The organism is Streptomyces sp. NPDC048600 (assembly GCF_055587025.1).
Map to the genome: position 1 here is coordinate 104,357 of NZ_JBVJGZ010000003.1, position 228,860 is coordinate 333,216.

Below are 228,860 nucleotides of genomic sequence, written 5' to 3' on the forward strand. Positions count from 1 at the left end.
TCAGCAGGCCGGTGGCGGCCAGCAGGCCGGCGGTGGCCAGCAGGCGGGTGGCGGTCAGGCCGCCCAGCCGCCGGCCGCGTCCGGCCAGCAGGTCTGCAACGGCTCCACGGTCACGCTCTCCGGTGAGGGCGGCGCCCCTGCCGCGTCCAGCAACCAGTTCCCGGCCGGCACGAAGCTCAAGGTCACCAACCTCGACAACAACAAGTCCACGACCGTCGAGGTCACCTCGGTCTCCGGCAGCTGTGTCCTGCTGAACAACGCCGCCTTCGAACAGGTCCGCGAGCCCGGCAAGTTCCTGATCCGCCGGGCAGTGATCGAGAAGGTGGGGTGAGGCTCAGCCGGACAGGAAATCGCTGAGGCGGCGGACCGTGTCGTCGGGCGCCGACTGCGGCAGCGCGTGATGGGAGACGTCCGGCAGGACGACGGCCTCCACGCGCGGCAGCAGCGCACGCGCCCTGTCCGCCACCGCGTACGTGTCATGTGTCCTGCTGTTCGCGGCCACGAGCAGCAGGACCGGCACGTCGAGACCGCGCAGCGCCCCGGGCGCCGGGCGCGGTCCGGCCACCGGTCTCGTGGAAGGGAAGCCGGCGGCCGCCTCCTGGAGACGGAGCCAGTCGGGGTCCGTGAGGGAACCCCCTGTCTCCCACTCCAGGAACGCCCTGACGCGGCGCGGCGAGGGCCGCAGCAGCATCGGCAGGGCACGCAGCAGGTAGGCCGCCTTGAACCCGGCGAAACACCCGGTCGGGTCCAGGAGGAACAGGCGGCGCACCCGCCGCGGTGCGCGCAGCGCGTAGTGCAGGGCGATCCAGGCACCGTAGGAGTGCCCGCCCAGGGCAGCCGCGTCCACGCCCAGCCCGTCGAGCAGTGAGTCCAGCCACGCCGTGAGGTCGGCGACCGTTCGGAGGGGACGGTCGCCGGCCCGGTCGCTGAGACCGGGCGTGCCGACCAGGTCCACGGCGTACACCCGGTGGGTCCGGGCCAGTTCGTGCACCTGGGCGTACCAGGAGGCCGAGGTCGCGCCCCCGCCGCCGGGCAGCAGCACGAGCGCGGGCCCCTCGTGCGGGCCGCAGATGTTCACGAAGGCCGTGCCGTACGGCGTGGGGACCTCGGCTGTCTCCCGTCCGGCCGGCCACTTCGCCATGACCTTGTCGTACGCGGTGCGGAAGCCGTCCGGGTCGAACGTTCCGTGCGTGCCCATCGCCACATCACCCCTATTATCTCGTTGAGCGAGATTGTCGTGGAGCGAGATGATAGTCGGAAGGGACGCGGGATGCAGGAGCAGGGGCCGGAACTGGAGATCGTCCATCTGCTGCGCGCGACGACGGTCGAACTCGGCCTGCACAGCGCACGGTTCGCGAACCGCAACGGCATGCACCCCACCGACGTACGCGCCCTGATCGCCCTGATGGACGCCTCGCGCTCGGACGAGGAGCTGACCGCCGGGCGGCTCGGCGCGGCGCTGGGGCTGAACTCGGCGGGCACCACGGCCCTGGTCGACCGGCTGGAGCGGGCCGGGCTCGTCCGCCGGGTGCGCGGGGCCCGGGACCGCCGCCAGGTCGTCGTCCAGGTGGAGGAACGCGCCGTGGAACTGGGCTGGTCCTTCTTCGGGCCGCTCATCGGCCGGGCGGTGGAGCTGCTGCGGGAGTGCGACGAGGGGGAGCGGGCGGCCATCCGCCGGTTCCTGAGCGGCGTACGGGACGCGGCGGCGGAGCAGGAACAGGGACCGGCAGCGACACGGGAGTAGCGGCCGGGCGCCAGGACTCTTCCAGTGGGACCGGGGCAGGAGCCGCGCGGGCGCATTCCCCTCGCATACGAACCCTCACCGGCCGCGCCTCTGCGAGTGCGAACGGCCCGTCCCCCCGGGGCCCCTCACCCGGCGGGGACTCACGACGTGAGATGGGGCACACCAACGCCAGGTAACACGGGGTTCACATTCGAGCAATGACCGGGAAATCGCCCGTTGACAGGCTGCGGGACATCGACGGCGGCGCTCCGGTGCCGCAGCGCCGCAGAACCCGCAAGCGTGTGAAGACCCACCCCCGAAGGAAGTGGCCCCGTGACCTTCAAGGCTGAGTACATCTGGATCGACGGCACCCAGCCGACCGCCAAGCTCCGCTCCAAGACCAAGATCATCGCGGGTGCGCCCGCCGGTCTGGACGCGCTGCCGATCTGGGGCTTCGACGGGTCCTCCACGAACCAGGCCGAGGGCCACGCCTCGGACCGCGTCCTCAAGCCGGTCTTCACCTGCCCGGACCCGATCCGCGGCGGCGACGACATCCTCGTCCTGTGCGAGGTCCTGAACATCGACATGACGCCGCACGAGTCCAACACCCGTGCCGCGCTCGCCGAGGTCTCCGAGCGGTTCGCCGCCCAGGAGTCGATCTTCGGCATCGAGCAGGAGTACACCTTCTTCGACGGCGCCCGTCCGCTCGGCTTCCCCGAGGGCGGCTTCCCGGCCCCGCAGGGCGGCTACTACTGCGGTGTCGGCGCCGACGAGATCTTCGGCCGCGACATCGTCGAGAAGCACCTGGACAACTGCCTCAAGGCGGGCCTGGGCATCTCCGGCATCAACGCCGAGGTCATGCCCGGCCAGTGGGAGTTCCAGGTCGGCCCGCTGGCCCCGCTGGAGGTCTCCGACCAGCTGTGGGTGGCCCGCTGGCTGCTCTACCGCACGGCCGAGGACTTCGGCATCTCCGCCACCCTCGACCCCAAGCCGGTCAAGGGCGACTGGAACGGCGCCGGCGCGCACACCAACTTCTCCACCAAGGCGATGCGCGAGGGCTACGACGCCATCATCACCGCCGCCGAGTCGCTGGGTGAGGGCTCCAAGCCGCTCGACCACGTCAAGAACTACGGCGCCGGCATCGACGACCGTCTGACCGGTCTGCACGAGACCGCCCCGTGGGACAAGTACTCCTACGGCGTCTCCGACCGCGGTGCCTCGGTCCGCATCCCGTGGCAGGTCGAGAAGGACGGCAAGGGCTACATCGAGGACCGCCGCCCGAACGCCAACGTCGACCCGTACCTGGTGACGCGTCTGATCGTCGACACCTGCTGCTCCGCCCTGGAGAAGGCCGGTCAGGTCTGATCCCGCCGCGAGGCTTCCCGACGGGGGGCGTCCACCGATGAGGTGGACGCCCCCCGTCCGTTTTTCCGCCCGGCATGGCAGGGTGTCGCCATGAACAGCGAGGGCGGTCTGGCCGTCAACGCCTCGAAGGAGCACGGAGACACCGACCTGCGGCTCACCGAGGACGGGCTGCGGGAGCTGGTGCGGCGGATCGGCGGGCGGGGCGACCGCTGGATCGTGCTGCAGCGGGTCCCCGACCTGCCCGACGTGTTCGCCCAGGTGTGGCACAAGAAGCACGGGGACTACCGCCTGGAGCACCGCGCGGGCCCGGACCGGGACGCCTTCCACGGCACACATCTCAAGGACGTCGAGCAGGTGGCCGACGTGCTCCTCGGCTGGGCCCGGCGTACGGAGGGCTGGGACGCGGGCCCGGTCCGGGAGCCGGTCGGCATGGGGCCGCGCGAGGAGGTGCCCGAACTCCCTGACGCGGTGCGCGAGAAGCTGGAGAAGCACATACGTCTGTGACTGGCCTGCGGCTACGGCACCCGCGCGGATCTCGCCGAGTCGGCCGGGGACTTCCTCGCCGACGGTGCCGAACGGCCGGTGTCCGAAGCGCAGGCGCGGCAGCTCGTGGACCGGCTCTGGCTGGAACGGGTCGCCGAGACGGAGACCTGGGAGGGCGTCACCGACCCGGAGCGGGTCACCCGGGCGTTCGCGGCGCCGGAGGACAGCGGCATCCGGCCAGGGAGAACTTCGCCTGCTGCCGGGGCTGCGGCATGACGGAGATCGGCGCCGAGCGCGAGGGCGCGCGCGGGTTCGTCTTCTTCCACCGGCAGGTCACCGAGCACGCGGCCGAGGGCCATGGACTGACCCTGCACTACGGCGGGTTCGACGGCTCGACCGCCACGACGACCGCGGTCGGCAGGGAGGTCGTGGCCGCGCTGACCGCGGCCGGACTGTCCACGGACTGGGACGGCGACCCGGGCAAGGCCATCTCCGTGGAACCCCTCGACTGGCTCAAACACCTGGTGGAATAGGGGAAAAGGGGGTCGGGGGCCGCCCGGCGAAGTGTCCGGACCGTGAGAGAGGGGTCCGCCGCGGCGGGGGTGTCTGCTTCAATGGGCACATGGCCAGCTTCCAGAAGATCATCGCGACGGGTCGCCATGACCTCGAGCCCTTCTGGCCCTCCCGTCAGCACCACGACTTCGACCGGGTGTGTTGCCGCGCGGTGAACGCGCGGGCCCTCTAAAGCCGCACACCCCGGCCTTCGGCCCAGCGCGCAACGACGTACGTCTCCCGGCGAGCCCGACCACGATCTGGCGGCCGCCGGACTTCCCGACGACCTCTCGCGCGAAAGAGCTGACCTCTCATGGCGACCTCTCCTTCCCTCACCACCGTTCCCGTCACGCCCCAGAACCCCGCCCGGCACCGGCTGCGCGCCGTCGGCCCGGACGAGGTCCCGGCCCTCGCCGACCTGCTGCCGCCCGGCGCCACCTGGCTCCCCGCGCCCCAGCACACAGTGCCCGCCCTGCCCGGCCGACCGCCGATGGTCGGCTATCTGGTCCTCGTCCCGGCCGACCAGCACCCGCCGCTGCCGCCGGAGCCGGCCGCCCCGGAGCTCACCGTCGACGACGACCTGTCCGCGGTCCGTATCGACACCGTCCAGCGCACCGCCGAGGTGGACGGCCGCCGACTCGACCTGACCTACCTGGAGTTCGAGCTGCTGGCCCATCTGGTGGCCCACCCGCACCGGGTGCACACCCGCGACCAGCTCGTCACCACGGTGTGGGGTTACGGCCATGTCGGCGACGGCCGCACGGTCGACGTCCACATCGCCCGGCTGCGCCGCAAGCTGGGCGAGGAGCACCGCCGGGCGATCCAGACCGTCCGCCGGGTCGGCTACAAGTACACGCCCCCGCAGGCGCGTTGAGCCGGGGCGGCGGGCCGGGCGCACCGGGGTGCCGCTCTGCCCGTGGCTAAGTCGCTTTCCTGCTGGGCCCCCGGCCGGGCAGAGTCACCCGCATGAGACTTCTGGTGCTGGGTGGTTCGCACTTCGTCGGGCGCTGTGTGGTGGAGGAGGCGGTGGGGCGGGGCTGGGAGGTGACCGTGTTCAACCGGGGACGGCAGGCGCCCGTCCCCGGTGTGCGCGCGCTCGTCGGGGACCGGAGCGCACCCGGTGGGCTGGACGCGCTCGCCGAGGGCGAGTGGGACGCCGTCGTGGACACCTGGTCGGGCGCGCCGAGCGCGGTGCTGGACACCGCCCGGCTGCTGCGCGGCCGGGCCGGCCGGTACGCGTATGTGTCGAGCTGCTCGGTGTACGCGTGGGCCCCACCCGCCGGGTACGCCGAGGACGCGCCGCTGGTCGGGGGCGCGGCGGCGGACGCCGGGCAGAGCGACTACGCGCGGGACAAGCGCGGCGGCGAGCTGGCCGTCGTGGAGGCCTTCGGCGAGGACGACTCGCTGCTGGTGCGGGCGGGGCTGATCCTCGGTCCGTACGAGAACATAGGCCGGCTGCCGTGGTGGCTGACCCGGATCGCCCGGGGCGGGCCGGTGCTGGCCCCGGGCCCCCGCGAGCTGCCGGTCCAGTTCGTGGACGCCCGTGACCTCGCCGCGTGGACGCTGGGCGCGGTGGAGCGGGGGGCTGGCGGACCGTTCAACCTGGTGAGCCCGCCCGGGCACGCGACGATGGGCGCGCTGCTCGAGGCGTGTGCCGAGGTCACCGGAGGAGCGGCCGAACTGCGCTGGACCGACCCGGACGTCGTCCTCGGCGCGGGCATAGAGCCGTGGACCCAGCTGCCCGTGTGGGTGCCGCCGGGCAGCGATCTGCACGACGCCCTGCACTCCGTGGACGTCTCGCGCGCGGTCGCGACGGGCCTTGCGTGCCGCCCGGTCGCCGAGACGGTCGCCGGCACCTGGGCCTGGCTGCGCGGCATCGGCGGGGCAGTGCCCCGGCGCCCGGACCGGCCCGTGGTCGGCCTGGACCCGGTGGTGGAGGCGAAGGTGCTTCAGACGCACGGGAGTTGACCCATCCCCGGAGGCGCGGCGAGGCGGCCGGGCGCCGGGCCGGGGCGTGCGACAGACGCGCCGCTAGGACCCTTCTGATGGATCTCCGTGGGAGAAGGAGCGGCGTTCGGTGCGTGCGATCGGCGTGCGGTGCGGAGGGTCATGTGGCGGAGCCACCCGTCCCTTCGCGCCGTGCGGCTGGGGGTACCTCCCACGCCCTTGAGGCAGTGGGGGAGGGCGTGCCGGGCGTCGCGACGCCGCGGAGATCCGTCAGAAGAGCCCTGGCCCCGGGGGTGTACCTGGCACCACCCCCGGGCCGGTCCCCCACCCCCGTGATCTCCACCCCCGCCGTCGGCGAGACTGGAGCCCGGTCGCAGAGAGGGCGGGGGACATGAACCGGACGAGGGCGCGGGACGCGCTGGTGGCGGCGGCGCGCGGGCTGGGGCTGGCGGTGGCGGCGTGGAGCGCGTCGATCGCGTTCAGCGTGCTGACCGTGCTGTCGGTCGCCTTCATCCCGCTGGGCATCGGCGTGCTGACCACTCCCTGGGTGGTGACCGGGCTGCGGGTGTACGCCGGCAAGCGCCGGGAACTGGCCGCGCGCTGGTCCGGTGTGGAGATACCGGCCCGCTACGCCCCCTTGCCCACGCCCGGCCGCGGTGGTGTCGCGGGCCGGGCCGAACTCACCGGGCTGCTGCTGCGGGACCCGGCGACCTTCCGGGATCTGCGCTGGCTGTGGGTGGACACCCTGGCCGGCGGGGGCGTGGCGGTCCTGGCACCGGCGCTGCTGGCGGAGGGTGTGATGGGCCTGCTGCTGGCGGCGGGGCTGTGGCGGCCGGTCGTGGCGGCGGAGGGCACCTACTGGTACACGTTCGTCCCCGTCTCCGGTCAGGGCACGGCCCTGCTCGCGGCCCTGCTCGGCTGTGTGTGGCTGGCGGTCGCCCTGCGCTGGAACCCGGTGCTGGTCCGGGCGCACTTCCGGCTAGCCCGGGCCGTGCTCGCGCCCGCCGGGACCGCCGAACTCACCCGCCGCGTCGAGCGGTTGACGGAGACCCGGCGCGACGCGGTCGACGCCTCGGCCGCCGAGCTGCGCCGCATCGAGCGCGATCTGCACGACGGGGCCCAGGCCCGGCTGGTCGCGATGGGCATGGACCTCGGCACCATCGAGATGCTGCTCGACAAGGACCCCGAGCAGGCCAGGCAGCTGATCGCGCGCGCCCGGCAGTCCTCCGTGGACGCCCTCGCCGAACTGCGCGACCTGGTGCGCGGCATCCATCCGCCGGTGCTGGCCGAACGCGGACTGGGCGACGCCGTCCGGGCGTTGGCGCTGCGGCTGCCGGTGGCCACCGAGGTCAGCGTGGATCTGGCCGGGCGCGCCCAGGCGCCGGTGGAGTCGGCGGCGTACTTCGCGGTCGGCGAGCTGCTCACCAACGCCGTCAAGCACTCCGGCGCCGACCGGGTCTGGGTGGACCTGCACCACACCGGGGGGCGGCTGTGCGCGAGCGTCACCGACAACGGCCGGGGCGGTGCGGTGGCCGCGGCCGGATCGGGGCTCGCCGGGGTGGAGCGGCGGCTGGGTACATTCGACGGCGTCCTGGCCGTCAGCTCCCCCGCGGGCGGCCCCACCATGGTCACCATGGAGATTCCGTGCGAGTTGTCCTAGCCGAGGACCTGTTCCTGCTGCGCGACGGCCTGGTCCGGCTGCTGGAGGCCTTCGGCTTCGAGATCGCGGCCGCGGTGGAGTCCGGCCCCGAGCTGGACCGCGCGCTGGCCGAGGAGAAGCCCGACGTGGCGGTGGTGGACGTGAGGCTGCCGCCCACGCACACCGACGAGGGGCTCCAGTGCGCGCTGCGGGCCCGCCGGGCCCGGCCGGGACTGCCCGTGCTGGTGCTCTCGCAGCACGTGGAGCAGCTGTACGCGCGCGAGCTGCTCGCCGACGGCACCGGCGGGGTCGGCTATCTGCTCAAGGACCGGGTGTTCGACGCGGAGTCGTTCGTGGACGCCGTACGCCGGGTCGCGGCGGGCGGTACGGCGATGGACCCGCAGGTGATCCAGCAGCTGCTGGCGCGCGGGTCCGGGGAGGACCGGCCGCTGGCCCGGCTGACGCCCCGGGAGAGCGAGGTGCTGGAGCTGATGGCGCAGGGGCGGTCCAACGCGGCGATCGCCGGGAAGCTGGTGGTGACCGAGCGGGCGATCGCCAAGCACACCGCGAACATCTTCACCAAGCTGGGCCTGGAGATCTCCGACGACGACAACCGGCGGGTGCTGGCGGTGCTGGCCTTCCTGGACCGGGACCGCTGAGGACGTGTCCGGTGAATGCCCCCATGTCCGGCCGTGGGACCGCTCCGGGGGCACCGTTCGTCACCGAGGGCTGCTGCTCATCAACACCGTGTCCGCACAAGGTCGTTGGAGCGTAGGAGTCCTGCGGCAATTTCCGGGACGGTTGAACACCCGTGGGACGCGGCCCGTATGGATGGGAGCCGCTTCACTCCTGTCGGGCGCCTCGATGCTGCCCCGCAAGGAAGTCAGAGGAGTTCCATGGGACGCAACACACGAAAACGCCGTACGCCGCTGGCCACCAAGGCCATAGCCGCATCGGCGGCCCTAGCGCTCGGTGGGGGCGGGCTGATCTGGGCGAACTTCTACGCTTCGGCGCACGAGTCGAACGACAGCTGGTCGGACCGGACGAAGGCGGCCGCGGTGCAGGTCGCCACGATCGACTGCCCCGACGTCGGACAGCAGCTCACCGATGTGCCGAACCAGGCCCGCGGAGAGGTCGACGGTGAACTGGCCACTCTGGACCAGCAGATCACCGAGTCCTACCAGCGGCTGGCGAGCACCCGGGACGCCCAGGCCCGGGACGCCAACTTCGTCCAGAACACCATTCTCCAGCCGTTGAAGGACCGCCGGAAGGCGATCATCGACCGTATCCAGCTGGAGATCACCCGGGTCGGGGGCAGCGCCCCCGAGAGCCTGGACGGTCTGGCAGGCTGTGCCGCCGCCCCCTCGGAGCAGCCCCAGACCAACGAGGGCGAGGCCGGTGGTGGTCAGCAGCAGGGCGACGGCCAGCAGGACGGCGGTCAGCAGGACGGCGGTCAGCAGGACGGCGGTCAGCAGGACGGCCAGAACGGCGACGGCGAGCAGGGCGACGGCCAGAACGGCGACGGCGGTCAGCAGCAGGGCAACGGCGGTCAGGCCGGCAACGGCCCCGTCGCCGCCGACTTCGTCGACATCACCACCGTCCAGCCGAACGTGCAGTCGCCGCGCCGCGGCCGCAACGCCTCCACGGGTACGTTCACCAGCAGTTGCGGGACGAACGGCAACAAGAAGTTCAACACCGACAACGTGATCGTCGCCCCCGGTGTCACCAACGGCGCCCACCACCTGCACGACTACGTGGGCAACCAGGCCAACGACGCCTTCGCGAACAACGACACGTTCGCGGCCGCCGGCACCACCTGCGCCAACCAGGGCGACAAGTCGTCGTACTACTGGCCGGTGCTGCGTGTGCAGGACGGCACGCAGGACTTCGACCAGAACAACGACGGCGGTGGCAAGGAAGGCAACGTCGGCCGGATCCTCCAGGCCAAGCAGGCTCAGATCAAGTTCGTCGGCAGCCCGAAGTCCAAGGTCGTGGCGATGCCGAAGTTCCTGCGGATCATCACGGGTGACGCCAAGACCACCACCAACGGTCTGGCCAACGCCAACGCGTCCTGGAGCTGCACCGGGTTCGAGAACCGGCAGCTGAAGGAGCAGTACCCGCTGTGCCCCCAGGGCAGTGACGTGGTGCGCACCTTCAAGTTCCAGAGCTGCTGGGACGGCCAGAACGTCGACAGCGCCAACCATCGCACCCACGTGGCGTTCGCCGACGCGAGCGGCCGCTGCCAGAACGGCTTCCAGGCCATTCCGCAGCTCGTCATGCGGCTCGTCTACGACGTGGACGCGCCGGTGATCGAGAACGGGCAGGTGAAGAACGCGATCGCGGTCGACGGATTCCCGGAGCAGCTGCACAAGCCGAGCACCGACCACGACGACTTCATCAACGTCTTCGACGAGAACCTGATGAACAAGATGGTCAAGTGCATCAACTCCGGGTCGCGCTGCAAGTGACACACCGGCGGTGACGCGCTGAGTCTCCCCACGGGAGAGCGGGCGGTGGGATTCCCCCCAGGAGATCCCACCGCCCGCTCGCGTGTGTGCTCAGTGACCGCCGCCCGAGTGGCCGGCCCCGTGGGACTCCCCCGAGGAGGCGCCGTGGGACTTGCCCTCCTCGATGGTGCCGCCGAGCGAACCGCGCAGGGCGGTGACGACCTCGGTCTCGCCGACCGCGACCCATTTGCGGCCGACCAGGTAGTGACCCCCGTAGTCCTTGGCCTCGTTGATCCACTCCCGCTGGCCGCGGTCGGTGGCGAAGGTCGCGAGGATGTACTTGCCGTCGTCGGTCTCGCAGATGGCCTGGCGGATCTCGTCGGCGTCGGTCTGCACGTCGGGGCGGCAGTCCGCCTCGGCGGCCAGGTGCTCCAGACTGCCGGAGGCGGTCGGTGGGACGGACTCGCCGCCGTCCTCGGAACCGCAGCCGGCCAGGGCCAGCAGGGTGGCGCCGAGCAGCGCGGTCGTGACGGGTCGGGACAGCCTCATCTGGTCCTCCGGGCGGGCGTGGGCAGGTGCCTCATGTCGATACGGCTGTGGTGCCCGGCCCGCTCAAATCTCCTGCCCCGGCGGGCACACGCGTGCGAGGGTAGGCCGATGGACAAGGACTGGGAAGACCGTGTGGCCGCCGCCTGGGCGACCTTCGACGACTACCCCGAGGAGGAGGCCGCCGCGTTCCGGGCGGTGATCGACGCCCTGGTCGCCGAACTGCCCGAGGGCAGCGCGGACGCTCCCTTCGAGCAGGCCTGCGCCTGGGACTCCACGGGCCACTCCGACCGGGCGGTCCCGCTGTACCGGGAGGCGCTGGCGCGCGGGCTCGCCGGGTACAAGGGGCGGCGGGCACGGATCCAGCTGTCCAGCTCGCTGCGCAACGTCGGACGGCCGGAGGAGGGCGTGCGGCTGCTCACCCCCGAACTGGAGGGTCCCCCGGACGAGTTGGACGACGCCGTACGGGCGACGCTGGCTCTGTGTCTGTCCAGTCTGGGCCGCGACCGGGAGGGCCTCTCGCTCGTGCTGGGCGCGCTGGCCCCTCATCTGCCGCGCTACCAGCGGTCGATGGCCGACTACGCGCGGGCGCTGGTGGAGTCCGGGGCCTGACGGGCCCGTGCGGCGGTGACCGACGCAACGTTCGCTCGTTCTGCTGAACGTGCAGTCACAGGATGTCGCCCCGCGCCCCGCACCCTCCTCCCCCGCCGACCCGGTGGTCGACGTCGAGCAGGCCGAGGCCGCGCTCGTCGAGCACTATCCGCGGCTGGTCCGGCTGGCCTATCTGGTGCTGCCGCCCGGCCTCGGCCGTGGCCGCAAGGTCCTGACCGCGCACGCCCTCGCCCAGCGCGCGCTGCCGCGCGGCCGCACCGCCGCGCCCGCGATCCCCGCCCAGGCCGGCGGCGCCCGCGCAGGCGACCCGGGCTACGCCTTCGTCCGGCTCCGGGTGCTGCGCACGGCCCTGGAGGCGAGCCTGCCGCTGACCTTCCGGGCCCGGCCCCGCCGCGCCCAGCTGCCCGCGCTGCTGCCGCAGGTGTGGGGCCTGAGGCTGTTCCCGCGCTCGGGCGGAGCCGACGAACTCGCCCTGGAGCAGCGGCTGTCGGCGCTGTCGGCCCCGGCCCGTGCGGCGTATGTGCTGCGCGGTCTGGAGCGGCTGGCCGACCCGGACGTGCTGCGGGTGCTGGAGGCCGCGGGGGTGGAGTACCCCGAGGACGCGCTGGAGGAGGCCGACGAGGAGCCCGCCCGGTACGCGCTGCTGGAGTCCCCCGAGTTCGACGCGTGCTCGCTCCAGGCGCGGCCGACCGGTCTGATGCGGCGCCGCCAGCATCTCAAGGCCGCGCTCGCCGCGACCGCTGCCGTGCTGGTGTGCGGGGCGCTGCTGGGGCTGCCCGGCGACGGCTGGGGCCGGGACGGTGCCGCCGCCCCGCCGTACGCGCGCAACCCCTCGGCCGAGGCCGCGCTGGACCCGGGCAAGCTGCTGAAGGTGGCGCCCGCGGCCTGGCAGAGCTCGGCGCGCACCGACTTCTCGGTGTGGCCGGCCCGCGGCGAGCTCACCGGGGACCGGGCCCTGCTGCGCCGGGCGCTCGCGGTGTGGGCGCGCCCCGGCGAGCGGGTGCATGTCTCGGTGACCCCCGGCACGCCCTCGGGCGGCCCGCCCGGACCGGCCCAGCTGCTGTACGCGGGCGACGTCGGCAACGCGCGGGTCGTGATCCTCTACGACGGTCAGCGCATCGTCCGGTACGCCGAGCCGAGGGACGGCACGGCGGGGGCGGCGATCGACTTCGCGCGGGTCGACGGCGCGGGCGAGGCGGAGGCGGGCGCGGTGGTGCTGGACCGGGCCGACGGCAATGTGCGCTATCTGACGGCGCCCTGGGTGACGAAGGCGGCCGAGCGGGACCTGATGAAGCCGGGGGCGGGGGCCATGGAGCTCACCGTCACCGACGGGGTCACCTCGCCGCTGGCCAGCCCGGCCACCAGGGCCGGTGCCTGTACGTCCTGGAACGTGCTGGAGCTCTCCGGCGGTGAGGGCGGACGGCTGGCCACCGACCTCGGCGAGCTGGTGCCGGCCCGGCTGACCACGGGGCGGCCGGGGTCGGCCCGTGACGCGACCGGCGCCGGGGCGCTGCGTACCTGGGCGCCGTACGCCTGCTCCCTGGTGGACATGCGGGGGCAGGGCGTGCGCACCGTCAACGCGTGGAGCTACGCGTCGCAGTCGCTGCCGGACTCGGGCGGCACCGCCGACTGGGTGTGCACCCGGGCGGAGACCTGGCGGGGCGGGGGGCAGCGGGTGCTGGCGCAGTTCCGCACGCCGGGCGGGGCGGTCGGGGCGGTGGTGGCGAAGGCGGAGAACGTTTCGGCCTGTGGGGCGAAGGTACCGCCGGTGGTGGCCGGGGTGTTGTGGAAGTCGGGGGCGGGGGTCTGGTATCTGCTGGCGGCGGGGAGTGAGGACGTGGAGTCCGTCCGGACGAGTGGTGGGGTCGAGGGGGCGGCGGAGGGTCATCTGCTGGCCGTCGAGGCGGAGCAGGGGGTTCAGGCCCGGCTGAAGGGTGTTCTTGAGGACGGGCGGGTGATCAGCGGGCTGGGGTAGGGGGCGGGGTCTCGTCTGCCTGGTTGCTGTTGTCTGCCGGCTGCGGCCCGGTTCTCGGCTGGTCGCGCAGTTCCCCGCGCCCCCTTCGGGGCGCTGCTGCCCGGGCCCCTTCAGGAGCCCTGGCCGCCCGGCGCCGGTCGCGACCGCACGGCAGAGCCGCACGTCGAACACAGCCCCGCGCCCCTTGGAGGCGTTGCCCCTCCCTCGGTCGCGAACGACGGCTCGCACACTGAAGGGGCCCGGGCGACAACGTCCTGAAGGGGCGCGGGGAACTGCGCGACCAGCCCAGGACCACCCGCACCCGGCGAACGACAGCACCACCCGCCCCGGGTCCCTGCCGCCGGTCGGCAAAGTCGGTGCACAAGGGGTTCCCGTCACCCTTACCCATCAGTACATTGACAGCATGTCTAACAAGCAGGGCCGTCTTCCCCGGCCGGTCGAGGTCGAGCGGGTCGCGCTCAAGGCGCGGAAGGTGTCCTTCGCCTGGGAGGACACCCCGCTGCACTGGGTGCCCGGCGATCCGTTCACCACGCACACCATCAACGTGCTGCATCTGCTGCTGCCGGCGGGCGAGCGGTGGTTCGTGCATGTGTACAAGCAGGTGCTCCCGTACATCCGGGACGAGGAGCTGCGGCAGGACGTCATCGGGTTCATCGGCCAGGAGGCCATGCACTCCCAGGCCCATGACGAGGTGCTGCCGCACCTCAGGGAACAAGGGCTCGACCCGACGCCGTACACCGCGCAGGTGGACTGGATGTTCGAGAAGCTGCTGGGCGACCGGACGCTGCCGCCGGGCCGGGCGCGGCGATGGTGGCTGATGGAGCGGGTCGCGCTGATCGCGGCGATCGAGCACTACACGGCGTTCCTCGGCGACTGGGTGCTCAACGCCGAGGAGCTGGACCGGCGCGGGGCCGACCCCACGATGCTGGACCTGCTGCGCTGGCACGGCGCGGAGGAGGTCGAGCACCGGTCCGTCGCCTTCGACCTGTTCATGCACGTCGACGGCAGCTACCGGCGCCGCGCGCGCACCTGGGCGACGGCGTTCGCGACGCTGGTGTTCCTGTGGCAGCGCGGGGCGCGGTTCTTCATGGAGAACGACCCGACGGTGCTGGACGGCAAGGCCTCCTTCAAGGACTTCTATCTGCGCGGCAGGCAGGGCACGCTGCCCGCGACCGGGGACATGCTCCGGTCGATCCCGACCTATCTCAGCCGCTCGTACCACCCCTCGCAGGAGGGCTCCACCGCCCAGGCGGTGGCGTATCTGGAGAGTTCTCCGGCCGCGCTGGCCGCCGAGAAGGGGGCCGCGTGATGCCCAGGCCGCTGACCGTCGTCGCCGTCGCCGGTGCCGCCCTGCTCGTCCGGCGGGCCATGCGCCGCCGGATCCAGGCCTCCCCGCTGTGGCCGATGCCCGCGCTGGAGGAGCCGGTCTCGGGCCGCCCGCGCTCACGGGCGCTGCGGCTGCTGGTGACCGCGCACCAGGAGATCGCCTACGGGGTGGTCCGGCTGCGGCTGGAGGGCCACGGCCTGCCCCGCTGGGAGCCCGGCGCGCATCTGGACCTCGTGCTGCCGTCGGGACTGGTGCGGCAGTACTCGCTGTGCGGCGACCCCGCGGACACCTCCTCCTACACGGTCGCCACCCGGCTGGTGCCGGACGGGCGGGGCGGCTCGCGCGAAGTGCACGAGCAGGTGCGCGAGGGAATGGAGCTGGAGGTGCGCGGGCCGCGCAACCGGTTCCCGCTCGTCGAGGCCGGGTCGTACGTGTTCGTCGCGGGCGGCATCGGGATCACCCCGGTGCTGTCGATGCTGCGGTCGCTGCCGGAGGGCGCCGCGTGGCGGCTGCTGTACTGCGGGCGGAGCCGGGCGTCGATGCCGTTCCTGGAGGACGTGCTCGAGCTCGGCGGCGACCGGGTCACCGTCGTGGCCGAGGACGAGGCCGGACCGCCCGGCCTGGACGGGTTCCTCGCGGACCTGCCCGAGGGCGCCGCGGTGTACTGCTGCGGGCCCGAGGGGCTGATGGCGGCCGTGGAGGAGCGGGTGCCGGACGTCCGGCTGGAGCGGTTCTCGCCCCGCGCCTCCCTCGACGGCAACCGCGAGTTCGAGGTCGAACTGGCCCGCAGCGGGCGGACGTTGACCGTGGGCTCCGGCACCACCGTGCTGGCGGCGGTGCGGGCGGAGCTGCCGGACACCCTCTACTCCTGCGAGCAGGGGTTCTGCGGCACCTGCCAGCAGCGGGTGCTGGAGGGCGAGGTGGACCACCGGGACGAACTGCTCACGGACGGCGAGCGGGACGACTCGATGCTGATCTGTGTGTCCCGGGCCCGCGGTGACCGTCTCGTGCTCGACATGTGAGGAAGCCGGGGAGCATCGTGGTCGGTCCGGTCCGTTCGGGGCCGGATCCGATCGGTAAGGTGTTCGCATGTCTACCGGGGTACGCCGCAGGATGGGAGTCGAGGAGCGCCGGCAGCAGTTGATCGGGGTCGCTCTCGAACTGTTCAGCCGCCGCTCCCCCGACGAGGTGTCCATCGACGAGATAGCCGCGGCCGCCGGCATCTCGCGCCCGCTGGTCTACCACTACTTCCCGGGCAAACTCAGCCTGTACGAGGCCGCGTTGAAGCGCGCCTCCGAGGATCTGGCGAGCCGGTTCAGCGAGCCGCACGACGGCCCGCTCGGGGCCCGGCTGCTGCGGGTGATGCACCGGTTCTTCGCGTTCGTGGACGAGCACGGCCCCGGCTTCTCCGCGCTGATGCGCGGCGGTCCTGCGGTGGGCTCCTCCACGACCAACGCCCTCGTCGACTCCGTGCGCCAGGCCGCCTACGAGCAGATCCTGTCCCACCTCGGCGTCACCGATCCGCCGGCCCGGCTGGAGCTGGTCGTGCGCTCCTGGATCTCGCTCGCCGAGTCCACCGCGCTGATCTGGCTGGACGGGCGGCGCATCCCGCGCGAGGAACTGGAGTCCCAGCTCGTGCAGAACCTCGGCGCGCTGCTCGCGGTGAGCGCCGGGCACGACGAGGAGATGGCCGTCCTGCTGCGGCCCCTGCTGAAGCAGGAGCCGGGCGACGGCCCGTTCGCGGACCTGGTCACCCGGCTCGTCGCCCTCGCGTCCTGAGCCTCACGCGGCTCACCCGCCTCTAGCGGTCGAACTTCCGGTAGGAGGCGTCCAGCTCGCGCACCTCCGCGGAGGCGTGCAGGGTGACGCCGTCCTCCGGCTCGATGTACCGACGCAGCAGTTCCAGCACGGCCTCCGTCAGCCGTGCCTTCGTCTCCTCGGAGCGGCCGGCCAGGAGCCCGACGGTGACATGCACCAGGGCGTGTCCGGCGTCCTCGGGGTCGTCGTAGCCGTAGGCCGAGAGGCAGTCGTACCTGATCAGCGTCTTGCACGACTCGGGCTTGGCCGCGGCGATCTCGACGACGGCCTCGTGCAGGGCCCGGGTGAAGCCGTCGACGTCGAAGGCGTCCTCCACCGGGTTCGAGTAGTCGACGGTGATCTGCGGCATGGGGTGCTCCTTGCTCGCCGGGCGGGTTCTCCGGGGGAGTCTTCGGGGGACAGAAGCACCTTAGGGCCTGCCCGGCGGAATCCGCCGGGCAGGCCCTGACAGTGCGGTCCGGGGTCAGCCGGCCCGGGTGAACACCGCCACGGTGCGGGCCGGGACCGTGAAGGTGCCCGAGTCCGCGGTGTAGGCCGCGTTCTTCACCACGGCGTCCGAGCCTGCGGCCTGCACCGGGTGCAGCGCGTAGCCGGTCCCGGCGAGGTCCGCGAGGCGCTGGCGCTGCTCCTGCGGGGTGGCGTTGAAGACGACGACCAGGTCACCGAGGCGCATGGTGATCACGCCCGGCGTCTCCTCGGTGCCCGAGAGCGGGAAGGAGAGCTTCGCCTGCACCTGCTCGGCGGTGCCGAGGGAGAAGGCTCCTTCCGTCGTACGGATCTTCAGCAGGTCCTGGTAGGCCGCCGAGGCGCCCTGGATCTGCTCGCAGCCGACCTTCAGCTTGCCCAGCAGGGGCTTGGCGAAGGGCCACTTGGAGGCGTTGTCCGCCGCCGGGGGCAGACCGCGGCCGAAGCCGTTGCCGTCGGCGCAGTTCCAGTGGATGGCGTTGAACCAGTCGCCGCTGTCGTAGGAGTTGCGGTCCAGCGACTTGGAGCGCAGCAGGTCGGAGCCGGCCTGGGAGAGCGCCGGGCCCTGCGAGAGGGCGGCGGTCGCCATCGCGAGGACCTGCATCCGGGCCCGCTCGTCCGCGCCGACCGTGTCGGGCAGCTTGAACGCGAGGGCGTCGAACAGCGACTCGTTGTCGTGCGCGTCGGCGTAGGCGAGGGCGTCGCCGGGGGCGTCCGCGTAGCCGGCCGGTGAGCCGTTGTAGTCGACCTCGGAGCCCTTGACCTCCTTGCCGCCGGTGTCGGTGAAGCGGTAGCCGGCGAGGTTGCCGGACAGCCCGACCTTGATCAGGTCCTGGTAGTGCAGGAGACGGGCCCTCTGCTCGGCCTCGGTGCCGTTCGCCGTGGAGGAGTTGGGCTCGTTGTAGAGGCCGGAGGCGAAGCCCTGGACGCCGGGGTCGGAGTCGAAGGGGCCGCCGCCGCGCACCGCGTCACGGGCCCGGTCGGAGAAGGTGGCGATGCCGGTGCCGGCCATGTTGAGCTGCGTGGCCTGGACGAAGCGGGCGTCGTCGGCGATCTCGCCGAAGTTCCAGCCCTCGCCGTACAGGATGATCTTCTTGCCGTCGACGCCGTCCTTCTCGAGGGTGAGGGCGTCGAGGGCCTTGCGCACGGCCAGGATGTTGGCCTTGGGGTGGTGGCCCATCAGGTCGAAGCGGAAGCCGTCGACCTTGTACTGCCTGGCCCAGGTGACCACCGAGTCGACGACGAGCTTGCCCATCATGGCGTTCTCGGTGGCGGTGTTGGAGCAGCAGGTGCTGTTGGCGACGGAGCCGTCGGCCAGCAGGCGCTGGTAGTAGCCGGGCACGATCTGGTCGAGGACGGACGTCCTGGCCTGACCGCTGGACGCGGTGTGGTTGTAGACGACGTCCATGACGACGCGCAGGCCGTCCTCGTTCAGCGCCTTGACCATCTTGCGGAACTCGACCGTGCGGGCGGTGCCGTTCGGGTCGGTGGCGTAGGAGCCCTCAGGGACGGTGTAGTGGAACGGGTCGTAGCCCCAGTTGTAGGCGTCCTTGGCGGCGGCCTTCGCGACGCACTCCTGCTGCTGCTCGGAGTCGGCGGCGAAGGAGGCCAGGTCGCAGTCCGGGGTGGTCCGGTCGGACTTCTTCTCGGGGATCGTGGCGATGTCGAACACGGGCAGCAGGTGCACGTACGAGGTGCCGGCCGAGGCCAGGTCGCGCAGGTGCCTGGAGCCGTCGCTGTCCTTGTCCGCGAAGGCCAGGTAGGTGCCGGGGTTCTTGGCGGTCCGGTCCTCCACGGAGAAGTCCCGGACGTGCAGTTCCTGGATCTGCGCGTCCTTCAGCGGGACGGCCGCGGGCTTGGTGTACGTGCTCCAGCCGTCCGGCGTGAGGGTCTTGTCGGCGAGGTCGACGACGAGACTGCGCTCGGAGTCGGTGGTGAGGGCGAGCGCGTAGGGGTCGGTGACCTTGTTGGTGACGACCTTGCGGACGCTGGGCGCCCACACCTTCACGATGTACCGGTACGGCTTGTTCTTCCAGCCGGCGGGGCCGGTGACGGACCAGACGCCGGTCGCGGCGTCGCGGCTCATCGCGACCGTGGTGCCGTCCAGCTCCAGGTCGACGCTCTGGGCAGTGGGGGCCCAGACCGACAAAGTGGGACGGCCGTCCTTGAACACCGGGCCGAGGCCGGCGCCGGTCGCGTCGTAGAGGTCGTCGAGGACGCCCGCGATCTGCACGCCGGTCGCGGTGAGCACGGCGCCGTTGGCGGCGCGCTGGGCGGCGACGAGCTGTCCGTTCAGGGCCTGGCGGACCCGGTCGCGGTCACGGGGGTCGACGGAGTAGGCGGTGTAGTTCCGCAGGTGCGGGAACTTCGCCTTCTGGGCGTCGGTGAGGTCGGTCTTCCCCAGTCGCAGCCAGCGCTCGTCGGTGCTGGTCAGCGCCCCGTCCTTGACCTCGATGGAGCCGGTGCGGGAGTAGAGCAGCTGGGTGGAGGCGGCGGCCTCGGAGCCGTTCCAGGCGATCGTGTTCCGGTCGATCCAGACCGCCTTGGAGGTGGTCAGGTCGAGCGCGGCCGCGGAGCCCTCGGGCTGCGGGAGCAGGTACTTCTCCTGGCCGCTCAACAGCCACACCTCGTGCCCGTTCGCGGCGAGGTCCAGGGACTGGTCGGCGGGCAGGTCCTTCTCGTCGCCCTTGTGCAGGATGTAGCTGAGGCTGGTGGCACCCTCGGTGAGCGGCACCTCGAAGACAGCGCCATAGGCATCAGTCTTCACCGGCTTCAGGGGGTTCGACCACTCGGTGGGGTTCGCGGCACCGGTCCAGGTGTGCAGGCCCCAGCCGTCGTAGTCGCCGTCGGCGCGGTGGTAGTGCAGGACGGCCTTGGACTTGTCCTGGGCCGGGTACTCGGCGGCCGGGCGCTCGGTGAGGACGGTGTCCTTGCCCTGTTCGATCCAGATCTCACCGGTCTTGGTGACGTCGATGGAGCGGTCGGCGGAGACGTCCTTGTTGCCCTGCTTGTCGATCACCAGGAAGCCGACGTTCGAGGCGCCCGGCTTGAGCTTGACGTAGGCGAACGCCCCGTAGGCGTCGCGGCCGGTGAAGGGGTGGCTGTCCGGCCAGTTCTTCCCCTCGCCCTCGGCGATGTCGCCCCAGGGGTACAGGCCCCAGTCGGCGTAGTCGCCGTCCGCGCGCTTGTAGTGGACGACCGCGTAGTCGCGCGAGGACGCGCTGGGGATCTCCTCGGCCGGCGCGGTGCCGGTGGTGGAGGCGGCGGTGGCGGCGGCCGTGCGGCCGGCCGAGTCGATCACGACGGCCTTGTAGCGCAGGGCCGTGCCGGCCGGCACGTCCTTGCCGATGACCTGGGTGACCTTGTACGGGGCGTGGTCGGCGGAGCCGAGGACGCGCCAGGCGCCGGTGCCGGTCTGGGCGGCGAAGACCACGCGGTTGAGCTGTCCGCCCTCGACGTCGGCGGTCAGCTCGACGGTGCCGGTGGCACCGGCGGCGGGGGCCTTGAGGGTGAGCGTGGGCTTGACGGCGGGGGCGGCGGGCCGGGCGGCGGCCTTGTAGACCACGGCGGAGCCGGCCGGGACGGTGACGGTGACCTTGCGGTCGGCGTCCGAGGTCAGCGCGCCCGTGGCACCGTAGATGCCGTTGTAGCGCATGGCCGCGGCGCCGGTCGCGAAGGTCGCCGACTTCGCCTCGCCCGCGTTGTTGAAGGCGACGACGTACTCGGTGCCGGTCTTCGCGTCGGTGCGGGAGAAGGCGTAGACGCCGGCCCCGTCGGCGGAGTAGCGCTCGGTCTGGATGCCGTCGGCGAGGGCCGGGTTGGCCTTGCGGAGCTTGGCGAGCGCGCTGATCTGCCGGTAGAGCGGCGCCCGGGTGTCGTACGCGTCGCTGGCGTGCGTACGGGCCGTGCCGAGCTGGTCGTCGTCGAGGTAGTCGGCGGTGCGCGAGGCGAACATCGTCTGGCGGGCGTCCTTGTCGCCGCCCGCGCCGGTGAAGCCCTGCTCGTCGCCGTAGTAGACGACCGGGTTGCCGCGGCTGAGGAACATCAGCTCGTTGGCGAGCCGGTCCTTCTTCAGCAGCTCGGCGTCGGAGGCGTTCGGGTTGTCCTGCTTCAGGAACGTCCCGATACGGCCCATGTCGTGGTTGCCGAGGAAGCTGACCTGCTCGTAGGCGTTGGCCTTGTCGGTCGTGTACTTGTAGTCGTCACCGAAGACGGCTGCGAGCTTCTTGGCGCTGCCGCCCTGGGAGGCGTACTGCCGTGCCGCCTCCTGGAAGGGGAAGTCGAGGGTGGAGTCGAGGCGGCCCTGGGTGACGTACGGCGAGGTGATGGAGGTGTCGGCGGAGTAGACCTCGCCGAACATGAAGAAGTCGTCGCGGCCCTGGGCCTTGGCGTAGGCGTCCAGCGCGGTGGCCCACTGGGTCCAGAACTCCAGGTTGACGTGCTTGACCGTGTCGATGCGGAAGCCGTCGATGTCGAAGTCGCGCACCCAGCGCTGGTAGATGCGCTCCATGCCGGTGACGACCTCGGGGCGCTCGGTCCACAGGTCGTCCAGGCCGGAGAAGTCGCCGTGCAGGGCGTTCTCCCCGGCGAAGGTCGAGTCGCCGCGGTTGTGGTACATCCGCGTGTCGTTGAGCCAGGAGGGGACCTTGACGTTCTTCTTGGCCGCGGGGACCGTCGGGGTGCGCGGGAAGGAGTCCTTGTCCACGCGCGGGAAGCGGCTGCCGCCCGCCGCGTAGTCGGCGTCGTCGAAGGGGCGGCCTTCCTTCGTCAGGTACGGGAAGGCGCCCTTGGAGAGATAGCCGTAGGACTTCTCCTCGTAGTCGACGACGTCGGCGGTGTGGTTGGTGATGACGTCGAAGAAGACCTTCATCCCCTTGGCGTGCGCCGCGTCGATGAGCTTCTCGAGGTCGGCGTTGGTGCCGAAGTGCGGGTCGACCTGGGTGAAGTCGGTGATCCAGTAGCCGTGGTAGCCGGCCGAGGCGTTCGCGCCGGTGCCCTGCACGGGCTGGTTCTTGAAGATGGGCGCCATCCAGATGGAGGTGGTGCCCAGGCCCTTGATGTAGTCGAGGCGCTTGGTCAGACCCTTGAGGTCGCCGCCCTGGTAGAAGCCCTTGTCGGTGGGGTCGTACCCGGTGGTGAGGCGGGAACCGGTGAGCCCGCCGCGGTCGTTGGAGGCGTCGCCGTTGGCGAAGCGGTCCGGGAGCACGAAGTAGAACTGCTCACGGGTGAGGTCGTGGCGCGCGGCCGCCTTGGCGAGGGCCGCGTCCGAGGGCGGAGGCGGCGGCGAGGCGGCCTCGGCGGCGAGCGGCTGGACCAGGGCCGCGGCGAGCGCGGCGACGGCGACCGCCGCTGTCCTTCTGCCCTGTCCGCCCTGCGCGGTGCGGCGCGTCCCAGGCGCCGTCCATCTGGGTATCACAGGTGTGAACTCCTTGCGATTACGGCTCATTCGGGTCCGACCCCGCGCGGACCGTACCTCTGACGCAACGCTTGCAGCAAGGGTCGTGAAAGTAACGGAAAAGAATTTCACGACCCTTGCTGGTTCAGCGGCTCAGCAGGAGGACTTGCCCGCGTAGACGGCCAGGGCCGTGTTCGGGCTCAGGGTGGCGGTGAACTGCCCGGAGGAGTTGACCGTCACCGACGTGTTGTTCTGCACGTTGCAGTACGTGCCCGCGGGCAGCGAGGTCTGGTACGTGCGGGTCAGCGAGGAGGACTCGTGGTTGATGGCCACGTAGCCCTTGCTGCCGCGGCCGAAGCCGATCGCCTGGTAGCCGTTGTCCCACCAGTTGGTGACGGCCTGGCCGCGGGTGGCGTTGCGGAAGGCGACCATACGCTGGATCTCCGGCCAGGCGTGCTGGCACTTCCAGCCGTCCTGCCAGCAGGCGTTGACCTGACCGCCGCCGGGAGGCCCGGCGTCGATGTCCGAGAACTCGTAGCCTGAGTTGATGTCCGGGGCACCGTACGGCCAGGCCAGCATGAAGACGTTGGCCATCGTGTAGTTGGCGTTGTCCTTGTAGCTCAGGGTGGAGCCGTTGCGCTCGGTGTCGTGGTTGTCGACGAAGACACCGGAGACGCCGCTGCTCATATAGCCCCAGCCCTCCCCGAAGTTCTTCAGGTAGGCGAGCCGCTCGTTGTTGAAGACCCGCTTGAGGTCGTAGGCGTAGCGGAACTCCTGGACGTCGCCGTTGCCGGTGTACTCGGACGGCTGGACGGCCTCCCCGGCGCCGTAGATGGCCTCCTGCTTCCAGTAGACCGACGGGTTGCTGAGCCGGGACTTGATGTTGGCGAGGTCGGCGGCCGGGATGTGCTTGGCCGCGTCCGCCCGGAAGCCGTCCACGCCGTAGGACAGCAGGGTGTTCATGTAGCCGGCGATGGCGGAGCGGACGTAGTCCTCGCCCGTGTCGAGGTCCGCGAGACCGACCAGTTCGCAGTTCTGGACGTGCCAGCGGTCCTGGTAGTTGGTGATCGACGCGGTGCAGTTGTCGAAGTCGTTGGACGAGTACAGGCCCGGGTAGTTGTACTTCGTGTACGACGAGCCGCCGGTGCCGGTGCCGTTGCCGGCCGCCATGTGGTTGATGACGGTGTCGACGACGACCTTCACCCCGGCCGCGTGACATGTGTTGATCATGTTGCGGAAGGCGGTGGCGTCGCCGAGCCGCCCGGCGATCTTGTAGCTGACGGGCTGGTACGAGGTCCACCACTGGGAGCCCTGGATGTGCTCGGCGGGCGGGGAGACCTGCACATAGCCGTATCCGGCGGGGCCGAGGCGGTTGGTGCACTCGGTGGCGACCGAGGAGAACTTCCACTCGAACATCACCGCGGTGACGTCCTTCGTGCCCGGCGGGGAGGCCTGGGCGGAGCCGGGTATCAGCACGGCTGCCCCGGCGGCGAGCGCTGCGGCGCCCGCGACGATTCTTCTGACCATGTGGGGGTCCTTCATCATTGAAGGGGGTTCTCTGAAATCTTTCAGAAACCTTGCGGTGGCCAGATGTTAGAGGCCCGCTGGCCAAAAAGGCAGCGCTCCGGCGGAAGTTGCTGCAAGAGCTTACGAAGGCGTGCCGGGCTCGGCGGTGATGAGGGCCAGCAGGCCGCGGGCCTCCGCCAGGCGGGGGTGGGAGGGGTGGAGGTGGGTCTCGCAGCAGGTCAGCGCCTGCCGGGCCGCGGCCTCCGCCTCGCCGTCACGGCCCAGACCGTGCAGGGCGGCCGCTGTCACGAGGTCCAGTTTCCCGGCGTGGCCCCGCTCCCATTTCGGGGTGAACCGGCGCGCCTCGGCGAGGGCTTCGGCGAACCGGCCCTGGCCGTTCAGGCTGCGCACCAGAGTGCAGTGCAGTGCCGCCGCCGTACCCTCGACGCCCTCGACGCCCTCGGCGCGGGGCTGGTTCCCCCGGGCGATGGCCTCGGCCTCCTCGTGGCGGCCCAGCCCGCACAGTGTCTCGGCCAGGCTGTCCAGCACGGTCAGTTCCACGTTCCAGACGGTCGCCACACGCTTGTGATGGGTCAGCTCACGCAGCACGGACTGCAGCTCCGCCTCGGCTTCGGCGTGCCGCCCCTGCCGGCCGAGGATCGCCGCGCGGTTGTGGCGGACCAGCAGCAGGAGGCGGCGCAGCGATCCCGCCGTACCGTCCAGCTCCGCGATGAGGGTTTCCATCTCGGCCAGTACCTCGTCGCCGCGCCCGTGGGCGCAGGCCAGCGTCGTGGCCAGCGTCCTCGCGTACCAGGTGAACCTGCGGCGGCGGTTCTGCCGCCACAGCCGCCGGGCCGCCGCCTCGCAGGCTCTGGCCTCGGCCTCGGCCTCCTCGTACCTGCCCTCCTTCGCGAGCTCGGCGACGTGATGCACGGAGGCGGTGAGCCGTCGCGAGCGGAACGAGGGCGGGGCGGGAAGCTTCACCCGCCGGAGATTACGTGAACATGCCCATTCGGCGGGCGGCAGGGCCTCCAGGACGCACGGCGGGGCACCCCGGACGCACGCGGGACACCGGCAGGCACCCCCGGAAGCACGGCAGGGCATCCGTGGGCACCCCCGGACACACGGCAGAGCCCGCCGCCGGTGATGAACCGGGGGCGGGCCCTGAGGCGGTGGCGCGCACGGGGTCAGGCCGTCGTGAACCACACGGTCGTGTCGGCGGGCACCTTGGTCTCGCCGTCGGTCTCCGCGATCTCGCCGCTGGACAGCAGCACGCGGCCGTAGGCGGGGGTGGTCACCGACTCCCCCGTGGTGTTGGCGACACACACGAAGTCGCCGCGGCGCAGGGCCAGAACGCCCTCGGGCGCGCGCAGCCACTCCACCGAGTCGCCCGCGCCGAGGTCCGCGTGCTCGCGGCGCGCCGCGAGGGCCGCGCGGTACAGCTCCAGCGTGGAGCCGGCCTCGCCGGTCTGGGCCTCGACGCTCAGCTCGCCCCAGGCGGCCGGCTGGGGCAGCCAGCTGCCGCCGGAGCCGAAGCCGAAGGAGGAACCGGTGCGGGTCCACGGGATCGGCACCCGGCAGCCGTCGCGGAAACCGTCCTGGCCGGCGCCGCGGAAGAACGCCGGGTCCTGGCGCGCCTCGTCGGGCAGGTCGACGACGTCCGGCAGGCCGAGCTCCTCGCCCTGGTAGACGTAGGCCGAGCCGGGCAGCGCCAGCATCAGCAGGGAGGCGGCACGGGCGCGGCGCAGACCGAGCTCGCGGTCGCCCGCCGTGCGGATCTGGGTGCCGAGCCCCGGCGGGTTGGCGAAGCGGGTGGCGTGCCGGGTGACGTCGTGGTTGGACAGCACCCAGGTCGCGGGGGCACCCACCGGGCGCATGGCCTCCAGGGTGCGGTCGACGACCGTGCGCAGCTCCTCGGCGTCCCATTCGGTGCCCAGGTACTGGAAGTTGAAGGCCTGGTGCAGCTCGTCGGGACGCACGTAGTTGGCGGTGCGCTCCACGGTCGGGGTCCACGCCTCGGCGACGAAGATGCGCTCGCCGGAGTACTCGTCGAGGATCAGACGCCACTGGCGGTAGATGTCGTGGACGCCGTCCTGGTCGAAGAACGGCATGACATCGTTGCCCAGCAGTTTGAGCTGATCGTGGGAGCCGAGGTCGGGCAGACCGGCCGCCTTGACCATGCCGTGGGCGACGTCGATACGGAAACCGTCCACGCCCATGTCCAGCCAGAAGCGCAGGATCGAGCGGAACTCGTCGCCGACGGCCGGGTGCTCCCAGTTGAAGTCGGGCTGCTCGGGGGCGAAGAGGTGCAGGTACCACTCGCCCGGGGTGCCGTCGGGCTCGGTGACCCGGGTCCAGGCGGGGCCGCCGAAGATGGACTCCCAGTCGTTGGGCGGCAGTTCGCCGTTCTCGCCCTTGCCGGGGCGGAAGTGGTAGCGGTCCCGGCTCGGCGAGCCGGGGCCCTCCGCGAGGGCGCGCTTGAACCACTCGTGCTGGTCGGAGGAGTGGTTGGGCACCAGGTCGACGATGATCCGCAGGCCCAGGCCGTGGGCGTCGCGGATCAGCGCGTCGGCGTCCAGGAGGTTGCCGAACATCGGGTCGACGGCGCGGTAGTCGGCCACGTCGTAGCCGGCGTCGGCCTGCGGGGAGGCGTAGAAGGGGCTGAGCCACACGGCGTCCACGCCGAGGTCGCGCAGGTACGGGAGACGGGAGCGTACGCCTTCCAGGTCGCCCATGCCGTCGCCGTTGCTGTCGGCGAAGCTGCGCGGATAGACCTGGTAGATCACCGCGTCCCGCCACCAGTCGCGGCGCTTGGCGACGGTGGCGACGGCGGAGTTCGGTGCCGGGTCGGCGGAATGCTGGCTCATGGCGTCCTTGGGTAACTGAGTGGATGTCATGTGGGCTTCGGGTACGGGTTGACGAGGCGGCCGCGGTGGCAGCGGGGTCGGATGGCCACCGTGGCCGCCTCGGGTCCCTGGGGCGACGCCCTGGGGGGCGCGGGGAACCTGCGCGACCGGTCACGACGAGAGCCGCGCACGACCGGCGACGGGTCGGTTCCCCTCTCCGCGCCTACCCCTTCGTGCCGCCCGCGGTCAGGCCGGTCACGAGGTTCTTCTGCACGAGGTAGAAGAACGCGGAGACGGGTATGGCGACCAGGACCGCGGTGGCGGCCATCAGGTTGCGCTGGGCGTCGTGCTCGCTGACGAAGCTCTGCAGACCGACCGCGAAGGTGTACTTGGTGTCGCTCAGCATGAACGTCGAGGCGAAGGCGACCTCACCGAATGCGGTGATGAAGCTGTAGAAGGCGGCGACCGCGAGACCGGGCTTGGCCAGCGGCAGGATCAGCCGGAAGAAGGTGCCGAACGGGGAGAGCCCGTCGACGCGGCCGGCTTCGTCGATCTCGAAGGGGATGGTGTCGAAGTAGCCCTTCAGCAGCCAGGCGCAGTAGGGCACCGCGGTCGAACAGTAGACCAGGATCAGGCCGAGGTAGCTGTCGATCAGCTGAAGGTCGGACAGAATCTGGTACATCGGGACGATCAGCACGGCGATCGGGAACATCTGGGTCACCAGAAGCACCCACATGAACTTCTTGTAGCCGGGGAAGCGCATCCGCGAGACGGCGTAGCCGGTGGTCGCGGCGATCATCACGCCGATGACCGTGGTGCCGAGCGAGACGATGAGCGAACTCTTCATCCACTCGAAGAAGTTGGTCTCCGTCAGCACGAACGTGTAGTTGCTGAACGTCATCTTGCCCCAGATGTCACCGGGGTGCAGATAGTCGTCCTTGTCCGGGCCCAGCGACAGGAAGACCAGCCAGGCGATCGGGAACAGCGCGATCAGGCTGCCCGCGATGAGGATGCCGTGGGAGGCGAGGGAGCCCAGCAGGCTGCGGTTGCCCCGGCGGCGGGTGCCGCCCTTGGGTTCGGACATGCGGCCGGTCCCGGTCTTCTCCTGGGCGGAGGTCTCGACTGTGGTCGTACTCATGTGAGCTCCTGCCTCAGATCGCGAGCTGCTGGTCGTTGCGGTTGAGCCAGCGGCGGTAGAAGGAGGTGAAGACGATCAGGATGGCCAGCAGCAGGATGCCGTAGGCCGCGGACTGCGCGAAGTCGCGCGGCTGCTGTCCGAAGCCCAGGTAGTAGGCCCATGTCACGAGGATCTGGGCGTCCGGGGCGGTGTTGCCGAACAGCAGGAAGATCACGGCGAACTGGTTGAACGTCCAGATCACGCCGAGCAGGACGACGGTGGAGCTGACCGAGCGCAGGCCCGGCAGGGTCACGTAGCGGAAGCGCTGCCAGGCGCTGGCGCCGTCCATCTCCGCGGCCTCGTAGAGCGAGCCGTCGATGGACTGGAGGCCGCCGAGCAGCGAGACCATCATGAACGGGACACCGCACCAGGTGTTGACCATGATCGCCGCGAACCGCTGCCAGAAGGTGTCCTCCAGCCAGGCCGGCGTCGGCAGGTGCAGGAATTCCAGGGCGGAGTTGACCACGCCGCTGTCGGCGAGCATGAACCGCCAGCCGAAGACGGTGACGAAGGTGGGGACCGCCCACGGCAGGATCAGGATCAGCCGGTAGAAGGTGCGGCCGCGCAGCTTCTGGTTGAGCAGCAGGGCGAGGCCGAGGCCGATGGTGTAGTGCAGGGCCACGCAGACGGCCGTCCAGACGATCGTCCAGACGAAGTGGGACCAGAACCGGTCGTAGGCGGTCGGACCCCAGAGGATGTCGGCGTAGTTGTCGAGCCCGATGAACTTGTACGTCGCCTCGATCTCGTTGACGCCGATGGTGCGCCCCGTGTTGAGGCTGTTGGCGTCGGTGAGCGTCAGATAGAAGCCGTACGCCAGCGGATACAGCACGAGGATGCCGAGCACGATCGCCACTGGGGTGATCATGGCGTAGGCGTACCAGTGCTTCTCGTAGGCGTGCTTCAAGCGCTGCCCGAGGCCGGGCCGGGGCGCGCGGTCACCGCGGCGCTTGCCGGTCGCTCGATCGATGGCGACTGTCATGGTTCGACACCTTCTGAAAGATCAAAAAGATCAAGGGGAGTACGGCGCACAGGCCGGCGGCCGCCGGGACGCTCCCCCCACCATGATCGGGGCGTCCCGGCGGCCACGGGCGGTCACTTGCTGAAGTCCGGCACCAGCTTGGCGATGGAGGTCTCAGCGCTGCTCAGGCCCTCGTCCAGGGACTTCTTGCCACCGGCGATGGCGGGCAGCTCGGTGTCCAGCGGACCCCACAGGGAGCTGTACTCGGGCAGGGCCGGGCGCGGCTGGGCGGCGGCCAGGACGGCCCCGTAGCCGGCGATGCCCGGGTCGGCCTTGACCTGCGCCGTGTAGGCGTCGTCGCGCGTGGGAAGCGTGGAGTTCTTCAGCGCGATGGTCTCCTGGGCCTTGGCCGAGGTCATGAAGTTCACGAACTTCAGCGCGGCCTTCTGGTGGGCCTCGTCGGAGCCGGCGTACACGGAGAGGTTGTGGCCGCCGGTCGGGGCGCCCGCCTTGCCGCTGGAGCCCGCCGGGACGGTGGTGATGCCCAGGTTGGCCTTGTCCTTGAACGCCGAGCCCTTGTAGAAGTTGGTGATCTCCCACGGACCCTGGATGATCGCGGCGACCTTGCCGTTGACGAACGCGTCCTGGATGTGGGCGTACGCGTCGGCGGTGGTGTCGGCCTTGTGCAGGCCCTTGCCGTCGAAGAGGTCCAGCCAGGTGCCGTAGGCCTTCTTCGCCTCGGGCGAGTTGACCGTGATCTTCTTGGCGGCGGCGTCGACGGTGTCGGTGCCCTCGCCGTGCAGGAAGGACTGGGCGTAGTAGGCCTGGGTGGAGCCCCAGTAGCCGTCGACGCCGGTCTTCGTCTTGATCGTGGCGGCGGCCTTCTTCAGCTCGTCCCAGGTCTGCGGCGCCTCGACGCCGGCCTTCTCGAACAGAGCCTTGTTGTAGACCAGGGCCAGGGTGTCCGTGACGAACGGAACACCGTAGGTCTTGCCCTCGTACTTGGCCTGCTCGATCAGGTTGGTCTTGAACTTGGCCTGGTCCGCGAGGGCCTCGGTGCCGTCCAGCGGCAGGAAGTAGCCCTTCTTGGCGAAGGCGGGGGTCCAGCCGACCTCGGAGCGCAGGATGTCCGGGGCGCCCTTGGAACCGGCGGCGGTGTCGAACTTGTTCTGCGCCTGGTCGAAGGGGACGTTGACGTACTTGACCTTGACGTCCTTGTTGGCCGCCTCGAACTCCTTGACCAGGGCCTGGTACGTCGGCGCCTCGTTGGTCGCGTTGGAGGTGTCCCACCAGGTGATGGTGACCGGGCCGTCGGCCTTGTCGCCGCTGTCACTGCCGCCGCCGCAGGCCGTCGCCGCGAGGGCGAGGGACGCCACCAGCGCGCTGGCCGCTATGCCACGCCGCATGAGTTCTCCTTGAGGGTGAAAGCCCGTGTTGCCAGGGGTGACGGTCCCGCCCGTCTCCCTGCGTCTTGCCGACTGCGCCTTTGCGGCCGCCGGGCGACTGGAACGTAACAGCCATGTAAGCGGCGCGAAAGACCTTGCAGAAAAAAAGTGCAAGGGATCTCAGGCGTTACGTCGGCGTGACCTGTTCTCCACTGTCGCGAGACCCGGTATTGCAGGTGATCAGCGCGACGAGGAACACTTGTGCAAGACTCTGCAAGCTCTTGCCGTACGTTTCACGAGGGGACGCCATGTCACAGCAACCACCGGTGCGCCGGTCGATCGCACGCACCCGGCGTCCGGTTGGTGTGCAAGGCGACATACGACCGGTACAGTCCACTGCCGTGACCACACGGCTTGCTGACATCGCTGCGCAGGCGGGGGTGAGCGAAGCGACCGTCAGCCGCGTCCTCAACGGGAAGCCAGGCGTCGCCGCCACCACCCGCCAGTCCGTGCTGGCCGCCCTCGACGTGCTCGGCTACGAGCGCCCCGTCCGGCTGCGCCAGCGCAGCGCGGGCCTGGTCGGACTGATCACGCCCGAGCTGGAGAACCCGATATTCCCGGCCCTGGCTCAGGTCATCGGCCAGGCACTGACCCGCCAGGGCTACACCCCGGTGCTCGCCACGCAGACGCCGGGCGGCTCCACCGAGGACGAGCTCACCGAGATGCTGGTGGACCGCGGGGTCGCCGGGATCATCTACGTCTCCGGGCTGCACGCCGACACCACCGCCGACATGCAGCGCTACGAGCAGCTGCGGGCGCAGGGCGTGCCCTTCGTGCTCGTGGACGGCTTCTCGCCGAAGGTGCAGGCGCCGTTCATCTCCCCCGACGACCGTGCGGCGATGCAGCTGGCGGTCACGCACCTGGCCTCGCTGGGCCACACCCGGATCGGCCTGGCCCTCGGACCGAAGCGGTTCGTGCCGGTGCAGCGCAAGATCGACGGGTTCGTGCGGACCATGCAGGAGCAGCTGGGACTGCCGGCCGAGACGATCGAGACGGAGCTGGTCCAGCACTCTCTGTACACGCTGGAGGGCGGCCAGGCGGCCGCGACCGCGCTCATCGACCGCGACTGCACGGCGGTGGTGTGCGCCAGCGACATGATGGCGCTCGGTGCCATAAGGGCCGCCCGGCAGCGGGGCCTGTCCGTGCCGCACGACATCTCGGTGGTCGGCTTCGACGACTCCCCGCTGATCGCGTTCACCGACCCGCCGCTGACCACCGTGCGCAAGCCGGTGCCGGCGATGGGCCAGGCCGCCGTGCGCACGCTGCTGGAGGAGATCGGCGGAACGCCCGCTCCGCACAGCGAGTTCGTGTTCATGCCCGAGCTGGTGGTGCGCGGTTCGACCGCTTCCGCCCCCGGGGACCGCAATCGTCCGTAAGATGGAGACGGTCCTATCTGGTGCGCCTTTGAGGTGCGCTCCGGACCGGCCCACGGGATGATCGGTGGGGTAACTATTGTCTGGCAGACTCTGTGCCCATGGGTGAGACGACCGTGACGACGCAGCAGGAACGCCTGGAAGAGGCCGTTCCGCAGCCTGTCGCGGACACGCCCGGGCAGCGGCTGCTGCGCCGGGTGCGCGCCCCGCGAAGGCCCCGCCTGTGGTTCGAGATCCTGCTGATCGCGGTGAGTTACTGGACGTACTCGCTGATCCGCAACGCGGTCCCGGAGCAGAAGGCCGAGGCGCTGCGCAACGCCGACTGGATCTGGCGGTTCGAGCACCAGCTGGGCCTGGCCTTCGAGCACTCCGTGAACCACGCGGTGAACGGCGTGACTTGGCTCATCGTTGGCATGAACTACTACTACGCCACCCTGCACTTCGTGATCACGCTGGGTGTTCTCGTGTGGCTCTACCGTAGTCACCCGGGGCGTTACGCGGCGACCCGGACGGCGCTGTTCGCCACCACCGGTGTGGCACTGGTCGGTTACTACCTGTATCCACTCGCCCCGCCCCGGCTGATGACCGGCGGCGGCTTCGTCGACACCGTGCTGGTGCACCAGACCTGGGGCTCGATGGCCTCCGGCGACCTGAAGAACATGTCCAACCAGTACGCCGCGATGCCGTCGATGCACATCGGCTGGTCGCTGTGGTGCGGACTGACCATCTTCGCGCTGGCCACGGTCCCCTGGGCCAAGGTGCTCGGCCTGCTCTACCCGGCGCTCACCCTGGTCGTCATCGTCGCCACGGCCAACCACTTCTGGCTGGACGCGGTGGGCGGCATCCTGTGCCTGGCGTTCGGCTACCTGGTGGCGCGCCTGTGGTACGGGGCGCTGCCGCACTCCCTGCCGCGGCTGGTGCCGCCCAAGGGCGAACAGCGGATTCCGGCCAAACCCTGAGAGCCCCGGGACCTCGTTCCGGGGCCCCCGGCCACACCCTGAGGCCCCCGGGACCTCGTCCCGACGGGCCCTACCGGTCCGCGTAGAACAGCTCGTCCACCACCGTGCGTGCCAAGCGCATGGTCCGCCGGTAGCCGTCCAGCATGTCCCCCACGTGCCCGGGTCCGTACCCGAGGTAGCGGCCCACCGCGGCCAGCTCGCGCGCGTCGGAGGGGAAGGTGTCCCCGGCCCGCCCGCGCACCAGCATCACGGCGTTGCGCACCCGCGTGGCCAGCACCCACGCCTCGTCCAGGGTGCTCGCGTCGTCCTCGGACAGCAGCCCCGCCTCCCGTGCCGCGGCCAGCGCCTCACGGGTGCGGGTGGTCCGCAGCCCGGGCTGCCGTGCCCCGTGCCGCATCTGGAGCAGCTGCACGGTCCACTCCACGTCGGACAGGCCGCCGGGCCCCAGCTTGGTGTGCAGCTTGGGGTCGGCGCCGCGCGGCATCCGCTCGGACTCCATCCGCGCCTTCAGCCGCCGGATCTCCCGTACGGCGTCCTCGTCCAGGCCGCCGGAGGGGTAGCGCAGGGGGTCGATGAGCTCGACGAAGCGCCGCCCGAGGTCCTCGTCCCCGGCCACCGGCTCGGCCCGCAGCAGCGCCTGCGACTCCCAGACCAGGGACCAGCGGCGGTAGTACGCCTCGTACGACTTCAGGGTGCGCACCAGCGGCCCCGACTTGCCCTCGGGGCGCAGGTCGGCGTCGATCAGCAGGGGCGGGTCGGCGCTGGGGATCTGGAGCAGACGGCGCATCTCGGAGACGACCTTGTTGGCCGCGTTCGCCGCCTCCTGCTCGGGGACGCCCTCGCGCGGCTCGTGCACGAAGACGACATCGGCGTCGGAGCCGTAGCCCAGCTCGTGGCCGCCGAAGCGGCCCATGCCGATGATCGTGAAGCGGGTGGGCAGGGTGTCGCCCCAGCCGGCCCGGACGACCGCGCGCAGGGTGCCCGCGAGGGTGGCGGCGGTGAGGTCGGAGACCGCTCCTCCGACCCGGTCCACCAGCGCCCCCTGGTCGGGCTCGGCGGGCTGGGCCTCGGTGCCGTAGGAGCTGACGATGTCGGCGGCGCAGGTGCGGAAGAGCTCGCGGCGGCGCACTCCGCGCGCGGCTCTGACCCCGTGCTCGGCGCCGTCCGCGCGACCCACCGCGGCGAGGGTCTCCTGCTCCAGATGGGCATGGGTGCGCGGGGCGAGGCCCGCGCCGTCCCCGTCGCCGAGCAGCGCGACCGCCTCCGGGGCGCGCATCAGCAGGTCGGGGGCGAGCCGCCCGGCGGACAGCACCCGGGCGAGGTTCTGCGCGGCGGCGCCCTCGTCCCGCAGCAGCCGCAGGTACCAGGGCGTCTTGCCCAGCGCGTCGGAGACCTTGCGGAAGTTCAGCAGACCCGCGTCCGGGTCGGCGGAGTCGGCGAACCAGCCGAGCAGCACCGGCAGCAGGGTGCGCTGGATGGCGGCCTTGCGGGTGACGCCGGAGGCGAGGGCCTCCAGGTGGCGCAGGGCGGCCGCGGGGTCGGCGTAGCCGAGGGCGATGAGGCGCTCGCGGGCCGCCTCGGCGCTGAGCCGGGCCTCGCCGGGGGCGAGCTGGGCGACGGCGTCCAGCAGCGGGCGGTAGAACAGCTTCTCGTGCAGCCGGCGCACCACACCGCTGTGGCGGCGCCACTCGCGGTTCAGCGCGACGACCGGTTCGGTGCGCAGGCCCAGTGAGCGGCCGAGGCGCCGCTGGTCGGCCTCGCCCTCGGGGACGAGGTGGGTGCGGCGCAGCTGGTAGAGCTGGATGCGGTGTTCCAGAGAGCGCAGGAAGCGGTAGGCCTCGTCGAGCTGCACGGCGTCGGCGCGGCCCACGTAGCCACCGGTGGCGAGGGCCTGGAGGGCGTCGAGGGTGGTGCCGCTGCGCAGGGAGGCGTCGGCGCGGCCGTGCACGAGCTGCAGCAGCTGCACGGCGAACTCGACGTCCCTGAGTCCGCCGGGACCGAGCTTGAGCTCGCGGTCGAGCTCGGCGACGGGGATGTTCTCCACCACCCGGCGGCGCATCTTCTGCACGTCGGCGACGAAGTTCTCCCGCTCGGCCGCCTGCCAGACCAGGGGCGACACGGCGGCCACGTACTCCTCGCCCAGCTCCAGGTCGCCGGCCACCGGGCGGGCCTTGAGCAGGGCCTGGAACTCCCAGGTCTTGGCCCAGCGCTGGTAGTAGGCGAGGTGGCTGCTGAGGGTGCGCACGAGGGGGCCGTTGCGCCCCTCGGGGCGCAGGTTGGCGTCGACCGGCCAGATGGAGCCCTCGACGGTGGTCTCGGAGCAGATCCGCATCATGTGCGAGGCCAGCTTGCCGGCCGCGCGCAGCGCCTTGTCCTCCTCGGCGCCCTCGGCGGCCTCCGCGACGAAGATGACGTCGACGTCGGAGACGTAGTTCAGCTCGTGGCCGCCGCACTTGCCCATCGCGATCACCGCGAGCCTGCACTGCGCCGCGTCGCCGGGCGCGGCCGCGCCGGCCTGGGCGAGGGCTGCGCGCAGGGTGGCGGTGGCGAGGTCGGCGAGCTCGGCGGCGGTCTGGGCGAGGTCGGTGGTGCCGCACACGTCTCGGGCCGCGATGGACAGCAGACACCGCCGGTAGGCGACGCGCAGCGCGACGGGGTCGCCGGCCTCGGCGAGGCCGCGCTCGAACTCCTCCACGCCCGGGTGCAGGTCGCGCGGCTCGTAGGTGACCAGCGCCCGCCAGTCCCCTGGGTGCCGGGCGAGGTGGTCGGCGAGGGCCGCGGAGGCGCCGAGCACGCCCAGCAGGCGGTCGCGCAGCGGCTTGGCCGCTATCAGCGTGTCCACCAGCTCACGGCGGTCGGTGGGCGCGGGCTGCGCCTCCAGCAGCCGGACCAGGCCCTGCAGCGCGAGGTCGGGGTCGGCGGTGCCGCCGAGGGCCTCCAGCAGCACCGGGTCACTGCGTACGGCGGTCAGCTCCGGGCTGTCCAGCAGCCGCTCGGCGGCGGACGGATCGGTGAAGCCGTGCCGCAGCAGTCGGGTGAAGGTACTGCTCCTGCGCCCCGGCGCCGTCATGCCCCGCCTCCCGTCCGATCAAGGTCGTCCGTTCGAGACTAGCCCCAGTCCGCCTCACGGGCGCCGATGAGTTCCGTCCGTGAGACGGGTCCACACCGGAAGGCGCACGAAAGGAGAGGCGATGCCCGACACGACCCCGAGGACCAGCCTGGACGCCCGGTACAGCGATCCCGCGGCCACCGCGACCGACTGGGCGGAGGCCGAGAGCCTGCTGGCCGCAGCCGAGCTGTTCTGGATCTCGACCGTACGGCCGGACGGGCGGCCGCACGTCACTCCGCTTCCCGCGGTCTGGTCGCGGGGAGCGCTGCACTTCTGCACGGGCCCGGAGGAACGCAAGGCGCGCAACCTGGCGGCGAACCCCCGGGTCGTCCTGACCACCGGCACCAACACCTGGGACCGGGGTTACGACGTGGTGGTCGAGGGCGAGGCGGTCCGGGTGACGGACGAGGGACGTCTGCGCGAACTGGCCGGGGCGTGGGAGGCGAAGTACGGCAGTTTCTGGCACTTCGAGGTCCGGGAGGGCCATTTCCACCACGGCGCCGGGCGCGCCGTCGTCTACTCGGTGGCGCCGGACACGGTTTTCGGGTTCGGTAAGGGTGAGCCGTTCAGCCAGACGCGGTGGCGGTTCGGCTGACCTTCGGATGACGCGACAAGGGAGTCACGCCATGCAGATGAGCCTCGAAGTCGTCCTTCTTCCGGTCACCGACGTGGACCGGGCGAAGGAGTTCTACCGGGACAAGGTCGGCTTCCATGTCGACCTGGACGGCGAGGTCATGCCGGGGGTGCGGATCGTCCAGCTCACGCCGCCCGGCTCGGGCTGTTCGATCGCCCTGGTGGACGGCCTCCAGGTGCCCACGGGCATGCCGGAGCCCGGCACGTACCACGGTCTCCAGCTGGTCGTCACCGACGCCAAGGCCGCCCACGAGGAGCTCACCGGCCGGGGCCTGGACGTCACCGAGCCCCAGCAGTGGACACCGGAGGACGGGGCCACCTTCATGTACTTCAAGGACCCGGACGGCAACGGCTGGTCGATCCAGGAGTACCGGCGCCGGCTGACGGAGCCGCTGCACAAGCTGCTGGCCGAGCAGGCGGAGCGGGCCGAGCGGGGCGAGTAGCCGGTCCCCGGTTCTTCGTCCGGCCGTGACGCGGTCGCCGGAGGCGGTCGGACCGCCTCCGGCGACCGCGTCGCGGCCGGGCCGTGCGGAGTGCTCCATTCGGCTTGAGAGCGGCGTGAGTTTCGACACTCCGCGGGCCTCCGATAGTCCGAGTTCACCTGAATTCAAACCCAGGAGCACCCTTTGTTATGGCCATGTGACTGCCATGCGTTCACCCGCGGACCCGCCGGACGGTAGGTTCGTACGTCTGCCTCCGGGGCGATCACCGGCGTCGGCCTCTCGCCGGTTCCGGCCGTGACGCACTGCCCGCCGATGACGAGCCCCGGACCGTGCCGGGGCGGGCGTGAGCGCAAGCGCGTGTCTCGGCGACGCCCACGAGCAAGGAGAACCACACGGTGCCCGTCCTCCGCATCGCGCGCCAGCCTCGGTCCGCAGCCGACGAAGCCCCGCCGATTCCGGAAGCGAGAGAGGGCGGTACCGGCGACCGGCCGGGGGCCGCCCCGACGGGCAACGCGGGGATGCGGCTCGACATCCAGGGCCTGCGCGCGGTGGCCGTCTCCCTCGTGGCGCTCTCCCACGCCGGGGTGACCCAGATCGCGGGCGGCTACATCGGAGTGGACGTCTTCTTCGTCATCTCCGGCTTCCTGATCACCTCGCTGATGCTCCGCGAGCACCAGCGCTCCGGCAAGATCGCCCTCGGCAAGTTCTACGCCCGCCGCGCGCTGCGTCTGCTGCCCGCCTCCACCCTCGTGGTGCTGGCGACGCTCGCGGGCTCCTGGCTGTTCCTCGGCCCCCTGCGCTTCGCGGACTACGCCAAGGACGCCATCGCCTCCGCCTGGTACGTCGTCAACTTCCGGCTGGCCGACGCGGGCACCGACTACTTCAACACGGACGTGCCGCCCTCGCCGTTCCAGCACTTCTGGTCGCTGGCGGTCGAGGAGCAGTTCTATCTGATCTGGCCGATCGTGCTGATCGTCGCGCTGAAGCTGTTCCGGCGCCGGGCCCTGCTGGCGATCCCGCTGCTGGCGCTCGCCGCGGCCTCCTTCGCGGTGAACCTCGACCTCACCGCGACGTCCCCGTCCTGGGCCTACTTCGCCTCCCAGGGGCGTATCTGGGAGCTGGCGGTCGGCGCCCTGCTGGCCCTGGCGGCGCACCGGCTGCACGAGATCCCGCAGCCGATCGCGGCGGTGCTGAGCTGGGCGGGCCTGGCGGCCATCGCCTACGGCGCCGTGGCCTTCGACGAGAGCACCCGCTTCCCCGGCTACAACGCCGTCGTCCCGGTCGTCGGCGCCGCCGCCGTCCTGGCCTGCGGCGCGGCGGGCGGCCGCTACGGCGCCGGCGCGCTGCTCTCGCTGCGCCCGGCCGTCTGGATCGGCGGCATCTCCTACGCCTGGTACCTGTGGCACTGGCCGCTGATCCTCATCGTCCCGGCCGCCCTCGGGTTCGGTGAGCACGACGGCCCGCTGCGGCTGATCGCCGCGCTGTGCGGCATCCCGCTGGCCTGGCTGACCCTGCACCTGGTCGAGAACCCGATGCGCTTCCACCGCGCGTTCAAGGCCCGCACGATGCGGGGTCTGGGCCTCGGCCTCGGCCTGTCGGCCGTCGCCGCGCTGGCCGCGGTCGTCGCCGCGCAGTTCCCGCCGGGCCTCGCCTCGGGTTCCGCCCGCCAGGACACCCGCGAGGCCCTCGCCCAGGCCTCCGACCCGCAGGCCACGCTGAACCGGCTGCTGGAGGAGCGCATCGACAAGCTCCCCTCCAACCTCGAACCGAGCATGCGGGACGTGGCGTACAAGCGGACCGCCGTCTACAACGACGGCTGCGCACTGACCATGAACGACAAGACGCAGAAGGAACCCTGCCTCTACGGCGACAAGACCGCCGAGCGCAGTGTGGTCCTCTTCGGCGACTCTCACGTCGCCCAGTGGTTCCCGGCGTTCGACGCGCTCGCCCGCAAGCACCACTGGCGGCTGTACTCGTTCACCAAGAACGCCTGCAAGGTCTCCCAGATCACCATCGCCTACAACAACGGCCCCTACGCCACCTGCGACGCCTGGCGGCAGGTCACCATCGACAAGATCCGCAAGCTGCAGCCCGAGCTGGTCATCACCTCCAGCTCCCAGTCCGCGAAGCTGTGGGGCGAGGGCGACATCGCCGAGGTCTGGGGCAAGGGCCAGGCCGAGACCTACCGGATGCTCCAGCAGGGCCGCACCCGTGTGCTGACGCTGCTGGACACCCCCTGGCCCAAGAACAACTCGGTGGACTGCGCGGTGGCCAACCCGGACGACCTCGCCGCCTGCGCCCACGACCGCTCCGAGGCCGACCGCAACCCCGCCGTCACCAAGGCGATCCTCGCGGCGGCCGAGGCGGAGAAGGTCGCGACCCTCAACCCCTACGACTGGGTCTGCGCCCCCTCGGGCAACTGCCCCGTCGTCGTCGGCAACACCATGGTCTACCGCGACTACGGCCACCTCGCCGACCCCTACGTCGAGGCGCTCACCCCGGTCGTGGAGAAGGAACTGCTGCGCCTGTTCGGCGCCGACCTGAACAAGAACCGCTAGCCGCACACACCGAAGGGGGCCGACGGATTCCGTCGGCCCCCTTCGTCGTCCCCGCCCACCGCGCCGGCCCGGGCACGGTGAACGCCTGGGGGCCGTCGGTCGGCGACTGACGGCCCCCAGGGCGGCAGCGAGTGGGGAACCCGCCCCGGCCTGCGACTACAGCACCGGCAGGTTCTTGCGCAGCTCGAACGCGGTGACCTCGGAGCGGTACTCCTCCCACTCCGACTTCTTGTTGCGCAGGAAGTGACGCCGCGTGAGAGCGACCTCGACTGGCAGACGTCCATGCAGCAACAGCCAGGGTCTAAGCAGTCATTGCTGGTCGTCGTTGGCCGCTATGGGCCCCCCTTTGACGGCCCACAGACGGCCCGACGACCTCTTCGTCCCGAACTACGAGCGGAGTTGGCTGCTGAGGTCTGTCGCTCTGTTTAGAGAGACTGTGGGAGCACGGACGGTTGGCACCGGCCGGCGGAGTTGCTGCACTTACCTGCTGTACTGCAACGGCTCCGGAGGGCCTTTGGATCCTGAGCAATGACGCTGGTCAGTGCTTTGGAGAGGCTTCGAGGCCCGGGACCTGTCCACATGTGGTCCACGATGCGTTGATCATTGCTCTACGAGCCAGGTAGTCGAGCTTCGCCGGAAGCCACAATAGAGGTCGGCTCTCGCCAGCCAGGAGCACCGCCGCAGCGGTATGTACAAAAGGGGCGTATCGGGAAAGTCGGACCATGCGCTGTGATTATCACCCGCTTACACCTTGATCGTGCGAGGGGCTGCTGCGGCAGTGTCGGCGCTGCTACGATCACTCAAGGTGCATGCTCTTTAACGGGATGAGACTGAAGTGGCCAACGATGTCGTAGATCTGCAAGCCGAACTCGACCGTCATCGACGCGCCGTCGACACCGATTACTTCGACTTGTCGATCCGCGAAATCGTGCGCATGGTGGAGACCGACGAGATCCAAGTGGCTCCATCTTATCAACGGCAGTTTAGATGGAAAGAACCCGTTCAGTCCGCCCTGATCGAATCTTTGTTGCTCGGTCTCCCAATTCCTGCCATCTTTGTGGCGACCAACAAAGATGGCACGTGGGATGTTGTTGACGGACTTCAGCGCGTTTGCACCATTTTGCGCTTCTTTGCGATTGACGTTCCGGGTAGTCCGGCACTCAGCTTCTCGAACGACCCGCTGCGTCTAGGGGATATGACGCAACTGTCAGGGTTCTCCAAGCTTGCGTATGAAGATTTGCCAGTACCGATTCGCTTGATGTTGGGAAAGCGATACTTGCGAGTACAGGTTCTTAGCGACAAATCTGATCACGAAGTCCGCTTCGAGCTTTTCCGACGTTTGAATGCCGGCGCTGTTGAGCTGACCGCACAAGAGGTGCGGCAGTGCGTCTATCGGGGTCCGTTCAATAACCTCATCGAGGAACTTGCCGAAACGGCTGACTATCGCTCCTTGTTGAAGCTTGGTTCAAGGAACCTAAACGACGGTACCGCTGAGGAGATCGTCCTCAAGTTCTTTGCCTACCTCGACGGGATGGATGAATTTTCGGGTAGGGTGACCGGCTTCCTTAATGACTACATGCAGAAGCGCGGTGAAGAAACAGATCTGGAGGAAGACCGCCGACTGTTCCTGCGTGCTGTTTCATTCCTTCTCTCCGTGACAGGCGGCGCGTTTCGGCGCCCCGGCGTACATACGACCCCCCTCAATCAGTTTGAAGCTGTTTTGGTTGGAATCGGCCGTATTTACCGCGAAGGTAAGGAGCCAAAGGCTCCATCCCCCGGTTGGGAACAGGACGAGCAACTTGTCAACGCAAGCCGTCTCGGAACAAATAGTCGCCCAATGCTCAAGCGTCGTGTCCTGCGTTCCCAGGAACTGTTCTCCTGAATGAAGCGGGCCGTGGATTCCGTCTTCGAGAAGGCGGTGGAGCAGCTTGACCGGGAAGAACGAAGACTGGCCTCTATGGATAGGGCTGGCTCGTCTGCAGGGTTTGATCGCGAAGGTTTCATCGCGATGAACCGAGCGCTGTCGTACGTGGTAATGGGTGGCGTGCTGGAGGAGTTGATGCGTGACTTTCCAGCGGCTTTGGCGTCCGACGTTGTGGCCCAAGGGGTGGAGCGGAGGCACCTCCCTGTATCGTTGATCGCCGCGATCGACTCAGCAGTTTTTCGACAGTGCGGGAGCGATACCGTTGCCTCGCTTATCGCTAGGGCCAACATAGTTCAAGCCGTGTCATTTCATCAATCGGATGCCCGCCCCGTCGTTGACTTTGGTGAGGTCTTCAAACTTGCCGACGGCTCCACCATCAATGAAAAGCATTTCGCGGCGCTATGGACGCTCCTCGGGTTGACTGGTGATTGGCGATGTGATCCAAACGACACGCTGCTTCTCAAGGAAATCCGAGGCAAGCGAAACGATGTGGCCCACTGGCTTGAGGATCCAGTAACAGTAGGGCGTAGTAAACGTCCTAGTGACCTGCGCAAGATGGTTAAGAGCCTTATTGACTTGGTGCAGCATTTCCATCTGGCGGTGTGGTACTGGATTGATGAGAGGGCAGCCGCAGTGAAAGCGTCTGCTGCGATTGCTGGGACGTAGGGTCGACGCTCCTCCGTCCCGGCCCCCACTGCGGAACTGTCGTGCTTATCAGCTATGATCGTGCTTCCTCCCAGGAAACCTCACGAGAGAAGCCGCAGGTGAAGAGCTCGCAGTCTGGCGCCAGCCGCGCGGGTGGGCAAGACGCCCTGCCCATGTCGCTCGCGGGGTTGGATGCTCGACGTGTGATCTCCCCGAAGCGCCCATCTGTAGACACTGCCGGACTTGCGGACATCCTTCCGTATTATGCGGGTTTCTCCTTCACGTTCGCCTGTGAACACATCAAGGCGCATGCTAAAGAGCTTGAAAGCGCTGTTGTTCTTGACCCTTGGAATGGCAGCGGAACGACTTCGCTGGCGGCGATGCATTCTGGGCATACAGCGATCGGTGTGGATCTCAGCCCCGCCGCTAACCTGATCGCTCAACTTCGCTGCCAAGTAGGTGATCGAGCGCGCTCCTGTCCAACCCCTGAGCGCAGCGCGGTAGATCGCAGTGGCGACGAGAACCAGGACCCGCTTTCCCGTTGGCTTTCCCCTCTGGTAGTTGGGAGATTTCGCGACTGGACCAGTCAGTTGCAGGGGAGCCCGCCAGAGATGGCTGCTCTCACCTATGTGTCAATTTTTCGTGCTCTTCGGAAAATGACTAAGAATTTCGAAGGAAGCAACCCGACTTGGGTAAAGACAGCTAAGACTCCCGAGCAGTTGATTGACGTGCCCCTGGAGAGTGTGGATACGGCTATCAGGGCAGAGGAAGAGTTCCTGCTCGAACGGCTGCGCAGTTTTCCGCTGCAGGGTAGTCCTGCGGTATTGCTCACGTCCTCTTCATCGGCGCTACCACTTTCGGAAAATTCGGTCGACGTGATTGTCACCTCTCCGCCATATTTGACTCGCATTGATTATGGAGTGGCTTACAGCCGCGAGCTCGCCGTCCTAGGAACCGACACATTTTCCGACAGGCATCTCCGTTCTGCCCTCATGGGAACGACATTGATCCGGAAGTCGGATCGGTCGACTGAGCGGCGGCTTGGTAAGCTATCGGTAAGCCTTTTGGAAGGAATTTCCAGCCATGCCAGTAAAGCCTCCGGCGGATACTATCTAAAGCAGGCTGTGCAGTATCTCAATGATTTGAGCGTCGGCTTCGATGAGTTGACTCGCGTGGCAAAAAATGGCGCTAAAATGTCGCTTGTTGTGCAGGATTCCTATTATAAGGACCTGCATGTTCGACTTGCCGACATGTGTGCTGAAGCCTTGAGTTTGCGAGGGTGGAAAGTGAATGGCATGGAACGCTTCCCGGTCAAGCGCTCTTTGACTTCATTGAATAGATCCGCTCGTGAGTACACAAAGGGCGAAGTCGCAGAGAGCGTGATCGACCTCGAGCTGTAGTTGATGTTTTAATTTGAAAGCATCGAAGGGCAGCCGTACACCGCCGTTTGATGTTCGCGAGGGCGGCGCAGCGACTTTGGCCGGGTGCTGCTTTGGCGCGAGTGATCATGGCTCCTTAAGCTTCCGGCAAGTCGGGCAGACTGTGGACCTGCCCGTTAAAGCACGACGTTGGGGCCATGATCTTCGAGGCTCGCGCCAAAGTGGCTGGCTAAAGTCGCGGAGCTGACCGCCCCAGCCCCAGTGGGTTCTCCCCCTCATGGCCGCAGTTGCCGTCTGGCCGGCGGCCTGGTGCGGGATCAGCGGGTCGGAGGTCCTGCCGCGGTTGTGGTTTCCCCTACTGAGGCCGGATCGGGGTGGCGGTGGCATGTGGGCCGTACGCGGCCGCTGATGCGCTTGGGCGGATTGTGCGGCGGTCGGGTTGGCGTGATCGATGAGTGCTGTAGGCCGCCGGACGAGCGAGCGCAGCGAGCCTCGATGGAGTAGAGAAAGTTACCGCGCTGGGAGTACGACAGTTCTCAGAGCCAGCCAGTTTCCCGCGGATCCATCTCGCGTGACCTGTGTCTATCACTCCGCTAGCATGCGCGACGCTCCAGGTCGGCCACAGCAGGCCTCACAGAGCTCCCGTGGCGTCCTCACTTCCGCTCTGCGGTATCCGCCACAAGCCGACTTGTGAACCCGGCGTCACGGAGGCGCTCGTACGCTGCTGCCACGTCATCGGGTACGCGCTGCTCGATCATGAATCCTTGCTGCGGGTAGATCATGAGCCGCTGCTGCGCGCCGGCCAACATGTCGATGACCAGGCGTGCGTCTCCGATCGAGTCGACGTAGTCAGCCAGGGTCATAGGTGTGGACGCGCTGACCCACTCGACTTCGGGCCACAGTTTGCGTGCGGTCGCGTAGGCCCGTCGTTCCTCGTACGGCTTGCTGACCAGCAGGACGGACGACACAGCGGCCCGGTGCTCTTCGAGCAGTGCGCGAGAGAAGCGGATGTTCTCTCCCGTGTTCCGGGCCCGCGGCTCAACGAGGATGGCATCAGCCGGCACCTCCAGTTCCATCGCCCGCTCACGGTAGTGCTCAGCCTCCCCTCGCGGCATGCGGTCGCGTGTAGTGCGGCTGGTCGCCCCGGTGAAGACGATCAGCGGCATCATGCCCCGGTGGTAGAGATCAGCGGTTGTGTCCGCGACTCCGAGGTCATGACTGCCGAGTCCGATCGCGACAGAGCATGGGCGCAGCTCGTGACCCATCTGCTGGAAGTCCCAGAGCCGTTGAGCGTCGGCCCATGCCTCTGCTGAGATCACTTGCTCTCGCTCTCCGCTTTCGCTGAGTCGGGGACCTTGAAGTCGTACGTCCAGGCGAAGCGCGTCGCCGCGTGAACGCCGATGGCGAACTCCACCACGGTGCCGTCGGCCGTGTAGGTCGTCCGGTGCAGCTCCACCACCCATTCGCCCGGCGCAAGTTGGAGGAGCTGGACTTCGTCCGCTGTGGGGATGCGCGCGAACAGCGTCTCCTGCATGTGGTCGATCTCGTACCCGGCGTCATACAGGACACGGAAGCCACCACCCCGGCCGGCGGGCCCCGGCGTCGGATCGACGATGCGCGTCCCCTCCACGTGCTCAGGACGGTAGTAGCTGGTCAGCGTGTGCGTCGGCTGTGAGCCTTCCTTGACCACGCGCGCACGTGCGTAGACCTCCGCGCCTTCCGGCAGACGGTGCGCCTGAGCGACGACGGCCGACGCCGGCACACGGCTGACGGTCTGGGTCTGTTCGTTCCGCTTGTACGTACGCCCGGACGCCACGCGGTCCGCGATGAACGCCACTTCATCGCCGTCCCGCCACTTGGCCTTGTCGTATCGCGCAATGCCGAGCCGCTTGAGCGGTGCCCGCTCACGGACGACCGTGCCATGTCCGCGCGAAGACGTGACCAGCCCTTCGGCCTCCAACGCCTTGTAGGCCGCATGGACCGTGGACTTCGAGCCTTCGCCCGCTTCCACCAAGTCCCTGATCTGCGGCAACTGGGCACTGGGCGCGTACTCGCCGTTCCTGATCTGTTCGGCCAGTCGGTCCGCAAGCTCCCGCCACTTGGGCGCCATGCAGCACTCCTCTCGACATCGACCAGTGAAACACAGTCCTGGGACTGTTCGTCATGGTCTTATTGAACGGCTCGCAGTCCTAGGACAGCGAGCCCGGAGCATCTCTATTGGGCTGCTCTCATGTCGCCCGGAGGGCTCCGTGAACGGGCTCGAAGGAAGCGCAAGCGCCTTGAGAACTTCACACAGGGAACTGCCGGTAACCCGTGGTCCGCCTGCCCGAAGGGGTCGAAAACAAGGCAGAGAAGACCGGCTGCCTCGTACGGCAACCCGATCGGTTCGAGTCCGGTCCGGGGCACTTCGGCCGCTGCTCAGCGGCCGCGCCGCGTGTGACACGCGGCTTTCTCCAACAACGGCGCGCACCCCTCGGAGGGGCAACTCCGAGGAGTGCTGTTCGGGCCGTTCCACCGCTGAGAGGAACACGACCCAATGAAACCCATCGTCACTGTTCAGGAAGCTGTTACCGCGTTCGCCGACTTCATGGAGCCGACGAACGCCGAGCTGGACGCGATCGAGGCCGAGATGCCGGTCATCGTCGCGGACATCGAGGTGATGGACGCCTACATCGTCACCCTCGACCGCACCCCGTCGGAGTTGGACGCGCGTCGGCTGCGTCGGGCGCGTCGCCGGGCGCTGGGCGCGCGGCTGGAGCTGGCCCGCCGGTCGGCCGTGGTCACGGGGGTGGGCGCGTGAGTGCCGAGACCCGCTCACCCTGGACGGCCTGGCCGTGCATGCCCTCCGGCACTTCTACGCGTCCGTGCTGCTCGACGCCGGTGAGAACGTCAAGGCGCTGAGCACCTATCTCGGGCACAACGACCCAGGCTTCACGCTCCGGGTCTACACGCACCTCATGCCGAGCAGTGACGCACGGGCCCGGAAGGCCGTGGACGCCCTCTACGACGGTGTCGATTCGGTGCCAGGCACTACCTGACGCCTCGAACTCGCCAGAAGCAGCCATCGCTCGGCGGCCGACGGCTGCTTCTGGGGCCGGATGCGGACTGTGGGCAGGATGGTCATTTCGGTCTGATGGGCTGGCCATAAGGAAGGGCGTCGCACACAGCTCTCCGCCCCGAGGCCGGATGCCGACTCGCGTCTCCACGCGCCGTTTCGAACCTCATTCGTCACCGCGTGGCGGGGCGTCGCTCTGCAACCGCCACCCGGCTTCTGCAGGGCGAGACGACCAGGCCGACCGCGAGAGACGCCCTCGCCTTTCCCGCTCGTCGGCAGCGAGAGCCGCTCGCCGGAGAAGGGCCCCAGAGATGACAACGAGAACGGCGAAGAATATCAGCGTCCCAATGAATGACGGAATGTCCAGTTCACCGGTCTCGGGCTTCTCACTCAGCCAGGGGACAGCCCACACTCCCAGCACGGTGACGGCTATAAGCGTGACGAGATAGAAGGCACGGAAGGACTTGGCCCGATTCCCCCTAAGGTGAATGAAGAGGAAGATTCGCCTCACGAACGGGGCCTCCGGCTGCACGATCTCCATCCGCGCGGCCGCCTCGACCTCATCGAGGCACTCCTCTAGAAGATCTTCAATGGGCCGCCCGGCACGCGGTGGAGCTCCGATCTTGCGGGAAGCGTCCGTCCAGGCTGTAAGTACCTGAATCTTCAGTTGAGCGTGTTCCAGTTTCTGCGTACGTCGATGATCGATGTTTCGATTTTCTCGCCAGTCCCTCAACATCAGGCCGATTGCGCCGACGATGCCAGTGACGACGGGCACGGACAGCGCCAGGACAATCGACGTCGTGTCGCTGGCCGCGACGGTCGTCAGTGAGCCTCTTTCATCCTGAATAGCTGCAGGTCAGCAACGTGTGGACGGCCTGGATGATGGTGCTGATACGGCGGGTGGAGCATCGGGCCCGCCGGAGCAGTCGCCAGGACTTGAGTTGAGCGAAGGCGCGTTCGCCGGGCGCTCTCAGCCGTGCGTGGTCGCGATTGAACTCCTGGTAATGCGGAGGCTGTTCGCGGTGGTGGTAGTACGGGGTGCGGACGGTGGCGTCGGCGCCCTGGTAGGCGCGGTCGGCCAGGACGAGGATCTGACGGGTCAGGCACGCCTGGACGATGCCGTGGGAGCGGGCCGCGGTCAGATCGTGGGTGCGGCCCGGTGTCGCGCGGGAGAACCACAGTGGTGTGCCGTCGGGGCGGGCGATGACCTGCACGTTCATGCCGTGCCTGCAGTGCTTCATCGAGTAGTACGGCTCGTCCGCACGGATCCGGTCGATGGGGATCAGGGTGCCGTCAACGATGACGTGGTCGCCTTCACCGAGGCCGGCGAGGGCTTCGTGGAGGCCGGGCGCCCAGCCGGGCAGGACCTCCAAGGTCTCGTCGACGTACCGCCAGGCGGTGGCCTGGGATATCCCGAAACCCGCTCCGAGCTGCGAGAACGTCTCGTCCTTGCGTAGATGGACGAGGGTCAGCAGCGCCTGCTGGAAGCAGCCGAGCTTACGCCAGCGGGTGTTGCGGACCTGGCGATGCTCATGCAGCAGCCAGGCGACATGCTCGACGAGCTCATGCGGGACGTCGAGCATGGAAGGATACGGAACCAACAGGGCCCCTTCGGTCGCCGGTGTGATGAGTGGAATCACCACGCCAACGACGAGGGGCCCTGCCTCGTCACCACACCCGCTGATCAGCCCATTTCACCCTCCAGCACAGGATGAAAGAGGCTCAGTAAGGATTGATCCATGGCGGTTCACGCTTCCTCTGGACCGCGTGGGCGCCACGCGGCCCGGCCGCCGCACCACTCGATCAAGTGCGGGCCTCGGGTCGAGGTCGTCCGGGGCGAGTCCAACCCGCCGCCGAGATTCGAGGAGTTCAGCGGGCTACTCGCACCTCGACGCCCATACCCCCAGGGTCGGCCAGACGCCCAGCCGACGCATCTCGGGACTCAGAAGGTGGGCACGCCCAACCCGAGTACGGGCGTCGACCTTCGCTCTGACGGCCCACAGACGGCCCAGGGGCAGTAAGACGCCAGGGGGCCGTCAGTCGATGGCTGACGGCCCCCTGGACGGACGCGAACACGAAGTAGCTCTGACCTGCGCCTACAGCACCGGCAGGTTCTTGCGGAGCTCGAACGCGGTGACCTCGGAGCGGTACTCCTCCCACTCCGACTTCTTGTTGCGCAGGAAGAAGTCGAAGACGTGCTCGCCGAGGGTCTCGGCGAGGAGGTCGCTGCCCTCCATGAGGGTCAGGGCCTCGCCGAGGTTCTGCGGGAGGGGCTCGATGCCCAGGGCGCGGCGTTCGGCGTTGGAGAGGGCCCAGACGTCGTCCTCGGCGCCCGGGGGCAGCTCGTAGCCCTCCTCGATGCCCTTGAGGCCGGCGGCCAGCAGGACGGCGTAGGCGAGGTAGGGGTTGGCGCCGGAGTCCAGGGAGCGGACCTCCACGCGGGCGGAACCCGTCTTGCCCGGCTTGTACATGGGGACCCGGACCAGGGCGGAACGGTTGTTGTGGCCCCAGCAGATGTAGGAGGGGGCCTCGCCGCCGGCGCCCGCGGTGCGCTCCGAGCCGCCCCAGATGCGCTTGTAGGAGTTGACCCACTGGTTGGTCACCGCGGAGATCTCCGCCGCGTGCCGCAGCAGGCCCGCGATGAAGGAACGGCCGACCTTGGAGAGCTGGTACTCGGCACCGGACTCGTAGAACGCGTTGCGGTCGCCCTCGAAGAGGGACAGGTGGGTGTGCATCCCGGAGCCGGGGTGCTCGGAGAACGGCTTCGGCATGAAGGTCGCGTGCACGCCCTGCTCCAGCGCGACCTGCTTCATGACCAGCCGGAAGGTCATGATGTTGTCGGCCGTGGACAGCGCGTCGGCGTAGCGCAGGTCGATCTCCTGCTGGCCCGGCGCGCCCTCGTGGTGGGAGAACTCCACCGAGATGCCCATCGACTCCAGCATGGTGATCGCCTGGCGGCGGAAGTCCATGCCGACGTTGGTCGGGGTGTGGTCGAAGTAGCCGGAGTTGTCGGCCGGGGTGGGCCGGGAGCCGTCCAGCGGGCGGTCCTTCAGCAGGAAGAACTCGATCTCCGGGTGCGTGTAGAAGGTGAAGCCCAGGTCGGAGGTGCGGGCCAGCGCGCGCTTGAGGACGTAGCGGGGGTCCGCGAAGGACGGGGAGCCGTCGGGCATCAGGATGTCGCAGAACATCCGGGCCGTGCCCGGGGTCTCCGCGCGCCACGGCAGCACCTGGAAGGTCGACGGGTCCGGCTTGGCGATCATGTCGGACTCGTAGACCCGGGCGAAGCCCTCGATCGCGGAGCCGTCGAAGCCGATGCCCTCGTCGAAGGCCTGCTCGAGCTCGGCCGGGGCCACGGCGACGGACTTGAGGAAGCCCAGCACGTCCGTGAACCACAGGCGTACGAACCGGATGTCGCGCTCCTCCAACGTCCGGAGCACGAACTCCTGCTGCTTGTCCATCTTCCGCTTCCCCATCCTTGCTGGTCAGGCCGCCTGCTCCCGCGCCAAGAGCGGCGGTCGGGCACCTGAGCATCCCACCACAACAGCGTTTCATGCGCGTTGCGGGCCTTGATCGTCCGGCCGACTCCCTGCTGAACGCCCGGAGGCCGCCGGATGGACACTCCGCAGCCCATCTTGCCTGCTGGGAGGCTCTGGCGTAATGGGTGACCGCACAGCTCCGCGGTCCGCCGGACCGGTCGATCCGGAGCCCTCACTACGAACAGACTGTCGTATCCCATTACGATCAGGCGACCCGACCGTCCTCCTTTCCCCAGAAGGGGCTCCCCCATGGGTTCCGCGAAGAACAAGAACAGCGCCGAGCGCAAGGCCCGTATAGAGGAGATGCGCCGGGCCGAGCGTGCCCGCGAGCGCCGCGGCAGGATCCTCACGATCGCCGCCAGCGCCGTGGTCGTCGCCGGTCTCGTCATAGGCTGCGTCGTCCTCGTGCAGACCCAGGGCGACGACAAGGACGACACCGCGAGCGACGGCAAGAAGACCACCGGGAAGTTCGTCACCGGCGAGGACGGGGTGAAGACCTGGAAGGGCACGCTGTCCCGCAACCACGTCGGCACCGACGTGAAGTACCCCGCCGAGCCCCCGGTCGGCGGCGACCACAACCAGGTGTGGATGAACTGCAACGGCGACGTCTACGCCAAGGAGCTCAAGAACGAGCACGCCGTGCACTCGCTGGAGCACGGCGCGGTCTGGGTGACGTACACCTCCAAGGCGGCCAAGGCGGACGTGGACGCGCTCGCTGCCAAGGTGAAGAAGACGCCGTACACCCTGATGAGCCCGGACGAGAAGCAGACGGACCCGATCATGCTGTCCGCGTGGGGCCACCAGCGCACGGTGACGAGCGCGAAGGACCCGAACGTGGACAAGTTCTTCGAGAAGTACGTCCAGGGTGACCAGACGCCCGAGAAGGGCGCCGCCTGCCAGGGCGGGCTGGCGGAGTGAGGCGCGCGCAGGCCGGGTGGATCGCCGGGGCCGCGGCAGCGGCCCTGGTCGCGGTCGGCGCGCTCACGTACGCGGTCACCGAGGACGACGGCGCGGACCGGACGCCGTCGGCGGACTCCGCCGACGCCGGGTTCGCCCGGGACATGGCGATCCACCACCAGCAGGCGGTGGAGATGTCGTACATCGTGCGCGACCGCACCGACGACGAGGAGGTGCGCCGCCTCGCCTACGACGTCGCGCAGACGCAGGCCAACCAGCGCGGCATGCTGCTGGGCTGGCTGGACCTGTGGGAGCTGCCGAAGGTGTCGGCGAAGCCGCCGATGGCCTGGATGGGCATGGGCGACATGCCCTCCGAGGGCGAGGGTGCGCTGATGCCCGGCATGGCCACGGACGCGCAGATGGAGAAGCTCCAGACGCTCTCCGGACGCAAGGCCGAGGTGTACTACCTCCAGCTGATGACCAAGCACCACCGCGGCGGCATCCACATGGCCGAGGGCTGTGTGGAGCGCTGCGGGGTCGAGGTGGAGAAGCAGCTCGCGCAGGGCATGGTCGAGGGCCAGCAGTCGGAGATCGACCTGATGACGGGGATGCTGAAGGAACGCGGCGCGACGCCGGAGGCGTAGGGCCTGCCGCCCGGCTCCGGCTCGGGGTGCAGATTCCCGGCCGCGCTCCGCCCGTGCGGGCACGGGGTCGCACCCCGCCACGTGAACCCGCGGCTCCCCCGCCCGTCCAGGGTCCGGCCGCACCGCACCAGGCGTCGGCCGGGGGCCGCCGCCCCGCCTCGTGGGCTGGTGGTCGGCCGTCGTCGCGAGCCCGCGACGACGCCCCGCCTGCCAGGCCACCACCCGAGAACCACCCCGAGGCCCAACGCCCCAAGGGGCGCGGGGAACTGCGCGACCAGCCACGACCGGCCCGCACCCGCGACACCCCACGGCCGACCCCGCGCACCCCGCTCGGGCAGGGCCGGGTCGCGGCATGCACCCGCAAGGGGCACGGCCATCAGAAGGGCCCCAGGCCGTCAGGCCGCGCCCCTGCCCGCATACGCGGGCCGCCCGGCCGCCCGGACCGGACAGGGCCGGCCCCGGCCGCCCCGTCGCCGGCCCCGTGGGCCACACCCCCGCCGTAGCGCCCAGCCGCCGGAGGCGCCCGTGGGCCGGACCACACCCCTCACCCACCCCATCGCGTCGGTCTGACGATTACACTGGGCGCGTGCCTCAACTTCGCCTCGCCCTGAATCAGATCGACTCGCGCGTCGGTGACCTCGCCGGGAACACCGAGACGATCATCCGCTGGACCCGGCACTCCGCCGAGCAGGGAGCCCACCTGGTGGCGTTCCCGGAGATGATGCTGACCGGGTATCCCGTCGAGGACCTGGCCCTGCGCTCCTCCTTCGTCGAAGCCTCCCGCACGGCCCTCGGGGCGCTCGCGGCGCGGCTCGCCGAGGAGGGCTTCGGGGAGCTGCCCGTGGTCGTCGGGTACCTCGACCGCAGCGAGCGGGCCCAGCCGCGGTTCGGCCAGCCGGCGGGCGCCCCGCAGAACGCCGCCGCGGTGCTGCACCGCGGCGAGGTGGTGCTGAACTACGCCAAGCACCACCTGCCGAACTACGGCGTCTTCGACGAGTTCCGCTACTTCGTGCCCGGCGACACCATGCCGGTGCTGCGGGTGCGCGGCGTCGACGTGGCGCTCGCGATCTGCGAGGACCTGTGGCAGGACGGCGGCCGGGTGCCCGCCGCCCGCTCCGCCGGGGCCGGGCTGCTGCTGTCGATCAACGCCTCGCCGTACGAGCGCGACAAGGACGACACCCGGCTGGACCTGGTGCGCAAGCGCGCCCAGGAGGCCGGCTGCACCACGGCCTATCTGGCCATGGTCGGCGGCCAGGACGAGCTGGTCTTCGACGGCGACTCGATCGTCGTGGACGGCTCCGGCGAGGTGATCGCGCGGGCGCCGCAGTTCTCCGAGGAATGCGTGGTGCTGGACCTCGACCTGCCCGCGGCCGCCGACGACGCCCCCGAGGGCATGGTCGACGACGGTCTGCGCATCGACCGCCTGGTGCTGTCCGAGGACCCGGTCCCGGCCTACGAGCCGGAGCACACCGGCGCGTACGCCGAGCGCCTCGACGACGACGAGGAGGTCTACTCGGCGCTGGTCGTGGGCCTGCGGGCGTACGTCAGGAAGAACGGCTTCCGGTCGGTCCTGATCGGTCTGTCCGGCGGTATCGACTCGGCGCTGGTCGCGGCCATCGCCTGCGACGCGGTCGGCCCGGAGAACGTGTACGGCGTCTCGATGCCGTCGAAGTACTCCTCCGAGCACTCCAAGGGCGACGCGGCCGAGCTCGCCGAGCGCACCGGCCTCAACTTCCGCACCGTAGCGATCGAGCCGATGTTCGACGCCTACATGGGGTCGCTCGGGCTCACCGGTCTCGCGGAGGAGAACCTCCAGTCCAGGCTGCGCGGCACGCTGCTGATGGCGATCTCCAACCAGGAGGGCCACATCGTCCTCGCGCCCGGCAACAAGTCCGAGCTGGCGGTGGGGTACTCGACGCTGTACGGCGACTCGGTGGGCGCGTACGGCCCCATCAAGGACGTCTACAAGACGTCGATCTTCCGTCTCGCCGAGTGGCGCAACCGGGCGGCGGCGGAGCGCGGCCAGACCCCGCCGATCCCCGAGAACTCCATCTCCAAGCCGCCGAGCGCCGAGCTGCGCCCCGGCCAGGTCGACACGGACTCGCTGCCCGACTACCCGGTGCTCGACGCGATCCTCGCGCGGTACGTCGACCGGGACGAGGGCGCCGACCAGATCGTCGCCGCGGGCTTCGACGCCGCGCTGGTGACGAAGACGCTGCGCATGGTCGACACGGCCGAGTACAAGCGCCGCCAGTACCCGCCGGGCACGAAGATCTCCCCGAAGGGCTTCGGCAAGGACCGCCGGCTGCCGATCACCAACGGCTGGCGGGAGTCGGTCTGACGGCCGGGTGACGCGGGAGAACGGCGACGCCGGGTGCCACGGGGGCACCCGGCGTCGCCGTTCCCGTGGACGGGGGCCTCAGCCCGCCACCCGCTCCGGCTCCTGCCGCGCGGAGCCGGCCACCAGCAGCCCCCGGCCGCCCGCGACCGCGCCCTCGCGCCGGTCCACCGCGTAGGCCACGGCCGCCACCCCGATGCCCAGCACCGCCAGCGCGGCGCCCGCCAGGGCCGGGGAGGTCACCCCGAAGCCGGCGGCGAGGGCCAGGCCGCCGATCCAGGCGCCGCCCGCGTTGGCGAGGTTGAAGGCGGCCTGGTTGGCGGAGGACGCCAGCGAGGGGGCGGCGGAGGCCTTCTCCATGACCATCAGCTGGAGCGGAGAGCCGGTGACGAACGCGGCCGTGCCCAGCAGGACCACGGCCAGGGCCGCCGTCCACTCCGTGCGCATCAGCAGCGGGAACGCCGCCAGCACCGCCACCAGCGACGCCAGGCCGCCGAAGAGGGTGGCACGCATGGCGTGGTCGGCCAGCCGGCCGCCCAGCAGGTTGCCCGCGGTCGCGCCGACGCCGAACAGGGCCAGCAGCAGGGTCACGCTGGCGTCGGCGTAGCCGGCCGCCTCCGTCAGCATGGGGGCGATGTAGCTGTAGGCCGCGAAGAGCGCGCCGAAGCCCGCGACCGTGGTGCCGAGGGCCAGCCAGACCGGCAGGGAACGCAGCGCGCCCAGTTCGCCGCGCAGCCCGGCCGCCGGGGCGGCGGAGCGGTCGTGCGGGATCAGCAGCATCAGGGACAGGATGGCCGCCAGGCCGATCGCGCTCACGCCCAGGAACGTCGCCCGCCAGCCCAGGTGCTGGCCCATCAGCGTGGCGGCGGGGACACCGACGATGTTGGCGACCGTGAGCCCGAGGAACATCAGGGAGACCGAGCGGGCCCGGCGCTCGGGGGCGACCATGCTCGTCGCGACCACCGCGCCGACGCCGAAGAAGGCGCCGTGCGGCAGACCGCTGAGGAAGCGGGCGGCGAGCAGGGAGTCGTTGCCGGGGGCCAGGGCGGACAGGGCGTTGCCCGCCACGAACAGGACCATCAGGGCGACGAGGACGGTGCGGCGGGACATCCGGGCCGTCAGCGCCGCCAGCAGCGGGGCGCCGATGACGACGCCGAGGGCGTAGGCCGAGACCAGGTGGCCGGCGGCGGGGATGGAGATGTCCAGGTCCGCGGCCACTTCGGGCAGCAGGCCCATCATGACGAATTCGGTCGTGCCGATGCCGAATGCGCCCACGGCCAGGGCGAGCAGGGCGAGGGGCATGAGGGCCCGAGCCTTTCAGGAGCGGTTCCGTCGAGTCGGGACGCCGCGGGACCGCGCGCCGCGAGCGCCTTATGTTTCTCTACGGAACAAAGTCTCTCAGGCCAAGTATTCCGATCCTGTACCGGGTGGGTACCAGGTCCTGTACCGGGTGGGTACCAGGACGTCAGTCGGAGGAGGCGAGCCGGAGCCTGGCCGCCAGCGGAAGGTGGTCGCTGCCGGTCTGCGGCAGGGTCCAGGAGCTCACCGGCTCGATGTCACGGACCAGGATCTGGTCGATGCGGGCCATCGGGAAGGACGCGGGCCAGCTGAAGCCGAAGCCGCTGCCCGCCGCGCCCTGGGTGGAGCGCAGCTGCGCGGTGACGGCGTTGAGGGCGCGGTCGTTCATGGTGCCGTTGAGGTCGCCGAGCAGGACCACCTGCTCCAGCGGCTCGCCGGCGATCGCCTCGCCGAGCGCGTCGGCGCTCTTGTCGCGCTGGCGGGCGGTGAACCCGGCCTCCAGCTTCACCCGGACCGAGGGCAGATGGGCGACGTACACCGCGGCCTGTCCGCCGGGCGCGGACACCGCGGCCCGCATCGCCCGGGTCCAGCCCAGCTTGATGTCGACCGGCCGGACCCCGCTCAGCGGGTACTTGCTCCACAGTCCGACCGTGCCCTGCACCGAGTGGTACTTGTACGTCGACGCGAGCGCCTTCTCGTACACCGGCACCGCCGCCGCGGTCAGCTCCTCCAGGGCGACGACGTCCGCGCCGGAGGCGGCCACCTTCCCGGCGGTGCCCTCGGGGTCGGCGTTGCCGGCGTTGACGTTGTGCGTGGCGACGGTCAGGTCGCCGCCGGTGGCGGGCTTGTCGGTGAGCAGCCCGCCGAAGAGGTTCAGCCAGACCACCGTCGGCAGCAGCAGCGCGATCAGCGCGGTGGCCGACCTGCGCACGAACGCCAGGACCAGCAGCACGGGGACGAGCAGCCCGAACCAGGGCAGGAACGTCTCGCTCAGACTGCCCAGGTTGCCGACCGCGTTCGGGATCTGCGCGTGCAGCAGCATCACCAGGGCGAGCAGCAGCGCGAGGACGGCGAGGACGATGCCCCGGCGCCAGACGCGGGGGTCGCCGCGCCAGTTGTCGATCAGTCTGTGGGCCAGGCGCCGGAGCATTGGGCCGGGACGGTCGGACCTCGGTCCGCCGTTGTCCGTCTCCGTTGCGTACGCCTGTTGCGCCATACCGTCGCCTCGCTACCCGCCGTGCACACACCGTCGTCCCCCGCGCCTAAGACCCTAGGGGATGATCGGCTCCGTTCCTGTCCCGCAGGACGGCCTTCCTTCCAGGTCCAGTTCCCCTTGTAACGAAACGCGCACATTCGGCGGGAGCGGTGCGTGCGCAGTGTCTCGTCGTAGCGCCCTGGCTCTCCGTGGGGCGAAGTGCCACCATGGACGTGGTCCGGGGACGCCGTCAGGGCGCCTCGAGATGACGTAAGGAGCCGTTGCAATGACGCAGCTTTCGGCTGCCCAGACTGCGCAGCAGACACCCTCCGACGGCAGCAAGGCGCTGTACGGGGGCAAGGGCACCCGCCGCATCACCGTCCGTGACATCGCCCTCGCCAAGGAGCGGGGCGAGAAGTGGCCCATGCTCACCGCCTACGACGCGATGACCGCGTCCGTGTTCGACGAGGCCGGGATCCCGGTGATCCTGGTCGGCGACTCGGCGGGCAACTGTCATCTGGGCTACGACACCACCGTGCCCGTCACCCTCGACGAGATGACCATGCTGTCCGCGGCCGTGGTCCGCGGCACCACGCGCTCGCTGATCGTCGGCGACCTGCCCTTCGGGTCCTACCAGGAGGGTCCCGTGCAGGCACTGCGCTCGGCGACCCGGATGGTGAAGGAGGCCGGGGTCGGCGCCGTGAAGCTGGAGGGCGGCGAGCGGTCCTACGAGCAGATCCGGCTGCTGGTGGAGTCCGGCATCCCGGTGATGGCCCACATCGGTCTGACCCCGCAGTCCGTCAACGCCATGGGCTACCGCGTGCAGGGGCGTGGCGAGGAGGCGGCCCACAAACTGCTGCGCGACGCCAAGGCCGTGCAGGACGCGGGCGCGTTCGCGGTCGTGCTGGAGCTGGTGCCGGCCGAGCTGGCCGCCGATGTGACGCGCACCCTGCACATCCCGACCGTCGGGATCGGGGCGGGGGCCGGGACGGACGCGCAGGTGCTGGTGTGGACCGACATGCTCGGGCTGACCGGGGGGCGGGTGCCGAAGTTCGTCAAGCAGTACGCCGATCTGCGGGCGGTCATGGGTGACGCGGCGAAGGCGTTCGCCGAGGATGTCGTCGGTGGGGCGTTCCCGTCGGAGGCGCATTCCGTCCACTGACCGCTGTGAAGCGCTGTGAAGCGCTGCGCTGAGCCAACGCGGCACCACGGACAGCCCGTCGATCATCCCCCGTCGACGGGCTGTCCCCTTTTCTTCTTCGCCCCCGCCGCCCCTACCCGTTCCCATCTCCAGGGGCTGCGCCCCTTTGACCCCCGGCCGGCCTCAGCGGCCTTGTCCTCAAGCGCCGGACGGGCTGAGGGGTGGGTGGGGGGTGCGGGGGTCGCGGGCGGGGGGGCGGCCTTAGCGGCCTTGTCCTCAAGCGCCGGACGGGCTGAGGGGTGGGTGGGGGGCAGGGTCGCGGGCGGGGGGGGCCTGAACGGCCTTGTCCTCAAGCGCCGGGCGGGCTGGGGGGTGGGGTCGTCCACAAGCGCCGGGCGGGCTGGGGGGCGGGTGTAGGTGGGCTGTCGGTCGGATGTCGGGGATCTGTCGGTCGGGGCTGGCACCTTCGTGGTCATGACGCGAATCGAGAACAGGCCCGGGGGAACGGGCGTCGCCGTGACCGTGCGGGGGCTGGTGAAGCACTACGGCGAGACGAAGGCGCTGGACGGGGTCGACCTGGACGTGCGCGAGGGGACCGTGATGGGGGTGCTCGGGCCGAACGGCGCCGGGAAGACCACGCTGGTCCGGATTCTGTCGACGCTGCTCGCGCCGGACGCCGGACAGGCGACCGTCGCCGGGTACGACGTGGTGCGCCAGCCCCGGCAGCTGCGCCGGGTGATCGGGCTGACCGGGCAGTACGCCTCGGTGGACGAGAAGCTGCCCGGCTGGGAGAACCTCTACATGATCGGCCGGCTGCTGGACCTGTCCCGCAAGGACGCCCGCACCCGCGCCGACGAGCTGCTGGAGCGCTTCTCGCTGACGGAGGCCGCCCGGCGCCCGGCGTCGACCTACTCCGGCGGTATGCGGCGGCGGCTGGACCTGGCCGCGTCGATGATCGGCCGCCCGTCCGTGCTCTACCTGGACGAGCCCACCACCGGCCTGGACCCCCGCACCCGCAACGAGGTGTGGGACGAGGTCAAGGCGATGGTCGGCGACGGCGTGACCGTGCTGCTCACCACCCAGTACATGGAGGAGGCCGAGCAGCTCGCCTCCGAGCTGACGGTCGTCGACCGGGGCCGGGTCATCGCCGGCGGCGCGATCGACGAGCTGAAGTCCAGGGTCGGCGGGCGCCGGCTGCGGATCAGGCCGGCCGACCCGCTGCGGGCGCGCCAGCTCGCCTCCGCGCTGGACGAGCTGGGCATCACCGGCCTCGCCACCACCGAGGTCGACACGCACAACGGCTCGGTGCTGGTGCCCGTCCTCAGCGACGAGCAGCTGACCGCCGCGATCGGCGCCGCCGTCGCGCTCGGCATCACCCTCGCCTCCGTCACCACCGAACTTCCCAGCCTGGACGAGGTCTTCCTGAGCCTCACCGGCCAGCGGGCGAGCGTCCCGCAGTCCACCGAGTCCCCCGACGCCCTCCAGGAGGTCGCCGTATGAGCGCCGCCACCGCAGCCGTCCCGGCCGCCGTCCCCGTCGACTCCCGCATCACGCTGCGCGCGCATCTGCGGCACACCGGCGCGCTGGTCCGGCGCAACCTGCTGTGGATCCGGCAGGACCCGGAGTCGATGTTCGACGCCCTGCTGATGCCGATCGTGTTCACCCTGCTGTTCGTCTACGTCTTCGGCGGCTCGATCGGCCAGGCGCTGGGCGGCGGCCAGGACCAGTACGTGCAGTACGTCATCCCCGGCATGGTCGCGATGATGAGCATGACCCTGTCCCAGGGCGTCGGCACCGGCTTCAGCCAGGACTTCAACAGCGGTGTCATGGACCGCTTCCGGTCCCTGCCGATCGGGCGCGGCTCGGTGCTGTTCGCGAAGATCACGGTGGAGCTGGCGCGGATGCTGTTCGCGACGGCGATCCTGATGGGCGTCTCCGTGCTGGTCGGTTTCGAGATCACCAGCTGGCCGGGCGTGTTCGCGGCGGTGGGCCTTGCCTCGCTGTTCGCCTCCTCGATCATGTGGGTGTTCCTCACCCTGGGCGTCGTGCTGAAGAACGCGCAGTCGGTGCAGGCGATGGGCTTCCTGGTGCTGTTCCCGCTCCAGTTCGGCTCGTCGATCTTCGCGCCGACCCAGTCGATGCCGGGCTGGCTCCAGGCCTTCACCGACTACAACCCGCTGTCCACGCTCGCCGACGCGGCCCGCGGCCTGATGATCGGCGGACCGGTCGCCCACGACCTGTGGATCACGGTGGGCTGGTCGGTGGCGATCACCGCGGTGATGGCGCCGGTCGCCATCCACAAGTTCCGCACCAAGACCTGAGCGCGTGCGCTCACAGCAGGGCGGCGGCCTCCGCGGGTGAGAGGCCGCCGCCCTCGGCGTACGCCGTGTCGTGGGCGCCGGGGTCGAGTACGGCCCGGATCGCGGCCTCGGCGCGCTCGCGGACCGTGCGCTCCAGCAGGGACGGCACATGGGCGGGCGGCAGCGCGGCGTCGGCCGCGCCCAGACAGCGGGCGGCGTCGGCGGCCCGGCGGCCCTCCTGGTGCTCGGCCAGGGCGAGCGCGGCGACCCACAGATACGCGGAGCGCATGCTCGGCTGCATGGCCCGGGACAGCGGGTCCTCGGCCATCCGCAGTGCCTCGCGGAGCTTGTCCAGGCCCTGTTCGTACCGCTTCTCGCACACGTCCAGCCAGGCCTCGGCGCCCAGGATGAACGCGTCGAAGACGACGAAGTGGGCGAGCTGGAACTCCCCGCGCAGCAGCCGCAGCTGCTCGCCCGCCTCGGCGGTGCGGCCGGTCACGCCGAGCCAGCCGGCCAGGAACAGCCGGGCGGCGGGCATGCCCTCGCTGAGCGTGCCCTCGTGCTCGGCGATCACCTCGCGCAGGATGCGCTCGCCGCGTTCGGCCTCCCCCGCCTCCAGCAGCGCGGCACCGAGCCGCGAGGCGAGCACGGCGGTGTGGGAGCGGGCGCCGAGCTGCTCGGCGTAGTCGCGGGCCTCCTGGTAGTCGGCGGCGGCGAGGGTGAACCGGCCGTGCCGTTCGCGGGCCTCGCCACGCGCGGAGAGGGCCTCGGCGTAGCCCCAGTCGTCCCCGATCCGGCGGAAGATCGCCAGGGCCTCCTCGGCGTCGCGCTCGGCGTCGGTGGCCCACGCGCTGTGGTTGGCGCGGAAGTTGGCCCGCATCTGGAGGCTCACGGCCAGTTCCCAGTCGAAGCCGGGCGTGTCGCGGCAGGTGCGTACGCAGGCCTCGATGATCTCGTACACGCGGTCGATGTCGCCGGTCAGCATCACCGCGTAGAACCAGAGCATGCCGGGGATGCGGCAGGTCTGCGGCTGACCGGGTTCGTAGGTGTCGGCGATGAGCCGCATCTTGGCCTGGGCCTCGGGGGTCTGCCAGGCGTCCAGCTCGGTCTCCATGCAGGCCAGGTGGGCCAGATGCACTCCGCGCCGGGCCTCGGTGAGGGCCTCGCCGGAGAGCGGCGGCGGCGCGGAGGTCAGGCGTTCCCACACGGGGGCGGCGCGCCGGAGGGGCTCGGCGAAGGGGTCGGGGCCGAGGGTCATCACCTCGGCGCACCAGTTGCGGCTCTCGTGGCGCAGGTCGCGCATCTGCCAGTACATGACCAGCGACAGCACCAGGCTGAGCGCCTCCTGCTCGTCGCGTTCGGCGACGGCGTGCCGCAGGGCGGTGCGCAGGTTCTCGTACTCCAGCTCCAGCAGGTCGATGGCGGCGCGCTGGCCGGGGCCGCGCAGCAACGGGTCGGTGGTGCGGGCGAGTTCGCGGTAGTGGGTGAGGTGGGCGCGCTCGGCGGCGGCGCGTCGCCCGGCCTGCTCCAGGCGTTCGCGGGCGTACTCGGCGACGGTCTCCAGGAGCCGGTAGCGCATCCCGCCGGTGCCCGAAGGGGCCGCCACCACCAGGGACTTGTCGACGAGCTGGCCGAGCACGTCGAGTGCGGCGGGCCCGCACACGGCCTCGGCGGCGGTGAGGTCGCAGCCGCCCGCGAACACCGACAGCCGTCCGAGGACCTCGCGTTCGTCGGCGTCCAGCAGGTCCCAGGACCAGTCGACGACGGCCCGCAGGGTCTGCTGGCGGGGAAGGACGGTGCGGCTGCCGGTGGTCAGCAGCCGGAAGCGGTCGTCGAGGCGGTCGGCGATCTGGCGCAGGGTGAGCATCCGCAGCCGGGCGGCGGCCAGTTCGATGGCGAGCGGCAGTCCGTCCAGGCGGCGGCAGATCTCCGCGGCGGCCTCGGGGTCCTCGTCGGGGCGGAAGCCGGGCCGGGCGGCCGCGCCGCGGTCGGCGAGCAGCCGCAGCGCGTACGGCTCGGGCAGCGGCTCGACCGGGCGCACCAGCTCCCCGGGTACGCCGAGCGGCTCGCGGCTGGTGGCCAGCACGGTCAGGCCGGGGCAGCGGGCCAGCAGCTCGGCCACCAGCCGGGCGGCGGCGTCGATGACGTGCTCGCAGTTGTCGAGGACGATCAGCATGCGGCGCCGGCCGCAGTGCTCGGCGAGCCGGCTGACGGCGTCGTCGTGGTGGTGGTCGGCGACGGCCGCCCGCATGCTCTCGGCGCCGGCGCCGTACAGGACGGTCTCGCGGGCGCCGATCGCGGTGAGCACGGCCTCGGGCACGGCGGCCGGGTCGTCGACCGGGGCCAGCTCCGCCAGCCACACCCCGTGCGGGGCGAGCTCGGTGACGCCCTCGGCCGCCTCCTGCGACAGCCGGGTCTTGCCGGCCCCGCCGGGCCCGAGGAGGGTGACGAGCCGGGCGGCGGCGAGGTCCTCGCGCAGGGCGGCGATGTCGTCCTCGCGGCCGACGAAGGAGGTCAGCCGGGCCCTCAGGTTGCCGCGCGGCGGCCGGGCCGTCGGCACGGGTTCCCCGGCCGCCAGCAACTCGGCGTGCAGGGCGCGCAGTTCCGCCCCCGGATCGGAGCCGAGGGAGTCGGCGAGCAGCCTGCGCACGGTGTCGTAGGCGGCCAGGGCCTCGGCGGCGCGGCCGGTGTCGCGCAGGGCGGCCAGGCGCAGCGCCTGGAGCGGCTCGTCGAGGGGGTGGGTGTCGCACAGGGCGGTCAGCTCGGGCAGCGCCCGGTCGGCGTGGCCGAGGCGGAGGGCGGCGGTGAGCCGGGCGCGCCGGGCGTCGAGGTGCAGCTGCTCGCAGCGGGCCGCCTCCGCGGTGCGGTCGGGCAGGTCGGCGAGGGCCGGGTCGCGCCACAGGGCGAGGGCGTCGTCGAGGACGGCGGCGGCCTTGGCGGGGTCGCTGTCGGCGAGGGCGCGCAGTCCGTCGCCGGTGAGCCGCTCGAAGCGGTGCAGGTCGATGTCGTCGGGGGCGGCGGCGAGCCGGTAGCCGCCGTCGGCCGAGACGACCGCGTCGGCGCCGAGGGCCCGGCGCAACCGGCCCACCAGCGCCTGGAGCGCGCCGGCGGCGTCCGCGGGCGGGTCGCCCTCCCACACCTCCTCCACCAGCAGTCCGGCCGGTACGACGCGGTCCGGGCGCAGGGCGAACACGGTCAGCAGGGCGCGCAGCCGCGCCCCGCCGACCGGGACGGGTGTGCCGTCGGGGCGGAGCGCCTGGGTGGTGCCGAGGATGCGGTAGCGCACGGGGTCCATTCTCTCCGGTGGGGCGGGGGGCTCGGCACGGGGTTTTCCGGCGGGTGCCGCCGGACGGGGTCCCCCTTCTCAGGAACCCTCCCCGGTTCCCGTTACGTTGTCCCGTCATGACAGGTACGGTCGGCCAGTCGACCGAGTACGGAGGTGTCCCGCGCCATGACGACCGCCACGAACCGGCACAGCGACCGGAGGATCAGTCCCGTCTTCGTCGGGATCGCTGCCGTGACGGCGGTGACCGGCTGGGCCACCTGGACCGGGTTCGCGGAGCAGCCGGGGCTGGCCGTGTTCCTGTTCGTGACGGCGGCGTGGATCGTGTCGCTGTGCCTGCACGAGTACGCGCACGCGCGCACCGCGCTGCACAGCGGGGACATCTCGGTGGGCGCCAAGGGCTATCTGACCCTGAACCCGCTGAAGTACACCCACGCGCTGCTGAGCGTCGTGCTGCCCGTGCTGTTCGTGATCATGGGCGGGATCGGTCTGCCCGGCGGCGCGGTGTTCATCGAGCGCGGCCGGATCAGGGGCCGCTGGCGGCACAGCCTGATCTCGGCGGCGGGTCCCCTGACGAACGTGCTGTTCGCGCTGGTGTGCACGGCTCCGTTCTGGCTGGACGCGCTGGACGGCGTGCCCCGGGACTTCCGGTTCGCGCTGGCGTTCCTGGCGCTGCTCCAGGTGACCGCGGCGATCCTGAACTTCCTGCCGGTGCCGGGCCTGGACGGCTACGGCGTGATCGAGCCCTGGCTGTCGTACAACGTGCGGCGCCAGGTGGAGCCGCTGGCGCCGTTCGGGCTGCTGATCGTGTTCGCGCTGCTGTGGATCCCCTCGGTGAACAGCGTGTTCTTCGACATGGTCGACGCGATCCTGCGAGGGCTCGGGATCAGCGACTTCGACACGTACTGCGGCTACGACCTGTACCGCTTCTGGCGCGGTACGGCCGATGTGTGCTCGGTCAGCCCGTGACGGACCGGCCGGCCCGCTCGCGCTTGAAGTAGTACCAGGTCATGTTGGAGGACAGACCGGCGAGCAGCACCCAGACGACCCCGAGCCAGCTGCCCTGCGCGAAGGAGACGACGGCGGCGGCCACGGCGAGGAGGCAGACAGCCAGGGCGTAGAGGGCGAGACGCCGGGCCTGGCGGGGCGGGGGCACGGGAGGCATGGGGATCGGCTCCTGTCGGGGGACACTGCTGATGTCCATCAGTGTCCCCCATCGGCTCATACGTCCGTGACGCGGAGTCCCGCGTGGGCCTTGTAGCGGCGGTTGACGGAGATCAGGTTGGCGACCAGGGACTCGACCTGGTGGGCGTTGCGCAGCCGGCCGGAGAAGACGCCCCGCATGCCGGGGATGCGGCCGGCCAGGGCCTGGACGATCTCGACGTCGGCGCGCTCCTCGCCGAGCACCATCACGTCGGTGTCGATGCGCTCGATCTCCGGGTCCTGGAGCAGGACGGCCGACAGATGGTGGAAGGCGGCGGTGACCCGGGAGTCCGGCAGCAGGGCGGCGGCCTGCTCGGCGGCGCTGCCCTCCTCGGGCTTGAGGGCGTAGGCGCCCTTCTTGTCGAAGCCGAGCGGGTTGACGCAGTCGACGACGAGCTTCCCGGCGAGTTCCTCGCGCAGGGCGGTCAGGGTGGCGCCGTGGCCGTCCCAGGGCACGGCGACGATGACGATGTCGCTGCGGCGGGCGGTCTCGGCGTTGTCGGCGCCCTCGATGCTGAGGCCGAGTTCGTCCGCGGCCGCCTCGGCGCGCTCGGCGGCGCGGGAGCCGATGATCACCTTCTGGCCGGCCTGCGCGAGGCGGTAGGCGAGGCCCTTGCCCTGCGGGCCGGTCCCGCCGAGCACGCCGACCACGAGCCCGGAGACGTCGGGCAGGTCCCAGGGGTCCTTGGCGGGGGCCTTCTGTGCAGCACTGTCGGTAGAGGTCATGGGGCGACTCTACGTGCGGGGGCGTGGCGTGCGGGGGGTGCGGTGTCGGGGCGGGGTGCGGCTTGGCTCCGGGGGGTGGGTGCGGGTTGTGGGGGGGGGTTCGCGCAGTTCCCCGCGCCCCTTGAGGGGTGGGTCGTGACTCTGCGGGTTGTGGGGGGTGTTCGCGCAGTTCCCCGCGCCCCCTGAAGGGTGGGTCGTGACTCTGCGGGTTGTGGGGGGTGTTCGCGCAGTTCCCCGCGCCCCCTGAGGGGTGGGGCGTGACTGTGCGGGGGCGCGGCTCCCCGCGAAACTCGGTTGCGGTGGTGGGGTGGGGCGTCGAGCATGGCCCGTCGTGGCTGACTCCCCCGAATCCCCCTCCCGCTCGCGCGGGCTGCTTCCCGATCTGGCTCCGTGGCGGGCTTCGCGGGACTTCCGGCTGCTGTGGATGGCGGGGGCGGTCTCCAACTTCGGGAGCTTTCTGACGTTCGTCGCGCTGCCCGTGCAGATCAAGGAGCTGACGGGATCCGCGGCGGCGGTCGGGGCGATCGGGGCCGTGGAGCTGATCCCGCTGATCGTGTTCGGGCTCTACGGTGGGGCGCTGGCCGACGCGCTCGACAAGCGGGGGCTGATCCTGTGGTCGGAGGTCGGGCAGGGGCTGCTGAGCGTGATCCTGCTGGTGAACGCACTGCTGCCGGAGCCCGCTGTGTGGCCGCTGTATCTGGTGGCCGCGCTGTCCTCCGCGCTGGTCTCCGTGCAGCGGCCCGCGCTCGACTCGCTGTGGCCGCGGATCGTGGCGCACGAGCATCTGCCCGCCGCCGCCTCGCTGAACTCGCTGCGCTGGACCGTCGGCGGGGTCGCGGGCCCGGCCCTGGCGGGCGTGGTCGTGGCGTACGCGGGGCTGGGTTGGGCGTACGCGGCGGACCTGCTCACCTTCGCCGTGTCGGTCGTACTGATCGTGCCCCTCGCCTCCTCCCCCGCCGCCCACGAGGCGGCCAGGCCCTCCCTGAAGGCCATCGCCGAGGGCGCCCGGTACGCCTGGAGCCGAAAGGAGCTGCTGGGCACCTACGCCGTGGACCTCGCGGCGATGTTCCTGGCGATGCCGCTGGCCGTGCTGCCGTTCCTCGCGGACGACCTGGGCGCGGAGTGGGCGCTGGGACTGATGTACGCGGCGGTGCCTCTCGGTTCGCTGCTGGTGAGCGTGACCAGCGGCTGGACCGCGCGGATCCACCGGCACGGGCGGATGGTGGTGCTCGCGGCCGCGCTGTGGGGTCTCGCGATCGCGGCGGCGGGCGTCTGCGGGAACGTGTGGCTGGTGCTGCTGTTCCTGACCGTCGCCGGGGGCTGCGACATGGTCAGCGGGATCTTCCGCGGGGTGATGTGGAACCAGACGATCCCCGACGAGCTGCGCGGCCGGCTCGCCGGGATCGAGCTGCTGTCGTACTCGGTCGGGCCGACGCTCGGTCAGGTCAGGTCGGGCGGGTTCGCCGCGTGGTGGGGCGTGCGGGCGTCGGTCTGGTCCGGCGGGCTGCTGTGCGCGGGCGGGGTGGGTCTGCTGGCGCTGTGCCTGCCGAAGCTGATGACGTACGACGCCCGCACGGACGAGCATGCGGCCCGGGTGCGTGAGCAGCGGGAGGCGGCCGCCGCGGCCGTGAAGGCGGTACGCGAGGCGGAGGCACAGGCGCGGGCCTGACGGGTGGGTGGGCGGGCGGGTCCGCGAAGGCGTGGCGCGCGACGCGGCCCCGGGCCCGGCCGGGCCGTCAGTCCTCGTCCGTGCTCTGGCCCCCCGTCGGCGCGTCGTGCCAGCGCGGGTCGTTCTCCCACTCCAGGTTGCGTTCACGGGCGGTCGCCATCGCGTGCTCGGCCTCCGCGCGGCTGGCGTACGGGCCGAAGCGGTCCTTGGCGGGGCACTCGGGCCCCTCCTCGACCTTCTTGTGCTCCAGGCAGTAGTACCACTCGCCCGGTTTGCCGACGGTGCGCTTCTTGAACACGGCCATGACCGGCTCCTTTCGCCACGGACATGGTCCCCCATGACCGCTGTCTTAGACTCGCTGGCATGTCTGGCCAGTCGCTGCTCGTACCAGGGGAGCTCTCTCCCACCCGTTCCGTACCCGGAAACATCCGCCGTCCCGAGTACGTCGGCAAGCCGGCGCCCACGCCGTACACCGGTCCGGAGGTGCAGACGCCCGAGACGATCGAGGCGATGCGCCGCGCGGGCCGGATCGCCGCGCGGGCGATGGCGGAGGCGGCGAAGATCATCGCGCCGGGCGTCACCACGGACGAGCTGGACAAGGTGGCGCACGACTATCTGTGCGACCACGGCGCCTACCCGTCCACGCTGGGCTACCGCGGCTTCCCCAAGTCGCTGTGCACCAGCGTCAACGAGGTCATCTGCCACGGCATCCCGGACTCGACCGTCCTGCGCGACGGCGACATCGTCAACCTGGACGTCACGGCGTACATCGGCGGGGTGCACGGCGACAACAACGCGACCTACCTGGTGGGTGACGTCGACGAGGAGAGCCGGCTGCTGGTGGAGCGCACCCGCGAGTCCCTCACCCGCGCGATCAAGGCGGTCAAGCCGGGGCGCCAGATCAACGTCATCGGCCGGGTCATCGAGTCGTACGCCAAGCGCTTCGGCTACGGCGTGGTCCGTGACTTCACCGGGCACGGGATCAACTCGTCGTTCCACTCGGGCCTGATCGTCCCGCACTACGACAGCCCGCACGCGACGACCGTGATCCAGCCGGGGATGACGTTCACGATCGAGCCGATGCTGACGCTGGGCACCCACGAGTACGACATGTGGGACGACGGCTGGACGGTCGTGACCAAGGACCGCAGGCGCACCGCGCAGTTCGAGCACACGCTGGTGGTCACCGAGTCGGGGGCGGAGATCCTCACCCTGCCGTGACCTGCCCGTCAACCCGCTCTCATCTGTTTCCCCTGGTGAGGGCGGGTTTTCTCTTGTAGCGTCTTACCGACAGGACGTCGGCAAACCTATTGACTTAGGTAACCCTAACCTAGAAGGATGGACGCATGGACTCCTTCTCGACCGTGATCAGGACCGCATCCCACGAGCAGCACACGGAGGCGGAGACCTCGACGTTCATGAGCGATCTGCTCGGTGGCCGGCTCGGCGTGGACGCGTACGCGCGCTACACCGAGCAGTTGTGGTTCGTGTACGAGGCGCTGGAGGCCGGGGCGGGGCGGCTGGCCGCCGATCCGGTCGCGGGGCCCTTCGTCCGGCCGGAGCTGTTCCGGCTGGGGGCGCTGGAGCGGGATCTCGAGCATCTGCGGGGGCCCGGGTGGCGGTCGACGCTGAGTGCGTTGCCGGCGACGCGGGTGTACGCGGACCGGGTGCGGGCGTGTGCCGAGGAGTGGCCCGGGGGGTATGTCGCACACCACTACACGCGGTATCTCGGTGATCTGTCGGGCGGGCAGATCATTCGGGACCGGGCGGAGCGGACGTGGGGGTTCGCGCGTAAGGGGGACGGGGTGCGGTTCTATGTGTTCGAGGAGATCGACAACCCCGCCGCCTTCAAGCGTGGTTACCGGGAGCGGCTGGACGGTCTCGCTGCGGACGAATTGGAGCGGCAGCGGATCGTGGTCGAGTGCCGGGACGCTTTCGCTCTGAATACGGCGGTGTTCAGGGCGCTGGGGGCCGAGTATCCCCTCACTGCGTGAGTGCTGCCGCTGGGCTGGGCGTTTCGTGATGGTGTGCGGCACCGTCGGGGCTTGTCGCGCAGTTCCCCGCGCCCCTCAAAGGCCCGCGCCACCCCCACCCACCCAGGGGCGCGGGGAACTGCGCAAAAACACGACGATGCCCAGCCGATTCACAAAGGGTGGCGTCCGCGGTGGCTAGCGCTCCAGGAACACCCGACCACCGATTTCGACCCAGTCGTAGGGCTGAGGAGCGGTGAGGATCTGGGAGCCGGTGCCCTGGGTGATGTTGAGGGCTCGGCCCAGTTGGGCGGTGAGGAGCATGGCGGCGGCGCCGGTGGCCTCGTCCTCGTCGATGCCGTCGTCGCGGCCGGGGAAGCCCCGGGCTCGGACGCGGCCGGCGGCTTCGTCCTCCCAGGCCCAGGCGTAGATCCACTCGCCCTTGGGCGGTATCGGGAGGGCGTCCACCTCGGCGGCCGAGCCGTACTGGCGCAGGGTGCGCGGCGGGGCCCAGTCCGCGCGGGCCTCTATCCAGCTGAACTCGCCGTCCTGGCGGGCGCCCACCTGCCCGGCGGGGGTGATCAGTTCGGGCACGTCCAGCAGCCAGGCGGCACCGACGCAGGGGTAGCCCGCGAACGGCAGCCGCAGGGTGGGCGTGTAGATGTCGACGACACCGCGCTCGGGGTCGTCGACGAACACCGTCTCGCTGAAGCCGAGTTTGGCGGCGAACATCTGGCGTTCCTCGCGCTCGGGCATGGTGGAGCCTTCGCGGACGACGCCCAGTTCGTTGCCGTATCCGCCGTTCGGCGCACAGAAGACGCGCAGCACGTCGTAGTCAGTCACCGGGGAATTGAACCACCGGTCGGCGCCGGTCCGTGCGGGAGAGGTGACCTGGTGGCCGCCCCTCCCGCACGGACCCCGTTCTCACGGGGCGGGTGTCACGCCTGCGGGCGGCGGCGGCGCATCGCGAGGACCACACCCGCCCCGGCGGCGACGGTGACCGCGGCGGCCGTGCCCAGTGCGGCGACGGGGGCGCCGGCGCCCGTGGCGGCCAGGCCGCCGCCGGTGACCATGCCGGTCGTGCCGCCCGTCGTGCCGCCGGTGGTGCCTCCGCTACCGCCGCTGCCTCCCGCGCCGCTTCCGGCGGTCGGGGAGGGGCTGCCCGACGGGAGTTCGGCGCCGTCGTTCACGGCGACGGCGAGGTCGACCGGGTCCAGGGCGGTGCCGGCCGGGTAGAAGCCGCCGAAGGCCCGGGAGCCCGCGGCGGTGAGCTTCGCCGTCACGCCGTCGACGGCGATGACGTCGTCCTCGGCGGACAGTTCGGCGGACCTCGCGGTCAGGTCGGCGAGGACCACGTCGCGCGTGGTCGTGCCGAGGCTGGTGACATCGGCGGTGAGCTCGCCGGTGCCGTTGTCGAGGGTGGCCTCCAGGCCGGTGAGGGTGAGGTCGAGGCCGTAGGTGCCGTTCTCCTCGTGACCCTTGAAGTTCACCGCGCCCGCGAACGCGGCTTCGAGGGTGCCCGCCTCGGTGTCGTGGCGTCCGGTCGCGTCGGGGAAGGTGAACACACCGTTGCCCGCGGCCTGTACGGCTCCGCCGGAGACGGTGATCCGGCCCTTGGCCGCGCCGTCCACGACGTACGTCCGGAAGGACTCCTTCACGCCCCAGGTCAGCGTGCCGTCGGCGATGTCCCCGCGGTCGGCGGGCGCCTGTGTGGTGGCGGAGGCGGAGCCGCTCGGGGTCCCGGAGGCCGTGGGAGAGGGGTCCGTGGACGTCGCGGTCGCGGTGGGGCTCGGGCTGGTGGTGGCGGAGGGGCTGGTGGTGGCTGTGGAGGTGGGGCTGGTGGTGGCAGTGGGAGTGGGGGTGCCCGTGGGGGGCGGGGGCGTCTTCTGCACCACCGTCAGCGGGTCTCCGGCCGCGCCCTTGTAGCTCGCGCTGCCGAAGACCTCGGCGGCCTCCTCGGTCAGCGTGGTCGCCATGTCCGTCATCGCGCGGGTGACGGTGACGTCGGCGAGCGGTACGTCCTGGCTGGTGGTGCCGCCCTTGGTCACATCGGCGGTGATCTCGGCGGCCGCGCTGTCGAACCGTACGTCGGACAGCGTGATCGAGAAGCCGTGCAGCTCGGAGACGATCGCCAGGCGGCCCTTGAAGGCGAGGTCCACGGTGTGGGCGGTGGAGTCGTAGGTCCCGGCGCCGTCGGGGAAGGTGAACGCGCCGTTGCCCGCGGCCTGCGAGGCACCCTCCGCCGGGGTGAACGTGCCGTGCGCGAAGCCGGTCACGTACGTGCGGTACGACTGCTTGATGCCCCAGGTCAGTTCGTAGCCGCTGAGCGGGACCTCGGCCGCCGAGGCGGTGGTCGCGCCGGCGGTGGCGAGCGCGGTGGCGCCGAGTGCGGCGGCGGTCGCCACGGCGGCGGCGAGGGCGGTGGTCCGGCGGGGTCTGCTGGGCATGTCGGTGGGTCTCCTCTGGGTGTGGTGCCGCCCTGGCGGGGGCGGGGAGGGAGGGGTCAGTCCCGCGGCTGTCCGGTGGCAGGGTCCTGGCGGGTACGGCGCCTGCGCAGGCCGTACGTCACCGCGAGCGCGGCGAGCAGGAACGCGCCGCCCGTGAGGGCGATGGGCAGTGCGGGGGTGCCGTCGGCGGCGGAGCCGGCCGCGACGGGCCGGGCGGCCGGGGCGGACCCGGCCGGTTCGGGGGCGGGCGTCGGAGTGCCGCCGAGGTCGGGCAGGGCGGGCAGTCCGGCCTCGTCGGTGAGGGCGACGGCGAGCGAGACGGGGTCCATCCCGGTGCCGGCCCTGTACATGCCGCCGAAGGCGCGGGCGCCCCGGGCGGTGAGTCGCGCGGGCGCCTCGGTGAGCACGGCCAGGCCGTGGTCCGCCGTCAGCCGCCCGGCGGTGAAGGTGACCAGCGGGACGTTCTCCTCACTGCGGCCGGCTGTGCGGACGTCCGCGAAGAGTGTTCCTCCGCCGTCCTTCACGGTGACGCGGACGTCGCCGAGGCTCAGGTCGAGGCCGTGAGCGCCGGTGAAGCGCACGGCACCCGCGAACCGGGCCGTGATCCGGCCGGAGTCGTAGGTGCCGCGGCCCTCGGGGAAGCGGAAGAGGGCGCCGCCGTCCTGGGCGCCGCCGGACAGCTTCCATTCGCCCCGGGCGATGTCGCCGGTGACGTACTCGCGGAAGGTGCGGCGTACGCCCCAGTCGACGGCGCCGTCCCGCAGGGCGCGGCCCGAAGCCGGTTCGGCGGAGGGCGACTTGGGCGTACTCGGCTTCGGGGTGGGTGTGGGCGTGGCCGGCCGGACGATGTCCGCCGACAGGCTCACCGGGTCCAGGGCGGTGCCCGCGGTGTAGTACCCGGCGAAGGACCGGGCCCCCTGGGCGGTGAGGGTGGCGGGGATGTCGCTCAGCACGACGGCGGTGCCCTCGCCGCGCAGGTCGGTGCCGCCGAGGGCGAGCGTGGCGAAGGGCACCTGAGTGGAGCTGGTGACCCGGCCGGTGCCGCGGTCCTTGCCGGTGATGTCGGCGTAGAGCGTGCCGGTCCCGCCGGAGATGCGGACGGCGGGGTTGGCGATGGTCAGGTCGAGCTGGTGGCCGCCCTTGCCGTCGGGGTGGCCGAGAAAGCGGACGCCGCCGGAGAACGCGGCCGTGAAGGAGCCGTCGGCTCCGTCGTGGGTGCCGCGCGCGGAGTGGAAGCGGAACCCGCTGTCGCCGACCGTGGCCGCGCCGCCGGTGAGCGAGTAACCGCCTTGCGCCACGGGGCCGGTGACATAGCTCTGGAACGAGGACTTGATGCCCCAGTCGAGCCGTCCGCCCTGCACCGCGGAGTCCGCGGCATGCGCGCCGGCGGCCGGGAGCAGGGCGGCGAGCACGGCTCCGAGCACGGCCGCTCGCAGCGCGTTCGCAGCGGCGTACCGCCGCGGACGCGGGAATTCGGGCATGGCCGACCTCCGAAACGGAACGAGGACTGGTGAGTAAGGTAAGGCTAACCTAAGCTACACCGGGTCGGGTTCGGAAGGCCGGACCCGGCACGAAGGCCAAGTGGCGCTCCCCGCGGGCGCGGAGAGGAACGGCGGACGGTGCGACCGATACGCACACGAGCGGCGGGCGTCCTGCTGGCGCTGCTCGCCCTGACGGCGGCCGGCTGCGCCGGGACGGGCGGCTCACCGGGCACCGGGGCGAGCACGGGCGGCCGGGAACCCGCGAACCGCGTCGAGCCGCTCGGCGGCGCGCCCGCTCCCCGGCTGCCCGTCACCGTCGCCTCGGCCGACGGCCGCGAGGTCACCGTCGCGGCCGCCGGCCGGATCGTGCCGCTGTCGGGCAGCCTCAGCGAGATCGTCTTCGGCCTGGGCCTGGGCGACCGGGTCGTCGCCCGGGACGTCTCCGCGACCTTCGACCAGGCGAGACGGCTGCCCCTGGTCACCCGGGGGCACGACGTCTCCGCGGAGGGGGTGCTCTCGCTGCGGCCCGACCTCGTCCTCGCCGAGGAGACGACCGGGCCGGCGGAGGCCGTGCGGCAGATCCGGGACGCCGGGGTCCCCGTCCTCGTCGTCGCCCCCGCGCGCGGCCTCGACGACGTCGGGCCGCGGATCCGGGCCGTCGCCGGCGCGCTCGGCGTGCCCGGCGCGGGCGACCGGCTCACCGAGCGGTCCGAGCGGCGGATCGCCGCCGTGCGCGCGGGAGTTCCGGACGGACGCCCCGCGCCGCGGGTGGCGTTCCTGTATCTGCGCGGCTCCGCCTCCGTCTACCTGCTCGGCGGCAGGGACTCCGGGGCGACCTCGCTCATCGAGGCGGCCGGGGCGGTCGACGCCGGGGCCGAGGCAGGGCTGGAGAAGGACTTCACCCCGCTGACCAGCGAGGCGCTGGCGCAGGCCGCGCCCGACGCGATCCTGGTGATGAGCAAGGGACTTCAGTCCGTCGGCGGCGTCGACGGACTGGTGCGTATCCCGGGCGTCGCCCAGACCCCGGCCGGGGCCGCGCGGCGCGTGGTGTCCGTGGAGGACGGCGTGCTGCTGAGCTACGGCCCGCGCACCGACCAGGTGCTGCGGTCCGTCGTCGCACAGCTCTACGGGGACGCCGCCGGGTGACCGCCGTACTGGAGAAGCCCCTCGCCCGCGGCGCCGGACGGCGTGCCGTGTGGTGGCTGACGGGCGCGCTGGTCGCCGGACTGCTCGTCCTGGTGCCCGTCGCGGCGGCGACCGGGGCCTTCCCGGTGCCGGTCGGGGACGTGCTGGCCTCCGCCCGGCACCGGGCCGGGCTCGGGGGCGCGGAGCTGGACCGGGTCGCCGAGTCCGTGCTGTGGAACGTCCGGTTCCCGAGGATCGTGCTCGCGCTGCTGGTCGGTGCCTCGCTGGGCTGCGCGGGCGCGCTGATGCAGGGCGTGTTCGGCAACCCGCTCGCCGAGCCGGGCACCATCGGGGTGTCCTCCGGCGCGGCGGTCGGCGCGGTCGGCGCGATCTCGCTGGGCCTGGACACCCTCGGCACCTGGACCGTGCCCGTGCTCGCCTTCGCGGGCGGGCTGCTCACCGCGCTGCTGGTGTACGCGGGCTCCCGTTCGGGCGGCCGTACGGAGGTCGTGACGCTGATCCTCACCGGGATCGCGGTGAACGCCTTCGCGGGCGCGCTGATCGGGCTGTTCCTGTTCTTCGCCGACACCGCCGCGGTCAACCAGATCACCTTCTGGCAGCTCGGTTCGCTGGCCCAGGCGACCTGGCCGAAGGTACTGGCCGTACTGCCGTGCGCGGCGGCCGGGCTGACGCTGGCTCCGCTGTACGCGCGCCGGCTGGACCTGCTCGCGCTCGGCGACCGGCCCGCACGGCATCTCGGGGTGGAGGTGGAGCGGCTGCGGATCGTGCTGATCCTGGTGGTGGCGCTGCTGACGGCCGCCGCGGTGAGTGTCGCCGGGGTCATCGGGTTCGTCGGTCTGGTCGTCCCGCATCTGCTGCGGATGCTCGCCGGCCCCGGGCACCGCTTCCTGGTGCCGGGCAGCGCGCTGGGCGGTGCGCTGGTGCTGCTGGCCGCCGACCTCGCGGCCCGTACGGTCGCCGCTCCCGCCGAACTGCCGCTGGGCGTGCTGACCGCGCTGGTGGGGAGTCCGTTCTTCTTCTGGCTGCTGCGCCGCACCCGTCGTAGGCAAGGAGGCTGGGCGTGATCCGGCCGCGTACCCGTCGTGGACAAGGAGGCCGGGCGTGATCCGGCTGCGTACCCGTCCCGTACCGCCGCCCGCGCCCCGTGCGGGCGAGGTGCTCGCCGAGACCCGCGGACTCCAGGTGCGGCTCGGGTCCCGTGCGGTGCTGCACGGGGTGTCGCTTGCCGTCCGGGCGGGCGAGGTCCTCGCGCTGGCCGGGCCCAACGGGGCGGGCAAATCGACTCTGCTGGCGGCCCTCGCCGGGGATGTCACGCCCGCCGCCGGGACCGTACGGCTGCTCGGGCGGCCGGTGTCGGGGTGGAGCGCGCCCGAACTCGCCCTGCGCCGTGCGGTTCTGCCGCAGTCGGCGGAGCTGTCCTTCCCGTTCACGGTCGAGGAGGTCGTCCGGATGGGCCGCGCGCCCTGGGCGGCCGTGGACCCAGGCGCGGACGACGCCGCCGTGGCCGGGGCGATGGCGGCGGCGGAGGTGACGGGGTTCGCCGGACGGCCGTTCTCCGCGCTCAGCGGCGGCGAGCGGGCCCGGGTGGCGTTCGCCCGGGTGCTCGCCCAGCGCGCCCCGCTGCTGCTGCTCGACGAGCCGACCGCCGCTCTGGACCTCAGGCACCAGGAGTCGGTGCTGCGGCTGTGCCGGGAGCGGGCGCGGGCCGGGGAGGCGGTGGTGGCGGTGCTGCACGACCTGGGGCTCGCGGCGGCGTACGCGGACCGGGTGGCGGTGCTGCGGGCCGGGCGGGTCGCGGCGGCCGGTGCGCCTGCCGACGTGCTCACCGGGCCGCTGCTGTCGGAGGTGTACGACCAGCCGGTCGAGGTGCTGCCGCACCCGCGGTCCGGGGCGCCGATGGTCGTGCCGGTCCGGGACCTTGACGCTCCCTTGACTCTTCCATGACACCCGTTTTGAGCCACCGTGATCGGCCCGTGCCCATACCGCTTCTATGAGAGCTGAATCACCACACGCACGGGTATCACACAGGTAAGCCTCAGATAAGTTAGGTGAGCCTACCCACACCATGTGGCGTGGGTCACGTCGCTTTTCCGCCGCTTGTCTGGAGTCCGTATGCGTGCCGCCCGCCTCACCGTCGTGACCGCCGCCGCCACCGCGGCAGCCCTGACCGCCGTTACGGGATGCACCGAGAAGAGCAAGGCCGGCGAGGGCTCGGACCACGTCATCAACGTGACCGCCACCGACGACAAGTGTGAGGTGTCGAAGAAGGAGGTGCCCGCCGGGCACCTCGAACTCGCCATCGAGAACAAGGGCTCGAAGGTCACCGAGGTCTACGTCCTCTTCCCGGACGACCGCGTGGTGACCGAGCGCGAGAACATAGGCCCCGGCACCAAGCAGCGGGTCACCGCCGAGGTGAAGGCCGGCGACTACCAGATCGCGTGCAAGCCCGGCATGAAGGGCGACGGCATCCGCCAGGCCATCAAGGCCACCGGCAAGAACACCGCCGCGAAGCGTGACCCGCGCCTGGACAAGGCCGTCGCCGAGTACCGCGCCTACGTGCAGGCCCAGGCCGACGAGACGCTGCCGCTCGCCGAGAAGTTCGCCCAGGCCGTCAAGTCCGGTGACCTGAAGGCCGCGCAGGCCGCCTACGCCGGCTCCCGCATCGGCTGGGAGCGCACCGAGCCGGTCGCCGAGTCCTTCGGCGACATCGACCCCAAGGTCGACGTGCGCGAGGACGGCCTGGAGGACGGCCAGGACCCGGCCACCGACTGGACCGGCTGGCACCGCCTGGAGAAGGCCCTGTGGCAGGACAAGAAGATCGGCGACCGTGAGAAGGAGCTCGCCGACCTGCTGATCAAGGACCTGAAGGACTGGCAGAACCGGGTCGGCAAGGCCGAGATCACCCCGACCTCCATGGCCAACGGCGCCAAGGAGCTGCTCGACGAGGTCGCCACCGGCAAGGTCACCGGCGAGGAGGAGCGCTACTCGCACACCGACCTGGTCGACTTCAAGGCCAACGTCGAGGGCGCCGAGAAGTCCTACGCGCTGCTGAAGCCGGTCGCCCAGGAGAACGACGCCGAGCTCACCGCCGAACTGGACAAGCAGTTCGCCGCGTTGGACGCCCTGCTCGACAAGTACCGTGCGGACAAGGCGTCGTACGAGTTCACCTCGTACGACAAGGTCGGCAAGGCCGACCGCAAGGAGCTGTCGGACGCGGTGAACGCGCTCGCCGAGCCGCTCTCCCGGCTCGCCGCCGCCGTCGTCGCCAAGTGAGCGAGAGGCAACCGGACATGACCGACAAGGACAGCCCGGCGGCGACCGCCGGCACGGACGACACCCCGGCGACCGCCGCCGGCCCGGACGACACCCCCGCGGCCGACGGGACCCGGGCCACGCCCTCCCGTCGCGCGCTGCTCGGCTGGGGCGGTGCGGGCCTCGCGCTCGGCGCCGCCGCGGCGGGCGGCGCGGTCGCCCTGACCCGCGACGGCGACGCGGGCGACGACGCGCGGCCGGCCGCCGAGGCGGGCGCCGCGATCGCCTTCCACGGCGCCCATCAGGCCGGCATCTCCACCCCGGTCCAGGACCGGCTGCACTTCGCGTCCTTCGACGTCACCACCGAGGACCGCGCGGAGTTCGTCCAGCTGCTCAAGGACTGGACCGAGGCCGCCCGCCGGATGACCGCCGGGCAGGCGGTCGGCGAGGGCGGCTTCGGCGGGCTGCCCGAGGCACCGCCGGACGACACCGGCGAGGCCCTCGGCCTCAAGCCCTCCCGGCTCACCCTGACCATCGGCTTCGGCCCGTCGCTGTTCGAGAGGTTCGGCCTGGCGGCCCGGCGCCCCGAGGCCCTGGTCGACCTGCCGAAGTTCGCGGGCGACAACCTCGACCGCAACCGCAGCGGCGGCGACCTGTGCATCCAGGCCTGCGCGGACGACCCCCAGGTCGCCGTGCACGCGGTGCGCAACCTGGCCCGCATCGGCTTCGGCAAGGTCGTCGTCAGATGGTCCCAGCTCGGCTTCGGCAAGACCTCCTCGACCACGCCCGAGGCGCAGACCCCGCGCAACCTGATGGGCTTCAAGGACGGCACCCGCAACATCGCGGGCACCGAGACCGACCGCCTGGAGAAGCTCGTCTGGGTCGGTCCCAAGGACGGCAGCGACTGGATGACCGGCGGCTCCTACCTCGTCGCCCGGCGCATCCGGATGCACATCGAGACCTGGGACCGCACCTCCCTCCAGGAGCAGGAGGACATCTTCGGCCGCGACAAGGGCGAGGGCGCCCCGGTCGGCAAGGCCAAGGAGCGCGACGAGCCGTTCCTGAAGGCGATGAAGCCCGACGCGCACGTACGGCTCGCCCACCCCGACGCCAACGGCGGGGCGACGCTGCTGCGCCGCGGCTACTCCTTCACCGACGGCACCGACGGCCTCGGCCGCCTGGACGCAGGCCTGTTCTTCCTCGCCTACCAGCGCGACGTGCGCAAGGGCTTCATCCCCGTCCAGCGCAACCTCGCCACGGACGCCCTCAACGAGTACATCCAGCACGTGGGTTCGGCGGTCTTCGCCGTCCCGCCCGGCGTCCGCGACAAGGACGACTGGTGGGGCCGCACGCTCTTCGCGAAGGAGGCCTGAGCGGTGTTCTCCAACTACCTGATCGGACTGCGGGAGGGCCTGGAGGCCAGCCTCGTGGTCTGCATCCTGATCGCCTATCTGGTCAAGACCGGCCGCCGCGACGCGCTCAGGCCGATCTGGACCGGCATCGGCGTCGCGGTCGCGGTGGCCCTCGGCTTCGGCTGCGCCCTCGAATTCGGCTCCCAGGAGCTGACGTTCGAGGCGCAGGAGCTGCTCGGCGGCTCGCTGTCGATCGTCGCCGTCGGCCTGGTGACCTGGATGGTCTTCTGGATGCGGCGCACCGCCCGGCATCTGAAGGCCGAACTGCACGGCAAGCTGGACTCCGCGCTCCAGATGGGCACGGGGGCCCTGGTCGCCACCGCCTTCCTCGCCGTCGGCCGGGAGGGCCTGGAGACCGCACTGTTCGTGTGGACGTCCGTGCGCGCGGCCGGTGACGGCTCCCCGCGCCCGCTGATCGGCGCCGGACTGGGCCTGGCCACCGCGGTGTTGCTGGGCTGGCTGTTCTACCGGGGCGCCCTGCGGATCAACCTGGCGAAGTTCTTCACCTGGACCGGCGGCATGCTCGTGGTGGTCGCGGCGGGCGTGCTGGCGTACGGCGTCCACGACCTCCAGGAGGCCGACTTCGTACCGGGTCTGACCAGCAAGGCCTTCGACGTCAGCGGCACGATCCCGCCGGACAGCTGGTACGGCACGCTGCTCAAGGGCGTGTTCAACTTCCAGCCCGATCCGACCGTCCTCCAGGTCACGGTGTGGCTGCTGTACCTGATCCCGACGCTCGCGCTGTTCCTCGCCCCGGTAGGGTTCCCCTTCGGGAAGGGGAAGGTGAAGCAGCCCGATGACCAGGGATCGCAGCCGTCTGAGACTTCGCAGGCGTGACCGTAACGTCCTGACAGCGGCGGCCGTTGCGGCCGTCCTGTCGTTCACCGCGAGCGGATGCGTGGTGGTGCACGGGGAGCGCGAGGTGCTCCCCGCCGCCACCGCGTCCGAGGCCGCGGAGGCCTTGCGCGAGTTCACGACCGCGTACAACGCCGCCGACAAGGCCTACGACAGTTCCCTGGACGCCGGGCATGTCACCGGCGCGCTCGCCGACATAGACGCGGCCCGGCTGAAGGCGGGCCGCGTCAACCACCCCGACGGGAACCCGGCGCACACCCCGCTGGAGCTGACGGACGCGAAGTTCACGGTCGTGGAGAAGCCGGGCTGGCCGCGCTGGTTCCTCGCCGACGCCCGGGGCAACAAGGGCGGCGACGCCCGCTGGCTGCTGGTGTTCACCCGCGACCGCCAGGAGGCGCCCTGGGAGGTCGCGTATCTGACGCTCGTCGCGCCCGACGAGGTACCGGAGTTCAAGAAGGACGAGGACGGCCATGTCGAGGCCGTCCCGGCCGACTCCCCCGAACTGGCCGTTGCGCCCGAGGACTTGAGCCAGGGCTATGTGACGTACCTGAAGGTGGGCGGCAACGCCTTCGCCGACGGCACGCACACCTCGGCCTGGCGCGACCTGCGCGAGCAGAACGCCAAGCGGCCCGGTCTCGTACGCCAGTACATCGACGAGCCGCTCTCCCGGGGCGACTACGCCCCGCTGGCCCTGCGGACCGCCGACGGCGGCGCCCTGGTCTTCTTCAGCACCCACCACTACGAGAAGCAGACGGCCGCGGCCGGCGCGACCGTCCCCGCCCCCAACGACGACGTGCTCGCCCTCACCACCGGCGAGATCAAACAGTCCCTGACGATGGAGTTCGTCTCCAACCAGGCAGTCCTCAACCCCAGACAGGGCACAGCCGCCCCCCAACTGAGAATGCTGGGCAGAATCCAGGGCCTAACAGCAGCCAAGGGCGACTGACCCCAGCGCTTTAAGGGGCGCGGGGAACGGCGCAGTCTTTTCAGGGGCACGAGGAACTGCGCAATCCTCGAGGGGCGCGGGGAACTGCGCAATCCTTGAGGGGCGCGGGGAACTGCGCGACCAGCCCCACCCACCCCGCAGGAGAGCCACCCCCCGCCAAAACCCCTAGCGCCGCGACGGCCAGGTCGCCGACCCCTGCCCACCCACATGCCGCGCACACGCGTCAGTGAGCCGCTCCAACAACATCAACGGCTCCGGCAACGCGAACTCAGGCCCCCGCACCCAGTGCACGCCCTCCCCCTCGCCCCCGGGCAACCGCGCGGGCGGCACAAGAACGTACGACCCCCGGCAGTGCCACCGCAGCCCGGGATGCTCGTCCATCGTCTCGGGATGGCAGTCCAGCTCGCACGGCCACCACTCGTCCTCGTCCTCGGGCGTACCCCGCGTGAGAGTGAAGAAGTACATGCGCCCGTCGTCGCTCTCGGCGACCGGCCCGACCTCGACCCCGTCGGCGAGCAGCCGCTCCAGCGCCTCACGGCCGGCCTCGAGGGGCACGTCGAGGACGTCGTGGGTCATGCCGGTGGCGGTGATGAAGTTCGCCTCGGGCTGATGCCGGACCCAGCGCTCGACCTGCGCGCGGTCGGTGGTGGACTGCGTCTGCCAGGCGAACGACACCGGGTGCCGCGCGGGCGTGGGACAGCCGACCCGGTCGCAGGAGCAGCCGTAGCCCGGGGCCGGGTGGGCGGCGGGCGCGAGCGGCAGACCGGCCTCGGCGGTGGCGAGCAGCAGGGCCTCACGGCCGTCGTCGGTGGCGGCCGGTTCCGGGCCGCTTCGGCGCAGCCACTGGGAGATTCTGCCCCGCAGGCCGGTCGGGCCGGCGAACTCCGCGCTCATCTGTCCCCTCGCCTCGCTGTGGTGCGGACAGCATGCCTCATCGTCCCACCATCCTGCGCTTCGGGGGGCCGGAGCCGACAACCGGGAAGGGTGGGACGAGACGTACCCCACACCGGGATCAGCGCCGATGGCGTGCTTTGCCGGGATTTCCATGACTTGCCCCCGGCCTTACGGCACCCTCAATGGCACTGAGTGCCAGGCACTGCGGGGCCGGGGTGACGCAGCCGACAGTCGCCGGAAGGACCCTAGGCGCGCGGGGCGAGGCCGTGGAGGGCGTAGTCGACGAGGGTGTCGGTGTACTCGTGGGAGATCGGCGCGGTGCGCTGGAGCCAGCGCTGGGCGAGCGGGGAGACGAACAGCTCCAGGGCGATGCGCGGGTCCACCTCGGGGCGGACGTGCCCGGCGTCCTGGGCGGCGCGCAGCCGGTCGACGTAGAGCTGGAGCTGGGGCTCGAGGAGCTTGGCGACGAACTCGCGGCCGAGCTGCTCGTTGACCACGCCCTCGGCGGCCAGGGCGCGGCTGGGGACCTCGAAGCGGGGGTCGAGGAGTTCGTCGACGGTGGCCCGCAGGACGAACTTGAGGTCGGCGGCGAGGTCGCCGGTGTCCGGGAGGGCGTAGGTCTCCGGCGCGGCCTGTCCGGCCCCGTGGGCCGCCTGCGCCGCCTGCTCGCCGAGGTCCAGGAAGGCCTCCAGCAGGACGTCGGCCTTCGAGGACCACCAGCGGTAGATCGTCTGCTTGCCGACCCCGGCGCGGGCGGCGATGCCCTCGACGGTGGTCTTGGGGTAGCCGACCTCGCCGACGAGGGCGAGGGCGGCGTCGTAGATCGCGCGGCGGGACTTCTCGCTGCGGCGGCTGGCGTCGGGGGCGGGCTTGTCGACCATGCCCCCGACGATATCAGGAGGCGAGACGGAGCGTCTCGCCTCGGCCTCCACCGTCATCGCCCGGGAAGACGCCCAGGCATCCCCCGGGACGAAGCTCGGGCATCCCCAAGGCCGACTCAGCCCTCCGCCGGGTAGCGCACCCCGATCCGCTCGCGGATCGCGTCCAGCGTGCGCATCACGGCGAGGCTGCCGTCCAGCGGCACGAGCGGCGACTCGGTCTCCCCGGCCCGCAGCGCGCGCATCACCTCGCGGGCCTCGTGCTTGAGGGTGGTGCGCGGCCCGTGCGCGGGATCGGCGGCGAACTCCTCCGGCTCACGGCCGTCCCGGTGCAGCACGAACCGGTCCGGGTGGAAGAAGCCGTCCGGGATGTCGATGCGGCCCCGCGAGCCGGTGACCGAGGCCCGTACGGGCGTACCGCCGACGATGGAGCAGTGCAGCGAGGCGATGGCGCCGCTCTCCCAGGACAGCAAGGCGCCCGTCTGGAGATCGACGCCCTCCTTCGAGAGCACCGCTCGCGCCACGACGTCCGAGGGCTCGCCGAGCAGGAGCTGCGCGAACGACACCGGGTAGACGCCCAGGTCCAGCAGCGCGCCCCCGCCCTGGCGCGGGTCACGCAGCCGGTGGTCCGGCGGGAAGGGGCCGGAGAGCCCGAAGTCCGCCTGGACCGTGCGCACTTCGCCGATCGCCCCGTCCTCGACCATGGCCTTCAGGCGTCGCACCAGCGGGTTGCAGTAGGTCCACATGGCCTCCATGAGGAAGCGTCCGTGCTCCCGGGCGAGCCCGACCAGTTCGTCGGCCTCGCGGGCGTTCAGCGTGAACGTCTTCTCGCACAGCACGTTCCGGCCGGACTCCAGGCACAGCCCCGCGGCCGCCCGGTGCGAGGCGTGCGGGGTGGCGACGTACACGACATCGATGTCCTCGTCCATGGCCAGCGACGCCCAGTCGCCGTAGGCCCTGGGTATCCCGAAGCGTTCGGCGAACGCCTTCGCCGAGGCCTCGGTGCGCGAGGCCACCGCCACCACCTCCGCGTCCGGCAGATCCACCAGATCCGCCGTGAAGGTCGCCGCGATCCCGCCGGTCGCCAGAATCCCCCACCGCACGCTGTCAGCCATTCCCGCCCCATCCTCGGTCGGCCACAATCAATCAGCACTGTGTTCGAGCTGAGAGCATAGGCCGGTGGAGCACGGCTCGAAGATGGATGGAGAGCGAGGAGCGCATGGGCGAGGGCGGGGCCTCGACGCCTGATCTGTCACGGGCGGCCGCACCGACGAAGCGGCCGCCCGTCCCTGCGGCACGCCGGACCGGCCTGCTCGTCACCTTCGTCCTCGGCGGTCTGACGGCGACTCCGCCGCTGGCGATGGACATGTACCTCCCCGCGCTGCCGGAGGTCGCCCGCGTGCTGCACGCGCCCGCCGCGACCGTGCAGCTCACGCTCACCGCCTGTCTGGCCGGCATGGCGCTCGGCCAGCTCGTGGTCGGTCCGATGAGCGACCGCTGGGGCCGCCGCCGCCCGCTGCTGGCCGGACTGGCGGTCTATGTCGTCGCCACCGTGCTGTGCGCCGTGGCGCCCACCGTCGAGGCGCTGGTCGCGTGCCGGCTCGCGCAGGGGCTCGCGGGCGCGGCCGGGATCGTCGTGGCGCGGGCGGTGGTCCGCGATCTGTACGACGGCGTGGCGATGGCCCGGTTCTTCTCCACGCTGATGCTGATCTCGGGCGCGGCCCCGATCGTCGCGCCCCTGATCGGCGGTCAGGTCCTGCGGGTGACGGACTGGCGGGGCGTGTTCGTCGTCCTGGCGGTGATCGGGGTGCTGCTGCTGGGGCTGGTGTGGACCCGGCTGCCGGAGACCCTGGCTCCCGAGGAGCGGCATCGCGGCGGCATCGGGGAGACCCTGCGCTCGATCCGCGGGCTGCTGGCCGACGGGCCGTTCACCCGGTACACGCTCGTCGGGTCCTTCGCCTTCGCCGCGCTCTTCGCGTACATCTCGGCCTCGCCCTTCGTCGTGCAGGAGATCCACGGGGCCTCGGCGCAGACCTTCAGCCTGCTGTTCGGCCTGAACTCGGTGGGACTGGTGGCGGCCGGGCAGTTCAACGGCAAGGTGCTGGTGGGCCGGGTCCGGCTGGAACGGGTGCTGGTGGCGGGACTGGCGGTGGCGGTGCTCGCCGCGGGCGCGCTGCTGCTGATGTCGCTGGGCGTGTTCGGCGCCACGGGGCTGGTGCCGGTCGCCGCCGCGCTGTTCGTGCTGGTGACGTCGATGGGCGTGATCCTGCCCAACGCCCAGTCGCTGGCGCTGCTGCGCACCAGGCACTCGGCCGGGTCGGCGTCCGCGCTGATCGGCACCTCCTCGTTCCTGGTCGGTGCCGTGGCCTCCCCGCTGGTCGGGATCGCCGGTGAGGGCACCGCCGTGCCGATGGCCGTGGTGCAGCTGGTGGCGGCCGTGGCGGCGCTGGGCTGCCTGGCGGGCCGGCGGTGGCGCGAGGGCGCGGCCGGGACCGAGGGCTCCGGGTCCGGGGAGGAGAACTGAGCGCGCCGAGGCTTCGCGAGGGCACGCCGCTGCGGGCGGGCCTCGACCCCGGGGAGATCGACGCCCTGGTCCGTCATGTGCGCGGGCTGACGTCCGGGGAGCGGCCCTGGGCCGCGGGCGCCGTCGTGGTCGCCGGGCGCGGCCCGGTGCTCGCGGTGGCCGAGGCGGCGGGCTGGGCCGTGCGGTACTCCGGCTGGGACCCGGTGGCCGGCGCCGGGGTCGAACTGCCCGCCGGGCGGCGGGTCGCCATGACCGTGGACACGCCGTTCGACCTGGCCTCGCTGACCAAGCTGTTCACCTCGGTGGCCGCGGTGCAGCAGATCGAGCGGGGCACGCTGGGCATGGACGCGCTGGTCGGCGCGTATCTGCCGGAGTTCCACGCGGCCGCCGGGCACGGCGTCACCGTACGGCAGCTGCTCACGCACACCTCGGGGCTTCGGCCGGAGCTGCCGCTGTACGACTGCGCCGACGCCACCGAGCGGCTCGCGATGCTGCGGGCCGAGGCGCCGACGGGTGTGCCGGGCGAGTACGTGTACTCCGATCTGAACATGCTGCTGCTCCAGCACGTCCTGGAACGCATCACCGGGCGCGGGCTGGACGTGCTGATCCACGACGGCATCACCCGGCCGCTGGGCATGACGGCCACAGAGTTCGGGCCGTGCCCGGGGGCGGCGGCCACGGAGGACCAGCGGCGGCCGTGGGCGAAGGCGGACCGCGGGATGCTGCGCGGTCAGGTGCACGACGAGAACGCCTGGGCGCTGGGCGGGGTGGCCGGGCACGCGGGGCTGTTCTCCACGGGCCGTGATCTGGCGGTGTTCTGCCGGGCCCTGCTGGCGGGCGGCTCGCACGGGCCCGCCCGCATCCTCGGGCCCGACCTCGTGGAGCTGCTGCTGACGCCGCCGGGGCTGGGGTTCGCGCTGGACCAGCCGTGGTTCATGGGCGAGCTGGCGGGCCGGGGCGCGGCGGGGCACACCGGCTTCACGGGCACGTCCCTGGTCCTGGACCCGGCGACGGACACCTTCCTCGTCCTATTGGCCAACACCGTGCATCCGTGCCGGCGGCCCCCGGACAGTCGCCCGCGGGCGACGGCGGCGACCCGGCTGGCGCGGGCGGCCGCGAAGGCCTGAGGCGGCGGGGCGTCGGGAGGCACGGCCGAGGGGGCGGAGGGGGCGACGGTGGCCGCGGCGAAGGGGCCCGCCGGAGCTGAGAGAATCGCGGGGTGAACGCCCCCGTAAGCCCCGCCGAAACTCTGCGCGCCGCTCTCGCCGGGCTGCTCGACGGTCTGCCGCCGCGGCAGGCCGCGCAGGCGGTCGAGCGGCTGATCGCCAACTACCGGGGGACCACCCCCACCGACGCCCCGATCCTGCGGGACCGGGCGGACGTGGCGGCGTACGCCGCGTACCGGATGCCGGCCACCTTCGAAGCGGTGTCGGCGGCGCTGGAGGCGTTCGCGCGGGCCGTGCCCGGCTGGGTGCCGGGCAGCCAGGTGGACGTCGGCGGCGGGACGGGCGCCGCGACCTGGGCGGTGAGCGCGACCTGGGACGGGCCGCGCGAGGTGACCGTGCTGGACTGGGCGGAGCCCGCGCTGGCCCTGGGCCGGGAGATCGCGGCGGCCAACCCGGCGCTGGCCGGCGTACGGTGGCGGCGCTCGCGGATCGGGGCGGCGCTCACCCTGGAGAGCACCGACCTCGTCACCGTCTCCTATGTCCTCAACGAGCTCGCCGAGGCCGACCGCCGGGCCCTCGTGGACACGGCCGCGGCCGCCGCGCGGGCCGTGGTGATCGTCGAGCCGGGCACCCCGGACGGCTACGCCCGGATCATCGAGGCCCGGGACCGGCTGATCGCCGCCGGTTTCCGCGTCGCCGCGCCCTGTCCGCACAGCGCGGCCTGTCCGATCGTGCCGGGCGAGGACTGGTGCCACTTCGCGGCGCGGGTCAGCCGCTCCTCCCTGCACCGGCAGATCAAGGGCGGCTCACTGCCGTACGAGGACGAGAAGTTCGCCTATGTCGCGGCGACGCGCCTGCCCGCCGACGGCTCCCCCGTCTCCCCCGCGCCCGCCCGGGTCGTACGCCGGCCGCAGATCCGCAAGGGGCAGGTGCTCCTCGACCTGTGCGAGGCCGACGAGCACCTGCGCCGTACGACGGTCACCAAGCGCCACGGCGACCTCTACAAGGCGGCCCGCGACGCGGAGTGGGGCGATGCCTGGCCCCCGGCGGACTGACCCGTCGGCGCCCGGGACCCTCGCGTACCCTGCGGGGCCATGAACGCTGTGAAAACGGACGAGGAGCCCACCTCGGGGGCGCGCGGGATCGCGGTGGTGACGGGCGCGGGCTCGGGCATCGGCCGCGCGGTCGCCGTGGAACTGCTGAACGCCGGCTGGTCGGTGGCGCTGGCGGGCCGCCGGGCCGGGGCGCTGGAGGAGACGGCGGCGCTGGCACCCGGGGGCACCTCGATCGCCGTGCGGACGGACGTCTCACGGCCCGAGGACGTGGAGGCGCTGTTCGCCGCGACGGTCGCCCGCTTCGGCCGCGTGGACCTGCTGTTCAACAACGCGGGCACGTTCGGGCCCGGCGGCGTGCCCGTGGAGGAACTGCCCTACGAGGCGTGGCGTCACGTGGTGGACACCAACCTCAACGGGGCGTTCCTGTGCGCGCAGGCGGCGTACCGGCGGATGAAGGAGCAGGACCCGCAGGGCGGCCGGATCATCAACAACGGGTCGATCGCGGCGCACACCCCGCGCCCGCACTCGGTCGCCTACACGGCCACCAAGCACGCGCTGACCGGGCTCACCAAGTCGCTGTCCCTGGACGGGCGGCCGTACGGCATCGCGGTCGGGCAGATCGACATCGGCAACGCGGCGACGGACATGACGGTCCGCATGCAGACGGGGGCGCTCCAGGCCGACGGGCGCGTGGCGCCCGAACCCGTGATGGACGTGGCCGACGTGGCGCGCACGGTACGGCACATGGCGGAGCTGCCGCTCGCGGCGAACGTGCAGTTCGCGACGGTGCTGGCCACGGCGATGCCGTACGTCGGCCGCGGCTGAGGACGGCCCGGGGCGCACCCGGCGGGGCGCCCGGGGCCTTCGCAACAGGCCCGGCCGGCCGGGCGCGGTCGCGGTTCGGCGCCCACGCCTCTTGCCCGCCCGGGCAATTGCACAACCGGATTTTGAAACTCCGCCCTATTGCGGCCGGTAGGAGGCTTATGCTCAACTCTCCTACACAAGAGCTTCACACTTGAGGCTCTGTGGTTCCGGCCAACCCGAGGGGGGAGGCGGCAGCCGTTCCACGGCGCCGGGTGGGGGTGGACCCCGTCCGGGACGACGGGGTACGCACCGGCACGTGGAACGGCTGCCGCATGACCAGCTGATCCTCGCGGATCAGGCCTGGCCGGTCTCGAAGCGGGAGATCCTGCCGTCCTCGGACACCTCGAAGTGCCAGCGGGTGCGCATCTCGCCCCAGGTATCGTTGCGGTAGCTGGCGAGCAGGTCACGGCCGTTGTTCATCTCCCGGTCCACGTCCATGTGGCCGTGCGAGGAGAAGATCTCCCGGTCGATCCAGTCGGTGAGGTCCCGGTCGGAACCGTCGTCGGACATGGTCGCGTCGGGCGCCATCAGGTCCATGAACCGACGGCGGTCGTGCGCGTTGACGGCGGTGACGAAGGCGCGGACGGCCGGGTCGCTGAGCTTGGCGGTCTGAATCGTCATGCGGTCAGCCTCACACCGGCCCCACGGCCCCGCCACCGGAGTACGCGGCCGCTCCCGTCACCGGGCCGACGGCCACCCGAACGGCCGTACGGGCACAGCCACCGAAGGGCCCCGGTGCGACGGTGGAGGACGACACGCACAGCGGGGGACGTCTCTCTTCTGGAGTCATCGTGACCTGTTACGAACGACGTGATCTGGGCCTGCTGCTGCTCCGGCTGGCCACGGGCGGCGTGCTCGCCGCGCACGGCGCGCAGAAGCTGTTCGGCTGGTTCGGCGGCCACGGCATCGAGGGCACGGGCCAGTTCATGGAGTCCGTCGGCTACCGGCCGGGCAGGGCCAGCGCGCGGGCGGCCGGACTCGCCGAGGCGGGCGGCGGCGCGGCGCTGATGCTGGGCCTGGCCACCCCGGCCGCGGGCGCGGCGGCGGCCGGCGCGATGACGGGAGCCGCGGCGGTGCACGCACCCAACGGCTTCTTCAACCAGTCCGGCGGCTACGAGTACGCGGCCACCCTGGGCCTGGCCGCCACCGGTCTCGCGATCACGGGTCCCGGCCGTCTCTCCCTCGACCACGCCCTCGGCCATGTCTTCGACCGCGGCTGGATGGTCCCCACGGCCCTCGCCGCGACGGCCGCGGCCACCGCGGTGGTGGTCGGCACCCGCAACAGGCAGCTCCGCAAGGACGAACAGGCCGAGCAGCAGGCCCTGTTCGACGAGTCCGAGGCCCTGCTCGGGGAGTAGCGCCGCCGACCGGATCGCCCGGCCCGGACGGCCCTCCTTCGGCCGACGGGCCGGAGAACATCCCCTCCGGCGGGCCGACTTGGGGGGGACGGCTCCCTCCGCTCATCGGCCGGGCCCGCACCGCCCCTCCGGCACCGCTGTCCGGACCGGGCCGACGCCCGGAAGGACCGCGTTCCGCATCAGCCCGGCCTCTGGCGACCGCGTTCCGAGTCAGCCCCAGCTTCCGGCAACCGCGGCCCCGATCAGCCCGGCCTCCGGCAACCGCGGCCCGGATCAGCCCGGCCCCGGCCGTCCCTGAGTGCCCGGGGCCGCGCCGAGGGACCGGTCGCGCACCCGCGCCAGATGCCGCGCGAAGGTCTCCCTGGCGGCGGGCGTCAGTGAACGCAGCGCGACCATCGCGGTGATGACCACGTCGCACAGCTCCGCCTCGACGTCGTCCCAGGTGTGGGTGACCCCCTTGCGCGGGTTCTGCCCGGTCGCCCCGATCACCGCGCTCGCGACCTCGCCGACCTCCTCCTGGATCTTCAGCAGCCGCAGCAGCAGTCCTTCCCGCCCGCCGTAGTCAGGATTGCCGTCGAGCCACTCCCAGAGCGCGTCGACGGTGTCCCAGGGGTCGGTGCCGGGTGCCGGTGTCACCTCGTGTGTCATGCGGGGCAGCCTGCCACGGAGACGCGCCCTTGCGGTCGCCCGGCGCCGATGGCGACCCGCGTCGGCCGTGCGGCTGCGCTCTGCCCACTTACATCAGCAGAGCGCAGCGGGCCCGAAGAGCCCTCCGGGAGATCATCACCATCCGTCCCGCGCTCTGCTCGAGCTGAGAGAGGCCGACATGGGTGCGACTCCGAACACCTCCACGACCACCATCACCGTCGATACGACACAGACGACCGACTGCCGCGGTACCGCCAAGTTCCTCGTCATCGCCGAGTCGGTGGCAACGCAGGCCAACAAGGACCTCGCCAATCTGACGAAGAGCGGCGACGATTCGGTGGACGTCACGGGCGAACTCCTCGCGGCCGGCGTCAGTGCGGCCGCCTCGGTCGGCCTGCTCCTCGCCAGCAGCGTCAACGCGGGCGTGGCCACCGCAGGCCTGGTCACCTCCAACGACTCGGTGGGTCAGCTGGAGATCTCCGTCTCCAACGAATCCTCGCAACCTGTGACGATCTACAACTACGAGACGACGAACTGCGCGGCCAGCAACCTGCCCAACCCGCTTCCTCCCGGGTCGAGCGACGTGGCCGTGATCACCAAGGACGACAGCTTCGCGGACAACGACACGGTCAGGCTGGACTTCTGCATCGGCGGCAGCGATCCCATCCTCTTCAGTCTCTGGTACACCTACAACGCCGACGACGACGAGCGGTGGTTCCTCAGCGCCGACGTCGACGACGCGACGGCGACGGGCTCGAACCCGACGTACGCCAACAGGCAGACCTACGCCCACAGGCGTCAGATGTTCGGGCTCACCTTCGCCGCGCCCACCACGGCCCCCACCAAGCCCTCCTTCTCGGTCTACAGCTCGCCCATCGAGACCGGCAGCGGTCTGCTGTCCCTCGTCATCTACGACCTGGCCCCTTGATTCCCCGACCCGACCAGACGGAAGAGTCCCCGGCAGCCCTGCTGTCGGGGACTCTTCCGCCTACGACCCGTCTACGAGTCCATCTCCGCCCGGTGCCGGAAGCGGGGCGGCCAGTCCGCGGCGGAGAGCACCCCTTCCGCGTACGCGCGTGCCACGATGGCCCCCCTGCTGCCGGCCGAGAGCCTCTGCCGCAGCTGTTTCAGCCGGTAGTCGATTCCTTGACGACTCATGCACAGGGCGTCCGCGATCTCCGCGTTGCTCTCGCCCACGGCCAGCCGCTCCAGCACCTGCCCGTCGAGGTCGGACAGTTCGGGGCTGGCGCTTCTGGCGGTCATCTGCGTGGCCGGTTCGCCCCATGACTCGACCGTCCAGGCCGTGGCCATCGGGTCGCTGGCGCTGTCGCGGAGGGTCCGGATGCCCACTCTGGCGAGCAGCGTCTCTCCCCCGTGACGCGTGAAGACCAGGTCCTGCTCGGCGGTGATGTCCTGGCCGTCGGCCAGCGCCTGCCGCAGCGCGTCGTACGACTCCCGTGAGCAGGGGTTGATCCAGCGGCCGAGGTCAAGTCCCGCCAGTTGCCCGGGGGGCAGACCCAGCATGGCACCGAACTCCTCGTTGGCCTCCTCCACGCACTGCCGGAGGTCCACGACGGCCAGTGGCCGGCGGGCGCTCTCGATGAGCGCGCGGTAGCGCTGCTGTCCGTCCTCCAACTGCTCACGCAGCCGTATCGCCTCGCTGACGTCCAACGCGGTGTGCAGGGTGAGTTCGGCTCCGCTCGGGCCGGGCACGGACAGGCGACGCGACCGGAACACCCGGTCCCCGCTGCTGCTCGTCCATTCGCCGTTCTGCGGCGGCTCGCCCGACGCCACCGGTAGGAGCGCCTGCTCCCGATTGCCGACCGCCTCCTCCGCACAGGCCGCGCCCACGGCGTCGAGGAACAGCTGGTTGGCGAAGATCACGCGATCGTCCGGGTCCAGGATGGAGGCCGCGCACGGGCCTTGTTCCAGGAAGGCGTAGAGCAGTTGCTCCGAACTGGCGCGCCGCCGCTGCTCCTCCATCGCCTCCGACAGGTCGACGGCGGCGCCCATCACCCCGACGATCTCGCCGTCCGCTCCCCGCAGAGGTGCGACACAGGCCCGGATCGCCCCGGTCCACCCCATCAGCCAGTTGACGGTCTCACCGGCGCGGGCCCGCAGGTGCGCGGCGACATCGGGGTGCTGCGGATACCGGAGGTCGAACCCCTTCCGCCCCTCCTGCGCGACGACGGCCCGGGACATGGCCACCTGATGGTTCAGTCCGGGACCGGCCACCATGGTGGTGAAGGTCAGGTTGAGATCCGTGGTCCACAGCCCCAGCGGCAGCGTTGTCAGCACCCCTGCCAACAGCGACTCAAACGGCTGGGACGGCATCTTCCGGGCACATGTCAGCCTGCCTCCTGCAACATGGCCTTCATCTTTGCAGGTTGCACCTAGGGTCCGCCAACGTCGGAACTCAGGGTTGACCTCCGGTCGGCCATGGCGGCGGGCATGCGTCTCCCCCGACGGCACGGGACTCCCAGCCCGCGGCGCCGTACGAGAGGACGGTGAGCCTCCCGCCTGCGGACTCCAGCGCGCAGACGGTCGGGGGGTCGGCCGGATGCAGGGTGGGGAAGACGGCGTCCGCGCGGGGCACTTCAGGCATCCGCCCGACCGCTCCGAGGACCGGGAGGACATCGTCCGGCGTTTGCGCCCGCATCGCTCGGAGAGTGCCGTCCCGTCCTGTCAGATAGACGAGCGCCTCCCCCTGCGGCCCTCCGGCGACCCGCACGTCCCGCACGGGACACCGCCCGGCCGCCTCGATCGGACCACGGCGTCCCGCCCACGCGTAGAGCACTCCGTCCCGGCCGGTGAAGAGGGGACGGGGCGTGAGGGGGTCGACCCGCCCTTACGTTCCGACCACACCGCTCGCCCCGAGGCCACCGCCGCCGTACTCGGTCGGGCCCCACAGCACGGACGTGCCCTGTCGCCCCTGCCAGCGCAGCAGCCTGCCCTCCAGCGCCGCGTCCACCACCCACACGTCGGGGCCGGTCATGGAAAGGGTGAAGGCGGACGTACCGAACCCCTCCGGCATCCGGTAGTACGTCATCGGATGGGCCGGGCTGCTGAGCCACAGCCGGGGAACGGGCGAGCCGGCCCGCCTGGCCGTCCCGTAGAGGACGGGCGTCCAGTGGAGCGGCCCTGCCCGGTAGTAGGTCACGGCGAGCCGCACGATCCCCTTGCCCAGGCCGTACCGCACCGGACTGCCCAGACCGCCCGGCGTCAACGGGGCCCACCACAAGTCACCCGACGCGTCGGTCCAGTGGGCGCACACGGTCAGCCCCTGGACCGTCACCACGACCGCGGTGGCCGTGGACGGCTGGCCCGGCAGCTCCTGGAGGTGCCAGGAACCGCCGGGCCCGGACGGATCCCGCGACAGATGGCGGACGCGACCCCATCCGTCCTCGTTTCCGTCCTCGTTCTCCGTGAGAACGAAGGCTTCGGCGGTGCCGTCCTTGAACGGATTACGGAAGGGGGCGACGGGAGCGGGACCGCTCTGGTCGAGATACTCCCGGCCTGTTTCGCCGTGCGCTCCTTTTTCGCCGTGCGCTCCTGTTTCACGGAAAGCCATGGAAGCCTCCTCGGCGTTCTGTCCTTCAAGTGGGTCGTACAGGCGGCGGCAAAAGCCTGAAATCGCTCCCCTTCCGGGGCGCCCGTGGCACCGTTCGGGCGAATGCGCCGCGCCGGTCCCAGGCATACGCCGAATCGGCCCCCGGAGGACGGTCGCAACTTCAGGCAGAAGCCAGGAAAGCCACCGAGCGGGTCGCACAACTCCCTTTCAAGCTGGGTGACGTGACGGAGTTCTCATTGATCGGAGGATGCCGCCGTGAGCCCTTACGACAGGGAATGGATCACGACAGAACTGAAGAGATTCGCCGAGCGCGCCGAAGCGGGAGAGAAACCTCGGTCGCTGCACGAAGAGCTCCTGCAGCGGCTCTGGCCCTGGGGAAAGCGGACAGCCGACCGGCTGGCGGCAGGCCTCCCGGCCGAAGCCGACCGCGACGCGGTGCGCAGCGAGGTCATGTGGGAGCTGTACCAGGCGATCGTCAGGATCGACTGGAAGAGGTACGAGGTGTGGCCCGCCCTGCTCAGAGCCCGTATCCGGGGCGCGTTCACGGCGGCCGCACGGGCCGAGGACCCGCTCTCACGAGGCCAGCGCCGTGCGCGCAGGCAGTTCCTCAGGCTGGAGGAGAGGGCCGTGCAGGGCCTGGGGCGCATGCTCACCCCCGGCGAGAAGGCCGGCCTCGCGTCCCGGGTGGGCCCGAGGAACGGTGAGCTCTTCGTTCTTCACGGCTTCCAGCGCCCCGCGAGCATCGAGGACGTCGAACTCTCCCTTGCCGACCCGGCGCAGGATCCCGAGAGCGAGACCGTTCGCAGATTCCACGGAGAGGCCCTTCGCGACTGGCTCGAGAACGACCTCCCTCCCGAACTGGCTGCCCGCCTCTCCGAATTGCTCCGGCGGGACACCGATTCCCTGCCGGCCGGCCTGCGCGGAAGGCTCACGCCGTATCTCCCGGCACTTCGGCTTCGCCTGGCCGATCCCGACGACCGTATGCCGCTCCCGGAAAGGAACCGGAATGCCGCGTAATACTCCCCCGCTCCGCTCGCGAAGGAGAAATCGGATGATGACGATCCTGACGTCAGAACGGTTGTGGCGCCGTCCACTGGCGCTGGCGACCACACTGTTCCTCACCGTGACGGCCTGGAGCGCCACGGCACTTCCCTCGGCCCACGCGCCGGCCGGCCATTCGGTAGCGCTTGCCGGGACCGAGAAGTCCAGGACTCAACAGCCGTTCGGTGGCCTCGACCGAAGCGGTGGCGGGAACACGGGCGGCGGGGCGAGCACCGAAGGGTGGCCGATGTTCCGTTTCGACTCGGCACACACGACGTTCAATCAGCACCTCACCGGGCTGCAGAAGTCAGAAGTGCCACAGCTCCGGTTGAAGCCGGGCTGGCCCTTCGACGCGGGGGGCGCCGTCGCCTCCTCCCCGGCGGTCGTCGACCGGGTCGCCTACGTCGGTTCCAACGACACGCACCTCCACGCGGTCGACATGAACGGCAGCCTCCTGTGGCGTTTCCCCACCAACGGCGACGTCGTGTCCTCACCCGCGGTGGTGGGCGAACAGGTCTTCTTCACCTCCGCCGACGGGAACCTCTATGCCGTCAGCACCTCGGGAAAGGCATTGTGGTCGAAAGCCTTCGGATTCGGACGATCGTCCCCGGCCGTCTCCGAGGACGGAACAACCGTGTTCGCCGCCGCCGAGGACGGAGACAAGCGTCTCTACGCCTTCGAGGCGGCGACCGGAAACCTCAAGTGGACCTACCCCAACGCGGGAGCCGGGAACGGCTATCAGGGATCGCCGGCCGTGAAGGGGGGCAGGGTCTACATCGGTGACGACCAAGGCGTCGTGGCCGCCCTCGACGTGAACACCGGTGCCGCGGCCTGGACATACGACAGCCCCGGCGCGGAAGGCATTCTCTCTTCCCCGGCCGTGACCGACGAAGCGCTCTACATCGGCATCGGCAACTCGCTGACGGCGCTCGATCCCGCCACGGGCCTCCCCAAGTGGCAGGTGCCGACCGGTGGGCGTGTCACGGCCTCGCCTGCCGTCGACACGACCCACGAGCTCGAGGACCGCGTCTATGTGACCGCCAACGACGGGTTCCTGTACGCCGTCCAGAACCACGGGACCACGGTCCAGCAGACCCGCGTAGGCCCCGCGGGAACGTCCGGACTCGTCTCCTCCCCTGCCGTGGCCCACGACGTCGTCTACGTCGGCGCCGGCAACTACGCCGCCGCGTACGACGCGACCGACCTGACTCCGCTGTGGACGGGTGATCCCACGAACGGCCGTGTGACCTCGTCGCCGACCCTCGCCGAGGGGCAGCTCTTCGTCGGTTCGGAGGACGGAGCGCTGTACGCCTACTCCGTGACCGGCGGTCCGGCCACTCCGGCCCCTCCGGCAGTCCCGGCCACCCCTGCTGCCCCTGCGCCGACACCGGGTTCCGCGCCGACATCCGGAGCGGCGCCCGCTCCCGCGGCCCCTGTGACTCCCGCGACTCCTCCGGTGTCGTCGCCCGCCACCGCGTCCCCGGCCCAGCCGTCGACGGCCGGTGCTGTGACACCCCCGCCCGGAAAGTAGCTTCCCTTCCCGGACACTCCAGCCGGTCACAGCGGCAGCGCCGGGCCCGGCCCGGCGCTGCCTTCTCCAAACGCCCGCTCGTCCCGGTGCGGGTTCTGGTTCACGCCCCCCCGTTCCCGGGCACCACGAGAGAGGCCTGCCGCGATGAAGAACCCGAAGCAGACCCTGCATGGCGTCATGCACACCCTCATCGGCCTCGTACTGGTACTCCCCGTCGTCGTGGAGGTGAGCGGCCTGCACACCACCGTCCCGTGGGTGGCGGGAGCATTGGCCGTGTCAGCGGCGCTGTCTCGCATCCTGGCGGTCCCGTCGGTCCGAGCCGCTCTGCCCGAATGGCTCCGTCCGGTCCATGAGACGCCGTCGGCCGGCGAAGGGACTAACGGCTCCGTGCCGGACGTCCCGCCTGATCCGGCGGAGCCGACCCGCCGCTGAACCGCGGCCCACCGGCGTGGTCGGCCGCCATGCCCCGCGAGGCGGACGGGGCTGCTCGCCGTCGTGCAGCTCTCCCCAGGGCCTGTCGTCAGACTCCCGTCGTCGCCCGGAGGGCGGCCCTGCGGCGTCAGGTGCGTGCGCTGGGGGAGTGCCGGGTGCAAGCCCTCGTACCGGACGTACTCGGGCTTGCACCCGGTGCGGCGAGTGGGGGCACCTCCCGCGAAGTGGGGGAGCGTGCAGGGCGTCGCGGGGCAGGCGGGAGTTCGACGACAGGCCCTAGTCCCGCCGACCTGCCGAGGCCGGGCCCATGGGCTCGTAGTACTCGGTGAACAGCTGGCCCACCAGCTCGCCGCGGCTGGTCACGCCGAGCTTCTCGAAGATCGCCTTGATGTGGTCGCGCACGGTGTGCGGCGACAGATGGAGCTCCTCGGAGATGCCCCGGGTGGACAGGCCGCGCGCCACCCGCTGGGTGACCTCGAGCTCGCGCTCCGACAGCTCGTAGGCCTGCACGACGAGCGGCGTGACATCGGAGACCGGGGCGCGTTCGATGATCACCGCGGAGACGCCCACCCGTCCGTCGGCCTCCCGCAGACAGGACCCGTGGCACACCAGCCAGCGGCCGCTGCGGGTGCGCATCCTGATCCGCGCGGGCTCGCCGCCGCGCCCCTCCGCGATCGCCCTGGCCCGCATCGCGGTGCCGTGCGCCCACAGCGGTACGCGGATGCCGAGCGCGGTGAGCGAGGCGGGACCCTCCGGCATCTCCTCCAGATAGCGCCGCGCCTCGTCGTTGGCCGAGACGAGGGCGCCACTGGCGTCGAACAGGAGCAGTCCGGTGCCGGTCGGAGCGTCACCGGAGGGCTCGGGGCGCTGCTTGGCGTACGCCCTGAGCAGGCGGGCGATCGGTGTGCCCAGATCCTCCAGGAAACGGCGCTCCCCGGTCTTGAACTCGGCTCGCCCCTTCTCGCGGAACAGGCTGACGTACCCGTGCGGCCGGCCGTCCACGCGCAGCACGGCCCGCAGCTCGTCGTGCACCCCGCGCGGCGCCAGGAAGCCCCGGTACAGGGAGCTGCGCTCGGGCTCGCCCCCGGTGGTCTCCCACAGGCTCGCCACCGGCACCGGCGCCAGCGCGAGGTCCCGGAACAGGTTGATCTTCTCCGTGAACAGCTCGTACTGCCAGTACACGGCGCAGCTGTGGTCCTCGACGTTCTCCGCGAAGATGGGTGAGGTGACCATCCCGGTCTCCGGGTCCGTGGCCCGCCAGACGGCGGCGTCGTACGGGACCACCCTGCGCAGTTGCGTCGCGAGCGTGCTGAACAGCGTGTGCGGGCTGTCGGCACGTCCGGCACGTGAGATGAGTTCGTCGCGACCGATGGCGGTGGGCATGCTCCGGCACTCCGTTCCGGGGTGGCCTAGGGTCCCTCTCCCACGGCGATCCGCCAGAAGGGTCCTAGAGAAGTTGAGGTAGGCCTGCCTTTCTCGAACTGATTACCACCGTACGCTACTTGGCGGTTCGAGGCCGGTGACGGCGGCCGGAGCCGGCCGTCACCACACCTCGTCCGGCAGCCACTGGACGTGCCGCGGCACCCCGGCGAGCACGGGCCCGTCCGCGTGGACGTCCGGGGCCGGCAGGTCCGCCTCCTCCGGCATCCTCGGCATCTCCGGGCCGACGTAGAGCGGGTCGACACGGATCTCCTCGATCTCCAGCGGCCTCAGCAGCGCCAGGAGCGCGGGCCGGGACAGCCGGATCCACCGCTGGGTGGGCCCCAGCGCCGCGTGGAGCCGTTCCTCGCCGGTGAAGGCGAGGCCGACCCGCTCCTGGCCGGCGCCCGGCCGGGCCGTACGCACGACGGCCGGCGCGCCGTCGAGGTCGTGGGCCCGGACCGGGACGAACAGAAGCGCGTCCACTACGTCACGTCTCGAGGCAGAACTCGTCGAGCGGGTAGCCGACGTGCCGGTCCTCCGTCGGCAGGAAGCCGAGCACCTTGTCGCCGGGCTTGAGCTCGGTGCTGTTGAGGACCTTGCCACCGGGGCCGAGCACCCGCACGTGCCAGTCGTCCTGGAGGATCAGGTTGACCTCGCGGCCGTCGGTGGAGACCGCGTTCACCGAGATCAGCGGCCTGGTCTCGATCTTGACCCGGCCGACGGTGACGAGCCGGGTGCGGCCCTCGACGTCGGCGGCCACGATCTTGCTGCCCGCCTTCAGCTCGCTGAGGTAGTTGGTGCGGCCGTCCTTGGACAGCGTGTACGAGTGGATGGCGCCGGCGTTCACCCGGAACGGGCGGGTCGGCATGTACGGCAGCGGGTGGGTCTCGCTGACGCAGAGGATCATGCCCTTGGAGTGCGACCCGACCAGGATGCCCTCGTCCTTGCGGAAGTAGGTGCAGGTGTCGACGCAGGCGCGCTCGCCCATACCGACGTGCTCGGTGCTGACGACCTCGAGCTCGGTCAGGGCCAGGTCGGGGGTCTCGGCGTTCACCACGGTCTTCAGGGCGGTCGCGTCGCCGACCCTGCGGGGCGCCATCATGACGCCGTCGGAGCCGTGCTCGAGCACACCGAAGATGATCTCGGCCTCCTCGACGTCGGCCGCCACCGTGATCAGGCTGCCCCGGGAGGCGGCGGACGCCGCGATGACGATCTCCAGCGGGATCTTGGTGGGATCGCGGAACAGCAGCAGGCTCCACTGCTCGGTGCGCGCCGACTGGCAGGCGTCCTCCAGCGTCTTCGCGTCGATGATCTCCACGAACCGGCCGAACTCGAGGCCGGGGTGCTTGATCGCCAGCTCGGCGGGGGTGATCTTGTGGAAGTCGGGGTCCACGATGACCACGGTGGCCTCGCCGAAGTCCTCCGGGAGGGCCTTGCCACGGGGGAACAGCACCTTGGTCACGGTCGGGGGCAGACCCTCCAGCGCCGCCGGGTCCGCCGCGACGATGCCGTCGATCCGCTGATGCAGCGCCTCCTGGACGATGGCGTCACGGGCCTCGTCGAGGTTGCGGATGTCCAGCCAACTGAGCTTCATGCGTAGGGCTCCTAGAAGTCACTCACTGTGGATGAGGTCGGCCAGCTTCGCGGCCATGACGCCGGGATCGGGCGCCTCGAAAACGTTGCGGCCCATGGCCACACCTGCGACGCCCGCGCTCAGCGCCTCGCTGACGTGGGCCAGGACCTGGCTCTCGTCCTCGTTGCGCGGACCGCCGACGGTGATGACCGGGACGGGAGAGCGGGAGGTGATCTCCTTCATCTCCGTCACCGAGCCGACGTACGGGGCCTTCACCAGGTCGGCTCCGAGATCGGCGGCCAGGGTCACCGCGTGCGCCACCAGGGCGGGGTCGCGCGGATCGCTGATCCTGGGGCCGCGGGGGTACATCATCGCCAGCAGCGGAACGTTCCAGCGGTCGCAGGCGTCGGCGACCGCCGCCAGGTCGGATATCTGCCGCTGCTCGCCGTCCGAACCCAGGTTGACGTGCACGCTCACCGCGTCCGCGCCCAGCCGCAGGCTCTCCTCCACCCCGGCCACCAGGTACTTGGCGTCCGGGTCGGGAGCGTGCACGGTGCCGGCGCTCAGATGGACGATGAGCGAGGTGTCGGCGAACCAGGCGGGATCGACGTGCCGGAGACTGCCCTTGTGCAGGACGATCGCGTCCACCCGGTTGGTGGCCAGCCGGCCCACCAGCGCGTCGAGCCCCTCGCCGCCGGTGATCGGTCCCTGGCTCACCGAATGGTCCAGCGGCACGATCAGCAGCCGTTCGGAATCGTTTCGGAAGAGGCGCCGCAGGCGGAGTCGCCTACCGAACGCGCCATTGGCGATCATGGGATTCCTCATTTCTCCGTGCCGGTCATGAACCAACCCTGAAGAGGGCGGGTTTCTTCGGCATCTCGTCCACATATCGCGGGCCGTGCGTTTCCGATATCGACGGGAAACATCAGCGGTCAAGACTCGTGGGTAACCGGCGAGAAAGGTGTCCACAAGTGACGACCATAAAGATTGACGGGCACGGTCTGAGCATCGGTCAGGCCGTGGCCGCCGCCTCCCGCGAAGGTTCGGAATTCACGGTCTCGGAGGACGCGCTCACGGCGATGAACGCCTCCCGGAACCTGAAGCTGGAGATCCTCGCGACCGGCAAGCCCATCTACGGGGTGACGACGGGCTTCGGTGACAGCGTCAACCGGCAGATATCGCCGGAGAAGACCGCACGGCTGCAGAACGAGCTGATCCGCTACCACTTGAACGGAACCGGCCCGCTGGCCTCCGACGAGGTCGTGCGCGCCACCCTGCTGATCCGCGCGAACTGCCTGGCCCGGGGCAACTCCGGCGTCAGCCTCCCCGTCGTGGACCTGCTGCTGGACTTCCTCCGGCACGACATCCTGCCGACCATCCCCGAGCGCGGCTCCGTCGGCGCCAGCGGCGACCTCGTCCCGCTCTGCTATCTCGCCTACGCGCTGACGGGCCAGGGCGAGGTGCGCCACCGCGGCGAGATACGCCGGGCCGCCGATGTGCTGGCCGAGCTGGGCCTCGAACCCGTGACGCTGGAGGCCAAGGACGGTCTCGCGCTGATCAACGGCACCTCCTTCAGCTCGGCGTTCGCCGTCCTGAACACCGAGGCGGCGGCCGGGCTCGCCGACGTGGCGGACATCTGCACCGCGCTGGCCAGCGAGGGCATGCTCGGCAACCGGGGCCACTACGCGCCCTTCATCCACAACGAGAAGCCGCACAGCGGCCAGGGCGCCAGCGCCGCGCTCATCCACCACCTGCTCGAGGGCTCCGAGCTCGCGATGACCTACGACCAGGTCGTCGACCTGAACGACCCGCTGGACGGCCGGCACTACCAGAAGCTCACGCGCAGCATCCAGGACCGCTACTCGCTGCGCTGCGCCCCGCACGTCAACGGCGTGCTGCGGGACATGCTGGACTGGGTCCGCACCTGGATGACGGTGGAGATCAACTCGTCCAGCGACAACCCGCTGTTCGACCCCTCCACGGGCGCCGTGTACAGCGGCGGCAACTTCTACGGCGGGCACGTCGTCACCGCGATGGACTCGCTGAAGACTGCGGTCGCCGGGATCGCCGACCTGCTCGACCGTCAGCTCGCGCTCCTGGTCGACGAGAAGTTCAACAACGGCCTCACGCCCAACCTGATCGCCCGGGTGGACGACGACGACACCGAGGCCGGGCTCCAGCACGGCTTCAAGGGCATGCAGATCGCGTGCTCGTCGCTCACCGCCGAGGCGCTCAAGCACGCGGGCCCGGCCTCCACGTTCTCCCGCTCCACCGAGGCGCACAACCAGGACAAGGTCAGCATGGCCCCGATCGCGGCGCGCGACGCCCGCAACGTGATCGAACTGACCCGTGAGGTCGCGGCCATCCATCTCCTCGCCGCCTGCCAGGCCGTCGAGCTGCGCGGCGTCGACGAGATGAGCCCGCGCACCAGGGCCGTGCACACGCGCATCCGCAAGGAGGCCCCGTTCGCCGCCAAGGACCGGCAGATGGACGGCGACATCGCCGCGGTCGTGGAGATGATCTCCTCCGGCGCCATCACCGAGGCCGCGCGGGTGGGAGGGGACCTGTGACCGTCGCCCCGAACGCCGAGGCGGCCGGTTCGGGACCGGCGCCCGGCGCGCTGCCGGCCATCGGCGACTGGAAGAGCTTCGACGAACTGCGGGCACTGCAGCGGGAGCGGATCGGGCCGATACTGCGGCAGGCCCTCGGGTCGCCGTTCTACGCGAAGCGTCTGCGGCCCGGGCAGGAACTGTCCGAGGTGGGGCTCACCGGGAAGTCGGACCTGCGCGACAGCTACCCCTTCGGCATGCTCGGCGTGCCCAGGGAACGCGTGGCCACGTACCACGAGTCCAGCGGCAGCACCGGCAACCCCACCCCCGCCTACTTCACCGAGGCGGAGTGGACCGATCTGGCCGACCGGTTCCTGCGCAAGACCGTCCCGCTCGGTCCGCAGGACACCATGCTGGTGCGCATCCCCTACGGGCTGGTGCTCGCCGGGCACATGGCCCACTGGGCCGCCATGCGCGGCGGCGCGACCGTCGTCCCCGGCGACTGCCGCTCCCTCGCGGTGCCCTACTCCCGGGTCGTGCGCGTGCTGCGCGACCTGGAGGTGACGCTGACCTGGTCCACCCCGAGCGAGGCCCTGATGTGGGTCGCGGCGGCCAAGGCGGCCGGCCACCCCGCCGACTCCTTCAAGTCGCTGCGGGCGCTGTACGTGGCGGGCGAGCCGATGAGCGGCGCGCGCCGCCGCCGGATCGAGGAGATCTGGGGCGCCCCGGTCATCGAGGAGTACGGCTGCACCGAGGTCGGACCGCTCGGCAGCGACTGCCCGTACGGCCGGCTGCACTTCTGGGCCGACCGGGTGCTGCCGGAGATCTACGACCCGCAGACCGGCGAGGTCACCGCCGAGGGCACCGGGCAGCTGGTCATCACCCCGCTCTACCGCGAGGCGATGCCGCTGGTGCGCTACAACCTCGAGGACCTGGTGGAGCTGCGGTACGAGGACTGCCCGTGCGAGTGGAAGCTCCCGACCGTGCGGGTGATGGGCCGGATCGGCCAGGGCCACACGGTCGCCGGGCGGCGCATCGGGCAGGTCCAGGTGGAGGAGCTGGTCTACCGGCTCCCGGCCTCCTACGGCGTGCTGTTCTGGCGGGCCAGGGCCGAACAGGACCGTCTGGTCGTCGAGATCGAGGTGCCCGGCCCGCACGGTGCGGACGCCGCGGTGGCGCTCGCCGCGTCCGTCGAGGCGGAACTCGGGGTGCCCTGTGTGGCCGGCGCGGTGCCCGAGGGCACGCTGGTGCCGACCGCGCTGCTGGCGGAGCAGCTGGACGCCATGAAGCCGCGGAAGCTGTTCGGGCCCGACGAGGACTGGGCGCAGGCCGTCGTCCGGGGCTGAGACGGGGTGATCGTGGTCGTCGCGCGGTCCACGGCGTGGGACCGCGCCGCGCTCGTGGCGCGGGCCCGGCCGGCCGGCGGCCGGGCGGACCCGGGGTAGCCGGCTCGGACCGGCGGCATGAAGAGGTTCGACGCGCTCGTCCCGTCCGGGCCGGGCGCGGCCTCGTGCTGTCCGTCGTCCGTCGGCAGCACGGGCGAGGGCTGCCGGGTCCGCCTCGGAGGCCGGTCGCCCACATCCTCCTCAAACGGGGGATGGGATGCGGCCCGCCCGGTTGGAAGAGTTTTCCCGTCCCGACAAACAACGGGGTCCGGGAGGACTTGAGGATGACCACAGGCAAGAGCATCGTGAAGCCGGACACGGCGGAACTGTCCGAACGGCTCCGCGGACGGGTCCTGCTGCCGGGAGACGACGGCTTCGCCCAGGAGCTCAACGGGTTCAACCAGATCACCGAGCACTCCCCGGAGCTGATCGCGGTCGTGGCCGGGGCCGGGGACGTGCGCGAGGCCGTGGCCTTCGCCGCCGCCCGCGGGATGCCGGTCGCCGTCCAGGCCACCGGCCACGGCCCGTCCGTCGCGGCGGACGGCGGGCTGCTGATCAGCACCCGCCGGATGCGGGGTGTGAGCGTCGACCCCGTCACGCGGACCGCCCGGGTCGAGGGCGGCACCCAGTGGTTCGAGGTGGTCGAGGCGGCCGCCGAGCACGGTCTCGCCCCGCTGAACGGCTCCTCCCCGCTCACCGGGGTGATCGGCTACACCCTCGGCGGCGGACTCGGGCTGATGGCCCGCAGGTACGGCTACGCCGCCGACCATGTCACCGCCGTGGAGATCGTCACCCCCGACGCCCGGTCGCACCGGGCCACCGCCGACCAGGACAGCGACCTCTTCTGGGCCGTGCGCGGCGGCAAGGGCAACTTCGGTGTCGTCACCGCGCTGGAGTTCGACCTCGTACCGGTGTCGCGGCTGTACGGCGGCGGACTCTTCTTCGCCGGCGAGGCGGCCTCGGACGTCCTGCACGCCTGGAGCGCGTGGACCGCGACCGTACCGGACGAACTCACGTCCTCCCTGGCCCTGTTGCGGCTGCCGGACGTCGAGGCGATCCCGCCCTTCCTGCGCGGCACGCTGACCGTCCACATCCGGATCGCCTACCTGGGCTCGGCGGAGGACGGGGACAAGCTGGTCGCGCCGCTGCGCGCATCGGGCCCGCTGGTCTTCGACACCCTGGCCGACATGCCGTACACGAGGTGCGGGGAGATCCACAACGACCCTACCGAGCCGATCCCCTACAACGAGCGCTCGTCGATGCTCCGCGAGCTGGACGGCACGGCGATCGACGCGCTGCTGGAGCTGGCCGGTCCGGGCGCCGACTGCATCGACCTGGTCGTGGAGCTGCGGCAGCTCGGCGGCGCGGTCGGGCGGCCGCCCGAGGTGCCGAACGCCGTCGACCACCGTGACGCCGCGTTCGCGCTGTCGACCCTCTCCCTCCCCGACAACCGGCCCCCGCTGGTGGTGGACGGCATGGCGGCGTGGAGCACCGGGCGCCGCTATCTCAACTTCCTGGCCAGTCCTGACACCGCGCAGCTCGCCGAGAGCGGCTACGAACCGGCCACCTACGCCCGGCTGGCCGGCATCAAGGCCCAGGTCGATCCGGACAACCTCTTCCGGTTCAACCACAACATCGTGCCGCGTCCCGCCGGTTCGGCCCAGGACTAGCCAGGCGGCACCGCCGTGCCGCGGCACCACCGTCGCGATAGCTCATCGATATATCCCCCTGGAAGGCTGGCGCGGGTCGCATACCACTGTTTGGCGAATTGTCAATCGGGAGGACAAGAGTGAAACGACGTGACGTGATGAAGGGCATGGCGGGCGCCGCGGCGGTCGCGGCGGTGCCCGCGGCCGTCATCCACGCGGGCAACACCTGGGCCGCCGCGCACGACGACGCGGCCGGGACGCGGTCGGCCGAGGAGTCCGCGGACCTCTACACCGAGCAGTACAAGGGCCGCACGATCACCGTGTCGCAGAGCACCGAGAAGGTGCACATAGACGGCAAGGAACTGCACCTCATGAAGCTGGGCGAGGGCGCCTACCTCAGCGCGATGTGCCACTACCGGTTCGAGCCGACCCCGCTGGCCGCCGGCCGCCAGGCGGTCGACGAACTGCGCGGCGCGAACCTGCTGCCGTCCGGCGGCCACCACCATGCCTGACCCGGCAGCGAGAGAACCGAGAAGGAAGAAACCCATGGTTCCCGTCCGCAAGAACCACCTCGACATGACCGCCAGGGAGAAGCGGCGCTTCATCCGCGCGCTGCTGCGGGTGAAGGAGACAGGCGTCTACGACGAGCTGGTCCGGATCCACATACAGATCAACTCGGGCGACTACCTGGACAAGGACGGCGGCGTCGGCAAGCGCTGGGGTCACATGAGCCCGGGCCTGTTCCCGTGGCACCGCCAGTACCTGCTGGTCCTCGAGCGGGCGCTCCAGCAGTTCGACCCCAGCGTCACCATCCCCTACTGGGACTGGACCAGGGACCGGAGCCCGGACTCGCCGCTGTGGGCCGACGATTTCATGGGCGGCAACGGCCGGCCCGGCGACCGCAAGGTCATGACCGGCCCGTTCGCCCGCTGCAACGGCTGGAAGCTCAACGTCAGCGTGGTCCCGGTCGGCGACGAGCACCCCGCGTTCAACGGCCACTACACCGCGGACGACCGTGACTACCTCGTCCGCGACTTCGGCACCACGAACCCCGAGCTGGGGACGGCGAAGGAGCTGGAGGACACCCTCGCCATCCCGACGTACGACACTCCGCCCTACAACTACACCTCGGGCTACGGAAGCGAGACACAGTCCCTGCGCAACCACCTGGAGGGGTACGCGAAGTTCCCCTACGAGGCCAACCTCGGCAAGCTGCACGGCGCGGGCCACACCTGGGTCGGTGGCCACATGCTGTACATCGGGTCGCCCAACGACCCCATCTTCTTCATGCACCACTGCTTCCTCGACAAGGCCTGGTCGATCTGGCAGCAGCAGCACCCGGACGTTCCGCAGTACCTGCCGGTGGAGGAGCACCCTGACGTCCCCTCGCTGCACACCGAGCTCGCGCCCTGGTACACGATGACGCCCGCCGACCTGCTGGACCACACGAAGTTCTACCGCTACGAGTAATATTTCCCGGGGGGACCAGGAAATACCTCGCACCTGCTTCGCCGCGCCGACTACCAAAGTTGCCATCGACATTCACATAATGCCGATGGCAGCTTTGTTGGCGCGGTCACGGGCGTTCGGTCGCCCGCGCTTCAACTTTCGCACATCACTGCACGGGGGTATGGATATGTGCGCCGAATATGCGTTCCGAATACTTGGCCCGCTGCTCGTGACGAACGGCGGGGAAGAAATCGAGATAAGCGGAACCCGCAGGCAGAAGTTATTAGCCGCGCTGCTTCTGCAGCCGAATCAGATGGTCAGCCTCGACCGGCTCGTCGACGCGATGTGGGACGACCAGCCACCCGCGTCCGCCCACGGACAGATCCGTATCTGCGTCTCCGGCCTGCGCCGGATGCTCGGGGGCAGTGAGCGCGACAGCGTGATCGAGACGCACCCGTCCTGCTACCGGATCAGGGTGCACGACGACAACCTCGACCTGTTCACCTTCGAGCGCCTGGTCTCCCAGGGGCGGGCCATGATCCGCGACAACCAGCTGGAGCGCGCCGAGAGGCTGCTGCGGTCCGCTCTCGGGCTGTGGCGCGGTCCGGTCACGGCGGGCATCGAGAGCCCGGCGCTGGCCGCCCTCGTCGTCAGGCTCCACGAGGAGCGGCTGACGGTACAGGAGGAGTACTTCGACGTGGCCCTGAATCTGGGGCGGCACCAGCAGATCATCGGCGAACTCACCGGTTTCGTCACCGACAACCCGTTCCGGGAGCGCGCCTGCGCCCAGCTGATGCTGGCGCTCTACCACTCGGGCCGCCAGGCGGACGCTCTGGAGACCTTCCGCACCGTCAGGACACGGTTCTCCGAGGATCTCGGCATCGAACCGGCCCGCGATCTGCGCGTCCTGCACGAGTCGATCCTGGTGGGGCGGCTCTCCCCGGTGGGACCGCGTCACTCGGACGTCCTGGCGCCCCCGGCACGCCCGCAGGGGAACCAGGCCTGTCCGGCCGGTGTCACCCTGCTCTCGCGGACCTCGCCGAACACCGTCGCGGCCGACCGGATGGAGCAGCTGCGCCAGGAGAACGACCAGCTCCGCGTGGAACGCGACGGGCTGCGGCGGATCCTGTCCGCGTTCCTGGACCTCAACTCCGAGCCCGGCGCCCCGGCCTGCTGACCCGGCGCACGACAACGCCCCTCCCCCGGTTCCCGTCGGAGCGAACCAGGGGAGGGGCGTTCTCGTCTCTTCGCCGGGGCGGTCCTGGGCGCCCTCCGGCTCTTCGCCGGCGCGGTCCGGGGCCTTCCCGCTCTTCGCCGACGCGACCCGGGGTCCCTCCCGCGGGAGGGGCCCCGGCCGCGCGCGGTGCGCTCAGGCCTCCTGCTGCGCCAGGGCGGGCGGGAGCATCAGGGCGACCAGACCCGCGAGCAGCGGCAGCGCCGCGACGACGGCGAGCGCGCTGGTGAGGTCCATGTGCTCGGAGAGCGTGCCGGCCGCGGCGGAGCCGATGCCGCCGCCGACGAAGAACAGCAGGTTGAGCACGCCCATGGCGCCACCGCGCTGGGCGGGCTCGAGACGGCTGGACAGCACGGCGGTGGTGAGCACCTGGGTGGCCGCGAACGTCGCCATGCCCATCGACGTGCCGATCAGCATGACGACGATGCCGCCGTCGACGACGCCGACGGTGCCCAGGAACACCGCGCAGCTCACGGCGGCCCCGGCCAGCAGCAGGCTGCCGCCCTTGCTGGCGGTGAGCTTGCTGGCCACGCGGGCGGCCACCGCGCCGACGACCGCGCCCGGCAGCAGCCAGGCGCCGATCTTGAACACGCCCCAGCCGTACTGCATCGTCAGGATCTGCGGCACCGCGTACATGGCGGCGAACAGCCCGGCGTACCCGCCCACGCCGATGACCGCGGAGACCAGGAAGGTCCGGTCGGTGGCCAGGTCACGCGGAAGGAACCCGTCGGGCCGCTTGCCGATGTGCATCACCAGGCCGGCCACCGACAGCACGAGGAGCACCGCCAGCGCGACGACCAGCGGGGTGTCGAGGTCGAGGGAGGACGCCTGGATGAGCAGCAGCAGCGAGGTCGCGCCGGTGCCCAGCAGCACACCGCCGAGCACGTCGACGGCCTTGCCGTAGCCCGGGCGGGCCGCCGCGAGCTCCAGGCAGAAGGGGACCAGCAGCAGCGAGAGCGCCGGCAGCACCAGGGTGAGCCGCCAGTGCATCCAGTCCGTCACCATGCCGCCCATGAGCGTGGCGGTGGAGGAGAAGAGCGCCATGGACGCCCCGAAGATCCCCAGGATCTTCGTACGGAGTTCGGGCGCCGCCGCCGACGCGAGCGTGAGGGCGCTGGAGGTGATGGCGCCGGAGCCCGCCGCCTGCACGAACCGGCCGGCGATCAAGGTGCCGAAGTTCGGGGCGACCAGGCACAGCACCGCGCCGACGGCCAGGAACAGGGCTCCCGTGAGGAGGCTGTTGCGCACACCCCACTTCTCGGAGAGCCGTCCGAAGAACGCGGTGCCCACGCCGAGCGCGAGGGCGTGCGCGGTCAGCACCCAGCCGGCGACGGCCGGGCGGACCTCCATCGACATGGCGACGTCGGGCAGGGCCACGCCCGCGGCCGTCACTCCGAAGATCACGGGACCGAAGAGCGCGCCGAGCCTGAGTCCGGTCGAAGCCGCGCCCTGTGCGGTTCGCGGCGGGGCCTGCACCGCGCTGTTGGTCGTCATCGAGAGTCTTCCCTTCGAGGGTTCGTGAGGTGTGCCGGACCGGCGGCTTCGGGGGGCCGAAGGCGCTGTGCACGCGGCGGGATGTTGTGGTTGAACCGGAAGAGGTTCTCCGGGTCGTACCGGGACTTGATCTCGCCCAGCCGCGCGTAGTCGGCGGGCGTGTAGCCCCGCTCGGCCAGCCGGGCGGTCGCCGGTCCGGTGAGGAAGTTGAGATGGCTGCGGCCCGTTCCCCGGTGCGCCATGCCGTCCACGACGTGTCCCGTACCTGTCCCCGGCGGCCCGAGCGTGGTCAGGCAGTACGCGGCGTCGCGGTGGTCGACCGCGCCCGGCACCTCGGCCGGCCGGCCGAGGGCGCCGCCCATGTGCCGGAGCTCGACCATGAAGTCGGCGCAGTCACTGCCGGGGCCCGCGAGGCGGAGCAGGTCGTCGGCCGCCCCCGGGCCCAGCTCGCGCAGCATGGCGGAGCGTTCGTCGTAGGGGACCGGGAGCGCCGGGTCGTCGTGGATGTCCGCGAAGCGGGTGTAGGGCATCTCCCCCAGCGTGTCCACGAGCGTCGGGGCGATCCCTCGTAAGGGCTTGACCAGCCGCTCCCCCTCGTCGCCCGGGCCGAGGTGGGCGACGCGGACGTGCACCACGAGCCGGCCGCGCAGGAAGGGCGGGACGGGCTTGCGGTCGGGCATCCGCAGCAGCGCCAGGGAGGAGGCGGTCTCCTCCGGCACGGACTCGGTCCACGACCGCCAGGCGTGCAGCACCTCGGCGGCGCTGTCGCCGGGGAAGTAGAGTCCGCCACCGTAGAGCCGGGTCACCGGGACGAGTCCGAACTCGACGGCGGTCACCACGCCGAAGTTGCCCTTGCCTCCGCGCAGCGCCCAGAAGAGGTCCGGGTGCCGCCGCGCGGTGGCGGTGCGCGGCAGTCCGTCGGGGGTGACGATGTCCACCGCGGTGACATGGTCGGCGGCGAAGCCGTACGCGCGGGACAGCAGCGCCAGTCCGCCGCCGAGGGTGTAGCCGACCACTCCCACCAGCGGCGAGGAGCCGCTCAGCGGGGCGAGTCCGTGGGCGGCGGCCGCGTCGACGACCTGGTGCCAGCGCGCGCCCGCCTCGGCCCGGGCGACCCCGGCGACGGGGTCGATCGTCACTCCGGCCATCCGGCGGACGTTGATGAGCAGTCCGGTCCCCTCGGTGACACGTGCGGGGCCGTGGCCGGTCGCCTGGACGGCCGTCGGCAGATCCGTCTCGGCGGCGAAGGCGACGGCCTTGCGCACCTGTGTCGCGTCCCGTGCGCCGAGGACCATCGCGGGCCGGTGCCGCGAGACCCGGTTGGATCCGGCGACCTCGTCGGCGTAGCCGTCGTCGCCCGGTCCCAGCACCGGACCGGAAAGGCGGCCGGCGAGCCTCTGCACGGTTGCCGGTCTGTACATGCGTCAGCCCTCCCAGGCGGAGCCAGTCGGTTCGCTGATCACACTTCCAGCGCCGGCTCCGAGGGCCCATCCCTCCATTGAGGGGAGCTGCCGGTCAGCGGCGTGGACCCCTGGATTCCGGCCACCGGGGTCCGCGCGCGCCGACGGGAGGGCTGCACCGTCATGCCAAGGGGCTACACCGTCATGTCACCCAGGACGCGGAGCATCTCGACCAGTTGCCCCATCCGCCGCTCGCCCAGCAGGTCCTGCACGCGCGCGTGCAGGCGCGCGGCCTCCTCGGCCGCCTCGGCCAGCCGCAGGCGGCCGGTGGCGGTGAGGGAGACGATGCGTCGCCTGCGGTTCGCCGGGTCCATCTCCTTGGTGACCAGACCGCGCGCCTCCAGGCGGTCCAGCAGGACGGTGAGCGTGGAGCGGTCGACCGCCGCCAGGGCCCCCAGCGCGGACTGGTCCAGGCTGCCGTGGTCGTCCAGGGCGAGCAGCACCGCGAACTGAGGACCTGTCAGGTCGGGCAGGCGCTGCTGCCACAGCGTCGTCCACGCCTGCCCGGCCCGGCGCAGCTGATGCGGCAGCGCCTCTTCCAGTTGCGGCCGGGGTCTGGGGCTTGTGTTCGTCATGACGGGCAGTATATTCAGTACAAGGATATTCCGTACACGGAAGATTGGCGGAGGCAGGAGATGCGGCTGATCGTGGGAATGACCGGCGCCACCGGAGCGGTGCTGGGCGTGCGACTGCTCACCGAGTTGCACAAGAACGCGCAGGTGGAGACGCATCTGGTGCTCAGCCGCTGGGCGCGGGTCACGGTGGAGCTGGAGACCGGCCTGAGCTCCCGCGAGGTGGCCGCGCTGGCCGATGTCACCTACTCGCCCGAGGATCAGGGGGCGGCGATCTCCTCCGGCTCGTTCCCCGTCGACGGCATGGTGATCATCCCCTGCAGCATGAAGACGCTGGCCGGCATCCGGGCCGGGTACGCCGAGGGCCTGCTGGGCCGCGCCGCCGACGTGACGCTCAAGGAGCGGCGCCGCATGGTGCTGGTGCCCAGGGAGACCCCGCTCAACGAGATCCATCTGTCGAACATGCTGGAGCTCTCCCGCATGGGCGTCTCGATCGTGCCCCCCATGCCCGCCTTCTACAACCGGCCGGAGTCGGTCGACGACATCGTCGACCACATCGTCGTCCGCGTCCTCGACCAGTTCGGGCTCGAGGCCGCCAAAGCCCGGCGCTGGGACGGCTTTCCGCGGCCGCCGCAGGAGCGGGCGGGCCTCGCGGCCGACGTCCCCGCGTTACGCCACAACGGAACGAAGCAGAGGAGCACCCGTTCATGACCAGCCCCACCACCGGCCCCACGGCCGGGCCGGTGATCCGGTTCGGCGAGCTGCGCGGTTACCTCGACGCGCTGGAGTCCCTCGGTGACCTGCACCGCGTCACTCGGCCGGTGAGCGCCGACCTGGAGGCCGCCGCGATCACCCGCCTCTCCTGCGAACGGCAGTCGCCCGCCCCGCTGTTCGAGAACGTGGAGGGCGTCGCGCCGGGCTTCAGACTGCTCGGGGCGCCGGCCGCGCTCAGCGCCGCCCCCGGCAAGCCGCTGGCCCGGGTCGCCCTGTCCGTCGGACTGCCCGCCGGGACCACCGCGGCCGAACTGGTCGACCACCTGGCCCGCACGCGCGACGCGCGGCCCGTCCCCCCTCGGCTGGTCGCGCGGGAGGACGCGCCCTGCAAGCAGAACGTGCTGCTGGGCGACGACGCCACCCTCGACCGCTTCCCGGTGCCCCGCGTCCACGAGTTCGACGGCGGCCCCTACGCCAACACCTGGGGGATCATCGTCGCGAGGACACCGGACGGCCGGTGGACCAACTGGTCCATCGCCCGGATCATGCTGATCGACGGCAAGCACATGACCGGCCTCGTCATACCGGCGCAGCACATCGGCATGATCTGGCAGGAGTGGGTGAAGATCGGCGAGCCGATGCCGTACGCGCTGGTGCAGGGCGGCGACCCGGCCATCCCGTTCGTCGGGGGCGTCCCACTGCCTCCGGGGGTCGACGAGGCCGGCTACATCGGGGCGCTGCACGGCGAGCCGGTCGACGTCGTGCGGTGCGAGACGGTGGACCTGGAGGTGCCCGCGGGCGCGGAGATCGTCATCGAGGGGCATCTGTCGGTGGGCCGCGACGCGCGGGAGGGGCCGTTCGGCGAGTTCGCAGGCTACGGCTCCACCGAGACGTCGATGCAGCCGGTGTACACGGTCGAGGCCATCACCCATCGCGACGACCCGATCTGGCCGCTGGTGGCCGAGGGCCGGCCGGTGGACGAGTTCCACACCGTCACCGGCGTCGGCCAGGCGGCCGAGGTGCTGGCGGAACTGCGCGCCGCCGGGATTCCGGTCACCACCGCCTGGTCACCGCTGCGCGCGGCGTCGCACTGGATGGTGGTCACCGTCCCGCAGGACTGGCGGGAGCGACTGCCCCACGTGAGTTCGGCCGAACTCACGCACCGGATCGGCAAGGTCCTCTCCGAGTCCCACTCGGGCCGGGCCACGGCGGCCACCTTCGTCCTGGACGACGACATCGACCCGGCCGACGACACCGACCTGCTCTGGGCGCTCGCCACCCGGATCCACCCGCTGGACCGGTCGGAGGCGTGGTACGGCTTCGTCCACCCGCTGCTCAACTGCTACACGCACGACGAGCGCGCCGCCCAGTCCGGCCCGATCGTCTTCCACGACGGCCTGCTGCCCGCCCCGGGCGAGGGCCGGCTCCCGCACAGTTCCTTCGCCCAGGCGTATCCGGAGCACATCCGGCGCCGGGTGCTCGAGCACTGGGACGACTGACGCTCCGCGCGCGCCCCGGTGTACGCACGAACGGCCGACGCATCCTCGCCCGGACCGGCGTGGTCCTGGTGAAAGGTCCCTCCGAATCTGGACGGAGCACGTGAACACTGAGCAGCAGCATGACGGGTTCATAGCCCGGTTACGCGACAGGGCGACCCGGCCCGGGGACGCGCACGAAGGGCTCGTAGCCCGCCCACGCGGCACGGCAGCCCGGCCCGGGGACGCGCACGAAGGACGCGTAGAGGTGTCGTGCGACCTGGCGGCCCGGCCCGGGGACGGCGTCCGATGAAGACGGCCCTGGTCGTGGGAGCGGGGCTGATCGGTACGTCCGTGGCCCTGACGCTCGCCGGGAGCGGAGTCACCGTGTATCTGGCCGACCGGGACCCGGACCGGGCCCGGACGGCGGTGGCCCTCGGCGCCGGCAGCGACGAACCGCCGCCCGGCCGCGTCGACCTCGCGCTCGTGGCGGTCCCACCCGCGCACACCGCCTCCGTGCTGGCCGAGGCCATGCGCGCGGGGGTGGCACGCGGGTACGCCGACGTCGCCAGCGTCAAGGGCGGGCCCCGGCGCGAGCTGGAGGACCTGGGCCTCGACCTCCGCTCCTACATCGGCACGCATCCGATGGCGGGCAAGGAGAGTTCGGGCCCGCTCGCGGCGAGCGCCGAACTCTTCGAGGGCCGGCCCTGGGTGCTCACACCGATGCCGGACACCGACGTCGAGGTGCTGAACCTCGCCCTCGAACTGGTCGCGCTCTGCCGCGCCGTACCCGTGATCATGGACGCGGCCGCCCACGATCGGGCGGTCGCCCTGGTCTCGCACACGCCCCAGCTCATCTCCTCGATGGTGGCCGCACGGCTGGAGGCCGCGGACGAGACGGTGGTGCGCCTGTGCGGCCAGGGCATCCGCGACGTCACCCGGATCGCGGCCTCCGACCCCCGGATGTGGATCGAGATCCTCTCGGCCAACCCGGCGCCCGTCGCCGAGGTGCTGGCGGGGGTGGCGGCAGACCTGGAGGAGACGGTCGAGTCGCTGCGAGCCCTGCAGTCCGCCGACGAGGCCAAGCGGCGCGGCGGCGCGGCGGGCATCGAGGACGTCCTGCGCCGGGGCAACGCGGGCCGGGTGCGGGTGCCCGGCAAGCACGGCGAGGCGCCGGCCTCCTACGAGACGGTGGCCGTCCTCATCAGCGACCAACCGGGCGAACTGGCAAGGATCTTCGCGGACGCCGGACGCGCGGGGGTCAACATCGAGGACGTCCGCATCGACCACGCGACCGGCCAGCAGGCGGGCCTGGTACAGCTCATGGTCGCCCCGGCGGCGGCTCCGGCCCTGAGCGCGACGCTCAGCGAGCGGGGGTGGTCGATCCGGCGGTGAGGGGTGGGGCGGGAGCGTACGGCGCTGCCTCACCTCGCGGCCGGCGAAGGATCCAGGAAAGGATCCAGGAGAGGAGGTCGCGTTGATTGCCGGGTGAGCAGACACCCCGCCCTGAACCGGTCCGGCGTGGGAGCTTTGCCACCAGCGGGGTCAGCCGGTCCCGCTCTCCTACCAGCGATCTCAGCCGCCGTTTGCACTCGATCGTGCGGGACGCCTGCTGCCGGTTGGCTGCCTGATCGGACCCTCGGTATGGTCGATGGTATGGCAACCAAGAAGTACACCGTGACGCTTCCCGAGGAGCTCGCCGAGGCCATCCGGGCCGAAGTCGGTCCCGGCGGCTTCAGCCGTTACGTCACGCACGCCATAGAGCGCCAGCGGGAGCGGGAGCGTCTGCACGAAGCGGTGGGGTGGTGGGAGTCCGAGTACGGGGAGATCACCGAGGCGGAACTGGCCGAGGTCGAGGCCGAGCACCGCGACCTGGAGCGGCAGCACGCCGAGCGGACCGGCGCCGGCGAGACCGGTGAGCAGCCCCACGGGCGGAAGCGGGATGCCGCGTGACCGGAAACCGGGTCTACGTGCTCGACAGCGAAGGGCTTTCGCAGTGGGTGCGCGGAGAGCGTCGCATGGGCGCCTACCTGAAGCACGCCGACGATGCGGGTATCCCGGTCGTCACCACCTCGATGACCCTCGTCGAGGCTTACGACCCCACACGCCACCTCCCCAAGTGGCACTGGGCTCTCTCCAAGATCCGCGTCGAGCCCGTGACGGAGGAGATCGCCAAGGAGGCGACCGGTCTCCTGAAGGAAACGGGCCTGCACGGCCACAAATACGCCATCGACGCAGCCCTCGCCGCCGTCGCCCTGCGGCAGCCCGGCCCGGTCACCGTGTTCACGTCGGACGAGGACGACATGCGCAGGCTGTGCGCCGATCGCGTACTGGTCGTCAAGCTCTGAGCGGGAGACGACTCGTCCCCCTTCGCACCGGGTAGGCGGCGACGCCCACGACATGCCGATCCTACGGACGTCCGGACGCCGTCCTCCGCCGGTTCTTGCGGTTGTTCTGCCCGATACGGATAGGACACCGGCGGCAGCGTCCGAGAACGGGGTTGGTGAACAGGCATGACGGGAGGGGCTCCGTGACGGATTTGGTGACTCGGGAGACTGTCGAAGTGATGGTGGACTTCTACGGGTTCGCGCTCCAGGACGAAGACGGCATGGAGGTTCCCGTCCCGTTTCCCGAGGAGCGGGACGAGACCCGGCAGCGCCCCTTTCTGACGGTCTTCTAGAGGCGCCTGGACTTGGCTCGTAGCGCAGGGCGGGGAGGAACGGCACGTGCTCGTTGCTGATCAGCTCGGAGACGACCTCGGCCAGCCCCTTGGGGGCGTGTAGAGGTTGGCGACGGAGACAAAGTCCTCGTCACGGGAGAGCGCTCGGTGAGCCCGGGCAGGGTGAGGATGGCGGTCTGCCCGTTCTCGTCGAACCAGAGATCGCGGTTCTCGATCCGGTCCAGCAGCCTTGACCGCGGCGCCTTCTCCCGGAGCGCGTCCCATCCCTCGGTGGCCCAGCGACGCCGGTACTCGGGCACGGGCGTCCGCTTCGAGCCGTCATCGGACACAGCCACTGCGGGCAGCCGCCGTGTCCGCCCCGGAGGGCCGGGTAAGGGCTCAGCGGCAGACGAGTCGGGCTGTACGCCGGGGAGAGTCACCGCAGCGCTATGACCTGCACAAACGTGCAGGGAGGGCGTTTCCGTGGCTACCTTGGTGGCTACGCAAGGAGGCGCCACGCGCCGGAGCGGTCCGGACGGGCGCTTCGTCGTTGTCGGAGCCGGTTCTGGTGACCGCCGAGGCGGACGACATCACCGCCGACATGGTGATCACCGAGCTCAACCGGCGCGATGTGCCGGTGGTCCGGTTCAACCCCGCCGATATCGGCGGGGACCTCTCGGTCTCGGCTCGGTCCGGCACCTGCCCGGCCCTCAGGGCGGGACACTCGGCGGAATCCGTACTAGAATCTGTACAGAATCAAGACTCTATATGGGTACGGTGACAGCATGGAGATCCCCGAGGTCGTGACCGTCAGCGACGCGCGCGCGAGACTGTCGCGGATCCTGACCGACCTGTCGGAGTCCGGCGCGGATGCCGATCCGGTTCTGATCGGCGCCCATCGCAAGCCCCAGGGCGTCCTCCTGTCCGTCGAGGCCTTCGAAGCGCTGAGCGGCCGAGCGGCACGACGTGCGGCCGTCACCTCGGCCACCGGCTCCATCGAGGCCGAGGGGCTCCACGCCTCCGAGGCCTCCGACCGCGACACCGAGGCGTACGTAAAGGGCGACCTCGACGCGGACACCCTTGTCGCCCGCGCGATCGCCCGCCACCGGCAGACCACGGAGCGGCGGGCAGGGTGAACGATCCGTACACCCTGCCCAACGGCGTGCTGCGCAACAAGCTCGGCATCACCGACCATCAGCAGCTCGCGGCAGCGGAGGCGGACATCACCCGGGCACGCCTCATCCTGCTCGCCGAACGCCCACTGCCCGGCGCGTACGACCTCGGTCATCTCCAGGCGTTCCATGCCGCGGTCTTCGGGGACATCTATCCATGGGCAGGCGAGTTACGCACCGTGAACATCGCCAAGCGCACACCCTTCTGCCCCGCGAGAAACCTGGTGTCCTACGCCGGAGAGGTCTTCGGCCGTCTCGTCTCCTCCGGCCATCTACGTCCTCCACCCGTTCCGCGAGGGCAACGGCCGCGCCCAACGGGCGTTCCTGACCCAGCTCAGCGCTGACGCGGGATACGAAGTGAACTGGTCGGGCATGGACGCCCAGCGCAACGAGGACGCCTCGGTGAAGAGCTTCCTCGGCGACAACAGTCTGTTGGAGCAGTTGCTCGACGAGCTCATCGCCACCACGGGCTGACGCCTCTCAGCCTTCGCGATGGACAGCTCGCGCAACTGCCCTAGGATCGTCAGCAATCACTTACGCGCTGTCATGTCAGGTGGACGTACGAGCTTGGGGAGGCCCCGGATGTCTCGGGGAGAGCGCATCGCCGATCGCTACGAGTTGTGCGCTCCGATCGGCCACGGAGCGATGGGCGAAGTGTGGGAGTGCACCGACCTGCGCCTGAAACGGCAGGTCGCCCTCAAGTTCATCCGTCCGGAACTTCTCGACTCCGAGGACGAACGGAAGCGTGTCATCCGGCGCTTCCGCCGTGAGGCCGCTGCTCTCGCCGGGGTCGACCATCCTCACGTTGCGACCGTGCATGACGCCGGCGAGTGGAAGGCCATGCAGTATCTCGTCATGCAACTCGTGCCGGGTGTGGCGACTGTGGCGGATCTCGTGGCGGAGCACGGGCCGCTCACGGTGGAGACAACCGCCGCCGCGGGCGCTCAGATCGCCGCCGGGCTGTCCGCGGTTCACGCGGCGGGTCTCGTACACAGAGATCTCAAACCGCAGAACGTCATGGTTGCGCCCGACGGCGCCTTGAAGATCATCGACTTCGGGTTGGTGGCCGTGCCCGGCGCCATACCCACACGGTTGACCGCCGCCGGGGAGGACATCGGCGCACCTGACTACCGTGCCCCGGAGCAGGAGGGCGGGCCCTATGCCCACGTCGACCACCGGGCCGATCTCTACTCTCTGGGCTGCGTACTGCACTTCATGCTGACCGAGAAGCCCCCGTTCGCCGCCCCGACACCGGCGCTCGTCATGTTGGCGCACCGCAACAGGACGCCCCCGCCCCTCACGTCACTTCGCCCCGACGTCCCGCCGGACCTCGAAGATCTGGTCGTCCGGCTGCTTGCGAAGCACCCCGACGAGCGGCCCGCCGACGCCGCCTCGGTGTACTCACTGCTGGCCGCTCACATCCCTTCACCGATGCCTGACGCATCGTGGGATTCAGCCCCGAACGCGGGTATGGACGTCACGCGGCCGTTCCGGCTCCCGGCTTCCCCGCGACCGCAGGCGGCCCGGGTCGACGACGGAGTGCGGGATTGGGGATGAGGGACCAGCAGATGGCGACGGGAGAACTGATCGACGGCCGCTACGAATTGACTGAGCTGCTTGGCAAAGGCGGCATGGGCGAGGTGTGGGCGGCGTACGATCAGCGGCTGGACCGATCGGTGGCGGTGAAGCTGCTGACGCCGCAGACAACTGTCTCCGGGGTGCCGCGCCACCTCGATCCGCAGGACTCCGCCGTTGTCCGGTTCACCAGAGAAGCCCGGCTGATGGCCAAGCTGGAGCATCCATACGTGCCCGTCATCCATGATGCGGGCACTCATCGAACGAGCCGGCTCTATCTGGTGATGCAGCGCGTGTACGGGCATACCCTGGATCGGCTGGTGGCCCGGCGCGGTCCCTTTCCCGTCGAGTGGGCCGCCGCGGTGGGTGCCCAGGTGTGTTCCGTACTGGTCCAGGCCCATGGACGCGGGTTCGTCCACCGGGACCTGACACCCCGGAACGTGATGCTCACGGCGGACGGCACGGTACGCGTCCTCGATTTCGGTATCGCCACCGCGCTGCAGCCGCCGGACGGGCCACGGTTGACGGGCGCCGGCATCGTGGCCGGAACCCCGGGCTTCATCTCGCCCGAGCAGGGCAAAGGACAGGTGGCGACGCCCCTCAGTGATCTGTACGCGCTGGGCTGCGTCCTCTACGAGATCCTGGGCGGTCGGCCCCCCTTCTCCGCCGACGAGCCGCTGGCCCTGGTGGTCCAGCACATCACCGATGCCCCGGTCCCGCTCGACCGACTGCGCGACGACGCGCCGGCAGAACTGTGCGAGCTGGTCTCCCGCCTGCTCGCGAAGCGTCCGGCGGACCGCCCGGCAGACGCTGCCGAAGTACGGGAGGTCCTCGCTCCGTGGGCCGAGCGGGCGGTGCCGAAGGCCGTCCGCTCAGGTGCTCCGGAACCTGGCTCCGCCACCGCACGTCCGCCGCTCGTCGGCGCCGACCTGCCGGGCGATCCCCCTCCGGACGAGGCCCACGCACCCGTCCCGGAGGACGCCCCGATCCCGCCCTCCGCCCGGAGGCCGCACCCGCCATCCCCCGCCGGAACCGGCTCGCCCACCCCCCGGGACCCGGCGGGCCTGCGCGAGCGCGCGCAGCGCCTCGCGGCAGAGGGGCGACTGTCCCAGGCGCTGGAACTGCTGGGCAGGGATCTCGACGCGGTGCTGCCGCGTCTCGGCTCGTCCCATCCCGAGGTCGTGTCCCGCCGGCTTGCCATCCTGCGGTTGCAGTTCGAGGCGCAGGAGGTGCAAGCGGTGCGCGACGGTTGTCTGGAACTCGCGGAAACCCTCGTGGCGGCCCGTTCCGCACCGGACGCCGACCTCGCGACATGCCGGGTGATGGCCGCCCGCTGCCTCGGCCGTCTCGGACACAACTCCGCCGCTCTCCAGGAGCTGCGCCAGGCGCTCGCCCTCCAGAAGGAGGTGCTCTCCCCACTGCATCCGGAGGTCTTGGAGACCCGACGGGAGATAGCCACCCTCCTGGCGGGCTCGGGCTCGGCCGTTGAAGCGCTGGAGGCGCTACGGTCCCTCGCCGACGATCAGCGGACCGTGCTGTCTCCGGACCATCCCGCCCACGCCGAGGTGAAGCGCCTGGTCAGCCGGTTGAGCAGACTGACCCGCACCCTCCATCTGCCCCAGTAAGCTCGGTGGATACCGCTCCTCACCGAAAGGCTGCGTGAACTAAGTCAACAAACAGATCACTCGCTATTATGAGAAGCTCCCGTAGGCACCGCCGCCTCGCCGATAGTGGAGGATGTCCGCATGCTCGGCACTACCCGTACTTCCGAATCCTCCACAATCGTTGCGCCGCCCAAGGAGAACGATCTCGTCGAGGTACGCGGCCAGAGCTGGGTGGTGTCCGGTGTCGAATCCGCCCCGGCCGGCGATGTCACCGTCGTTCATCTGCAGTCCGTCGCCGACGGACGCTACGGCGACACCCTCTCGGTGATATGGGAGGTCGAGCCCGGGCGCCGTGTCCTGCCCGCCGGCTCCCTCCCCGATGCCTCCGCAGGCGCGTTCGACCAGCCCGAACAGCTCGCGGCCTTCCTGGACGCCGTCCGCTGGTCCGCCGTCGCCTCCGCCGACGTCAGAACGCTCCAGGCCCCCTTCCGCTCCGGTGTGGCCATCGAGCCCTACCAGCTGGAGCCGGTCGCCCGCGCCGTCGGTGCCCCCCGCGTCAATCTGCTCCTCGCCGACGACGTCGGCCTCGGCAAGACCGTGGAGGCCGGCCTGGTCGCCGAGGAGCTGCGGCTGCGCGGCCGGGCCCACCGTGTCATGGTCGTCTGCCCGGCCGGTCTCACCCTCAAGTGGCGGGACGAGATGGCGGAGAAGTTCGGTCTCGACTTCACCGTGATCGACTCAGCGCGCTGTGCCGAACTCCGCCGTACGCATGGCAGCGCCGCCAACCCGTTCCGGGTGTTCCCGCTCACCATCGTCAGTCTTCCCTGGCTGCGTACGCCCAAGGCACAGCGGCTCATCGACGAGGTGCTGCCGCCGGGCGGATCGACCGAGCTGCCGGGGCGTCCCGGACGCCGTACCTTCGATCTGTTGATCCTCGACGAGGCCCACCATGTCGCCCCGAGCGCGCCCAAGCAGATCTACGCGGTCGACTCGCAGCAGACCAAGCTGATCCGGCGGCTCGCCCCCCATTTCGAGCACCGTCTGTTCCTCTCCGCCACCCCGCACAACGGCTACCAGGCGTCCTACACCGCGCTTCTCGAACTCATCGACAACCAGCGCTTCTTCCGTGGTGTCGAGCCCGACAAGGCCGCCCTTGACGACACCGTCGTACGCCGTCTCAAGAGCACGGTGACGAACGAGGACGGTACTCCACGCTTCCGTACCCGCGAGTCGAAGGCGCTGCCCGTCGAATACCCGGACACCGAGCGCGAGATCCACTCTCTCCTCACCCGGTACGCGGCGCTGCGCAAGAAGCGGGTGGCTCCGGACCGGCGCGGCGGCCGGAGGGCCGTCGACCTGGTCACTCTGCTGCTCAAGAAGCGGCTGTTCTCCTCCCCCGCGGCCTTCGCGCACACGGTCGCCGTCCATCTGGAATCGGTACGCGCCAAGGCCAGGTCCGTCGGCGCCAAGGAGGCACCGGTCGAGACCCCGCTGTGGATCACGCAGTACGAGGAGTACGCCGGTGAACTCGACGACGAGCAGATGTCCGAGGCCGAGGACGACGCGATCACCCGCGCCGCCACGGTGACCCCGGACGCCACCGACGACGAGGCCGAGCTGCTGGAGCGTATGGCCCACTGGGGCCAGGCCCACCAAGCGTCACCTGACGCGAAGGCCAAGGAACTCGTCAAGACCCTCAAGGCCGTCTGCCGCATCGGAAACAGCTGGGGCAACGAGCGGGTCGTGGTGTTCACCGAGTACCGCGACACCCAGGACTGGCTGCTCACCCTCCTCCAGCAGGAAGGCCTCGCTCAGGAGGGCCGCGTGCTGACCCTCCACGGCGGCAGGAGCGCCGAGGAGCGTGAACAGATCCGGCTCGCCTTCCAGGAACCGCCCGCCAGCCCGGAGGGCACGGTCCGCATCCTCATCGCCACCGACGCCGCCAGCGAGGGCATCGACCTCCAGGACCACTGCCGCTACCTGATCAACTACGACATCCCGTTCAACCCCAACAAGCTCGAACAGCGCATCGGCCGCATCGACCGCTACGGTCAGCGCCACAACCCGCAGATCATGCACTTCATCGGTGCCGCCTGGGACAAGGCCAAAACCGATGTGTACGAGGCGGACCTGGAGTTCCTCGCGCGCATCGCGAAGAAGGTCGCGCAGATGGAGGAGGACCTCGGCGAGGTCAACGCCGTACTCGCCGACAAGGTGCAGCTGCGGATGACCGGGCAGCTCACCGACTACGACATCGAGCACGCCCGCGCCAAGCAGATCAAGGGCCGTCCTTCCGGCGGCAAGGTGGAGGCCGAGCAGAACGTCACGGAGCAGGTGCAGCGGCTCAGCGCTCAGCTGAAGCAGACCACGACCGACCTCGGCATCACCCCGGACCGGGTCGCCCGGGTGGTGAACACCGCCCTCAACCTGGCCAAGCAGCAGCCCCTCACGCCGTGCCTCGACGAGAACCCGCCCTCCGAAGACGACTTCCGGCAGGGCCTGTTCACCGTGCCGACGCTCACCGGCTCCTGGGAGCGCGCCACCCGGGGACTCCCCGACAAGCTCCGCCCGGACGTCCTGCGCCCGGTGACCTTCGATCCGGGTGCCGCATCGGGCCGTCCCGACATCGTGCTGGCCCACCTCAACCATCCGCTGGTCGCCATGTCGACGCGGCTGCTGCGCGCGGCCGTCTGGAACGCGGACAACGTCGGGCTGCGCCGCATCGCGGCCGTCGTGAGCAACGATCCAGCTCTGGAGACCACCTTCGTCGGCGCGTACGCCCGCTTCGTCCTGGTCGGCACGGACGGGCAGCGCCTTCACGAGGAGATCCTGCACGCGGGCGGCTGGCTCGGCGAGAACGGCTGGCAGCGCCGGCTGCGCGGTGTGGAGGCGGTCGGCTCCATACTCGACCGCGCGCTCGCCGAAGGCCGTCCCGCAACGGACCGTATCGTGCACGGGCTCCAGCAGAACTGGTCGAAGACGTACGAGGGACTCACCCAGTCCATCGAGGCACGCGGCAAGGAACGCAAGGCCTCATTGACCGACCGGCTGGTCGAGCGCCAGGCCGACGAGGAGAAACGCATCAACGGCACCCTCGACCGCTCCCAGCGCACCCTGCGTGCCCAGCTCGGCGAGACCTCTCCCGACACCGGCTCCCCGGCGGGCGGCATGGACGCGCTGTTCGGGATGGACCAGCTGAAGGACCCGGCGGAGCGCCGCCAGTTGGCCGAGGACCGCGAACGCTGGCGGGCCCGCCTCGACGGTCTGGAGGACGAGCGCAGCCGCGAACTCGCCGCCATCGCGGCCCGCTACCGCGACCCCCAGGACCACCTCTTCCCCGTCGCCGTCGTCTTCGTCATCCCCGCCAAGGAGGTCTCCTGATGAGCCCCGCGCCCCGCTCCGGGGGCCGTCGCCCCTCCGCAGCCGCCATCCGCATCGCGAAGGCGGCCGACGGCAAGCAGCAGCACCTGAACTGGCTGAACCTCACCGAGGTGTCCGGCCCCTTCCTCACGCTGCCGGTCCTGCTGCGCAACTGGCCCCAGTTGGAGGGCGTCCCCAAGGAGCGCCGCGCCAACATCCGCCTCAACCACGGCATCTGGCAGGACGACCGCAAGGGCGCGGGCCGCCTCGACTGGATCGGCTTCCTGCTGCGGACCGTACTGGAGTGGGACGACGCCCTCCACCTCAGGGACGGCGCCGGGCTCTACGGCGACAGCGGCGAGAGTACGGCGGCGGACGACGCCCTGCTGGACCGGTTCACCGTCAGCCCGCCCGGAGCCGACACCACCGTCCGCCCCGACTTCGCCCTCGTCCGCCCCGGCACCGACCCCACCGCCGAACCGGACACCGCCGCAGCAGCCCGGCACCTCCCGGTCCTCGGCCTGTTCCTGCCGCCCGACACCATGCCCACCCGCCGTATCGGCGGCGACTCCTCCTGGTCGGCGAGCGGAGTCGACCGGCTGGCCCATGTACTGCGGCACCACGGCGTCGAGCTGGGCCTGGTCACCGACGGCCGCTGGTGGTCGCTGGTCTGGGCACCGCCCGGCGGCGTCACGACGAGCGCCACCTTCGACACGATCGCCTGGAACGAGTCCGCCGACCTGGTGGCCGTCCGCGCCTGGGTCTCCCTGCTGCGGCGGGGCCGCTTCTTCGGCCGCCCCGAGGACGAACTCCTGCCCGCGCTCCTGCGCGAGAGCCTGGAGGGCCAGGAGGACGTCACCGAGGCGCTGGGCATCCAGGTCCGCCAGGCCGTCGAACTCCTCGTGGACTCCATCGGCCGCGCCGAGGCGCGCATGGTCAAGCGCGGCGGCCAGGGTCTGTCGGGGGTACCGGCGAGCGAGGTCTACCGGGGCGCCGTCGCGGTCATGATGCGCGTCGTCTTCCTCCTCTTCGCCGAAGAACGCGGTCTGCTGCCCGCGGACAACGAGCTGTATGCAGAGGCATACTCGGCCGGGCGGCTGTACGAGGCACTGGACGAGCGCCGCCGCGCGGACGGCGAGGACTCCCTGGACCACACCACGGCCGCCTGGCACCGGCTGATCGCCCTGTTCCACGCGGTGCACGGCGGAGTCGACCACCCGCTGCTGAAGCTGCCCGCATACGACGGCTCGATCTTCGACCCGAAGCGCTTCCCGTGGCTGGAGGCGGTCCCGGCGGGCGCGGACGGTACAGGTGACGGCGACTCGGCGGGTGCCGCCGACGGCCACACCTCCCTCCTCCCGATCGACGACCGGACCGTCCTGCACGTGCTCGACTCGGTGCAGTTCGTCGTCGTCAACAGGGAGCGGCGGCGGCTGACCTTCCGCGCCCTGGACGTCGAGCAGATCGGTTACGTGTACGAGGGTCTGCTCTCGTACGACGGCAAGCGCGCCCGGGACACCGTGCTCGGTTTCGTCGGCAAGCCGGGCCTGGAGCACGAGGTCGGCCTGACCGAACTGGAGCTGCTGGCCGCCCCGTTCGGGGTGGGCGCGCGGGCGGTGGCCGGCCAGAAGCCGAACCTGCCGGGCCTGTCGAAGAAGCTGTACGAGCACTTCAAGGACCCCAAGCCCCCGGCCACGGCGACGAAGCTGGAAAAACTGCTGGCCCCCGGTGACGACCAGGCGCGGGGCGAGGCGATGCGCCGCCTGCTCGCCGTCACCGAGAACGACCGCGAACTCGCCGAACGTATCCTCCCCTTCCACGGCCTCCTCCGCGACGACCTGCGCGGCCTGCCCGTGGTGATCCCGGAGGACGGCCTGTACGTCACCGAGTCCCGCCTCCGCAAGAACACCGGCACCCACTACACGCCGCGCGCCCTGGCCCAGCAGGTCGCCGAGGGAGCACTGGAGCCGCTGGTCTACCGTCCGGGCCCGCTCCAGACGGCGGACGACAAGCAGTGGGAGCTCATCAAGGCGCAGGAGATCCTCAAGCTCAAGGTCGCCGACATCGCGATGGGTTCGGCGGCCTTCCTGGTCGCCGCCTGCCGCTACCTCGCCGAACGACTGGTCGACGCGTGGGTCGAGGAGGAGGACGAGGAAGCCCTCGCCTTCCGCGGCAGCCACCGCGACCAGACGGGAGCGGTCACGGCCGCGGACGCGGAGAGCGACCCGGTGATGGTTCGCGCCCGGCGCCTGATCATCGAGCACTGCCTGTACGGGGTGGACATCAACCCGATGGCGGTTGAGATGGCCAAGCTGTCGCTGTGGCTGATCTCGATGGACCCCGAGCGGCCGTTCACGTTCCTGGACGACCGGTTGGTGGCGGGGGACTCGCTGTTGGGCATCACGTCCCTGGAACAACTGGAGGTCATGGACCTCGACGCACGCCGTGGCCGCGAACGGCACAAGCGGGGCGTCATCGACTTCACGGCGGGCGTGCGGGAGCTGGTCCATGAGCTCGCCGAGCAGCGCAAGAAGATCGGTGACATGCCGGGCGAGACGCTGGAGAACATCGCGGACAAGCGGGCGATACTGGCGGACGTCCAGGAGCGGGCGACCCGGGTGAACCTTCTCGCCGACCTGACGGCGGGAGCCGCTCTGGCCTCGCACGGGAGCGGGCCACTGCCGGCTCGGGAGTCGATGAAGAAGGAGATGGCCCGGCGCGCATGGTCCCTGAAGCGCTCGGAGGCCCCGATGGCAGCGGCAGGGATGGGCTTCGCCGTGGCGAAGGGGCTTGAGGGGGCTACGGAGGAGGCGCGGGCGCTGGCACGGGAGTGGCTGGCTACGGACCTGCCGGAGGGTGGGTTCGAGCGGGAGCCGGTGCATTGGCCGCTGATGTTCCCAGAGGTATTCGAGCAGGGTGGGTTCGATGCCGTGATCGGCAACCCGCCATTCTTGGCAGGGACTAAGCTGCGAGGGGCTGTAGGTGAAATCTATCGAGAATTCCTGGTTCAATCGGTAGCTTACGGCGCACGCGGAAGAGCTGACCTGGTTGCATATTTCCTACTTCGCGGTCACTCATTGACAAGTCCTCGCGGCCAGGCGGGAATAATCGCCACCCGGACGCTCGCTCAAGGAGAGAGTCTGGAAGTGGGCCTTGAGCGCGTGATCTCCAATGGGACAGAAATTCGCATGGCAGTCAGTAAAGAAAAGTGGCCAACGCGATCTGCGGCATTGGAGTACTGCGCAGTTTGGACCAGCAAGGAACTTGCAACCCACGATTCTCATAGAATGCTAGACGGAGCAGTCGCACCACTGGGAATCAACGCCTCATTGAGTCCAATTTCACGAGTAGATGGCAGAACAGAAGCCCTAGCCGAAAATCGCGGCATGTCATTCCTCGGCTCTTACGTATTGGGGCTAGGATTCACCCTACCTGAACATCGGGCACGCGCTTGGATTTCTGAAGATCCACGATACAATCAGGTACTTTTCCCCTATTTGAGCGGAAAGGATCTGAATTCAAACCCCGACCAATCAGCGAGTCGCTGGGTGATCAATTTTCACGACTGGAGCGAAGAGAAATCGGAGGGATACAGCAGGGCCTACGACCAGGTCATTCGTCTAGTGAAGCCCGAGCGACAGCGCAGAAAGGCAGACGGAAGCTACTTGCTCAGAAGTCCCCTACCTCAACGCTTCTGGCAGTACGCCGACAAGAGGCCAGCAATGTTGGCGGCAATAAAAGAGCTGAGCCGCGTCACCGTAATGGCACGCGTGAGCGACACTCTAATGCCGACGCTAGTCCCAAATGGCCAAGTCTTCCACGAGAAGCTCGTAGTATTCGCTAGCGAGGATCACGGGTTCTTGACTGTACTGTCCAGCTCATTCCATTACTGGTGGACAGAGCACCACAAAACAACTCATGGCGGCGCAGGCTCTACCACTTATGCGACGGAACGTTGCTTCGAGACGTTCCCGCGCCCAGAGGTCACCGGAGAAATGTGCGAAGCCGGTGTGCAGGTGGACGAGATTCGACGCCAAATCATGGAGCACCGCAAGATTGGCCTTACTGACGTTTATCGATTGATGCACAACCTCAGCTGCCAGGACGACGATATCGTCGAACTGCGCGCCATGCACCGTGCCATTGATGAGGCAACCGCTCGGGCATACGGTTGGGACGACCTTCTAATCGCACCCACCGGCCTGGACCATGGTTTCCACGAAACCGACCAGGGCACCCGCTACACCATCGGCCTCGTCGTCCGCACCGAGATCATGGACCGCCTCCGCGAGTTGAATCACGAGCGGTACGCGACCGAAGTAGCCGCAGGCCTCCACAAGGGCAAGGGGGGCAACCGAGACCAAGGCGGACCGAGGAAGTCCCCACAGCCCGAGGGCATCCCCGGCACCGAGGAGGCCCCAGCCGCATTCCAGGACGACGGACTCTTCCCGCCCGAAGACACCATCTTCTGATCTCAGCTCCACGGGCCCCGCCATCCCCACGCCATTAGGCGGCGGCCCGTCCGCTCCCCCACGCGCAACGCCCCGACCCTCTCAGTCCCGCCCTGTGGAGCGCGTCATGTCCGTAATCGACACCCGGCTCGTCCAAACTGCCGTCATCGGTACCAGGAACTCAGACCAGCCGGTCATCCTCCCCGAGCAGCCTTACAACCTCGACCGGTTCCGCCGTCACTTCCACGGCAAGCGCTTCTGGTGCGGGACACTGCTCGGCGGTTGTGGCGAGGAGCTGATGACCAAGCGGTATGAGACGAAGGTCTGCCACTTCGCGCACTTCCCGGACCGGACGGGCAACGCCCCCGAGTGTCATCGCGTCGCGAACGGCGCCGACAGCGCCGACCATCTCTTCATCAAGCGGGACCTGACCATCTGGCTCGAGTCCCAAGGGTTCCACGCCCAGGCCGATCTCCGTAATCTCGGACAAGGCCCAGGCGATGCCGTCGACTTCTGGCTTCCGGCAACCCAGCAACGACTTCGCTTCCAGCTCTGCCACCAGGACTATCGGACCTGGTACCGGGCCGAGCAGGAACTCGGGACCTCCTCGGAGCAGATGGACTGGGTCTTCGGTGCCGATGGACCGATCTCTGCCAACATGGTGCAGCGTCAGGGATACGCACTCCGCGTCAAGTGCGAGACGGATCGCTCGGATCGGCGCGTCCTCATCGGCGTCGAGCATTCCGGGCGGCCGGTCGCCTGGTCGGCCCTCGAAGAGTGTCGGCTTACTCCCGACGGACTGGTCACCCCGGTGCTCGAAGAACTGCTCAGCGACGGCAGCGTGACGCAACGCGGAAAAGGGGCTTGGCTCCGGCCTGCCACGTTGCCCCTCCGCCCTGATCAGATCGTCTTCGCCATCGACACCAACGTGCAAGCGCCCACGCATTCCCCGCTCGCGGCGGCCGGCCGCTACATCGTCACCGCAGACGTGAAGCCAGCCGGCAGCCGGATCATCCGTGCGCACGTGTCGCTTCCGGACCACATCCCCATGCCCACCGAGCAGTACGTCTACCGGCTTCACGGAGCGGCCCGCCTACTGCTCACCGATCCTGACCCGCAGGACGGCGTGCAATGGGCGGTCCGAGCCGACGGTGTCATTCAGCTCAGCGGCATCGACGCAGAGCGCACCGGCCTGTGGCGCCCCGGTGTCGCACTCCCCAAACCAGTGCGGAAGGTGTCCGACACCCCGATTCCAGCCCAGCGCCCAGTCTCAGCGCCTACTACGAACGGCTCCAATCTTCCCGGGGCTACCGTGCCGTCAAGCACCGTCTCTGCAAAGGTGGATCCGGAGACGGTTACCCGGGTCCGCAAAGCCCTGCAGGATTTCGCAAAGCGCCGCACCCCTACCACATGGAGCACGCTCGGTACGGCGGCGCAGATCAATCTAGCCCGCCTGTCCCCGACAGAACGCCGGGATCTCCTTATCGCTGCGGATCGTCCCGCCACTCCGGATAAGCCAGTACTTTCGGCGCTCGTACGAGAAGCCAGCGGACACCCATTGTCCGACATGCCTTCCATCATCCGAAAACTGGGTCTACAGGTCCCCGCCGACGACGTCACTCTAAGACTGTGGTGCGATCGCGAAACACAGCGCGCCTACCAGTTTCAGAGCAAATCACAAATCCACATGCTCCCAGGAAGGCTGGCACTACGCCCCGATGGGAAAGCATACGAGGCACCAGTCTTCACACAGGTCAAGAAGCGCCCAGCACCTCAAAATCCTGACAACTCGGCACCTCGGAGGCGGATGGAGGCAGAAGTCGAACAACTCCGCCAAGCGCTAGCAGCTGCAGAAGAGTTGCTGCCAAGAACCGATGGATCCCAGTACACGCACCTATCCAAGGCAATAAAGCGAGCCCGGTCCCGTCTAAACTCTCACGAGACCGCGACAGTGCGCGGGACGGCATATCTTGACTGGCTCAGAGGCCAGACCACCTCACCAAGTCACCACGCTCGAGATCTGACACGGGCCACCAAGGCTGCGGAACCCTATGCCGACCTTCGTCCAGTCCCAGCAGTGGAACCCGCGCCGACCCAGCCGACCTCCCCTCCAGTAAAGTCCGAACCGCCCCTTACCCGGCCCGAGACCGACGAAGCTGAGTCCGCATCGCCTGAAGAATCGGCCACTGAAAAGTTCCACGCACTCGTCGACCAGTTCAGAGAGGCGCAACGGATTCTGGATGTCGACCGGGCAGAACAGATCTATCGCATGGCCAACCCCCTCCACAGGAAACTGTCACCCGCACTTCAGCACCAGAATCGCGCGACCCTTGCGGAGATGAAGACGTGGGTGGGTGTGCAGCAGCCCAACCGTTCTTCGGCGCTCCTCAAACGCTGCAGGCGACTGATTCACCAAATGCGCGAAGAGAAGGACGCCTTGAGCATTGACGCCCTGGCGACCCTTGTGGCAGAAGCACAGGCTCTGAGCCAACGAGTCGCTCTGTCCGACGCTGAGGAGAAGGATCTTGCGAGATGGCAGCAGCATCTCCAGGTACGACGTGAGGCCGAGAAGTCCTCATCGAACGGTGACCTGTCCTCGAACGAGCCTGTGGCGGAAGGCCGTCTCTCCCCGTCTCAAATTCTCCAACTCGCGTCAGCCGTGCGCACCCTACTGAAGCAAACAGCGCGAGGTCAGTCCTTGACCACATGGGGTGAGCTGCGACGGCGACTCGGAGCGAGCGTCCTGCCCCATCTGCACCCCGACGATCAGGGCGAGGTCCTGGTCGCGGTCGACCGTGACACTCCGGCCGACGAGCCCCTGATGTCGAGTCTCATCGTCGTGGGAGACGGCGAGATCCACCCCTTGTACCGGCACGTGGCCTTCTCCCTCGGCCGGGATGTTCCGCTCTCGGATGCGGCTCTCCGCAGCGAGTGGACCGTGGATGTGCTGCGTCTACGCGCGCTCTGGAAGCATCGGTGAGCCAGCGCTCGCTGTCGTCTACCGCTCGGCGGCGAATTCGAGGAAATCCGTCCAGGCGACGGCCTTGAAGACGAGCTGCGGGCCCGGCCTGTACTTTGAGTCCCTGATCTGCACAGCCTCAGTAGCCACGGCGACCTCGACGCAGTCGCCTCCCCCCGACCCGCTGTAGCTGCTCTTGAACCAGACCAACCCAGTGGGCTGGCCATGATGCCCAACGGTCATTGCTCCCCTGCCAGTTGCTCGATAAGCCGTGCGGACTCTGTGACGTTGAGTGCCTGCGAACGCAGCTTGCCATACCGGAGACCGAACGAACTGACCTTTGCAGGGTCGGTGACAACCACGCCAACCTCTTGCGACTCGATGTACCCGACGTGTTGGTGCTCCAGCGTCTCCAGAAGCACCAACGGACCGTTGAGCCCCGGGTGGAATCCGCTCGTGATGGGCATGACCTGCACCTCGACGTTGCGCTGCCCTGCCGCCTCCAAGACCCTCCCGAGCGTGGCCTGCATCACAACAGCACCACCGATAGGGTTCCGCAGGGCGGCTTCACCAATGATGAAGCACAGTTCAACACTTGGTTCCCGGGTCAAGAGTCGCTGACGATCGAGGCGTGCTTCGACGTGCTGCTCGATGATCTCGCAACTCAGCGGTGGGCAGTGCCCGGAGATCAGCGCCCGCGCATACTCCTCCGTCTGCAACAACCCGGGAATCAGCAGCGGATCGTACGAGAACCGGCTCACCGCCTCCGCCTCGATCAGCGCGAAGTCCTGGAAGAACAGCGGGAGCCGCGCCAGTTCCACGTCCTCCTGGAGCACCCGCAGAGCCCCGCCCGCGTTCAGTACCCGTTCCGCTGCTTCCGTGAACGCGGCCTTCGCCGGGCGCCGGCCCTGTTCGATGGAGGCGACCTGCTCGTACGAGTAGCCGACAGCGTCGGCCAGCTCCGACTGCTTCAGCTGGGCCAGTTCACGGTAGTGCTTGACCAGCTTTCCGTACGCCCTCCAGATCGGAGGGCGGCCGTCATCCCCGCTTCCTCCGCCGCCCTTGTGCCTGGCAGCGTGGCGGTCACCCATACGCACACTCCTCGAACTCGAAGGGGACTGGACCAACTCCCACGCCACCCGAACGTGACGGTTGGTCACCCGTACAGAAACGCACCCGGCCCGTACACGTGGAGGGCGTACTCCCGAGCACCTTGTTCATGCTAAATGCGTGACGAGACGGTTACTCTATGAATTCAGATCTCGGTGTCATCGCCTTCCCGAGCGAACGCGCTCTCCCCGTCCGCACCTTCACCCAGCAGTTCAGTTCGACGCGGCGAGGTGCGAGACTCGCCCGCCTCCTCGCCGTCAACCAATTCGAGGCATGGGGCTGGCCGCACCGCACGGAGACCTCGCAGACCGCTGCCCTCCTCGTCGCCGAACTCGCTTCGAACGCCGTGTTCCACGGGCGGGTTCAGGGTCGGGACTTCCGGCTGCGCCTCACCATGGACGATGCCCTTGACCGCACCCAGGCGTCGGCCGTGCTCCGGATCGAGGTGACCGATACACGCGAGGAGTGTCTGCCACAGGCTCCCGAACCAGCCTCACCCACGACCGACTGCACCCCAGCCCCCGCCACTGACACGGAGGGCGGGCGCGGACTTCTCCTCGTCCAGGCGCTCGCCACCCGCTGGGGCGTACGGCCGTATCCTCCCTCTGGCAAAACGGTCTGGTGCGAACTGGAGCTCTGCCCTCGCCCTGGAAATCCCCGAGGCCACGAACGCCCCTGAACGGTTCCGCGTCAGAAGATCGTGTCGTCCCGTTGGAAGAGCCCCCCGTCGAACACAGGGTCCGCCTCCGGTTCGCGCGCCAGCTCCTCGTATGTCACGAGGTCATCGCCCCACTCCTCGTCCGCGAGCAAGTCCGCGCCGCCACCGGAATGTCCGGCCTCACCCGTCGCCGAGTCGCGCTCACCGTCCATCTCCTTGAGCCTGCGGTACGCGTAGTCCCCGCACAGGTCCCGCAGCTCGCCCGGTACATCCACCCGGATCGTCCGCAGCACCCGTAGGCCGCCCGCCTGCCGGGCCGCCAGGATGTCGAGGCGGGCCCACCCGGTCGTCGCGAGCATCAGCAGGCGGCACAGGTCGTCGCGGTTGTTCTCGTCGTACCGGAAGCGCAGGTGGTGGAGGAAGCTCTCCGGTTCGTCGTCCGGGAGGCCGATAAGCAGGTCTCCCGGGGTGGACTTGTCAACCTCGAACTGGATCCGGTCGTCGTGGCCGAGCTTGGCCCCGACGCGCTCCTCGGGGCCGGGACGCACGGCGCAGAACCACCACGGCGTGTGGCCGGGCAGGGAGTGCCAGGTGAAGGTCTTCGCCTTCGCGCCCCAGTTGGCCTCGTCGCGCAGTTGGACCATCGTAGTCATCCAGCCCGGTGCGTGTGCCTGCGGGTCGGGCAGGAGCGGCCGGGGGTGGGGACCCGCGCCGGAGTCCCGTACGAGGTACGCCTCCAGCAGCCGTGCCCGGTCCCGCCACTCGGGCTCGTAGGCCGTCCGGAACAGCTCCTGCTCGTACGTCGTGAGTCCTTCGCGCACTCCTTCGCAGAGCGCGAGGTAGTCCACCGCCGCGGTCGACACGACCGCCCAGAGACCGCCGCCCGCGCCGGAGCTCAGTTCGTCGGCTCGTCGGCGCACGTACTTCGCGGCCTCGGCCTGGCCGGCGAGCGCGGCAAGGTGGCTTCCCGCGCCGAGATGCTCGCCGAGCGACTCGACCGAGCGGTTCAGCTCCTGGGCGACCGTGGCCCGCTCCAGCAGCCCGAGCGCCGCTCCTGTCACGTTGTCCCGCTGGGTGGCGCGGAGGTACGTGGCGAAGGACCGCCATCCGGCTCCCGGGTTCAAGGGTCTGTCGGGGGATCCGTCGCTCAGCGCCTGCGGGTCGAGGAGCCAGCGTTCGTCCAGTTCGCGTGCCGTGCGCAGGGCTCCGACCTCGGCGGCGCGGCGGGCGGCGTACAGCTGGAGGAGTCCGCTCCACAGGTCGAGGGTCTGCCATGACCTCAGGGACGGGGAGGGGTCGCCGTGGAGATGACGGAGGAGGTCGGCGACGAGGCCCGCGCACTCCTCAAGGGGTGGTTTCCGGTCGGGCCAGAGCGAGTACAGCTCGCCCGATATGTCGGTGGCGGCTGCCACCCGCTGGTCGCGGAGCGCGGTGCGGGCCAGCAGCATCGCCCGTACGAGAACGAGATCTCCGAGGTCCTGGGGAAGGAAACGTTTTGCGCCTGGGCAGACGTCGTCCAGTTCGGCTGCCAGTTCCACGGTGATCTCCCACCACCACTGCTCCCTGGCATCGGAGAACTCTCTGTCGTTTTCCATTCCCACCCCTGGAACTTCGTTGACTGACAAGCTTGTTGAGTGTGTGTCAGTTGCCAATGGCCTGTGCACGCACCCTACGGGACGCGACGCGAGAAGTCACTTGTGAACTGAGTACACACATGTCATTCTTGTGGCGCGCAGTCCGCCGCGACCGCTCTGCCTTGTCTGTCAGTGGGTCGTCCTATCGTTGTTCACAGGTGCCGTCCGGTGCCCAGGGAGGGAAACGCGCATGCCGTCATCACCGAACGCCCCTGCTCCGGCACCCGGCGTTCCCCATCCCGTCGACGAGGTCCCGCAGACCTTCCGGCCCGGATCGTCGTACGACGTCCGCGAGGAACTCGGCGATCTGATCTCCCGGGATCTGCTGGGGCCCTGGGGAGACCAGACCGAGGCGCTGCCGCCCATGAGCGCGGGCCCTCGGGACCGCTATCTCGTCGGCCTGCTCGGACCGCGCCCCGCTCCGACCGCCGAGCCCGTGCGAGCCGCTGTCGGTCAGGCGGAGACCGAGGTCAACGCAGAGGGCGACGGCCGGGATCCGGAGCTCACTGACCGGCTCACCCCGCAGGCGGCCGGAAGGCTCTGGGCGTCGTCGATGGGCTTGAGCTTCCTGGTGCCGGCCGATGTGGGGATGCTCAGTGTCGTCGCGACCTGGGGCCGCTATCGGCAGAGCGACAGCAAGAACGAGGACGGAGGGACGGGGCGCGTCTGGTCACGGGAGCCCGTTCGTCATGAGGTGGACATCCCCGTCGACGCTCCGGGCAGCCTCCGGACGGTACTGGAAGGCGAGGACGAGACCGACCCCGACCGGCCGTGCGTCCGGCTCGATGTGCATGTGCGGGAGCGTCCCGGCACCGTCGACGGCGCGAACGACCTGCGCTTCGTCGATGTGTCGCTGATCAACGCGCTGGAGGAGTCACGAGAAGAGCGCGACGGACGGTGGCTGTTCCAGACCAAGCTGGAAGTGACCGCCTTCGACGGGGAGTCCAGCGTCTTCCTGCCGATCGACGACCCGCTGTCCGACGAGCCCGGCCATGTGCTGGAAGGTCCAGAGGAACGGCACCTGCGGCTGCTGTACCGCCACGAGCTGAAGCACGCGCACGGGCGCAATGTCGCCGTGCACGCGACGGTACGGCCCAAGGGGCGCCGCGCCGTCCGGCTGGAGACGACCTGGCTGCCCAAGAAGGACGTACCGGCGACGGTCGCACCGACCACGGCCCAGCAGCCGCTGCTCGCCGGACTCGAACTGAGCATGGACAAGCTCGCGGACCTGGCCGTGTGGGAGCGGCGCGACGAGCTACTCAAGGCCCTTCAGCCGCTGGCCGACGGCTATGACGGCTGGCTGGAACAACAGGCCGCCAAGGCCCAGTCGCTCACGGGCGAGCTGCGGGACGCGGCGCTGACGGCGGTCGACCAGGCCCGTGACGTGTGCGGCAGGATCGCGCTCGGCATCGAGTTGCTGCATGCCGACAGCGAGGCGCTGCAGGCGTTCCGTTTCGCCAACCGGGCGATGGCCATGCAGCGGCGGGCCACGGCGACGGCCAGGGTGCGGGCGGAGGGTGGCGAACGGCCGCCCACGTACGCGGCGGCTCATGCCGAGGTTCTCGGGCAGGGGGTCTCCGCAGCGAGCTGGTATCCCTTCCAGCTGGCCTTCGTGCTGCTGAACCTGTGCTCGCTCACCGACCCCGCACACAAAGAGCGCAGGGCGGACAGCACAGCCACGGTCGACCTGCTGTTCTTCCCGACCGGTGGCGGCAAGACGGAGGCCTATCTGGGCCTCACCGCCTACACGTTCGCCATCCGCCGGCTCCAGAAGGTCGTCGGTGAAGGCCCGGACGCCCGCGAGGGGCGCGACGGCGTCGCCGTACTGATGCGCTACACCCTGCGGCTGCTGACGGCACAGCAGTTCCAGCGGGCCTCGGCCCTGGTGTGCGCCACCGAGGTGCTGCGCAGGGAGGACGAGTCGACCTGGGGCAGCAGGCCGTTCCGTATCGGGCTGTGGGTCGGTGCCGGTGTCTCGCCGAACTGGTACGGGGACGCGGCGCAGCAGATCGCGGAGGCCACCGAGACCGCCTCGGGACGGCACGCGAACGTCCTCCAGGTGCTGTCGTGCCCGTGGTGCGGCGAGGAACTGCGCGCGTACCGCGACCTGAAGCCGGACGACGTACGGCGGCGCGTCCTGGTGTACTGCCCCCGTGGCGAGGACGCCGACCCCTGCCCGTTCTCCCGTATGAAGGCCAACGGCGAGGGGCTGCCGATCCTCACCGTCGACGAGGAGATCTACCGGCATGTGCCGAGCCTGCTGATCGCGACCGTCGACAAGCTCGCCCAGCTGCCGTGGCGCGGCTACGCGGGTCTGCTCTTCGGCCGCGTGACCGAGTACTGCGAGCGCCACGGCTACCGGCACGACGACCTCGACGAGGAGACGGGCTGCGGATCGCGGCACAACGCCAAGGACAAGCACAAGGCGGTGGTCAGCCGTACGATGCCGCGGCGGCTGCGGCCGCCGGACCTGATCATCCAGGACGAGCTGCACCTGATCTCCGGGGCGCTGGGCACAACAGTGGGTCTCTTCGAGTCGGCCGTCGACCAGCTGTGCACCTGGCCGGCGACGGACGCCCACGGGCAGCAGCGCGAGACCGGGCCGAAGATCATCGCGTCGACGGCCACCACCCGTAACGCCCGCGCCCAGGTCCTCGGGGTGTTCGCCCGGGACCTCGCGATCTTCCCGCCACAGGTGGTCGACGTCGGGGACACCTTCTTCTCCCGGCAGGTCGACGTCACCGAGGACGACCCGGGGCGGCGCTACTACGGGGTGTGCGCTCACGGCGTACGAATGAAGGCCGCCGAGATCCGGCTCGCGGAGATCCTGCTGCTCGCCGGGCAGGACATGTTCGACCGCTTCGGGGCTCCCGCCGATCCGTACATGACCGTGGTCGGGTACTTCAACGCGACCAAGGAGCTCGCCGGTATGCGGCGGGTCCTCGACGACGACGTGCCGAGCCGGCTGCGGACGAACGGACGGCGCAGGGGGATCGCCAACCGGCTGCTGCGCGACACCGACATGCTGAATCTCCAGGAGCTGACCTCCCGTATCTCGTCGGCGGACATCAGCGCCGCCCTCAAGCGGCTGGAGATCGGCTTCAATCCGGAGCACGACACCTCGGTGCGCAAGCAGGCGATCACCGACGAGTTCCGGGACGCGGGGAAGGCACGCCAGCCACGGGTCCTCCCGGCCCCGCTGCACCGCAAGCCGGTCGACCATGTGCTGGCCACCTCGATGCTCCAGGTCGGCGTGGACGTCTCCCGTTTCGGCCTGATGGTCGTCACGGGCCAGCCGAAGAACACCGCGGAGTACATCCAGGCATCGTCCCGCGTCGGCCGTGACCGCAAGCGGCCCGGCATCGTCGTGACCCTCTACAACTGGGCCCGCCCCCGGGACCTCGCCCACTTCGAGGACTTCGAGCACTACCACGCGACGTTCTACCGGCAGGTCGAGGCGCTGTCCGTGACCCCGTTCACGCGGCGTGCGCTGGACCGTGGCACCACCGCCACGTATGTCGCCGCCGTGCGGCAGGCCTGCGCCGAGTTCTCCGACAACGTGGACGCGGAGGACGTGGACCTGGACGACCCGCGGGTGCGGGAGGTCGAACAGCGGCTGCTGGCGCGTGCCGAAGCCGTCGACGGGGACCGGGCACGGGGCTATCTCGCCGAGCGCATCGACGCGTTGCGCGACGCGTGGACGGCCAAGAAGGGCGAGCAGGGCCGGCTCGGCTACCGCGGACAGACCAAGCAGAAGCAGACGGTGCTCGGGCTGCTGCGCAACGCGGACGGAAGCGGTTGGGATGTGCTCACCGTTCCGCAGTCGATGCGCGAGACGGAGAACGAGATCAACATGCTGCTCTCCGCCGACAGCGTGCTGTCGGCTCCGGCAGGGAGCGCATGGGAGTTCGGTCCGCCCGCGGAGGGCGACGACTCGGCCGCGGCGAGCGGCGACGAGTTCGGCGACGTGCCGGACGCGGACGGAAACGGCACCGGCACGGCCAGGGGGCGGTCATGAGCAGCGGCGGACACTTCAGGCGGGTGGGCGCGGTCCGGCCGAGCCACCTCATGTTCACCGGCGGTGTCGGCGCGCTGGTCGACCTGCCGAACTTCTCCGTCATGGTGAAGGGCCTCGACCACTGGAGCTACACGGGGGTGCCCGATCCGGTCATCGAGGAGCCCCGGCTACGCAAGGCCGTCAACCGGGCACTGCAGCGGTACGGATCGCAGCAGGTCACCGAGTTGCGTGCAGCGCCGTGGATTCCCGGGACGGACACCGACCCGAAGGGATACGCGGCGAAGATCGGGGTGCCGGTGACCCCCTTCCCGCAGTGGCTGCGCTGTACGGCGTGCAATGAGCTGGCCTCACTCGGCTCGGGAAAGTGGGGCTTCGAGAACCAGAATCCCCGTCGGCCCGACGAGGCCCGCTTCTACCACGAGAACTGCTACCGGAAGAAGAAGGGCCGCAAGCCCCTCGCCGTGGCCGCCCGCTTCGCGCTGGCCTGCACGAACGGGCACCTCGACGAGTTCCCCTACACGGAGTTCGTCCACGAGGGCCGTGCCTGCCCGGACACGACGTATCCGACGCTGCGCATGCGCGACAACGGCGGCAATCTCGCGGCCAACGTCTCCCTCGAATGCCTGGTCTGCAAGAAGGCCAAGCGCAACATCCGGGACGCGATGGGCGACAAGGGCCGGGCGAACCTTCCCCGCTGCCGCGGTCGGCATCCGCAGTTCGACGGTGTCTACGAGACCTGTGACGCACAGCCCTACCTGCTGGTCGTGGGCGCGTCCAACCAGTGGTTCCCCGCGACACTCAGCGCCCTGGCACTGCCCGACACCGGGACCGACTCCCTGCGCAAGCTCGTCGAGGAACGCTGGCCGGACCTGGAAGACTTCGAGGACGAGCACGAGATCGCCATGTTCGCCAAGAAGTCCAAGCACCACCGCTATCTGCGTGACTACGAACCGGGACAGGTGTGGAAGGCCATCTCGGACTACCGGGCCGCCCTCTCGGGCAGCGCGGGCGAGAGCGAGCAGCCGAGCGGGCCTCCGGATCTGCTGACCCCCGAGTGGCAGGTGCTGTCCGCGACGAAGATCCCGGACCCTACCGAGGACTTCGCCCTGGTGGAAGCCTCACTCACCGGGCCGCTGGCGTCCGTCTTCTCACAGGTCCGGCAGGTCGAGCGGCTGCGCGAGGTCCGCGCCCTCATCGGGTTCACCCGCCTCGACGCCCCCGATCCCGAGGACCCGGGCCTGGTCACCCGGGTGGAACTGGGCCGACGTGAACGCGGTTGGGTGCCGGCGAGCGAGGTACGCGGCGAGGGCCTGTTCCTGCGGGTGGACGAGCAGCTGATCGAGCAGTGGGAGAAGCGGGTGGCATCGAGCAACGCGCTCGCCGCACACGCCGCGGCGTTCGGGCGGTTCCGCGACCACCGCAAGTCGGACCGGTTGACCGGTGAGTTCGACCCGATGCAGGGCTGGCCGGGCGGTCGCTACATCGCCCTGCACACGCTCTCCCACCTCCTCATCCGCACCATCGCGATGGAGTGCGGCTACAACTCCGCGAGCCTCGCCGAGCGCATCTACAGCGGTGACGACGACGAGCGCCGTACGGGCATCCTCATCTACACGGCCGTGCCCGACTCGGAGGGCACGCTCGGCGGCCTGGTGTCCCTCGCCGACAAGGACCCGCACACCGGGGAGAACCGGCTGACGAGGATCGTACGGACTGCGTTGTACAAGGCGGGCCGGTGTTCTTCGGACCCGCTGTGCGGGGAGCGCCTCCCGCAGGCACCGGAGGACTTCCTGCACGGCGCGGCCTGCCACGCCTGCCTCTTCGTCTCCGAGACCACCTGTGAGCGCGGCAACCGCTTCCTGGACCGCCGCTTCATCACCCCGCTCGCGGGCGACGCCGAACCGCTCGCCCTCGTCCCGGACTTCAGGTGAGCGGGTGAGCGGGTGAGCCGAAGGCGCTTCGAGGCGGCGGCCGCGGCGGCAGCCGCCTCGCTCGGACCCACCCGTACGAAGGCGGTGGCCGCCCTCCTTGCTCAAGGCCGCTCCCAGGCGTATGTCCTGGGCAGGGTGCAGACTTCCGCCGCGCTGGAGGCCGTCAGCACCCTGCTGGACTCGATCACGGCGGACGAGGTGCCCTCGGCGGAGGCCGCGGCGTATCTACGGGGGTACATCGCCGCCTGGACGCGACAGCGCGAAGCCACGGAGGCGCGTGCCGTGTGGAGCGGTCCCTCCACGCCCGGGACTCCTGGCCGCAGCACCGCCCAGGTGCTGACGGAGGTGATCCGGGCCGCGGAGCACCGGCTCGTCGCCATGACGTACTCGGCCCGGTCCTACGCGCCACTGGCCTCGGCCCTGTCCGATGCGGTGGCCCGGGGCGTGATCGTGGACATCGTGATGGAGACCCTCGAAGGCGCCGGTGGCCTCATCTCCGGAAGTGAGCCCGCCGACGCCTTCTCCGGCATCCCCGGACTGCGGCTCTGGCACTGGCCATCCGTCGAACGCCCTTCCCCCGGAAGCCGGTTGCACGCCAAGCTGGCGATAGCCGACGACCATGTCCTCTTCCTCACCAGCGCCAACCTCACAGCGGCGGGAGCCGAGCGCAACATCGAGGCCGGGGTACTGCTCAGCGGCGGTCCCATGCCCGGCCGTATGGCCGACCACATACGGGAGTTGCAGCGTCGAGGAGTTCTCGCGCGGTGGCCTGGCACTTCCTGACGCCAGTCGGTGCCGGTCAGTAAAGTGATCGTAGTTCCTGGAAAGGCCGGCCGGAGGGGGCGGGGATGGCGACGCTGGGCATGCACCGGGACTTTCTGATGGAGTTCGCCGCGCTGGAGAAACCCGTCCAGAAACGTGTCTTCGAGGTGTTCGAGAAGTTCGCGGCCGCCACGCACGCGGGACTGCACCTAGAGAAGCTCACGCACCAGAAGGATCCGCGGCTGCGGACCATCCGGATCACCGACTTCTGGCGCGGCGTCGTCCTCAAGGCGGAGTCCGGCGACAGCTATCTGCTGCTCAAGGTGCTCCCGCACGACAAGGCCAACGACTGGGCCGCCAAGCACCGGGCGTCGGTGAACGAGGCCACCCAGGGCATCGAGATACGCAACGACGTGGCCCTGGAGCGGGCCACGGCCGGGCTGCGGGCGTTGGCCGCCGACGAGCCGTCCCGTCTGTTCCCCGCGTCCGAGTATCCGGACAAGGTGCTGCGCAGCCTCGGGGTCGACGAGGAGATCCTGCCGATCATTCGGCTGGTCCCCGACGAGGCCCACCTGGAGGCACTGCACAAGGTGCTTCCCGAGCAGCAGTACGACGTGCTGCTCGGGCTGGCGACCGGCATGAAGCCCGAGGAGATCGACCGCGAGCTCGTGCAGGCGTACGCCCGGACCGCCGTGCAGAGCGCCCGCGGCTCCGAGGGTGACGAGTTGGGCACCGCGATGGCCCGCTCACGCGGCCGTATCGCCCTCGTCTCCGGGGCCGATGAACTGCTGGAGATCCTTCAGCGCCCCTTCGACGCCTGGCGGGTCTTCCTGCATCCGAGTCAGTACCGGGTGGCCTACCAGGAGAGTTACGCCGGGTCGGCGCGGGTCACCGGCGGGCCGGGTACGGGCAAGACCGTCGTCGCGCTGCACCGGGCGTACCACCTCGCGCGGCGCCTGCCCGCCGACGCACCAGACGGCTGTGTGCTGCTGACGACCTACACGAAGGACCTGGCCGCCGAACTGCAGCGCTGCATGGAGCTGCTGATCACGGAAGACGCCGTCCGCGCGAAGATCCGGGTGGTGAACGTCGACGCCCTGGCCAACGAGATCGTACGGGCGGACCGCGGCGGCGCACCGCTGAAACTGGTCTTCGACCAGAAGGAGATCACCGCCCGGTGGGCGCGGATCGCGCGACGGTTGAACCTCGACTTCACGGGCGTCTTCCTCGACCAGGAGTGGCGGCACGTCGTCCTCGCGCATGCCGTCACCACTCCCGAGGAGTACCTCAAAGTGTTGCGGACAGGTCGCGGGAGCGGGCTGGGGCCGCTGAAACGCCTTCAGGTGTGGCGTGCGGTCTCCGCTTTCGAGGAGCAGCTGCGCCAGGCCGGGGAGTGGACCTTCCTTCAGGTGTGCGCCGAGGCCGCACGTGTACTGGACGGGAGCGGCGAGCGGCCCTTCCGACATGTCGTGGTCGACGAGGCGCAGGATCTGCACCCCGCCCAGTGGCGTTTCCTGCGGGCCCTCGTCGGCTCCGGCGCCGACGACCTGTTCCTCGCCGGGGACACCCACCAGCGTATCTACGGCAACCGGGTCTCGCTTCGCTCGCTCGGCGTCGAGGTCGTCGGACGCTCGTACCGGCTGCGGGTCAACTACCGCACCACGCAGGAGATCCTCGCCTGGTCCACCGCGCTGCTGACCGGAGAGAAGCCGGACGACATGGACGAAGGGAAGGAGACCCTGGCCGGCTATCGCTCCACGATGCACGGTGAACGGCCCGAGACCGCGGGGCACGTCTCGAAGCCCGAGGAGATGGCGGCGCTGGTGGCCCAGGTGGAGAAGTGGACTGCCTCGGGCGTGGATGCGGAACACATAGGCATCGCGGTGCGGTTCATCCAGTTCGGGCGGGACATCGCCAAGGCCCTGGAGCACGCCGGGATCCCTGCTTTCGTCCTGGGAGCCGGGCGCGGGGGTGCGGGGGTGCGGATAGGGACCATGCACCGGATGAAGGGACTGGAGTTCCGCTGCGTCGCCGTGGCCGGGGTGATGGAGGGGACGGTTCCGATGAAGTCCGCCGTGACTCCGGTGGACGTCGACGCGCAGCAGCACCAGGAAGACGTGAACAGCGAGCTGAGCGTGCTGTTCGTGGCGTGCACACGGGCGCGTGAGGCACTGCGTGTGTCCTGGCACGGAACGCCGAGCCCGTTCCTGGCACCTGTCATCAGCGGGCCGCGTCCATAGCACTTTGTGTTCGACCTGCGTGGGACCCATGGGTTCTCGGGTCCCACGCACCTGATGCCAACGTCAGAGCGTGCCCGGACCGTCGTCCATCATGCGGCGGGCCTCGGCCAGAGCGGCGGTGTGCGCGAACCATTCCAGCACCGCGCAGATCTCCTCGCTGTGCCCGGAGAAGACCTCCAGCGGGAAAGACGGACGCAGGTCCAGTTTGGCCTCGGCCAGGTCGATGCCCTCGATGCCGTTCAGCCGGGTCATCAACTCCCGACGCACTGGCTCGTCGTCGAACGGAGGCCGCCGCCTCAAGTACTGGAAGACCACTTCGACGGTGCCCGCGACCGGGTAGATCCCCAGCGGCCAGAGCGCACGGGCGGTATCGCGTGTGTCGCCGAACCGCACCATCGGGAAGCAACTGGTCTCGTCGGCTCGGCCGTAGGCAAGGTGGCCGCCCTGCTGCTCCCAAAAACGCAGCGCGCCGAGGACGCCCTGCACGGTCTCCTCGGTCTGGTTGTCGCGGAGTTGCGTTTCGAACCGGTCGGCCTTTGCCTGCTGTTCGACTTCGGCCTGCGCGGACGGCACGGTCTCGTCCGCGGTGTCCCTGCCGAGCAGGGCAGCCAGGTCGGCGGTGGTCAGCCGGTGGGACCGGCGGGCCCGCCCCGCGTCGTCGAAGGGAACGCCCTCCGCTTCCAGGCGGGTTCCGGCGTCGCCGGACTCCTTGCCGTCCGGCCACCGGAAGCCCGCCGAGACACGGCCGTCCGCGGTCAGTACGCGGTAGGCGCCGTGCAAGCCAGCCTTGGTCGCCAGGTGCTGGCCCACGGGGACGGCGTGCGTACCGATGAGTGCCGCCACATCGCCGTACGTCGTCCACGTGCCGGCCGGCATGGCGAGGAGCGCGGCCCGGAGGTCCTTCCAGCCGGCCCACTCGTCCTCTGCCTGGACGACTCCCTCGGCGGGGCCGGGCCACAACCTCACCGCTTTGTCCGCCAGTTCGTCGGCGCGGGCGAGGATCTCCGTCCTCCCCCACCGTTCCTCGGCGGCGATCCTCTGGTTCATGCGCAGGGCGCTGGCGTCGAGGATTTCCTGCTTGCGGCGGAAGGGATGGTTCGACAGGCGCGCATTGTCCGCGGAGAGGGTGAGGTTGCCCAGGGTGTGGACGAGCAGGGCGTGGAGTTCGTCCGGGCTCTGGCCGTCCTCGGCGTCCTCGGCGAGAAGGTCGTACCACTGCTGGGCCGGGCTCTGTGGCAGCACGTGCTCGACGGTGAGGGATGCCTTGGCGTAGTCGACGGGCTCACTACCGTCGTAGCTCTCCTCCAGTCGGCGCAGCACCTGGAACCGCTGGTTGCTGCGGCCCGCCTTGTAGAAGGGGCGGGTGCGGACAGCCTCGCGCAGCGCTTCGTCGCCGGGCCAGACACGTGCCCCCGTCCTGTTCCGCGACAGGAAACGGCGTACGGCTTCCGCCGGGTCGTCGTCCTTCTCCAGCTCCTTGGGCATCTCCATGAAGACCCGGTTGCTGCCTGTGGTGGACAGACCCACCAAGAGGCGGCGCACCATGTAGCTCTCGGCGTAGGCCAGCGCCCGGGCGGCCTGTTGGGGCGTGGCCCGTCCGTCGTGGACGCGGTCGAGTAGCTGGAGCGCCAGCGGGTAGTGGGTCTGACCGCCCCACCGGGACAGCCGCTCCAGCACCTCGCGCAGCTCCGAGTCCGGCTCCCGCCGGGGCTCCAGGATGCGCATCAGCCGTTCGGCCCGCCGGGCGAGGGAGGCGATCTCGGCCTCCAGTGCCGCCTCGTCGGTACTCAGCGGCTCCAGGCGCTTCTTCTGGTCGCGGTAGATCTCGCTCTGCTTGGCCCGGCTGTTGCCTGCCACGACCAGGTCGAGCCAGACGAGCAATTCGAGGTTGTCGGGACCGAGGAGGTCCTGCATGGGCAGCCAGTGGTTGCGGTAGACGGACTCGCCGCGGGTCTGCAGGCACATGAAGAGGTAGTTGCGCAGGAGGTCGCTCTGGCGGAGACCGACACCGGTGTTGTTGATGGATTCGAAGATGCGGTAGACGTTGTCGCCTTCGGCAGCGGTGATCTCGACGATGGAGAGCAGACTGCTCAGGACGGTCTCCACCGCGCCTGTCCACGCCTCGCCGCCGTTCTCCTCGCCCTCAGTGAGGACGGCCAGGAAGAAGCGATAGGCGGCGCCCACATTGCCGGGGCCACCGGCCTTGGGGGTGCTCTCGACGCACGCGGTGTATGCCTCGCGGTCGGCCTGCGTCGGCAGGAGGCGGTAGTGGTCGTCGCCGTTGCGGTACCTGTTGACGAGCACGAGGTCGTGAATGCGGTCGGCGTCCCGCTCGGCGCCACGCTCCCGGTAGCGGTCACGCAGCGCGGTGAGGGCCAGCATGAGAGTAGTGAGCCGCTGCTGTCCGTCGACGACGAGCCAGCGCTGCATGCCTCCCGCGGTGATCCTTCCCGGGGCGAGCACCACGGAGCCGAGGAAGTGGGTCGCGGGGGTCCTGCCCTCCAGATGCTCCTCGACCAGCTCCAGCACGTCGTCCCAGAGCTGCCGCAGCTCGTTCTGCTGCCAGCTGTAGGTGCGCTGGTAAAGCGGCACCTGGAACTGCTTCTCGCCCTGGACGAGCTCCTTGAACGTGGTCTCCTGAGCGTGCACGCGCCTCTCCCCCACTGTCTGCCGGACCAGCTCATGCTCCCCCATCGGATTGGGATGGCCTCTGCCCCGGCTCCATCACCAGCGGTGACACTATCGGCCGAGCCTCAGGGCGCACACCTCGCTCTTCCCGTCGTGGGGGACGCCATAAGTGAAGGAGAAGGCCCGAGCGGCCACGCCTGACCTGTGAACAAAGTCAATGATCGTAGTAGCCTGACAGGCGCAAGAGGGGAAGGGTGGCTTGATCACGCACCCGCTGTCGGGGGCAAGTCCTTGTTCGATCAGAAACGCCCTGGGAGTGCAGATGACCACGCCTCGCGCCGTACCGGTGACCCTGGCCGAAATCGCCCGCCTCGCCGGCGTCGGACGGGCTGCCGTCAGCAACTGGCGGCGGCGGCATCCGAACTTCCCCCAACGCATCGCGGGAACCGACGTCAACCCACAGTTCTCCATGACCGACATCGAGAACTGGCTGCGTGAGAACAGGAAACTCCAGAAGTCCGCCGAGCGGGAATGGCTCTGGCCCCGCTTCGAGATGCTCGGCGGACGCGACGAGACCGGGGACGCCGTCGCACGGACGGGACGCCTCCTCGCCGGCCAGGAGAACGAGGAGGGTAGTCAACTCACCTCTGAAGCAGCGGAATTGATCGTCCGGGCCGTGGAGCTGGGGCGACGCGAGGGGGAAGCCGAAACGTTCGCGTTCCTGCTGCGCCGGTGGCTCGACGTCCACGTACGCCAGATCGCCACGACGCCGGAGCCCCTGGCGGCACTCATGGCGGACCTCGCCCTCGGCTCGGCCGGCAGCGCTGGAAGCGGCTCAGACAGCGTCACGATCATGGATCCGGCCTGTGGCACCGGGCACCTGCTCATGGCCGGTGCCGAAGCGGTGAAGGCAGTCGGGGACGGGGAGCCCACCCTGCTCGGCGGTGACCGCGATCCCGTCCTCGCCGCACTCGCGGACGCCCGCCTGAGACTCACCGAGCGGGAAGGCGGGCGGGCCCTCATCGATGTACGAGCTGGCGACTCGCTGCGCGACGACCCCTTCGCCGATGACCCCGCCGACATCGTCCTGTGCAATCCGCCCTTCAGCGAACGGGACTGGGGATACGAGGAGCTCGCCACCGACGCGCGTTGGAGCCACGGGCTGCCCCCGCGTACCGAGCCCGAACTCGCCTGGGTCCAGCACTGCCTGGCCCGGCTGCGTCCGGGCGGCGCCGCTGTGCTGGTGCTGCCGCCCGCCGTCGCAGCCCGGAAGGCGGGACGGCGGATCCGTGGTTCACTGCTGCGCACCGGCCACCTCCGGGCCGTCGTCGCACTGCCGCCGGGGTGCGCTGCACCGCACAGCGTCTCCCTGCACCTGTGGCTGCTGCGGACGCCCGCGCCCGGGGAAGAGAAGCAGGCGGGCGGGCGGCTACTGGTCGCCGACGCCGCGTCACGCTTCCCCCGGGATTCCGCGCGGGAGAGCACGCCCGCCCCCGACTGGGCGGCAATCGGCGCCTTCGTCCGCAAGGCCGTTGAACAAGCCGACTCCGCGCAGTTCCCCGCCTACGTCGCGCAGGTGCCTGTCATCGAACTCCTCGACGACGAGGTCGACCTCACCCCGGGACGCCACATCACCCCCTCCCCAGCGGACACCGCGCCCCGACTGGCCGCATCCTGGGGGGAGTTCACCTCACTTACCGCAAGTGTGGACAAGTCGGCCCGGCTACTCGCGGCGCTCGACCTCGTCGCAGCCACGGCGGACACACCGACGGCGACCACCGTCGCCGAACTCGCCCGGGCCGGTGCGCTCACCCTACGCGGCGGCCATCAGCCACCGGAGGAGTCGATCCGCACCAGTCCCTCGTCCGACGGCGACATCCCTTTCCTCACCGTTCCCGACCTGTTGGGGACGGGGGAACCCGGGAGCTGGCTCGCCCCCGACGGCGATTCGGCCCGCGAGGCAGCGATCGTCCAACCCGGGGACATCGTGGTGGTGGGCGTGGCCCGGAAATTCTCCGCCTGGGTCCACGAGGGGCCGCCCACCGCCCTCGGCCCGCAGCTGCACGCCGTGCGGGTGCAGTCCGAACAGCTCGACGCCTGGTTCCTGGCCGGTTCGCTCCGCGCCCCGGCCAATGCCCGGCAGGCCGGGACCCACACGACGAGTTCCTCCCGCATCGACGTCCGCCGCCTCCAGGTCCGCCAGGTCCCGCTCGGCGAACAGCGCCGCTACGGCGAGGTGTTCCGTGAACTGGATTCCTTTGAGCGGGTGTTGCGCCGCGCCGCCGACCTCGGCGCGGACCTCGTCCACGGCCTCGGCGACGAACTCACGGCGGGACGCCTGGCGGGCGGGGCGTAGAGCGTTACACGGCGGCCGGTTCTGTCACCGGCGCCGGTCTCCGCCCTCACGGCCATGGCTACTTTCGTGGCTACGTTCGTAGCCACGAGGTCCGGTTTGAACCGGTACGGACCGGGGTTCGAGCAAGCTCCTGACCTGGCAAAAAGGGCCCGTGACCAGCATGTTCCCTGGTCATGGGCCCTTGGCGGCAGACGAGTCGGGCTGTACGCCGGGTTCTGTTCCCCGGTTCCCTCGCGGGGGCCGGGGCGACGGCCATCCATCTAGGACCGGCGTTGCCGCCGGTCTCGTGCGGTCTACCCGGAGACTCGGGCGGGCAGCCCTCGAACGCCTCCGCAGGAGCGCCGGGGCGCTCCCTCTTGACCTTGCTCCAGGTGGGGTTTACCTAGCTGCCCAGGTCGCCCTGGGCACTGGTGGTCTCTTACACCACCGTTTCACCCTTACCCGGCGCCTGAGCGCCGGGCGGTCTGTTTTCTGTGGCACTGTCCCGCGGGTCACCCCGGGTGGCCGTTAGCCATCACCTTGCCCTGTGGAGCCCGGACGTTCCTCGGGAAGCCCCCCAAGGGACTTCACGCGGCCGCCCGCCCGGCTCGTCTGCCGTGGCGACCATGTTACCGGCCTGCGAGGGGCGGCCGTGGCCAGCACCGAACCGGCCAGGATGAGGGTGAAGGCGACGCCGATCGACGCGGTCAGCTCCTCGCCGAGGAAGAGGGCGCCGGCCGCGACCGCCACGGCCGGGTTGACGTAGGTGATGACGGTCGCCCGGGTCGGGCCGGCCTCCTTGATCAGCTCCAGGAACGCCACGAAGGCGAGCGCCGTGCAGAGCACGCCCAGGCCCGCCAGCGCCGTCAGCGCCTGCGTGGAGGGCATCGCGGACGGCCAGGTCACCGCCGCCGCCGGGGCGTAGACAACCGCCGAGAACGCCAGACAGGGCGTGATCAGGTGCAGTGTGGGGACGTTCTTGAGCCAGCGGGCGGCGATCAGCGGTGCCGTCGCGTAGCCGACGACCGTCACCAGGACCTCGGCGAGGGAGCGGGCGTCCCCGCCGGTGAGGTGGGGGACGGTCAGCACCGCCACGCCGCCGAGCCCGACGGTCAGCCCCACGATCCGCCGCGCTCCCAGATGCTCCGAGGCGCCGAAGAAGCGGGCCATGGCCACGCCCACGATCGGCACGCCCGCGATCAGCAGGCCCGCCGTGGAGCTGGACAGATGGCGTTCGGCGTCGGTGAGGGTCCACCAGGGGCCGACGATCTCGATGCACGCGAAGGCCAGCATGGGGCGCCAGTGGGCGCGGACGGTGTCCATGAGGCCGCGCTGGCGGAGCGCGAAGGGCAGCAGGAGCAGGGCGCCGATCACACAGCGCGCGAAGACCACCGTCGACGGGGACAGTTCGTCCACCGCGACCTTGATCATCAGATAGGGGATGCCCCAGACGACTCCCATCAGGGAGAACAGGAACCAGCCGCGTGCAGTCATGCCCCGAGTCTCGGCCGGATCAGCCCCTGCCGTCTTGAACGCTGTTGCGGTACGCGGCCGGGGTCACGCCCAGCACCCGGCGGAACCAGCGCGTGAGATGCGCCTGGTCGGCGAACCCGACGAGCGGGGCGACCTCGGCCGGCCGCAGCCCCGCCTCCAGCAGCCCACGGGCCCGGCTCACCCGGTGCTGCGCCAGCCACGCGTACGGCGGCACGCCCATGGTCGTCCGGAAGGCGCGCAGCAACTGGTAGCGGGACAGGCCCAGATCCGCGGCGAGGTCCGCGAGGGAGGGCGGAGCGAGCAGCTCGTCCGCCAGACGGTCCCGTACGGCGAGGGCGACGCGGTCGGCGCCGGGGACCAGGTCGAGGGTGGCGCGGGCGGTGGAGTGGCGCCGGGTGAGGGCCGTGAGCAGCCACGGCAGCCGCGACTCCGCCTCCAGCGGGTCCGGGCAGGCGGCCAGCTCGGCGTGCGTCACCCGCAGCGCGGCGGTCAGCTCGGGGTCGTCGAGCAGCGGCTCCCGGAAGTGCGGGGTGCCGGTCGTGCCCTCGCGGAGCAGTGCGGGGTCGGCGTACAGCGCCCGGTAGGCGTACCCGTCGCTGCCGGTGGCGGGGCCGCCGGTGTGCATCTCCCCCGGCTCCAGTACGACGATCGAGCCCGGCCCGGTGCGTATGTGCCCGCCGCGGTAGTCGATGATCTCGGTCCCGCCGACGCAGACCCCGATCGTGAACTCCTCGTGCGCGTGCGGGGCGTAGACGTGCCGCTGGAAGCGGGCGGTGAGCAGGTCGAGCGACGGGCCGCATCTGCCCAGCCGCGCCCTCGTCCACCGTGCCTGCTCCGCCACCCCGTGCCCCTTTCCGGTCCACAGGGTGCAACGCCGGGAGCGTCAGAGAAAGTCCGCGGTCTCCAGGTCGAAGGAGAAGGGGGCGGGGAGGGGAAGCGTCTTTCCGAACGCGACGGTGCGGAGCTGGCCGTAGTCGTCGCCCTCGGGATCACTGAACAGCGTGACGGAGTCGGCCCCGCGGTCGACGAGCAGGTAGAGGGGGATGCCCGCGCGGGCGTAGCAGCGTCGCTTGGTCTCGCGGTCGTTCTGCGGCCTGGAGGACGTGACCTCGAGAACCATGGTGACGCCCTCGGACGGCATCCGGGGTTCCGCGCCTCGGTAGAGCTGCAGCTCACTGGCGGCGAAAGCGCAGTCGGGAATCACATGGTCCCTCGCGAAGCCCTCCGCGGCACGCAGTGTCAGCCCCTTGTTTCCCGAGAAGTCCATGTCGGTGCGGGACTGCTTGATCACCTGCCTGACGATCCGGCTGATGCAGTGCTCGTGGTCCCCGTCCGGCGGCGGCGTCACGACGACTTCCCCCTCGATCAGCTCCGCCCGGAAGCCCTCCGGGGTGTCCAGGGCGAGGAACCACTCCAGCAGGAGCTCCTGCGTGATCGGTTCCTGGGCGACGGCAGTCATGTCACGCCCCTCCTTCGGTCGCTCGCCAGACTGGGACATCGGCTGATCACCTGTCCAAGAGATCGGGAACCGTTCCCTCGATCGTGGCACACGACGTCGCGGCACAGGCCCTCAAGCAGGCACGAACCGTACTTTCGCCGTGCTCGGGTCGGCTTCGGTGAGGCGGACGCGCAGGTGCTCGCCCAGGGGCAGGGTGTCGCCGTCGACGCGGCCGACGATCGCCGGGGACTCCAGGTGGACCGTGCCGGTCGTCGGCCTGTCGTCGGCCAGGTCGATCACGCACGCGTCGAAGACCTCGCCCACGCGGTTCTCGAGCAGGGCCGCCTCGACGATGTCGATACTGCCGCGTTCGACCCGGGCGGCCCGGCGGCCGCCGCCGGCCATCTCCTCGGGCAGCGTTTCGAGGCCGGCGAGGACCCACTCGGGCACGGGCTGCCCGGCCGCCGCGGCGAGGCAGATCTCGGTGGTGTAGCGGTCGGCCAGGCGGCGCAGCGGGGCCGTGCAGTGGGTGTAGGGGGCGGCGACGGCGGAGTGGGTGGTGATCTCCGGGAGGTCGAAGTCGCGGAAGACGGTGTAGCCCGCGCCGCGCAGCAGGGCCGTGCACTCCTGGAGGAAGGCCGCGTGCCGGGGTTCGCGGGGGTCGAGGGAGCGCACCAGCGCGGCGTACGAGACATGGTGCGGCCAGTCGACGCGCAGGGCCTTGGCGCTCAGGCGCAGCCGGCCCACCGCGCCGTCGGGGGCGGCGGGGAGGGTGCGCAGGACCCCGGTGCCGCAGGTCAGCATCAGGTCGGCGGCGGCCATGCCGGTGAGCAGGGAGAGCTGGGCGTTGAAGCCCTCGGCGGGCAGCGGGGCGCGGTAGGCGAGGTCGTAGGTGTGGTCGTGCTCGGTGATCTCCTGCTCGGGCACGTTGAGGGAGATTCCGCCGCGGTCGGCCTCCAGTGCCTCGCGCAGTTGACCGACGGTCCGCAGCAGCGCGAGGGGTTCCTCGGCGGTGCCGGAGTCGAGCTCGCGCTGTACGCCCGCGTAGTCGAGCCTGGCCCGGCTGCGCACGAGGGCGCGGCGCAGGTCGACCGTGAGCGGGGAGCCGTCGGCGTCCAGGTCGATCGTCCACAGCACGGCCGGGCGGGTGTGTCCGGGCAGCAGACTGGCCGCGCCCTCGCCGAGCACGGGCGGGTGCAGCGGGGTCCTGGCGTCGGGGAAATACAGGGTCATGACCCGCCGGTGGGCCTCGGCGTCCAGCGCGCCGCCGGGGGCGACGAACGCGGCGACGTCGGCGACGGCGTACCGGACGCGGTAGCCGGTGCCCTGCCGGGACAGGTGGAACGCCTGGTCCAGATCGGTGGAGGCCGGGGGGTCGACCGTGGCGAAGGGGATGTCGGTCGCGTCCTCCACCGGGAGGGCGGGGTCGCGGGCGGCGCGTTCGGCCTCGGCGAGGGCCTCCGGCGGGAAGCCGGCCGGGACACCGAGCTCGGCACGGAGCGCGGCGAGCGCGGCCCGCAGGGGGGCTTGTGGGGCACCGGTCACGCGGATCGGACGGCGGGGCATACAGCGAGCGTAGGGCGGGGCGGGCGGGGCGGCACGCCGTACGCTGTCCCGAGCCGACCCGAAGGAGAAACACCCGTGCTCGTGCTGCTTCCGCCCTCCGAAGGCAAGGCCGCGTCCGGCCGTGGCGCCCCGCTGAAGCCGGAGTCGCTGTCGCTGCCGGGGCTCGCCGGGGCGCGGGCGGCCGTGCTGGAGGAGCTGGTCGAGCTGTGCGCGGCGGACGAGGACAAGGCCCGTGAGGTGCTCGGGCTGAGCGAGGGGCTGCGGGGCGAGGTCGCGAAGAACACGGAGCTGCGCACCGCGGGCACCCGTCCGGCCGGGGAGATCTACACGGGTGTGCTGTACGACGCCCTGGGCCTGGCCACGCTGGACCCCGCCGCGAAGCGGCGCGCGGCGCGCTCGTTGCTGGTCTTCTCCGGGCTGTGGGGCGCGGTGCGGGTCACCGACCGGATCCCCTCCTACCGCTGTTCGATGGGTGTGAAGCTGCCGGGGCTGGGTGCGCTGGCCGGGCACTGGCGGGCGCCGATGGCCGAGGTGCTGCCGGAGGCGGCCGGGTCGGGGCTGGTGCTGGACCTGAGGTCGGCGGCGTACGCGGCGGCGTGGAAGCCGAAGGGTGAGGTCGCGGGGCGCACGGCGTCCGTACGGGTGTTGCACGCGCCGACGCGGAAGGTGGTCAGTCACTTCAACAAGGCCACGAAGGGGCGGATCGTGCGGGGGCTGCTCGCGGCCGGTTCCGTCCCGGGCGGGCCGGCGGAGCTGGTGGAGGCTCTGCGGGAGCTGGGTTACACCGTGGAGGCGGAGGCTCCGGGCAGGGTGGGGACGGCTTGGTCGCTGGACGTGCTGGTGGACGAGGTCCATTGAGCTGATCCGCCGGCCGCCCTCTGGTGGTGCTCGCCGTGGGCGTGGCGCGGCGCCCGTGCGGGGCGGGTGCGGGTGCGGGTGCGGGTGCGTTGTGGTTGGTCGCGCAGTTCCCCGCGCCCCTGGGGTGGGGCCTGCCGGTTGCCCGGGTGCGGGTGCGTTGTGGTTGGTCGCGCAGTTCCCCGCGCCCCTGGGGTGGGGGCTGCCGGTTGCCCGGGTGCGTCGTGGTTGATCGCGCAGTTCCCCGCGCCCCTGGGGTGGGGCCTGCCGGTTGCCCGGGTGCGGGTGCGTCGTCGTCTTTTGCGCAGTTCCCCGCGCCCCCAAGAGGGGGCGTTGCAGTATGTGCAATGGGCTTTGCGTGTGTTGGGTGGGGTCGGCAGGATGTGCGGCATGACTGTGTCCGTCCTGGATCTCTCGCCCGTTCTGCCTGTCGTGGTGGTGGACGACGTCGCCGATGCCGTGCCGTTGGCGCGGGCGCTGGTCGCGGGTGGGCTGCCGGCGATCGAGGTGACGCTGCGGACGCCGCAGGCGCCGGAGGCGATCCGGGCGATCGCCGAGGAGGTGCCGGAGGCGGTGGTCGGGGCCGGGACCGTCCTCGCGCCCGGGCAGGTGATGGCCTCCGTGGCGGCCGGGGCGCGCTTCCTGGTCAGCCCCGGCTGGACGGACGCCCTGCTGACGGCGATGCGCGGGTCCGGGCTGCCGTTCCTGCCGGGGGTGTCGACGGCGTCCGAGGTCGTGGCGCTGCTGGAGCGCGGGGTGCGGGAGATGAAGTTCTTCCCGGCACAGGCCGCGGGCGGCACGGCGTATCTGCGCTCGCTCTCCGGGCCGCTCCCCCAGGCCCGGTTCTGCCCGACCGGCGGGATCGGCCCGGCGCTCGCGCCCGACTATCTGGCCCTGCCCAACGTCGCCTGCGTGGGCGGCAGTTGGATGCTGCCGGCGGACGCGGTCGCCGCCCGCGACTGGCCGCGCATCGAACGGCTCGCGCGGGAGGCTGCGACGCTCAGCGCAGGTGCGAGGTGTCGTTGAACAGCCGCACGCTGGCGTTGCCGTCGGCGTAGTAGGCGATCGCGGAGAGCGAGGCGGCCGACAGTTCCATCCGGAACAGCGACTCGGGCGGGGCGCCGAGGGCCAGCCGTACCAGCGTCTTGATGGGCGTGACGTGCGTGACCAGCAGAACGGTGCGGCCGGCGTACGCGGCGATCAGCCGGTCGCGGGCGGCGGCGATCCGCACGGCGGTCTCGGCGAAGCTCTCGCCGTCGCCGGTGGGCCGGGCCTCGGGGTCGGCCAGCCAGGCGTTCAGGTCCTCGGGGTACTTCTCCCGGACCTCGCCGAAGGTCAGCCCCTCCCACGCGCCGAAGCCGGTCTCCCGCAGCCCGTCGTCCACGGTGACCTCCAGCCCGAGCCGGTCGGCGACGAACCCGGCGGTCTCCCGGGTCCTGGCCAGCGGCGAGGCGACGACGTCCTGGATCGTCCCCCGCCTGGCGAGGGCGGCGGCCACGCGCTCGGCCTGCTCACGGCCCACCGCGGAGAGGGACGGGTCGGTGCCGCCGCTGCCGGAGAACCGCTTCTGGGGCGTCAGCGGGGTCTCGCCGTGGCGCAGCAGCACGAAGGTGGCGGGCGCTCCCATGTCGGCCGGGGCCCACCCGGGGGCGGGGGCTGCCACGCTCTTCGCGGCCCGCGCGTCGGCCCCGGTCCTGGCCTCGACCCCGGCCTCGACCTCGGCCTCTGTGGCTGGAGCCTGCTCCCCGGCGGGGGAGGCGGCGGCCCGGCTCTCCCCCGAAGTGCCCGCGTCCATCGCCTCGTTCGCCAGCCGGTCGGCGTGCTTGTTGCGCTCCCGGGGGATCCACTCGTAGGTCACGCGGTCGGCGGGGAACACCCGGCCCGCCTCCAGGGCGAGCGGCTTCATGTCGGGGTGCTTGATCTTCCACCGCCCCGACATCTGCTCCACGACGAGCTTGGAGTCCATCCGGACGTGCACGACGGCCTCCGGGTCCAGCGCCCGGGCCGCGCGCAGACCGGCCAGCAGGCCCCGGTACTCGGCGACGTTGTTGGTGACGACCCCGAGGAACTCCGACTCCTCCGCCAGGGTCTCCCCCGTCACCGCGTCACTGACCACCGCGCCGTATCCGGCCGGGCCGGGGTTGCCCCGCGACCCGCCGTCGGCCTCGACGACGAACTCCCGCACGACCGGGGCCCCTTACAGACCGGACTCGGACGTACGCACCAGGATGCGGCGGCAGTTCTCGCAGCGCACCACGGTGTCGGGCGCGGCCTGGCGGATCTCGTTGAGCTCGGTGATGGCGAGCTCCTGACGGCAGCCCTGGCAGGTGCGCGCGTACAGCTTGGCCGCGCCGATGCCGCCCTGCTGCTCGCGCAGCTTGTCGTAGAGCTTCAGCAGGTCCGCGGGGACCGAACCGGCGACGACCTCGCGCTCCTTGGTGACCGTGGCGGCCTCGCCGTCGATCTCCTCGAAGGCCGCGTCCCGGCGGGCGGTCGAGTCGTCGATCTTCGACTGGACGGAGGAGACCCGCTCGGTCAGCTCGCTCACCCGCTCCTGCGCGGACTCGCGGCGCTCCATGACCTCCAGAACGACGTCCTCGAGGTCGCCCTGCCGCTTGGCGAGGGAGGTGATCTCGCGCTGGAGGTTCTCCAGGTCCTTGGGGGAGGTGACCGCGCCGGAGTCCAGCCGCTGCTGGTCGCGGGCGGCGCGCTGGCGGACCTGGTCGACGTCCTGCTCGGCCTTGGTCTGCTCGCGGGCGGTGTCGCTCTCCTCGGTCTGCGCGGCGACCAGCAGGTCACGCAGCTGGGTGAGGTCCCGGGTCAGCGACTCGATCTCGGCGTGCTCGGGCAGCGAGCGGCGCTTGTGGGCGAGCTGCTGGAGGCGTACGTCGAGGGCCTGGACGTCGAGAAGGCGGATCTGGTCGGCGGGCGCGGCGTTCAGTTGGGGGCTCCAAGGGAAGGGGAGTGGATGGTCCAGGGGTCGGTGACCGTCTTCGAGACGTGGACGCGCAGGTCCCAGCCGTGACGGTCGGAGATCTCGTCGAGCTGGGCGGCGGCCAGCTCGCACCAGGGCCACTCGGTGGCCCAGTGCGCCGCGTCGAGCAGCGCCAGGGGACTGTGGGCGCGGGCCTCGGAGACGGGGTGGTGGCGCAGGTCGGCGGTGAGGAAGGCGTCGACGCCGGCCGCCCGGACCTGGTCGAAGAGGCTGTCGCCGGAGCCGCCGCTGACGGCGACCGTGCGGACGACGGCCTCGGGGTCGCCGGCCACCCGGATGCCCTGCGCGGTGGCGGGCAGCCGCTCGGCGGCCCTCGCGGCGAACTCGCGCAGCGGCAGCGGATGGTCCAGTTCGCACACCCGGCCGAGGCCCCGCCGCCCGTTCGGGTCGGTCGGGTCCGGCACCAGGGGCCCCACGACCCTGAGGTCGAGGGCGCCGGCCAGCGCGTCGGACACGCCGGGGTCGGCGGTGTCGGCGTTGGTGTGGACGACGTGCAGCGCGATGTCGTTCTTGATCAGCGTGTGCACGACCCGGCCCTTGAAGTGCGAGGCCGCGACGGTCGTCGTACCGCGCAGGTAGAGCGGGTGGTGGGTGACCAGCAGGCCGGCACCCAGCTCCACCGCCTCGTCGACGATCTCCTGGACGGGGTCGACGGCGAACAGGACCCGGGTGACCTCCTGGTCGGGGTCGCCCACGACCGTGCCGACCGCGTCCCAGGACTCGGCCCGCTCGGCGGGCCACAGGTTGTCCAGCGCGGCGATGACTTCAGACAGACGGGGCACGGGGAAAGGCTACCTGGCTGCGCTTTGCGCCTGAACCGGCGCCGCTCTCGCGGACACGGCCGCCCACCGCCTCGGCCCCCGGCCGACGGCCGCGACGGGCCCCGACCGTTGGCCGGAACGGGCTCGACCACCGGCGGGAACGGGCCTCGGACGACGGCCGTAACAGGCTTCGAACGACGGCCGGAACGGGCCTGGGACGACGGCCGTGACGGGCCCTGGCGTACGGCCGCGACGGGCCATCGCGGACGTCTGCGGCGGCCTCACCGCACACCGTCGAGCACACACGCCCCTGTTCCCTCAGGCGAATCGCGGCCCGGCCACCCCTTCGTGTGAAGGGCCAGCCCGGCGGTCCCACGTCTGTGCGTGCGAAAACTAGCTTCGTCGCCGGAGGTGACCGAACGATGACTGCCTGTGCGATCGAACCCGCCGCGGCGGACGCGGAGGACCGCGGACCGGCGACGGGGTGTGTCATCACGGCGGACGGTGCCTACGCCGCCCGCCTCGCCCGCAGCGGCGACTCCTGGTTCCCGGAGCGCTGGACGCTGGGCCCCGAGCCGTACGCGGTGCCGCTGCCCGGCAACCAGCCGGAGGAGCCCGGCACCGAGGTGCAGCCGCTGGCCGACGGACGGGTCCTGATCAGCCGCCGCACCGAGGGACGGCAGCTGTTCTCCCTGCTCTACCCGACGGGTCCGGGCACGGGCGAGCTGCTGCTGGGCGCCGTGGAGGGCCGGCCGCGGCTGCTGCCCCCGGCCCCGGGCGGCGACCGGGTCCACGCCCTCACGGTCTCTCCGGGCGCCAGCGAGGTGTGGCTGGTGGCGGGCGGCGCCTTCGGACCGGAGCTGGTCGCCGAGATCCCCGGCCGCTGCTCGGGCGGGGTCTGGTTGGACCGGGCGGGCCGGCTGCTGGCGCTGGACCGCGAGGTGGCGGGCGTGACCAAGACGGTCGTGGTCGACCTGGCCCGCGGCGGGGAGGTGTCGCCGCTGCTCCAGATCTCCACCCACAGCGACGACCGGCTGCTGTGCGCCGACCCGGACAGCGGTCTGCTGCTGATCGGCTCCGACGCGCCCTCGCCGGGCGTGGAACGGCTGGGCTGGGGCGTGCTGGGCAGCACGCTGCCGGTGCGGTTCCCGGAGTGCCTGCGCGGGGAGGGCTGCGCGGTGACACCGTTCGCGATCCAGCCGGGGCAGGTGCTGACGCCGGAGGGCTGCGCGGTGGCCCTGCGGGTGGACGGGCCGGTGGGCAGCTGGGTCGGGGTGTGGCGGCCCGCCGAGCGCCGGGTGCGTCATCTCGCGCCGCCTCCGGGCTGGCTCGCGGGGTCCGGACTGTGGACCGAGGAGGGCGTGCTGCGTCTGCCGTACGTCGCCGAGGGCGCTCCCTGCGGTGTGGCCGAGTGGCCCGCGCCGTGGGCGGGGACCGGGGGAACGACGGGGGAAACGGGGGAAACGGGGGCCGCGGGTGCGACGGGACCGGGGGTTCCGGTCCGGGACGGCACGGCCGCCTCGGAGGTGTCCCCCGACCCGGGCGACGCCCCGGGCGAGCCGGCGGAACCGGACCCCCCGGCTCCCGTCGCACCCCGTCCCGTGCCGCTCGCCGAGGCGCCTCTCGGGCGTCTTGTAACGAAGTAGTGGCGGTTGGCGTGGCCGCCTGGATTCGACCCGAGGTGTGCCGGTTAGACTCCCCCGGCTGTAAGAAGATCATGTTTGACGGGGTGAATTCTTCGATGAGCGACGCCAGTACGTCCCAGCGGCTTTCCGCCGACGTCCACGACGCGGCCGGCCACGGCAGACACCGGGGCCCGGTCTCGGTGCAGGACACCGAGTCGGCCCCGCGTGGGCGCCACCGCAAGCCGGCGGAGCAGCCGGCCGAGACGGCGGCCTGACGGCCGGACGAACGGTAAGAGTCCGCGGCCCCGCACACCACCCGGTGTGCGGGGCCGCGGCCGTTCCCCCTCCGGTCGCGGCCGTTCCCCCTTCGGTCGGAGTCGGCCCGAGGGCGGCCTCAGCTTCGCTTGAGCCCGAGCACCTCCGCCGCCGCGAAGGTCTCCCCGTCCGGCCGGGCCGCGTAGTACGGCGTGAGCAGCGCGTCGAGCTCGTCGTACGTGAACGTCTCCTGCTTGCTGTCGAACTGCGCCCGCACCCGAGGCCGTTCGACGACCGCGACCATGCCGCCGTGCACCACCAGCAACTGCCCGTTGATCCGGGCGGCGGCCGGTGCGGCGAGATAGCCGACGAGCGGGGCCACGTGCTCGGGGGCGAGCGGGTCGAGGCCCTGCTCGGGCGCCGCGAGGCCCGCGAAGACGTCCTCGGTCATCCGGGTGCGGGCGCGCGGGCAGATGGCGTTGACGGTGACGCCGTACTTGGCGAGCGCGAGGGCGGTGGAGGTGGTGAGGCCGACGATCCCGCCCTTGGCCGCCGCGTAGTTGGGCTGCCCGGCGGAACCCGCCAGGAACGCCTCCGAGGAGGTGTTCACGATCCGCCCGTACACCGGCCCGCCCCGCGCCTTGGACCGCTCCCGCCAGTGCGCGGCGGCGAACCGGGTGGTGTTGAAGTGGCCCTTGAGATGCACACGGACGACCGCGTCCCAGTCCACCTCCGTCAGGGAGAAGACCATGCGGTCGCGCAGGATGCCCGCGTTGTTGACGAGGATGTCGAGGCCGCCGAACTCCGCGACGGCCAGGCCGACCAGCGCGCCCGCCTGGGCGAAGTCGGCGACGTCCCCGGTGTGCGCGAGCGCGGTGCCGCCGGCCGCGCGGATCTCGGCGACGACGTCCTCGGCGGGCCCCGCGCCGGCCGCGCCCGAGCCGTCCCGGCCGGGCTGCCCGTAGTCGTTGACGACGACGGCCGCGCCGAGCCGGGCGAGTTCGAGCGCCTCGGCCCGGCCCAGTCCGCGCCCGGCGCCGGTGACGATCGCGGTGCGCCCCTGGAGCGGCAGGGACATCAGATCTCCACGCAGGTGCGCAGGGCGGCGCCGGTGCGCATCTGGTCGAGGGCCTCGTTGATCTCGGCCAGCGGCACCCGGTGGGTGATCAGTCCCTCCAGGTCGATCCGGCCCGCCCGCCACAGGGCGATCGTGCGCTCGTAGGAACGGAGCACGTCGCCGCCCCCGTACATGGACGGCAGGATCCGCTTCTCGTCGAAGAACAGCTCGAACATGTTGAGTTGCAGATGGTCGTCCATGGCGCCCGCTCCGACGACGACCAGGGTGCCGCCGCGCCGGGTCGTCTCGTAGGCGGTGCGTGCGGTCGCCGAGCGGCCGACGACCTCGAAGACGTGGTCGAAGCCCTCGCCGCCGGTGAGCTGCTGCTTGGCGTCGGCCAGTTCCTCCGGCGCGACCGCCCTCGTGGCACCGAACCGGAGCGCGGCCTCGCGGCGCGAGGCGACCGGGTCGACGGCGACGATCTCGGCGGCCCCCTTGAGCCGGGCGCCCTGGATCGCCGAGATGCCGACGCCGCCGCAGCCTATGACGGCCACCGACGAACCGGCGTCCAGGTCGGCCGTGTTGAGCGCCGCGCCGAGCCCGGTGGTGACACCGCAGCCGATGAGCGCGGCGATGTCGTAGGGCACGTCGTCGGGGATCGGTACCGCGCAGCCCGCGTCGACCACGACCTCCTCGGCGAAGGTGCCGGTCCCGGCGAAGCCGAAGACGTCGCCGGTGGGGCGCTTGAAGTTGGGGGTGCCCGCGTTCATGAACCCGGCCAGGCACAGTTCGGTCTGCCCGCGCCGACAGGCGGGGCAGGCGCCGCAGGCGGGCAGCCAGCACACCACGACCCGGTCGCCGGGCTTGACCCGGGTGACGCCCTCGCCCACCTCGACGACCTCGCCCGCGCCCTCGTGGCCGGGGACGAAGGGGGCGGGCTGCGGCAGCACGCCGCTCATCGCGGACAGGTCCGAGTGGCACAGGCCGGTGGCCCGCACCCGGATCCTGACCCGGCCGGGACCGAAGCCCACCGCCTCGACGTCGTCGAGGACCTCCAACTTCTCCTGGCCTGTCTCGTGCAGTACGGCTGCGCGCATGGTGCGGCTCCCCTCGGGTCGAGCCCGCTCCGGGGCTCGTTCGGGCTCGGGTGTGGTGCGCGGTCCTCCGGGTCGGGTACGGGGGCGTCCCGCTCGGGCATGGCGACGGTCGCCCCGGCTCGGATGCGGTGCGGGGACGTTCCCACCCGGGCGCGGTTCGGCTCGCCCCGCTCAGGTGTGGTGCACGACCGTGTCCGTGAGGACCGGGGCGTCGCCCCGCTCTACGGCGGTGACCTCGGCCCGGACGACACCGCCGTCCTGCGCCCACAGACGGATGCGCAGGGTCTCGCCCGGGAAGACGACCCCGGCGAACCGGGTGGCGTAGGAGCGCACCCTCGTCACCTCGCCGCCGAGCAGCGTGTCGACGGCCGCCTTCAGGGTGATGCCGTAGGTGCACAGCCCGTGCAGGATCGGCCGGTCGAATCCGGCGGTCTTGGCGAAGTCGGGGTCCGCGTGCAGGGGGTTCCAGTCGCCGGAGAGGCGGTAGAGGAGGGCCTGGTCCTCGCGGACGGTCCGCTCCAGGACCCGGTCGGGCTGCCCGGCCGGCGGCGCCGTCCTGGTGTCGGGGCCGCGGTCGCCGCCCCAGCCGCCCTCGCCGCGCACATAGATCTGGGCGTCGTTGGTCCACAACGGCCCGTCGGCGTCGGCCACGTCCGTGCGCAGCACCAGGATCGCGGCCTTGCCCTTGTCGTAGACCGCGGCCAGCGACGACGTGGTGGTCGCCTCCCCGGCGGCCGGGATCGGGCGGTGCACGGTGAGCACCTGACCGCCGTGCAGCACCCGGGCGAGGTCGACCTCGACGCCGGGCAGGGAGAGCCCGCTGATCACCCCGGGCGCACCGGAACCCGCGACCGTGGCGAAGCTCGGCAGAACGTGCAGCCGGCTCTCCAGGGTGTAGCGCAGTTCGTCGGGGTCGGTGGCGGGCAGACCCGCGCCGATGCCGAGGTGATAGAGCAGGACGTCCTTGGCGGTCCAGGCGATCTCACCGGAGCGGGGTTCGGCGGCGAGCGCCTTGGCGGCATCGATGGGCATGGGGCTCCTGACGGGTCTGAGACCTCGGTGCGGACGTCCGCACCGTCGACCGCACCGAGGCCGTCACGGGCGAACCTAGAACGCGTTCCAGTCCGGCGACCTTTGTATAGCTCAGGGGCGTGCACTTGTGAAGACTCCTGACGGTACGTCAGATGAGAGACAGGGGCCACCCGTCACGCGGACCCGTGGGCCGCCGTCGCCGAACCGTCCGCGTCCGAAGGGCTCCGGGCCGGCCCCGCCGACCTACTCTTGAACCGTGAACGAAATGCCCCGTGAGTACCGTCCCGCCAGATCCGTCCGGGTTCTGCTCGCCGAGGACCACGGCATGCGGCGCGGGGCGCTGGCGGTGCTGCTGGGCATGGAACCCGACCTGGACATCGTCGCCCAGGTGGCCGGCGGGGACGCGATCGTGGACGCCGCGCTGGCGCACCGCCCCGACGTGGCCCTGGTGGACATCGAACTGCCCGGCATGAGCGGCCTGGACGCCGCCGCCGCCCTGCGCGACGAGGTGCCCGACTGCCGGGTGCTGATCCTCGCCACCTTCGCCGGACCCGACCGGCTGCGCCTGGCCCTGGAGGCGGGAGCGGCCGGCTTCCTGGTGAAGGACGGCCCCGTACAGGACCTGGCGGCCGCGATCCGCCGGGTCCTGACCGGGGAGACGGTCATAGACCCGGCCCTGGCCGCCGCAGCCCACGGCACGAGCACCAGTACCGGCACCGGCATCGGCACGAGTCCGCTGACCGCCCGCGAACGCGACGCCCTGAGAGCTTCCGCCGACGGCGCCACGGTCGCCGACATCGCCACGGCACTCCGGCTGCCCGAGTCCGCCGTCCAGGACCTCCTCTCCTCCGCGATCGGCAAGACCGCCACCCGCGACCGCGCGGAGGCCTTGCGCGAGGCCCGCCGCCAGGGCTGGCTCTGAGAAGCCGGGGCGCGGCCCCGGACCGAGCGCCTCCCCCTCCCGCCCGGCCCGCGCCTGCGGCGACCACACCTCGGATAGGGCGCCGAAGACCGCACGCAACCGCCCATCGGCGCGAGCCGGTCCGCCGCGGATGGCACCGGCGACAGAGACAGGCATAGGCCTAATTCGTCCTATACCGCACCTTATTGACATCCCCGGCCAAGAGAAGGTCAAGAATTCGTTAGGTACTCGAAACAACGGAATAGTTGCCCAAGCGCACCGGGTTCTCCCTGCACATAACCCCGAAGCAGCACCCCAAGCGGTACCCGAGCAACCCCCGATCCCCAATCCCCCAAGCAGTCCCCGCGCGCACGTCGGCCTGGAGGCCCCACCCCATGTCCCACACGACCGAGCGGCCCGCCGGCAGCGCTCCCGGCACCCCGGCCGCCCCCGGCGCACTCGGCGCCCTCGTCCCCGTACTCGCCTTCGCGGGCATCGTCGTCGCGGTGATGCAGACCCTGCTCGTCCCGGTCATCAAGGACCTGCCGCAACTGCTGGACACCGCGCCCAGCGACGCCACCTGGGTCCTGACCTCGACCCTGCTCTCCGGCGCGGTCGCCACGCCGATCATGGGCCGCCTCGGCGACCTCTACGGCAAGCGCCGCATGCTGGTCGCCAGCCTCTCCGTGATGGTCGTCGGCGCCCTGGTCAGCGCGGCCACCAGCGCCCTCGTCCCGATGATCGCCGGCCGTACGCTCCAGGGCTTCGCCATGGGCGCGATCCCCCTCGGGATCGGCCTGATGCGCGACCTGCTGCCGCGTGAACGGCTCGGCTCGGCGATGGCCCTGATGAGCTCCTCCATCGGCGTCGGCGGCGGCCTAGCCCTGCCCGCCGCGGCCCTGGTCGCGCAGAACACCGACTGGCACGTCCTCTTCTACGGCGCCGCGGGACTGGGCGCGCTGGCCATCGCCCTCACCCTGACCGTCGTACCGGAGTCCCCGACGCGGGCGAAGGGCTCCTTCGACCTGCCCGGCGCGCTCGGCCTCTCGCTCGGGTTGGTGCTGCTCCTGCTGCCCGTCACCAAGGGCAGCGACTGGGGCTGGTCGTCCACGACGACGCTCGGCCCGTTCGCCGGGTCGGTCGCGGTGCTGCTGCTGTGGGGCGTGTACGAGCTGCGCGCCCAGGCCCCGCTGGTGGACCTGCGGACAACGGCCCGTCCGGCGGTGCTGTTCACCAACCTCGCCTCGATCATGGTCGGCGTCGCCTTCTACGTCGTCTCGCTCGTCCTGCCCCAGCTGCTCCAGCTCCCCGAGTCCACCGGCTACGGCCTCGGTCAGTCGATGGTCGTCGCGGGTCTGCTCGTGGCGCCGCTCGGCCTGACGATGATGTTCACCGCGCCCGTCTACTCCCGGCTGTCCGCGCGCTACGGCCCCAAGGTCACCCTGATCGTCGGCCTGCTGATCATCGCGGTCGGCTACGGCGCCGGCCTCGGCCTGATGAGCGCCGCCTGGCAGGCCCTGGTCATCGCGGTCGTCCTCGGCGCGGGCATAGGCCTGGCCTACTCCTCCCTGCCGGCCCTGATCGTCGGCGCGGTTCCCGCCTCCGAGACGGGCGCGGCGAACGGCCTGAACACCCTGATGCGTTCCATCGGTACGTCCGTGTCCAGCGCGGTCGTCGGCATGGTGCTGGCCAACACCGCGAACACCGTGGGGGGTGTGGCGATCCCCACCATGCACGGCTTCCGGGTGTCCTTCCTGATCGCCACCGCCGCCGTCGTCGTCGGTCTGCTGCTCGCGCTGTGCCTGCCGAAGCAGCGCGCCGCGGGGGACCACCAGTTGCGCGCGAGCAGCGAGGAGGACGCGAGCCTGGAGGGGGCGCGCCTGGCCGTCAAGGCCGACGAAGCGGTCACCGCGTAGAACCGGACGGAGAAGCGGTCACGCCCGTGGAAGCGGGCGGACGGGTTGCGCCGTCGCGTAAGCCGCGTCACACGCACCCCCTGTCGTCCCCACGGCAGGGGGTGCGGCAGCATAAGCCGCCTGACCTGTACGTACGACCGAAAGGGACCGGCATGGCCGCGGCCCCCAAGCCCGAGATCCTCGCCGCCTTCGAGGCCGCGAAGGGGTTCATGCCCGTCGACGAGGGGCTCGCACTGTACGCGGCCGCGGTCGAGGCGGGGGCGCTTGGACTGCCGCTGCTGGAGGTCGGCACGTACTGCGGGCGCTCCACGATCCTGCTCGCCGACGCGGCCCGGGCGGCGGGAGTGAGCGCGCTCACGCTCGACCACCACCGCGGCAGCGAGGAGCAGCAGCCCGGCTGGGACTACCACGACCCGGAGACGGTCGACCCGGAGATCGGCCTGATGGACACGCTGCCGACGTTCCGGCGCACGCTGCACCGCGCGGGCCTGGAAGAGCACGTGGTGGCACTGGTCGGCCGTTCGCCGCAGATCGCGGCCTTCTGGAACTCCCCGCTGGGCTTCGTGTTCATCGACGGCGGGCACACCGACGAGCACGCGAACGGCGACTACGAGGGCTGGGCCCCGCATGTCGCCGAGGGCGGGCTGCTGGTCGTCCACGACGTGTTCCCGGACCCGGTGGACGAGTTCACCGGCCAGGCCCCCTACCGCGTCTACCTGCGCGCACTCGCCTCCGGAGCGTTCACGGAGGTCTCGGCGACAGGCTCGATGAGGGTGCTGCGCCGCACGGGCGCGGGAATCTGAACCGTCAGGACGAGGTGCCAGGTGTCCAGAGATCAGGGATGGCAGCGGCGATCTTTTCTTAGGAGGAGAAGTAGCCGCGGCCTTCGCACCTGGACGACGTCACCGTAGTACGGGCCGGCCGCGCCGCGCACCCCGATAAACAGGCGGTCCGCCACGACAACCGCCCCCGTCGGTCCTGCTCGTCCGCTACCGTCTCCCCGATCGAACGGCGGTTAGGGTGGCAGGCGTGTCGTACACAGGTCCCGGATTCGAACCGACCCCGCCGCGCCGTGGGCGCCGCCCGCTGACCGTCGCCCTCGCGGCGCTGGTACCGGGCGCGCTGCTGGGCTGGCTGGTGTACGAGACGACGGCCGCGGACGAGGGCGGTCCGCAGCGCGCGGCGGCCTCCTCCACCCCCGCCGCGACCCCGGACGCCGCCACCCGCGGCGCGTCCCCGGCCCCCGGTGACGAGGCACCCGGCCGGGACGACCCGACGCCGAGCCCGTCCGCGACCTCTGCGGCGCCCTCGGGCCCCCTCGCGGGCAAGGTCGTGGTGATCGACCCCGGCCACAACGCGGGCAACTTCCGGCACACCACCGAGATCAACCGCAAGGTGGACATCGGCACCACCCGCAAGGAGTGCGACACCACCGGCACCTCCACCAACTCCGGTTACACGGAGGCCACGTTCACCCTCGACGTGGCCCACCGGCTGCGCACGCTGCTGCAACAGCAGGGCGCGACGGTGAAGCTGACGCACGACGCGGACCGGCCGTACGGCCCGTGCATCGACGAGCGCGCCCGCATCGGCAACCTGGCGAAGGCCGACGCGGTGGTCTCGATCCACGCGGACGGCTCGGGGACCGGCAACCGCGGCTTCCATGTGATCCTGCCGAAGGCCGTGAACTCGGGCGCCGCCGACACCCGCCCGATCGTCGCGTCCTCGCGCGATCTCGGCGAGCGCATCGCGGGCAACTTCGTCCGCGCGACCGGCAGCGCGCCCTCCAACTACGTGGGCGAGGGCACCGGTCTCGTCACACGGGAGGACCTGGGCGGTCTCAATCTCTCAACAGTTCCCAAGGTGTTCATCGAGTGCGGCAACATGCGCGATAGCAAGGACGCGGCGCTGCTCACCAGCGGCGCGTGGCGGCAGAAGGCCGCGCGGGGGATCTCCGAGGGAATCGTGAGTTTCCTGCGGGGGTGATGACCTAGCCCGTGATCCGGGCGTACGCCCTGATCGTTCGGACGATAGTGTCATCGCTGCCGATGACGAGACGACGACTGACGAAGGACAAGTAGTGAATATCCGCTCCCTCACTCGGGGCGACGGCGTGGTGATCGGAGCAGCGGTGTTGCTGTTCATCGCGTCGTTCCTCGACCTGTACTCGATCGATGGCGCTCCCGACAGCTTTGACATCCCCAGCCTGTGGAGCAGCGGGCCGGTGCTGATGGGCGTGGTCCTCGCCGGACTCGCCGGCGCCGCGCTCGTCGTCGTCTCCCGGGGCCTGCCGCAGGTCCCGAAGGTCGCGGGCCTCGACCTCGGCCCGTTCGGTGTCGCGCTGACCGTGTTCGCCGCGTGGAGCGCGCTCGGGAACGTCTTCGACCCGATGGGCGGCGGTGACAACTTCGGCGGCAGCAACGACGGCGTCAGCGCGGGCACGGGCCTGATCATCGCCCTGATCGCCACCCTGCTGCTGGCCGCCGGAGCCGTGGCCGGTCCGCTGGTCCCGGCTCTGAAGGCCCCGCTCGTCGGCGCCCCCCGCCCCGCCGCCCCCCAGCCCTACGGCGGCGGCCAGCCCGCCGGTGGCTACGGCTACCCGGGTGCGGGTCAGCCGCAGCAGGCGCCGTTCGGTGGTCAGCCGCAGCAGCCCCAGCAGCCCTTCGGCGGACAGCCGCAGCAGGCTCCGCAGGGCGGCGGCGGCGACTTCTCCCCGTTCTGGTTCGCGGTTCCGGTCCCGCGTCCGCTGTTCGCCGAGGACGGCTCGCAGTCCCCGATCGCCGAACTCGCCCCGGGCACCTGGTACCTGGCGGTCGAGCAGCGCGGCGGGACCCTGGTCGCGCAGACGCAGGACGGCCGTCGTGGTGTCCTCCAGGACACCAGCGGCATCCAGCGCGGCTGAGCGCTCCTGACGCACACACGGCCCCTCGCCCTTCCGGACGGGGGGCCGTTGTCGTACCCTCACGCTGCATCTGACAGTACGTCAGAAAGAGGGACGGGTATGCGACTCGGTCTCGCGCTCGGCTATTGGGGCCGCGGCCCCGACTCCCGGCACCTCCCGCTCGCGCAGGAGGCGGAGCGCCTCGGGTACGACTCCGTGTGGACGGCGGAGAGTTGGGGCTCGGACGCTTTCACGCCGCTCACCTGGATCGCCGCGCACACCACCCGCATCCGCCTCGGCACGGCGGTCGCTCAGATGGCGGCCCGCTCCCCCGTCACCACGGCCATGCACGCCCTCACCCTCGACCATCTGTCCGGCGGCCGTATGACGCTCGGCCTCGGGCTGTCGGGGCCACAGGTGGTGGAGGGCTGGTACGGGCGGCCGTTCCCCAAGTCACCGCTGACGGCGACCCGGGAGTACGTCGACGTCGTACGGCAGGTCCTGCGACGGGCCGCCCCGGTCGAGGCCGAAGGGCGGTTCCATCCCGTGCCCTATCGCGGGCCGGACGGCACGGGCCTCGGCAGGGCGCTGAAGCCGATCACCCACCCCCTGCGGCCCGATCTGCCGGTCCTGCTGGGCGCCGAGGGGCCGCGGAACATCGCGCAGACGACCCGGATCGCCGACGGCTGGCTGCCGTTGTACTGGTCGCCGAGCCGGGCGCATCTGTACGAGAAGGCCCTCGCCGAGGCGCCGGAGGGCTTCCTGGTCGCCCCCATGGCCCAGGTCCGCGTCTGCGCGGACGTCGCCGAGGGGCTGCTGCCGGTGAAGGCCATGCTCGGCTTCTACATCGGCGGCATGGGCCACGCGGCCCGCAACTTCCACGCCGACCTGATGGCCCGCATGGGTTACGAGGAGGAGGCCCGGCGGGTCCAACGGCTCTTCCTCGCCGGGCGCCGGGAGGAGGCCGTCGCCGCCGTCCCGGACGCGTTCGCCGACGAGATCTCCCTCGTCGGTCCGCGCGAACGCATCGCGGAGCGGCTGGAGTCGTGGCGGGCGGGCCCGGTGACCGACCTGCTCGCCCTGGCGCCGGACCGGGAGTCACTGCGCGTGTTGGCGGAATTGAACTCCTGATCCTCCCGGCAGCCCGCTCCTGAGGTCCCGGCGGGAGCGAACTCCCCCGCCCTCAGCGGAAGATGGCCACCGGGTTCAGGGTCGGTTTCGCCGGTCCTGCGGTTCCGGGTGCGGAACTGCCCAGGCAGCGGGCCCGGAACTGCCGACACATCGAGGAGCCGGGCCGGCCCGTCGCCATCGTGCTGATGACCGACGGCGAGAGCAACGCCGGTATCGGGTAAGCGGAGTTCCTGCGCCGTCGTCGGGCACTGGGCGCCGAGGCGGCCGCCGCGCCCACCTTCACCGTTCATTTGGCGGCTCCGGTGCCGTCGAAGGGGTTCTTGGGGTCGTCCACGCCGTCGAGCAGACCGGTGAACCCGCCCATGTCCAGGTCGTGGTGGAGCGTGCGGCCACCGTCGGGGGCGGGCTGGGGTGTGGCGACCCCGGCCTTCACGAGGGTGTCCGCGTAGGCGCGGAAGGCGCCGAGCACGAGCGGGGTGACAAAGGGCCGGAGGGACTTGCTCCGGACACGGACAACGGCCCTCCTGCCACTCAAGGGGTCAGGATCATCAGCGACCGCGGGGAACACGACGGGCCGGACGCCCCAACTCCACTGGAACGCAAGGCGAATGGCCGGATGGTTTCGAACGGCCGGACGAGGCAACCCGGAGGGTATGTCCCCTCGATACAGCAGCGCCAATCAGGCCGGCCGGGTCATCGCGATCGTGGCCGACGTCATGGCCTTCATCCTGGGCCTGTGGATCCTGATGTACCTGCTGGACGCCAACCCGTCCAACAGTTTCGTCCAGTTCATCCACGACAGCGCCCGCTGGCTGGCCGGCTGGTCCCACGACCTCTTCACCTTCGACGAGGCCTGGGCCCGGGTCGTCGCGGGCTACGGCCTCGCAGCCGTCGTCTACCTCTTCATAGGCCACGCCATAGCCCACAGGGTCCACCGCCACTGAGCCCTCCCAGAGCTGCGAGGCAGTTTTTCGGGGGCGCGGGGAACTGCGCAAAACCCCGACCGCCGCGCACGATCTCAGAGACGCGCCGGACAACCGCCCTAGGGGCGCGGGGAACTGCGCGACAAGCCCCCACAACCCGCACCCCGGCCGCCGCACCCCCGGAAGCGACAACCCCTCAGCCGCGGCAGCTACCGCAGTCAGGATCCAGCCCGAAGGGCAACCGCTCGCCGGAGAACACCGCACACGTCGCCTCATGCCCCCCGAGCGCGGCGACAGCCAGCAACAACGACCCCGCCGTCCAACTCGTCAGCTCACGAGGCCAGATGGCGTCGTCGTCGAAGACGTACCCCGTCCAGTACAGCCCGCTCTCCTCGTCCCGGAGGTGCTGAACGGACTTCAGCACGTCCAGCGCCCGGTCGGACTCCCCCGTCGCCCACAGCGTCAACGCCAGCTCGCAGGACTCGCCCCCGGTGACCCAGGGGTTGGGCACCACGCACCGCACCCCGAGACCGGGCACGACGAACGTGTCCCAGCTCTCCTCGAGGCGCGCCTTGGCCTCCGCCCCGGTCAGCGCACCGCCCAGCACGGGGTAGTACCAGTCCATCGAGTAACGGCCCTTGTCCAGGAACCGCTCCGGATGCCGCCGGATGGCGTGCCGCAGCGCGCCCACGGCCAACTCCCAGTCCGGTTGCGCCTCTTCACGCTGCTCGGCGATGGCGAGCGCGCAGCGCAGGGCCTGGTGGATGGAGGAGGACCCGGTGAGCAGCGCGTCGGCGGTCGGCGTGCCGTCGTCGTCGCGGCGCCAGCCGATCTGCCCGCCCGGCTGCTGGAGGCGCAGCACGAACTCGATCGCGGCGTAGACGGTGGGCCACATCCGGTCCAGGAAGAGGTCGTCCCCGGTGGACAGGTAGTGGTGCCAGACGCCGACGGCGATGTAGGCGACGAAGTTGGTCTCGCGCGCGCGGTCGGTGACGTCGTCGAACGCGCCGTCCGCGTAGGCCGCGTACCAGGAGCCGTCCTCGTTCTGGTGCCGGGCGAGCCAGTCGTAGGCCCGCTCGGCGGCCTCGTGCTCGCCGGCGGTGTCCAGGGCCATCGCGGCCTCGGTGTGGTCCCACGGGTCGAGGTGGTGGCCGCGGAACCACGGGATCGCCCCGTCCTCGCGCTGCACGGCGAGGATGCCGGCGACGGTCGCGGCGGCCTGCTCGGCGGTGAGGACCCCGGGCAGGACGAGGTGTTCCGTCCGGGGAGTCGTCACTTGCCGGCCGCCTCGGTGATGTCGGTGCCCTCGGCGACCCGCGGCAGGTGCGGCTTGGTCGCGTACGCCACGAAGCTCTTGCCGATCAGCGGGTTCAGCGCCTGCTCGGCGACGCGCGTGGCCAGCGGCTTCTTCATGATGTCCCAGACCAGCAGCTTGTGGTACGCCCGCACCGGCAGCGCCTTGTCGTTGTCCACGCCGAAGGCGCACTTCAGCCACCAGTACGGCGAGTGCAGCGCGTGCGCGTGGTGGCTGCCGTACGGCTTGAGCCCGGCCTCGCGGATCTTCCCGAGCAGTTCGTCCGCCTTGTAGATGCGGATGTGGCCGCCCTCGACCTCGTGGTAGGCGTCGGAGAGCGCCCAGCAGATCTTCTCGGGGCCGTAGCGCGGCACGGTGATGGCGATCCGGCCGCCCGGCTTGAGCACCCGGACCATCTCGGCGAGGACGCCCTTGTCGTCCGGGATGTGCTCCATGACCTCGGAGATGATCACGACGTCGAAGGACTCGTCGGGGAAGGGAAGGGCGAGGGCGTCGCCCTCCATCGCGGTGGCGGTGGCTCCCTCGGGCGCCTCCCCGGCCTCCTTCATCGCCGCGAACCACTTGGCGACCTCGCGGATCTCCTCACCGTTCTGGTCCAGCGCCACGACCTGCGCGCCGCGCCGGTAGCACTCGAACGCGTGCCGCCCGGCACCGCAGCCGAGGTCCAGGACGCGGTCGCCCGGGGCGAGCGGGAACCGGGAGAAGTCGACGGTCAGCACGTGGCCCTGCTTTCGGGGGTCGAGACTGCTTCTGCTTGTGGGGCCGTGGAAGGGACCCCGGCGCGGGAGAGGGCGATGGCCTCGCGGTACCGGGCGGCCGTGCCTTCGGCGGCGCGGGCCCAGGTGAACTTCGACAGCACGCGCTCGCGGCCCGCCGCGCCGAGCCGGGTCCTGAGGTCCGGGTCGTCCAGCAGCCGTACGAGCGCGGCGGCCAGGGCGCCCGCGTCACCGGTCGGTACGGCGAGGCATGTCTCGCCGTCCTTGCCCGCGACCTCCGGGATGGCACCGCCGGTCGTCGCCACCAGCGGCGTGGCCGTGGCCATGGCCTCGGCGGCCGGCAGGGAGAAGCCCTCGTAGAGCGACGGCACGCAGGCCGCCTCCGCGGAGCGGACGAGGTCGACGAGTTCCGCGTCGGAGATGCCCTTGACGAACTCGACGGCGCCTTCGAGGCCGTAGCGCTCGATGGCCGTGGCGACGGGGCCCTCCGTGGGCCGCTTGCCGACGACGACGAGATGGGCGCCGGGGTGCTCGGTCCGGACCTTGGCCAGCGCCTCGACGAGGTACACCAGGCCCTTCAGCGGGACGTCCGCGCTGGAGGTGGTGACGATCCGGCCGGGCACGCGCGGCACGGAGGGGTCGGGTGAGAACAGGTCGGTGTCGGCGCCGATGTGGACGACGTGGATACGGTCCTGCCGTACGCCGAGGTGGTCGACGATCTCCTGGCGGGAGGTGCCGGAGACGGTGAGCACGGAGGGCAGGCGCCGGGCGACGCGCTTCTGCATGCGGGTGAAGGCGTACCAGCGCCGCACCGAGTAGCGCCGCTGCCGGCCCTCGGCGGCGTCCAGCTCCAACTGCCGGTCGACGGTGATGGGGTGGTGGATCGTGGTGACGAGCGGCGCGCCGACGTCGCCCAGCAGGCCGTAGCCGAGGGTCTGGTTGTCGTGCACGACGTCGAACTCGCCGCGGCGGGCGCGCAGATGGCGGCGGGCGCGCAGGGAGAAGGTCAGCGGCTCGGGGAAGCCGCCGGTCCACATGGTCCCGACCTCGAGGGCGTCGATCCAGTCGCGGTACTCGCCGCGGCCCGGGGTGCGGAAGGGGTCGGGCTGGCGGTAAAGGTCGAGGCTGGGCAGCTCGGTGAGCGGCACGCCCTCGTCGAGGACGGGGTAGGGCTGGGCGCCGATGACCTCGACGCTGTGACCGAGGCGGGCGAGCTCACGCGAGAGGTGGCGGGCGTAGACACCCTGGCCGCCGCAGAACGGGTTTCCCTTGTACGTGAGGAGGGCGATACGGAGCGGTCGCTCGCCGTCTGCCGCGGGCCCCGCCGAGGGGCCCGCCTGACTGGCCTCAGCGGTCACCCTGGGCCCCCTTCTGCCTGCACTGTGCCGCGAGATTACGCGGGACGCTAATCTAGAACAAGTTACAGACTTGATCGTTCAAGAGGATCCGAATCTACCGGCAGGTAGCCCTGCTGTGAGAAGTGGATCAGGTGATTCACGCCACGGCCGAAGCCTGGCATGCTGCCTCCGATCACTCCTTCTCCCACCCCTCCTCACCGACTGTCACGGAACGGGATCCATGCCTGCGGAAACCAAGCCGGCCAAGGTGGAAGCCGGTGACGCGCGCCAGGCGTCGGCGCCGCTGACCGAGCGGCAGCGGGCGCGGCGCCGGCGCATCCTGCACGCGAGCGCCCAGCTGGCCAGCCGGGGCGGTTTCGACGCCGTGCAGATGCGCGAGGTGGCCGAGTCCTCCCAGGTCGCCCTGGGCACGCTCTACCGCTACTTCCCCTCCAAGGTGCATCTGCTGGTCGCCACGATGCAGGACCAGCTGGAGCACATGCACGGCACGCTGAAGAAGAAGCCGCCGACGGGCGAGACCGCCGCCGAGCGGGTGGCGGAGACCCTGATGCGGGCCTTCCGCGCCCTGCAGCGCGAGCCCCACCTCGCCGACGCGATGGTCCGCGCCCTCACCTTCGCCGACCGCAGCGTCTCCCCCGAGGTGGACCAGGTCTCCCGCCAGACCACGGCGATCATCCTCGACGCGATGGGCCTCGACTCCCCCACCCCGGCCCAGCTCTCCGCCGTCCGCGTCATCGAGCACACCTGGCACTCGGCCCTCATCACCTGGCTCTCGGGCCGTGCCTCCATCGCCCAGGTCCGCATAGACATCGAAACGGTCTGCCGCCTGATCGACGTGACGGCACCGACCGAGGACTGAGAGCCGAGGCCTGACGGCCGAGCGCCGATTATTGAGCGCCGATCACCGAGCACTGAGCGCACGAGAAGACCTACGAGACGGGTTCCCTTCGCCGGTATGGTCCGGATCAGGTTCTGGGGGTCGCCTTCCGGCCCTGCTGCTGCCTTCCGGCCTCTCAGCCCGGACCGTCGACGTCGGCAACGGCGGATACGCTGCTCCCCGCCGAAGTCGGCTACGCCGGTTCGGACTCCCTCACTCGCCTCGTAGGCTGATTTCAGGATAGAACGCCCAGAGCCGGACAGAACCCCCTGAGGTCAAGATTTTTTCGGCTGCTTGGGCCGCGCCTACTCCTCCGGCGGGAACACCGCCTCTCCGCTTTCCAGCAGCGTGAGCGTGATCGCCTCCACGGGGCAGTTCTCCGCCGCTTCCAGGACGAGTTCGTCGGCGTCCACGTCGGGGGTGAGGGGGCGGGACTGACGGGCGGTGTCCAGGCGGAAGGAGCGGGACGCGCGGTGGACGCACTGGGCCGAGCCGATGCACAGGGTGCGGTCGACCTCGACGTGCCAGCGGTCGCCCATGGCGGCTACGCCCCCGCCGGGAGATGGATCATCTTGTGCTCCAGATAGGCGCCGTACCCCTCGGGGCCGAACTCGCGCCCCATGCCGCTGTTCTTGTAGCCGCCGAACGGCCCGAGCATGTCGAGGCTGAAGGTGTTGACGGAGTAGGTGCCGGTGCGGACGCGGCGGGCGATCTCGATGCCCCGCTCGACGTCCGCCGTCCACACGCTGCCGCTCAGCCCGTACTCCGAGTCGTTCGCGATGCGGACCGCGTCGGCCTCGTCGCCGTAGGGCAGCAGACAGATCACCGGGCCGAAGATCTCCTCGCGGGCGATCCGCATGGAGTTGTCGACGTCGCCGAAGAGGGTCGGCTCGACGTACCAGCCACGGTCCAGGCCGGGCGGCCGCCCGCCGCCGGTGAGGATCTTGGCGCCCTCCTCCTGGCCGATCCGGATGTAGTCGAGGCTTCGCTGCTGCTGGCGTCGCGCCACCAGCGGGCCGACCTGGGTCGCGGGGTCCAGCGGGTCGCCTACGACGAGGGCGCCGGCCGCCGCCGCGAAGGCCTCGGCGAACTCCTCGTAGCGTGAGCGCGGCAGCAGGATGCGGGTCTGGGCCACACACGCCTGGCCGTTGTTCATCCACGCGGCCGGGACGATGCCCGCGACGGCCGTCGCCACGTCGGCGTCCGGCAGCACCACGGCCGCCGACTTGCCGCCCAGTTCCAGCGTCACCCTCGTCAGGCGGCGCGCGGCCACCTCCATCACCCGCTTGCCCGCCGCGACCGACCCGGTGAAGGAGACCTTGTCCACCCCGGGGTGCCCGACGAGGTACTCGCTGACCTCCCGGTCGGCGGGCAGGATCGACAGCACGCCCTCGGGCAGCCCGGCCTCGCGGGCGATCTCGCCGAGCAGATACGCGTCCAGCGGCGACTCCGGCGAGGGCTTGAGGATCACCGGGCAGCCGGCCAGCAGCGCGGGAGCCAGCTTGGCGGCGGCGACGAACTGCGGGACGTTCCAGGGCACCACGGCCGCGACCACCCCGACCGGCTCGCGCCGCACCATGATGCGCCCGAGCACACCGTCGCGCCGCTCCTCGTGGGTGAACCCCCGCGCGACCGTGATCGCCGCGTCCCACACCATCATCGCGCCGAGCGCCTGCGCGAGCACGCTCCAGGAGTACGGCGACCCGTTCTCCGCGGAGATCACCCGCGCGATCTGCTCGTGCCGGGCGGCGACGCCGTCCTTGATCCGGCTGACGACGGCGATCCGCTCCTCCAACGGCAGCCGCGGCCAGGGCCCTTCGTCGAACGCCCGCCGCGCCAGGGCGACCGCGCGGTCCACGTCCGCGGCCGAGGCGTGCGGCACCCGCCCGATGACCTCCTCCGTGTGCGGCGAGATCACCTCGATGACGTCCTGTCCGAGCGGGTCGGTCAACTCCCCGCCGATGAACAGCTGTCCATGCTCCACGATCTCCGTCACGGCCGAACGCCTCCCCGAGCAGTCAGTTCTGACGACGCATCAGAAACTGATACCAGTTCTAGTTGCAGTAAGCCAGGGAGCTGCAGCGCAAGAGAGGGCGACCGCCGGGGCGGGACGGAGGGCCGGACCTACGGACCGGCAGGCCGACAGGCCGACAGGCAGAAGGGCCGACGGACCGGCAGGCCGACGGACGCGAAGCCTGGAAGCGCTCCCCACCGACACGGAACCCCCGAGCACCTCCGACCGCACAGGCCCGGAACCCCCGAGCACCCCCGGCCGCACAAGCGCGGAGCCCCCAAGAACCCCCGACCACCAGGCCACACCCCCTCCGCCAAACGGTGGAGTCCCAAATCCGATACCCGGAATATCCCACTTCCGTCCGTATGATCGTCCTGCATTCTCGAGAGCTGATCTCTTCCCGGCGACACGTGCGTCAACGGCAGACAAGGGGAGAGAGGTGCGTGGCTTTCCAGACCCCCTTCCCTGGAGAAACACATGCGCGTTGTAGTGACCGGAGGCAGCGGCTTTCTCGGCTCGCATCTCTGCGATGCCCTGCTGAGGCGCGGGGATCAAGTGGTCTGCCTGGACAACTTGTCGACAGGCGACCCCAGGAACGTCGAACATCTGATGCACGACCCGGCATTTGAATTCATGCACGTCGATGTCAGCGTCACCGCCGAGGTCCCCGGCCGGGTCGACGCCGTCGCCCACCTGGCGAGTCCCGCCTCGCCGCCCGACTACCTGCGACAGCCGCTGGAAACCCTCGCCGTCGGCAGCAGGGGCACCGAGAACGCCCTGCGCCTCGCGCGGGAGAAGCGGGCCCGCTTCGTTCTCGCGTCGACGAGCGAGGTCTACGGCGACCCCCTGATCCACCCCCAGGCCGAGTCGTACTGGGGCAACGTCAATCCGGTCGGACCGCGCAGCGTCTACGACGAATCGAAACGATTCGCCGAGGCCGTCTCCGTGGCTTATCACCGCACCCACGGCGTCGATGCCGGAATCGCCCGCATCTTCAACACCTATGGCCCGCGGATGCGCCCGCACGACGGACGGGTGGTCTCCAGCTTCATCACCCAGGCCCTCATGGGCGAGCCGCTGACCATTTACGGCGACGGAAAGCAGACCCGTAGCTTCTGCTATGTCGACGACCTCGTCCGAGGCCTCCTCGCGCTGCTCGACTCCGGAGAACTCGGCCCCTTCAATCTGGGAAATCCGGTGGAGCAGACCGTCACGGAACTGGCCGAGACGGTGATCGAGCTCACCGGTTCGCCGTCCCCGGTCGAGTACCACCCGCTGCCCGTCGACGATCCCTGCCGCCGCCGTCCGGTGATCACCCGAGCGCGGGAAGTGCTCGGCTGGACGCCCGAGGTCGGCGTCGAGGAGGGGCTGCGCCGGACGGTCGAGTGGTTCGCCTCCCGTCCCACCGAGCTCTCCGCCGCTGCCGCCGCGATCCGCGGCGGCCAGGACGAGAGCACCCCGCTGCCTGCCGGATACCTCGCCGCCGTGCCGGCGCTCCGCCCGGGAGAACCGGCCGCCGCGCTTCCCGAGCGCCGCACCGAGGCCGCGCCGGAACCCCTCTCGGACGCCCCGGCCTCCGCCGCCGCCCCCTTCTGAGGACCGCCCGGTCCGCTCCGCGACGCCCCGCGCCGCTCCGAGCCCCTCTTCCCGCCTCTCCTCCCCCTTCACTACCGGCCGGGCAGGGCACGGCACCCCGTGGCCCGCTCCGCCGGCTGCTCCCCGACCGGGCGGCCGTGAGGACGACGCGCCGCCACCCCGCACACTTCGGAGCGCGCTCACATGTCTTCGACGGAGCCCGGCCTCGTGGACGAGGCCTCAGCCACCGGTCTGCTCGTTCCGGGCAGACCCAGATCCGGGGACCCGCTCCAGGACCAGATCCGCGAGCTGTCCCTGGGCGCCGTCGCCGGGATCTCCGCCGACGGCCCGGTGTTCTCCCGGCCACCCCGTGAACTCCCCACCCGGCCGGACAGTTTCGTCCGTCAGTTCCGCTGGGCGGACCGGACGAAGGTCGCCCTCCTCACCCTCGGCTGGCTGGCCGGGCTGGTCGCGTTCTGGGTCTGGTGGCTGCGGCCCGAGCACCGGGCCGGCTGGTTCGGCCTGAGCGTCAACAGCGCGCTGCTGCTCTACCTCGTGCTGCTGCCCCTGTACTTCTTCCTCACGGTCGTCCGGCTGCGCCGCTTCGATCCGCGGATCGCGGTGCCCCGGCTGCGCACCGGGTTCGTCGTCACCCGCGCCCCTTCGGAACCGTGGGAGATCGCCCGCGCGACGCTGGAGGCGATGCTCCGCCAGGACTTCCCCCACAGCTACGACGTGTGGCTGTGCGACGAGGACCCCACCGACGAGATCCTCCACTGGTGCGCCGCCCAGGGTGTGGGTGTCTCGTGCCGCCGGGACCGGCCCGACTACCACCGCGCGACCTGGCCCCGCCGCACCCGCTGCAAAGAGGGCAACCTCGCCTTCTTCTACGACCACTGGGGCTACGAACGCTACGACGTCGTGGCCCAGTTGGACTGCGACCACGTGCCGGCTCCCACGTATCTCCGGGAGATGGTGCGGCCGTTCGCCGACCCGGCCATCGGATATGTGGCGGCGCCCAGCGTGTGCGACTCCAACGCCGGGGTCTCCTGGTCGGTCCGGGGCCGGCTGCACCGGGAGGCCGTCTTCCACGGAGCGGTGCAACTGGGTCACAGTGCCGGTCTGGCCCCCATGTGCATCGGCTCCCACTACACGGTGCGTACCGAGGCGCTGCGGGACATCGGCGGTGTCGGGCCCGAGCTCGCCGAGGACTTCTCGACGACGTTCCTGATGAACTCGGCCGGCTGGCACGGGGCGTTCGCGATCGACGCCGAGGCGCACGGCGAGGGCCCCATCACGTTCGGGGCCATGGTCACACAGGAGTTCCAGTGGTCCCGCAGCCTCGCGGTGATGCTCCTCGGTCTGCTGCCCCGCCACCTCGGCCGTATGCGGGGCGCGCTGCGCGTGAGGTTCGCGTTCGCGTTGCTGTACTACCCGCTCCTCGCCCTGACCACGGTGGCCGGCATCGCTCTGCCCCCCGTCGCGGCGGTCACCGGGCTGCCGTGGATGAACGTGAACTACCTGTCCTTCCTGGCGCACTACTGGGTGTTGTCCGCGTGCATGATGCTGCTCATCGTGCTGGTGCGCAGACGCGGCCTGCTCCGGCCGGTCAAGGCTCCCGTGGTGAGCTGGGAGAGCGTGCTGTTCAGCCTCTCGCGCTGGCCGTTCGTCGCCTGGGGCGTGGCCGCGGCGGTGTGGCAGAGGCTCCGGCCCAGGCCGGTGGTCTTCAAGGTGACGCCCAAGTCCGCGGACGGGCTGGAGCGGCTCCCGCTGAGGCTCGTCGCGCCGTTTCTGATCATCACGACCACGTTGTCGGTCTGTGCCGTGATCGGTGAGCTGACCGGCCCCGCGGCGGGCTATGTGTTCCTGTGCATCCTGGGCTCCTTCACGTACGCCCTGGTCTCCCTCGCCGTCACTGCGCTCCACGTCGGCGGGATGGCCCGCGGCGCGGGCGTCTCGTGGTTCCGGGCCCTGACGACGGCCCGTCTGCCCATGTTCCTGGGACTGCTCGCCCTGCTGCCGCTCGCGCTCGCCGTGGGGCTGTTCCCCGTCTACGCGGCCGGCCTCTTCGCCTGGTGACCCCGGCCCGGCCGTCCCCCACCCCTCAGAACTCCCGCGAAGGGATCCTGCATGTCTCCCATGACAGTCCTGGTCACCGGCGGCGCCGGTTTCATCGGCAGCCACACCTGCGTGGAACTCCTGGAGCACGGACACGAGGTCGTCGTCGTGGACGACCACTCCAACAGCGCGCCCGAGGCGCTGGAACGGGTCGCGAAGATCGCCGGCCGCCCCGTCACCGCCTACCGGGCCGACCTGCGGGACCGGAGTGCGCTGGACGCCGTCTTCAAGGCGCACCCCGTCGACGCGGTGATCCACTTCGCGGCGAAGAAGGCGGTGGGCGAGTCCGTCGAGATCCCGGTCACCTACTACGACATCAACGTGGGCGGGACGACCGCCCTGCTGTCGGCCATGCAGGCGCACGGTGTCAACCGGCTGGTGTTCTCCTCGTCGTGCTCGATCTACGGCGACGCGACCAAGGTGCCGCTGACGGAGACGGATCCGGCCGCGCCGACCAACCCCTACGCCTCCACGAAGTGGATCTGCGAGCAACTGCTGGCCGACATGTGCCGCCGCCTGCCCGAGCTGAGCGTGCTGGCGCTCCGGTACTTCAACCCGGTCGGCGCCCACCCCTGCGGGCTGCTCGGCGAAGACCCCCGGGGCATCCCGAACAACATCATGCCGTACCTGGCCCAGGTCGCCGTCGGCCGCCGCGAGCGGCTCAGTGTCTTCGGCGACGACTACCCGACCCCGGACGGGACCGGTGTCCGTGACTACATCCATGTGATGGACGTGGCCGAGGGTCACCGCTGCGCGCTGGAGCACCTCGACGACGAGAAGGGAATGCGGGTCTTCAACCTCGGCACGGGTGTGGGGTCGTCGGTTCTCGACCTCGTCAACGCCTTCGCACGCGCCTGCGGACGCCCCGTCCCCTACGAGGTGACCGGACGACGGGCGGGCGATGTCGCCGAGCTCGTCGCCGATCCCCGCGCGGTGGCCGCGGCCTGGGGCTGGACCGCGAAGCGTGATCTCGGCGTCATGTGCCAGGACGCCTGGCGCTTCCAGGAACTCAATCCCGCCGGCTACGCGGCCGGCTGACAGCTACGCACGACAGGAGCACTCTCATGCGCATGACCGTCATCGGGACGGGATACCTCGGTGCCGTGCACGCCGCGTGCATGGCGGACATCGGGCACGAGGTCCTCGGCGTCGATGTCGACGTCGAGAAGATCAGAGCCCTCACCGAGGGCAGACCGCCCTTCTTCGAGCCCGGCCTCGACGAGGTACTGACGCGCGCACTGGCCTCGAAGCGGCTGCGGTTCACCACCTCGCTCGAGGAGGCGGCGCGCTTCGGCGAGGTGCACTTCATCTGCGTCGGCACGCCTCAGCGCGCCGATTCGGGCGCCGCCGACATGCGTCACGTCGACAGTGTCGTCGACGGTCTCGCCGACCATCTGGAGGACCCCTGCCTGATCGTGGGCAAGTCCACGGTGCCGGTGGGAACGACGGCCCGTCTCTCGGCCCGGCTCGCGACGGCCCGGGACGTCGAGCTCGCCTGGAACCCGGAGTTCCTGCGTGAGGGCTTCGCGGTGGAGGACACCCTGCGGCCCGACCGGATCGTCGTCGGCGTCACCTCGGCGCGCGCCGATCGCACCCTGCGCGAGGTGTACGCCCCGATGCTGGCGGCGCGGATCCCGTATCTGAGCACCGACCCGGCGACCGCGGAGCTGGTCAAGGTCTCGGCCAACTCCTTTCTCGCCACCAAGATCTCGTTCATCAACGCGATGGCGGAGATCTGTGACGCGGCAGGCGCCGACGTGGTCACTCTCGCCGACGCGCTCGGCCACGACTCCCGTATCGGGCGCCGCTTCCTGCGGGCGGGCCTCGGCTTCGGGGGCGGCTGCCTGCCCAAGGACATCCGGGCGTTCGCCGCGCGGGCCGAGGAACTGGGTGTCGGGGAGGCGCTGAGTTTCCTCGGCGGTGTCGACGACATCAACCTCCGCCAGCGCCGGCGTACGGTCGACATCGCCCGCGAGCTGGCGGGCGGGTGCCTCACCGGGCGGCGGATCGCGGTCCTCGGCGCCACCTTCAAGCCGAACAGCGACGACGTACGGGACTCGCCCGCCCTCGCGGTGGCCGCCGCCGTCCACGGTGAGGGCGCCGAGGTCCGGGTCCATGACCCGGAGGGCATCCACAACGCCCGGCTGGCCCACCCCGAGCTGCGCTACGAGAACGAGCCGGCGGTGGCCTGCGCGGGCGCGGACGTCGTGCTGCATCTGACCGAGTGGGACAGCTACCGGGAGCTCGACCCGGACAAGATGGCCCGGGTGGTGCGCAGCCCACGGCTGCTCGACGCCCGCAACAACCTCGACGCCGGCCTGTGGCGGTCGGCCGGCTGGACCGTCCGCGCGCTCGGCCGCTCGGCGCCGACTCTCGCTGCCGCCGCACTGTAGCGGCCGATGCGGAACGCGCCCCGCGGCCGGACCGGACGCGGGGCGCGGTGGATCAGGCCCCGGGCCTCGGCCGCGCGGTGGGTGACCCGTCGGCCGGACGCGGCGGAGCGGCGGCGCCCACCAGCGGTGTGGTGCTCAGCCGCTCCCCGAAGTAGTCGACGGGGCCCGGGTCGACGCCGACGGAGCGCAGCGGCATCGCGCCCGCCAGCAGGCCCCCGCAGGTGGCGACGAGGTTGCCGACCCCGGCCCGGTCGGTCACCGGGGCGGCGGCGTCGACGAGGCAGGGGTCCTCGGTCGAACCGGTGGCCACGGTGCGGTGCTCCTCCTGGCCGGACGAGTCGCGCCAGTCGTCCAGCCCGGCGAAGACGTCGTCGCCCCAGACCAGCTTCCACGGGCCCGTGCTGTAGTAGTCGTTGCCCTGGATCCGGACCCGGTCCTGACCGAAGAGGGTGTCGGAGTCCAGGACGGGCGCGCCGTCCGTGACGAGGATGTTGTTGCGGATGGTGACGTCCCTGATGCCCGCGCGCAGCCGCAGCGCCGGTGCCCGCTCGCCTCCTTCGGGGGACCGCTGGAGCACGGTGTTGTTGTAGATGTCCAGGTCGCGCAGGCGGGTTCCGTAGGCCACGATGCCGCCGTAGACGGGCAGTTTGCGGGCGTCGTCCCAGCTGTAGTTGAACCGGACCGTGTTGTCCTTGTGCATGTTGGTCGGTTCGCCCGAGTAGACCAGGAAGCCGGGGCCGTCGTTGCCGTAGGCCAGGTTGTACTGGAGCACGGAGTGGGACACGTTGTTGTCCAGCCCGAAGCCGCCGCCGTCGACCTGCGATCCGGTGCGGTTGCGGTACGCCATGTTGTTCTGGATGACCACACGCGTCGAGTCGTACGTCCAGATGCCCTCGGGGCCCTCGTCGGCCCGGGGTGAGGACTTCGCGCCGTTGTCGTAGGCCGCGGACCGCTGGACGACGGCCTGCCGGATGCTGCCCAGGACCATGCCGCTCCCGGTGTTGCGGTCGTGCTCCTTGGGGTCGCCGGAGTTCGCGTACGCCCGGACCCTCGTGATCGTGACCTTCTGGTGCGCGTAGTCGGGGTCGTCGGCCTCGAAGCGCGGTCCCACGGTGACCAGTCCGGCGTTCTGGTTGTGGTGTGTCGCGGAGTCGGTGACGGTGACGTCGCGGAATCCCAGGGAACCCGCGGCGGCGGCGATGCTGATGCCGTTGCGGAACCGGGAGACGTCGACGCCGGAGATCCGCACGTGCGCCAGCCGCCTGCGCTCGTCGAGGTCGTTGAAGAACCTGATGCCGTCCTCGTGGCGGCGGGAGGCGGAGTCGCCGGTGATCGCCAGGTTCCGGATCTCCACTCCGCTGGTGTTGTGCACCGCGATGCCCGCCGTCCCGCGCGTGGCGATCGTGGCCTTCCCGGCACCGTAGGAGTCGATCACGACGGGCTCGCGGACGCTGCCGGCCTCCTCCGGTCCGATGGTCAGCTCTCCCGCCAGGCGTCGGCCGCCCTGGAGCCGCAGCCGGTCGCCCGGCTCGAACGACACCTCGTCCGCCCTCTTCAGCGTGCGCCAGGCGGACTTGGGGGACAGGCCGTCGTTGTCGTCGTCGCCGTCCGGGCTGACGTAGAACGTCAGGGAGTCCTTCGTCACGGGCCGAGGTGGCGTGTAGGGCTTCAGCGCGCTGCACCCGCAGAGCAGTGCGGCTGCGGTCAGGGTCGCTCCGGCGGCGCGTCCGAGGCCGGCCGGGCGGCCGGGTGCACGCCTCGATGTGACGGCCCGGGGTCCATGCAGCGTCATCACAACATCCCTATCTGCCGTACTTCACTACTTTTGCAGCAAGATGCCAGAAACAGGCGCATACGTTGACGGGGCGCGCGGGCACCCCCGTCCGCGCCGGCGGATCGGATGGCATGACTATCTGACGGATCATCAGTTCTGGCTATAGTGGACTAGGGCGCGGGGAGGCCCCTGTGCGGTGTCCCGGACGTCCGGTCGAGCGGGGGAGAGCCGATGGCGGGAGTGGTCGATCACGGCGGTGGCGTACGGGGCGTCGAGGTGCCGATCCCCGACAACCCGCTGGGGCACACGCTGGTGTACGTCGTCGACACCGACCGGGGCCCGGTCCTGGTCGACACCGGCTGGGACGACCCCGCGTCCTGGGACGCGCTCGGCGAGGGGCTCGCCGCCTGCGGGACGTCCGTCGAGGAGGTGCACGGCGTCGTCGTCACCCATCACCACCCCGACCACCACGGCCTGTCCGGCAAGGTGCGGGAGGCGTCCGGCGCCTTTATCGCGATGCACGCGGCCGACGCCGCGGTCGTACGCCGCACGCGCGAGAGCAGCCCCGGGCACTGGTACGCCTACATGGCCGCCAAACTGGCCGCGGCGGGCGCCCCGGAGGCCCATGTGGCGCCCCTGCGCAAGGCGCGCGGCCCGCTCCCCGGCCTCGCACCGGCCCTGCCCGACCGCGAGATCGTCCCCGGCGACCTCCTCCCCCTGCCCGGCCGCCGCCTGCGCGCGATCTGGACCCCGGGGCACACCCCCGGCCATGTCTGCCTGCACCTGGAGGAGCGGCACCCCGCGCTGAGGGAGGGGCACGGGCGTCTGTTCTCCGGCGACCACCTGCTGCCCGGGATCTCCCCGCACATCGGCCTCTACGAGGACCCCGACGACACCACCGTCACCGACCCGCTCGGCGACTACCTCGACTCCCTGGAGCGCGTGGCCCGCCTCTCCCCCGCCGAGGTCCTCCCGGCCCACCAGCACCCGTTCACCGACGCGGCCGGCCGCGTGCACCAGCTCCTCACCCACCACGACCGACGCCTCACCGGCCTGCTCTCCCTCCTCACCGCGCCCCTCACCCCATGGCAGCTCGCCGAGCGCATGGACTGGAACCGGCCCTGGTCCGAGATCCCCTACGGCTCCCGCACCATCGCCGTCTCCGAGGCCGAGGCCCACCTGCGCCGACTGGTGAAACAGGGTCGGGCGGAGGCCGTGCCGGGCAGCACTCCCGTGGCCTACGTGGCGGTGTGACAGGCGCCCCATGGCCACCCGCCCACGGGCCGGTAAAGTGACGGCGTCGTCATCACACCCGTACGGGGGGAAGCCGGTGCAAATCCGGCGCTGACCCGCAACCGTGAGCAGGAAAACCTGCGAGCCGGACTGCCCCGCAACGGAATCGTGACCGGCTCACGCGCGTCGGCAGCCGCCGCCGCACGGCACCGTCGAGGTATACGGGGCCGAGCCGCCCGGGGTCGTCCCGTGCTGCCCGGCTCCCCTAGGGGAGAGGCACCCTCCGATCATGATCGTCCGCCGCAGCGCAGCGGCCCTGGCCGCAGCCGTCGCCGTACTCGGTGCCGCCGTGCCCGCCGTCGCCGCCCCCTCGCCGTCGCCGTCGGCGCAGCTCCCCGACGGCCTGTACGGCACCGGCGACCCGACCTACGACGGTGTCTGGCGGCAGTCGCTGACGCTCCTCGCGCAGACTGAGCAGAACGTGGTCCCCGCCACGAAGGCGGTCGACTGGCTGGCCGGACAGGCCTGCGCGAACGGCGCGTTCGCCTCCTACCGCCCCGACCCGGCGAAGGCCTGCGACGCCAAGACGATGCTGGACACCAACGCCACGGCCGCCGCTGTCCAGGCCCTCACCGCCACCGGCGGCGAGGAGAAGGTCGCGGACAAGGCCGTCGCCTGGCTGAAGTCGGTCCAGAACAAGGACGGCGGCTGGGGCTACAACCCCGGCGGCGCCAGCGACGCCAACTCCACCTCCGTCGTGATCGGCGCCCTGGTCGCCGCGGGCGAGCAGCCCGACAAGGTCGTGAAGGCCGGCAAGTCCCCCTACGACGCCCTGCTCACGCTCGCCCTGCCCTGCGCGGGCAAGGACGCGGGCGCCTTCGCCTACCAGCCCGACAAGAGCGGCAAGCTGTTCGCCAACGCCGACGCGACCGCCGCCGCCGTCATGGGCTCCCTCGGCGAGGCCCTGGCCGGGACGAACGCCACCGACGACAAGGCCTCGCCCTCCTGCGCGAAGCCCGGCGACCGCGAGCGGGCCGCCGCCAACGGAGCCTCCTACCTCGCCGGTGCCCTGGCCGAGGACAAGCACCTGATGTCCTCGATGCCCGGCGCCGAGGACCAGCCCGACTTCGGCAACACCGCCGACGCGGTGATCGCCCTGGCCGCCGCCGGCTTCGGCGAGCAGGCCGCGGCCTCCGCGCACTGGCTGGAGTCCAACGCCCTGACCTGGGCCGCGCAGAGCGGTCCCGCCGCCTACGCGCAGCTCGTCCTCGCCGCCCAGGCCGGCGGCATCGACCCGCGCGCCTTCGGCGGCAAGGACCTGGTCGCCCTGCTGAACGCGACCGGCCCGGCCCCCGCGGAGGCGAGCCAGTCCCCCGACGGCGCGACGATCGACGGGGACCCCGAGAACAACAAGAAGGACGAGGACGACGAGGGCGTCAGCGTCTGGTGGATCGTCGGCGTCGGCCTGGTCGGCGGCATCGGCATCGGCTTCCTGATCAGCGCCCGCCGGAAGCCCCGGCCGTGACCCTGCGGTCCCTCCAGCCGTCCGGGAAGGCCCGGTTCGTCCCGGCCTTCCTGGCCGCGCTGCTGCTCACCCTCACCGTCGCGGCCCAGTCCGCCCACGCCACCGGCTACCGCTACTGGTCCTTCTGGGACCGCGACGGCGCCCGCTGGGTCTACGCCACCCAGGGCCCGGCCACGGCCCGCCCCTCGGACGGCGACCTCCAGGGCTTCCGGTTCGCGGTCAGCGAGGACTCCCAGGACGCCGACCAGCCGCGCGGCGAGGCCGACTTCGCCACGGTCTGCGCGGACACCCCGGCGCGGGAGGGCAGGAAGCGCGTCGCGCTGGTCCTCGACTTCGGCACCCCCGGGGACGCCCCGTCCGGCGAACGGCCGCCGCCCGCCCGCACGGTGTGCGCGAGCGTCGAGCCGGACGCGACGACCGCCGAGGCCCTCGCCGCCGTCGCCAAGCCCCTGCGCTACGACACCAACGCCCTGCTCTGCGCCATCAGCGGATACCCGCGCCAGGGCTGCGGCGAGCAGGTGTCGGGCGGGGACGGACCCGCCGCCGAGGCGAAGGACGGGAACGGGACCACCGCCGGCCGGACCGAGGACGACGGCCCGTCCCTCGGGCTCGTCGCCGGTGTCGGCGTGGTCGTCCTGCTCGGCGCCGCCGGACTCTGGCAGGCACGCCGCCGTGCCTGACCGGACGGCCACCGCGCTCCACCCCGGTGCGTGGTGGCTGTGGGCCCTGGGACTGGGCACCGCGGCCACCCGCACCACCAACCCCCTGCTGCTCGCCCTGCTCGTCGCCGTCTCCGGCTATGTCGTCGCGGCCCGCCGCCCCGACGCCCCCTGGGCCCGTTCCTACGGCGCCTTCGCCAAGCTCGCGCTCGCCGTGATCGGCATCCGGCTGCTGTTCGCGGTGTTCCTCGGCTCACCGATCCCGGGCACGACGGTCCTGCTCGGACTCCCCGAAGTGCCGCTGCCCGACTGGGCACAGGGCATCCGCCTGGGCGGCAAGGTGACCGCCGAGGGCCTGGTCTGGGCGCTCTACGACGCCCTGCGGCTGGCCGCGCTGCTGATCTGCGTCGGCGCCGCGAACGCCCTCGCCAACCCGTCCCGGCTGCTGAAGTCGCTGCCGGGCGCGCTGTACGAGACCGGTGTCGCCGTCGTCGTGGCGCTCACCTTCGCCCCGAACCTGATCGCCGACGTGCAGCGCCTGCGGGCCGCGCGCCGGCTGCGCGGCCGTCCGGACCGCGGCGTCCGCGGACTGCTGCATGTCGGACTGCCGGTGCTGGAGGGCGCGTTGGAGCGTTCCGTCGCCCTCGCCGCCGCGATGGACTCGCGCGGATACGGCCGTACGGTCCAGGTCCCCGTCGCGGTCCGCCGTACGACGACGGCGCTGACGGTCGCCGGACTGCTGGGCGTGTGCGCGGGGATGTACGGCCTGCTCACGGCGGCGGGCGGCAGCTATGGTGCGGCCGTGCTGGTCGCCGGGCTCGGTGCCGCGGTCGCCGGACTCTGGCTGGGCGGCCGCCGCACGCCGCGCACCCGCTACCGCCCCGACCGCTGGGACACGCGCGCCTGGCTGGTCGCGGGCTCGGGCGCGGCGGTGGCGGCGCTGATGTCCGTCGCGGCGGTCCGCCTGCCCGGCACCCTGAAGCCCGGAGTGATCCCGCTGATCGCCCCCGAGCTGCCCCTCTGGCCCGCGGCGGCCTGCCTGCTGGGCCTGCTCCCGGCGTTCGTCACGCCTCCCCCGAACCCGCCGAACCCCCCGAACCCGCCGAAGTCCCCGAAGTCCCCGAAGGAGCCGTCGTGATCCGCTTCGAGGATGTCTCCGTCGCCTACGAGGGCGCTGCCGAACCCTCGGTGCGGGGCGTCGACTTCGAGGTTCCGGAGGGCGAACTCGTCCTGCTGGTGGGCCCGTCGGGCGTCGGCAAGTCCACGCTCCTGGGCGCGGTCGGCGGCCTGGTCCCGCACTTCACCGGCGGCACCCTGCGCGGCCGGGTCACGGTGGCGGGCCGCGACACCCGTACGCACAGGCCGCGCGACCTCGCGGACGTGGTCGGTACGGTCGGCCAGGACCCGCTGTCCCACTTCGTGACGGACACGGTGGAGGAGGAACTCGCCTACGGTGTGGAGTCGTTGGGCCTCGCCCCGGACGTGATGCGCCGCCGGGTGGAGGAGACGCTGGACCTGCTGGGCCTGGCCCCGCTGCGGGACCGTCCGCTGGCCACCCTGTCCGGCGGGCAGCAGCAGCGGGTCGCCATCGGCTCGGTGCTCACGGCACACCCGGGCGTCCTCGTCCTCGACGAGCCGACCTCGGCGCTGGACCCGGCGGCGGCGGAGGAGGTCCTCGCGGTCCTCCAGCGCCTGGTGCACGATCTGGGCACGACGGTCCTGATGGCCGAGCACCGCCTGGAACGGGTCGTCCACTACGCCGACCGCGTGCTGCTGCTCCCTTCCCCCGGTGCCCCGCCGGTCCTCGGCACCCCGGCGGAGGTCATGGCCCTCTCCCCCGTCTTCCCGCCGGTCGTGGGCCTCGGCCGGGCGGCGGGCTGGTCGCCGTTGCCGCTGACGGTCCGCGACGCCCGGCGCAGGGCGGGCGGCCTGCGCGAACGGCTGCGCGACCAGGACCCGTACGCGGTCGTGGAGGATCCGGCGGAGCCGCGGGAGTTCCGCGTGCCCAGGCCCGAAGCGGCGCTCCCCGCGCCGACGGTCCCGGCCCCCGGCCGCCTCCGCCGCCTCTTCGCCGGGCGCCGGAGCGCCTCCACCGCCACCACCGTGGCCACCGCGCGGACACCCGAAGCCGGCCCCGCCTCCCCGGGCGGGCCCGTCGCCGAGGTCCGCTCCCTGGCCGTGCGCCGCGGCCGCGTCCCCGCCCTGCGCGAGGTCGACCTCACCGTCACCCCGGGCGAGACCATCGCCCTGATGGGCCGCAACGGCGCCGGGAAGTCGACGCTGCTCTCCGCGCTGGTCGGCCTGGTCGAGCCCGAGTCGGGCACGGTCCGCACCGGCGGGGCCGTCCCGCACCGCACACCGCCGCGCGAGCTGGTCCGCCGGGTCGGCCTGGTCCCCCAGGAACCGCGCGACCTCCTCTACGCCGACACGGTCGCGGGCGAGTGCGCGCAGGCGGACCAGGACGCCGGGGCCGAGCCGGGCAACTGCCGCGCGCTGGTGTCCCAGCTGCTGCCGGGTGTCGCGGACGAGACCCATCCCCGCGACCTCTCCGAGGGCCAGCGGCTCTCCCTGGCACTGGCGGTGATCCTCACGGCCCGCCCGCCCCTGCTCCTGCTGGACGAGCCGACCCGGGGTCTGGACTACGCGGCCAAGGCCCGCCTGGTCACCCTGCTGCGCGGCCTCGCGGCCGAGGGTCACGCGATCGTGCTGGCCACGCACGATGTGGAACTGGCGGCCGAGCTGGCCCACCGGGTCGTCATGCTGGCCGACGGAGAGGTGATCGCGGACGGCCCGGCCCAGGACGTGGTGACCTCCTCCCCTTCCTACGCGCCCCAGGTGGCGAAGATCCTCGCCCCGCAGAAATGGCTGACCGTGGCCCAGGTGAGAAGGGCCCTCGGATGATCCCCACCCTGAAGACCCTGAAGACCGGCAAGACCCTGAAGACCGAGAAGACCGGGGCGGGGCCGGCCCCGGATGCCGCCCGCCAGGCCCGAGCGGTCCGCCTCGGCCCCCGCTCGAAGGCGTCCCTCGCGCTGGTGAGCGCCGTCGGCGTGGCCTCGCTGACCTGGCCCTTCTTCGCCCCTCCCGAGGCCTCGGCGGTGGCCCACGCCCAGGACGCGCCCTGGCTGTTCGCGGGCGTGCTGGCACTGCTGGTCCCGGTGGTCGCGGCGACGATCGCGGAGTCGGGCCTCGGCCCCAAGGCCGTCGCGATGCTCGGCATGCTGGCGGCCGCGGGTGCCGCCCTGCGGCCGATCGGCGCGGGCACGGCGGGCATCGAGCCGATGTTCTTCCTGATGCTGCTCAGCGGGAGGGTCCTCGGCCCGGGCTTCGGCTTCGTCCTGGGCTGCGTGACGATGTTCGCCTCGGGCCTGCTGACGGGCGGGGTGGGCCCCTGGCTGCCGTACCAGATGCTCATCGCGGGCTGGTTCACGATGGGCGCGGGCCTGCTGCCGGGCACGGACCGGCTGCGCGGCCGGGCCGAGATCCTGATGCTGACGGTGTACGGCTTCGTGGCCTCCTTCGGCTACGGCACGCTCATGAACATGGCGGGCTGGACCTTCATGAGCCCCGAGACGACGACCATCGCCATGGACCCCGGCGCGGGCCCCGCCTCGAACCTCGTCCGTTTCCTCGCCTTCTGCCTGGCCACCTCACTCGGCTGGGACCTGGGCCGCGCCCTGTGCACGATCGTCCTCACCGTCACCCTCGGCCCCACCCTCCTCAAGGCCCTTCGCCGAGCCACCCGCAGAGCCGCTTTCGAGGCCCAGGTCACGTTCCGCGGCCCCGGTGGGTGAAGGGCCGCGCACCAGGGGTCACAGAGCCGGTGAAGCACCCCACATGACCCAAGTCACCAACGAAGCCCCATAGTAGACAAACTAGGACATCATGAGCATGCCATAACATGCTCTGACCTGGGCTTTGAGAGGCAGGTCACAGGGGGGACCTGCCTCACGGATGCGACCACAACTAGTAAAAGGGGTCATTGCGGACGCCCCTCGAGCCTGTTTCTCTGGATGACGTCGCACGGCGCCGACAAGCCCACGGGCCTCGGCGCCGATGCATGTCCCGGACATACACGGGAGTGCCGCGACGAACATGCCCCCGAGGAAAAGGTTCTGTTTTGTCTCTCGCTCACATCCGCCGCGCCCTGTCCCCGAAGAAGGCCCTCGCGACCGCCGCCATCGTCGGCACCGCCGCCGGCCTCGCGCTGACCGCGGCCCCCGCCCAGGCCGCCACCACGGTCTCCGCGAACGAGGCCCAGGCCATCGCGAAGAAGATGATCCCGAACGCCACGCAGTACAACGCGTTCGCGAAGATCGTCCAGCACGAGAGCGGCTGGGACGTGGACGCCACCAACCCCTCCTCCGGCGCCTACGGCCTGGTCCAGGCCCTGCCCGGCTCCAAGATGGCCGCGGCCGGCTCCGACTGGAAGACCAACGCCGCCACCCAGATCGAGTGGGGTCTGGACTACATGAACTCCCGCTACGGCTCCCCCGTCGGCGCCTGGAACTTCTGGCAGGCCAACGGCTGGTACTGAGCCGACCATGCCGGCCGCGCCGGCAGCACAAGCACCACCCCCAGCACCACCACGAGCGGCAGCAGCACCCAGTTCTGCGCAACCTCCCCACCGCTCCCGTGACGGCGGCGGCCCCCGATCCCCGGGGCCGCCGCTTTTCGCGTTCCCGCCGCAGCTCAGGACGTGGTGACCCGCAGCTCCTTCACCCCGTTGATCCACGCCGACCGCAGCCGCCGCGGCTCCCGCGCCAGCCGCAGCCCCGGCATCGCGTCGGCGATCGCGTTGAAGATCAGGTCGATCTCCAGCACGGCCAGCGACTTGCCCAGGCAGAAGTGCGGGCCGCCCCCGCCGAAGCCGAGGTGGGGATTGGGGTCGCGGGTGATGTCGAAGACCTCGGGACGGTCGAACACCTCCGGGTCGTGATTGGCCGAGGCGTAGAAGATCCCGACCCGGTCGCCCTTGCGGATCTGCTTCCCGCCCAGCTCCGTGTCCTGCGTCGCCGTCCGCTGGAAGGCCACCACGGGCGTCGCCCAGCGCACGATCTCCTCCGCCGCCGTCCCCGGCCGCTCCGCCTTGAACAGCTCCCACTGCCCGGGATGCGTGAGGAAGGCGTGCATCCCGTGCGTGATGGCATTGCGTGTGGTCTCGTTGCCCGCCACCGCCAGCATCAGCACGAAGAACCCGAACTCGTCCGAGGCGAGATTGCCCTCGTCCTCCGCCGCCACCAGCGTCGTCACGATGTCGTGCGCCGGACACCGCTTGCGCTCCGCGGCCATGTTCATGGCGTACGCGATGATCTCGGCGGCCGACTGCGCGCCGACCTCCTCCGTGACGGCGTACTCGGGATCGTCGTAGGCGATCATCCGGTTCGACCAGTCGAAGATCTTCGCACGGTCGTCCTGCGGCACCCCGATCAGTTCGGCGATGGCCTGGAGCGGCAGCTCGCAGGCGACCTCCGTCACGAAGTCGAAGTCGCCCTCGCGCCCGGCCGCCGCCTCGACGATCGCGCGCGCCCGCTCCCGCAGCCGCCCCTCCAGCGCCCGGATCGACCGGGGCGTGAAGCCCCGCTGCACGATCTGGCGCACCCGGGTGTGCTCGGGCGGGTCCATGTTCAGCAGGATCAGCCGCTGGGCGTCGATCCGGTCGCGGTCGATGCGCTCGTTGAAGCGGATGATCGCGGTGTTGAGGGTCGAGGAGAACAGCTCCGGGTGCGTGGAGACGTAACGGACGTCGGCGTGCCGGGTCACCGCCCAGTAGCCCTCGTCCTGGAAGCCGGCCACGTTCCCCGTCTGCGGTATCCAGCGGACCGGTTCGGCCCGGCGCAGTGCGGCGAACTCCGGCAGGGGCACGCGGTGGTGGAGCACGTCGGGGTCGGTGAAGTCGAACCCCTCCGGAAGCGCGGGACAGGACATGGGCCGCTCCCAATTATCTGACGAGGCATCAGAAAGAGGTCGCGGAGAAGGTAGTTCGACCGGCTACAACCTGCAAGACCCTTGCGGTGACCCGCATCACATCCGCAGACTGCTCACAGAACTAGAACACGTACTAATTCCGGTTCCGAAGGAGACCCACGCCCGCGCGCCCGTCCCCTGCCGCCTCCGAGCCCCCCTCACCCCCTCGCCCGAGAGGACCCGCACCCATGGCCGCCGAACCCGTGATCGTGGAAGCCGTCCGCACCCCCATCGGCAAGCGCGGTGGCGCGCTCGCCAACCTCCACCCCGCCTACCTTCTCGGCGAGACCTACCGCGAACTCCTCGGCCGCACCGGCATCCCCGCCGACTGCGTCGAGCAGATCGTCGGCGGCACGGTGACCCATGCCGGCGAGCAGACCATGAACCCGGCGCGCACGGCCTGGCTGACCATGGGCCTGCCCTACGAGACGGCCGCGACGACCGTCGACGCGCAGTGCGGCTCCTCCCAGCAGGCCTCCCACATGACGGCCAACATGATCGCGGCGGGCGTCATCGACGTCGGCATCTCCTGCGGCGTGGAGTCCATGTCCCGCGTCCCGCTCGGCTCGGCCTCCAAGCACGGCCCCGGCAAGCCGTTCCCCGACGAGTGGAACGTCGACCTCCCGAACCAGTTCCAGGCCGCCGAACGCATCGCCCACCGCCGATGTCTCTCCCGGGAGGACGTCGACCGTCTCGGCCTGCTCTCCCAGCAGCGCGCGGCCACCGCCTGGGCGGAGGAACGTTTCAAGCGGGAGACCTTCGCCGTCCAGGTCCCCACCACCGAGGAGGAACAGTTCGCCGGACAGGGCATGTGGCGCCTGGTCGACCGCGACGAGGGCCTGCGCGACACGTCCATGGAGGCCCTGGCCGGGCTGAAGCCGGTGATGCCGACCGCCGTGCACACGGCCGGCAACTCCTCCCAGATCTCCGACGGCGCCGCGGCCATCATGTGGGCGTCCAAGCGGATGGCCCGTGCCCTCAAGCTGCGGCCCAGGGCCCGGATCGTCGCCCAGGCCCTGGTCGGCGCCGACCCGCACTTCCACCTCGACGGCCCCGTCGACGCGACCAAGGCCGTCCTCGGCAAGGCGGGCATGTCCCTGCGCGACATCGACGTCGTCGAGATCAACGAGGCGTTCGCGTCCGTCGTACTGAGCTGGGCGCAGGTCTTCGACCAGGACCTGGAGAAGGTCAACGTCAACGGCGGTGGAATCGCCCTCGGTCACCCCGTGGGCGCGACGGGCGCCCGCCTGATCACGACCGCCCTGCACGAACTGGAGCGCGCGGACAAGGAGTTCGCGCTGATCACCATGTGCGCGGGCGGCGCACTGGCGACCGGCACGATCATTCAGCGGCTGTAGCCGCCGCCCACTGCGTGAACGCCGTGAACACCGCGGGCCTGAGCGTGAGGGTCGGGCCCGCGGGGTTCTTGGAGTCGCGGACGGCGACGGACGCCTTCAGTTCAGCGACTTCGAGACACTGGCCGCCCTGGTCGCCGCTGTACGAGGACTTACGCCACTGAATCGCCTGGCTCTGCATAGCGTTCCTCCATCACTCGCCGGATCAGCTCCGCCGAATCCTTGAGGGACAGTGCGGCGGCCCGGAGATGATCGTAACGGAGCGAACAGTCCTGAACTGTGTCCGGATTCGCGGTTGGGTGCCCGGCGCCGTACCCCTCGGTGTAGACGATGGAGGGATCTGAAGAGAAGCGGTAGACATCGAACGGGCCTTGCAGGCCGGCGTGCGCACCCGCCGAGTACGGCAGGATCTGGACGTTGATTCGAGAATTCCCCTCGAAGGTCAACAGGTGAGCCAATTGCTCTCGCATGACTGCGGGGCCCCCGATCTCCTGGCTCAGGACAGCCTCGCCCAGTACTGCCCAGAAGATCGGTGACGCCTCCTTCTCGAAGACGCGCTGACGAGCCAGCCGCACGGCGGTGCGGTCTTCGAGGTTGGTTTCATCCAACGCGCCGAGTACCGCGCGGGCGTATGCCTCCGTCTGGAGCAGGCCCAACACGATCTGCTCCTGAAAGGAACAGATCTCAGTGGCCCGCGACTCAAGCTCCGCAACCTGCTGAAACCACACGGGCAGTTGGGACCGCATGACCAGCCCGACGAGCCGCGACAGTAAACCCCCCGTCCCCAACGCCACGTCGACCCGCTCGCTGAACTCCGGCGTAGGCACCTTCCGGGCGGTCTCGATCTGGCCGATCAAAGACCCCGTGTAGCTGACGATCTCACCGAGCTGCCGCTGGCTCAACCCGGCGGTCTCGCGGTGTCTGCGCAGCTCGAAGCCGTAGTAGTCGAGCGGCGAGGCGCCCGGGTCGAGGACGTTGATGTGCGTCACGCGCAGCTCCTCTCGACCAACAGCGCCCACGGCGGCCGCCGTTGTGTCCGTTTGGTAGCCCAGCGTAGTCACAGCAGGCCAGCCTCGTACCGTGAACGAATACATTCCCCCGACGCTCCTCGCGCCCTACAGCCCCCACTACCGCATGAGCCTCACTGTGGGTGAGCACTCGGCCGGCCCGATCCGCCGAATCGCCCGCTCACTGCTGGCGGAATGGGGCATGGCGGCACTCACGGACGCGACCGAGCTGGCCCTGACGGAGCTGGTCGCGAACGTCGTACGCCATGTCCCGGACCGCCGCTGCACCCTGCTGCTCCTGCGGCAGCCGGACGGCGTACGGGTGGAGGTGACGGACGGCAGCCCGCAACTGCCCCTGCAGATGACGCAGTTCCCGCCGGACGCGGAGTCGGGGCGGGGGCTGTGTCTCGTCGGGGCGGTGACGGATAAGTGGGGCGTGTGTCCGGCGCCGGGCGAGGGCAAGACCGTGTGGTTCGAGTGCGCGCGGCCCGTGTCGCCGACGGACGGCGAGGGCGCGTCGGGATGACGCCGCCCTCACCGAGGCGGCCTCAGTGGCCGTCGAGCCCGTCGCGCACCAGCTCGCGCGCCACCCGGCCGCGGGCGTCGGCGAGTTCGGCCGCGATCCGGGCCTCGCGCTCCGGGTCCGTGGTGACGGTCGCGGCGAGGGGCGGGCCCTGGAGGAGACGGCGGCGGCGCAGATGGGTCGGCGGGTGGGTGGAGTCGACGCTGTGGCCGCGGCGTTCGCCGACGCGGCGGCGGCGCTCGTACTCGGACTCGGGGATCTCACCGACGCGTGCGGCGAGTTCCTCCCATAGGCCCTCCCCGGCGTCGCGGTCCTTGCGGCGGGCGGGCCCGCCCATGCGCCGGGCGTTGACCTCGCGGCGCAGATTGATCTCGACCGACTCGGAGACGAGGAGACGGTCCATCAGCCCGGCCGCCGCCTCGCTGGAGGCCGCCTTGGCGGCGACGGAGTCGGCGAGGTACTCGCCGCGCTGTGTGGCCCGCACGGCGAGGAGGTCGAGCAGGGTGAGGAGGCCGCCGACGAGCAGCCGGAACGGGACGACCGCGAGGTTGGTGAGCATCTGGAGCCAGCTGGTGGCCGCGACCGGGGCGAAGTAGTGGTACCAGAGGGCGAGCGAGCGGTAGGCGGAACCGACGACGAGGCCGTGCCGGGTGTCGCCGCCGACGAAGTGGCCGAGTTCATGGCCGAGCAGGGCGACGCGCTGCTGCGGGGTGAGCGCGGACCACAGCGGCAGCCCGATGGTGAGCATGCGGCGGCGCGGGCCGAGACCGCTGACGGAGGCATTGATGTCGGCGTCGACGACGACGGCGTCCACCCCGCGCGTCCCGACGACCCGCCCGACCTCGTCGATCAGCCCGAACAGCTCGGGGGCGGCGGCGCGCCGCAGCACGATCCCGTCCTTGGGCAGCCGTCCGAGGCGGGGCCGCAGGCTCCAGGCGATGAGGAGCAGCAGGGCACCGCCGAACATGCCGAAGCCGCCGAGTCCGGTGACGAGCAGCCAGGCGCCGCCGACGGCCAGGGCGAGGGTGACGGTGTGGACGGCCAGGGCGAGGACGTAGGAGAGCGCCCCGAAGACGTCGAGCCCCCGGCTCCCGCCGTCCTGCCCGCTGACCTCGTCTAGCAGCCGTTCCCCGTGCCTCGCGGCCATGGCCCGCCGGGCCCGCTCCAGCCGGCCGACGGGCTCGTCCTTCCGCTCCGGATCGACGTTCCAGTCGCAGGCGGCGCACCAGACGGTGAACCGCGCGTCGACCACGATCTCGGCTCTGCATTCGGGACACGCCTGAAGCGCTCCCTCATCGACGGCACGCACGCGCGTACCCCCCTCTTCCCAGGCCCTCCCCCAAGGGCCCTCTGTACATGACAGCGCGTAGCTGATCACAGGAGGAAGCCCAGGTAAAGCCGGTTACGTCGGGTGCGGGCGGCCGGGCGGGCGTGGCGGGTCAGCTCTTGCCCAGCGCCCCGTCCCTGACCAGTTCCCGCTCGTCGGCCGGGGCCGGTGCGGACTCCCGTGCCCGCGGGCCCTGGAAGACGTACGCCAGCCCGAAGCCGGCGAGGACGACGGCCGCGCCGCCGACCGCGTCCAGGACCCAGTGGTTGCCGGTCGCGACGATCGCGGAGACCGTGAACAGCGGGTGGAGCAGGCCCAGCGCCTTCATCCAGGCCCTGGGCGCGACGATCGCGATGACCAGGCCGCACCACAGGGACCAGCCGAAGTGCAGGGAGGGCATGGCCGCGTACTGGTTGGTGAGCGCGGTCAGAGTGCCGTAGTCCGGCTGGGAGAAGTCCTGGACGCCGTGCACGGTGTCGATGACGCCGAGCCCGGGCATCAGGCGGGGCGGGGCGAGCGGGTAGAGCCAGAAGCCGACCAGGGCGAGCAGGGTGGTGAGGCCGAGGGTGGAGCGGGCCCAGCGGTAGTCGACCGGGCGGCGCCAGTACAGGAGGGCGAGCACGGTCAGCGGGACGGCGAAGTGGAACGACGTGTAGTAGAAGTCGAAGAACTCCCGCAGCCAGCCGACCCCGGCCACCGCGTGGTTCACCGCGTGCTCGATGTCGAGGCGCAGGAACCGCTCCAGCGACAGGATCTGTTCGCCGTGCTCCTCGGCCCGCGCCCGCCCCCCTTCGTTGGTGCCGCCGGTCGCCGCGAGCCGCACCTGCTGGTAGGCGGCGTAGGTGACCCGGATGAGCAGCAGTTCCAGCAGGAGGTTGGGGCGGCTGAGCACCCGGCGCAGGAAGGGCAGCAGCGGGACGTGCCGGAAGCGGGCCGGGACTTGGGGGGCGTACCGGGTCGGGACGGGCTCCTGGTAGTACGGCGAGGTCCGGGAGAGGAAGGGGAGGAAGGCCGCGGCGGCCAGCGCGGCCAGCAGGACCATGTTGTCCCGCAGCGGGTACAGGGAGGCCATGTTCGGCAGCATCATCTTCGCCGGGAGGGTCATCACCAGGACGACGGCGACCGGCCAGACGAAGCGGTCCGAGGCCCGCTTGCCGACCCGGCCCACCACGGTGAGCAGCACCCACAGCAGCTGGTGCTGCCAGGCCGTCGGCGCGACCACGACCGCCGTGCAGCCGGTGATCGCCACGGCGAGCAGGAGCTGGCCGTCGCGGGCGTAGCGCACGGCCCGGCGCAGGCCGAGGACGGCGACGGCGGCTCCCAGCGTCAGGAACAGCGCGATCTCCGGCGGCCCGGACAGGCCGAGCCGCAGCAGGGCGCCGTGCAGGGACTGGTTGGCGAGCGCGTCGGCCTTGCCGCCGAGGCCCACGCCCGCCAGGTGGTGCACCCAGTACGTGTGGGAGTCGTCCGGCATGGCCGCCCAGGCGAGCACGGTGGCGGCGGCGAAGGTGGCCCCGGCAGTGGTGGCGGCCCGGCGCCGCTCGGTGAACCACAGCAGCGGCGCGAACAGCAGCAGGATCGGCTGGAGCGCCGCCGCGAGGCCGATCAGGACACCGCCCGCGCGCTCGCCTCTTATGGCGAAGCAGCCGAGCAGGACGAGCAGGACCGGGATGATGCTGGTCTGGCCGAGCCAGAGGGTGTTGCGCACCGGCAGCGACAGCATGAGCAGGCAGATCGCCACGGGCGCGGCGAACAGCGAGGTGCGCCGGCCGGCGGGCTGGGGCAGCGCGCGGGCGGCGACCAGGCCGAGCGCGACCACCAGCAGCAGGGTGCCGAAGGTCCAGCCCCAGCCGAGCGCCTCCTCCGCCGCGCGGGTGAACGGCTTGAGGACCAGGCCGCCGAAGGGGGTGCCGGTGAAGCGGGTGGAGTCGTAGAGCGAGCCCTCGACGTGCAGGACGCCCTCGGGGCCGACCCAGGTCTCCAGGTCGGTCAGCCGTTCACCGCGGGGCGAGCCGACGACCACGGCCATCTGTCTGACGGCGAGAACGAGGGCGATCGTCCACAGACCGAGCCGGGCCGCGCGCAGGCGGGTCCCGGCCGGGCCGACGGCTGTCGCTCCGAAGGCTTTTGCCGGTCGCCCGCTGTGCTCCGCATTCGCCACGCCTCGTCGGCCTCCCGCCCCGTCCGTCCCACGTGTCTGCGTGGGTGAGGTGTCCTCCGCGAATCCCGGGGGTTTCGCACCGCCCCCGGGAGAGACGCAGGCTACCCCCGCTTCACCTGACGTCCGTCTCGTTTTGTCCGAATGACGATAGTCGTGCGGGGATTCGGCCGCCTGCGCGGAGTCCGTCCCGATCGCCGAGAAGTGCCTCCGAGCGGGAACCGGATCTTGAGCGGGGCCGTCGCACATGGGGTAGACGGCGGCTGTACGGAGGGCTGGGGGATGGCCGGTTTCCGCTTCGACTTTCTGTTCGAATGGGTACGTGCGGGCGCGGGGGTGACGGCACGCGCGCGTGGCCGTGAGCGTGCGGCCGGAGAACCGCGGGGGCCCGGGCGGCTGCGGCTACGGCTGCTGACCGTCGTCCTGGCGCTGCTCGGCGTCCAGCTGGCCGGCCAGCTCGTGGCACCGGCGTACGCCTGCGGCTGCGGCGCGATGGTGCCGGACGAGCGGCAGCGGGTCCGGGTGGACCGCGAGGAGTCCGTGGTCCGCTGGGACGGCCGCCAGGAACAGATCGTGATGAGCCTGACCGTCGGCGGGGACGCCCGGCGGGCCGCGTGGATCATGCCCGTGCCGCACCGGGCGACCGTACGGCTGGGCGACCCCGGCCTCTTCGAGGAACTCGCGTCCGCCACCGCGCCCGTGCACCGGGACCGCTACTACTTCTGGCCCCGCGACGGCGACTGGCCCCTGGACTCGGACGACGACGGGCTGGCCGGAGCGCCGCCGCCCGGCGCCGGACCCGGCGTCTCCGTGGTGGGCCGCCAGCGTCTCGGCCCCTTCGACGTGGCCCGGCTGACCGCGACCGACCCGGCCGCCCTCGCCGACTGGCTGCGCGCCAACGGCTTCACCTTCCCCGGGCATCTGCGCCAGGCGCTGCGCCCGTACGTCGAGCAGCGCTGGGAGTACGTGGCGGTGAAGCTGGCGCCCGACACCGGTGACGCGGTGCTGACCGGCAGGCTCGACCCGATCCACCTGACGTTCGCCGCCGAGGAGCCCGTCTACCCGATGCGGCTGTCCCAGCTGGCCGACACGCCGCAGTCGCTGGGCCTGTACGTGCTCGCCGACCACCGGATGGAGCCGCGCTCGCGGATCGGCGGCGAGCGGCCGCGGGTCACCTTCGCGGGACCGGTGGAGGCGGCCGCCTCGGGTGCGCTGGCCCGGCTGACGCGGGGCACCCCGTATCTGACGGCGCTCGCCCAGGAGTTCCCCGAACCCGCGCGGATCTCCGGCGACCACGAACTGGCCCGCGCGGCGACGGACGGCACGTTCCGGCAGGTCGTCTACGAGGACCGGCTGCGCACGGTCGCGGGCGTCCCCGCGTGGCTGCTGACGGTCGGCGGGGTGCTGGTGCTGCTCGCCGCGGGCGCCGTGTTCGCGCTGCGGCCGGGGCGGCGCCGGGCGTCCACGCGCACACCCGGCGCGGCGGAAACGCCAACGGCGTGAAATCGGCGGTGCGGGCCGCGTCCTCCGGCTAGATTCGCAGACACGAGTAGTTAGCGACTCTAACGAAGATATGAAGGCAACGAAGATATGAAAGGCACAGGTGCATGAGCCAGTCAGAGCAGTGGGAAGCCGTGGACGCCTACTTCGCCGCTCAGCTCGCGCCCGACGACGAGGGGCTGCGGGCGGCCCTGCGCGACAGTGAGGCCGCCGGCCTCCCCGAGATCGCCGTATCCGCCCCCCAGGGCAAGCTGCTCCACCTCCTCGCCCGCATCCAGGGCGCCCGCACGGTCCTGGAGATCGGCACCCTCGGCGGCTACAGCACCATCTGGCTGGCCCGCGCGCTGCCCGAGGACGGCCGTCTGGTCACCCTGGAGTACGACCCCCAGCGCGCGGAGGTCGCCGCCCGCAACCTCGCCCGCGTGGGCCTGGACAAGGTCGCCGAGGTCCGCACCGGACCGGCCCTGGAGACGCTGCCCCGGCTCGCCGACGAGAACCCGCCGCCCTTCGACCTGGTCTTCATCGACGCCGACAAGGCCAACAACGCGCACTACGTGGAGTGGGCGCTGAAGCTCACCCGCGCGGGCAGCGTGATCGTCCTGGACAACGTGGTGCGCGGCGGGCGGGTCCTGGACACCGACAGCGGCGCCCCCGACGTCCAGGGCACGCGGGCCGCCCTCGACCTCATCGCCTCGCACCCGCGGCTGGACGGCACGGCGGTCCAGACGGTGGGCGTGAAGGGCTGGGACGGCTTCGCCCTGGCCCGCGTGCTCGCCTGACGTGCCCGCGCGACCGGGCTTCGCCGCGGGGCTCAGACCTCGTGGTAGAAGCCGACGTTGACGCTGCGCGGCGCGGTGCGGTCCTGGACGACGATCTCGCCGTTGCCGCCGCGCGGCAGCCGGACGCTGCCGCCGTAGGGGATGGTCTGGGCGTACTCGCCGACCGCGAGCCGGACCTCCGAGGACGGCTCCGCCTGCGAGCCGCGCAGCCACGTCACCTGCCAGACCCCGTCGGGGCCGCAGAGGAACTCCAGGTGCGCCCTGGAGATGAACAACCAGTCCTCCGGCGTCACCAGCCGGCACAGGGACTTGTCGCGGCCCACCCGCAGCACGGCACCGGGCTCGGTGGGTGCATCGGCCATGAGCATGCCGGCCGTGGCACCCGCCTCCTGCCCGGAGACGGTGGCCATGGTCAGTTCGAGCACGTGCGCTCCCCAGTGGAAGGTCCTTGGACAGCGGCCCCGTTGAGGCGCCGCCGCCGCATACTAAAACGCCCGGCGGTATCACGTCCGGCACAATGGGTTCATGACCGAGCGAAAGCCACCGGGCGTGAGCTTCGAGTCCTGGACCGACAAGCAGATACGTGACGCCGAGGCGCGGGGCGAGTTCGCCGGGCTGCCGGGCGCGGGCAAGCCGCTGCCGAGCGAGATCGAGCAGCCCTACGACGAGCTGTGGTGGGTCCGGCGCAAGATGGCCCGCGAGGGCCTCGCCGTCCTGCCGCCGACCCTGGCCCTGCGCAAGGAGGCCGAGGACGCCCTCGCCGCCGCGCTACGAGCCCCCACCGAGCAGAGCGCCCGCCGCATCATCGAGGCCATCAACCCCAAGATCCGCGAAATGATGTTCCGCCCACCCCCAGGCCCACCCCTGGGCCTCAAGCCCTACGACGTCGACGAAATAGCCCACCACTGGCGCACCACCCACAACCCCCCGACCCCCTAGCCCCTCTTCGAGGGGCGCGAGGAACCGCGCACCTTCTTTTGGGGGCGCGGGGAACTGCGCATCTTCTTTGGGGCGCGGGGAACTGCGCATCTTTGAGGGTCACGGGGAGCAGCGCACCTTTCTAGGGGCGCGGGGAACTGCGCGACAAGCCCCCACGCACCCGCACCCACAAAAGGGGGCGAGGAACCACACATCCCTCAGGGGCCGCGAGGAACCGCGCATCTTTCAGGGGCGCGGGGAACTGCGCGACCAGCCACAATGCCCCGCACCCGAAGAACGAGACGTCACCCCGCCGGCGGCGTAGGCGCAACAATCGGCGAGTCGTCCCCCGACTTGGCCCTGGCCCCCCGCTCGGCGTCAGAGGCAGGAGGCGGAGCCTCATCCCACCCCCCGATGTCCTCGGCGGTAGGCGCCCCGGGACTGACATGCCGACGCCGCCCGACATCCCCATGCGACTCGGCACCGTCGTGCAACAGCAACAACGCCAGCTCCCGATAGTCCCGCAGAGCAAGCCGCAGCAACTCGGTGTCATCGGCCTGCCCTTGAGGGGCGTCACTGCCCTCCCAGGCCATCCGCAACCCACGCCGCCGCCGAGCAACCGCGTCGGTGAACCGCGTGGCGATCTCCTCCACGGCCCGGTCGGCCTCTTCCACGGCATGCCTGGGCTCATCCACGAACTCGGCGACGGCATGCCGCAACCGCCGCTCGAGCCGGTCGCACTCGTCGCGCGCGAGCAACGGAGCGACGGTGCCGCCGGTCCGTCCTGTCACCTCGGTCATATGACTCGACTCCCCTTCGTCCCCGATCCCACGGCATCCGCGCCCACCAGGTCCTGGAACAGCTCACGCGCCTCGATCATGGCCGTCCGCATCTCCTCGGTGGCCGCACCGTTCCCGGACCCGCCGTCACCGGCCGGTCCGTGCCCGGCCGTCGCGGGCTGCTCGTGCCCGGCCGTCGCGGGCTGCTCGTGCCCGGCCGGCGCGGGCTGCTCGTGCCCGGCCGTCGCGGGCTGCTCGGACGCGTGCCCGGACACACGCTCGGGCGCGTGCGCGAGCCGATGCACATGGCGGTAGCCCTGCACATGCCGGGCGTGGTGCACGGACAGCGCGGCGAGCTGTTCGTCGTAGTGCCCGCTGTCCGGGAAGCCCCGCGCCTCGGCGGCCTCGCCGAGCAGATGGTCCGCCTCGGACAGTGCCTCGCGGGGAGCGTCGACGAACCGCTCCTGCGCGGCCGTCCAGCGGGCCTGGAAGCGTTCCTGCCGGTCGGGGTCCAGCGGCTCGATGCGCAGATCCCCGTGGCGTGCGACGCGCCGCGCGAGGTCCCGCTCGGCGGCCTTGGTGTCCCCGTCGTGGCGGGTGACGGCCCGGTCGTACTCCGGTCCGAAGCGCTTGCGCAGATCGCCGCCGCCGTGCGAGCGGCCGTAGCGCAGTGCCATCAGGGCGGCTACGGCGACGACCAGGACGGCGCCGATCACGATCAGAGCGATGATCAGTCCAGTGGACATGGATGCCTTCCGGATACTCGGTCCGGACGAGCCCCTGGCGGGGCCGCCTCGTGAGCCGGGTTGCCTGCACTGGCCGCCTGAAACGACCGCGGGAAAACGGTTTGCCCCGCCCGCCCCGCGCCTGTCGAGAATGGCCCGCATGAGCACCTCCGCATGGACCGTCGCCCAGGAACCCGTCGACTCGCCGGACGCCGCCGCGCTGTGGCGGGCGTACTACACGGAGGTCAGCGACCGCTGGTACCTCCTGCACGAGGGCCGCCGTACCGACCCGGCCGAGCTGGAGCGGGAGATCACCGCCGGTGCGGTGGACGGACTGCTCCCGCCGGAGGGACTGCTGCTGGTCGCGCGCCACGGCGGTGAACCGGCCGGCATGGCGGGCGTGCGCCGGGCCGGCGCCGGGGTCGCGGAGCTGAAGCGGGTGTTCCTGCGGGAGGACATGCGCGGCAGGGGCGGGGCGGCGCTGCTGGTGGCGGCCGCCGAGGACGCGGCCCGGTCCCTGGGCGCCGGCCGTCTGCGCCTGGACACCCGCGGCGACCTGGTGGAGGCCCGCGCCGTGTACGCCCGGCTCGGCTTCCGCGAGACGGAACGGCACAACCAGGAGCCGTACGCGGAACACTGGTTCACGAAGGAACTGGCGTGAACGCGGCTTTCAGACGCAAGGCGTCACACCCACCGACCAACAGATCAGCCGTGAACGCCGCTTTCAAGCCTGAGGCACCACACCCGCCCACCAACTGATCAGACGTGAACGCCGCTTTCAGGCAAACCGCTGCACCGGCCCGCCGTCGTACGGCTGCTCCCGCTCCGAGCCGCACAGCTCGTCGTTCAACTCCTGGACCAGCTGGACGAGATCCGTGGGACGGTCCGGGCCCCACCAGTCGCCCAGCAGCTCGGCGAGGGACTCCTCACGGGCCCGCCACAGCCGGTCGGCGACCAGTTCGCCCCGCGGGGTGAGACTGAGGTCGAGGCCGGCCCGGGTGGCGAGGCGGCGTTCCTCCACCTGCCGCGCGGCCTCCATGATCACCTTCAGCGGCACGGAGCTGCGCTCGGCCAGCACGGCCGGCTCCACCGAGCCGTACCGCTTGATCCGCAGCAGCAGCCAGCTCGCCGCGGGCAGCAGGTCGTACCCGGCCCGCTCGGTGATCGTCCGGTAGATCTCCCGCCGCCCCTCGCGGGTGCCCAGCACCGACAGCGCCCGGCACACCTCGTCGTACGAGGTCCGCTCGACGGGGTTGCTGGCCAGCGTCTCGGTGACGTCCGGCGCCGTGACCGAGGCCCGCAGCCGGTCCTCCCGCAGGAACCACGCCAGCACGAAGCCGACGACGGCGACCGGGGCGGCGTACAGGAACACGTCGGTGATCGCGGACGCGTACGCGTGCAGCACGTCCGGCCGCAGCGACGACGGCAACGACTGGATGCCGCGCGGGTCGGCGGCCAGCGAGTCGGCGGAGACCCCGGCGGGCAGCCGCACCCCGCGGAAGGCGTCGGTGAGCTGGTCGGCGAGCCGGTTGGAGAAGACCGAGCCGAAGACGGCGACGCCGAAGGACGCGCCGATCGAGCGGAAGAAGGTCGCGCCGGAGGTGGCGACGCCGAGGTCCTCGTAGCCCACCGCGTTCTGCACGATCAGCACCAGCACCTGCATCACCAGGCCGAGTCCCAGGCCGAACACGAAGAAGAAGGCGCTCATCTCGGTGGTCGAGCTGTGCTCGTCCAGTTGCGCGAGCAGCAGCAGGCCGAGCGCGGTGACGCCGGTGCCGGCCACGGGGAAGACCTTCCAGCGGCCGGTGCGGCTGACGATCTGGCCGGAGACGGTGGACGCCAGCAGCAGACCGATCACCATCGGCAGCATGTGCACGCCGGACATGGTCGGGCTGATGCCGTGCACGACCTGGAGGAAGGTCGGCAGGAAGGTCATCGCGCCGAACATCGCGAAGCCGACGATGAAGCTGATGACGGCGGCCAGGGTGAAGGTGCGGATGCGGAACAGTTTCAGCGGCAGCACGGGTTCCGCGGCCCGCCGTTCCACCGCCACGAACAGCACGGTCAGTACGGCGCCCAGCACCGCCAGCCCGATGATCTGCGGCGAACCCCAGTCCCAGGTGGTGCCGCCGAGGGAGGCGACGAGGACCAGGCAGGTGGCGACGGAGGCGATGAGGAGGGTGCCGAGGTAGTCGATGACGTGCCGGGTCCGCTTGGGCGGCAGCCGCAGCACGGTGGCGATGACGACGAGCGCGACGATGCCGACGGGGAGGTTGATGTAGAACACCCAGCGCCAGCTCAGATGCTGGGTGAACAGGCCGCCCAGCAGCGGCCCGAGGACGCTGGTGGCACCGAACACGGCACCGAACAGGCCCTGGTAGCGGCCTCGGTCGCGGGGTGGGACCAGGTCGCCGACGATCGCCATGGACAGCACCATCAGCCCGCCGCCGCCCAGACCCTGCACGGCGCGGAAGGCGATCAGCTCCGCCATGTTCTGGGAGAGCCCGCACAGCGCCGAGCCGATCAGGAAGATCACGATGGCGGCCTGGAACAGCCGCTTGCGCCCGTACTGGTCGCCGAGCTTGCCCCACAGCGGGGTCGCGGCGGTGGCGGCCAGCATGTAGGCGGTGACCACCCAGGACAGGTGCTCCAGGCCGCCCAGGTCGCTGACGATGGTCGGCAGTGCGGTGGAGACGATGGTCTGGTCGAGCGCGGCGAGCAGCATCCCGAGGAGCAGGGCGCCGATGGAGACGAGGACGTTGCCGGGGACGTTCTCCTGACCGGCGGTCCCCTCGTCCGGGGGGAGCACCGGGGTGGTGGCCCCTTGCGCGTCGTCGGCCATGCGGACCTCCCGAGGCTCGCGGTACCACTCCATCGTGGTGGGTGTGTCCCGTTATGGCCTGTCGAGTACCGCTCGCGGGCCGGGGGGAGCCTTGTATTCCGGGGGGTTGGGGCGGGTGCGGTGGGTGGTGTCTGCATAATCACGTGTGCTCGCAAGGGGAGGGGACGGACACGTGGCAGACCAGCAGGGGCAACCATGCCCGGAGTGCGGGGCGTCCCGCGCCCCGGACAACACCCCGTCCTGCGGCTGCGGCCGCCGTGCCTCCGACGCCCTCGTCCAGTCCCGCACGGCGGAAGCCGCCGCGGCGGAGGACTTCAACCCGCTGCGCATCCGCCCGTACGTCGACCTCGACGCCGCCGGCGCGAACGCGAAGCCCGCGGCCACGAGCCCGGGCCCGGCGCAGCAGGGTCCCGCGGAGCCGGGCGCCCAGGGGCCGGCCGGGGCTCCCGGCACCGGAGCTCCCTCGGCAGGGGCTCCCGCGACCGGAGCTCCCTCGGCCGGGACTCCCGCGGTGGCGCCCGCCGCTCCGCGCGCCTCGCACGCCGACGTCGAGGAGACCATGCAGCTGTCGGCCGTGCCGCAGGCGGGCCGGACCGCGCCGGGCGACCCGGCCGGAGCGACAGGTGCGGCAGGAGTGCCGGGCGGTGCTGCGGGGATGCCGGGAGGTCCCGAGGCCCTCACCACGGCCCTGCCCGCGCCGCTGGGGCTCTCCGTGGAGCCGCCGCGCGACCACGACCTGCGGCTGTTCGAGGCCTCGAACGCCGGGCAGCCGGGCCCGCCGTCGCACCGTGCGGGCGGCGGTTCCGGGCGCGGCCGTGCCCGGCGTACCGCGCTGATCGCCTCCGCCGGGGCCGTCGTGGCCGTGGTGGCGGCAGCCGGGCTGGCGAGCGGGCTGTTCCAGTACGACACGCCCTCGCGGGACACCGCGACGGCGGAGGACGTGCGGGAGGCGGCGTCGGAGGCACCGAGCAGTGACGCAGCCTCGCTGTCGGCGTCCCCGAGCGACAGCGCGGAGGAGTCCCCGTCGGCCTCTGCCTCGCCGTCCGAGTCGGCCTCCCCGTCGGCCAGTGAGAGCGCCTCGCCGTCGCCCTCGGAGTCGAGCGAGTCGCCCTCGGAGTCGGCCTCGCCCACTCCGTCCGTGTCCGAGGCGAGCCCGCTGGTCTCCGAGGACCCGGAGACGACGGCTCCGGCCGACGGCCAGGTGCTGCGCCGGGGCGACCAGGGCCCCGAGGTCGCCGAGCTCCAGGCCCGGCTGCGCCAGCTGTACCTCTACAACGGCGACATCAACGGCAACTTCAACCACCCGCTGGAGAACGCCCTGCGCAACTACCAGTGGGCCCGCGGCCTGTTCGAGGTGTCCGACATGGGCGTCTACGACCAGCCGACCCGGGCGATGCTGGAGTCGGAGACCTCGGAGCCGTAACGGCCCCGCTCTCCGGCCGGCATCACCACGGGGCCGGCATCGCCATCGGCCCGCATCACCACCGGGGCCGTGTCACGCCCGGTCGACGTGCAGCCGGATCGTGCCGTCGGCCGCCGTCTCCATCCGGATCTGCGTGAGGTCGCGCACGTGCACGTCCGGGGCGTGGGCTCCGGCACGCGGGCCGACGCCGACGACACGCATCCCGGCGGCGCGCCCGGCCGCGATGCCCGCGCCGGAGTCCTCGAAGACGACGCAGTCGGCGGGGTCGATACCGAGTTCGGCGGCGCCCTTGAGGAAGCCCTCGGGGTCGGGCTTGCTGGCCCCGACGGACTCGGCGGTGATCCGCACCTCGGGCAGCGGGAGCCCTGCGGCCGCCATCCGCGCGGTGGACAGGCCGACGTCCGCCGAGGTCACCAGGGCGTGCGGCAGGCCGCTGAGGAACGCGAGGAAGGCGTGCGCGCCGGGTACGGCGACCACGCCGTCCATGTCGGCGGTCTCCTCGGCGAGCATGCGCGCGTTGTCGGCGTGGTTGGCCTCCATGGGCCGGTGCGGCAGCAGGACGGCCATGGAGGCGTGGCCCTGGCGGCCGTGGACGACCCTCATCACCTCGTCGCCGTCGAGCGAGTGCCGCTCGGCCCAGCGCCGCCAGATGCGCTCCACGACGGCGTCCGAGTTGACGAGGGTGCCGTCCATGTCGAGCAGGAGGGCGCGGGCGGTGAGCACGGTGGTGGCCGTCATCGAGATAGCTCCAAGCATGGTCAGGGGGCGTCGGACGGTCCCCCTGGGTGCGGTACAAGGCGGCCCCGCCCGCCGGTCAGGGAAAACGGGCGGGGACCACTTTGTTTCTCTACGGTACAAAATAATTCCGGCATCCGGCGAGCATGTGGAGAAATCTTCACGGCCTCCTCGGGCAGGCGCCCCGGCCGGTCGCAGCACTGAGCGGGTCACTGCACTAGGCCGTCACGGCCTCCCACAGGCTCCACAGACCGAGCGCCAGCATCAGCATGGCGGCGATCTTGGTGATCAGCTTCAGCGGCACCCGCTTCATCAGCGCCTTGCCGCCGACGATGCCGAGCCCCGCGACCGCCCACAGCGCGAGCACCGCGCCGAGGCCGACCGAGAGCGGGTCGTCGTAGCGGGCGGCGAGGTTGGCGGTCATGATCTGCGTGAGATCGCCGAACTCGGCGACCAGGATGAGCATGAACCCGGCCCCGGCGACCTTGCCGAAGGACTGGTTCTCGGGCTTGCGGACCTCGCCCTCGTCCTCGTCCTTCTTCAGCAGCAGCACGGCCGCGCCGCCCAGGAAGAGCACGCCGGTGAGGGCCGACAGGATCTGCGCGGGCAGCAGGGTGAGCACACTGCCCGCCGCGACGGCGAGCACGACATGCACCGCGAAGGCGGCGGCGACACCGACGAAGACGTACGAGGCGCGGTAGCGGGTGCCGAGGACGAGACCCGCGAGGGCGGTCTTGTCGGGGAGTTCGGCGAGGAAGACGACGCCGAAGACGACCGCCATGACAGTGAGACTGATCAACGTTCCACAATCGGTCGGGACTGCCCCCACCGAGTTCGTGTGCTGACCCTTCGGACGCGACCTCGGCAAGGACAGCACACGTCACCCGTGCCGGAGGGCACGGGTGTGCACTGCTTGCCGAAGGTCTCGCTGACCGGTCCGCCGTCCTCGACGGAGATCCGGTTCCGGGCGCCGGCCCAGCTGAGCTGAGCAGTATGTCGACGGTCCGGCGAAGAGCTACTCCCCTTCTGCGGTGCCCATGGTACGCGAGAGAAAGTTCGAACGTAAATCTTGTCGTGACATGCGCGCGTCACTAACTTCTCACCGAGCGCACACCTGTACGCAACGCACCGGAGCGAGCATTCCCACGCCCGCTCGCCAACACCCCCACATCGCCAGGGAGTTCACATGACCAAGTTCTACGCGCGTCGACGCCTGAGCATAGTCGCGGCGCTCACCGGTCTCCTCGCCTCCGCGTCCCTCCTCAACGGCCCGAGCGCCTCCGCCGCGCTCCCCACGCCGGTCAGCGGCGCCACCGCCCGCAGCTACCTCGCCTCGCTCACCGTGGCGACCGAGAACCGCACCGGCTACAACCGCGACCTCTTCCCCCACTGGATCACCATCTCCGGCGCCTGCAACACCCGTGAGACGGTCCTCAAGCGCGACGGCTCGAACGTCGTCACCGACTCCGCCTGTGCCTCCGTCAGCGGCAGCTGGTACTCGCCCTACGACGGCGCCACCTGGACCGCCGCCTCCGACCTCGACATCGACCACCTCGTCCCGCTGGCCGAGGCCTGGGACTCCGGCGCCGGCTCCTGGACGACCTCCAAGCGCCAGTCGTTCGCCAACGACCTGACCCGCCCCCAGCTCATCGCGGTCACCGACAACGTCAACCAGGCCAAGGGCGACCAGGACCCGGCCACCTGGATGCCGTCCCGCACCGCCTACCGCTGCACCTACGTGCGCGCCTGGGTCCAGGTGAAGTACTACTACGGCCTCTCGGTCGACTCCGCCGAGAAGGCCGCGCTCCAGAACTACCTGGCCCCCTGCTGACCGGCGCTCCCCCGCCCGGCCGCTGATCCGGAATTCCGCGCGGAACCTCGCCTCCGGCCCCTGTCGTTCCGTACCGTACGGGGCGACGGAAGAGGGGCGACGACGTGGCGGAACTCCGGCTGGGACCACTGCTGAGATACACGGGCGGCTCGTCCGCGACCGTATGGGTCGAGACGAGCCGCCCCTGCGCCGCCGAGGTGCGCTGCGCCGACGGCTCCGGCGGCGGCACCCGCACCTTCCAGATCGCGGGGCACCACTACGCCCTGGTCGAGGTGGGCGGACTCACACCCGGCACCTCGACGCCGTACGAGGTGTTCCTCGACGGCACGCGTGTGTGGCCGGAGCCCGGCTCGGCCTTCCCGGCCTCCGAGATCCGCACCTGCGAGGAGGGCCCCGGCGCGGCCGGACCCGTCCGTGTCGCCTTCGGCTCCTGCCGCTGGGCCGCGCCCCCGGCGGGCGGCAAGGACCCGGTCGGCCCGGACGCCCTCGACACCCTCGCCGCCCGCCTCGCCGCCGACCCCTCCGCGCCGCGGCCCGACGTCCTGCTCCTGCTCGGCGACCAGGTGTACGCCGACGAGACCTCTCCGGCCACCCGCGAATGGCTGTCCGCGCGCCGCGACGTCACGGACCCGCCGGGCACCCAGGTGGCGGACTACGAGGAGTACACCCGGCTCTACTACGAGTCCTGGCTCGACCCCGAGGTGCGCTGGCTGCTGTCCACCGTGCCGAGCTGCATGATCTTCGACGATCACGACATCGTCGACGACTGGAACACCTCCGCCGCCTGGGTCGCCCACATGCGGGCCACGCCCTGGTGGCGCGAGCGGGTGCTCAGCGGCCTGATGTCGTACTGGGTCCACCAGCACCTCGGCAACCTCACCCCCGCCGAACTGGCCGCCGACCCGGTCTACGCCGCCGTGCGCGAAGTACCCGACGGCACCGACGAGTTGCGTGCCTTCGCCTGCCGGGCCGACACCGAACCCGCCTCCGTGCGCTGGAGCTACCGGCGCGACTTCGGGCGGGTGCGGGTGCTGATGGTGGACAGCCGGGCCGCGCGGGTGCTGGAGGAGGGCGCGCGCTCGATGCTCGACCCGGGCGAGGCGCAGTGGCTGCGCACCGAGGCGCTGGACTCCCCGGGCGACTGCGACCATCTGCTGATCGGCACCTCCCTGCCCTGGCTGCTGCCGCACCTGGTGCACGACGCGGAGGGCTGGAGCGCGGCGCTGTGCGCGGGCGAGAAGGGGGAGCGCTGGGCGCGCTTCGGGGAACGGCTGCGGCGGGCGGCCGACCTGGAGCACTGGGCGGCGTTCCCGCCGTCCTTCGAGGCGCTCGCGGCACTGATCGCCGAGGCCGGGTCGGGACCGCGGGCGCCCGCGACCGTGCTGGTGCTCTCCGGTGACGTGCATCACGCCTATGTCGCCGAGCCGTCCTGGCCCGAGGGCTCCGGCCCCACCGCGCGAGCGCTCCAGCTGACCTGCTCCCCTGTGCACAACGCGATCCCCGGCACGATAAAGCTGGGCTTCCGCTTCGGCTGGAGCCGGTTCGGGCGGGCCCTGGGGCGCCGGTTCGCGGGGCACGGACGGGTGCCGCAGCCTTCCGTCGACTGGCGGCGGACGGGCGGGCCGTGGTTCGGCAACCATCTGATGACCCTGACCCTGAGGGGGCGGGGCGCGGCCCTGCGCCTGGAACGCGCCCGGCCCGACGGCGGAGGCGGCCGGGGCGGCGGGGGCGTGGACGCGTCGCAGGGCGGGCGCGGGGCGCGGCTGGTGACGGTGGAGGACGTGCGGCTGACGGAGGAGTAGGAGTCCGGCTGACGGAGGTGTAGGGGCGGGGTGTGCCGGGAGCCCGCAACACGCCGCACTGCGTGCCGGGAGCCCGCGACCCGCCGCGCGACAAGGGCCCTAACCCCCTGTGCACCTGATGTCACACGCCCGGCGTACGCTGTATGGCTGTCAACGGCCCCCTTCGCCGCTTTCCGCGCACCACCGCGGCAGGGCCGGGCCACGGGGGGAATGACGGGGAGTTTCTTGTGTTCGAGAGTCTGGGGCTGCTGGCCAGTGCCCCATGGATCTACGCCCTGGTGGGTGTTTCGGTGCTGCTCGACGTGTTCCTGCCCGTGCTGCCGAGCGGCGTCCTGGTGATCATGGGGGCCACGGCGGCCGCCGCCGGGTCGGGTGCCGCCGCGGCCGGGCGCGTCCCCGACGACGTCCCCGACATCCTGGCCCTGACCCTGTGCGCGGCCACCGCGTCGGTGCTGGGCGACCTCGTGGCGTACAAGCTGGCCCGGCGCGACGGCAGTCTGCCCGCCCGTGCCATCGCCCGCTCCCGCAGGCTGGCCCTGGCGCAGGAACGTCTCGGCGCGGCCCTCGCCCGGGGCGGCGGCGCTCTGGTCGTGCTCGCGCGGTTCGCCCCGGCGGGCCGTTCGGTCGTCTCTCTCGGTGCCGGTGCCGCGCACAGCCGCGTCCGCGACTTCCTGCCCTGGTCCGCGCTGGCGGGCCTGTCCTGGGCCGCGTACAGCGTCGCCCTCGGGTACTTCGGCGCGCACTGGCTGGGCGCGGGCTGGCTGGCCACGGGGGTGTCGGTGCTGGCGCTGTTCGCGGCGGGGTCGGGGGCGGCGTACCTGATGCGGCGGCCGCGGGCGGCGACCGAGACGGCGTAGGGCCTGCCGAGCCAGAAGGCCCGGGAGGGTCAGGAGCGCCGGGAGCGCCGGGAGGGCCGGGAGGGCCAGGACCGGGGTTCGACTGCGGGAGCCGCTCCCGGGCGGGAGACTTGGGGCATGTGCCGCAGCATCAAGACCCTCCGCCCGCCCGCGCTCCCCGAGGAGGCGACCGAGGACGACATCCGGGCCGCCGCCCTCCAGTTCGTCCGCAAGGTGTCCGGCTTCCGCGCCCCGGCCGCGCACAACCGTGAGGTCTTCGAGCACGCCGTCGACGCGATCGCCGAGGCCACCGCCGAACTGCTCTCCGGCCTGGAGGTCAGAGGCCGGGCCGCCCACAGGGCGAGCTGAGACCGGTACGGCACCCGCCACGGCGCGAACGCCCTCGCACCCGCCCGCGGACCGAAGGAACGGCCTCGGACGGCCGTCCCCGCGAGGGCCGGGGGCTTCCACGCGCATGCCCGCTCTGTGATGATCGACATCGAGGCGGCCACCGCACCGGGGCCGACCGACGACAAGGAGCCACATCCCATGGCACACGACGAACTCACCGTCGCCGTACTGGGTCCGGGCGGCGTGGGCGGACTGCTCGCGGCGCTGCTCTCCCGCTCCGGCCACCGGGTGATCTGCCTGGCGGGCGAGGAGACGGCCGAGACGCTGCGCACCTCCGGGATCGAGGTCCGCAGCACCCTCTTCGGCGACTTCCACGCGCGCGTGGAGGCGGACACCGAGCTGCGCGAACCGGTCGACGCCTGCCTGGTCGCCGTGAAGGCGACCGCGCTTTCCGACGCCGTCGCGCGCGTGCCCGCCGAGGCGCTGGGCGACGGTCTGCTCGTGCCGTTCCTCAACGGCGTGGAGCACCCCGCCGCCCTGCGCGAGCGCTACCGCGCCGACCGGGTGGCGCCCGCGGTGATCCGCGTGGAGTCGACGCGGGTGGCACCGGGCCGGATCGAGCACACCAGCCCCATGGCGGAGATCGACCTGGCGGGCGACGGGGTCCCGGCCGAGCGCCTGGACGCCCTGGCGGCGGCCCTCTCGGCGGCCGGTCCGGCCACCCGGGTCGCCCCGGACGAGGCGGCCGCCCTGTGGGCGAAGATGTCCTTCCTGGCGCCCTTCGCCCTGCTCACCACGCACCACGGCCTGCCGCTCGGCGACGTACGGACCACCCATCGCGAGGAGTTGACCGCGCTGGTGACGGAGACGGCGGCGGTCAGCGGCGCGGCCGGCGGCCCCTCGGACCCGGCCCAGGCGCTGGCCCGCTACGACTCCTTCCCGGCGGCCACCAAGTCCTCGATGCAGCGGGACGCCGAGGCGGGCCGGGCGCTCGAAGTGGAGGCGATCGGCGGCGCGTTGCTGCGCGCGGCGGAACGCCACGGGGTGCCGGTGCCGGTGGCGACGAGCCTGGTCGAGAAGCTGAGGACCACGTCCGGCTGAGCGACTCGGCGGTGAGTGACGGGTGTCCCGGGTGCCGAGCGCGCCGGGGGCACCCGTTCGTCGTGGGACGCGCGGGCATGGGACGTGCCGTCACGAAGGACTCCTCACAGACACCGGACACTCGGACGCCCGTTCGAACGGCCCAAGGGGAACACTCCTTCGCGTGAACCACACGAAGCAGCTCGCAGCTCAAAATCGAACAGGCGTAGCATTGCCGCGTGGCTACGACCTATGACTTCCCGAGCGACCTCCTTGCCGGTCAGGAGGAGCTGCATCAGGTCCGGGCCGAGCTCTCGGCCCTGCTGAAACGACTCCCCTGGTCGGTCACGCCCCTCGACGGCTTCCACGACACCGCCGGCTGGCGCAAGGTCGAACGTCCCGCCTCCCCCGGCTGGACCGAGGACGAACAGGCCGAGGTGGAGAAGCTCCGCCGCCGCGAACACGAACTGGCCGTCTTCGTCACCACCCACCGCTACTGGTCGGAGATCACCGGCTCGGACCGCGTCACGGCCCGTTCCCGGCTCAAGCACGTCGGCCCGCCCAGCGAGGAGGCCTGAACACGACGAAGACCCCGACCGGAACCGGTCGGGGCCTTCCCGTGGTGGGCGCGGACGGTTTCGAACCGCCGACATCCTGCTTGTAAGGCAGGCGCTCTACCCCTGAGCTACGCACCCGAGGACGAGTCGACAGCCTACATGGCGCAGGGCGGTGCCCCGAAACCCTTAACGCGCGCCCCTGGGCGCCCCCGAGAGGGTGCGGGGGAAAACCCCACCAAGGATCCGGGAGCAGTCCGGATCCTCCGGACCACGCCCGGCCCGTACGGTCGACGGTGTCGCGCGGGCCGCCGGGCCCGGCGCAGTCGTCTTCAGGGAAGACCAGGGGGAATCGTCATGGGCAGCTCCGTCCTCACGCCTCGCACGGCCGTCGTGGCCGGTGTCGTCGCGCTCGCCTTCGCCGGACTCACGGGGTGCGCCTCCCCCGGCGACGACAAGGACCCCGAGCGACGCTCCTTCGCGCTCGAGGGACGCACCCTGACCGTCGACTCCGAGGACTCGGCCCTGGAGATCGTCGCCGTGGACGGCGGACCGGACGACCGCGTCGACGTCACCCGGTGGTTCGCGGGCAAGGTGGTGATCGGCGACGGCCCCGGCATCAGCTGGTCCATGACCGGCGACCGGCTGAAGCTGCGCGTGGACTGCTCCGGATTCCTCGCCGACTGCCAGGCCAGACACCGTATCGAGGTGCCGCGCGGCATCGCCGTGAAGGTCGAGGACGGCGACGGCGACGTGGAGGCCAGCGGCTTCCGCTCGGCCCTCAGCGTCAGAACCGGCGACGGCTCCGTCCGCGTCAGCGACAGCACCGGCCCGCTGGACCTGAGCACCGGGGACGGCTCCATCCGCGCCGACGTGGACGCGCGGCGGATCAGGGCCCGGACCGGCGACGGCTCCATCCACCTCGAACTGGGCGCCGTACCGGACCTGGTGGACGCCCGCACCGGCGACGGCTCCGTGCACCTCGAGGTGCCCCGGACCGCATACCGGGTGACGACGACGACCGGTGACGGATCGGTGGACGTGGACGTCCCCCGCGACGAGTCCAGCGAGCACGTCCTGTCCGCGCGTACGGGCGACGGAGGGATCAGCGTCAGCACCCTGAACTGACCTCCCGGCCACGCCCGCACCCGAATTCATGGTCCGCACCGCGAACTGACGGGCCCGTGTGTTCGTCCTTAACCGGTGGGAGAATGACACCGGCAGGGCGCGACAGCACGGGAGAGGGATGTGACGGCGAAACCACCGCAGCCGTATTCGCCGTCGACGCGTGCCCGACGCCCCTCACCCGCGCGCACCCCGGCCTCACCGCTGCGGCGGGCCCTGCGCGACACGCTGACACTGGCCGCGCTGCCGCTCGCGGTCGCCCTCGCGCTGCCCGCCGCGTTCGCCGGGGGCGGCACCCGGCGCTGGTTCGGCGGCCGGGCGGACAGCCAGCGCGCGGAGGCGCAGGCCGCGAAGGACGACGCGGCGGCCGCGTTCTACGAACTCGACACCGCCCAGCGGGATCTGCGGATCTCCATCGAGACGATCGCCGCCGTCGACGACTCCCCCGCCGCCCGGCGCGCCGCCGACGGGTTCGCGGATCTGGGCCGCCGGATCGACGAGGCCAGCCACCGTTACATCCAGGCCGTCGACGCCCACGACCTGGACCGTGACGACCTGGAGGCCTCCGCCGCGGCCCGCGCCCGCACCGAGCTGACCGCCGCCAAGGACGAGCTGGTCCGGGTCAAGCAGGACCTCGACCGGTTCGAGCAGGGCCTCGGCCCGCTGCTCGGCAAGGCCGAGACCCAGCTGGCCCGGCTCGCGCCCGCCGTGGAGCGGGCCCGGCAGGCCCTGCTGGCCGCGTCCGACGCGCTCGACGCCGCGCGCGGCTCGGGGCTGCGCGCCGACGACCTGGCCGCCCGGCTCGCCGCCCTCGCCCCGGAACTGACCCGCCTCAACCAGGGCGCCGGACAGCACGGCGTGCCGCAGACCCTGGAGCGTGCCGAGCGGGTGTCCCGCGAGGCCGAGGCGATCCGCGCCGAGGCCGAACGGCTGCCGGAGCGGGCCGCCGAGATCGACCACCGGCTGGTGTCCCTGCGCACCCGCGCCCAGGCCCTCACCACCCGGGCCGGCCAGGTCGAGCCCGTGCTCAGCGAGCTGCGGCGGCGTTTCACGGCCGCGTGCTGGCAGGACCTCCAGCACGTTCCCGACCAGTCCGAGGAGCACGTACGGCAGGCCGAGGGGAAGCTGGCCGAGGCGCGCACCGCCCGCGCGGAGCAGCGGTGGGCGGACGCGACGGCCCTGCTGTCGACCGTGCGGGCCCTGCTGAACAGCACCGACGAGGCCGTCTCCGCGGCCGGTGACCGGCTCACCCGGCTGAACGCCGTGCAGAAGGACCCCCAGCAGGAGATCGAGCGGACCCGGTTCGCGATCCGGGACGCGCAGCGGCTCGCGATGGCCGGCCGCAACACCCCCGACCCCCGGCACGCCCGCCCGCTCGACGAGTCGGTGGCGCGGCTGGAGCGGGCCGTCGGCACGCTGGAGGGGCGCCACCCCGACTACTGGCACTTCCTGACCGAGACCGAGGCGGTCCGGCGCGGCGTGGCCCAGGTCGTGGGGCAGATCCGCGAGGAGCGCGGGGGCGGTCACTGAGGGTCCGCCGTTTGCACCACGGGGTGGGGCGGGCGGATATTGGGAACACGTACGGCCTCCGCTACCACCGCACCCAAGGGAGGCGGACATGGCCACACACGCGTTCCACACCGGATCGCGCCGCCGGATCAGGCTGGACGAACACCTTCCCGTCGACCACCGGCTGAGCAGGGTCTACCGGTTCGGGGCCGGACTGATGGGGCTGGCGCTCCTGGCCTTCGGCATCCTCGGGCTCACGAACAACATCGGCTTCTTCGACACCGGCGGCGACCAGGTCGCCGGCCTGAACACCAACGGCGCGCTGAGCGTGCTCTCCATCTGCGTCGGTGTGCTGCTGTTCGTCGGCATGGTGATCGGCGGGAACTTCGCGTCCACGCTGAACATGATCCTGGGCGTGCTGTTCATCCTCAGCGGCTTCGTGAACATGGCCCTGCTGGAGACGGACTACAACTTCCTCGCCTTCCAGATCCAGAACGTGATGTTCAGCTTCGTCGTCGGCGTGCTGCTGATGTTCTTCGGCATGTACGGAAGGGTCGGCTCGGCCCTGCCGCACGACAACCCGTACTGGAAGGCCCGCCACCCCGGCGGGAGCGACTCGTCCCCGCCTCCCCCGCAACCCGCGCACACCGCCCTGCCGCCGAAGGACGCCGGTTAACCTGTGCGCATGCCTCGCTACGAGTACCGGTGCCGCACCTGCGGCGACACGTTCGAACTGAGCCGTCCCATGGCGGAGTCCTCCGCGCCGGCCGCGTGCCCCTCGGGTCACGACGACACGGTCAAGCTGCTGTCGGCCGTCGCGGTCGGCGGCTCGGCGAGCGCGCCGGCCGCGGCGCCGCGCGGCGGGGGCGGTGGCGGTGGCGGTGGTGGCTGCTGCGGCGGAGGCTGCTGCGGCTGAGCCACCGGACGTGGGCATACGAGTGTGGGCCAACGGTTGTTGGCCCACACTCGTAGTTCCCTGCGGCCCGCCGCGCCCGGCCGGGTGCTGGGTGCCTGCCGGTGCGCGGGTACGGGCGCGTCGTGGCTTGTCGCGCAGTTCCCTGCGCCCCTGAAAGCCGCGTCGTGGCCCGTCGCGCAGTTCCCCGCGCCCCCAAGAAGGGCGCTCACGTCACCTCGCGACCCCGAGTAGGGCGCTCGCGTCACCCCGCGCCCCTAGAAGAGCAAGCTCAGCCTGCTCCCCGTACCGTCTTCAGGAACTCGCGGAGGATGCGCTCTCCCGCCAGTACGCCCCGCTCCGGCAGCGCGGTGATCATCGGGGCCGTCCACTCCGCCTCGGCGAGTTCGCCGTGGCCCGGGCGCCAGCCCTGGTCGGCGACGAGCAGCAGATCCGCGTCGAGGAGCGAGTCCCCGGCCGTCAGCGTGAGGTCGGCGCCCGCCCGGCGGGCCACCTCCCGCACCGCCGCGCTCTTGGTCAGCGGCTTCGGAACGGCGTAGATCTTGCGGCCCTGCAAGGAGACCGTCCAGCCGCGGTTCTCGGCCCAGACGGCGAGTTCCTTCACCCACTCCTCGGGGAGCAGCTCGCGCTCCACGACGAGGTAGGCGAACAGGTCCTCGGCGACGCGGTGCTTGCGGACCCAGACCGGGTCGGCGGAGACCTCCAGGTGGGCGCGGATCTCCGCGAGCGGCGCGCACTCGTCGGCGAGCCGGGCCTCGACCGCGGCCTGCCAGTCGGGGTCGGAGACGCCGTCGACGAGGATGTGCCCGCCGTTGGCGCAGATCGCGTACTTCGGCACCGGGCCGGGCAGGTTGATGCGCTGGTACTGCTTACGGGTCCGGGTCGTCGTCGGCACGAACACCGCCGCGTCGCCGAGCTCGGTCAGCAGGCCCGCCGCCGTCTCCGTCATGAACGACAGGGGCCTGCTCTCGTGCACCTCGACGCACAACAGGCGTGGCGCCCGTGCGTCCGGCATGGTCAGGGCAAGGGCCGCCGAGGAGTAGATCAGCGTCCGGTCCAGATCGCTCGCCACGAGCACCGGCATCAGAGCGCCACCGCCTTTCCGTCGGCGCCCGTCGCGCCGCGCGTGTACTTGGGATGAATCAGCCCGACGCAGGTGTAGGGCAGTTCGGCGACCTCCTCGACGGGCACGCCGCGCTGCTCTGCGAGCAGCCGTACGTGGTCGAGGTCGGCGCCGGCCCCCACCCGGGCCAGGATCTTCCAGGGCACCCGGCGCAGCAGCACCCGGGTGGTCTCGCCCACGCCGGGCTTGACGAGGTTGACGTCGTGGATGCCGTACTCCTCGCTGATGCGCTCGACCGCGGCCCAGCCCTCCCAGGTGGGCTCGCGGTCGCCGGACTGCAGTTCCTTCACCGTCGCGTCCACGGCGTCCTCGACCTCGTCGAAGCGCTCGGACACCGCGTCCAGGAAGGCCACCGAGACGTCCGCGCCGGCGAGTTCGCGGTAGAACTTCGCGCCGTGGTAGTCGTCCGCGCCGACCAGGTCGGACCTGAGCACCGTACGCGATATCAGGCCGGAGACCGTGGAGTTGAGGCAGGCGGAGGGGATGAGGAAGTCCTCGCGGGTGCCGTAGGTGCGCACGCAGGAGCCGGGGTCGGCGAGCACGGCGATCTCCGGGTCGAAGCCGGCCGGGCCGCCGGAGGCCTCGAACTCCTCGATGGCGACGGCGAGTTCGCGGGTGATGGCGCCCTTTCCGGTCCAGCCGTCGACGAACACGACGTCGGAGGGGTCGTGATGGGCGGCGAGGTAGCGCAGGGCGTTGGCGTCGATGCCGCGGCCGCGCACGATCGACACGGCGTAGTGCGGCAGGTCGAGGCCGTGCCGGTAACGGGCCCAGCGGCGCATCAGCACGCCGACCGGGGTGCCCGCGCGGGCCAGGGAGACCAGTACGGGGCGGGGGGACCGCTCGGCGAGCACGAGCTCGGTGACCGCGCCGACGGCCTGGGCGAGCCGGGCCGCGGACTCCTCCAGCGCGGTCTGGAACAGCTGCTGGTACTGCGCGCTGGGCTGGTACTCCACCGGCAGCGACTCGGCGTAGTGGGCGCCGCCGCTCTGGATGGCCTCCTCGCGCTCCTCGGTCGGCGCCTCCAGCGTGACCTCCGAGAGGTCCTGGAGCAGCCAGCCGACCTCGTCGGGCGCGTAGGAGGAGAAGGCGGGGCCGCGGAGGGGCTCGGACAGCATGGCGGGCCTTTCGGGAACGACCAGGGGCTCGGGGACGTAGGACGGTACGACCGCGAGCAGGACCTGGGGGGCATGGGCCGCGAGCCGGGCCAGCAGGCCGTCGGGGGCGTGCAGGAGGGGGGTGTCGCCGGTGGAGTCGACGACGGCGACGACGGTGTCGAAGCCGGCGCCGGCCACGTTGTAGGCGTAGCGGTCGCCGGGGCCGTCGGCGGGGTCGTCGTGCGCGGGGAAGACCAGGCGGGTGCGGATGGCGTAGCCCGGGTCGTCGACGGCGAGGACGGGCGAGCGGGTGGTGGTGGAGAACCGTATCTCCGCCGAGGGCAGCCGCTGCTCCAGCGCGTGCGCGAGGCGGAGGGGGGCGTACATCAGCTCCTCGTTGCCGAGGACGAGGACGCGGTGCGCGTGGCCGGGCAGGGCCTCGGCCAGGCGGGCGGCCATGGCGGGGAGCGCGGACTCCAGTCGCTCCCGGTGCGCCTGCGTGAACCCGTGGCGACCTCCGTCGGGGAGGCCGGTGGGCCAGCGCAGGTCCACCCGGGTGACGCGGTGGTCGGGCGACTGCGGGCCGGTGGGGGTTGCTCGCGCCCCCGCGGCGGTAGCCGCAGATTCAGCACCACCGCGCGCCCCTTCCGGGGGCGCGGTGAACTGCGCGACCGGCCACGACGGCGCCGCAGCCGACGGACGGCCCCCGGCGGCACCCCCGGCTTCGTACCGCGCCACCAGGGCCTGCCCCTTCTCCAGCACCCCCTCGGGAAGCCGCACCGTGCCCGAGGCCGCCGCCACGAGGTCGACCCGTGCCCCGATCTCCCGGGCGAACCGCTCCATACGGGCGGTGTCCGCCGGGGACCGCATGTCGACCAGCGCGACGACGACGTACCGCCCGCGCGGGTACCGCTCGTGCAGATCCCGGACGGTGTTCAGCACCGTGTTCCCCGTGGAGAACTCGTCGTCGACCAGGATCAGCGGGCCGTCGCCGACCAGCAGGGCCGGGTCCTCCGGGAGCAGCAGATGGGAGGTGGCGTGGGAGTGGGACTCCTCGAAGCCGCCCGCGCGGGCCACGCCGGGAACGGGGCGGCGGGTGGAGTGCAGGTAGGGCGCGGGGCCGAGGCCGTCGGCGACGCTGTGGCCGAGCCCGGTGGCGGTCTCGGCGTAGCCGAGGACGACCGCGCGGGCCGCCTCCTCGGCGCCGAGCAGCTCGCGCACCCGGCGGCCGAGGGCGAAGCCGTGGCCGTGCACCACGGACGGGGACTGCGGCACGTGCTTGCCGAGCACATGGGAGACCAGCAGATGGGCCCGCTTGGGGTTGCGGCGCAGCGCGAGCCCCAGCAGTGCCGTCAGGCTGTCGTCGCCCATGAGTTCGACCCCGAGCCGTTCGGCGACCCAGGTGCCGGACCAGACTCCGTTGTTCTCTGCGTTAGTCATGAGTTCCTGTGTCTTCAGCCGGGTATCCCGGCGGCGAGCAGCTCCACGAAACCGACGTCCTCACGCGCCACGCCGAACACCTCGGCGCGCAGCATGGTCCGCTCGGCCCAGGCGCGGTGCGGCTTCACCTCGTTCATTTTGTTCGTGTACGCCGATCGCAGTACACCCCCACCGTGCCGTTCCGGCCGCAGGATGTCCTGGGCGTCGCTGTACTCCTCGTGACTGACGACGGACAGCGCGTGCACGGGCAGGACGTGAGAGGGGTGGATGCAGGTCTTGCCGGTCAGGCCGTTGGCCTGGTCGAGGGTGATCTCGCGCAGCAGTCCGTCCATCGCGTGTTCGAGCAGCGCCTCGCGCAGCTCCTCGGCCTGACCCTCCAGGAAGGGGCTGCGCCGCAGCTGGGGCTTGAACATACGTTCCTGCACGCGGAAGTACTCCCACACCGGGCCGGTCACGGTGAAGCCCGTGCCGTCGGCGCGGCCGAGCATGTTGACCACGTCGGCGATCACGGAGGCCACGATCTGGACGTCGTAGGCGGTCATGTCGGGGGCCCGGCGCAGGCCGTAGGAGGAGCAGAAATCGGTCACGCCGAGGCGCAGGGCCAGGACCCGGTCGCGGTACTTGTCGACGGCGCGGGAGATGCCCTCCAGGGTCTCCACGCGGGACTCGCGGTAGAGCAGCTCGGGCGACTCCAGGACCGGCATCGCGAACAGGCGCCGGCCGCAGGCGGCCTCGGCGGCGGTGAGGGCCTCCAGGAAGGGGATGCCGCGTTCCTCGGTGAACTTGGGCATCACGAAGCCGGACAGCACCCGCACGGCGGGGCCGAGGCGGTCGACGAGGTCCGGGATCTGCTCGGGGGTGCGCACCCGGATGAACAGCAGCGGCGGGTCGTCGGCGTACGGCTCGCGGGCGGCGAGCTCGGTGAACTGGCGGACGAGGTTCTCCTCGCCGCCCGGCACGTCCGCGTCGTCGATCGAGTCCTCGAGGCACAGCACCATCGAGACCACGCCGCGGGCCGACTGCTTGACGATGTCGTCGGCGAGCCGCGGCCTGGTGGCCGGGCTGTACAGCGTGGCGCCCAGGGCGGCGGAAAGCAGCCGGGCGGGGGAACCGGCGGTGAACTCGCACGGCTCCTGATGGAAGAGGCGTCGCCGTACCTCTGGGGCGATGTGCCCGAAATGACGCATAAAGCTCCCCCGTGGTATCGGATTGGCCTAAGTGATGATGTGAGTGGCCGGTAATAGTACGTAGGACTCCATGTCCCAGGTTCCCGCAGGGCATGAATTTCAGGTAACGCAGGTGCGCACAGCCGCCCATACGGCAGGCCCACCCCCGCATTGTCGTGACCAGGACCGAGAAGGCAGGATGACCGCATGACGCACGCGATGATGAAGGGGTCGAACGTCCCGCTCAAAACCACCACGGTGCGCGCCGTGCTGCGCTGGACGACGGGGCAGGGTGTGCCCGACGTCGACGCCTCGGCGCTGCTCCTCGGCCCCGACGGTCGCGTGCGCTCCGACGAGGACTTCGTCTTCTACAACCAGCCCCGGCACCCTTCCGGCCAGGTCTGGCGGCTCGGCAAGAAACGGGTCGCCGAGGGCCTGACCGACACGATCCAGACAGATCTCTCCGGTGTCGAGTCCAGTGTCGGCCGGATTCTGCTGGTCGCATCGGCGGACGGGGTGACGTTCGACCGCGTACGTTCCCTGCGGATCTCGCTGTACGACCCGTCCACGGCCGAGGGCGAGCCGCTGGCGTACTTCGACGTCAAGCCGCAGACCGGGCAGGAGACCGCGCTGATCTGCGGTGAGCTGTACCGGCGGGGTGACGGATGGAAGTTCCGGGCCCTCGGGGAGGGGTATTCGGACGGGCTGCGGGGGCTGGCCACGGACTACGGGATCTCCGTGGACGAGTCCGAGACGGAGTTGCCTCCGGCGGTCGGGCCGGAGGGGGCGGGGGTGCCGGAGGCTGTGGGCGAGCCGTCGGCGGAGGTGTCGCGGCCGTTGCCTCCGGAGGCGCCGACGAGTGCGGTGCCTCAGCAGGCGGGGTACGGGTTCCCGCCTCCGGCGTACGGGTATCCGCAGCCGGCGGGGGCGGCTCCCGCCTATGGGTATCCGCAGCCGGTGGGGACTGGCGGGGAGTTCCAGCTGCCTCCGCAGGGGCCGCAGTTCATCAGGCCGTAGGCCGGCCGCCTTCCGGCAGATTCGCGGCTGACCGCCGTCCGTGGCTGGTCGCGCAGTTCCCCGCGCCCCTTAGGGCGTTTCGCTCAGGCGCGGCTGTGAGTCGCAGTCGGCTGAGCGCCCACGCGGCGGAGCCGCAGATCGATACAGCCCCGCGCCCCTTAGGGCGTTTCCGCTCAGGCGCGGCTGTGAGTCGCCGTCGGCTGAGCGCCACGCGGCGGAGCCACAGATCGATACAGCCCCGCACCCCTGAAGAAGGGGCGTGGTTAGCGGTCTGCCTTGGATTTGTAGCCTCTGCCCCATTGGAGGCCCCAGCCGTAGAGGCGGTCGAGTTCGGCCTGGAAGCCGTAGACGAACTTGACCTCGCGGCGGACCATGATCTCGCCCTTGACGTTCTCGATGAGGACGATGGCGCAGGAGCGGGCCTGGGGGTGGCGTTCGTCGAGGCTGATCTCGATGCGGGGGCCGTTGCTGGGGTAGAGGGTGACCATCGCCTGGGTGCGGTCGAAGGCCGGGGTCTGGTCGTAGATGTAGGCGAAGACCAGCAGGCGCTTGATGCTGTCGCGGTGGTCGAGGTTGACGTAGATCGTCTCGCCCGAGGCGGAGCCGAAGCGGTCGTCACCGCTGAGCTTGACGTACGGCGGGGCGTTGACGTCGCCGAGGAAGCCGCCGAGCGGCTGGACGACGCCCCTGGTGCCGTCCTGGAGCTCGTAGAGGCAGCCGAGGTCGAGGTCGACGTTGACCATGCTCTGGCTGTGGCCCATGACCTCCGGGGGCTTGAGGGCCCGGAAGGGGTGGCGCAGCAGGCTCTCGCGCTGCGGGCCGCCGATGTCGGAGGTGCGCATGCGCCAGGCCAGGTTGACGCGGAGATGGCCGGTGGCGGCGCCCTGCCTGGTCAGGGAGACCTGGCTGTGCCGTTTGGTCAGCTCGATCGCGTTGGACGACGCGCTGCCCGAGTCGAACTGGATGTCCCGCCCGCGCCAGAGTCCGTCGAGCCAGCCCATACCCGCCCCCAAGTCGTGTGGTCCCCGCGAACTGCCTGCGGGGCGGCGCCGGAGGACTCGGTCCTCGACACCGCCCCGCTCGAAGCGTTCCTCACCCGTGAGGGTGTCACACCCCTGAGGAGACCTCGGTCTTCTCGTCCGATCCCGCTTCCCCGCCGGCCGCGGCCAGCGCGCGGTTGCGGCGGACGGAGGACCAGAAGGACCAGGCGATGAGAACGACACCGATCAAGCCGGTGATGATCTCGCTGATCTGGTACTGGATGGTCACCAGGAGGATCACTGCGAGGGCGCCGATGGCGTAGTGGGCGCCGTGCTCCAGGTAGACGTAGTCGTCGAGGGTGCCCTGGCGGACCAGGTAGACCGTGAGCGAACGGACGTACATGGCGCCGATGCCGAGGCCGATGGCCATCAGCACGATGTCGTTGGTGATGGCGAAGGCGCCGATGACACCGTCGAAGGAGAAGGACGCGTCCAGGACCTCCAGGTAGAGGAACATGAAGAACGCGGCCTTGCCCGCGAGGACGATCGCGGGACGTGGCTTGCCGGCCCGCTCCGCCGCTTCCTCGGCCTCGTGCTCACGCTCCTCCTCCTCTTCGAGCCTGTCCTCGAAGAAGCCGGAGAGACCGCCGACGATCATGTACGTGATGAGACCGGCGACGCCGGACAGCAGGACCGTCTCCGCCTTGTCGGCCGACCCGGAGTGCAGGTGCGCGTGCGTCGCGAAGGTCATCGAGGTGATGAGCAGGACGATCAGGGCGACACAGACCGACAGCATGTCGATCTTGCCCAGCTTGGCCAGCGGGCGCTCCAGCCAGGCCAGCCACTTGATGTCCCGGTCCTCGAAGATGAAGTCCAGGAAGATCATCAGCAGGAACATGCCGCCGAACGCCGCGATCGACGGGTGGGCGTCGGTGACGAGCTGCTCGTACCGGTCCTTGTCGGTGAGCGCGAGGTCGACGGCCTCGATCGGTCCCATGCTCGCGCTGACGGCGACGATGACGACGGGAAAGATCAGACGCATACCGAAGACGGCGATGAGCACACCGATCGTGAGGAAGATCTTCTGCCAGAAGGCACTCATCTTCTTCAGGATTCCGGCGTTGACCACCGCGTTGTCGAACGAGAGCGAGATCTCGAGTACGGAGAGGATCGCCACGATGCCGAAGGCGGTCCACCCCCCGTAGAAGACCGCCGCGACCAGGCCGAGCGCGGTGACCGCGAACGACCAGCCGAAGGTTTTCAGAACCACTGGCTACCCAATCCTTGTTGGGGGACCTCCCACACGGAGTGTGGGGGACGGTCTCCCCCGAGCCGTACTCGGCTTTACGAAACGTTGACGAAGTCTATTCTGCGGCGCCCCGGACGGGCCAGGAGGGTTCTCCGACCGGGGCGCACCCGTTACCGAGTACCGATCGGGGGCGCACCGTCATGGTCCCGGTATCGACCGGAACCTGACGGGCGCCGGGGGTCGCGACGGCCCGGACCGGGGCGGCCCGTGGCGTCTCACGGCTCTACGAGACGTGGACCCCGAAGTCCAGGGCGATGCCCCGCAGTCCGGACGCGTACCCCTGGCCCACGGCCCGGAACTTCCACTCCGCCTGGTAGCGGTAGACCTCGCCGAAGATCATGGCGGTCTCCGTGGAGGCGTCCTCGCTGAGGTCGTACCGCGCCAGTTCCTGGCCGTCGGCCTGGTTGACGACCCGGATGAAGGCGTTGCTGACCTGGCCGAAGGTCTGGCCCCGCTCGTCTGCCATGTGGATCGAGACCGGGAAGACGATCTTGTCGCACTGGGCCGGGACCCTGGACAGGTCGATGATCAGGGACTCGTCGTCGCCGTCGCCCTCACCGGTGAGGTTGTCGCCGGTGTGCTTGACCGAGCCGTCGGGGCTGGTGAGCTGGTTGTAGAAGATGAACCACTCGTCGCCCATCACCCGCCCGCCGTTGCACATCAGGGCGCTGGCGTCGAGGTCGAAGTCGGCTCCGGTGGTGGAGCGTGCGTCCCAGCCGAGGCCGATCAGCACCTGCGTGAGGTTCGGTGCGGCCTTGGACAGGGAGACATTGCCTCCCTTGGCGAGCGTGACGCCCATATTGCTGGTCCCTCCCCGAGGTGATGCTTATGTGGCTGTCCTGCACGTCCGGCGCCGCACGTAAACCGTGCGACGCCGGACAAAGACCTTCAGGTCGTGATTCGCCCTGGGACCTTCAGGTCGTGTTTCGCCCTGGGCCGGCTCAGACGTTGACGCCGAAGTCCTGCGCGATGCCGCGCAGGCCCGAGGCGTAGCCCTGGCCGATGGCGCGGAACTTCCACTCCGCACCGTGCCGGTAGAGCTCACCGAAGACCATCGCGGTCTCGGTCGAGGCGTCCTCGCTCAGGTCGTAACGGGCGATCTCCGCCTCACCGGCCTGGTTCACGAC

193 protein-coding genes, 1 tRNA gene, 1 other RNA gene, 5 pseudogenes and 1 riboswitch (2 of these 201 running past the window's edge) are annotated in these 228,860 nt (G+C 71.2%); of the genes and pseudogenes, 118 read left to right on the forward strand and 82 right to left on the reverse strand.

All coding sequences use genetic code 11. The annotated features are described in order from the left end of the window. Positions 1-331, forward strand: partial view of an RlpA-like double-psi beta-barrel domain-containing protein gene (locus ACZ6SQ_RS04725; RefSeq protein ID WP_469556736.1) — the final stretch only. It extends 404 nt beyond the left edge of the window; only the last 331 of its 735 coding nucleotides appear in the window; the start codon falls outside the window, past its left edge; the stop codon is at positions 329-331. Between the two features lie 3 nt (positions 332-334). On the opposite strand, the gene ACZ6SQ_RS04730 is transcribed toward ACZ6SQ_RS04725, so the two are convergent. Further along, positions 335-1,198 carry an alpha/beta fold hydrolase gene (locus ACZ6SQ_RS04730; protein ID WP_469556737.1) on the reverse strand — a complete coding sequence of 288 codons (864 nt, stop codon included), beginning with the start codon at positions 1,196-1,198 and terminating at the stop codon, positions 335-337. A gap of 72 nt (positions 1,199-1,270) precedes the next feature. Here ACZ6SQ_RS04730 and ACZ6SQ_RS04735 point away from each other — a divergent pair, with 72 nt between their 5' ends. From ACZ6SQ_RS04735 to ACZ6SQ_RS04775, 9 genes and pseudogenes are all read left to right on the forward strand, one after another. Further along, positions 1,271-1,744, forward strand: coding sequence for a MarR family winged helix-turn-helix transcriptional regulator (locus tag ACZ6SQ_RS04735; RefSeq protein WP_469556739.1), 474 nt, complete (start codon positions 1,271-1,273; stop codon positions 1,742-1,744). Between the two features lie 312 nt (positions 1,745-2,056). Beyond that, positions 2,057-3,088, forward strand: a complete 1,032-nt coding sequence (gene glnII, locus ACZ6SQ_RS04740) for a glutamine synthetase (protein WP_469556740.1) — start codon at positions 2,057-2,059, stop codon at positions 3,086-3,088. Positions 3,089-3,178: 90 nt separating this feature from the next. Continuing rightward, positions 3,179-4,104: pseudogene (locus ACZ6SQ_RS04745) on the forward strand (DUF6891 domain-containing protein). An 89-nt stretch (positions 4,105-4,193) separates the two neighbouring features. After that, a complete protein-coding gene (locus ACZ6SQ_RS04750) occupies positions 4,194-4,316 on the forward strand; it encodes a hypothetical protein (protein ID WP_386384925.1) in 123 nt (40 codons plus the stop codon). A 120-nt stretch (positions 4,317-4,436) separates the two neighbouring features. Then, positions 4,437-4,997: a winged helix-turn-helix domain-containing protein gene (locus ACZ6SQ_RS04755; protein WP_469556742.1), complete on the forward strand. Its 561-nt coding sequence runs from the start codon at positions 4,437-4,439 to the stop codon at positions 4,995-4,997. A 92-nt stretch (positions 4,998-5,089) separates the two neighbouring features. Then, positions 5,090-6,091 carry an NAD-dependent epimerase/dehydratase family protein gene (locus ACZ6SQ_RS04760; protein ID WP_469556743.1) on the forward strand — a complete coding sequence of 334 codons (1,002 nt, stop codon included), beginning with the start codon at positions 5,090-5,092 and terminating at the stop codon, positions 6,089-6,091. Between the two features lie 370 nt (positions 6,092-6,461). Then, positions 6,462-7,730 carry a sensor histidine kinase gene (locus tag ACZ6SQ_RS04765; protein ID WP_469556744.1) on the forward strand — a complete coding sequence of 423 codons (1,269 nt, stop codon included), beginning with the start codon at positions 6,462-6,464 and terminating at the stop codon, positions 7,728-7,730. After that, positions 7,715-8,368 carry a LuxR C-terminal-related transcriptional regulator gene (locus ACZ6SQ_RS04770; RefSeq protein WP_469556746.1) on the forward strand — a complete coding sequence of 218 codons (654 nt, stop codon included), beginning with the start codon at positions 7,715-7,717 and terminating at the stop codon, positions 8,366-8,368. Before ACZ6SQ_RS04765 ends, ACZ6SQ_RS04770 begins: the two co-directional genes overlap by 16 nt. A gap of 237 nt (positions 8,369-8,605) precedes the next feature. Further along, positions 8,606-10,177 (forward strand): DUF1996 domain-containing protein, encoded by a 1,572-nt coding sequence (locus ACZ6SQ_RS04775; protein WP_469556747.1) that lies wholly within the window; start codon positions 8,606-8,608, stop codon positions 10,175-10,177. Between the two features lie 90 nt (positions 10,178-10,267). Here the strand turns inward: ACZ6SQ_RS04775 and ACZ6SQ_RS04780 are convergent, their stop codons facing one another. Then, a complete protein-coding gene (locus ACZ6SQ_RS04780) occupies positions 10,268-10,705 on the reverse strand; it encodes a hypothetical protein (RefSeq protein ID WP_469556749.1) in 438 nt (145 codons plus the stop codon). Between the two features lie 108 nt (positions 10,706-10,813). On the opposite strand from ACZ6SQ_RS04780, the gene ACZ6SQ_RS04785 reads away from it, so the two are divergent. From ACZ6SQ_RS04785 to ACZ6SQ_RS04805, 5 genes are all read left to right on the forward strand, one after another. Beyond that, complete coding sequence (locus ACZ6SQ_RS04785; protein WP_469556750.1) at positions 10,814-11,314, forward strand: tetratricopeptide repeat protein; 501 nt, start codon at positions 10,814-10,816, stop codon at positions 11,312-11,314. A gap of 49 nt (positions 11,315-11,363) precedes the next feature. Further along, positions 11,364-13,289 (forward strand): hypothetical protein, encoded by a 1,926-nt coding sequence (locus tag ACZ6SQ_RS04790; protein WP_469556751.1) that lies wholly within the window; start codon positions 11,364-11,366, stop codon positions 13,287-13,289. A gap of 403 nt (positions 13,290-13,692) precedes the next feature. Next, positions 13,693-14,598 carry a metal-dependent hydrolase gene (locus ACZ6SQ_RS04795; RefSeq protein WP_469556753.1) on the forward strand — a complete coding sequence of 302 codons (906 nt, stop codon included), beginning with the start codon at positions 13,693-13,695 and terminating at the stop codon, positions 14,596-14,598. Continuing rightward, entirely contained in the window at positions 14,598-15,638 is a 1,041-nt protein-coding gene (locus tag ACZ6SQ_RS04800) for a PDR/VanB family oxidoreductase (protein ID WP_469556755.1), read from the forward strand. Before ACZ6SQ_RS04795 ends, ACZ6SQ_RS04800 begins: the two co-directional genes overlap by 1 nt. Before the next feature lie 67 nt (positions 15,639-15,705). Further along, on the forward strand, positions 15,706-16,395 hold the full coding sequence (locus tag ACZ6SQ_RS04805) for a TetR/AcrR family transcriptional regulator (RefSeq protein WP_469556757.1): 690 nt from the start codon (positions 15,706-15,708) through the stop codon (positions 16,393-16,395). Positions 16,396-16,417: 22 nt separating this feature from the next. On the opposite strand, the gene ACZ6SQ_RS04810 is transcribed toward ACZ6SQ_RS04805, so the two are convergent. The 8 genes from ACZ6SQ_RS04810 to ACZ6SQ_RS04845 form a co-directional block, all read right to left on the reverse strand. Beyond that, on the reverse strand, positions 16,418-16,783 hold the full coding sequence (locus tag ACZ6SQ_RS04810; RefSeq protein ID WP_469556759.1) for a 5-carboxymethyl-2-hydroxymuconate Delta-isomerase: 366 nt from the start codon (positions 16,781-16,783) through the stop codon (positions 16,418-16,420). Positions 16,784-16,897: 114 nt separating this feature from the next. Next, positions 16,898-22,315, reverse strand: coding sequence for a pullulanase-type alpha-1,6-glucosidase (gene pulA, locus ACZ6SQ_RS04815; RefSeq protein WP_469556760.1), 5,418 nt, complete (start codon positions 22,313-22,315; stop codon positions 16,898-16,900). Between the two features lie 132 nt (positions 22,316-22,447). Continuing rightward, entirely contained in the window at positions 22,448-23,821 is a 1,374-nt protein-coding gene (locus ACZ6SQ_RS04820) for an alpha-amylase (protein WP_469556762.1), read from the reverse strand. Between the two features lie 120 nt (positions 23,822-23,941). After that, positions 23,942-24,784 carry a tetratricopeptide repeat protein gene (locus ACZ6SQ_RS04825; protein ID WP_469556763.1) on the reverse strand — a complete coding sequence of 281 codons (843 nt, stop codon included), beginning with the start codon at positions 24,782-24,784 and terminating at the stop codon, positions 23,942-23,944. 203 nt (positions 24,785-24,987) lie between these two features. Continuing rightward, on the reverse strand, positions 24,988-26,667 hold the full coding sequence (locus tag ACZ6SQ_RS04830; protein WP_389328642.1) for a glycoside hydrolase family 13 protein: 1,680 nt from the start codon (positions 26,665-26,667) through the stop codon (positions 24,988-24,990). Between the two features lie 202 nt (positions 26,668-26,869). Then, positions 26,870-27,784, reverse strand: a complete 915-nt coding sequence (locus ACZ6SQ_RS04835; protein ID WP_469556766.1) for a sugar ABC transporter permease — start codon at positions 27,782-27,784, stop codon at positions 26,870-26,872. A gap of 13 nt (positions 27,785-27,797) precedes the next feature. Next, positions 27,798-28,802 (reverse strand): carbohydrate ABC transporter permease, encoded by a 1,005-nt coding sequence (locus ACZ6SQ_RS04840; protein WP_386384962.1) that lies wholly within the window; start codon positions 28,800-28,802, stop codon positions 27,798-27,800. A gap of 113 nt (positions 28,803-28,915) precedes the next feature. Continuing rightward, positions 28,916-30,187 carry an extracellular solute-binding protein gene (locus tag ACZ6SQ_RS04845; protein WP_469556768.1) on the reverse strand — a complete coding sequence of 424 codons (1,272 nt, stop codon included), beginning with the start codon at positions 30,185-30,187 and terminating at the stop codon, positions 28,916-28,918. A 380-nt stretch (positions 30,188-30,567) separates the two neighbouring features. On the opposite strand from ACZ6SQ_RS04845, the gene ACZ6SQ_RS04850 reads away from it, so the two are divergent. Next, complete coding sequence (locus tag ACZ6SQ_RS04850) at positions 30,568-31,602, forward strand: LacI family DNA-binding transcriptional regulator (RefSeq protein ID WP_386384966.1); 1,035 nt, start codon at positions 30,568-30,570, stop codon at positions 31,600-31,602. 98 nt (positions 31,603-31,700) lie between these two features. Further along, a complete protein-coding gene (locus tag ACZ6SQ_RS04855) occupies positions 31,701-32,558 on the forward strand; it encodes a phosphatase PAP2 family protein (RefSeq protein ID WP_469556770.1) in 858 nt (285 codons plus the stop codon). A 70-nt stretch (positions 32,559-32,628) separates the two neighbouring features. On the opposite strand, the gene ACZ6SQ_RS04860 is transcribed toward ACZ6SQ_RS04855, so the two are convergent. After that, complete coding sequence (locus ACZ6SQ_RS04860; RefSeq protein WP_469556772.1) at positions 32,629-35,628, reverse strand: bifunctional [glutamine synthetase] adenylyltransferase/[glutamine synthetase]-adenylyl-L-tyrosine phosphorylase; 3,000 nt, start codon at positions 35,626-35,628, stop codon at positions 32,629-32,631. 121 nt (positions 35,629-35,749) lie between these two features. Here ACZ6SQ_RS04860 and ACZ6SQ_RS04865 point away from each other — a divergent pair, with 121 nt between their 5' ends. The 3 genes from ACZ6SQ_RS04865 (at position 35,750) to ACZ6SQ_RS04875 (ending at position 39,301) form a co-directional block, all read left to right on the forward strand. Continuing rightward, the gene (locus ACZ6SQ_RS04865; RefSeq protein WP_469556773.1) at positions 35,750-36,262 is read left to right on the forward strand and encodes a pyridoxamine 5'-phosphate oxidase family protein; all 513 of its coding nucleotides are present in this window, start codon (positions 35,750-35,752) and stop codon (positions 36,260-36,262) included. Between the two features lie 31 nt (positions 36,263-36,293). Next, entirely contained in the window at positions 36,294-36,743 is a 450-nt protein-coding gene (locus ACZ6SQ_RS04870; RefSeq protein WP_386384975.1) for a VOC family protein, read from the forward strand. 395 nt (positions 36,744-37,138) lie between these two features. After that, complete coding sequence (locus ACZ6SQ_RS04875; protein WP_469556774.1) at positions 37,139-39,301, forward strand: acyltransferase family protein; 2,163 nt, start codon at positions 37,139-37,141, stop codon at positions 39,299-39,301. 156 nt (positions 39,302-39,457) lie between these two features. On the opposite strand, the pseudogene ACZ6SQ_RS04880 reads toward ACZ6SQ_RS04875, so the two are convergent. Then, positions 39,458-39,544, reverse strand: a pseudogene (locus tag ACZ6SQ_RS04880) (glutamine synthetase); the annotation flags it as partial. A 592-nt stretch (positions 39,545-40,136) separates the two neighbouring features. Here ACZ6SQ_RS04880 and ACZ6SQ_RS04885 point away from each other — a divergent pair. Genes ACZ6SQ_RS04885 through ACZ6SQ_RS04895 form a run of 3 tightly spaced genes read left to right on the forward strand, consistent with a single transcriptional unit; the run spans position 40,137 to position 43,270 of the window. Continuing rightward, a complete protein-coding gene (locus ACZ6SQ_RS04885; protein ID WP_469556776.1) occupies positions 40,137-41,183 on the forward strand; it encodes a DUF262 domain-containing protein in 1,047 nt (348 codons plus the stop codon). A gap of 12 nt (positions 41,184-41,195) precedes the next feature. Then, positions 41,196-41,891, forward strand: a complete 696-nt coding sequence (locus tag ACZ6SQ_RS04890; protein WP_469556777.1) for a hypothetical protein — start codon at positions 41,196-41,198, stop codon at positions 41,889-41,891. A gap of 41 nt (positions 41,892-41,932) precedes the next feature. Next, a complete protein-coding gene (locus ACZ6SQ_RS04895) occupies positions 41,933-43,270 on the forward strand; it encodes a DNA methyltransferase (RefSeq protein ID WP_469556779.1) in 1,338 nt (445 codons plus the stop codon). A 632-nt stretch (positions 43,271-43,902) separates the two neighbouring features. On the opposite strand, the gene ACZ6SQ_RS04900 is transcribed toward ACZ6SQ_RS04895, so the two are convergent. Then, positions 43,903-44,568: a YdcF family protein gene (locus ACZ6SQ_RS04900; protein ID WP_469556780.1), complete on the reverse strand. Its 666-nt coding sequence runs from the start codon at positions 44,566-44,568 to the stop codon at positions 43,903-43,905. After that, positions 44,565-45,359, reverse strand: coding sequence for a GntR family transcriptional regulator (locus ACZ6SQ_RS04905; RefSeq protein WP_469556782.1), 795 nt, complete (start codon positions 45,357-45,359; stop codon positions 44,565-44,567). The genes ACZ6SQ_RS04900 and ACZ6SQ_RS04905 overlap by 4 nt, the downstream gene beginning before the upstream one ends. A 426-nt stretch (positions 45,360-45,785) precedes the next feature. Here ACZ6SQ_RS04905 and ACZ6SQ_RS04910 point away from each other — a divergent pair, with 426 nt between their 5' ends. Together ACZ6SQ_RS04910 and ACZ6SQ_RS04915 are read left to right on the forward strand one after the other, a co-directional pair. After that, the gene (locus ACZ6SQ_RS04910; RefSeq protein ID WP_469556784.1) at positions 45,786-46,049 is read left to right on the forward strand and encodes a DUF6284 family protein; all 264 of its coding nucleotides are present in this window, start codon (positions 45,786-45,788) and stop codon (positions 46,047-46,049) included. Between the two features lie 34 nt (positions 46,050-46,083). Continuing rightward, positions 46,084-46,287: pseudogene (locus ACZ6SQ_RS04915) on the forward strand (tyrosine-type recombinase/integrase); the annotation flags it as partial. 183 nt (positions 46,288-46,470) lie between these two features. On the opposite strand, the gene ACZ6SQ_RS04920 reads toward ACZ6SQ_RS04915, so the two are convergent. The 3 genes from ACZ6SQ_RS04920 to glnA all read right to left on the reverse strand — a co-directional run bounded on the left by ACZ6SQ_RS04920 (position 46,471) and on the right by glnA (position 49,762). Further along, positions 46,471-47,079, reverse strand: a complete 609-nt coding sequence (locus tag ACZ6SQ_RS04920) for a hypothetical protein (protein WP_469556786.1) — start codon at positions 47,077-47,079, stop codon at positions 46,471-46,473. Between the two features lie 61 nt (positions 47,080-47,140). Continuing rightward, the gene (locus ACZ6SQ_RS04925; protein WP_469556787.1) at positions 47,141-47,947 is read right to left on the reverse strand and encodes a transposase family protein; all 807 of its coding nucleotides are present in this window, start codon (positions 47,945-47,947) and stop codon (positions 47,141-47,143) included. A 453-nt stretch (positions 47,948-48,400) separates the two neighbouring features. Continuing rightward, a complete protein-coding gene (gene glnA / locus ACZ6SQ_RS04930; RefSeq protein WP_386387683.1) occupies positions 48,401-49,762 on the reverse strand; it encodes a type I glutamate--ammonia ligase in 1,362 nt (453 codons plus the stop codon). Between the two features lie 327 nt (positions 49,763-50,089). On the opposite strand from glnA, the gene ACZ6SQ_RS04935 reads away from it, so the two are divergent. From ACZ6SQ_RS04935 to ACZ6SQ_RS04945, 3 genes are all read left to right on the forward strand, one after another. Continuing rightward, on the forward strand, positions 50,090-50,758 hold the full coding sequence (locus tag ACZ6SQ_RS04935) for a DUF3105 domain-containing protein (protein WP_389328669.1): 669 nt from the start codon (positions 50,090-50,092) through the stop codon (positions 50,756-50,758). Then, entirely contained in the window at positions 50,755-51,381 is a 627-nt protein-coding gene (locus ACZ6SQ_RS04940; RefSeq protein ID WP_469556790.1) for a DUF305 domain-containing protein, read from the forward strand. Before ACZ6SQ_RS04935 ends, ACZ6SQ_RS04940 begins: the two co-directional genes overlap by 4 nt. 586 nt (positions 51,382-51,967) lie before the next feature. After that, a complete protein-coding gene (locus ACZ6SQ_RS04945) occupies positions 51,968-53,722 on the forward strand; it encodes an NAD+ synthase (RefSeq protein WP_469556792.1) in 1,755 nt (584 codons plus the stop codon). Between the two features lie 78 nt (positions 53,723-53,800). Here the strand turns inward: ACZ6SQ_RS04945 and ACZ6SQ_RS04950 are convergent, their stop codons facing one another. Next, a complete protein-coding gene (locus tag ACZ6SQ_RS04950) occupies positions 53,801-55,021 on the reverse strand; it encodes an MFS transporter (protein ID WP_469556793.1) in 1,221 nt (406 codons plus the stop codon). Positions 55,022-55,184: 163 nt separating this feature from the next. Next, positions 55,185-56,168, reverse strand: coding sequence for an endonuclease/exonuclease/phosphatase family protein (locus ACZ6SQ_RS04955; RefSeq protein WP_469556795.1), 984 nt, complete (start codon positions 56,166-56,168; stop codon positions 55,185-55,187). A 331-nt stretch (positions 56,169-56,499) separates the two neighbouring features. Between ACZ6SQ_RS04955 and panB the strand changes: the two genes are divergently transcribed. From panB to ACZ6SQ_RS04970, 3 genes are all read left to right on the forward strand, one after another. Then, positions 56,500-57,375: a 3-methyl-2-oxobutanoate hydroxymethyltransferase gene (gene panB, locus ACZ6SQ_RS04960; RefSeq protein WP_469556797.1), complete on the forward strand. Its 876-nt coding sequence runs from the start codon at positions 56,500-56,502 to the stop codon at positions 57,373-57,375. A gap of 453 nt (positions 57,376-57,828) precedes the next feature. Then, positions 57,829-58,854, forward strand: a complete 1,026-nt coding sequence (locus tag ACZ6SQ_RS04965; RefSeq protein ID WP_469556799.1) for an ATP-binding cassette domain-containing protein — start codon at positions 57,829-57,831, stop codon at positions 58,852-58,854. Next, positions 58,851-59,675 (forward strand): ABC transporter permease, encoded by an 825-nt coding sequence (locus ACZ6SQ_RS04970; protein ID WP_386380498.1) that lies wholly within the window; start codon positions 58,851-58,853, stop codon positions 59,673-59,675. Before ACZ6SQ_RS04965 ends, ACZ6SQ_RS04970 begins: the two co-directional genes overlap by 4 nt. A 10-nt stretch (positions 59,676-59,685) precedes the next feature. Here the strand turns inward: ACZ6SQ_RS04970 and ACZ6SQ_RS04975 are convergent, their stop codons facing one another. Then, positions 59,686-62,949 (reverse strand): BTAD domain-containing putative transcriptional regulator, encoded by a 3,264-nt coding sequence (locus ACZ6SQ_RS04975; protein WP_469556802.1) that lies wholly within the window; start codon positions 62,947-62,949, stop codon positions 59,686-59,688. A gap of 156 nt (positions 62,950-63,105) precedes the next feature. Between ACZ6SQ_RS04975 and ACZ6SQ_RS04980 the strand changes: the two genes are divergently transcribed. Beyond that, the gene (locus tag ACZ6SQ_RS04980) at positions 63,106-63,906 is read left to right on the forward strand and encodes a site-2 protease family protein (protein ID WP_386380496.1); all 801 of its coding nucleotides are present in this window, start codon (positions 63,106-63,108) and stop codon (positions 63,904-63,906) included. Here ACZ6SQ_RS04980 and ACZ6SQ_RS04985 read toward each other — a convergent pair. Both ACZ6SQ_RS04985 and npdG read right to left on the reverse strand, forming a co-directional pair. Continuing rightward, positions 63,896-64,102 carry a hypothetical protein gene (locus ACZ6SQ_RS04985; RefSeq protein WP_386380495.1) on the reverse strand — a complete coding sequence of 69 codons (207 nt, stop codon included), beginning with the start codon at positions 64,100-64,102 and terminating at the stop codon, positions 63,896-63,898. The two genes, ACZ6SQ_RS04980 and ACZ6SQ_RS04985, sit on opposite strands and share 11 nt — an antisense overlap. A gap of 56 nt (positions 64,103-64,158) precedes the next feature. Then, positions 64,159-64,866 carry an NADPH-dependent F420 reductase gene (gene npdG, locus ACZ6SQ_RS04990; protein WP_469556804.1) on the reverse strand — a complete coding sequence of 236 codons (708 nt, stop codon included), beginning with the start codon at positions 64,864-64,866 and terminating at the stop codon, positions 64,159-64,161. A gap of 331 nt (positions 64,867-65,197) precedes the next feature. On the opposite strand from npdG, the gene ACZ6SQ_RS04995 reads away from it, so the two are divergent. Beyond that, positions 65,198-66,535, forward strand: coding sequence for an MFS transporter (locus ACZ6SQ_RS04995; protein WP_469556806.1), 1,338 nt, complete (start codon positions 65,198-65,200; stop codon positions 66,533-66,535). Positions 66,536-66,602: 67 nt separating this feature from the next. On the opposite strand, the gene ACZ6SQ_RS05000 is transcribed toward ACZ6SQ_RS04995, so the two are convergent. Then, entirely contained in the window at positions 66,603-66,839 is a 237-nt protein-coding gene (locus ACZ6SQ_RS05000; RefSeq protein ID WP_469556808.1) for a hypothetical protein, read from the reverse strand. 59 nt (positions 66,840-66,898) lie between these two features. Between ACZ6SQ_RS05000 and map the strand changes: the two genes are divergently transcribed. Together map and ACZ6SQ_RS05010 are read left to right on the forward strand one after the other, a co-directional pair. Next, entirely contained in the window at positions 66,899-67,756 is an 858-nt protein-coding gene (gene map, locus ACZ6SQ_RS05005) for a type I methionyl aminopeptidase (protein WP_469556809.1), read from the forward strand. Positions 67,757-67,881: 125 nt separating this feature from the next. After that, complete coding sequence (locus ACZ6SQ_RS05010) at positions 67,882-68,529, forward strand: biliverdin-producing heme oxygenase (protein WP_469556811.1); 648 nt, start codon at positions 67,882-67,884, stop codon at positions 68,527-68,529. A 174-nt stretch (positions 68,530-68,703) separates the two neighbouring features. Here the strand turns inward: ACZ6SQ_RS05010 and ACZ6SQ_RS05015 are convergent, their stop codons facing one another. From ACZ6SQ_RS05015 to ACZ6SQ_RS05025, 3 genes are all read right to left on the reverse strand, one after another. Then, the gene (locus ACZ6SQ_RS05015) at positions 68,704-69,348 is read right to left on the reverse strand and encodes a PhzF family phenazine biosynthesis protein (protein WP_469556812.1); all 645 of its coding nucleotides are present in this window, start codon (positions 69,346-69,348) and stop codon (positions 68,704-68,706) included. 95 nt (positions 69,349-69,443) lie between these two features. After that, the gene (locus ACZ6SQ_RS05020) at positions 69,444-70,952 is read right to left on the reverse strand and encodes an HtaA domain-containing protein (protein ID WP_469556813.1); all 1,509 of its coding nucleotides are present in this window, start codon (positions 70,950-70,952) and stop codon (positions 69,444-69,446) included. 56 nt (positions 70,953-71,008) lie between these two features. Further along, positions 71,009-72,433 (reverse strand): HtaA domain-containing protein, encoded by a 1,425-nt coding sequence (locus tag ACZ6SQ_RS05025; protein ID WP_469556814.1) that lies wholly within the window; start codon positions 72,431-72,433, stop codon positions 71,009-71,011. Positions 72,434-72,580: 147 nt separating this feature from the next. Between ACZ6SQ_RS05025 and ACZ6SQ_RS05030 the strand changes: the two genes are divergently transcribed. The 7 genes from ACZ6SQ_RS05030 (at position 72,581) to ACZ6SQ_RS05060 (ending at position 80,044) form a co-directional block, all read left to right on the forward strand. Further along, entirely contained in the window at positions 72,581-73,579 is a 999-nt protein-coding gene (locus tag ACZ6SQ_RS05030) for a heme/hemin ABC transporter substrate-binding protein (RefSeq protein ID WP_469557203.1), read from the forward strand. Further along, positions 73,576-74,643, forward strand: a complete 1,068-nt coding sequence (locus tag ACZ6SQ_RS05035; RefSeq protein ID WP_469556816.1) for a FecCD family ABC transporter permease — start codon at positions 73,576-73,578, stop codon at positions 74,641-74,643. Before ACZ6SQ_RS05030 ends, ACZ6SQ_RS05035 begins: the two co-directional genes overlap by 4 nt. 37 nt (positions 74,644-74,680) lie before the next feature. Further along, positions 74,681-75,523, forward strand: coding sequence for a heme ABC transporter ATP-binding protein (locus tag ACZ6SQ_RS05040; protein ID WP_469556818.1), 843 nt, complete (start codon positions 74,681-74,683; stop codon positions 75,521-75,523). A gap of 168 nt (positions 75,524-75,691) precedes the next feature. Beyond that, positions 75,692-76,852, forward strand: coding sequence for an iron uptake system protein EfeO (efeO, locus tag ACZ6SQ_RS05045; protein ID WP_469556820.1), 1,161 nt, complete (start codon positions 75,692-75,694; stop codon positions 76,850-76,852). Between the two features lie 17 nt (positions 76,853-76,869). Further along, positions 76,870-78,204 (forward strand): iron uptake transporter deferrochelatase/peroxidase subunit, encoded by a 1,335-nt coding sequence (efeB, locus tag ACZ6SQ_RS05050; protein WP_469556822.1) that lies wholly within the window; start codon positions 76,870-76,872, stop codon positions 78,202-78,204. Positions 78,205-78,207: 3 nt separating this feature from the next. Then, positions 78,208-79,080 carry an iron uptake transporter permease EfeU gene (gene efeU / locus ACZ6SQ_RS05055; RefSeq protein WP_469556824.1) on the forward strand — a complete coding sequence of 291 codons (873 nt, stop codon included), beginning with the start codon at positions 78,208-78,210 and terminating at the stop codon, positions 79,078-79,080. Further along, positions 79,040-80,044, forward strand: coding sequence for an SCO2278 family lipoprotein (locus tag ACZ6SQ_RS05060; RefSeq protein WP_469556826.1), 1,005 nt, complete (start codon positions 79,040-79,042; stop codon positions 80,042-80,044). Before efeU ends, ACZ6SQ_RS05060 begins: the two co-directional genes overlap by 41 nt. Before the next feature lie 165 nt (positions 80,045-80,209). On the opposite strand, the gene ACZ6SQ_RS05065 is transcribed toward ACZ6SQ_RS05060, so the two are convergent. The 3 genes from ACZ6SQ_RS05065 to ACZ6SQ_RS05075 all read right to left on the reverse strand — a co-directional run bounded on the left by ACZ6SQ_RS05065 (position 80,210) and on the right by ACZ6SQ_RS05075 (position 82,931). Further along, the gene (locus tag ACZ6SQ_RS05065; protein ID WP_469556828.1) at positions 80,210-80,938 is read right to left on the reverse strand and encodes a bifunctional DNA primase/polymerase; all 729 of its coding nucleotides are present in this window, start codon (positions 80,936-80,938) and stop codon (positions 80,210-80,212) included. Positions 80,939-81,183: 245 nt separating this feature from the next. Then, positions 81,184-81,819: a TetR/AcrR family transcriptional regulator gene (locus ACZ6SQ_RS05070; RefSeq protein ID WP_469556830.1), complete on the reverse strand. Its 636-nt coding sequence runs from the start codon at positions 81,817-81,819 to the stop codon at positions 81,184-81,186. A 116-nt stretch (positions 81,820-81,935) separates the two neighbouring features. Next, complete coding sequence (locus ACZ6SQ_RS05075; RefSeq protein ID WP_469556832.1) at positions 81,936-82,931, reverse strand: Gfo/Idh/MocA family protein; 996 nt, start codon at positions 82,929-82,931, stop codon at positions 81,936-81,938. A 104-nt stretch (positions 82,932-83,035) separates the two neighbouring features. On the opposite strand from ACZ6SQ_RS05075, the gene ACZ6SQ_RS05080 reads away from it, so the two are divergent. The 4 genes from ACZ6SQ_RS05080 to ACZ6SQ_RS05095 all read left to right on the forward strand — a co-directional run bounded on the left by ACZ6SQ_RS05080 (position 83,036) and on the right by ACZ6SQ_RS05095 (position 87,386). After that, positions 83,036-84,340, forward strand: coding sequence for a multidrug effflux MFS transporter (locus ACZ6SQ_RS05080; RefSeq protein ID WP_469557205.1), 1,305 nt, complete (start codon positions 83,036-83,038; stop codon positions 84,338-84,340). Continuing rightward, positions 84,286-85,467, forward strand: a complete 1,182-nt coding sequence (locus ACZ6SQ_RS05085; protein WP_469556833.1) for a serine hydrolase domain-containing protein — start codon at positions 84,286-84,288, stop codon at positions 85,465-85,467. The genes ACZ6SQ_RS05080 and ACZ6SQ_RS05085 overlap by 55 nt, the downstream gene beginning before the upstream one ends. Positions 85,468-85,559: 92 nt before the next feature. Continuing rightward, entirely contained in the window at positions 85,560-86,561 is a 1,002-nt protein-coding gene (locus ACZ6SQ_RS05090; protein WP_469556835.1) for a small ribosomal subunit Rsm22 family protein, read from the forward strand. A 39-nt stretch (positions 86,562-86,600) separates the two neighbouring features. Next, on the forward strand, positions 86,601-87,386 hold the full coding sequence (locus ACZ6SQ_RS05095; protein ID WP_469556837.1) for an SDR family oxidoreductase: 786 nt from the start codon (positions 86,601-86,603) through the stop codon (positions 87,384-87,386). 333 nt (positions 87,387-87,719) lie between these two features. Here the strand turns inward: ACZ6SQ_RS05095 and ACZ6SQ_RS05100 are convergent, their stop codons facing one another. After that, complete coding sequence (locus ACZ6SQ_RS05100) at positions 87,720-88,046, reverse strand: nuclear transport factor 2 family protein (RefSeq protein ID WP_469556839.1); 327 nt, start codon at positions 88,044-88,046, stop codon at positions 87,720-87,722. Positions 88,047-88,216: 170 nt separating this feature from the next. Here ACZ6SQ_RS05100 and ACZ6SQ_RS05105 point away from each other — a divergent pair, with 170 nt between their 5' ends. Further along, positions 88,217-88,783 carry a DoxX family protein gene (locus tag ACZ6SQ_RS05105; RefSeq protein WP_469556841.1) on the forward strand — a complete coding sequence of 189 codons (567 nt, stop codon included), beginning with the start codon at positions 88,217-88,219 and terminating at the stop codon, positions 88,781-88,783. Positions 88,784-89,056: 273 nt separating this feature from the next. Here the strand turns inward: ACZ6SQ_RS05105 and ACZ6SQ_RS05110 are convergent, their stop codons facing one another. Then, on the reverse strand, positions 89,057-89,431 hold the full coding sequence (locus ACZ6SQ_RS05110) for a MazG-like family protein (RefSeq protein WP_469556842.1): 375 nt from the start codon (positions 89,429-89,431) through the stop codon (positions 89,057-89,059). Between the two features lie 178 nt (positions 89,432-89,609). Between ACZ6SQ_RS05110 and ACZ6SQ_RS05115 the strand changes: the two genes are divergently transcribed. Next, positions 89,610-90,359, forward strand: a complete 750-nt coding sequence (locus ACZ6SQ_RS05115; protein WP_469556844.1) for a hypothetical protein — start codon at positions 89,610-89,612, stop codon at positions 90,357-90,359. A gap of 71 nt (positions 90,360-90,430) precedes the next feature. Here the strand turns inward: ACZ6SQ_RS05115 and ACZ6SQ_RS05120 are convergent, their stop codons facing one another. Together ACZ6SQ_RS05120 and ACZ6SQ_RS05125 are read right to left on the reverse strand one after the other, a co-directional pair. Beyond that, positions 90,431-91,729 carry a PAS domain-containing protein gene (locus ACZ6SQ_RS05120; RefSeq protein ID WP_469556846.1) on the reverse strand — a complete coding sequence of 433 codons (1,299 nt, stop codon included), beginning with the start codon at positions 91,727-91,729 and terminating at the stop codon, positions 90,431-90,433. Positions 91,730-92,279: 550 nt separating this feature from the next. Beyond that, positions 92,280-93,002 (reverse strand): hypothetical protein, encoded by a 723-nt coding sequence (locus tag ACZ6SQ_RS05125; RefSeq protein ID WP_469556848.1) that lies wholly within the window; start codon positions 93,000-93,002, stop codon positions 92,280-92,282. Positions 93,003-93,257: 255 nt separating this feature from the next. On the opposite strand from ACZ6SQ_RS05125, the gene ACZ6SQ_RS05130 reads away from it, so the two are divergent. From ACZ6SQ_RS05130 to ACZ6SQ_RS05140, 3 genes are all read left to right on the forward strand, one after another. Further along, a complete protein-coding gene (locus tag ACZ6SQ_RS05130) occupies positions 93,258-94,019 on the forward strand; it encodes a hypothetical protein (protein ID WP_469556850.1) in 762 nt (253 codons plus the stop codon). Positions 94,020-94,290: 271 nt separating this feature from the next. Then, on the forward strand, positions 94,291-95,574 hold the full coding sequence (locus tag ACZ6SQ_RS05135) for an outer membrane protein assembly factor BamB family protein (protein ID WP_469556852.1): 1,284 nt from the start codon (positions 94,291-94,293) through the stop codon (positions 95,572-95,574). Between the two features lie 144 nt (positions 95,575-95,718). Beyond that, the gene (locus ACZ6SQ_RS05140) at positions 95,719-96,006 is read left to right on the forward strand and encodes a hypothetical protein (RefSeq protein WP_469556854.1); all 288 of its coding nucleotides are present in this window, start codon (positions 95,719-95,721) and stop codon (positions 96,004-96,006) included. 276 nt (positions 96,007-96,282) lie between these two features. On the opposite strand, the gene bagY is transcribed toward ACZ6SQ_RS05140, so the two are convergent. The 4 genes from bagY to bagB form a co-directional block, all read right to left on the reverse strand. Further along, entirely contained in the window at positions 96,283-97,389 is a 1,107-nt protein-coding gene (gene bagY / locus ACZ6SQ_RS05145) for a LuxR family transcriptional regulator BagY/FevT (protein WP_469556856.1), read from the reverse strand. Positions 97,390-97,548: 159 nt separating this feature from the next. Continuing rightward, entirely contained in the window at positions 97,549-97,911 is a 363-nt protein-coding gene (locus ACZ6SQ_RS05150; protein WP_469556859.1) for an SAV_915 family protein, read from the reverse strand. Between the two features lie 4 nt (positions 97,912-97,915). Then, the gene (gene bagC / locus ACZ6SQ_RS05155) at positions 97,916-99,022 is read right to left on the reverse strand and encodes a bagremycin/ferroverdin biosynthesis 3,4-AHBA synthase BagC/FevH (RefSeq protein WP_469556861.1); all 1,107 of its coding nucleotides are present in this window, start codon (positions 99,020-99,022) and stop codon (positions 97,916-97,918) included. Positions 99,023-99,040: 18 nt separating this feature from the next. After that, positions 99,041-99,814, reverse strand: coding sequence for a bagremycin/ferroverdin biosynthesis DhnA-type aldolase BagB/FevI (gene bagB, locus ACZ6SQ_RS05160; protein WP_469556862.1), 774 nt, complete (start codon positions 99,812-99,814; stop codon positions 99,041-99,043). Between the two features lie 158 nt (positions 99,815-99,972). Here bagB and bagA point away from each other — a divergent pair, with 158 nt between their 5' ends. From bagA to bagI, 6 genes are all read left to right on the forward strand, one after another. Continuing rightward, positions 99,973-101,571, forward strand: a complete 1,599-nt coding sequence (gene bagA, locus ACZ6SQ_RS05165; protein ID WP_469556864.1) for a bagremycin/ferroverdin biosynthesis tyrosine ammonia-lyase BagA/FevW — start codon at positions 99,973-99,975, stop codon at positions 101,569-101,571. Further along, entirely contained in the window at positions 101,568-102,896 is a 1,329-nt protein-coding gene (gene bagE / locus ACZ6SQ_RS05170; protein WP_469556866.1) for a bagremycin/ferroverdin synthetase BagE/FevW, read from the forward strand. The genes bagA and bagE overlap by 4 nt, the downstream gene beginning before the upstream one ends. Positions 102,897-103,219: 323 nt before the next feature. Next, a complete protein-coding gene (gene bagG, locus ACZ6SQ_RS05175; protein ID WP_469556868.1) occupies positions 103,220-104,605 on the forward strand; it encodes a bagremycin/ferroverdin biosynthesis FAD-dependent oxygenase BagG/FevA2 in 1,386 nt (461 codons plus the stop codon). A gap of 119 nt (positions 104,606-104,724) precedes the next feature. Beyond that, positions 104,725-105,096, forward strand: coding sequence for a bagremycin/ferroverdin biosynthesis copper chaperon BagZ/FevE (gene bagZ / locus ACZ6SQ_RS05180; RefSeq protein WP_469556869.1), 372 nt, complete (start codon positions 104,725-104,727; stop codon positions 105,094-105,096). A 34-nt stretch (positions 105,097-105,130) separates the two neighbouring features. Then, positions 105,131-106,054, forward strand: a complete 924-nt coding sequence (bagH, locus tag ACZ6SQ_RS05185; protein WP_469556872.1) for a bagremycin/ferroverdin biosynthesis o-aminophenol oxidase BagH/FevF — start codon at positions 105,131-105,133, stop codon at positions 106,052-106,054. A 166-nt stretch (positions 106,055-106,220) separates the two neighbouring features. Further along, positions 106,221-107,210 (forward strand): AfsR/SARP family transcriptional regulator BagI/FevR, encoded by a 990-nt coding sequence (gene bagI / locus ACZ6SQ_RS05190; RefSeq protein ID WP_469557206.1) that lies wholly within the window; start codon positions 106,221-106,223, stop codon positions 107,208-107,210. A gap of 192 nt (positions 107,211-107,402) precedes the next feature. On the opposite strand, the gene bagJ is transcribed toward bagI, so the two are convergent. From bagJ to bagL, 3 genes are all read right to left on the reverse strand, one after another. Then, positions 107,403-108,761, reverse strand: a complete 1,359-nt coding sequence (bagJ, locus tag ACZ6SQ_RS05195) for a bagremycin/ferroverdin transporter BagJ/FevB (protein WP_469556874.1) — start codon at positions 108,759-108,761, stop codon at positions 107,403-107,405. After that, on the reverse strand, positions 108,758-110,182 hold the full coding sequence (bagK, locus tag ACZ6SQ_RS05200; RefSeq protein ID WP_469556876.1) for a bagremycin/ferroverdin biosynthesis FAD-dependent oxygenase BagK/FevA1: 1,425 nt from the start codon (positions 110,180-110,182) through the stop codon (positions 108,758-108,760). The genes bagJ and bagK overlap by 4 nt, the downstream gene beginning before the upstream one ends. A gap of 173 nt (positions 110,183-110,355) precedes the next feature. Beyond that, positions 110,356-110,796 carry a MarR family transcriptional regulator BagL/FevM gene (bagL, locus tag ACZ6SQ_RS05205; protein ID WP_386380463.1) on the reverse strand — a complete coding sequence of 147 codons (441 nt, stop codon included), beginning with the start codon at positions 110,794-110,796 and terminating at the stop codon, positions 110,356-110,358. Positions 110,797-110,856: 60 nt separating this feature from the next. Between bagL and bagM the strand changes: the two genes are divergently transcribed. The 6 genes from bagM (at position 110,857) to ACZ6SQ_RS05235 (ending at position 115,662) form a co-directional block, all read left to right on the forward strand. Beyond that, positions 110,857-111,504, forward strand: coding sequence for a bagremycin/ferroverdin biosynthesis UbiX family decarboxylase BagM/FevK (gene bagM, locus ACZ6SQ_RS05210; protein WP_469556879.1), 648 nt, complete (start codon positions 110,857-110,859; stop codon positions 111,502-111,504). Continuing rightward, positions 111,501-113,006 carry a bagremycin/ferroverdin biosynthesis UbiD family decarboxylase BagN/FevL gene (gene bagN / locus ACZ6SQ_RS05215; protein WP_469556880.1) on the forward strand — a complete coding sequence of 502 codons (1,506 nt, stop codon included), beginning with the start codon at positions 111,501-111,503 and terminating at the stop codon, positions 113,004-113,006. The genes bagM and bagN overlap by 4 nt, the downstream gene beginning before the upstream one ends. Positions 113,007-113,291: 285 nt before the next feature. Then, the gene (locus tag ACZ6SQ_RS05220; RefSeq protein WP_386380460.1) at positions 113,292-114,377 is read left to right on the forward strand and encodes a prephenate dehydrogenase; all 1,086 of its coding nucleotides are present in this window, start codon (positions 113,292-113,294) and stop codon (positions 114,375-114,377) included. A 261-nt stretch (positions 114,378-114,638) separates the two neighbouring features. Then, a complete protein-coding gene (locus tag ACZ6SQ_RS05225) occupies positions 114,639-114,935 on the forward strand; it encodes a hypothetical protein (protein ID WP_469556882.1) in 297 nt (98 codons plus the stop codon). Then, positions 114,932-115,330: a PIN domain-containing protein gene (locus ACZ6SQ_RS05230; RefSeq protein ID WP_469556883.1), complete on the forward strand. Its 399-nt coding sequence runs from the start codon at positions 114,932-114,934 to the stop codon at positions 115,328-115,330. Before ACZ6SQ_RS05225 ends, ACZ6SQ_RS05230 begins: the two co-directional genes overlap by 4 nt. 182 nt (positions 115,331-115,512) lie before the next feature. Next, on the forward strand, positions 115,513-115,662 hold the full coding sequence (locus ACZ6SQ_RS05235) for a hypothetical protein (RefSeq protein ID WP_469556885.1): 150 nt from the start codon (positions 115,513-115,515) through the stop codon (positions 115,660-115,662). A gap of 10 nt (positions 115,663-115,672) precedes the next feature. Here ACZ6SQ_RS05235 and ACZ6SQ_RS05240 read toward each other — a convergent pair. Further along, a pseudogene (locus ACZ6SQ_RS05240) lies at positions 115,673-115,958 on the reverse strand (DUF7008 domain-containing protein); the annotation flags it as partial. A gap of 251 nt (positions 115,959-116,209) precedes the next feature. Here ACZ6SQ_RS05240 and ACZ6SQ_RS05245 point away from each other — a divergent pair. From ACZ6SQ_RS05245 to ACZ6SQ_RS05280, 8 genes are all read left to right on the forward strand, one after another. Beyond that, positions 116,210-116,422: a hypothetical protein gene (locus ACZ6SQ_RS05245; RefSeq protein ID WP_469556887.1), complete on the forward strand. Its 213-nt coding sequence runs from the start codon at positions 116,210-116,212 to the stop codon at positions 116,420-116,422. Positions 116,423-116,426: 4 nt separating this feature from the next. After that, positions 116,427-116,777: an antitoxin VbhA family protein gene (locus ACZ6SQ_RS05250; protein WP_469556888.1), complete on the forward strand. Its 351-nt coding sequence runs from the start codon at positions 116,427-116,429 to the stop codon at positions 116,775-116,777. Next, the gene (locus ACZ6SQ_RS05255; protein WP_469556890.1) at positions 116,774-117,157 is read left to right on the forward strand and encodes a Fic/DOC family protein; all 384 of its coding nucleotides are present in this window, start codon (positions 116,774-116,776) and stop codon (positions 117,155-117,157) included. The genes ACZ6SQ_RS05250 and ACZ6SQ_RS05255 overlap by 4 nt, the downstream gene beginning before the upstream one ends. Positions 117,158-117,395: 238 nt before the next feature. After that, positions 117,396-118,370, forward strand: coding sequence for a serine/threonine-protein kinase (locus ACZ6SQ_RS05260; protein WP_469556892.1), 975 nt, complete (start codon positions 117,396-117,398; stop codon positions 118,368-118,370). Then, complete coding sequence (locus ACZ6SQ_RS05265; protein ID WP_469556893.1) at positions 118,367-120,013, forward strand: serine/threonine-protein kinase; 1,647 nt, start codon at positions 118,367-118,369, stop codon at positions 120,011-120,013. The genes ACZ6SQ_RS05260 and ACZ6SQ_RS05265 overlap by 4 nt, the downstream gene beginning before the upstream one ends. 120 nt (positions 120,014-120,133) lie before the next feature. After that, positions 120,134-123,373: a DISARM system SNF2-like helicase DrmD gene (gene drmD / locus ACZ6SQ_RS05270; RefSeq protein ID WP_469556895.1), complete on the forward strand. Its 3,240-nt coding sequence runs from the start codon at positions 120,134-120,136 to the stop codon at positions 123,371-123,373. Further along, entirely contained in the window at positions 123,373-127,824 is a 4,452-nt protein-coding gene (locus ACZ6SQ_RS05275; protein WP_469556897.1) for an Eco57I restriction-modification methylase domain-containing protein, read from the forward strand. The genes drmD and ACZ6SQ_RS05275 overlap by 1 nt, the downstream gene beginning before the upstream one ends. Before the next feature lie 106 nt (positions 127,825-127,930). Continuing rightward, a complete protein-coding gene (locus tag ACZ6SQ_RS05280; protein ID WP_469556899.1) occupies positions 127,931-130,783 on the forward strand; it encodes a competence protein CoiA family protein in 2,853 nt (950 codons plus the stop codon). Positions 130,784-130,801: 18 nt separating this feature from the next. Here ACZ6SQ_RS05280 and ACZ6SQ_RS05285 read toward each other — a convergent pair whose 3' ends face one another. Both ACZ6SQ_RS05285 and ACZ6SQ_RS05290 read right to left on the reverse strand, forming a co-directional pair. Then, positions 130,802-131,005 (reverse strand): DUF397 domain-containing protein, encoded by a 204-nt coding sequence (locus tag ACZ6SQ_RS05285; protein ID WP_469556901.1) that lies wholly within the window; start codon positions 131,003-131,005, stop codon positions 130,802-130,804. Beyond that, entirely contained in the window at positions 131,002-131,853 is an 852-nt protein-coding gene (locus ACZ6SQ_RS05290) for a helix-turn-helix domain-containing protein (protein ID WP_469556903.1), read from the reverse strand. The genes ACZ6SQ_RS05285 and ACZ6SQ_RS05290 overlap by 4 nt, the downstream gene beginning before the upstream one ends. A gap of 158 nt (positions 131,854-132,011) precedes the next feature. Here ACZ6SQ_RS05290 and ACZ6SQ_RS05295 point away from each other — a divergent pair, with 158 nt between their 5' ends. After that, positions 132,012-132,551, forward strand: a complete 540-nt coding sequence (locus ACZ6SQ_RS05295; protein ID WP_469556905.1) for an ATP-binding protein — start codon at positions 132,012-132,014, stop codon at positions 132,549-132,551. Positions 132,552-132,562: 11 nt separating this feature from the next. Here ACZ6SQ_RS05295 and ACZ6SQ_RS05300 read toward each other — a convergent pair whose 3' ends face one another. Continuing rightward, positions 132,563-134,125: a hypothetical protein gene (locus ACZ6SQ_RS05300; protein WP_469556907.1), complete on the reverse strand. Its 1,563-nt coding sequence runs from the start codon at positions 134,123-134,125 to the stop codon at positions 132,563-132,565. 229 nt (positions 134,126-134,354) lie between these two features. On the opposite strand from ACZ6SQ_RS05300, the gene drmA reads away from it, so the two are divergent. The 4 genes from drmA to ACZ6SQ_RS05320 all read left to right on the forward strand — a co-directional run bounded on the left by drmA (position 134,355) and on the right by ACZ6SQ_RS05320 (position 143,115). After that, entirely contained in the window at positions 134,355-138,182 is a 3,828-nt protein-coding gene (gene drmA, locus ACZ6SQ_RS05305) for a DISARM system helicase DrmA (RefSeq protein ID WP_469556909.1), read from the forward strand. After that, a complete protein-coding gene (gene drmB / locus ACZ6SQ_RS05310) occupies positions 138,179-140,113 on the forward strand; it encodes a DrmB family protein (protein WP_469556910.1) in 1,935 nt (644 codons plus the stop codon). The genes drmA and drmB overlap by 4 nt, the downstream gene beginning before the upstream one ends. A gap of 12 nt (positions 140,114-140,125) precedes the next feature. Beyond that, positions 140,126-140,896 (forward strand): DISARM system phospholipase D-like protein DrmC, encoded by a 771-nt coding sequence (gene drmC, locus ACZ6SQ_RS05315; RefSeq protein ID WP_469556912.1) that lies wholly within the window; start codon positions 140,126-140,128, stop codon positions 140,894-140,896. A gap of 65 nt (positions 140,897-140,961) precedes the next feature. Further along, on the forward strand, positions 140,962-143,115 hold the full coding sequence (locus tag ACZ6SQ_RS05320; protein WP_469556914.1) for a UvrD-helicase domain-containing protein: 2,154 nt from the start codon (positions 140,962-140,964) through the stop codon (positions 143,113-143,115). Positions 143,116-143,178: 63 nt separating this feature from the next. Here the strand turns inward: ACZ6SQ_RS05320 and ACZ6SQ_RS05325 are convergent, their stop codons facing one another. Then, complete coding sequence (locus tag ACZ6SQ_RS05325; RefSeq protein ID WP_469556916.1) at positions 143,179-145,764, reverse strand: GmrSD restriction endonuclease domain-containing protein; 2,586 nt, start codon at positions 145,762-145,764, stop codon at positions 143,179-143,181. 301 nt (positions 145,765-146,065) lie between these two features. Here ACZ6SQ_RS05325 and ACZ6SQ_RS05330 point away from each other — a divergent pair, with 301 nt between their 5' ends. Continuing rightward, positions 146,066-148,099 (forward strand): N-6 DNA methylase, encoded by a 2,034-nt coding sequence (locus ACZ6SQ_RS05330; protein WP_469556918.1) that lies wholly within the window; start codon positions 146,066-146,068, stop codon positions 148,097-148,099. A 188-nt stretch (positions 148,100-148,287) separates the two neighbouring features. Here ACZ6SQ_RS05330 and rnpB read toward each other — a convergent pair. The 5 genes and pseudogenes from rnpB to ACZ6SQ_RS05355 all read right to left on the reverse strand — a co-directional run bounded on the left by rnpB (position 148,288) and on the right by ACZ6SQ_RS05355 (position 152,576). Next, positions 148,288-148,689, reverse strand: an RNA gene (gene rnpB, locus ACZ6SQ_RS05335) — RNase P RNA component class A. Positions 148,690-148,792: 103 nt separating this feature from the next. Continuing rightward, positions 148,793-149,572: pseudogene (locus ACZ6SQ_RS05340) on the reverse strand (DMT family transporter); the annotation flags it as partial. A gap of 19 nt (positions 149,573-149,591) precedes the next feature. Next, positions 149,592-150,413: an AraC family transcriptional regulator gene (locus ACZ6SQ_RS05345; protein ID WP_469556919.1), complete on the reverse strand. Its 822-nt coding sequence runs from the start codon at positions 150,411-150,413 to the stop codon at positions 149,592-149,594. A gap of 42 nt (positions 150,414-150,455) precedes the next feature. Further along, on the reverse strand, positions 150,456-151,031 hold the full coding sequence (locus ACZ6SQ_RS05350; protein ID WP_469556921.1) for a Uma2 family endonuclease: 576 nt from the start codon (positions 151,029-151,031) through the stop codon (positions 150,456-150,458). Positions 151,032-151,142: 111 nt separating this feature from the next. After that, positions 151,143-152,576, reverse strand: a complete 1,434-nt coding sequence (locus tag ACZ6SQ_RS05355; protein ID WP_469556923.1) for an RNB domain-containing ribonuclease — start codon at positions 152,574-152,576, stop codon at positions 151,143-151,145. A 75-nt stretch (positions 152,577-152,651) separates the two neighbouring features. Between ACZ6SQ_RS05355 and yaaA the strand changes: the two genes are divergently transcribed. Continuing rightward, on the forward strand, positions 152,652-153,434 hold the full coding sequence (gene yaaA, locus ACZ6SQ_RS05360; RefSeq protein WP_469556925.1) for a peroxide stress protein YaaA: 783 nt from the start codon (positions 152,652-152,654) through the stop codon (positions 153,432-153,434). Positions 153,435-153,821: 387 nt separating this feature from the next. After that, entirely contained in the window at positions 153,822-154,457 is a 636-nt protein-coding gene (gene eda, locus ACZ6SQ_RS05365) for a bifunctional 4-hydroxy-2-oxoglutarate aldolase/2-dehydro-3-deoxy-phosphogluconate aldolase (RefSeq protein WP_469556926.1), read from the forward strand. Here the strand turns inward: eda and ACZ6SQ_RS05370 are convergent. From ACZ6SQ_RS05370 to ACZ6SQ_RS05380, 3 genes are read right to left on the reverse strand one after another with little or no spacing between them, the layout of a single operon-like run. Further along, complete coding sequence (locus ACZ6SQ_RS05370; RefSeq protein WP_469556928.1) at positions 154,432-155,616, reverse strand: bifunctional RNase H/acid phosphatase; 1,185 nt, start codon at positions 155,614-155,616, stop codon at positions 154,432-154,434. The genes eda and ACZ6SQ_RS05370 overlap by 26 nt on opposite strands. Before the next feature lie 12 nt (positions 155,617-155,628). Further along, positions 155,629-156,372: a zinc ribbon domain-containing protein gene (locus ACZ6SQ_RS05375; protein ID WP_469557208.1), complete on the reverse strand. Its 744-nt coding sequence runs from the start codon at positions 156,370-156,372 to the stop codon at positions 155,629-155,631. Continuing rightward, on the reverse strand, positions 156,369-157,208 hold the full coding sequence (locus ACZ6SQ_RS05380; RefSeq protein WP_469556929.1) for a Nif3-like dinuclear metal center hexameric protein: 840 nt from the start codon (positions 157,206-157,208) through the stop codon (positions 156,369-156,371). Before ACZ6SQ_RS05380 ends, ACZ6SQ_RS05375 begins: the two co-directional genes overlap by 4 nt. A gap of 401 nt (positions 157,209-157,609) precedes the next feature. On the opposite strand from ACZ6SQ_RS05380, the gene ACZ6SQ_RS05385 reads away from it, so the two are divergent. After that, positions 157,610-158,833 carry a hypothetical protein gene (locus ACZ6SQ_RS05385; protein ID WP_469556931.1) on the forward strand — a complete coding sequence of 408 codons (1,224 nt, stop codon included), beginning with the start codon at positions 157,610-157,612 and terminating at the stop codon, positions 158,831-158,833. A 95-nt stretch (positions 158,834-158,928) separates the two neighbouring features. Next, complete coding sequence (locus tag ACZ6SQ_RS05390; RefSeq protein WP_469556933.1) at positions 158,929-159,087, forward strand: hypothetical protein; 159 nt, start codon at positions 158,929-158,931, stop codon at positions 159,085-159,087. Positions 159,088-159,206: 119 nt separating this feature from the next. Here ACZ6SQ_RS05390 and ACZ6SQ_RS05395 read toward each other — a convergent pair whose 3' ends face one another. From ACZ6SQ_RS05395 to ACZ6SQ_RS05405, 3 genes are all read right to left on the reverse strand, one after another. Continuing rightward, positions 159,207-160,145 carry a 3-oxoacyl-ACP reductase gene (locus tag ACZ6SQ_RS05395; protein ID WP_469556935.1) on the reverse strand — a complete coding sequence of 313 codons (939 nt, stop codon included), beginning with the start codon at positions 160,143-160,145 and terminating at the stop codon, positions 159,207-159,209. After that, positions 160,145-161,221, reverse strand: coding sequence for a Zn-dependent alcohol dehydrogenase (locus tag ACZ6SQ_RS05400; RefSeq protein WP_469556937.1), 1,077 nt, complete (start codon positions 161,219-161,221; stop codon positions 160,145-160,147). The genes ACZ6SQ_RS05395 and ACZ6SQ_RS05400 overlap by 1 nt, the downstream gene beginning before the upstream one ends. A gap of 171 nt (positions 161,222-161,392) precedes the next feature. Further along, complete coding sequence (locus ACZ6SQ_RS05405; protein WP_469556938.1) at positions 161,393-162,253, reverse strand: MaoC/PaaZ C-terminal domain-containing protein; 861 nt, start codon at positions 162,251-162,253, stop codon at positions 161,393-161,395. A 265-nt stretch (positions 162,254-162,518) separates the two neighbouring features. Here ACZ6SQ_RS05405 and ACZ6SQ_RS05410 point away from each other — a divergent pair, with 265 nt between their 5' ends. The 6 genes from ACZ6SQ_RS05410 (at position 162,519) to ACZ6SQ_RS05435 (ending at position 169,082) form a co-directional block, all read left to right on the forward strand. Further along, positions 162,519-163,175 carry a response regulator gene (locus ACZ6SQ_RS05410; protein WP_469557210.1) on the forward strand — a complete coding sequence of 219 codons (657 nt, stop codon included), beginning with the start codon at positions 162,519-162,521 and terminating at the stop codon, positions 163,173-163,175. A gap of 374 nt (positions 163,176-163,549) precedes the next feature. Further along, entirely contained in the window at positions 163,550-165,070 is a 1,521-nt protein-coding gene (locus tag ACZ6SQ_RS05415; protein ID WP_469556940.1) for an MFS transporter, read from the forward strand. A gap of 152 nt (positions 165,071-165,222) precedes the next feature. Further along, entirely contained in the window at positions 165,223-165,873 is a 651-nt protein-coding gene (locus tag ACZ6SQ_RS05420) for a class I SAM-dependent methyltransferase (RefSeq protein ID WP_469556942.1), read from the forward strand. A gap of 226 nt (positions 165,874-166,099) precedes the next feature. Then, on the forward strand, positions 166,100-167,056 hold the full coding sequence (locus ACZ6SQ_RS05425; protein ID WP_469556944.1) for an N-acetylmuramoyl-L-alanine amidase: 957 nt from the start codon (positions 166,100-166,102) through the stop codon (positions 167,054-167,056). Positions 167,057-167,150: 94 nt separating this feature from the next. Then, complete coding sequence (locus tag ACZ6SQ_RS05430) at positions 167,151-167,972, forward strand: hypothetical protein (RefSeq protein ID WP_469556946.1); 822 nt, start codon at positions 167,151-167,153, stop codon at positions 167,970-167,972. Positions 167,973-168,071: 99 nt separating this feature from the next. Beyond that, positions 168,072-169,082 (forward strand): LLM class F420-dependent oxidoreductase, encoded by a 1,011-nt coding sequence (locus ACZ6SQ_RS05435; RefSeq protein ID WP_469556948.1) that lies wholly within the window; start codon positions 168,072-168,074, stop codon positions 169,080-169,082. 286 nt (positions 169,083-169,368) lie between these two features. Here ACZ6SQ_RS05435 and ACZ6SQ_RS05440 read toward each other — a convergent pair whose 3' ends face one another. Next, positions 169,369-169,617, reverse strand: coding sequence for a hypothetical protein (locus ACZ6SQ_RS05440; RefSeq protein ID WP_469556949.1), 249 nt, complete (start codon positions 169,615-169,617; stop codon positions 169,369-169,371). 118 nt (positions 169,618-169,735) lie between these two features. Between ACZ6SQ_RS05440 and ACZ6SQ_RS05445 the strand changes: the two genes are divergently transcribed. Continuing rightward, a complete protein-coding gene (locus ACZ6SQ_RS05445; RefSeq protein ID WP_386380443.1) occupies positions 169,736-170,026 on the forward strand; it encodes a hypothetical protein in 291 nt (96 codons plus the stop codon). Between the two features lie 175 nt (positions 170,027-170,201). Here ACZ6SQ_RS05445 and ACZ6SQ_RS05450 read toward each other — a convergent pair whose 3' ends face one another. Genes ACZ6SQ_RS05450 through ACZ6SQ_RS05460 form a run of 3 tightly spaced genes read right to left on the reverse strand, consistent with a single transcriptional unit; the run spans position 170,202 to position 173,394 of the window. After that, positions 170,202-171,281 (reverse strand): prenyltransferase/squalene oxidase repeat-containing protein, encoded by a 1,080-nt coding sequence (locus ACZ6SQ_RS05450; protein ID WP_469556952.1) that lies wholly within the window; start codon positions 171,279-171,281, stop codon positions 170,202-170,204. Beyond that, a complete protein-coding gene (locus ACZ6SQ_RS05455) occupies positions 171,278-172,039 on the reverse strand; it encodes a class I SAM-dependent methyltransferase (protein ID WP_469556954.1) in 762 nt (253 codons plus the stop codon). Before ACZ6SQ_RS05455 ends, ACZ6SQ_RS05450 begins: the two co-directional genes overlap by 4 nt. Further along, positions 172,033-173,394 (reverse strand): glycosyltransferase family 4 protein, encoded by a 1,362-nt coding sequence (locus ACZ6SQ_RS05460; protein ID WP_469556955.1) that lies wholly within the window; start codon positions 173,392-173,394, stop codon positions 172,033-172,035. Before ACZ6SQ_RS05460 ends, ACZ6SQ_RS05455 begins: the two co-directional genes overlap by 7 nt. Positions 173,395-173,614: 220 nt before the next feature. Between ACZ6SQ_RS05460 and ACZ6SQ_RS05465 the strand changes: the two genes are divergently transcribed. Further along, a complete protein-coding gene (locus ACZ6SQ_RS05465) occupies positions 173,615-174,253 on the forward strand; it encodes a TetR family transcriptional regulator (protein WP_469556957.1) in 639 nt (212 codons plus the stop codon). A 323-nt stretch (positions 174,254-174,576) separates the two neighbouring features. Here the strand turns inward: ACZ6SQ_RS05465 and ACZ6SQ_RS05470 are convergent, their stop codons facing one another. Both ACZ6SQ_RS05470 and ACZ6SQ_RS05475 read right to left on the reverse strand, forming a co-directional pair. Next, positions 174,577-174,810 carry a ferredoxin gene (locus tag ACZ6SQ_RS05470; RefSeq protein WP_469556959.1) on the reverse strand — a complete coding sequence of 78 codons (234 nt, stop codon included), beginning with the start codon at positions 174,808-174,810 and terminating at the stop codon, positions 174,577-174,579. A 5-nt stretch (positions 174,811-174,815) separates the two neighbouring features. Further along, entirely contained in the window at positions 174,816-176,267 is a 1,452-nt protein-coding gene (locus ACZ6SQ_RS05475; RefSeq protein WP_469556961.1) for an aldehyde dehydrogenase, read from the reverse strand. Positions 176,268-176,762: 495 nt separating this feature from the next. On the opposite strand from ACZ6SQ_RS05475, the gene ACZ6SQ_RS05480 reads away from it, so the two are divergent. The 4 genes from ACZ6SQ_RS05480 (at position 176,763) to ACZ6SQ_RS05495 (ending at position 182,371) form a co-directional block, all read left to right on the forward strand. Beyond that, on the forward strand, positions 176,763-177,881 hold the full coding sequence (locus ACZ6SQ_RS05480) for a UDP-glucuronic acid decarboxylase family protein (RefSeq protein WP_469556962.1): 1,119 nt from the start codon (positions 176,763-176,765) through the stop codon (positions 177,879-177,881). 183 nt (positions 177,882-178,064) lie between these two features. Continuing rightward, on the forward strand, positions 178,065-179,939 hold the full coding sequence (locus ACZ6SQ_RS05485; RefSeq protein WP_469556964.1) for a glycosyltransferase family 2 protein: 1,875 nt from the start codon (positions 178,065-178,067) through the stop codon (positions 179,937-179,939). A 51-nt stretch (positions 179,940-179,990) separates the two neighbouring features. Continuing rightward, positions 179,991-181,016 (forward strand): UDP-glucose 4-epimerase GalE, encoded by a 1,026-nt coding sequence (galE, locus tag ACZ6SQ_RS05490; protein ID WP_469556966.1) that lies wholly within the window; start codon positions 179,991-179,993, stop codon positions 181,014-181,016. A gap of 32 nt (positions 181,017-181,048) precedes the next feature. Beyond that, positions 181,049-182,371, forward strand: coding sequence for a UDP-glucose dehydrogenase family protein (locus ACZ6SQ_RS05495; protein WP_469557212.1), 1,323 nt, complete (start codon positions 181,049-181,051; stop codon positions 182,369-182,371). Positions 182,372-182,423: 52 nt separating this feature from the next. Here ACZ6SQ_RS05495 and ACZ6SQ_RS05500 read toward each other — a convergent pair whose 3' ends face one another. After that, positions 182,424-184,016, reverse strand: coding sequence for a right-handed parallel beta-helix repeat-containing protein (locus ACZ6SQ_RS05500; RefSeq protein ID WP_469556968.1), 1,593 nt, complete (start codon positions 184,014-184,016; stop codon positions 182,424-182,426). Between the two features lie 360 nt (positions 184,017-184,376). Between ACZ6SQ_RS05500 and ACZ6SQ_RS05505 the strand changes: the two genes are divergently transcribed. The 7 genes from ACZ6SQ_RS05505 (at position 184,377) to ACZ6SQ_RS05535 (ending at position 192,099) form a co-directional block, all read left to right on the forward strand. Next, positions 184,377-185,399, forward strand: a complete 1,023-nt coding sequence (locus ACZ6SQ_RS05505; RefSeq protein ID WP_469556970.1) for an MBL fold metallo-hydrolase — start codon at positions 184,377-184,379, stop codon at positions 185,397-185,399. A 32-nt stretch (positions 185,400-185,431) separates the two neighbouring features. Then, positions 185,432-185,555: riboswitch (cobalamin riboswitch) on the forward strand. Between the two features lie 112 nt (positions 185,556-185,667). Continuing rightward, positions 185,668-186,903 carry a prenyltransferase/squalene oxidase repeat-containing protein gene (locus ACZ6SQ_RS05510; RefSeq protein WP_469556972.1) on the forward strand — a complete coding sequence of 412 codons (1,236 nt, stop codon included), beginning with the start codon at positions 185,668-185,670 and terminating at the stop codon, positions 186,901-186,903. Next, positions 186,900-187,583: an SCO2322 family protein gene (locus ACZ6SQ_RS05515; RefSeq protein ID WP_469556974.1), complete on the forward strand. Its 684-nt coding sequence runs from the start codon at positions 186,900-186,902 to the stop codon at positions 187,581-187,583. The genes ACZ6SQ_RS05510 and ACZ6SQ_RS05515 overlap by 4 nt, the downstream gene beginning before the upstream one ends. Next, complete coding sequence (locus ACZ6SQ_RS05520) at positions 187,576-188,700, forward strand: CbiQ family ECF transporter T component (protein ID WP_469556976.1); 1,125 nt, start codon at positions 187,576-187,578, stop codon at positions 188,698-188,700. Before ACZ6SQ_RS05515 ends, ACZ6SQ_RS05520 begins: the two co-directional genes overlap by 8 nt. Then, positions 188,697-190,463 carry an ABC transporter ATP-binding protein gene (locus ACZ6SQ_RS05525; RefSeq protein ID WP_469556978.1) on the forward strand — a complete coding sequence of 589 codons (1,767 nt, stop codon included), beginning with the start codon at positions 188,697-188,699 and terminating at the stop codon, positions 190,461-190,463. Before ACZ6SQ_RS05520 ends, ACZ6SQ_RS05525 begins: the two co-directional genes overlap by 4 nt. Then, on the forward strand, positions 190,460-191,356 hold the full coding sequence (locus ACZ6SQ_RS05530) for an ECF transporter S component (protein WP_469556979.1): 897 nt from the start codon (positions 190,460-190,462) through the stop codon (positions 191,354-191,356). The genes ACZ6SQ_RS05525 and ACZ6SQ_RS05530 overlap by 4 nt, the downstream gene beginning before the upstream one ends. A gap of 326 nt (positions 191,357-191,682) precedes the next feature. Continuing rightward, complete coding sequence (locus ACZ6SQ_RS05535) at positions 191,683-192,099, forward strand: aggregation-promoting factor C-terminal-like domain-containing protein (protein WP_469556981.1); 417 nt, start codon at positions 191,683-191,685, stop codon at positions 192,097-192,099. Between the two features lie 155 nt (positions 192,100-192,254). Here ACZ6SQ_RS05535 and ACZ6SQ_RS05540 read toward each other — a convergent pair whose 3' ends face one another. Next, positions 192,255-193,490 (reverse strand): cytochrome P450, encoded by a 1,236-nt coding sequence (locus ACZ6SQ_RS05540; protein ID WP_469556983.1) that lies wholly within the window; start codon positions 193,488-193,490, stop codon positions 192,255-192,257. Positions 193,491-193,717: 227 nt separating this feature from the next. On the opposite strand from ACZ6SQ_RS05540, the gene ACZ6SQ_RS05545 reads away from it, so the two are divergent. Further along, a complete protein-coding gene (locus ACZ6SQ_RS05545; protein WP_469556985.1) occupies positions 193,718-194,887 on the forward strand; it encodes a steroid 3-ketoacyl-CoA thiolase in 1,170 nt (389 codons plus the stop codon). Here the strand turns inward: ACZ6SQ_RS05545 and ACZ6SQ_RS05550 are convergent. Together ACZ6SQ_RS05550 and ACZ6SQ_RS05555 are read right to left on the reverse strand one after the other, a co-directional pair. Next, positions 194,871-195,065, reverse strand: coding sequence for a DUF397 domain-containing protein (locus ACZ6SQ_RS05550; RefSeq protein ID WP_469556987.1), 195 nt, complete (start codon positions 195,063-195,065; stop codon positions 194,871-194,873). The two genes, ACZ6SQ_RS05545 and ACZ6SQ_RS05550, sit on opposite strands and share 17 nt — an antisense overlap. Further along, complete coding sequence (locus ACZ6SQ_RS05555) at positions 195,037-195,873, reverse strand: helix-turn-helix domain-containing protein (protein WP_469556988.1); 837 nt, start codon at positions 195,871-195,873, stop codon at positions 195,037-195,039. Before ACZ6SQ_RS05555 ends, ACZ6SQ_RS05550 begins: the two co-directional genes overlap by 29 nt. A gap of 91 nt (positions 195,874-195,964) precedes the next feature. Here ACZ6SQ_RS05555 and ACZ6SQ_RS05560 point away from each other — a divergent pair, with 91 nt between their 5' ends. After that, positions 195,965-196,417 (forward strand): ATP-binding protein, encoded by a 453-nt coding sequence (locus ACZ6SQ_RS05560; RefSeq protein WP_469556991.1) that lies wholly within the window; start codon positions 195,965-195,967, stop codon positions 196,415-196,417. Between the two features lie 22 nt (positions 196,418-196,439). Here ACZ6SQ_RS05560 and ACZ6SQ_RS05565 read toward each other — a convergent pair whose 3' ends face one another. Together ACZ6SQ_RS05565 and ACZ6SQ_RS05570 are read right to left on the reverse strand one after the other, a co-directional pair. After that, positions 196,440-197,723 carry a M48 family metallopeptidase gene (locus ACZ6SQ_RS05565; RefSeq protein ID WP_469556993.1) on the reverse strand — a complete coding sequence of 428 codons (1,284 nt, stop codon included), beginning with the start codon at positions 197,721-197,723 and terminating at the stop codon, positions 196,440-196,442. Positions 197,724-197,853: 130 nt separating this feature from the next. Continuing rightward, positions 197,854-199,902 (reverse strand): bifunctional glycosyltransferase 87/phosphatase PAP2 family protein, encoded by a 2,049-nt coding sequence (locus ACZ6SQ_RS05570; protein ID WP_469556995.1) that lies wholly within the window; start codon positions 199,900-199,902, stop codon positions 197,854-197,856. A 279-nt stretch (positions 199,903-200,181) separates the two neighbouring features. On the opposite strand from ACZ6SQ_RS05570, the gene ACZ6SQ_RS05575 reads away from it, so the two are divergent. After that, the gene (locus tag ACZ6SQ_RS05575) at positions 200,182-201,402 is read left to right on the forward strand and encodes a DUF2330 domain-containing protein (protein ID WP_469556997.1); all 1,221 of its coding nucleotides are present in this window, start codon (positions 200,182-200,184) and stop codon (positions 201,400-201,402) included. A 104-nt stretch (positions 201,403-201,506) separates the two neighbouring features. Beyond that, positions 201,507-202,178 carry an O-methyltransferase gene (locus tag ACZ6SQ_RS05580; protein WP_469556999.1) on the forward strand — a complete coding sequence of 224 codons (672 nt, stop codon included), beginning with the start codon at positions 201,507-201,509 and terminating at the stop codon, positions 202,176-202,178. A gap of 32 nt (positions 202,179-202,210) precedes the next feature. On the opposite strand, the gene ACZ6SQ_RS05585 is transcribed toward ACZ6SQ_RS05580, so the two are convergent. Next, positions 202,211-202,603, reverse strand: coding sequence for an FHA domain-containing protein (locus ACZ6SQ_RS05585; RefSeq protein WP_389328985.1), 393 nt, complete (start codon positions 202,601-202,603; stop codon positions 202,211-202,213). A 100-nt stretch (positions 202,604-202,703) separates the two neighbouring features. Here ACZ6SQ_RS05585 and ACZ6SQ_RS05590 point away from each other — a divergent pair, with 100 nt between their 5' ends. Further along, entirely contained in the window at positions 202,704-203,117 is a 414-nt protein-coding gene (locus ACZ6SQ_RS05590) for a DnaJ family domain-containing protein (RefSeq protein WP_469557001.1), read from the forward strand. Positions 203,118-203,401: 284 nt separating this feature from the next. Here the strand turns inward: ACZ6SQ_RS05590 and ACZ6SQ_RS05595 are convergent, their stop codons facing one another. Further along, positions 203,402-203,896 (reverse strand): hypothetical protein, encoded by a 495-nt coding sequence (locus tag ACZ6SQ_RS05595; protein ID WP_469557003.1) that lies wholly within the window; start codon positions 203,894-203,896, stop codon positions 203,402-203,404. Next, positions 203,893-204,621, reverse strand: coding sequence for a hypothetical protein (locus ACZ6SQ_RS05600; RefSeq protein ID WP_469557005.1), 729 nt, complete (start codon positions 204,619-204,621; stop codon positions 203,893-203,895). Before ACZ6SQ_RS05600 ends, ACZ6SQ_RS05595 begins: the two co-directional genes overlap by 4 nt. A gap of 139 nt (positions 204,622-204,760) precedes the next feature. On the opposite strand from ACZ6SQ_RS05600, the gene ACZ6SQ_RS05605 reads away from it, so the two are divergent. Beyond that, positions 204,761-205,261, forward strand: a complete 501-nt coding sequence (locus tag ACZ6SQ_RS05605; protein WP_469557007.1) for a GNAT family N-acetyltransferase — start codon at positions 204,761-204,763, stop codon at positions 205,259-205,261. A gap of 117 nt (positions 205,262-205,378) precedes the next feature. Here ACZ6SQ_RS05605 and ACZ6SQ_RS05610 read toward each other — a convergent pair whose 3' ends face one another. Beyond that, positions 205,379-207,442 carry an MDR family MFS transporter gene (locus ACZ6SQ_RS05610; RefSeq protein ID WP_469557009.1) on the reverse strand — a complete coding sequence of 688 codons (2,064 nt, stop codon included), beginning with the start codon at positions 207,440-207,442 and terminating at the stop codon, positions 205,379-205,381. Between the two features lie 172 nt (positions 207,443-207,614). Between ACZ6SQ_RS05610 and ACZ6SQ_RS05615 the strand changes: the two genes are divergently transcribed. Next, on the forward strand, positions 207,615-208,865 hold the full coding sequence (locus ACZ6SQ_RS05615) for a peptidoglycan-binding domain-containing protein (RefSeq protein WP_469557011.1): 1,251 nt from the start codon (positions 207,615-207,617) through the stop codon (positions 208,863-208,865). A gap of 72 nt (positions 208,866-208,937) precedes the next feature. Here ACZ6SQ_RS05615 and ACZ6SQ_RS05620 read toward each other — a convergent pair whose 3' ends face one another. Together ACZ6SQ_RS05620 and ACZ6SQ_RS05625 are read right to left on the reverse strand one after the other, a co-directional pair. Beyond that, complete coding sequence (locus ACZ6SQ_RS05620) at positions 208,938-209,603, reverse strand: HAD-IA family hydrolase (RefSeq protein WP_469557014.1); 666 nt, start codon at positions 209,601-209,603, stop codon at positions 208,938-208,940. A 214-nt stretch (positions 209,604-209,817) separates the two neighbouring features. Continuing rightward, entirely contained in the window at positions 209,818-210,399 is a 582-nt protein-coding gene (locus tag ACZ6SQ_RS05625) for a TMEM165/GDT1 family protein (protein WP_469557016.1), read from the reverse strand. Positions 210,400-210,786: 387 nt separating this feature from the next. On the opposite strand from ACZ6SQ_RS05625, the gene ACZ6SQ_RS05630 reads away from it, so the two are divergent. From ACZ6SQ_RS05630 to ACZ6SQ_RS05655, 6 genes are all read left to right on the forward strand, one after another. Beyond that, positions 210,787-211,431 carry an HNH endonuclease family protein gene (locus tag ACZ6SQ_RS05630; RefSeq protein WP_469557018.1) on the forward strand — a complete coding sequence of 215 codons (645 nt, stop codon included), beginning with the start codon at positions 210,787-210,789 and terminating at the stop codon, positions 211,429-211,431. Positions 211,432-211,535: 104 nt separating this feature from the next. Then, on the forward strand, positions 211,536-213,233 hold the full coding sequence (locus ACZ6SQ_RS05635) for an alkaline phosphatase D family protein (protein ID WP_469557021.1): 1,698 nt from the start codon (positions 211,536-211,538) through the stop codon (positions 213,231-213,233). Between the two features lie 227 nt (positions 213,234-213,460). Beyond that, positions 213,461-214,090, forward strand: a complete 630-nt coding sequence (locus tag ACZ6SQ_RS05640; protein WP_469557023.1) for a DedA family protein — start codon at positions 213,461-213,463, stop codon at positions 214,088-214,090. A gap of 117 nt (positions 214,091-214,207) precedes the next feature. Beyond that, a complete protein-coding gene (locus ACZ6SQ_RS05645; RefSeq protein WP_469557025.1) occupies positions 214,208-214,438 on the forward strand; it encodes a DUF2277 domain-containing protein in 231 nt (76 codons plus the stop codon). A 180-nt stretch (positions 214,439-214,618) separates the two neighbouring features. After that, a complete protein-coding gene (locus ACZ6SQ_RS05650; RefSeq protein ID WP_469557027.1) occupies positions 214,619-215,521 on the forward strand; it encodes a ketopantoate reductase family protein in 903 nt (300 codons plus the stop codon). A gap of 218 nt (positions 215,522-215,739) precedes the next feature. After that, positions 215,740-216,078 (forward strand): hypothetical protein, encoded by a 339-nt coding sequence (locus ACZ6SQ_RS05655; RefSeq protein WP_469557029.1) that lies wholly within the window; start codon positions 215,740-215,742, stop codon positions 216,076-216,078. A 42-nt stretch (positions 216,079-216,120) separates the two neighbouring features. Here ACZ6SQ_RS05655 and ACZ6SQ_RS05660 read toward each other — a convergent pair. Beyond that, a tRNA-Val gene (locus ACZ6SQ_RS05660) sits at positions 216,121-216,195 on the reverse strand. 216 nt (positions 216,196-216,411) lie between these two features. Between ACZ6SQ_RS05660 and ACZ6SQ_RS05665 the strand changes: the two genes are divergently transcribed. From ACZ6SQ_RS05665 to ACZ6SQ_RS05680, 4 genes are all read left to right on the forward strand, one after another. Then, entirely contained in the window at positions 216,412-217,182 is a 771-nt protein-coding gene (locus ACZ6SQ_RS05665; protein ID WP_469557031.1) for a DUF4097 family beta strand repeat-containing protein, read from the forward strand. Between the two features lie 120 nt (positions 217,183-217,302). Continuing rightward, positions 217,303-218,709 carry a hypothetical protein gene (locus ACZ6SQ_RS05670; protein ID WP_469557033.1) on the forward strand — a complete coding sequence of 469 codons (1,407 nt, stop codon included), beginning with the start codon at positions 217,303-217,305 and terminating at the stop codon, positions 218,707-218,709. A gap of 88 nt (positions 218,710-218,797) precedes the next feature. Beyond that, a complete protein-coding gene (locus ACZ6SQ_RS05675; protein ID WP_469557035.1) occupies positions 218,798-219,364 on the forward strand; it encodes a DUF4383 domain-containing protein in 567 nt (188 codons plus the stop codon). Between the two features lie 9 nt (positions 219,365-219,373). Continuing rightward, positions 219,374-219,604: an FmdB family zinc ribbon protein gene (locus ACZ6SQ_RS05680; protein ID WP_469557037.1), complete on the forward strand. Its 231-nt coding sequence runs from the start codon at positions 219,374-219,376 to the stop codon at positions 219,602-219,604. A gap of 268 nt (positions 219,605-219,872) precedes the next feature. On the opposite strand, the gene ACZ6SQ_RS05685 is transcribed toward ACZ6SQ_RS05680, so the two are convergent. Genes ACZ6SQ_RS05685 through ACZ6SQ_RS05695 form a run of 3 tightly spaced genes read right to left on the reverse strand, consistent with a single transcriptional unit; the run spans position 219,873 to position 224,448 of the window. Then, on the reverse strand, positions 219,873-220,685 hold the full coding sequence (locus tag ACZ6SQ_RS05685) for an HAD family hydrolase (RefSeq protein ID WP_469557039.1): 813 nt from the start codon (positions 220,683-220,685) through the stop codon (positions 219,873-219,875). Further along, on the reverse strand, positions 220,685-223,261 hold the full coding sequence (locus ACZ6SQ_RS05690) for a phosphoribosyltransferase (protein ID WP_469557040.1): 2,577 nt from the start codon (positions 223,259-223,261) through the stop codon (positions 220,685-220,687). The genes ACZ6SQ_RS05685 and ACZ6SQ_RS05690 overlap by 1 nt, the downstream gene beginning before the upstream one ends. 14 nt (positions 223,262-223,275) lie before the next feature. Then, on the reverse strand, positions 223,276-224,448 hold the full coding sequence (locus tag ACZ6SQ_RS05695; RefSeq protein WP_469557042.1) for an HpcH/HpaI aldolase/citrate lyase family protein: 1,173 nt from the start codon (positions 224,446-224,448) through the stop codon (positions 223,276-223,278). A 186-nt stretch (positions 224,449-224,634) separates the two neighbouring features. Here ACZ6SQ_RS05695 and ACZ6SQ_RS05700 point away from each other — a divergent pair, with 186 nt between their 5' ends. Beyond that, positions 224,635-225,444: a TerD family protein gene (locus tag ACZ6SQ_RS05700; RefSeq protein ID WP_469557043.1), complete on the forward strand. Its 810-nt coding sequence runs from the start codon at positions 224,635-224,637 to the stop codon at positions 225,442-225,444. A 263-nt stretch (positions 225,445-225,707) separates the two neighbouring features. Here the strand turns inward: ACZ6SQ_RS05700 and ACZ6SQ_RS05705 are convergent, their stop codons facing one another. The 4 genes from ACZ6SQ_RS05705 to ACZ6SQ_RS05720 form a co-directional block, all read right to left on the reverse strand. Next, complete coding sequence (locus ACZ6SQ_RS05705; protein WP_469557045.1) at positions 225,708-226,445, reverse strand: TerD family protein; 738 nt, start codon at positions 226,443-226,445, stop codon at positions 225,708-225,710. Positions 226,446-226,551: 106 nt separating this feature from the next. Beyond that, the gene (locus ACZ6SQ_RS05710) at positions 226,552-227,694 is read right to left on the reverse strand and encodes a DUF475 domain-containing protein (RefSeq protein WP_469557046.1); all 1,143 of its coding nucleotides are present in this window, start codon (positions 227,692-227,694) and stop codon (positions 226,552-226,554) included. Between the two features lie 262 nt (positions 227,695-227,956). Further along, a complete protein-coding gene (locus ACZ6SQ_RS05715) occupies positions 227,957-228,532 on the reverse strand; it encodes a TerD family protein (protein ID WP_389329083.1) in 576 nt (191 codons plus the stop codon). Between the two features lie 142 nt (positions 228,533-228,674). Then, positions 228,675-228,860: the final stretch of a calcium homeostasis/redox stress adaptation protein gene (locus tag ACZ6SQ_RS05720; protein ID WP_386380389.1), read on the reverse strand. 390 nt of this gene lie beyond the right edge of the window; 186 of the gene's 576 nt are visible here — the last part of the coding sequence; the start codon falls outside the window, past its right edge; its stop codon occupies positions 228,675-228,677.

Coding starts and splice junctions, on each gene's coding strand:
- ACZ6SQ_RS05280 (WP_469556899.1), top strand. CDS start 127,931: ATGTCCGTAATCGACACCCGGCTCGTCCAAACTGCCGTCATCGGTACC.
- ACZ6SQ_RS05700 (WP_469557043.1), top strand. CDS start 224,635: ATGACGCACGCGATGATGAAGGGGTCGAACGTCCCGCTCAAAACCACC.
- ACZ6SQ_RS04765 (WP_469556744.1), top strand. CDS start 6,462: ATGAACCGGACGAGGGCGCGGGACGCGCTGGTGGCGGCGGCGCGCGGG.
- ACZ6SQ_RS05060 (WP_469556826.1), top strand. CDS start 79,040: ATGACCAGGGATCGCAGCCGTCTGAGACTTCGCAGGCGTGACCGTAAC.
- ACZ6SQ_RS05225 (WP_469556882.1), top strand. CDS start 114,639: ATGGCAACCAAGAAGTACACCGTGACGCTTCCCGAGGAGCTCGCCGAG.
- ACZ6SQ_RS04760 (WP_469556743.1), top strand. CDS start 5,090: ATGAGACTTCTGGTGCTGGGTGGTTCGCACTTCGTCGGGCGCTGTGTG.
- bagN (WP_469556880.1), top strand. CDS start 111,501: ATGACCAGCCCCACCACCGGCCCCACGGCCGGGCCGGTGATCCGGTTC.
- ACZ6SQ_RS05320 (WP_469556914.1), top strand. CDS start 140,962: ATGGCGACGCTGGGCATGCACCGGGACTTTCTGATGGAGTTCGCCGCG.
- ACZ6SQ_RS04965 (WP_469556799.1), top strand. CDS start 57,829: ATGACGCGAATCGAGAACAGGCCCGGGGGAACGGGCGTCGCCGTGACC.
- ACZ6SQ_RS04755 (WP_469556742.1), top strand. CDS start 4,437: ATGGCGACCTCTCCTTCCCTCACCACCGTTCCCGTCACGCCCCAGAAC.
- npdG (WP_469556804.1), bottom strand. CDS start 64,866: ATGACCTCTACCGACAGTGCTGCACAGAAGGCCCCCGCCAAGGACCCC.
- ACZ6SQ_RS05665 (WP_469557031.1), top strand. CDS start 216,412: ATGGGCAGCTCCGTCCTCACGCCTCGCACGGCCGTCGTGGCCGGTGTC.
- ACZ6SQ_RS04750 (WP_386384925.1), top strand. CDS start 4,194: ATGGCCAGCTTCCAGAAGATCATCGCGACGGGTCGCCATGACCTCGAG.
- ACZ6SQ_RS04855 (WP_469556770.1), top strand. CDS start 31,701: ATGGGTGAGACGACCGTGACGACGCAGCAGGAACGCCTGGAAGAGGCC.
- ACZ6SQ_RS05100 (WP_469556839.1), bottom strand. CDS start 88,046: ATGACGATTCAGACCGCCAAGCTCAGCGACCCGGCCGTCCGCGCCTTC.
- ACZ6SQ_RS05505 (WP_469556970.1), top strand. CDS start 184,377: ATGGCGGGAGTGGTCGATCACGGCGGTGGCGTACGGGGCGTCGAGGTG.
- ACZ6SQ_RS05010 (WP_469556811.1), top strand. CDS start 67,882: ATGGACTCCTTCTCGACCGTGATCAGGACCGCATCCCACGAGCAGCAC.
- efeB (WP_469556822.1), top strand. CDS start 76,870: ATGACCGACAAGGACAGCCCGGCGGCGACCGCCGGCACGGACGACACC.
- ACZ6SQ_RS05140 (WP_469556854.1), top strand. CDS start 95,719: ATGAAGAACCCGAAGCAGACCCTGCATGGCGTCATGCACACCCTCATC.
- ACZ6SQ_RS05025 (WP_469556814.1), bottom strand. CDS start 72,433: ATGCCCGAATTCCCGCGTCCGCGGCGGTACGCCGCTGCGAACGCGCTG.
- ACZ6SQ_RS05095 (WP_469556837.1), top strand. CDS start 86,601: ATGAACGCTGTGAAAACGGACGAGGAGCCCACCTCGGGGGCGCGCGGG.
- ACZ6SQ_RS05395 (WP_469556935.1), bottom strand. CDS start 160,145: ATGTCCCTGCCGCTCCAGGGGCGCACCGCGATCGTCACCGGCGCCGGG.
- ACZ6SQ_RS04950 (WP_469556793.1), bottom strand. CDS start 55,021: ATGCCCCTCGCCCTGCTCGCCCTGGCCGTGGGCGCATTCGGCATCGGC.
- bagB (WP_469556862.1), bottom strand. CDS start 99,814: ATGATCGCCAATGGCGCGTTCGGTAGGCGACTCCGCCTGCGGCGCCTC.
- ACZ6SQ_RS04910 (WP_469556784.1), top strand. CDS start 45,786: ATGAAACCCATCGTCACTGTTCAGGAAGCTGTTACCGCGTTCGCCGAC.
- ACZ6SQ_RS04775 (WP_469556747.1), top strand. CDS start 8,606: ATGGGACGCAACACACGAAAACGCCGTACGCCGCTGGCCACCAAGGCC.
- ACZ6SQ_RS05540 (WP_469556983.1), bottom strand. CDS start 193,490: ATGTCCTGTCCCGCGCTTCCGGAGGGGTTCGACTTCACCGACCCCGAC.
- ACZ6SQ_RS04805 (WP_469556757.1), top strand. CDS start 15,706: ATGTCTACCGGGGTACGCCGCAGGATGGGAGTCGAGGAGCGCCGGCAG.
- ACZ6SQ_RS05695 (WP_469557042.1), bottom strand. CDS start 224,448: ATGCGTCATTTCGGGCACATCGCCCCAGAGGTACGGCGACGCCTCTTC.
- ACZ6SQ_RS04905 (WP_469556782.1), bottom strand. CDS start 45,359: ATGGCGCCCAAGTGGCGGGAGCTTGCGGACCGACTGGCCGAACAGATC.
- ACZ6SQ_RS04730 (WP_469556737.1), bottom strand. CDS start 1,198: ATGGGCACGCACGGAACGTTCGACCCGGACGGCTTCCGCACCGCGTAC.
- ACZ6SQ_RS05465 (WP_469556957.1), top strand. CDS start 173,615: ATGCCTGCGGAAACCAAGCCGGCCAAGGTGGAAGCCGGTGACGCGCGC.
- ACZ6SQ_RS05580 (WP_469556999.1), top strand. CDS start 201,507: ATGAGCCAGTCAGAGCAGTGGGAAGCCGTGGACGCCTACTTCGCCGCT.
- ACZ6SQ_RS05350 (WP_469556921.1), bottom strand. CDS start 151,031: ATGACTGCCGTCGCCCAGGAACCGATCACGCAGGAGCTCCTGCTGGAG.
- ACZ6SQ_RS05300 (WP_469556907.1), bottom strand. CDS start 134,125: ATGGAAAACGACAGAGAGTTCTCCGATGCCAGGGAGCAGTGGTGGTGG.
- ACZ6SQ_RS04785 (WP_469556750.1), top strand. CDS start 10,814: ATGGACAAGGACTGGGAAGACCGTGTGGCCGCCGCCTGGGCGACCTTC.
- ACZ6SQ_RS05110 (WP_469556842.1), bottom strand. CDS start 89,431: ATGACACACGAGGTGACACCGGCACCCGGCACCGACCCCTGGGACACC.
- ACZ6SQ_RS05135 (WP_469556852.1), top strand. CDS start 94,291: ATGTTCCGTTTCGACTCGGCACACACGACGTTCAATCAGCACCTCACC.
- ACZ6SQ_RS05355 (WP_469556923.1), bottom strand. CDS start 152,576: ATGCCCCGCCGTCCGATCCGCGTGACCGGTGCCCCACAAGCCCCCCTG.
- ACZ6SQ_RS04970 (WP_386380498.1), top strand. CDS start 58,851: ATGAGCGCCGCCACCGCAGCCGTCCCGGCCGCCGTCCCCGTCGACTCC.
- ACZ6SQ_RS05290 (WP_469556903.1), bottom strand. CDS start 131,853: ATGGGTGACCGCCACGCTGCCAGGCACAAGGGCGGCGGAGGAAGCGGG.
- bagH (WP_469556872.1), top strand. CDS start 105,131: ATGGTTCCCGTCCGCAAGAACCACCTCGACATGACCGCCAGGGAGAAG.
- ACZ6SQ_RS05605 (WP_469557007.1), top strand. CDS start 204,761: ATGAGCACCTCCGCATGGACCGTCGCCCAGGAACCCGTCGACTCGCCG.
- ACZ6SQ_RS04985 (WP_386380495.1), bottom strand. CDS start 64,102: ATGCCTCCCGTGCCCCCGCCCCGCCAGGCCCGGCGTCTCGCCCTCTAC.
- ACZ6SQ_RS05265 (WP_469556893.1), top strand. CDS start 118,367: ATGAGGGACCAGCAGATGGCGACGGGAGAACTGATCGACGGCCGCTAC.
- ACZ6SQ_RS05115 (WP_469556844.1), top strand. CDS start 89,610: ATGGGTGCGACTCCGAACACCTCCACGACCACCATCACCGTCGATACG.
- glnA (WP_386387683.1), bottom strand. CDS start 49,762: ATGGACAAGCAGCAGGAGTTCGTGCTCCGGACGTTGGAGGAGCGCGAC.
- ACZ6SQ_RS05250 (WP_469556888.1), top strand. CDS start 116,427: ATGGAGATCCCCGAGGTCGTGACCGTCAGCGACGCGCGCGCGAGACTG.
- ACZ6SQ_RS05065 (WP_469556828.1), bottom strand. CDS start 80,938: ATGAGCGCGGAGTTCGCCGGCCCGACCGGCCTGCGGGGCAGAATCTCC.
- ACZ6SQ_RS04830 (WP_389328642.1), bottom strand. CDS start 26,667: ATGAGCCAGCATTCCGCCGACCCGGCACCGAACTCCGCCGTCGCCACC.
- ACZ6SQ_RS05600 (WP_469557005.1), bottom strand. CDS start 204,621: ATGTCCACTGGACTGATCATCGCTCTGATCGTGATCGGCGCCGTCCTG.
- ACZ6SQ_RS05510 (WP_469556972.1), top strand. CDS start 185,668: ATGATCGTCCGCCGCAGCGCAGCGGCCCTGGCCGCAGCCGTCGCCGTA.
- ACZ6SQ_RS05530 (WP_469556979.1), top strand. CDS start 190,460: ATGATCCCCACCCTGAAGACCCTGAAGACCGGCAAGACCCTGAAGACC.
- ACZ6SQ_RS04870 (WP_386384975.1), top strand. CDS start 36,294: ATGCAGATGAGCCTCGAAGTCGTCCTTCTTCCGGTCACCGACGTGGAC.
- map (WP_469556809.1), top strand. CDS start 66,899: ATGTCTGGCCAGTCGCTGCTCGTACCAGGGGAGCTCTCTCCCACCCGT.
- panB (WP_469556797.1), top strand. CDS start 56,500: ATGACGCAGCTTTCGGCTGCCCAGACTGCGCAGCAGACACCCTCCGAC.
- ACZ6SQ_RS04795 (WP_469556753.1), top strand. CDS start 13,693: ATGTCTAACAAGCAGGGCCGTCTTCCCCGGCCGGTCGAGGTCGAGCGG.
- ACZ6SQ_RS05020 (WP_469556813.1), bottom strand. CDS start 70,952: ATGCCCAGCAGACCCCGCCGGACCACCGCCCTCGCCGCCGCCGTGGCG.
- bagC (WP_469556861.1), bottom strand. CDS start 99,022: ATGAAGCTCAGTTGGCTGGACATCCGCAACCTCGACGAGGCCCGTGAC.
- ACZ6SQ_RS05690 (WP_469557040.1), bottom strand. CDS start 223,261: ATGACTAACGCAGAGAACAACGGAGTCTGGTCCGGCACCTGGGTCGCC.
- drmB (WP_469556910.1), top strand. CDS start 138,179: ATGAGCAGCGGCGGACACTTCAGGCGGGTGGGCGCGGTCCGGCCGAGC.
- ACZ6SQ_RS04735 (WP_469556739.1), top strand. CDS start 1,271: ATGCAGGAGCAGGGGCCGGAACTGGAGATCGTCCATCTGCTGCGCGCG.
- ACZ6SQ_RS05410 (WP_469557210.1), top strand. CDS start 162,519: ATGCCCCGTGAGTACCGTCCCGCCAGATCCGTCCGGGTTCTGCTCGCC.
- ACZ6SQ_RS05645 (WP_469557025.1), top strand. CDS start 214,208: ATGTGCCGCAGCATCAAGACCCTCCGCCCGCCCGCGCTCCCCGAGGAG.
- bagJ (WP_469556874.1), bottom strand. CDS start 108,761: ATGACGACCAACAGCGCGGTGCAGGCCCCGCCGCGAACCGCACAGGGC.
- ACZ6SQ_RS04800 (WP_469556755.1), top strand. CDS start 14,598: ATGCCCAGGCCGCTGACCGTCGTCGCCGTCGCCGGTGCCGCCCTGCTC.
- ACZ6SQ_RS05495 (WP_469557212.1), top strand. CDS start 181,049: ATGACCGTCATCGGGACGGGATACCTCGGTGCCGTGCACGCCGCGTGC.
- ACZ6SQ_RS05610 (WP_469557009.1), bottom strand. CDS start 207,442: ATGGCCGACGACGCGCAAGGGGCCACCACCCCGGTGCTCCCCCCGGAC.
- ACZ6SQ_RS05675 (WP_469557035.1), top strand. CDS start 218,798: ATGGCCACACACGCGTTCCACACCGGATCGCGCCGCCGGATCAGGCTG.
- drmA (WP_469556909.1), top strand. CDS start 134,355: ATGCCGTCATCACCGAACGCCCCTGCTCCGGCACCCGGCGTTCCCCAT.
- ACZ6SQ_RS05385 (WP_469556931.1), top strand. CDS start 157,610: ATGACTGCCTGTGCGATCGAACCCGCCGCGGCGGACGCGGAGGACCGC.
- ACZ6SQ_RS04980 (WP_386380496.1), top strand. CDS start 63,106: ATGACGACCGCCACGAACCGGCACAGCGACCGGAGGATCAGTCCCGTC.
- ACZ6SQ_RS05545 (WP_469556985.1), top strand. CDS start 193,718: ATGGCCGCCGAACCCGTGATCGTGGAAGCCGTCCGCACCCCCATCGGC.
- bagK (WP_469556876.1), bottom strand. CDS start 110,182: ATGTACAGACCGGCAACCGTGCAGAGGCTCGCCGGCCGCCTTTCCGGT.
- ACZ6SQ_RS05405 (WP_469556938.1), bottom strand. CDS start 162,253: ATGCCCATCGATGCCGCCAAGGCGCTCGCCGCCGAACCCCGCTCCGGT.
- ACZ6SQ_RS04780 (WP_469556749.1), bottom strand. CDS start 10,705: ATGAGGCTGTCCCGACCCGTCACGACCGCGCTGCTCGGCGCCACCCTG.
- ACZ6SQ_RS04935 (WP_389328669.1), top strand. CDS start 50,090: ATGGGTTCCGCGAAGAACAAGAACAGCGCCGAGCGCAAGGCCCGTATA.
- ACZ6SQ_RS04845 (WP_469556768.1), bottom strand. CDS start 30,187: ATGCGGCGTGGCATAGCGGCCAGCGCGCTGGTGGCGTCCCTCGCCCTC.
- ACZ6SQ_RS04955 (WP_469556795.1), bottom strand. CDS start 56,168: ATGCTCCGGCGCCTGGCCCACAGACTGATCGACAACTGGCGCGGCGAC.
- ACZ6SQ_RS05485 (WP_469556964.1), top strand. CDS start 178,065: ATGTCTTCGACGGAGCCCGGCCTCGTGGACGAGGCCTCAGCCACCGGT.
- efeO (WP_469556820.1), top strand. CDS start 75,692: ATGCGTGCCGCCCGCCTCACCGTCGTGACCGCCGCCGCCACCGCGGCA.
- ACZ6SQ_RS05630 (WP_469557018.1), top strand. CDS start 210,787: ATGACCAAGTTCTACGCGCGTCGACGCCTGAGCATAGTCGCGGCGCTC.
- galE (WP_469556966.1), top strand. CDS start 179,991: ATGTCTCCCATGACAGTCCTGGTCACCGGCGGCGCCGGTTTCATCGGC.
- ACZ6SQ_RS05220 (WP_386380460.1), top strand. CDS start 113,292: ATGAAGACGGCCCTGGTCGTGGGAGCGGGGCTGATCGGTACGTCCGTG.
- ACZ6SQ_RS05595 (WP_469557003.1), bottom strand. CDS start 203,896: ATGACCGAGGTGACAGGACGGACCGGCGGCACCGTCGCTCCGTTGCTC.
- bagL (WP_386380463.1), bottom strand. CDS start 110,796: ATGACGAACACAAGCCCCAGACCCCGGCCGCAACTGGAAGAGGCGCTG.
- ACZ6SQ_RS05620 (WP_469557014.1), bottom strand. CDS start 209,603: ATGACGGCCACCACCGTGCTCACCGCCCGCGCCCTCCTGCTCGACATG.
- ACZ6SQ_RS05330 (WP_469556918.1), top strand. CDS start 146,066: ATGACCACGCCTCGCGCCGTACCGGTGACCCTGGCCGAAATCGCCCGC.
- ACZ6SQ_RS04865 (WP_469556773.1), top strand. CDS start 35,750: ATGCCCGACACGACCCCGAGGACCAGCCTGGACGCCCGGTACAGCGAT.
- ACZ6SQ_RS05400 (WP_469556937.1), bottom strand. CDS start 161,221: ATGCGCGCAGCCGTACTGCACGAGACAGGCCAGGAGAAGTTGGAGGTC.
- ACZ6SQ_RS05680 (WP_469557037.1), top strand. CDS start 219,374: ATGCCTCGCTACGAGTACCGGTGCCGCACCTGCGGCGACACGTTCGAA.
- ACZ6SQ_RS05260 (WP_469556892.1), top strand. CDS start 117,396: ATGTCTCGGGGAGAGCGCATCGCCGATCGCTACGAGTTGTGCGCTCCG.
- ACZ6SQ_RS05390 (WP_469556933.1), top strand. CDS start 158,929: ATGAGCGACGCCAGTACGTCCCAGCGGCTTTCCGCCGACGTCCACGAC.
- ACZ6SQ_RS05445 (WP_386380443.1), top strand. CDS start 169,736: ATGTCCCCTCGATACAGCAGCGCCAATCAGGCCGGCCGGGTCATCGCG.
- ACZ6SQ_RS05285 (WP_469556901.1), bottom strand. CDS start 131,005: ATGACCGTTGGGCATCATGGCCAGCCCACTGGGTTGGTCTGGTTCAAG.
- bagM (WP_469556879.1), top strand. CDS start 110,857: ATGCGGCTGATCGTGGGAATGACCGGCGCCACCGGAGCGGTGCTGGGC.
- ACZ6SQ_RS05080 (WP_469557205.1), top strand. CDS start 83,036: ATGGGCGAGGGCGGGGCCTCGACGCCTGATCTGTCACGGGCGGCCGCA.
- ACZ6SQ_RS05420 (WP_469556942.1), top strand. CDS start 165,223: ATGGCCGCGGCCCCCAAGCCCGAGATCCTCGCCGCCTTCGAGGCCGCG.
- ACZ6SQ_RS05070 (WP_469556830.1), bottom strand. CDS start 81,819: ATGGTCGACAAGCCCGCCCCCGACGCCAGCCGCCGCAGCGAGAAGTCC.
- eda (WP_469556926.1), top strand. CDS start 153,822: ATGACTGTGTCCGTCCTGGATCTCTCGCCCGTTCTGCCTGTCGTGGTG.
- ACZ6SQ_RS04820 (WP_469556762.1), bottom strand. CDS start 23,821: ATGGTCAGAAGAATCGTCGCGGGCGCCGCAGCGCTCGCCGCCGGGGCA.
- ACZ6SQ_RS04840 (WP_386384962.1), bottom strand. CDS start 28,802: ATGACAGTCGCCATCGATCGAGCGACCGGCAAGCGCCGCGGTGACCGC.
- ACZ6SQ_RS05275 (WP_469556897.1), top strand. CDS start 123,373: ATGAGCCCCGCGCCCCGCTCCGGGGGCCGTCGCCCCTCCGCAGCCGCC.
- ACZ6SQ_RS05075 (WP_469556832.1), bottom strand. CDS start 82,931: ATGGCTGACAGCGTGCGGTGGGGGATTCTGGCGACCGGCGGGATCGCG.
- ACZ6SQ_RS05715 (WP_389329083.1), bottom strand. CDS start 228,532: ATGGGCGTCACGCTCGCCAAGGGAGGCAATGTCTCCCTGTCCAAGGCC.
- bagY (WP_469556856.1), bottom strand. CDS start 97,389: ATGCCCACCGCCATCGGTCGCGACGAACTCATCTCACGTGCCGGACGT.
- ACZ6SQ_RS05470 (WP_469556959.1), bottom strand. CDS start 174,810: ATGGGCGACCGCTGGCACGTCGAGGTCGACCGCACCCTGTGCATCGGC.
- ACZ6SQ_RS05415 (WP_469556940.1), top strand. CDS start 163,550: ATGTCCCACACGACCGAGCGGCCCGCCGGCAGCGCTCCCGGCACCCCG.
- drmD (WP_469556895.1), top strand. CDS start 120,134: ATGCTCGGCACTACCCGTACTTCCGAATCCTCCACAATCGTTGCGCCG.
- ACZ6SQ_RS04860 (WP_469556772.1), bottom strand. CDS start 35,628: ATGACGGCGCCGGGGCGCAGGAGCAGTACCTTCACCCGACTGCTGCGG.
- ACZ6SQ_RS05125 (WP_469556848.1), bottom strand. CDS start 93,002: ATGGCTTTCCGTGAAACAGGAGCGCACGGCGAAAAAGGAGCGCACGGC.
- ACZ6SQ_RS05575 (WP_469556997.1), top strand. CDS start 200,182: ATGGCCGGTTTCCGCTTCGACTTTCTGTTCGAATGGGTACGTGCGGGC.
- ACZ6SQ_RS05435 (WP_469556948.1), top strand. CDS start 168,072: ATGCGACTCGGTCTCGCGCTCGGCTATTGGGGCCGCGGCCCCGACTCC.
- ACZ6SQ_RS05480 (WP_469556962.1), top strand. CDS start 176,763: ATGCGCGTTGTAGTGACCGGAGGCAGCGGCTTTCTCGGCTCGCATCTC.
- ACZ6SQ_RS05000 (WP_469556808.1), bottom strand. CDS start 66,839: ATGGCCGTGTTCAAGAAGCGCACCGTCGGCAAACCGGGCGAGTGGTAC.
- ACZ6SQ_RS04810 (WP_469556759.1), bottom strand. CDS start 16,783: ATGCCGCAGATCACCGTCGACTACTCGAACCCGGTGGAGGACGCCTTC.
- ACZ6SQ_RS05295 (WP_469556905.1), top strand. CDS start 132,012: ATGAATTCAGATCTCGGTGTCATCGCCTTCCCGAGCGAACGCGCTCTC.
- ACZ6SQ_RS04975 (WP_469556802.1), bottom strand. CDS start 62,949: ATGGACCCCGTGCGCTACCGCATCCTCGGCACCACCCAGGCGCTCCGC.
- ACZ6SQ_RS05685 (WP_469557039.1), bottom strand. CDS start 220,685: ATGCCGGTGCTCGTGGCGAGCGATCTGGACCGGACGCTGATCTACTCC.
- bagG (WP_469556868.1), top strand. CDS start 103,220: ATGACCACAGGCAAGAGCATCGTGAAGCCGGACACGGCGGAACTGTCC.
- bagI (WP_469557206.1), top strand. CDS start 106,221: ATGTGCGCCGAATATGCGTTCCGAATACTTGGCCCGCTGCTCGTGACG.
- ACZ6SQ_RS04835 (WP_469556766.1), bottom strand. CDS start 27,784: ATGAGTACGACCACAGTCGAGACCTCCGCCCAGGAGAAGACCGGGACC.
- ACZ6SQ_RS05705 (WP_469557045.1), bottom strand. CDS start 226,445: ATGGGCTGGCTCGACGGACTCTGGCGCGGGCGGGACATCCAGTTCGAC.
- ACZ6SQ_RS05590 (WP_469557001.1), top strand. CDS start 202,704: ATGACCGAGCGAAAGCCACCGGGCGTGAGCTTCGAGTCCTGGACCGAC.
- ACZ6SQ_RS05650 (WP_469557027.1), top strand. CDS start 214,619: ATGGCACACGACGAACTCACCGTCGCCGTACTGGGTCCGGGCGGCGTG.
- ACZ6SQ_RS05550 (WP_469556987.1), bottom strand. CDS start 195,065: ATGCAGAGCCAGGCGATTCAGTGGCGTAAGTCCTCGTACAGCGGCGAC.